The organism is Pseudonocardia sp. ICBG1293, assembly GCF_020131355.1.
Classification (GTDB): Bacteria; Actinomycetota; Actinomycetes; order Mycobacteriales; family Pseudonocardiaceae; genus Pseudonocardia.
In genome coordinates, this window is the sequence record NZ_JAHLEL010000054.1 from 1 (window position 1) to 226860 (window position 226860).

The window sequence follows — 226860 nt, forward strand, 5'->3', positions numbered from 1 at the left end:
TCCCCGCGCCGCGGCCCGCCGCACCGGGATCGTCGGGCGCACCCTCCGGTCCCGGCACCCCGACACCCCGCCGCCCCGCGGTCCGGCTCCGCCGCGGGCCCGCCCGCCGTCCCGGCTCCGCGGCCCACCGACTCCCCGGTCCGGCCGGGCGGCACCACCCGGGCGCAGGCGCACGGCGCCGTCGCGCGCGGCGGCACGGCGCACGGGGCCACCGGCAGGCCGTCGGCCGCCGGCCGGACCCTCGACCTGCTCGGCCGCGTCGGCAGCATCACCACGATCGCGGCCATGCTGGTCCTGTCCGCGGCGCTGGCCGGGCTCGCCGACGGGACCCCGCCGACCGGTGCGGCCGCCGAGGTCGCCGTGACGACCCTGCGCTGAGCCGGTCAGGCCGCGTCGGAACGCGCCGCCCGGTCCGGCGGCACCGCCTTCATGACGTGGTCGACGAGGTCGAGGACCATGCGGTTGCCGCCCAGGCGGTACCCGAAGTCCTCCCAGCCGAGCAGCTCGCGCGAGATCAGCTCGCCGACCGGCCCGGGGTAGATCCGGGTCGCGCGGAACGCGGCCGCCCGGATGCGCATCTTCTCGTGGTGATCCATGGGTTGCGGGTCGGTCATACCCTCACCTCCACGTCAGAGGACTGGACGTGGCGCGTCCTCCACGCTGAGTGGCTCGCCTGCGTTCCATGGTGACACCCCCACGCGGGAGCACCAGGTGACGTGCGCAGGATCTCAGGCGGCGCGTCACCGAGGTGTTCCTCCCCGGTCACGCCGACGTTGCCCGCTCGATCACCCGGCCGGTCGCCCCCGGTGGATACCGTGACCGCATGGCCGACCGCACCCGCGACCTGCTCTGGTCCGACGTCGACACCCTGTACGGGGCGATCCTCGCCCACCCCTTCGTCACCGGGCTGACCGACGGCTCGCTGCCGCACGAGACGTTCCGGCACTACATCGTCCAGGACGCGCACTACCTGCGCGGCTACGCCACGGCACTCAGCGTGTGCGCGGCGAAGGCCCCGACCGACGACGACACCCTGATGTTCGCCGAGCACACCGCCGGCGCGATCGCCGCCGAGCGCGAGCTGCACACCGACCTGCTCGGCGCACTCGGCCTCACCTCGGAGCAGGCCCGCGAGCTGCCCGTCGCCCCGGCCACCCGCGCCTACGTGAGCTACCTGCTCGCGGCGGCCTACGGCGGGTCCTACGCCGAGGGCGTCGCCGCGGTGCTGCCCTGCTACTGGATCTACGGCCGGGTCGGCGAGCACCTGGTCGGCACCGGCTCCCCCGACCCGCTCTACCAGCGTTGGATCGACATGTACGCCGGCGAGGAGTACCACGCCGTCGTCGAGGCGGTGCTGGAGGCGACCGACCGGGTCGGCGCCGCCGCATCGCCGACCGAGCTGGCCCGCATGCGCGAGCACTTCACGACGACCTCGCGCTACGAGTGGATGTTCTGGGACGGGGCGTACCGCCGCGAGACCTGGCCGGTCTGACCGGTCACCGGTTGTCGATGCGGTCCGGGATCACCAGGTGCAGGAAGAACGACACGATCCCGACGACGATCGCGCCCCAGAACGCCGCCCAGAAGCCGTCGACGGCGAACGGCAGGTTCAGCACCGACGACAGCCAGCCCGTCAGCAGGAACATGAGCGCGTTCACCACGAGCGCGAACAGGCCCAGCGTGAGGATGTAGAGCGGGCAGCCCAGAGTCGCCACGATCGGTTTCACCACGGCGTTGACCAGCCCGAACACCAGCGCGACGGCGATCAGGGTGAGGATCGAGGTGGAGGTGCCGGCACTCTCCAGCCGGATGCCACCGACCAGCACGGTCGCCACCCACAGCGAGGCGGCGACGACCAGCGTGCGGATCGTGAAGGTGAGCACGGGGCTCGGTGGGGTCATCGGTCGGTCACCGCCTGCTGGACCAGCGTCTGGAGCTGGGATCGGATCGGGTAGGTGCTGGAGGGCACGAGCTGGGTCATGAACAGGACCACCAGGTCGTCGGCGGGGTCCACCCAGAACGCGGTGGATGCCAGGCCGCCCCAGGCGAAGGTGCCCTCGTTGGCGAAGCCCTTCGTCGCGGCCCCGTCGACGACGACGGAGAACCCGAGCCCGAACCCGACGCCGCTGAACGCGGACTCGGAGAAGATGGGCCGCCCGACGGTGTCCAGGTCCGCCCCGCCGGGCAGGTGGTTGCGGGTGGCGCGGGACAGGGTCCGCGGACCGAGGATGCGGACGCCGTCGAGCTCGCCGCCGCGGGCGAGCATCCGGGCGAACCGCAGGTAGTCACCGGTCGTGGACAGCAGCCCGCCGCCGCCGGAGAGGAACGTGGGTTCGCGGGTCGCGGCCCGGGCGAGCACCTTGTTCTCGACCAGGCCACCACCGGGCCGGGCGTTGTAGAGCGTGGCGAGCCGGTCGGCCCCCGCCGAGCCCTCCGGCACCCAGAACGCGGTGTCGGTCATCCCGAGCGGGCCGGTGATCTCCTCGCGGAGGAACTCGTCGAGCCTCCGTCCGGACGCGACCTCGACGACCCTGCCCAGCACGTCGGTGGCCACCGAGTAGTTCCACTCCGTGCCCGGCTGGAACAGCAGCGGGAACGACGCGAACTGCTCACAGGCGGTGGCCAGGTCCATGCCGGCCGGCGCCCCGAACTCGAAGCCCTTGGAGCGGTACATCTCGTCGACGGGGTGGGCGTGGTGGAAGCCGTAGGTCAGGCCGGCGGTGTGGGTCAGCAGGTGGTGCACCCGGACGGGCTCGACGGCCGCGTCGGTCCCCGGGTTGAGCGCCGACCCGCCGCGGTAGACGCGCTGCTCGGCGAACGCCGGGATGTAGCGCGACACCGGGTCGGTGAGTTCCAGCGCGCCCCGCTCGGCCAGCATCAGGACCGCGACCGAGGTGATCGGCTTGGTCATCGAGTAGATGCGCCAGAGGGTGTCGTCGGTCACCGGGGCGCCGGAGTCGACGTCGCGCACACCCAGGTGGGTCAGGTGCGCGAGCCGGTCGTGGCGGGCGACGGCGACCGTCGCGCCGGCGAGGCGTCCGTCGTCGACGTAGCGGCGGAAGTGGCTGTCGATCCGGGCCAGCCGGGCGGGGTCGAGGCCGACCTCCGCGGGGTCCGCCTCGAGCGTGCCGAAGGTCGGGGAGGTCACGGGCGCGACCCTACCCGCGGGCCGGGGCCGCGGGTCCGGCGATCCGGCGCGTCACCCCCTCCTCCCCCGGCGCCGGCCCTGCGCGGCGCGGGGAACCGGCGGGGGTCGCGTGCCGGTCCGCACGTGCGGCCGCCTCCGACGGCGGGCCGGGCCGGACCGCCTCAGACCGGGACGATCTCGTAGCGGGCCAGCCGCTCCCCGCGCAGCGAGGTCGCGCGCAACGCCGCGGCCAGGGCGCGGAACGCCCGCGGGAGCCGGACCGCGACCTCCGACGGCGGGGCGGCCGCGTCGCAGGACGCCGCCAGGCGCAGCCCCCACGGCTCCAGCTCGCGCGGGTCCTCGCAGGTCCAGTCGACCTCCAGCGCGCGCAGCGGGCCCGCGGCGAGCCGCCCCGCCGCGCCGCGCGACAGCAGGTCGGTGACGAGCTCGGCCCCGGGCAGCATCCGTGCCGCGGTGAACACGATCCGCTGCACCCCCTGCTCCGGCAGCAGCGTCAGCACCCGGTCGGAGACGACCAGGTGCGGGCCGGGCAGGTCGCGGGCCAGCTCCAGCCAGTCCTCGTCGAGCGCGGATCCGGCCACCAGGTGCGCCGGCCCGGCCAGCAGCTCACGGCGCAGCTCCGCCACCCCGGGCAGCTCGACGTCGACCCAGTGCGCCGGGCCGTCGTGCCCGAGCCGCGCCGCGCGGTCGCCCAGACCCGGCCCCAGCTCGACGACGGTCCCGCCCGGGTGCCGGCGTGCGAACCCACGGACCCACTCGTCGAGCACGGCGACCCGCAGGAGCGTCGCCAGCTCGTCGGCCCGCCCCGGCGCCGATCCCAGGTCGTACTCGTCCGCGACGACGGCGGCGGCACGGTCCCCGACCAGCGGACGGCGGCGACGGGCGTCGCGGGCCCTGGCGTGTGCCGCGGGCAGTGACGTCGCCTCGAGCGCCTCCAACCGCGGACGGCGTCGTTGCGTCACGGTGTCCTTCCCCCCTCCAGCGGGCCTCCGCGAGGGCGTCGGCGCTGGTCGCGCGAACCTACTAGTTGGGCGGGGAGGTACCCGAGCCGGGAGGCGCCGGGCGGTGGACCACCCGCGGTCGGTGGCCTGTGAGCGGTCCCCCACACCGGATCGCCGCGGCGGTGCGGGCGCGGGCCCATGATGGGGGCGTGCCCCCCGCCCTCCTCACCTCCGCCGTGCACGGCGACGCCGAGGTGCTGCGCCTGCTCGAGCGCCGACGTGACGCCGGGCGTCGCCCCGGCCGGCACGCCGACGGGGCGCGGGTCGCACTGGTCGTCGGCGGCGGCGGGATGCGCGGCTCCTACGCCGCCGGGATGGTGCACGCGCTGTCGGACCTCGGCCTCGCCGCGGGCGTCGACGAGGTGTGGGGGAGCTCGGCGGGGGCGTTCGTCGGGACGGCGCTGGTCATGGGGCACGGCACCGAGGTGTCACGGGTGTTCGCCCGGGACATGGCCCGTCGCGAGTTCATCGACCCGCGCCGCTTCGGCACCCGCCGCCCGATGGTGTCGCTGGACCACCTGTTCGACCGGATCCTCGTCGACTCCCTGCCCACGGACTGGTCGCGGCTGCCCGATGCGCCGGTCCCGCTGAACGTGGTGGTCACCGGGGCCACCGACCTGCGCCCGCGGGTGCTGACCGCGCTGCCCGACGGCGCCACGTGGAAGGCCGCGATGCGCGCGACCGCGGCGATCCCGCTGCTGGCGGGCCCGCCGGTGCGGGTCGGCACCGGCGGTGCGGCCGAGGACTTCATCGACGGGTCGGTCGGCGACCCGCTCCCGGTGGCCCGGGCCCTGCGCGACGGCGCCACGCACGTCCTGGCCCTGCTGACCCGCACCGCCGAGGACCTCGTCGGGACCCCGCCGGACGCCCGCACCCCGCTGTGGGCCCGCTCGCTGGACCGGCTCGCGCCGGGCCTGGGCCGGATGGCCCAGGACGCCGCCCGGCACGGCGAGTGCCTGCCGCTGCTGGCGGACGCCGCACACCCGGACCGGGCCGGCGTGCACCTGCTGACGCTGACACCGCACTCCTCCGCCGGCATCCACGGCCTGTCCACCGACTCCGGGCGGGTCGCCGCCGCGGCCCGGATCGGGTACGAGACGGTGCTGTCCGCGTCGACCCCGGCCGCGGCCGCCTGACACCCTCTCGCCAGGACGCCGATGACTTCGGCGCGGCCCCGCGGTCGGAGCTGGTGCGGGCACCGTGTCCGCACCGGCCCGGCAGGAGGTGACCGATGCGCGACGACCCGCCGCCGCGCGCGTGGACCCGCACCGTCGTGCTCGCACCCGGTGAGTCCCGCCCGCACGTCGAGGACGACTGGCGGGGCGCCCTCGTCGTGGTCGACGCCGGGCAGATCGAGCTGTGCTGCGCCGCCGGCGGGAGCCGGACCTTCGGTACCGGCTCGGTGCTGTGGTTCACCGGGCTGAACCTGGTCCGGATCCGCAACCCGGGCGGGGACGACGCGGTGTTCCGCGGCATCACCCGCGGGCCACCGTGACCCGGTGCCCGCCTCAGCCTGCCGCGTCGAGGGCCCGCTGCCAGATCCCGTTGCGGGTGGCCACCAGGCCGAGCGCACGCGGGTCGGTCACGCACACCCCGCGGGGGCGGTGGGCGTCCCACAGCGCCGCGTCGTCGAAGACGGCTCCGCAGCCGCCGAACCGGCGGCAGCAGTGCGCCCGGTCCGGCCCCACCCACTCGGTACCGCAACAGGACATCCGCATGATCCGCACGGCGGGCAGGCTACGGGGCACCCCCGACAGTTCCGGCGGGCGGCGGGAGCGGGTCGGTGGCCAGCAGGTCGTACCAGACCCCGTCGTCGACGATCTCGTTCTCCGTGCCGTGGCACCCCGTCGGCCCGCGGGCGGCCCCACAGCCGGAACCCGGCGCGCTCGGCGACGCGGCGGCTGGCGGTGTTGTCCGCCGCCGCACCGAGCTGCAGCCGGTGCCGGCCCATCCCCCCGTCGGCGACCGGGGTGAAGGCGTGCCGCACGACCCGGCGGAGGGCCGCGGACACCGCCCCGCGGCCCCGGGCGTCGGGGTGCGCGCGGTATCCGACCTCACCCCCGGTCGGGGTGTAGGGCCGGTCGGTGCCGAACACCGAGAGGGTGCCGAGGTAACGGTCGTCGTCCGGGTCGGCGATCACCCAGCCGACGCCGGACCCCAGGGAACGCTCCAGCGTGTGGTCACGGAGCCAGCGGCGGGCGTCGTCGTCGGTGTAGGGCACCGGCAGGGTGGCGCTCCACCAGCGGGCGACCGGGTCGTTGCACGCCTCGGTGTGCCGGTCGAGGTCGGCCTCGGTGGGCGGGCGGAGCCGGACGCCGTCGCCGTCGAGCACCGGGTGCGGCCACCACGTCGTCGCCGGGGGACGGTCGGCGACGGGAGTGCCGGGCAGCAGGACCGCGGTCCAGGCGTCGACGAGGTCGTCGCCGGCGGGCAGCGCGCGGGTGCGGACGCCCTCGAAGCGGAACCCGCAGGCGTGCGCCACCCGCCAGGACGCGACGTGCCCGGCCCGGCAGGTCCAGTGCAGCGCGGCGAACCCGGCCACGTCGAAGCCCCAGTCGGCGGCCAGCCGCAGCGCACGGCTCGCGAGCCCGCGACCGCGCGCCCACGGCGCGAGCAGGTAGCCGACCGACGGCACCGGGTCGCGACGCAGGTCGATCGACCCCGCGTAGCGCGGGTGATCGCCGCACGCGGCCTCCACCGCCCAGACGTGCGGCCGCCCGACGGCCCACCGGCGGCGGGCGAGACCGACCCACTCCCGGGCCTCGCTCTCGCCGGAGTCCGGTCCGAGCGAGGTCCAGCGCTGTGTCCCGGGATCGCGGTACACCTCCAGCAGCCCGGGGACGTCGGCGTCGGTGTGCGCGCGCAGCGTCACGACGCCGTCGGTCAGCACGGGAGGCGAGGTCGGGAGGGTCACCGCGCCACCGTCACCGGCCACGCCCGTTCGGGGCAACCGGGTTCTCCTACGATCGGCGGTGTCCGCAGGGGGCGGACGAGGGGGAGGTGCCATGGCCGCGCTCACGGAGCGCCTGGTCGACCGTCGGCTGGGCTTCGGCGCCGGCGACCCGTACGTGCGCGAGCGTGACCTGCGGGTCCCGCTCTCCGACGGCGTCGTCCTGCTCGCCGACCTCTACCGGGCCCCCGGTCCGCTCCGGCCACGTCCGACGGTGCTCATGCGCACCCCGTACGGCCGCGACGGCCTCGGTTCGATCATCGGATCGTTGCTGGCCCGTCGCGGTTTCCAGGTGCTGGTGCAGTCCACCAGGGGCACCTTCGGCTCGGGCGGGCAGTTCCGCCCGCTCCTGCACGAGAGCTCCGACGGTCTCGACACACTCGCCTGGGTGCGCGGTCAGGCCTGGTGCGACGGCCGCGTCTCGATGGTGGGCCCCAGCTACGTCGGGCACACCCAGTGGGCGGTCGCCCCCTACGCCGACCCGGGGCTGTGCTCGATGAACGCCGACATCACCGCGTCGGAGTTCACCAGCACCTTCTACCCGGGCGGCGCGCCCGGCCTGCTCAACCTCGCGACCTGGGTGAACCAGATCGGCCGCCAGGAACGCACCGGCGCGGTCACCGGCTTCCTCGCGACACCGGTGTTCAGCCGCCGCAAGCGGCGTGCGGTGACGTCCCAGCCCCTGCAGGCCGCGGACGTCGCACTGACCGGGGCGCCGGTGGTGTTCTGGCGGGACTTCGTCGAGCACGCCGAGCAGCCACGGGAGTTCTGGGCGCCCGCCGAGCACGACGGTTTCGACGCCGCCGCGATGCCGCCGGTCTGCATGGTGACCGGCTGGTGGGACCTGTTCCTGGACCGCCAGCTGGTGGACTTCACCGCGCTGCAGCGCGGCGGCGCGACCGCGCGGATCACGATCGGCCCGTGGACCCACGGCGACCGCGGGTCGCTGTCGACCATCGCCCACGAGATGGTCCACTGGCTGGGCGTGCACCTGCACGACGGCGGGCACGACGGCCGCGCCCCGGTCCGGGTGTACGTCCAGCACGCCGACCGCTGGACCGACCTGCCCTGCTGGCCCCCGCCGGACGCACGGCCCACCGAGTGGTACCTCGACCCCGCGGGCGGTCTGGGGCCGGACCGGCCCGCCGGGGCGGCGCGGGCGTCGCGGTTCGTCTACGACCCGGCCGACCCGACACCGACCGTCGGCGGCCCGATGCTCCAGCCGCCGTCCAAGCAGCTGGACAACCGCGCGGTCGAGGCCCGCGACGACGTGCGGGTCTGGACCGGTCCGCCGCTGGAGTCCGACCTGGACCTGCTGGGGCCGGTGTCGGCCGTGGTGTACGTGCGGACCGGGGTGGGCCGGGGCGACGTGTTCGTACGGCTGTGCGACGTCGGCCCGGACGGGGCATCGATGAACATCACCGACGCCATGCACCGGCTGGTGCCCGACCGCGAGGCCACCGCACCGGACGGCACGACCGTGGTCCGGATGACGCTGAGCCCGACCGGGTACCGGGTACGCGCCGGACACCGGCTGCGCGTGCAGGTCGCCGGCGCGGCGTTCCCGCGTTTCGCCCGCAATCCGGGAACCGGTGAACGGACGGCGACCGCGGTCGACGGGGAACCGATCTCCTACGAGATCCTGCACGACTCCGAGCACCCGTCACACGTGGTGCTGCCACACCACCCCTGAATCCGGACATCGTCCGATCGCATTTCCGGCACCGGCGGAAATACGGATGTCCCCCGCTCCGGTCGGAAGAGCGGGGGACATCCGGAAGTGCTCGGTCACCGATGCCGGGAAGACGGTCCCGTCACGGTGCCCGGTGGTGCAGGCGCACTCAGTCCTGGACGTTGGTCTGCGCGTCGCCCTGCGAGCAGTCGCTGAAGCCCGGGGCGTCCTCACCGTTGGTGGCCTGGCCACCCAGGATGCCGAGGACGCTGGCGGCGACGTCGGCGCTGTTCAGCGTGCAGGAGAGCACGTTGGCGTTGTTGAGGGCGTTGACGTCGCCGACGTTGATCAGACCGGACTGGACGCTGTTGCGGTCCTTCTCCAGGTTGTTGATCTGGTCGGCGTTGATGCGGTCGCCGCCGTGCCCGTGGCCCTTGTCCCAGCCACCGTCACCCGCGAAGGCGAGCGGGGAGACGGCGAGCAGACCAGCGGTGACGCCGGCGGTCAGGATTCCAGCCTTCTTCAGCACAGTTATTTCTCCGTTGTGTACGGGGTCCGAGTCGGACCGGCGTGTTCGGCGTGGGTTCGGGAGCCCCGCCGATGCACAGAACGTTATCCGGTCCATCCCCGATCCAACGAACTTTCTACCACTATCGGACGAGGGGCATTACTGAACGCGAGGTTATTGCTCTCTTCCGGCAGCCGGGAATCCGCGTGGATGTCGCTTCCGGACGCAGTCCGCGACGGATCGTCACCACAGTGGACCCGATCGGACGCGTACCTTTCCGCCGGAACACGCTCGGTGATGAACCCCCGCACGGCCGTGTCACGCCGTCACCCTGTCGTAGCGCTTCCGACGGTCGCGTGAGACCGGATCGCAGCCCTCGACGGGGGGTGTGCCCCGGACGAGTGCGGCGGCACCGGGACGGGCAGCGGCGTGCCGGCGTCCGGCTCCGACGCCGACGACACGCACCGCCCGGATCGCCACACCCTCCGACCTCCCGGCCGCCGTGGAGTCGTTCACCGCGTTCCTCGGCCACCCGTTCACCCGTCACACGATCGATGCCGACGGCCACCGGCGACGACCGGCCGCGAGCCGGTCCCTGCCGCTGCGCGAGCGCCACGTCCCGCACGGCGGGCCGCACCTGGTCGATGCTGCGGCCCGCGCCGACGAGTGGCCCCTGACGACGACTCCGGAATGGACGTCCAGGGATGCCACGGCGCCGGGCACCCTGGTGTGGACCGCCCGCACCCCCGGAGAGGACCACCGTGTACGTCCCCGCGCACTTCGCCCCGACCGACGAGGACGTCCGGCAGCTGCTCGACCGCCCCGGGGCCGCGGACCTGGTCACGGCGGGCCCCGAGGGCCTCGACGCCACACTGCTGCCGTTCGTCCACGACCGCGGGCGTGGCTCGCTGCTCGGGCACCTCGCCCGCAACAACGACCACTGGACCCGCGCCGACGGCAGGCAGGGCCTGGTCATCGTCCGCGGGCCGGACTCCTACGTCAGCCCGTCCTGGTACGCGTCGACGGCCGAGCACGGCCGGGTCGTCCCCACCTGGAACTACGTGACCGCCCACGTCCGCGGCACCGTGGTCGTCCACGACGACATCGCCTGGCTGGAGGACGTCGTCCGCCGCCTGACCGACCTGCACGAGGCGGGCCGGGCCGCGCCCTGGAGCGTCGACGACGCCCCGGAGGCGTTCGTGCGCGGGCAGCTCCGCGCGATCGTCGGGGTCGAGCTCCGCATCGAGAGCGTCGAGGCGAAGGTGAAGCTGAGCCAGAACCGCCCGGCCGCGGACGTCGACGGCGTGGTGCGCGGGCTGGAGGCGGCCGGGGACCCGGACACGGCCCGGGCCGTCGCGGCGCGGCGGCGCTGACGGCCGGAGCCGGGCCGGCCGGGTGCCGCGGCCGCGCAGCGGGGTGCGACCGGCCCGGACGTCGGGGCGGGCCCACGGACGCCTGCGAGGGGGCGCCGTCGCGGAGGCGGAGCGGTGACCGCCGTCGGTGGCGGCGGTGCCGGCCGCGTCAGCGTGCTCCGCGGAAGGACCGGCGCAGCTCGTCGACGACCAGAGCCGGCACCTCCAGTGCCGGCAGGTGCCCACCCACGGCCGGGCGATGGAACCGGACGATGTCGCGGTACCGCGCCTCGATCCGACGTCGCCGGCGCGGCGCCCACCGGCGCCATCGTGCCGACCTCGACGCCCTGTTCTCCGGCCGGCTGAGCTAAGAGGTCGCGCGGATTGGTCACAGCTTGGCCGCGGTCGAGTGTCTGGGGGCGAGGGCGGGTACGGGCCTGCCGATCATGAAGTTATCTACGCTTCGTGATCGTCTGGAGGCCGCGTGCCCACCCTGCCATCATGGCTGACCGAGCCGTTGTGGGACCAGTTCACCGCGCTGCTGCCTCATCGAGACGAGTTCGATCCCACCCATCCGCTGGGCTGCCATCGCCGCCGGATCGCGGATCGGATCGTGTTCGACAAGCTCCTGCAGGTACTGCGGTTCGGCTGCTCGTATGAGGGCATCGCTGACAGCACCTGCTCGGCGACCACCATCCGCGATCGTCGTGACGAGTGGATCAGGCTCGGGGTCTTCGCCCAGCTGCGTCGGATCGTCCTGGACGCCTACGACCGCATCGTCGGTCTGCTGCTGCACGACATCGCCGTCGATGGCGCCATCACCAAGGCCCCCGGCGGCGGCGAGGTCGCCGGTCCGTCGCCGGTGGACCGGCGCAAACAGGGTATGAAACGTTCGGTGCTCGTCGAGGGATACGGCATCCCGCTGGGCCGAGTCCTGGCCGGAGCCAACCGGCACGACTCCCCGCTACTGGGCCCCACCCTCGACCGCCTCGATGCTCTCGGCCCGCTGCCCGACGACATCACCGTGCACCTCGACGCCGGCTATGACTCCGGCAAGACCCGCGACACGCTGGCCGAACGAGGCCTGCACGGCGAGATCGCGCACAAGGGTGAGAAAGCGCCGATCCAGGCCACCCGCCGCTGGCACGTCGAGCGGACCAACGCTTGGCACAACAGCTTCAACCGGCTGCAGCGCTGCTACGAACGACGAGAAATCGTCGTCGACGCGTTCTTCGACCTCGCCGACACGATCGTCACACTCCGTAGCTTGATTCGGCAGGCCTGGACCACACACCGCTGGAACGCCCGACCTGCACGACGTCCATGATCACCAACCAATCCGCGCGACCTCTAAGAGGTCATTTCAGAACGAGGTCGACGTGTCTGTTGTAGACGACAAGCGGCTATCTGACCTGCCGTTTGATCTGTCGTCGAGGGGTCAATGGAAACTCGACAAGTCGTTCTGAAACGACCTCTAAGCGGGCGCCCCCGTCCGGAGTGCACCACCGCGACGGGCTCACCCTCCGCACAGGCACTCGCTCTCCTGCGGCAGACGGTGCAGTGGCACGGCGACACCGATGACCGGACGTCCGTGGCCGGTCGAGGCGCCGTCGACGTCGGTGGTCGGTGAAGCCGTCACCGCACCGCACTCCGCCGGTCTCCGGGCGGCGTCGGGTCCACGGAGCCCGCCGGGTTCACCTGACCAGCATGCCTGCGTCGACCGGTAGCGCGACGCCGGTGACGTAGCGGGCCTCGCCGGAGGCCAGGAACGTGACCGCCGCGGTAACGTCCTCGGGTTGCACGAGGCCGACGTCGAGGAGGTTGGCGACGTCGTCGGCCGGCTTGGGCTGATCGGGCGGGGTGTCGCCGCCGCCGAAGAGCGCCTCGACCGCGGGGTTGAGGACCATGCGGGTCGCGACACCGGAGGGGTTGACACAGTTGACGCGGATCCCGTGCGGTGCGAGCCAGGTCGCGAACGTGCGCATGAGCCCGACGACGCCGTGCTTGCTCGCCACGTAGCCGTCGCTGCCGCCCTGGCCGTCCCCGCCACGCCCGGTCAGTCCGAAGGCGGAGCTGGTGAGCACGATCGCCCCACCCCGCCGCTGCTCGATCATGCGCGGTGCGGTCGCCTGGACGGTGTTCCAGACCCCGGTGAGGTTGACGTCGAGCTGGTCGCGGAACGCCGCCCGGCCGTCGGCGCCCTCCATGAGCCCGATGCCGGCGTTGGCGAGCACGACATCGGGAACCGCGTGCAGGTCGGCACACGCACGGTCGATCGCCGCCGACAGGGCTTCCGCGTCCCTCACGTCCACCGGGATCCCGACCGCCCGTCGTCCGAGGTCGCGGACCCGGTCCGTGGTCTCGGTCAGGTCGGCGTGGGTGGCGAGGTCGTAGGCGACCGTGGCGATGTCCTGGCAGATGTCCAGCGCGATGACGTCGGCGCCCTCGGCGGCGAGGGCCAGTGCGTGGCTCCGCCCCTGGCCGCGGGCCGCTCCGGTGATCAGTGCGGTCCGGCCGTGGAAGCGTCCGGTGGTCCTCGGCTGGGGAATGCTCATGCGAAGGTCGACCGTCCCGGTGCCGCGGATTCATCGGGCTGCGCGATCGGGGGGGGGCGCCCGGCGGGTCACTGCCCGGCCGGTTGCGCTCCCGCCGGAGGGGACCACCCGCGCCGCGCGCTCTCCACGACGGCCGTTCACGACCGCGTCCGGGATGGGTCCGTGGACACCGGTGGAATCCCGGTCACAGCCGGGACACCCGGACAACGAAAAAGACCCCCGGTTCCAGCGTTTCCGCTGGTCGGGGGTCTCTTTCACCTGCTGTGACTGGTCCAGGATTCGAACCTGGGAAGGCTACGCCGACGGATTTACAGAGAGCTGCCATACCGGCCTTGGCCTGCGGCGCAAGCGCGGACTACCCGTCTGCGTCCGCGTATCGTCCGTGAGCCGAACCGCGGGGGTTGTGCCCGCTCCTCCCCCAGCCCCTCGTACAGGCCGATCTGCTCGTCGTGGGGTCGGGGGCAAGGGTGGCGCAGCCATCGCGGAGCGACGCCGTAGGCGCCCTTGCGGCCGGCCCCGCGGCGTGGACGATGAAGGCCGAGGGGCAGCAACATGAGCTTGGTCTGGTGGGGCCTCCTGCTCATGTCAAGGCGCATCCGCTCTATCGTGTGACGGTGTTCGACGATGAGCTTGGGTCCGTGCTGCACGTGGCGGTACGGACGACAGGCGTTGAGTTGCTGGTGTCGGTCACCGGTGAGCTGGATGGTTCGACCGAGTATCAGCTGCGATCAGTGCTCGACGAAGCGTGGAGCGGTCCTTCTCGGAGGCCTGTGATCGTCGACTTGACCGGGCTGTCGTTCTTCGGTTCCGGCGGGATCTCGGACATGCTGGTGGCGACGGAGCGAGCGGCGCGCGAGACCCGGTTTCTCGGTTATGTAGTGGGCAACAACCGGTCGGTTGTCCGGCCGCTGAGCGTGATCGGGCTCCTGGATCGCCTACCGATTTATGCGACCGTCCAGCAGGCGAAAGCGGCCGCGACCCCTGACGACCTCTCAGGCGTGGGAGTCTCGTCCCTGTGATGCAGGCGTCCATTGGGCGTGGCCGAGGTCGTTGACGGTCCGGCATCGGCCGCATCGCAGAAGCACGTCACGATGCTCCTCGCCGGGGCTGAAGCCGTCTACGAGGACGAACCCGCAACGCCCGCAGACGAACGCCTGGCTGCTCCGCCCGCGCGGCAAAGATGACCTCAGTACGCGGTCCGCATCTTCGTCTACGACTGTGCCGACGTAGTAGCCCCCGGCATGGCGGTGGTTGCGCACAAGCAAGTAGAGCACCGGCCCGGAGCCAGCGCGCGTCGTAGATCTGGGTTCGCCTGGTCATCACGTAGGCATCGGAGAGCGCCTGTGCTGGCTCCGGGTCTGGGCCAGGCGCTACCCCCGGGAGGCAGGGCCGGGTAGACGGTCCACGGCGCCGCGAACGGGCCGGAGGTGTAGTGAGCGAGCGACGGGGGCCGGCGTGGCCGGCCCCGCGCCGCCGGAGGCGGCGCCTTGATCCCAAAGAGCCGGATTCGGCAGTACCGGCGACCGTGACCGTGTCCCGACTGCTCGCGGACTACCCTGGCTGCATGGCCAAACAGCGCGATGGACGCACGTACGCCGACGCGTCGATCCTCGAACTGGCGATGGCGGAGCTGATCGAGAACGCACGGCGCGGCGAGGTCGTGTGGCTGACCAAGGACGGCGAGCGGGTCGGTGCTGTGGCTCCGCTGGACGTGGTGGAGGCCGGGTTGCGGGCGCTGGGACGCCCCGAGCGCTGACAGCCGCTACGCGGTGGGGGTCTCGTCGAGTACCCGCCGGGTGTATCCGGCGGCGACGAGTCGGTCGTAGGCGTCCTTGACGGGCGTCGGGACGTCCTGGTGGATGGCCCAGCCCTTGTCGGCGTAGACCCAGATCCGTTGGGTGTCGCCGACCAGCATGTTGATGACCCGGTCCGGGTCGCCGATCCCCGCGGCGTAGTCGTCAAGTGGGTGTTCCTGGGACGCGCAGATGACGTCCACCTCGGGCCAGCGCAGGCGACTCATGGCGTAGCCGCGTCGCTGCTGGTAGGGCCGCGACACAATGACGATGGACGTGACGTCGATGCCGTGTTCGCGGACGAGGTCGCGGGTGAAATCGATGTTGTCGCCGGTGTTCGTCGCTCGGGGCTCGACGAGGATGGCATCGTCGGGAACGCCGAGGCTCAGGGCGTGCTCGCGGTAGTGCACCGCTTCGCCGCGCGGGAAGCGCTCCACGGTGGTGGGTGCGTTGGCGCCGGTGAACACGATCTTCGGGAACAGGCCGCGGTGGTAGAGCTCGGCAGTGTGGGTGGCGACACCGAGATCGTGGCTTCCGAGGCCGACGGCCAGGTCGACCGGCCGGAGTTCGTGGTGCATCTGGTTGAAGTCCCACAGCACGTCGATGTCGGCGCGGTACTTGGGGGGCAGGGTCGCGGTCGGCATGGCGTGTCCTCTCAGTCGGGGATGGCGAAGGTGTAGGTCCAGGCGAACCGAGACGCCGAGTGGACACCGCGGGCGACCTCGACCAGCGTGCCGTCGGCGGTGTAGGTCCGACGGTCCAGGATCATGACCGGTTCCCCGGCCGGGAGGTCGAGCCGGTCGATCTCCTCGGGCGTCGGCATCCGGGCATGGAACGACTCGGTGATCTCGTCGGGTTCGAGCCCCTGCATCGTCAGCACGGCGAATCCTCCGCCGCGCCCAGCCGGGCCCGGGGTCGGGTCGACGAGCGGGGTGCCCTCGACGTGCTCGGGCAGGTAGTAGCTGGCGAGGGTGTGCGTCGGCTGGTCGCCGTCCTTGACCAGTCGGGCCCGCTCATACACCGGGGCGCCGGGTTCGATGCCGTAGGCGTCGGCAATCTCCTGGTCGGCAGGGACCTGCCGCACGGTCTGGGTCTGATCGGTCGGCTGCCACGCCCTGCCCGACGCCTCGCGGTCGGCGGCGAACGCTACGACGTCGCCGAACTTCCACTTCTGCTTGCTATACCGGTCGATGCCGAGTCGGCGCATGGGCGGCCGGCGCCGTACGACGGTCCCTCGACGACGAATCGGGGTCACGAGCCCTTCGGCTTCGAGCAGGGCGACCGCGTTGCGCACGGTCTTGACGTTGACGCCGTACTGCCCGGCCAGCTCGTCCTGCTTGGGCAGGGTCTCGCCCGGCGCGTACCGCTCGGCCTGGATCGCGTCCCGCAGGATCGCGGCCAGCTCGCGGTAACCCGTGGTGCCCATGTGAATAACGGTAGCTGTAGCTGCCCAGAGATCACCGCAGAGGCACTTAGAACCACCTCTATTGACGAACAGCGGTCCAGCGTGCACTAATAAAGGTAGTTCTAATGATGCCGCGCTGAGCGGCCCGCTCTCTGGAGGCCAGTCATGGCAATCACCAACAAGTTCCCCGTCGCGATGGGCGACGTGTTCCCGCACGGCGCGTTCGTCGTCTCGGAGGTCGAGCCGGTACGCGACTTCGACAAGTCCACACCTGGGCGCCCGGTGCAGCAGCTCGACAAGGAGTCCGGCCTCCCGGTCTGGTCGGTGTCGGTCCTCGACGCCGACCCCGCCGCCCGCCGGACCGATAAGAGGTCGCGCGGATTGGTTGGTGATCATGGACGTCGTGCAGGTCGGGCGTTCCAGCGGTGTGTGGTCCAGGCCTGCCGAATCAAGCTACGGAGTGTGACGATCGTGTCGGCGAGGTCGAAGAACGCGTCGACGACGATTTCTCGTCGTTCGTAGCAGCGCTGCAGCCGGTTGAAGCTGTTGTGCCAAGCGTTGGTCCGCTCGACGTGCCAGCGGCGGGTGGCCTGGATCGGCGCTTTCTCACCCTTGTGCGCGATCTCGCCGTGCAGGCCTCGTTCGGCCAGCGTGTCGCGGGTCTTGCCGGAGTCATAGCCGGCGTCGAGGTGCACGGTGATGTCGTCGGGCAGCGGGCCGAGAGCATCGAGGCGGTCGAGGGTGGGGCCCAGTAGCGGGGAGTCGTGCCGGTTGGCTCCGGCCAGGACTCGGCCCAGCGGGATGCCGTATCCCTCGACGAGCACCGAACGTTTCATACCCTGTTTGCGCCGGTCCACCGGCGACGGACCGGCGACCTCGCCGCCGCCGGGGGCCTTGGTGATGGCGCCATCGACGGCGATGTCGTGCAGCAGCAGACCGACGATGCGGTCGTAGGCGTCCAGGACGATCCGACGCAGCTGGGCGAAGACCCCGAGCCTGATCCACTCGTCACGACGATCGCGGATGGTGGTCGCCGAGCAGGTGCTGTCAGCGATGCCCTCATACGAGCAGCCGAACCGCAGTACCTGCAGGAGCTTGTCGAACACGATCCGATCCGCGATCCGGCGGCGATGGCAGCCCAGCGGATGGGTGGGATCGAACTCGTCTCGATGAGGCAGCAGCGCGGTGAACTGGTCCCACAACGGCTCGGTCAGCCATGATGGCAGGGTGGGCACGCGGCCTCCAGACGATCACGAAGCGTAGATAACTTCATGATCGGCAGGCCCGTACCCGCCCTCGCCCCCAGACACTCGACCGCGGCCAAGCTGTGACCAATCCGCGCGACCTCTAAGAGGTCGTTTCAGAACGACTTGTCGAGTTTCCATTGACCCCTCGACGACAGATCAAACGGCAGGTCAGATAGCCGCTTGTCGTCTACAACAGACACGTCGACCTCGTTCTGAAATGACCTCTAAGACGGTGACGGTGAAGATCGCCGCGCCGCACCAGCCGGTCCCGCCCGAGGCCGCCGCGGGGCTGCCGTTCCGCCCGGTCGAGTTCGACGGCCTGACCGTCACCCCGTACGTGCAGGAGTCCGGCGGTCGGCCGCGGGTGGCCTACAGCTTCCGGGCCGCCGGGATGCGCGCCCCCGGCGGTCACCAGCGCCCGGGACCTGGCAAGAACCAGGACGCCGCCTGACCTGCGCTCTTGTAGGTGGAGGGGGCCCGCTGCAACGGGCTCCCCCTCCGGATCTCCCTCACCCCACGCCCTAGCCAGGCATCTGAGTTCGGAAGGACACCGACCCTAGGGCGTGTCTCCTAAAGTGCGCAACCAGGTGACGATGGCCTTCAGTGCAACTCCGCCGCGGTAGGTCAGGGCGAGTTTGTCGTAGCGGGTCGCGAGGCCGCGCCACTGCTTGACCTCGCAGAACCCGCGTTCGACGACGTTGCGGCCGCGGTAGTCGACCCGGTCGAACGCCGGTGGTCGACCGCCGCGTGTGCCGCGTCGTTTCCGGTGTCCCTGCTGGTCAGCCGGCTCCGGGATGACCGCGACGATCCGTCGTCCGCGCAGGTGGGCGCGGATGGCGCGTGAGGAGTAGGCCTTATCTGCGCGGACCCGCTCGGGCCGGGTCCGCGGTCGGCCCGGACCGACCCGTCCGACGCTCAGATGTGACATCAGGTGCGCGAACATCGGGGCGTCACCGGCCTGGCCAGGGCCGACCAGTACGACCAGCGGGCGGCCGTGTCCGTCAACGAGCTGGTGGATCTTCGTGCCGAGCCCTCCGCGGGAGCGGCCCAAGGCGTGATCGGGCGGCTCGATCAGCAGATTCTTGTAGTTCGATCCGGCCCCCTGTGTCCCGCTTCAGGGTCGCGGCGTGTTGGTGAGCGCGGATGATCGTCGAGTCGACCGACACGGCCCAGTCCACGAGACCGGCGGAGTCGGCATCGGCGAGCAGAGCTGCGAGAACCTGGTCCCAGGTGCCGTCACCGCAGTAGCGGCGGTGGCGTTTCCATAGGGTCTGCCACGGCCCGAACTCGACCGGGACATCACGCCAGGCCAGCCCGCAGCGGAACCGGTAGATGATCCCCTCGATCACTCTGCGGTGATCGGCGAACGGGCGCCCTGGCATCCCGTCCGACGAGGGCAGTAACGGCTCGAGTCGGTCCCACTGGGCATCGGTCAGGACGGCACGGCGCGACACCTACTGATCATCGCGCAGGCCCGACCAGCCGGGTTAGGAGACGCGCCCTAGATGAACACCCATTCCGCACCCGCCCCCACCGCCACCGAGACCGGTTCGACGGTGGTTCCGGTGGCCCGGCTCGTGGAGGCCGGCCTCCGCCGGGTCGCCGTCGCCATCGCGGCCACACTCGACCCGGTTCCGTCGCTGGACCCGGTCGCGCACGCGGCCCGCGCCCGGCGCCTGGCCGAGCTGCACTCGCGCCGGGCCCGCTGGTGGGCGGTGTTGGAGCGCAGCATCGTCGCCGACCACGCCATGCCGATGATCCACGCCCAGGCCGCCTACGCCGCGGTCTCGGTCGCCGAGCGCGAGGCTCGGTTCTGGTCCGACACCGCCGACGACTGGCAGGCCCGCGCCGACCGGCGTCCGACCTCCGAGGTCGCGGGGGCCATGTCGAACTGGCACGACCTCGGCCTGACCGAGCCCACCGCCCCCGGCCTCCCCGACACCTCGACGGCGGTGGCCCGATGAGCCCCGTGTCGTCCGGCCGGCCGGTGCTGCGGCTGGTCCCCATCACCGACCCCACCGTCGCCGTCACCGGACCAGGCTGGCGCCAAGACGCCGCCTGCCGCGGGTTGGACACCGAGCTGTTCTTCCCCGTCGACGACCGCGCCGCCTCGGTAGAGCCGCCGCGTCGGGTGTGCCGGGGCTGCCCCGTGCGCGCCGCCTGCCTGGCCGACGTCCTCGCCACGGAGGACCCGGCGCGGCGGTTCGGGATCACCGGCGGCACCACCCCCGCGGAGCGCCGGACCCTGCACCGCGCCGGACTCACCATCACCACCGCCCCCGCCACCACGGTCCCGACGGCCGGGGGTGACGTCGCATGAGCGCCGCGAAGCCGCCGCGCCCGCCGCGGTGCGAGGTCTGCCGGACCCCGCTGCACGAGCGCCCCGACCCGCGGCGCCGTCGGTGCGCCGATCACCTCGACCAGCTCGTGCTCGTTCCGCTCACCACCGTCCGTCGGAAGGGAGACCGTCGATGATCACCACCACCCTCGCCGCCGTCGTCACCCCGGCTGCGGACGTGCCGCTGTCCTGGGAGCAGATCAGCATGGTCGGCGGCGCCGCCCTGGCAGCCGTGCTCTACGTCCTGTACCGGGTCGGGCACTACCTCGCGCGGGTCCTGGAAGCCCTCGCCACCGCCGCCGTGGTGTTCGTCGCCCTCTACCTCGCCGCCAAGGGCATCGTCCTCGCGCTGGTGTGGGCGGCCCGGCACTGGCGCACCACCTCCACCATCACGGTGGTGTCGGCGTGGTGCTGGTGGTGGGGCTGGCCGTCGCTGCTGCTCGTCGCGCTCACCGTCGCGGCCGCGCTAGGGCTGTGGCGGGTCGCGGCGCCGCTGCCGTTCGACCACTGGGCCGGGCGGCGGATCCGGTCGTGGTGGCAGCGCTGGGCCGTCTACGCCCCGCGGATGCCGCGCTGGCTGCGCTCCTGCAACCTGACCGTCCCCGACCGGGCCGGGGCCACGGTCATCCAGGTCAACCCGCTCCGACGGACCGCGACCGCGCCCCGGTCCCGGCCGCGCCGCGACCAGCTCCCGCGCATCCTGTCGGTGCGTTCCGGCCCGTCCTGGGACGAAGTGACGGTGCGTCTGGTGCCCGGGCAGACCCCGGAGGACTTCGACACCGCCGCCCGGGCGCTGGCCGTCGCTCGCGGGGTGAACCGCTGCCAGGTCCGCGAGCTGGGCCCGAACGTGGTGTCGATCGACTACCAGCGCCGCAACCTGCTCGACCGCGTCATCGACGCCCCCGTCCTCGACGCGATGGCCGGCCTCACCGGCGACGCGATCGACCTGGACCGAGTCGTGTCCGGGGCGACGGAGTACGGGACCGAGTGGCGGCAGTCGATCCGCGGCAGCCACACCCTGGTCGGCGGCGCCACCGGCGCGGGCAAGGGCTCCCTGATGTGGGCGCCCCTGCTCTCGATCGCACCCGCGATCCGGGACGGCCTGGTGCGGGTCAACGGGATCGACCCCAAGGGCATGGAACTTGCCTACGGCCGCGACGTCTTCCACCGCTACGCCGTCACCTCCCGCGACGCGTTGGCGCTGCTCGACGACCTGGTCGAGCAGATGGAGACCCGCAAACGCGCCCACGCCGGAACCACCCGCCTCGTGCCGATCACCCGCGACACCCCGTTGGAGATCGTCGAGTTCGACGAGATCGGCGCCCTGCTCCGCTACGTCGGCGACCGCAAAACCCGCGAAGCGATCACCGAGCGCATCGCGCTGCTGACCACCCAGGGCCGCGCCCTCGGATACACCGTCCGCGGCTACGTGCAGGAGCCGACCAAGGACACCGTCCCGGTCCGGGAGCTGTTCCCGCGCCGCATCTGCCTGCGCGTGGCCTCCAAGAGCCACGTCGGGATGGTCCTCGGGGACCAGGTCTATGACCGGGGCGCGTGGGCGAACCGCATCGGCGAGTCCGAACCCGGCGTCGGCTACCTGTTCGGCGAGGGCGTCCGCGAACCCCTGCGGGTCCGGGCGTCCTGGGTGCCGGACGAGGCGATCAAGGCTCTCGAACGGTTCGTGACCGCACCCTCCCCGGACCCGGCCCGACGGCCGGCGCCGGTGCTGCCGTTCCGGCCTGGTACGCCCGCTCTGCCCACCGGAGGTGCCGCATGACCGCCGAGCAGACCGCCCCGGCGGCTGTGGACCAGGAGTCGATGACCCGCGCCCAGAAGGCGATGCTCGCCCTCTCGGCCGAGGTCGCGAACCAGCTCGCCGAGGACCACGGAGTGTGCGTCCGACCGCTCGCGATGCGCCGGATCGACCAGAGCACGGGTCGGGTCGACGTCGTTCCCGTGCCGTGCGGGTCGACGCGGGAGGACCAGTGCCGCCCGTGCGCGGAGAAGGCCCGACGCCTGCGGATGGTCCAGTGCCGCGAGGGCTGGCACCTCGAGAACGAACCCATCGCCAAGCCCGCCGACCCCACCACAGCGCAGAAGGAGCTGATGACGGTCCGCGCCGACCTGCACGCCGCCTACACCGACGCCCGCGCCAAGGGCGACGACGCCGAGTGCGAGGAGATCCGCGAGACCGTCGCCGAGCTCGACCAGGAACTACGCGCCCTCGGCGTCCGAGGACGGCTCGCCCCGCTCGACCCCGGCCCGCAGACCGTGCGTCGCTCGACCCGGCGTCGGCAGGACGCGCCGAACCTTCCGCGGCGTCCGGTGGAGGACCGCACCGTGGGCCGGGTGTTCGGCGGGAAGTACCGGCCCTCGACCTTCCTCACGCTCACGCTGGATACCTATGGGCGGGTGGACAAGCACGGCGCCGCCCTCGACCCCGACTCCTACGACTACCGCCGCGCCGCGCGGGACGCGATCCACTTCCCGAAGCTGCTCGACCGGTTCTGGCAGAACACCCGCCGGTGCGTGGGCTGGGACGTGCAGTACTTCGGCACCGTCGAGCCCCAGAAACGCGGAGCACCGCACTTCCACGCCGCCATCCGCGGCACCATCCCCCGCTCGGAACTGCGCGCGATCACAGCTGCGACGTATCACCAGGTGTGGTGGCCCGCCCACGACGAACTCGTCTACAGCGGGGACCGGCTCCCGCGCTGGGACAACCACCACCGCGCGTTCGTCGACCCGCAGACCCGCGAACCGCTACCGACCTGGGACGAGGCCACCGACCCCGACGCGCTCACAGCTCCGGCGCACACAGTCGTGTTCGGGCCGCAGGTCCACGTCAAGGGCATCCTCGGCGGCACCGAAGAAGCCGGACGGCACATCGGCTACCTGACCAAGTACCTCACCAAGAGCATCGGGCAGGCCGCCGGCCTCGACGACACCGCCACCGCCCGGCAGCGCGAGCACGCACGCCGCCTGGCCGCCGAGCTGGCGATCACCCCGTGCTCGCCGCGCTGCCCGATCTGGCTGCTCTACGGGATCGAGCCCAAGGGCGCCCGACCCGGAACAACGCCAGGGCATTGCAAGGGCAAAGCGCACAAGCCCGAACACCTCGGCATCGCCGGACGCCGGGTGCTCGTCTCCCGCAAGTGGTCCAACAAGAGCCTGAGCGACCACCGCGCGGAGCGGACCGCATTCGTTCGGCAACTCCTCGACCGCGCCGGGGTCCAGCCCGCCTACGCCGTCGACGACGGCCCGTTCGAGTGGGAGACCACGAAACCTGGGGACACCGACGTGCCACCCCGCACTGTGCTGCTGCTCCACGCGATCAACCAACGGAGTCGATGGCGCGCCGACTACGACGCCGCCGTTCTCGCCACCACCGACGCGGCACCCGATGACCGTTCGGCAACCGAGGGAGCAGCGGCATGACGAAGGCGACGGAGCGGCTGACGGTCATGCAGGTGTGCGCGGAGCTGGGGATCTCGCGGTCGACGTTCTACGAGTGGCGGGCGAAGAACCGGGCGCCGCGGTGCATCAAGCTCCCCAACGGTGACCTGCGGGTCCGTCGTGCGGAGTTGGAGCGCTGGCTCGACGCGCACGAGGAGGCGGCCTGATGGAGACCTCCTATGACGTGCGGATCTGGAAGGTCGAGGTGTACTCGGGCGCTCGCACGACGACGCACACCGTGAAGTGGTCGGTCGCCGGCCGACGCTGGCGGGTCCCGTACAAGACCGCCGCTCTGGCGGACGCCGTCCGTTCCGAGCTGCTGGTCGCCGCCCGGCGTGGCGAGGCATTCTCGCTGGACACCGGCCGTCCGATGTCGATGGATCGGTCCGAGCGTCGTGTGGGGTGGCTGCCGTTCGCCCGCGAGTACGTGGCGATGAAGTGGCCGCACCTGGCCCCGAACTCACGACGCAACACGGCGCGGGCACTCACCAACGCCACCCTCGCGCTGCTCACCGGCGAGCGAGGCCGGCCGGATGACGCGACACTGCGCAAGGCGCTCACCGCCTGGGCGTTCAACGTCCGGGCCAGCTCGAACGGCACACCACCGGAACAGATCACACGGGCGCTGTCCTGGCTCGAACGGAACACCCGCGAGGTCGGTGAGCTGGCCGAGCCCGTCGTCGTCCGCGCCGTCCTGGACGCCCTCGCGGTTCGTGGAGACGGCGGCCGCGCAGCCCCTGCCTCGATCGCTCGGCAACGCGGCGTCGTGGTCAACCTCGGCGAGTACGCGGTGGAGCGCCGTCTCCTGACCCGCAACCCGGTCACCGCGATCGCGTGGAAGATCCCGCGCACGGTGAAGACGGTGGACAAGCGAGCCGTCGTCAACACCGCCCAAGCCCGCGCCCTGCTGTCCGCCGTCGGCAGCCAGAAGCCGAGCGGCCCGGGCCTGGTCGCCTTCTTCGGCCTGCTCTACTACGCCGCCCTCCGGCCGGGCGAGGCCGTGACGCTGCGCGCAGCTGACCTCCGGCTGCCCGACGAGGGCTGGGGCGAGCTGCTGCTGACCGGCTCCACCCCCGAGGCCGGCGCTTCCTGGACCGACAACGGCCGACGTCGCGAGGAGCGGGAGTTGAAGCACCGGGCCCGCGGTGAGACCCGCTCGGTCCCGTCTCCCCCTCCGCTCACCGTCCTGCTGCGGGCGCACCTCGCCGAGCACGGCACGACACCGGATGGCCGGCTGTTCCGCGGTGTCCGCGGCGGCGATCTCCCGGAAGGCACCTACTGCCGCGTCTGGCGGAAGGCCCGGATGGTCGCTCTCACCGAGTCGGAAGCCGCCTCACCGCTCGCACGTCGTCCTTACGACCTGCGCCATGCCGCCGTGTCGACGTGGCTCAACGCCGGTGTCCCGTCGACCCAGGTCGCTGAGTGGGCCGGGCACAGCGTCGCCGTCCTGCACCAGATCTACGCCAAGACCATCGTCGGCCAGGAGGACGCCGCACGGCAGCGGATCGCCGACGCCCTCGGGGATGCCTCGTGAGCGACGAAACTTCGGTACGTATTCGGTACAGCCACCCGCCGAACCCCGGTCAGGGCCGGATACGACCGGACAACATCATCTTCGCGCGGACGGGCGTAGCCGCTGGTCAGGGGCGTAGTGTCGGGGTGGTTGCGGGGTGCCCCCGGTCGGACTCGAACCGACACTGGGACCCTTTTAAGGGGCCTGCCTCTGCCGTTGGGCTACGGGGGCGCCGCGACAGCGTAGCCAGGCGGGGAGGACTCATGCCGAGCACCGAGAAGGTCGACCTCCGGGGCGCCGCGGCGACCCTGCTGATGACCCTCTACATGCGACGCCTGGACGCACGGTCCCGTCGTCCGATCCTGGGCGACCCGTGGGCGGAGCCCGTCTGGGACCGCATCGAGCACGACGTCCACGGCCTCTGGCAGTTCACCGGTGACGTCTCGACCATCGCGTGTCGCGCCGCGATCCTCGACGACTGGACGCGGGAGTTCCTCGCCATCGAGCCCGCGGGGCAGGTCCTGCACCTGGGCTGCGGACTGGACAGCAGGCCGTTGCGGGTCGGAGTGCCGTCGACGTGCCGCTGGGTCGACGTCGACCAGCCCGAGGTGATCGACGTCCGCCGCCGGCTCTACGAGATGCCCGACGGTATCGAGCAGGTCCCCGGCTCCGTCACCGACGACGGCTGGTGGTCCGCGGTGGACCCGGCACGGCCGACGCTGGTCGTCGCCGAGGGCCTGTTCATGTACGTCCCGTCCGAGGCCGTCCACGCCACCGTCGGTCGGGTCGTCGCCGGTACCCCCTCCGCGACGCTGGCGTTCGACGCCGTCGCCCCGTGGACTCTGCGGGCCTCGCGCTGGACGCCGACCTTCCGTGCCGTCGGCACCGAGTTCCGCTGGGCGTGGGATCCCGCCGAGTTCGCGCACCGGCACCCGTCGCTGACCGAGCGCGACGACGTCTCGGTCTACGACGAGGTGTCGCTGCGCGAGCCACGGGTGTGGCTGCGGCCGCTGCTGTCGGCGGCCGGGCACGTCCCCGCCGTGCAGGACTCGATGCGCCTGCACCGGTTCACCACCGGCTGACTGGGACAACGCACCGACCAGCGGCGATCCAACTTATCGTCGAGTAGGCGACAATCCGGCGGCCGCCGCCGTGTCGGCCAGGACCTGCTCGACCATGGCCGGGGTCAGGCGTCCGGTGAAGGTGTTCTGCTGACTCACGTGGTAGCAGCCGAACAGCTCCAGCGGCTCCCGGTCGGGGCGCGCGGGCGCCAGCGTCACCGACGCCCCGTGCCCGAACCTCGGAGCCGGCCGCGGGACCGCCCACCCCGCCCCGGCGAGCACCGGCAGGAGCGCCTGCCACCCGAAGCCGCCGAGCACCATCACCGCACGGACCGTCGGGGCCAGCAGGTCGAGCTCCTGCTCCAGCCAGCCGCGGCAGGTGTCGCGTTCGGCGGGCGTCGGCTTGTTCGCCGGCGGCGCGCAGTGCACGGGCGCGGTGATCCGGACCCCGTACAGCTCCAGACCGTCACCGATGTGCGATGCGGGCGGCTGCGACGCCAGCCCGACGGCGTGCAGCGCCGCGTAGAGCACGTCACCGCTGCGGTCGCCGGTGAACATGCGTCCGGTCCGGTTCGCCCCGTGTGCGGCGGGCGCCAGACCGACGATCAGCATCCGGGCGTCGGGCGGGCCGAAGCCGGGCACCGGGCGACCCCAGTAGGTCTCGTCGCGGAACGCGGCCCGCTTCTCCCGGGCCACCTGCTCGCGCCACTCGACCAGCCGCGGGCAGGACCGGCACTCGGAGATCCGCTGGTCGAGAACCGTCAGGTTCATGCGATCGATCGCGCGATCCCGTCGAGGATGTCGTGCTCGGAGACGACCACGCGGTCGATACCGGCACGGGCGTGCAGCTCGTCGGCCAGTGCCTGCACGACCAGCGCACCGGCACCGATGACGTCGACGCGGCCCGGGTGCAGCGAGCCGTGCCTCTCCCGCTCCGACCGCGACGAGCCGATCAGCAGGTCCGCGACCCGGTGCAGCTCGTCGCGGGTCAGCGTCGAGCCGTGCACCTGCTCGCGGTCGTAGGCGGGCAGCTCCTGGGAGATCCCGGACAGCGACGTGATCGTTCCGGCCACCCCGACCCAGGTCCTCGCGGTCCCGACCGGGACCGACGCGAACGCCTCGGCCAGCACCTCGGCGGCGACGGCCCGCGCGGACCCGATCTCGGACTCCGACGGCGGGTCCGAGGGCAGGCAGCGCTCGGTCAGCCGCACCGACCCCATGTCGACCGACTTCGCCGCCGTCACCTGCGCGACGCCGTCGCGCAGCTCCCCCACGACGACCTCGGTGGACCCGCCGCCGACGTCGGTCACCACGAACGGGCCGTCGTCGGGGTCGAGGTCGCCGACCGCGCCGACGAACGACAGCCGCGCCTCCTCGTCCCCGGAGATGATCTCCGCCTCGACACCGAGGGTGTCGCGGACCATCGCGAAGAAGTCCTCGCGGTTCGACGCGTCCCGGGGCGCCGACGTGGCGACCATCCGGATCCGCTCGGCGCCCTTGCGGCGGGCGGCGACGGCGTAGTCGACCAGCGCCACCCGGGTCCGCTCCAGGGCCTCCGGGTCGAGCCGGCCGGTGGCGTCGACGCCCTTGCCGAGCCGCACGATCCGCATCTCGCGGTGCAGGTCGCGCAGTTCCTTCTGGCCGTCGAAGGCCTCGGTGACATCGGCGACGAGCAGCCGGATCGAGTTCGTTCCGCAGTCGATGGCGGCAACCCGCGACATCGGCACTCCTTCGGGTACGACGACGGTCGGTCCGAACCGTAGCCGGAAGGCGCGGGCGGACCCGCGGGCCGGGGTTACCCTCCGGTAATGGCGACGACGCGCATCCCCGCCCCGGTGTCCGACCTCGGCACGCACGAGGTCCTGAACCAGGTCCCGGACCGGGCCGACGGCGACCTGCTCTCCGCGGACCCCGCCGTCGTCGAGGCGGTCGGGCGCGAGGGGGGCGACCCGGCGGCGCTCCGGCAGCTGGCCGCGACGATCGGGACCGCCGAGCACCGCGAGCACGCCCGCGCCGCCAACACCCACGAGCCCGAACTGCGCACCCACGACCGCACCGGCCATCGTGTCGACGAGGTCGCCTTCCACCCGTCGTGGCACGCGCTGATGCGCACCAGCGTCGAGCACGGCCTCGCCGCCGCACCGTGGGCCGCCGCGCCCGGCACCGGCGCGCACGTCACCCGCGCCGCGGGCTTCTACCTGACCTCGCAGGTGGAGCAGGGCCACCTGTGCCCGATCTCGATGACCTACGCGGCGGTGCCGGCGCTGCGCCACGCCCCGGAGCTCGCCGCCGCCCACGAGCCCGGCCTGACCGCGCGGACCTACGCACCCGGGCTCGCCGTCCCCGCGGACAAGGCCGGGCTGCTCGCAGGCATGTCCATGACCGAGAAGCAGGGCGGTTCCGACGTCCGCGCCGGCACCACCGTCGCCACCCCGCAGCCCGACGGCAGCTACCGGCTCACCGGCCACAAGTGGTTCACCAGCGCGCCCATGAACGACCTGTTCCTCACCCTCGCCCAGGCCCCCGGCGGGCTGACCTGCCTGGTCCTGCCCCGGGTGCTGCCCGACGGCACGCGCAACGCGATCCGGCTGCAGCGGCTCAAGGACAAGCTCGGCAACCGGTCCAACGCCTCGTCCGAGATCGAGTACGCCGGCGCCGTCGGCCGGCGCGTCGGCGACGAGGGCCGCGGCGTCCGCACGATCATCGAGATGGTCTCGATGACCCGGCTGGACTGTGTGCTCGGCTCCGCGGCGACCGCGCGGGCCGCGGTCATCGAGGCCGCGCACCACGTCGCGCACCGGTCGGCCTTCGGCGCCCGGCTGGCCGACCAGCCGCTGATACGCGAGGTCCTCGCCGAGCTGGCCGCGGAGACCGAGGCGGCGACCGTCCTCGCCCTGCGCCTGGCCGGGGCGGTCGACCGGGGCGAGACGGCGCTGCTGCGCCTGGCCCTCCCGGTGTCGAAGTACCTGGTCTGCAAGCGGACCTCCACCGTCGTCGCCGAGGCGCTCGAGTGCCTCGGCGGCAACGGCTACGTCGAGGAGTCCGACCTGCCCCGGCTCTACCGGGAGGCGCCGCTGAACTCGATCTGGGAGGGCTCGGGCAACGTCACCGCGCTCGACGCGCTGCGTGCCATCGCGCGCGAGCCGCACGCCGTCGAGGCGCTGCTCGCCGAGATCGACCTCGCCGCGGGCGCCGACCCACGCCTCGACGCGACCGTGACCGCGCTGCGCGCGGAGCTGGCCGCACCGGAGGAGCGCCGGGCCCGCCGCCTCGCGGAGCTGGCCGCGCTGGCCCTGCAGGGATCGCTGCTGGTCCGGCACGCGCCGACGGCCGTCGCGGACGTCTTCCTCGCGACCCGGCTCGACACCGACGGGCCACTGCGCACGGCCGGGACCCGGCCCGGCAAGGACACCGTCGGGGTGCTGCTGGAGCGGGCGACGCCCTGATCGACCGGGCGGTCAGGCCGTCGCGGGGCCGTCGCCGGGCACGAGCACGAGCCGCCCGAAGACGGTCCCCGCGTCCATCCGGCGGTGCGCCTCCACCGCGGCCCGCAGCGGCAGTACGTCGTCGACGACGGTGCTGAGCCCGCCCCGGACGGCCGCGTCGAACTGGTCGGCGCGGACCGCGTCCCGTCGCGGGTGGGGGACGGTGTCCAGGCTGAAGGTGGCGAACGAGCGCGACTGCCGGAACTCCCGGATCAACGCCGACCCCACGTCGGCGGGCGGGAACCCGGCGACCGCACCGACGAGGACGAGCCGCCCGTTCGGGGCCAGCCGGTCCAGGAACGCCGGGACGTCCGGTCCCCCGACCACGTCGATGATCACGTCGTAGCGGTCCGTCCCGCCCGCGCCGGACCGGTCGAGGACCCGGGTCGCCCCGAGCTCGCGCAGTCGACGCCCCCGTTCCGCGGACGAGGTCGTGACCGCCACCTCACCCGCACCGCCCTGCACGGCGAGCTCCACCGTCGCGATGCCGATGCTCCCCGCCGCACCGCGGACCAGGACGCTCTCACCGGACGTGTGGTGGGCGTGGGCCAGGGCGAAGTGCGCCACGGGACCCGCGCTCCCCAGGGTCACCGCGCGGACCGCCGTCAGGCCGTCCGGCAGGGCGACCACGTCGTCGACCGCCGCGAGGACCTGCTCGGCGTAGGCACCGCCGGTACCGGTGAAGGCCCAGACCCGCCGGCCCGTCCACGCCGGGTCGACCCCCTCTCCCGTCGCGGTCACCACACCCGCCGCCTCGCTGCCCGGCACCATCCCCACCGGGAACCCGCTACCGAGCAGACCTCGACGGATCACCGTGTCCACACCTCCGACACCGATCGCCTCGGCCCGGACGAGGACCTGACCCGCGCCGGGTCGCGGCACCGGGACCTCGACCACCTCCAGCCCGTCCGGGGCACCGAACTCGCCGATCCTGACCGCCTGCGTCTCCGTGTCCTCCCTGGTCGCGTACCCTTCCGACGGTAGTGGACGCACCCGTCCACTTCGGCGGAAGTGAGACGGATGGACCGGGAGCTGCCTCGCCTACGGGCCGATGCGCAGGACAACCGCGACCGGATCCTCGTCGCCGCCCGCGCCCTGTTCGCCGAGGGCGGGCTGGACGTCGGGATGCGCACGATCGCCCGGCGGGCCGGGGTCGGACCCGCCACCCTGTACCGCCGTTTCCCGACCCGCGACGACCTGGTCCGCGAGGCGTTCGCCGAGGAGATGCGCCGGTGCCGGCAGATCGTCGTCGACGGAGCCGCCGACGACGACCCGTGGCGCGGCTTCCGGACGGTCGTGCACCGGCTCCTCGCGCTGAACGTGCGGAACCGGGGCTTCGTCGACGCGTTGACCGCCGCGGAGCCCGCCCGGGACCTGCTCGCCGGCCACCGGCAGGAGCTGCTCGGCATGCTCGACGGTCTCGCGTCACGAGCGCGGGCGGCCGGTGCACTGCGGGCCGACTTCGGCCTCGACGACCTGGTCCTGGTCCTCCGGGCCGGGCGGGGTCTGGCCGCCGCGCCGGAACCGACCCGGGCACGCGACGCGGCCCGCTTCGCGCGGCTCGCGGTCGACGCCTTCCGCGCCACCGACCGGGCCGTCGAGCAGCCGACCGGGGGTGCGGCGGGTCCGATCACCACCCCCCGGCCCCGGTAGAGGCGTCGGGGGGCGCCGGGGCCGGCCCCGGCGAGGGCGACGCCGGCATCCCGGCGGAGCCGGCCGTGCCCACGGCGTGACCGCCGGGGCGAGCGGCGGCGGGCCCGTTCCGGTTGCCCTGCTGCACCGCCGCGGTGAGCCGGGCCAGCAGGTCCAGTGCGGACTCCCGCTGCGGGCCGGACAGGACCCGGCAGACGTCGTCGATCTCGGTGATCGCAGGCAGCCAGGCGGCGCCGGCAGCACCCCGGGCCGCGGCCGTCGCCGCGAGGGTGACCCGCCGCCGGTCCTCGGCGTCCCGCCCCCGTGCGACGTAGCCGGCCCGCTCCAGGCGGTCCGCCAGGACCGTGGTCGAGGCCAGGGTGATCCCCAACCGGCCGGCGAGCCCGGTCGCGCCCATGGGTCCGTGCTCGGTCAGCACCATGATCGCGGTCATGTCGGTCACGCCGATGCCCATCGTCCTGGCCGTCCGCACCACCAGGTCCTGCGACGCGGAGATCAACCCACTGACCGCGAGCGACACGTCGTCCAGGTCCGCCAGCCCCGGCAGTGCACGGATCGTCTCGTCGCGTGTCGGCTCGTCCCGCATCACACCGCATCCCACCACAGACGATTACTTAGACAAACTAAGCTTAGACAGTCTAAGCATTGGGTCGATCTCCGGTACCGGACCACCGTCGAGAGGCACCCTCATGAGCAACCCCACCGTCCTGATCTCGGGCGCGAGCATCGCCGGACCCGCCGCGGCCTCGTGGCTCGCCGCCAACGGCTGGGACGTGACCGTGGTGGAACGGTCCTCCCGGCTCCGGGAGGACGGCCAGAACGTCGACGTCCGCGGCTCCGGACGCGAGGTCGTCCGTCGGATGGGCCTGGAGGAGGCCGTCCGGGCCGAGCACACCACCGAGACCGGCATGGCCTTCGTCGACTCCCGTGGCGCCACGATCGCCGAGTTCCCGGCCGACCGCACGGACGACCTGTCACCGACCGCCGACCTGGAGATCCTGCGGGGCAGGCTCGCGCGCCTGCTCCACGACCACTCCGCCGCGTCGGCCGAGTACGTGTTCGGCGACCGGATCACCGGGCTCGACGACGACGGGCACGGCGTCGACGTCCGCTTCGCCCGGGGACCGGCCCGGCGGTTCGACGCCGTCGTGGTCGCCGAGGGCGCCCGCTCCCGCACCCGCCGACTGGTGCTGCCGGAGGCGACCCTGCACGAGCTGCGGCTGGTGTGGGCCTACTTCACGATCCCCCGTACCGCCGACGACGACCGACGCTGGCGGATGCACCTCGGCGGGCGGGGCCGGGTGGTCCACCTGCGCCCGGACGCCGTCGGTACGACCCGCGCGATGCTCAGCATGTCCACCGACACCCTCGGCTTCGACCGGCTCGACCGCGCCGGGGCGACGGCGCTGCTCCGCGCGACGTTCGACGACCTGGGCTGGGAGACCCCTCGGATCCTCGGCGCCCTGGACGACACGACCCCCTACATCGACCAGGTCGCACAGGTTCGGACGCCGTCGTTCCACCGCGGCCGGGTGGCGCTGCTCGGCGACGCCGCGTGGTGCGCCGGACCGTTCGGGACGGGAACCACGAGCGCTCTGACCGGTGCCTACGTACTGGCCGGTGAGCTGGGCAGGACCCCCGACGACGTCCGCGGCGCCTTCGGTCGTTACGAGCGCCTGCTGCGCCCGATGACCGACCGGGCGCAGCAGTTCGTCATGTTCCACCCGCGGACGGACCGACAGCGCCGCCTGCTGCAGCTCGGGATGCAGGTGCTGGCCGGGCCGCTCGGCGGGACGCTGCGCCGAGCGGGGCTCGTCGACGACACACTGCCCGTCCAGCACCTCGCACTGCCCGACTACCCGGTGCGGACGCTCGCGCCCGCCACCGGCTGAGCACGCACAGGACCGGGCCTACAGGCAGGGCGGTCCGGACCGCCACCACTCGCCGATCTCCTCGAGGGCCTCGTCGCCGAACGGGTTCACCCCGGACCCGGCCGCCAGTGCGTGCGCCACGTGCACGTGCAGACACTTGACCCGGTCCGGCATCCCCCCGGCCGTGACGTCCGGGTGCGTGGCCAGCGGCTCGATGGCGTCACGCTCGGCGAGGTAGGTCTCGTGGGCTCGGCGGTAGGCCGCGGCCAGCTCCTCGTCGGCGGCGAGCCGCTCCTCCATCTCGCGCATCCGGCCCTCCGCCTCGAGGGTCCCGATCCGGGACGCGAGCCGCGCGCACGTCAGGTAGTACAGCGTCGGGAACGGGGTGCCGTCGGGCAGCCGCGGCGCCGTCTGCACGACCGCCGGGTGCCCGGACGGGCAGCGGTAGGCGACCGCGAGGACCCCCCGTGCGGCGCGGCCGAGCTGGTCGGCGACGGCGTCGAGGTCGGCCCGGCCGACCGGGCCCGGCTCCAGACCGGGCGGACGGGAACGAGTGCTGCTCACGCCCTCATCGTCGCGGGTCGCCCGTGACGTCGTTCCACAGGGTGTGGAACCAGGGCACGCCGGGCTCGGCCTGACCGTCCTCGACGACCGGCGCCGGCGGGGCCGGGAACTGCACGACGTAGGGGGTCTCTCCCGGCTGGACCATCCCGAGCCGGGACCGGGCCTGCGCCTCGACCTCGGCCGGGTCCGAGAGCCGGGCGCGGTCGGAGGACAGCCGCGCGACGTCGGCCTCGAGCGCCTGCTGCCGGTCGGAGACGTCGGCCAGCTCCTGGCGCTGGGCGACGAAGTTGTGCAGCGGCACGGCGACGGTCAGGGCGAGTGCGCACACGACGATCGCGAGGATGGCGGCCCGCTTCGTGGAGGACAGGCCCAGCAGACCGGTCGTGCGCGCGACGACCTCGCCGGCACGGGACCGGGCACGCGTGAGCCGGGGGCGGGCACCCTGCGGTGCGGCCGGACGCGACCGCGCAGCCGACCCGCCCGTCGACGCGGGCGCCCGCGCCGAGCGCGCGGTCGTGGCCCGCGGCTTGGCCGCGGCCCGGCCGCGCCCCGCAGCGGACGTGCGCGCACGGCCGTCCCGTCCACGTCCCCGACGATCCGCCATGCGCCCTCCCGTCCGTCCCGGGTTCCCTCACCCGCCAGTGCCGCTCCGCGTCGCCCGGTGCCGCTCGGTGCCGCTCCGTGGCGGCCCGCCCAGCATGCCGCCCGATCGGGCGCCGGTGGGGGCGCCGCGCCGAACCGTCCGCAGACGATCCGGGCGGCACCGGTGCCACCAACGGGGGAACGACCGGAGCGTCAGCTCTGGCCGGGCACCTGGTAGCGCGGGAACGCCAGCTCGCCGTTGTAGCGGGCGGCGTCACCGAGCAGCTCCTCGATGCGCAGCAGCTGGTTGTACTTGGCCACCCGCTCGGACCGCGCCGGGGCGCCGGTCTTGATCTGGCCGCAGCCGGTCGCGACGGCGAGGTCCGCGATGGTGACGTCCTCGGTCTCCCCGGAACGGTGGCTCATCATGCAGCGGTAGCCCGCGTTGTGCGCCATGGTCACCGCATCGAGGGTCTCGGACAGGGTGCCGATCTGGTTGACCTTCACCAGCAGCGCGTTCGCGGCGCCGCGGGCGATGCCGTCCTCGAGGCGCTCGGGGTTGGTGACGAACAGGTCGTCGCCGACCAGCTGCACCTTGTCGCCGATGGACTCGGTGAGCGCGACCCAGCCGTCCCAGTCGTTCTCGTCCAGCGGGTCCTCGATGGACACCAGCGGGTAGGTCGAGACCAGCTCGACCCACACCTCGGAGAGCTTGTCCGCGGTGATCTTCTTGCCCTCGAAGGAGTACTTGCCGCCCTCGTGGAACTCGGTCGCGGCGACGTCGAGCGCCAGCACGACGTCGGTACCCAGGGTGTAGCCGGCGCGCTGCACGGCCGCGGCGATCAGGTCCAGCGCCCCGCGGGTGCCGCCCTTCACGTCGGGGGCGAAGCCCCCCTCGTCGCCGAGACCGGTCGACAGACCCTTGTCCTTCAGCTCCGACTTGAGCGCGTGGTAGACCTCCGCGCCCCAGCGCAGGGCCTCGCGGAAGGTCTCCGCACCGATCGGCGCGACCATGAACTCCTGCACGTCGACGGAAGTGTCGGCGTGCGCACCTCCGTTGAGGATGTTCATCATCGGCACCGGGAGGACGTGCGCGTTGGAGCCGCCGACGTAGCGGAACAGCTCCAGGCCCGAGGACTCCGCCCCGGCCTTCGCGACGGCCAGCGACACGCCCAGCAGGGCGTTCGCGCCGAACTTCGACTTGTCCGGGGTCCCGTCGAGGTCGACCAGGCGCTGGTCGACCAGGCGCTGGTCGACCGCCTCGACGCCGACGAGCTCCGGCCCGATCTCGTCGAGCACAGCCGCGACGGCCTTCTCGACGCCCTTGCCGCCGTAGCGGTTCCTGTCGCCGTCCCGCAGCTCGACGGCCTCGTGCTCGCCGGTCGAGGCGCCCGACGGGACCGCGGCACGCGCCAGCGTGCCGTCGTCCAGCGCGACCTCGACCTCCACCGTGGGGTTGCCCCGGGAATCGAGGATCTCGCGTGCCCCGACCTGCTCGATGACCGCCACCGTGACTCCTGTTCTGATCGCGGGTGTCGTCCGGAGCGTCAGCGTAGTCACCGGTGGGCCCCCGGCGGGGGACGCCTGCGTCACCCCACGGGCCACCGGCGCCCTGTCAAGACCTCGCATCCCGCCCGGATCGCACCTAACGTAAGGGTGACCATGAGCAGTCCCCGTGCGAACCCTCAGGACCCGGTCGCGGCGTTCCGCCGTGCCGACCGGCTGCTCTCCCGGCACCGCCCGCTCGAGGCGCTCGACGCGCTGCGTCCCGTCCTCGAAGCGCACGGTCCGGACGAGCCCGGCGACGCCTCGGTGCACCTGCTCGCGGGCCGCGCCTACCTGGACTCGGCACAGCTGCGCAAGGCCGAGGCAGCCTTCACCAGGGTGGTCGAGACCGACCCGGCCGACCACTACGCGCGTTTCGCCCTCGGCAAGACGCTGCAGCGCCAGGGCAGGCTGGGTGAGGCCGAGACCCAGCTGAAGATCGCCTCGGCGATGGATCCCCGCCCGGAGTACCAGGAGGCCCTGGGCGAGGTGCGGGCCCGCATCGCACTCGCGCCCGACCGGCCCTGAGCTGCGAAAACGGATCTTCCGGGGCGAATGCCCCGCGACACTTCCCCGCCCGATCGGGTGAGGTTAGCCTTCCCGCCCGGCAGCGCACCCTCACCTGGTGCTGCCGTCGGTGTCGGCGCCGTGGGAGGACGCATGCTGGGAAACGCGCTCATCGGGCTGCGCGAAGGGCTCGAGGCCGCGCTGGTCGTGGCGATCCTCGTGGCCTTCCTGGTCCGCACCGGGCGTCGCTCCGAGCTGCCCCGGGTGTGGGCGGGCGTCGCGCTCGCCGTCGCCGTCAGCGTCGGCGTCACGCTCGGGCTCACCCTGACCCAGCAGGCCCTGACGTTCGAGGCCCAGGAGGCGCTCGGCGGCTCGCTCTCGATCGTCGCGGTCGGCTTCGTCACCTGGATGATCTTCTGGATGCGCTCGCACGGGCGGACGCTGTCGCGCGAGCTGGAGGGCGCCCTGGACCGCGCCGTGTCCATGGGGCCGTGGGCCGTCGTCGTGATGGCGGCGCTCGCCGTCGGCCGTGAGGGGCTGGAGACCGCGGTCTTCTTCTTCGCCGCCGCGCAGGCCGCGGGCGAGACCGCCGGACCGCTGGTCGGCTTCCTGATCGGCATCGCGATCGCCGTCGCCCTGGCGTACGCGATCTACCGCGGCGCGCTGCGGATCGACCTCGGGCGGTTCTTCACCGTCACCGGCTTCCTGCTGGTCTTCGTCGCCGCGGGGATCCTCGCCTACGGCGTGCACGACCTGCAGGAGGCCGGGATCCTGCCCGGCCTGACCACCCTGGCCTTCGACGTGAGCGACGCGGTCCCGGCCGACTCCTGGTACGGCACCCTCCTCAAGGGCGTCTTCAACTTCTCGCCGCAGACCACCGTGCTCGAGGCCGTCGTCTGATCGGTCTACGTCGTGGTGGTCCTGGCGCTGTTCCTGCGCCCCGCCCGCCGTCGCGCCCCGGCCACCGCCGACGCCTGACCGGCCCGCACACCACCCCGTCCCGCCGCGCCGTCGCACACGCGCCCGGTGTCCACCCCCGAGGAGAACTCCACGATGTCCCCAGTCATGCGCACGGCCGCAGGCCTGGCCTCGATCACCGTGGCCGCCGCCCTGCTGGCCGGCTGCACCTCGACCGCTCCCTCGGCACAGGGCCCCGGCGACGGCGGTCCGATCACGGTGAACGCCACCGACACCGCCTGCGAGGTCTCGGCCACCGAGGCCGTCGCCGGGAACCTGACGTTCCGGATCACCAACGCCGGGAGCAAGGTCACCGAGTTCTACCTCTACGCCACCGGCGACCGGATCATGGGCGAGGTCGAGAACATCGGGCCCGGCCTGTCCCGCGACCTGATCGTCGAGGTCCCCGACGGGGGCACCTACACCACCGCCTGCAAGCCGGGCATGTCCGGCGACGGCATCCGTGCCCCGTTCACCGTGACCGGCTCCGCGCAGCGCGCCACCGACACGAACGACGAGCTCGCCGCCGCGACCGCCGGCTACCTGCGCTACGTGTCCTCCCAGTCCGACGCCCTGGTCGCCAGGACCTCGGAGTTCGCGGCCGCGGTGAGTGCCCGCGACACCGCGAGGGCCAAGGCGCTGTTCCCGGTCGCGCGCACCTACTACGAACGCATCGAGCCGATCGCCGAGTCCTTCGGCGACCTCGACCCGAAGCTCGACGGCCGCGAGGACGACGAGCGCGACCCCGGCGTCGCGTGGACCGGCTTCCACCGGCTGGAGAAGGACCTCTGGGTCGACGGTCTGCAGGCCGACTCGCCGCAGGTCGCCGCCGCCCTGGTCACCGACGTCAAGGACCTGCAGGGCCGCATCCCCGCGCTGCAGCTCACCCCGGCCGAGCTCGCCAACGGCGCGAAGAGCCTGCTCGACGAGGTCGCCACCGGCAAGATCACCGGAGAGGAGGACCGGTACTCCCACACCGACCTGTGGGACTTCCAGGCCAACGTGGAGGGCTCGCAGGCCGCCGTCGCCGCGCTGCGCCCGGTGATCGACCAGAAGGACCCGGCCCTGGGCCCGCTGCTCGACCAGCGCTTCGCGGCCGTCGACACGCTCCTGCAGGGCTACCGGGACGGCGACGGCTACCGGCTCTACACCCAGCTCACGCCGGAGGACACGAAGAAGATGGCCGCTGCCGTCGACGCGCTGGCCGAGCCGGTCAGCACGGTCGCGGGCACCGTCACCGCATGAGCCCGCTGCACGTCTCCCGGCGCGGACTGTTCGGCCTGACCGGCGCCGGCGTGGCACTGGCCGGGGCGGGTGCCGCCGCCGGATACGGCCTGTCCGGCGACGCGTCCGCGGCCGGTGACGGCACCGTCGCCTTCCGCGGGGCCCACCAGGCCGGGATCGTCACCCCCGCGCAGGACCGGCTGCACTTCGTCGCCCTGGACCTCACCACCACCGACCGGGCCGCCGTGCTCGACCTGCTGGCCCGGTGGACGGCGGCGGCCGAGCGGATGACGGCCGGGCAGGAGACCGCCGAGGGCGGTGCGCTGCCGGGCAACCGCTACACCGCCCCGGCCGACACCGGCGAGGCGCTGGGGCTGGCGCCGTCGTCGCTGACGTTGACCTTCGGCGTCGGACCGGGGTTCTTCGACAGGCTCGGCATCGCCGACCGGCGCCCGGCCGGGCTCGCCCCGCTGCCGCGGTTCCAGGGCGACCGGCTCGACCCGGCCCGCTCCGGCGGGGACCTGTGCATCCAGGCCTGCGCCGACGACCCCCAGGTCGCCGTGCACGCGGTGCGCAACCTGGTCCGGGAGGGCTTCGGTGTGACCGAGGTGCGCTGGTCCCAGCTGGGGTTCGGACGGACGTCGTCGACCTCGACCGGGCAGGCGACCCCGCGCAACCTGTTCGGCTTCAAGGACGGCACCAACAACCTCAAGGCCGAGGAACCGGACCTGCTGGACCGCCACGTGTGGGTCGGCGACGAGGGCCCGGAGTGGCTGCGCGGCGGCTCCTACCTGGTGGCGCGCCGGATCCGGATGCACATCGAGGTGTGGGACCGGTCCAACCTCGACGACCAGCAGCGCACCATCGGCCGGGACAAGGGCGAGGGTGCGCCGCTGACCGGCACCGCGGAGTTCGACACCGCCGACCTGGCCGCGACCGACGCGTCCGGCCCGGTGATCGGCGACGACGCGCACATCCGGCTCGCCTCCGAGCAGGAGAACGGCGGGGCGCGGATCCTGCGGCGCAGCTACAACTTCGTCGACGGCTCCGACGGCCACGGCCACCTCGACGCCGGGTTGTTCTTCATCGCGTTCGTGCGCGACCCGCAGCGCCAGTACGTGCCGATGCAGCGCAGGCTGGCCCGTTCCGACGCGCTCAGCGAGTACCTGGAGCACAACGGCTCCGCGCTGTTCGCCGTCCCGCCCGGTCTCGCCGAGGGCGACGACCACTGGGGCCGGGCGCTCCTGGCCTGACCGCGCGTCCCGCGCCGTGAGGCGATCACCGCCGGAACCGGTGCCGGCCTCCACCACGGGCCGGCCGGTCGGCCCGACCGACCGGCCGCCGCCCGCCCGCTGCGGGCCGGTGCCGCCGGGTCGGGCCCGCCGGATCGGGCCCGCCGGATCGGGCCCGCCGGATCAGGGCCGCCGGATCGAGGCCGCCGGATCGAGGCCAGCCGGATCGAGGCCAGCCGGATCGGGGCCGCCGGGTCAGGGCGCGGGCGGCACCGGGGCGGTGGTGCGCTGCGCGTAGTCGGCCGCCGCGGCCCACACGTCGCGGGCGTAGTCGCCGGAGGCGTTGTAGGCGAGCACCCCGCGCCACCAGTCCCCGGCGTCGGCGACGTCGCGACCGTCCGCACACAGGTAGCCGGCCGCGGCGAGGGCGGCGTCGTCCACCTGCTGGGGATCGGCGACGCCGTCGCCGTTGCCGTCGGCGCCGTAGCGCGCCCAGGTCTCGGGGAGGAACTGCATCGGCCCGACCGCGCGGTCCAGCACCGGGTCGCCGTCGAGGCGGCCGCCGTCGGTGTCGGCCACCCGGCGGGTGCCGCCGGTGCCGTCGAGCGGGATACCGATGATGGGCGGGTCGACCCGGCCGTCCGGCCCCGGCTCGCCGCCGCGGAAGGTCGCGTGCCGGGACTCGATCCGGCCGACCCCGGCCAGGGTCGCCCAGCTCAGCCGGCAGTCCGGGGTGCGCTCGCGCTGGCGCAGCTCGGCGTTGGCGTAGGCGCGCAGGGTCCGCTCGGGGATGTCCGCCTCGGTCGCGGTCGTCCGCGCCCACGCGACCACGTCGGTGCCCGCGGGCAGCGGCGCGGACGCGGGCGGGGCCGACTGCCGGTCGACCGGGGTGCGGGGCAGCGACGGCCCGAAGCCCGGACCGGTCGCCAGTGAGACGACCAGGATCAGGGCCACGATGCCGCCGATGGCCGCGAGCAGCGACGGGGTGCGCACGCTCACACGCTACCGACGGGTATCACCCGATCGGGGCGGGGGTCAGGGAGAGTCCCAGTAGCGACGCCAGTCCTCGGCGGTCAGCGCGTGCGGGTCGCGGCCGTCCGCGGCGGCGGCCTTCTCCGCCGACCGCACCCGCGCCTCGAACTCGCGGGCGGTCGTGCGCAGCGCCGCCTCGGGGTCGCCGCCGCCGAGCTGCGCGGCCGCGGCCAGCCGGAACAGCGCCGCACCCGCACCGTCGTCGGCGGGCAGCAGGTCCGCGGGCAGGCCGGCCTTGGCGGTCCGTGAGGTCAGCTTCGCGGCGAGCGCGACGGCGGGCTGGACCGTCGCGATGCCGTCGACACTGGACTCGCGCTGCTTCTCGGCGCGCTTGAGCTCGTCCCAGCGGCGGTCCTGGTCGGCGGCCGTGGCGACCTGCTCCCCCGCGGCGAACACGTGCGGGTGGCGGCCGACGAGCTTGTCGACGAGTCCGGTCGCGACCTCGTCGATCCCGAACGGGGCGCCCGGGTGCTCGGCGGCGACGCGGGCGTGGAACAGCACCTGCAGCAGGACGTCGCCGAGCTCCTCGCGCAGCTCGGTGCGGTCGCCGTCCTCGATGGACTGGTAGAGCTCGTAGCACTCCTCGACGAGGTAGCGCAGCAGCGAGGTGTGGGTCTGTTCGGCGTCCCACGGGCAGCCGCCGGGCGAGCGCAACCGGTCCATCACCGCGACGGCGTCGAGCACCGCGTGCCCGGTGGGCGGCGGCACCGCACCGGGGTGCGCGGCGGCGGGGTGGTCGGCCGGGACGAGCAGCACCGTGCCGTCGGCCAGGTCGGCCGGGTCGGTTCCCGTCCAGTCGGTGGCTCCGGCGGTGGCACCCGCGTCGAGGCCGGGCACGGCGAGCACGTCGGTCGCCGAGCGGAGCGCCGGCAGCGCCGCCGCCGGGATCGCGGCCCCGCGGCGGGGACAGACGACGACCGTCGCGGCCATCAGGGGGCGGGCGGGGTCGGGTTGCCCGCGGCGACCGGGAGCACCACGGAGGCGTCCTCGGCGGTCGGCACGGCGAGCATCTGGATCGGGTCCCACTCGCCGTAGCGGGGGTTGAGCTGCACCCCGGTGCGCAGCGCGGTGGGGGTGAGCATGCGGATCCCGGCCTCGGACAGCGAGCGCTGGTCCAGCTGGCCGACCGCGTCCCCGCCGGCGGGGGCGCCGAGGTCGCGCTCCGTCACCCGGACCACGACCCAGCCCTGGCCGCTGCCCAGCGGGAAGGCCGCGACCCAGCCGGCCGGGATGCCGATCAGCGGGGTGAGCGCGGCCTGCGGTGTCTCGGCCGGGCGGATCGCGAGCCCGCGCTGGGTGGTGCCGGCCCCGGCCAGCGCCGCCTCGGCGCGCTGCCCGCCCGCGGCGACCTCGCGGGCCAGGGTGGTGGCCTGCGCCCGGTCCTGGGCGACGGCGACGTCCGCGGTCACCGACAGCCGCGGCAGCTCGCGGCGGGCGAGCTCGGACAGGGTCAGCTCGTCGCGGGTGGCGGCCTGCGCACCGCCGACGGCCAGCGACGACTCCTGCACCGCCTGCTCGCCGCCCTGCTGGGCGACCGCCGCGGCGACCTGCTGGTCGGACACGCTCACGCCCTGCTCCGGCGCGGTCAGGGCGAGCAGGTCGCGGATCACCAGCTGGGACACCACGGCCCGCCCGATGTCGGCCTCGGAGCCACCCTGGGCCTTGAGACCGTCGACCAGCCCGGGCCGGGTGAGCACCGAGGTGATCGCCGGTTGCACGGTGGCGAGCGGGATCGAGCTCTCCCCGACGATCGCGGCGGAGTCGACCCGGCTCGGTCCGGTGCCACAGCCGGCTCCGGTGACAGCGACGGCCCCGACGATCAGCAGGGCAGCGGTGATCCTGCGAGTGCGCACGGCGGTCAGCCTCTCACGCGATGTGGTGCCGATCTCCTCCGCCCGGCCGCGGGGGGAGCACGGGCCGGGCCGCCGACGGCCTCCCGGCGAGATCCGGGGGCCGCGCGGGCGGGTGCTCGTCGAGCCGGGCCAGGGCGATCGCCACGGCCCGGTCCAGCTGCGGGTCCCGTCCGGCCGCGCGGTCCTGCGGGGTCACGACGACCTCCACGTCCGGGTCGACGCCGTGGTTCTCCATGCTCCAGCCGACGTCGTCGAACCAGGTGGCGTAGCGGGGCTGGGTGACCAGGGTGCCGTCGACGAGCCGGTAGCGGCTGTCGATGCCGATCACCCCACCCCAGGTGCGGGTCCCGACGACCGGCCCGACGCCGAGCCGCTTGATCGCGGCGGTGACGATGTCGCCGTCGGACCCGGAGCGCTCGTCGGCCAGGGCCACCACCGGTCCGCGCGGTGCCTGCTCGGGATAGGTGGCGGGTGCGCCGTGGCGGGGCAGGTCCCACCCGATGACGCGGCGGGCGAGCTTCTCCACCACCAGCTGCGAGGTGTGGCCGCCGCGGTTGCCGCGCACGTCGAGCAGCAGCCCGTCCTTCGCGGTCTCGCGGGCGAGGTCGCGGTGCAGCTGGGCCCAGCCGTAGCCCATCATGTCCGGCACGTGCAGGTAGCCCAGCCGTCCGCCGGACCGCTCCGCGACCTCGGCCCGCAGCCGGGCCACCCGGTCCTGGTAGCGCAGCTCGTCCTCGGAGTGCAGCGGCCGGACCGCGACCCGGCGGACGGTGCCCGCGTCGACCCGGTCGGGACCGGAGCGGACGGTGAGCTCCACGATGCTCCCGGCCGTCCCGACGAGCAGCGGGGCGGGGCCCCAGTGCGGGTCGAGCGGGCGCCCGTTGACCTCCAGCAGCACGTCCCCGGGCCGGACGTCGACGCCCGGCCCGGACAGCGGGCTGCGGGCGGCGGGGGCGGAGGTCTCCGGCGGCAGGACGCGCAGGACCTGCCGTCCCGGGCCGCCGTCGGGGTCGGGCCCGAGGTCGGCGCCGAGCAGCCCGGGCCGCCCGGTCGGGTCGCCGCCGGGACGACCGCCGATCACGTAGGCGTGCGAGGTACCGAGCTCGCCGTGCAGCTCCCACAGCACGTCGAGCAGGTCGTCGTGGGTCCCGACCCGGTCGACCAGCGGCCGGTACCGCGCGGTCTCGGCGGCCCAGTCGACGCCGGCCATGTCCTCGACCCAGAAGTGGTCGCGCATGAGGCGGGCGGTCTCGTCGAACATCTGACGCCACTCCGCGGCCGGGTCGACGGTGACCACGAGCCGCCGGGTGTCGATCGTGAACTCGTCGCCCCCGGCGTCGTCCTCCGGTGCCGCGGAGCCGCCACGGTCGGAACGCAGCAGCCGCACGGTGCCCCGGTCGCGGACGACGAGCCGGGTCCCGTCGCCGCTCACCGCGAACGACGACGCCGGGTCGGCGACGACGGTGACCGTGCGCCGGGCCAGGTCGAACCGCTCCAGCACGGCACGGTCGGGCTCGGCGTCGTCGTCGGGGAGGCTGTCGCCGAGCACGCCGGTGCCGCCGGGCAGGCGCAGCCAGACCAGGCCACCCCGGACCGCGGCGAGCCGGGTGTAGCGGGCGGCCTCGACCGGCACACCGACGACCCGGTCCGCCAGCCCCTCGACGTCCACGACGACCTCCGGCGGCGCCTCGTCGGCGTCCGGTCCGGACCGGCCCCGGCCGCCCCGCGCCCCCGTTACCTTCTTGATCAAGCCCGCTGAGGGCTTGCAGGCCGCCGGCCGCGGTATGACTGACTGCCCCTGTCGCCCGATGATCTGGGGGGTGTTGTCGCCGTGGCCGGAGGGCGCCAACGACCGCTGATAGAGACCTGACCCGTGTGGTCTGCTCGTAACGTGGCTGCCGGCGCGGGTGCTCGTGGTCGGCCTGCCGCGACGAGAAGGGAGCGGCGGTTGCCCGATCCTGACCAGCACCCGACCGGGTTCGCGGTGTTCTGCGGCCTGGACGTGGGCAAGTCCGAACACCACGCCTGCGCGGTCGACACCAACGGGAAGCGGGTGCACGACAAGGCCCTGCCCAACGACGAATCGGCGCTGCGCACCGTGCTGTCCGGGCTGGCCGAGCACGGCGCGGTGCTGATGGTCATCGACCAGCCCGCCTCGATCGGAGCGCTGGCCATCGCCGTCGCTCGTGATCTGGGGATCACGGTGGCCTACCTGCCCGGGCTGGCGATGCGCCGCATCGCCGACCTGCATCCCGGGCAGGCCAAGACCGACGCCCGCGACGCCCACGTGATCGCCGAGGCCGCCCGGACGATGCCGCACACCCTGCGCCGGGTCGGCACCGACGACGAGACCCTCGCCGAACTCACTGTGCTCGCCGGTTACGACGATGACCTGGCTGGGCAGAGCACCCGGCTGACGAACCGGCTGCGCGACGCCCTGCTGCATGTTCATCCCGCCCTGGAACGCCTGCTCGGGCCACGCCTGGACCGCGGTGGCGTGCTCGACCTGCTCGCGGCCGCGCCCACCCCGCAAGCCCTGCGAGAGCTCGGCGCTGACGGGATCGCCGAGACGATGCGGGCCCGGTCGCCTCGACTGGCCCGCACCCTTCCCGCCCAGATCCTGACCTCGCTCGACGCCCAGAGCCTGACCGTTCCCGGCACGGCCGCGTTCGCCCGTGTCATCACCGGCGTCGCCGGGCAGCTGCGCCAGGTCCACACCGAACGCGACCAGCTCGCCGACGAGCTCGAAGCCCGCCTGGAGGCCCACCCTCTTGGACCGGTCCTGACCTCGATGCCCGGACTCGGGGTCAGGACCGCCATCAAGATCCTCACCATCGTCGGCGACGGCTCCGGGTTCCCCACCGCCGGGCACCTCGCCGCTTACGCCGGCCTCGCCCCAGTCACCCGCCGCTCCGGCACCTCGATCAAAGGCGAAACCCGATCCCAGCGCGGCAACCACGCCCTGAAATCCGCGCTGTTCCTGTCCGCATTCGCCGCCCTGGCCGACCCCGCCAGCCGCGCCTACTACGACCGCAAACGAGCCGCCGGCAAACGACACAACGCCGCCCTGATCTGCCTCGCCCGACGCCGCACCGACGTCATCTACGCCATGCTCCGCGACCGCCGCCCCTACAACCCGCCCACGGTCAACAACCCCGATCCAGAACTCGCCGCCGCTTGACGAACCCATAGAGACACCCCCCGTCCGGTGTGTGCCCGGGCCCCGGCCGCGGTGGCGACCACCCGGCCCGCGTCGTCGCCGGCGGTGTCGCCGTCGGGTCCGGGCCCGCCGCCGGGCTCCGGCGGGGCCGGGGGCGTCGGCGGGGTGGCGGGCGGGTCGTCCGGGCCCTCGTCGGCCGGGTCCACCGGCCGGCCGTCGGGCCCCGCGCCGAACGGCGACGGCGTCCGGGCGGCCAGCGGGACCAGGAACGGCTTCCACCCGGTGCCGAAGGCCAGGTCGAAGGAGTGCTCGTCGTAGCTGGGGTCGAACACCCGCCGGGACAGGAACGCCAGGTGCCTGCCGTCGGCGGTGAAGACCGGGTCGCTGTCGTGGAAGCGGGCCGGGGTGACCTCGGCGTGCTCGCCGTCGGCGACCCGGGTGAGCACGATCCGCGACAGCCCCTCGGGGGTCGGGTCGCACCAGGCCAGCCAGGCCGAGTCCGGGGACCAGGACACGTCGGAGGGCTCGCCCGCGGTGCCGCGGTGCAGCTCGCGCAGCTCCCCCACCGCGCGGTCCGGGGCGGCGTCACCGACCACGCCGTCGGCGGGCCGGTCGTCGGGGCCGGGCACCGGCTCGGGTGCGGGGTCGGCCCCGGTGTGCAGCACCAGCAGCCTGCCGTCGTGCGTGGCGAGCGCGACGGCCGAGCCGTCCGGGGCCGGGGCCAGCTCCAGGACCCGCCCGACCGCGCCGTCGGCGTACCGCGCCCGCTCCGGGGCGGCCGGGGCGTGGGGATCGAGCGGGGCGACCACCACCGCGTCCTCACCGGTCGCGTCGTCGACCCACACCGCACGACGGGTGCCGAGCGGGTGCGCGAGCCGGGCCCGGACCCCCGGCTCGGCGAGCAGCGCGCGGGCCGGGCCGTCGCGGTGGGTGAGCCGGTGCACGGTGCCGCGCACCGCCACGATGCCGGCGCGGCCGGTGCGGTCCGGCCGGATCGGACCGAGGTCGCCCGGCAGCGAGGCGCGGAACGGCTCCCGGGCGCGCTGCGGCCCGCCGGTCCGGACGTCGATCCGGCGCGGCTGCGAGGCGGCGGACAGATCGTCGAGCAGGAAGATCTCGCCGGCCGACTCGTAGACGATCCGGCGCCCGTCGGTACTGGCGTGCCGCGCAGCGAAGCCGGTGCCGCCGACGGCGCCGTGGTCGGTGTGCCGGCGCAGGTCGGTGCCGGGGTCGGCGAGCGGGACGGAGTAGACGTTGCCCCAGCCCTCGTGGTCGGAGACGAACGCCAGGCGGGGGCCGGTGCCGTCCTCGACGATCATCGGGCACTCCAGCTGCCCCGCCAGGTCGGCCAGGATCCGGCGGAACTCCCCCGAGCCGGTGGCGTCGAGCCACAGCCGCCCGGCCCGCCCACCGCGGTAGCGCTTCCAGTGGGCGGCGTCCCGCCCGCCCTCGACCTGGGTGAGCACGGCCGGCCCGCCGGGCTGGTGGGCGAGTGCGGTGAGCGTGCCGTGCGGCAGCAGCCGGGGCGCACCGCCCGTCGCCGGGACCGCGTACGCCCACAGCCGGGACGTCGCGTCCTCGTGCGCGGAGAGCGCGACCACCTCGCCGCCGGGGGTCCAGCCCGCGGCACGGGTCGCCGCGTCGCCCCACCAGGTCAGCCGGGTGGGCGTGCCGCCGTCGGCGTCGACCCGGTACACCTCCGGGGCGCCGTCGCGCCGGGACGCGAAGGCCACGGCCCCGCCGTCGGGTGCGAGACGGGGCGCGGTGACGGGCACCGCGTCCGCGGTCAGACGATGGGCCCGCCCGCCCTCCACCGGGGCCGTCCACAGGTCGTCCTCCGCGACGAGGACGAGCGAGTCACCCGACAGGTGGGGATGGCGCAGGAAGCTCACACGGCGACGTTAGCCGCACGCACCGACATTCCGGACCCGTCCGCGGGGTCCCCGGTGCACACGCAGCGCAGCGGCGCGAAACCGTTGAAGCCGACCGAGGAGTAGCTGGCGGTGTAGGCGCCGGTGTGCAGCAGGCGCACCACGTCACCGGCGCACAGGTCGTCGGGGAGCAGGTAGGGACGCCTGCGGTACAGCACGTCGGCGCTGTCGCAGGTCGGTCCGGCCAGCACGACCGGTGAGCGGGGGCCGCCGTCGCGGGCGGTGCGGATGGGGTAGCGGACCAGCACCCCCTCGGTCTCGGCGAGCCCGCCGAAGCGGCCGACGTCGAGGTAGACCCAGCGCGGTCCGGCGGCGCCGTCCCGGTCGGACACGAGCACCACCTCGCTGTAGAGCGTCCCCGCGTCGGCGACCAGGCCCCGCCCCGGCTCGATCATCAGGTCCGGCCGGTCGTCGCCGAACTCCGCCGCGACCGCGTCCCGGATCGCGTCGCCGTAGTCCGCCAGCGGGCGGACGTGCGCGTCGTAGTGGGCGGGGAAGCCACCACCGAGGTCCAGCAGGTACGGCCGCAGCCCGCGGGCGCGGACCCGGCGGAACACCTCCGCGGCGTCGGCGATCCCGGCCCGCCACGCCCCCGGGTCGAGCTGCTGGGACCCGACGTGGAACGAGACGCCCGCCGCGCCCAGGCCGGCCGCGGCGGCGTCGACGAGCAGGGAGGCGGCCGCGGCGGGTGCGGCGGGTGCGCACCCGAACTTGCCCTCCAGCGGGAAGCAGGAGCCGGTCCCGACGCAGGAGACCCGGGCGAACACCTCCGCACCCGGCGCACAGCGGGCGATCTTGGCCAGCTCCGCGGCCGAGTCGACGGCGAACCGGCGGACGCCGCTGCGGTGGGCGAACGCGATGTCGCGTTCCTTCTTCACGGTACTGCCGTAGGAGATGTCGGCAGGCTGCGCCCCGGCCGCCAGGCACAGTTCCAGTTCCGGACGGCTGGCGACGTCGAATCGTGCGCCCAGGCCGACCAGAAATGCGACGAGCCGGGGGTCGGGATTGGCTTTGACCGCATAGAAGAGATCTGCCCCGGGAAGTGCGTGTCCGAATTCCTCGTACCGTTCCCGGATCGCATGCAGGTCCAGCACCAGGCACGGAGTGCAGAACTCAGCTGATTCGGTGGAGACGGGCCGGCGATCGGACATCGGACACACCTCTTTCCCGGAAACGGGTGTTGCACGACGGAAACGGCGCCCTTCAGCTGCCGTGGAACCGATCGTAAAACAGAGTGGATCACCCGCGCGGGTGCCGTGGATCACCGGCGGAAATCGGGATCCACGTCGCGCGATTGACTCCGACAACTCCGGCGACCGTTTCACCGGAAACCGTCCCGTTTCGTCCCGGAAACACCCCGGACGCCGACACCCGATTTTCGCCGGCACGGCACCGGGTGTTCATCACCGATCGCGTCGGGGCCGCGCCCGGATCGCGTCGGGACGCCGTCAGGAGGAGGCGGAGCTGTGCACCGGCGTGGAGCTCGGCACGATCTGCAGCAGCAGCTCCGCGCACCAGCCGAGCAGCTCCACGTCGCGCATCGGGGCGCCGCCGATCCGCCCACCGGCCACCGGCTTGGGCACCGTGACGACCTGCGCGGCCGCCTTGTACTGCGCCTTCGGGTAGAGCCGGCGCAGCCGCAGCTGGGCGGAGTCGGGCAGCTGCATCGGACCGATCCGCAGCTGGGTGCCCGCCGAGGCGACCTCGCGGACGCCGAGGCGGCGGCAGAGCTGGCGGAACCGGGCGACCTCCAACAGGTTGCGCACCGGGGTCGGGGGCTCGCCGTAGCGGTCGGTCAGCTCCTCGACGATCGCGGTGAGCGCGGCGTCGTCGGGCGCCTCGGCGATCTTGCGGTAGACCTCCAGGCGCAGCCGCTCGCCGTCGACGTAGTCGTGCGGGACGTGCGCATCGATCGGCAGGTCGACCCGGACCTCCGGCAGCTCCTCGGGCTCGGCGCCGATCTCGCCGCCCGCCTGCTTGCGGAACGCGGCGACGGCCTCCCCGACCAGGCGGATGTAGAGGTCGAAGCCGACGCCCGCGATGTGGCCGGACTGCTCGGCACCGAGGATGTTGCCCGCGCCGCGGATCTCCAGGTCCTTCATGGCGACGGCGGCCCCCGACCCCAGTTCGGAGTGCTGGGCGATCGTGGCGAGCCGGTCGTGCGCGGTCTCGGTGAGCGGGTGCTCGGGCGGGTAGAGGAAGTAGGCGTAGCCGCGCTCGCGGCCACGACCCACCCGGCCGCGCAGCTGGTGCAGCTGGGACAGGCCGAGGGTGTCCGACCGCTCGACGATCAGGGTGTTGGCGTTGGAGATGTCCAGGCCGTTCTCCACGATCGTGGTGCAGATCAGCACGTCGAACTCGCGGTGCCAGAACGCGCTGACCGTGCGCTCCAGCAGGTCCTCGTTCATCTGGCCGTGCGCGACGGCGACGCGGGCCTCGGGCACGAGGTCCTGGATGTTCTTCGCCGCCCGGTCGATCGAGCTGACCCGGTTGTGCACGTAGAACACCTGGCCGTCGCGCAGCAGCTCGCGGCGGACCGCGGCGGCGACCTGCTTGTCGCCGTAGGCGCCGACGTAGGTCAGGGTCGGGTGCCGTTCCTCGGGCGGGGTGGTGATCGCCGACATCTCGCGGATGCCGGCGAGACTCATCTCCAGGGTCCGCGGGATCGGCGTCGCGGACAGGGTGAGCACGTCGACGTGCGCCCGGAGCGCGGTGATGTGCTCCTTGTGCTCGACGCCGAAGCGCTGCTCCTCGTCGACGACGACCAGGCCGAGGTCCTTGTAGCGGATGCCGGTCTGCAGCAGGCGGTGCGTCCCGACGACGACGTCCACGGTGCCGTCGGCGAGCTTCTCGATCGTCTCGCGCGCCTCGGCCGGGTCGGTGAACCGCGACAGCCCGCGCACGGTCACCGGGAACTGGCGCATCCGTTCGGAGAACGTCGACAGGTGCTGGGTCGCGAGCAGCGTCGTCGGGACCAGGACGGCGACCTGCTTGCCGTCCTGCACCGCCTTGAACGCCGCCCGTACCGCGATCTCGGTCTTGCCGAAGCCGACGTCGCCGGAGATGACGCGGTCCATCGGGACCGGCCGCTCCATGTCCCGCTTGACCTCGTCGATCGCGGACAGCTGGTCGGGCGTCTCGGTGTAGGGGAAGGCGTCCTCCAGCTCGCGCTGCCACGGGGTGTCCGCACCGAACGCGTGCCCCGGCGACGCCTGACGCGCCGCGTAGAGCTGCACCAGGCCGGCCGCGATGTCCTTGACCGCCTTGCGGGCGCGGCTCTTGGTCTTCGCCCAGTCCCCGCCGCCGAGCTTGTTGACGGCCGGCTGCTCGCCGCCGACGTAGCGGCTGATCTCGTCCAGGGCGTCGGTCGGCACGAACAGCCGGTCGGCGGGCTGGCCGCGCTTGGAGCTGGCGTACTCCAGCACCAGGTACTCGCGGGTGGCGCCCTGGATCGTGCGCTCCTTCATCTCGACGAAGCGCCCGATGCCGTGCTGGTTGTGGACGACGTAGTCGCCCGGCTGCAGGACGGCGAGGTCGACCGCGTCGCGCCGGCGCGGGGTGGTCTTGCGCGGGGCGGTGTCCAGCCCGGCGCGGCTCCCGGTGAGGTCGGCCTCGGAGACGACGACGAGCCCGATCTCGGGGGCGGTGAACCCGTTCAGCACCCGCCCGCAGGTGACGGTGACGATCCCCTTCTCCGGGGCGTCGGCGAGCACCGGGACGGCGGAGGCGGGCACCTCGGCCTCGCGCAGCTGCTCCAGCGACCGGTCCGCCGTCCCCTGGCCGGTCAGCACGAGCACCGCGGCACCGCCGGTGGCGACGTGCGCGCGCAGGTCGGTCAGCGCGCGGTCGGTGTCGCCGCGGTAGGGCTCGATCTCGTGCACGCCCGCCACCACGACGTCGTCGGAGCCGGACGGCAGCGGCGACAGCGACACCACCGGCCTGCCGGTCGCCGTCGCGTGGTCCAGCGTGACGCGCAGGTCCCGGTAGGCCGACCCGGACACGTCGATCGGGGCCTCGCCACCGGACCCGGACGCCAGCCAGGACGCCTCCAGGAACTCCTGCCCGGTGCGCACGAGGTCCGCACACCGGGTGCGGATGCGCTCGGGGTCGGCGAGCAGCACCCGCGTCGCGTCCGGGAGCAGGTCGGTGAGGGTCTGCATCTCGCCGCCCACGAGGGCGGGGATCAGCGACTCCATCCCCTCGCCGGGGATGCCCTCGGACAGCTTCTCCAGCAGCTCGCGCAGCGGGTTGCGGTTCAGGCCCGCGGTCTCGGGCTGCTGCGCGGCCAGCTCGGCGGCCCGCTCGCGGACCGGGGTGGTGAGCAGCAGCTCGCGGCACGGGGGGACGTCGATCCGGGTGACCTCGCCGACCGAGCGCTGGTCGGCGACGGAGAACGACCGCAGCTCCGAGACCTCGTCGCCCCAGAACTCGACGCGCACCGGGTGCTCGGCGGTCGGCGGGAAGACGTCGAGGATGCCGCCGCGCACGGCGAACTCGCCGCGGGTGGTGACCATCTCGGCGCGGCTGTAGGCCAGCTCCACCAGCCGGACGAGCAGCTGCTCGAAGTCGTGCTCCTCGCCGACGGCCAGCGACACCGGGGCGAGCGTGCCCAGCCCCGGTGCGACGGGCTGGATCAGGCTGCGCGCCGCGGTGACCACCACCCGCGGGGCCGTCTGCGCCGAGGCGAGCCGGTGGAAGACGGTCAGCCGCCGGGCGACGGTGTCCGGCCGCGGCGAGAGCTTCTCGTGCGGCAGGGTCTCCCAGCTCGGCAGCACGACGACGGGCGCGCCCGCGCAGTCGTGCACGGTGTCGGCGGCCGCGTCGAGCGCCTCTCCGTGGCCGAGCAGGTCCGACACCGCGGCCGCGAGGTCCTCGGCCTCCCGGTCGGTGGCGGTCACGGCGAGCACCGTGGAGGTTCCGGCGAGCCCGGCGGTGAGCAGCGGACGCACCGCGGCGGGGCCCTCGACCTGCACGGCCGGGGTCTCACCGGTACGGGTGTCCACGGCGCGGGCGGCGTCGACGGCGGCACGGAGACCGGCGTCGGACAGGGTGGAGGTGAGCAGACCGGACAGGATGGCCACGACGGCGCTGGCTCCTCGGTGGAGATGGGCTGGCGGTGCGCGCGGCGGCGGGGGCCGGCCGCGGGCAGGACAGACCCCGACCGGGTCGCGGTAGGGCTCCCGACCCGGTCGGGGTGCCGACCCACGACCTTACGCCTGGCCCGCGCGGGCGCCGACCGCACCGCCCGTGTGCCGCGGCACGCCGGGGCGGGACGGCCTCACGGGCCACCCGCCACCGGCCCCGGGGCTCCCACCGTGCCACGGACCACCGCCGCGACGGCCGCCTCGGCACGCTCGGCGACCGTGCCGCCGCCGACCCCGGCACCGGCGAGGAAGCCGTCCGCGTCGAGGGCGCCGCAGCCAGGTCGTCGTCCGGCCGACGGCCCGGGGTGAGCCCGGCTCAGATCAGCCCGTCGCGCTCCAGGGTCGCCTCGTAGAGGTCGAGCATCCGCTCGTCGTCGCCCTGGGCGGCGGCGGCCGCATCGGCGTAGGCGCGCTCGAAGCGCTCCTGGTTGGCCTGCCACGTGCGGCGGAAGGTGTCGGCGTCGCGGCGCCAGTAGCCGAGCACGCCGTAGGCGCCGGGCGGCAGGCCGCGCTCGTGACGCAGGTGCTTGCGGGCGGCACGGGTCGCGGACGCCTCCCCGCCGACGTAGACGTAGCCCGGCCCGTCCGGCAGCACGAGCCCGGCGACGATCTCCTCCAGCCGGCTGCCGGTCTCGCTCGCCGGCTCGCGACGGACCCGGGCCCGCGCGGGGAAGTCGGCCGGGACCTCGTCGACCTCCAGGACCACCTCGGTGTCGACGCCCTCGGGGGTCTCGGTGACGATCCGGGCGAGCGCCGGGAGGGCGGCCGCGTCGCCGACGAGGATCTGCCAGCGGACCCCGGCCGGGCGCTTGAACCAGCTGTTCGAGTGCGAGACCTCGATCTCGTCACCGACGCGGGCCCGCCGGGCCCAGCCCGCACCGACCCCGCCGGGATGACAGACCAGGTCGATGGACGCCCGGGTGCGGCAGGGGCTGACCTCGCGCAGGGTGTACCAGCGTCCGTGGTCGTCCCGGCCGCCGTCGGGCAGCGGGAAGTGGAAGACGCAGGCCTCGTCGGGGACGCCCGGCAGGTCGAGGCCGGCGAGCGCCTCCCCCTCCAGCTCGGCCCGGACGAAGACGTCCGACAGCCGCCGCAGGCCCACCACACGGACCGCAGCGCGGTCCTCCGTCACGACCGACATCGCCGCCTCCTCGATAGGTGAGGCTCAGCTCACCACGGAACTGGCGAATGCATCAAACGGATCTTCCGGACATGGTGTCGCACTCCGCGCACACGGGCGCGCACCGGGGACGGTCACCCGATCGTGTGCGCTAGCGTCGGACGGGTCCGGACCCCGAGCCAGTACGGAGGAGCACGCGGTGATCACCGTCTACCTGAACCGCCGGATCGACGACGACGCGCGCCGCGAGTCCCTGTTCCGGGGCGACTTCCACCTCTACAGCGGCATCGGCGGCGCCCACGCCCTCGCCGACCATGCCAAGGACCTCATCGGCCGGGCCTTCGAGGGTCTGGACCCGGAACGGGCCCAGTACGAGATGGACGTCGACGAGTTCGTCCGCCGCGTCGAGCCGCTCAAGCGCGAGTTCACCAACGGCGACCGGACCAAGGTGCTCTGCCAGCAGTTCGCCGTCGACGTCGGCGTCGACCCCGAGCGCACCTACTTCGACATCCCCCGGCTGCGCGTGATCCCGGCCGACCAGTTCCTCACCGCCGGTGTGTCCTACAACTACAAGGCGCACCGCGACATGTGGTACGGCCACCCGCAGCAGCTCGTGAACTACTGGACCCCGGTGTTCGACGTCGTCGGCGACAACGTCATGAGCATGTACACCGACTACTTCGACCGCCCGGTGAAGAACGGCTCCAACCAGTACGACTACGACGAGTGGGTCGCCAAGCACCGCACCGCGGCCGCCGGCGAGAAGACCACCGACACCCGGCCGCACCCGCTCCCGCTGGAGGACGTCGAGTCCCGCGGCGAGATCCGGATCGCCGGGCAGTCCGGTGACGTGTTCATGTTCTCGTCGAACCACCTGCACGCGTCGGCCCCGAACACCTCCGACGTCACCCGCTTCTCCTACGACCTGCGCACGATCAACCTCGACGACGTCCGGGCGGGCCGCGGCCCGCGCAACGTCGACTCGGGCGCGACCGGCACCACGCTGGGCGACTTCCTGCGGGTCTCCGACCTCGCCCCGCTGCGGGCCGAGGAGTTCCAGGACGCGCTGGCGAACACCTGAGTCCGACCGCCCGGCCGACGGTCGCGCTCCGCAGGGCGCGGGGCCGTCGCGCTCTCGACGCCCCGCCCCCGGCTGGCTAGCGTCGGCCCGATGAGCGGTGAGCTGCGACCGGTGGACGCCCGCGTACGGGCGCTCGAGTCGATCCTGGTCGAGAAGGGCTACGTCGACCCGGCCGCGCTCGACGAGATCATCGAGACCTACCAGCACCGGGTCGGCCCGCGCAACGGCGCCCACGTCGTCGCCCGGGCCTGGACCGACCCCGGCTACGCCGCCCGGCTCGCCGAGGACGCGACCGCGGCGGTCGCCGAGCTGGGCTACGGCGGCCGGGGCGGCGAGCATCTCGCGGCGGTGTTCAACTCGCCGGAGGAGCACCACCTCGTGGTGTGCACGCTGTGTTCCTGCTACCCGTGGCCGGTGCTGGGGCTGCCGCCGGTCTGGTACAAGTCGCCGGCCTACCGCTCGCGGGCGGTGCTGGACCCGCGCGGCGTGCTCGCCGACTTCGGGACCACCCTCGGCGACGACGTCGCGATCCGTGTCCACGACTCCACCTCCGAGCTGCGCTACCTGGTCGTCCCGCAGCGCCCTGCCGGCACCGACGGCTGGTCGACCGACGAGCTCGCCGCGATCGTGTCCCGGGACGCCATGATCGGGACCCGGCTGGTGTCGGCGTGAACGGCGCGCACGACCTCGGCGGGGCGATGGGGTTCGGTCCCGTCGAGCCCGAGCCGGAGGACGTCCGCTTCCACGCCGGCTGGGAGCCGCTGGTGCTGGCCCTGACCCTCGCCGCCGCGCGCCCGGGCGGCTGGTCGATCGACGAGTCCCGGCACGCCCGCGAGTCGCTGCCGCCGCCGGTCTACCTGTCCCTGACCTACTACGAGATCTGGCTCGCGGCGACGGAGAAGCTGCTGGTCGCCCACGGCCTGGTCGGCGCCGACGAGCTCGCCGCCGGGCGCTCGCTGCGTCCACGCGTCGAGGCCCCGGGCCCGCTGGACGCCGACGCGGCCGCCCGGGTGCTGGCCACCGGCGCCCCCACCGAGCGCGACGCCGCCGGCCCACCACGGTTCGCCCCCGGCGACCGGGTGCGGGCCCGGGTGATGCACCCGCGCGGACACACCCGGCTCCCCCGCTACACGCGTGGCCGCTGCGGGACCGTCGAGGCGCTCCGCGGGACGCACGTGCTGCCCGACGCCCGCGCGCACGGCCGCGGCGAGTGCCCGGAGCCGCTCTACACCGTGGTGTTCACCGGTACCGAGCTGTGGGGCCCGGACGCCGACCCGACCACGACCGTCTCCGTCGACGCCTGGGAGTCCTACCTTGAACCCGCCTGAGGGCCCCGTCTTCGACGAGCCGTGGCAGGCGGACGTGTTCGCGCTGGCCGTGGCCCTGCAGGACGCCGGGACCCTGGACCGGCAGGAGTTCGCCGAGACCCTCGGCGCCCGGCTGGAGACCGGGCTGGACTACTGGGACGCCTGGCTCGCCGCGCTGGAGCAGCTGCTCGACGGGCTCGGGGTCGCCCGCCACGACGCGGTCGAGGAGCGGACCGGCGCCTGGCTGCGTGCCGCCGCCGCGACCCCGCACGGCTCCCCGGTCACGCTCGACGCCGACCCGCTGGGCCCCTAGACGAACGCCCAGACCAGCGCGGCCGCGGCGAACCCGACGACCGACAGGATCGTCTCCAGCACCGTCCAGGTCATCAGGGTCTGCTTCACCGTCATGTTGAAGTACTTGGCGACGATCCAGAACCCGCCGTCGTTGACGTGGCTGGCGATGATCGACCCGGCCGACACGGCGACGACGATCAGCGCGAGCTGCGGCTGGGTGTAGCCGCCCGCGGCGACCGTCGGGCCGATGATGCCCGCCGTCGTCACGATGGCGACGGTCGCCGAGCCCTGCGCGATCCGCAGCGCCGCGCTGATCAGGTACGCCGAGGCGATCACCGGCAGCCCGATCGCGGTCATCGAGCCCGCCAGCGCGTCGCCGACGCCGGTGGTCTGCAGGACCTTGCCGAAGAACGCACCCGCCCCGACGACGAGCAGGATCATCCCGACCGGGCGCAGCGACTCGCCGGAGATGCGGCCGAGCTCGGCCATCGAGGTCCCGCGGCGGATGCCGAGCAGGTACAGCGCGAGCAGCACCGACAGCGTCAGCGCGATCGCCGGGGTGCCGAGCAGGACGAGCACGTCACGCAGCACGGTGCCCTCGGTCAGCGCGACCCCCGCGACGGTCGCGGCCAGGATCAGCACCAGCGGCACCGCGATGATCGAGGAGATGAGCGCGACCGACGGGGGCGCGGCCACCGCCACCGCGGTCTGCGGGCCTGCCGCCTCCGCGGTGCGGACACCGCCGGTCCCGCCGCCCGGGTCGCCGTCGCCGGCGTCGGCCTCGCCCGCGGAACCGGACGGACCGGGGACCGCCGCCGGGGCGGCCGCCCCGCCGGGCAGGTCCGCGGGCACGCCGACCTGGATCCGCTTCCCGATGAACGAGCCCCACCAGACGCCGCTGACCAGCCAGGCGGGGATGCCGCAGAGCAGGCCCATGGCGATCACCCAGCCCATGCCGACCCCGAGCAGCCCGCCCGCGGTGACCGGCCCGGGGTGCGGCGGCAGGAACGCGTGGGTCATCGACAGCCCGGCCAGCATCGGCATCGCGTAGAGCACCAGCGACCGGCCGCCGCGGCGCGCGGCCACGTAGACCAGCGGCGCGAGCACGAAGATGCCGATGTCGAAGAACACCGGGATGCCCAGCACCAGTCCGGTGACGCCCATCGCCAGCGGGGCGCCCTTCGGCCCGAACAGCTGCAGCAGCCGTCCGGTCAGCGCGTCGGCGCCGCCGGAGCGCTCCATGATCGCACCCAGCACGGTGCCGAGCCCGATGATCGGCGCGATGTGCCCGAGGATGCCGGCGAACCCGGTCTCGAACAGCGAGTCCGAGGCCTTGATCGGGGTGCCGACGAGCTCGGTGACCGACACGCCCGCGACCAGCGCCACCAGCACGCCGGTGACGATCAGCGCGATGAACGGCTCCAGGCGCAGCCGCATGATCAGCAGCAGGAGCAGCGCGACGCTGACCGCGGCCAGGGTGAGCAGGCCGGCCGTGTCGTTCTGCAGCCAGTCGAGGAAGGTCATCGTCGTCCTCCGGTGGGATGGGTGCCCGGTGCGGTGCGGCCGTCGGCCCGGCGGCGCAGCGCGCGACCGGCGAGTGCCTCGGTGCGCTCCCCGCCGTCGATCGCGAAGACCCCGTTGACCAGGACGTACGGGATGCCGGCCGCCTGCTGGGCCGGCTCGGCGAAGGTGGCGGTGTCGGCGACCGTGTCCGGGTCGAACACCACGAGGTCGGCGGCCAGGCCCGCCCGGACGCGGCCGCGGTCGGCGAGACGGAGCCGGTCCGCGGCCCGTCCGCTGAGGTGGTGGACGCACTCCTCCAGCGAGAACAGCCCCAGCTCCCGGCAGTAGTGGCCGAGGTAGCGGGGGAAGGTCCCCCAGGCCCGTGGGTGCGGCTTGGCCCCGACGAGCAGGCCGTCGCTCCCGCCGGTGTGCCGCGGGTGGCGCATGATCGCGCGGACGTTCTCCTCGTGCCCGACGTGCTGCAGGATCCCGGTGCCGAAGTCGTCGCGGAGCAGGATGTCCACGCAGGTGTCGAACGGGTCCGCCCCCGTCGCGCCCGCGATGTCGGCGACCGTGCGCCCGACCGTCCCGGCGAGCTCGGGGTTCGTGACCCCGCTGATCTCGATCGTCTCCCACTCGGCGACGACGCCGTGGCAGCCGTCGGAGCCGTGGACCTCCAGGTCCTCGCGGATCCGGGCGAGCGCGGCCGGGTCGCGCAGCCGCTCCCGGACCGCGTCGAGGCCACCGGACTGGCACCAGCTGGGCAGGATCGCCGACAGCGTCGTCGCACCCGGCAGGTACGGGTAGGTGTCGAGGGTGATGTCGACGCCGCGGGCGACGGCGGCGTCCAGCAGCGTGATCAGCTCCCCGGCCCGGCCCTTGTTGGGGCCGAAGTTGAGCGTGGCGTGGGCCAGGTGCAGCGCGCACCCGGACCGCTCGGCGACGTCGACCATCTCGGCGTAGGCCTCCAGCGCACCCGCGCCGTAGCTGCGGTGGTGCGGGGAGAAGAACCCGCCCAGCTCCCCCACCGCCGCGCACAGGGCGGCGAGCTCGGCGCCGTCGGCGTACATGCCGGGGGTGTAGGTGAGCCCGGCCGAGAGACCGACCGCGCCCTGGGCCATGCCGGTGCGGACGACGTCGGCCATCCGGGCGATCTCCGCCTGCGTGGCGGGCCGGTCGTCCCAGCCGCAGACCAGCGCGCGGACCGTGCCGTGCGGGACCAGGTAGGCCGCGTTGCCGGCGATGCCCTCGTCGAGCCGGTCCAGGTACTGCGCGACGGTGCGCCAGGTGAACAGGTCCGCGCCGGGGTCGCCGTTCCAGCCGGCGATCGCGCGGCGCAGCACCGGCAGGACGTCGTCGTCGACGGGGGCGTAGGACAGCCCGTCCTGGCCGAGTACCTCGGTCGTCACACCCTGGGAGACCTTCGCGAGGTGCGCGGGCTCGGTCAGCAGCCGCAGGTCGGAGTGGGCGTGCATGTCCACGAACCCGGGCGCGACGACCATCCCGGCCACGTCGACGACCCGCGCGGCCCGCCCGGCGGCGTCCGGGCCGACCGCGGCGATCCGGTCGCCCTCCACCAGCACGTCCGCGGTGTACCGGGGCCCGCCCGTGCCGTCGACGACGGTGCCGCCGCGCAGCAGGGTGGCCATCAGAAGAACGTCCGGACGAGCTCGACGACCTGCGGGTCGTCCTCGCCGGTCCCGGCGAGCACCGGGATCCAGCGCCACTTGTCGAACGCGGTGCACGGGTGCGAGAGACCGAGCCGGACGACCTGCCCGATCCGGACCGGCTCCTCGGTGCGCAGGAAGGCGTGCTGGTCGTTGACGGCGGTGACGGTCCCGGTCAGCGGCCGCGACGGCGACCCGAGGTCGTCGGCGATCCGCTGCGGCTCGGGCAGCCCCTCGTCGAACGGGACGTCGCGCTTGCCCGCGTCGAGCAGGGCCAGGCCGGGTTCGGGGGTGGACACCACCCGGGCCGTCACGTGCATGGCCGAGCGGAAGGGGCGCTGCTCGTCGTCGCGGGCCAGCGGGGAGATGCCGCGGTAGAAGCCGTCGTCGTGCACGAGGTAGGCACCCGAGCGCAGCACGACGCGGGTGCGCACGTCCGCGAGCCCGGCCAGTGCGGCGACGACCTGGTCGAAGTAGGCGCTGCCGCCCTCGGTGACCACGACCTCGTCGGTCCCGTAGGCGGGCAGGAGCCGACGGTGCAGCTCGGCGAGGTCGTCGAGATAGGCGCGGACGGTCGCGAGCGACTCCGCCGACGGGTCGTGCGCCAGCGCGCCCTCGTAGCCACCGACCCCGGCGAGCACCAGCGCCGGGCTCGCGACCACGGCCGCGGCGACCCGCTCGGCCGCATCGAGGGTCCGCGCCCCGGTCCGCCCGCCCGGGGCACCCAGCTCGACGGCGACGGCGAGCGGCCGCGCCGGGGACCCGGCCGCGGCGGTCATCGCGTCGACGGCGTCGACCGAGTCGACCCAGCTGAGGACCTCCAGGTCCGGGTCGGCGTCGCGGGCGGTGGCGACGGCGCGCACCCCGGCCGGGTCGACGAGCGCGTTCGCCAGCAGCACCCGCCGAACGCCGGCGTCGATCGCGATCCTCGCCTGCCACGGTGTCGCGACGGTGATCCCCCAGGCGCCGTGGCGCAGCTGCAGGTCCCACAGCGCGGGCGCCATCGTCGTCTTGCCGTGCGGGGCGAGGTCGACGCCGTGCGCGGCGCACCAGCCGGCCATCCGCTCGGCGTTCGCGTGCAGGGCCGCCCGGTCGAGGGTGAGCACGGGGGTGGCCAGGTCCGACAGCCGTGGCCCGCCGGCGAGCCACTCGTCGACGGTCCCCGGCAGCGACGGGACCGACTTGGCGTACGGGCCGGGCCGTTCGGCGCCGAGCGACGCGTACCGGAGCATGCCGTTCTCCCTCTGAGCAGCTGCGTTGCGTATTTTGCAGCGCGTGTTGCGTATTCTGGTTGCGCTGTTCTAGCATCGTCGCGACGGATCGGTCAACGACGGCGGAGGAGAACCAGCAGTGGAAACCCCGGGCACCGGCGCCGTGGTGTGCTTCGGCGAGGCCCTCGCCCTGGTCCCCGACGCGGGCGCCGTCGACGACCCGCGGTCCCCCGCCCACGCCGCGGGCGCCGAGGTGAACGTCGCGCTCGACCTCGCCGCGGCCGGTGTCGCGGTGGCGTGGGTCGGGCGGCTCGGCGACGACCGGCACGGCGCCCTCGTGCAGCACACGCTCGCCGCCGCCGGGGTCGACACCGGCGGGATCGGCGTCGACCCGGTGCTCCCCACCGGCCGTTACGCCAAGTCCCCCGGCCCGGACGGGAGCACCGTCATGACCTACCGGCGGGCCGGGTCGGCGGCCTCCGCGGCCGGGCCCGAACTGCTGGAGGTGCCCGCGGTGCGCGACCGGATCGCCGCCGCGGACTGGGTGCACGTCGGCGGCATCACCGCCGCCGTGTCGCCGTCCTGCGCCGCGACGCTGGAGGCACTGCTGGCCCGGCCCCGCAGGCACCGGGTCGTGTTCGACGTGAACTGGCGTGAGCAGATGTGGCCGGCGGGCGACCCGGGCCCGGTGGCGGCGCTGGCCGGCCGGGCCGACGTCGTGCTGGTCGGCGCGGACGAGGCCCGGCGTGTGTTCGGCACCGACGCCCCGGGCCCGCTGCGGGCGCTGCTGCCCGGTCCGGAGCTGGTCGTGGTCAAGGACGGTGCCCGGCGCGCCCTGGCCGTGCACCGCGACGGCACGGTCGTCGAACGCGCGGCGCTGGTCGTCGACGTCGTCGAGCCGGTCGGGGCGGGCGACGCGTTCGCCGCAGGGCTGCTCACCGGCCTGGTCCGCGGCGAGCGGGTGGGCCGCTGCCTGCGCCGGGGCCACCTCGGTGCCGCCGCGGTGCTCGTGGTCCCCGGCGACTCGGCCGCGCCGCTGCCCGAGCACCTGCTCGACCTCGACGACGACGCGTGGGCCGCCCTGCACGTCACCGCGGAGCGGGTGGCGTGAGCACCAGCCTGGGCAAGGCGCTGCGGATCCTGGTGGTCCTCGGGGAGGGCCCGGCGTCGCTCGACCAGCTCGCCACGGCGCTGGAGGTGCACAAGACGACCGTGCTGCGGTTGCTGCGCACCCTGGCCGACGAGCACTTCGTGCACCGGGACGACCACCACCGCTACCGGCTCGGCTCGCGACTGTTCGAGCTGTCCTCGCGCGGGCTGGAGCAGCGCGAGGTCCGGGCCGTCGCGGCGCCGCACCTGCACGCGTTCAACCGCGCGCACGGCCACACCGTGCACCTGTCCGAACGCGACGGCGACGAGATCGTCTACATCGACAAGCTGGAGTCGCACGACCACGTGCGGATGGCCTCGCGGGTCGGGTTGCGGGGCCCGGTGCACTCCACCGCCGCCGGCAAGGTCCTGCTCGCCGACCTGCCCGCCGCCGACCTCGGCCGGGTCCTCGACACCGTCGTGTTCACCCCCCGCACCCCGCACACCCTCACCGACCGCGACGCCTACCTCGCCGAGCTCGACCGGGTCCGCGACCAGGGCTGGGCGCAGGACCGCGAGGAGAACGAACCCTCGATCAACTGCATCGGGGCGCCGGTCCGCGGACCGGCCGGAACCGTGGTGGCGGCGGTGTCGGTCTCCGTGCCGTCCATCGTCGCCGGCTACCACCAGCTGATGGAGCTGGTCCCGTCACTGCTGGCCGTCACCGGGGCGATCTCCCGGGACAACGGCTGGCGACCGACCCGAGAGGAACCCCCCGTATGAGCACGACCGCCGACGGCGCCGTCTCCACCCCCGACGCGCCCGCGCCGGCGCACACCTTCAGCCAGGGCGTCCGCCGGGGCGGGCTGCTGCAGGTCTCCGGCCAGGGCCCGATGGACCCGGCCACGAAGCAGTACATCGCGCCGGGCGACGTGCACGCCCAGACCCTGCGCACCCTGGAGAACGTCCGCGCGATCCTGGAGGCCGGCGGCGCGTCGGTCGGTGACGTCCTGATGTTCCGGGTGTACCTCACCGAGCGGGAGCACTTCACCGCGATGAACGACGCCTACGGCGAGTTCGTCTCCCGGCACGTCCCCGAGGGCGCGGCGCTCCCCGCCCGCACCACGGTCTTCGTGGGCCTGCCCCACGCCGAGATGCTGGTGGAGATCGACGCCCTGGCCGCTCCCGCCGCGTAGTGCTCGTCGAGACGCACGTCCTCGCCCCCGGCAGGGCGGAGACGTGCGTCCCGGTGGGCGTCGCGCGGTGGTCCGCCGCGGGCGAGGGTGCGCCACGTGGCACGTCGCGTCGTCGGGGCGGGACAGCGGGACGCCCGCGGGCGCTCAGCGGGCGTAGCGCAGCTCCGCCCGTGCCCGGGCCTTGGCCGCCTCCACCTCGCGATCCTTCGGCGGGGCGGTGGTGGTGAGCCCGTCGAGCAGCTCCCGGGTCGCCGCGGCGACGGCGGCGACCGCCTTCTCGAACGCCTCCGCGTTGGCCTGCGACGGCTTCGCCGCCCCGGCGATCTTGCGGACGTACTGCAGGGCCGCGGCGTCCACCTCGTCGGTGGTGGCCGGCGGCTCGAAGTTGTGCAGCGTCCGGATGTTGCGGCACATGGGCACCCCCCGGATACGACGACGGCCCGCCCCGCGACGGTAGCGCGGAACGGGCCGTCGGCCGAGCGACGGCTACTTCACGACGTGCATCGACCCGTCGAGCTCCCCCGCCGCCTGACGACGGTTGAGCACCGCGAGCCGGGTGAAGGAGTTGTCGAACGCGCCCTGGGTCAGGCCGCGGGCCCGGTACTCGGTGGCGAGCTGCTCGGCGCCGGCCGGGATCGTCCAGGACGCCTCGAAGCCCAGCTCCTTGCGGGCCCGGGAGAAGTCCACCCGGTAGGACCGCGGGTCGTTCCCGGCCTCGCCGGTGATGTTCAGCGTCGAGCCGGGGACGGCGTCGATCACCGCCTGGGCGATCTCGGCGACGGTCCGGTTGTTCTTCTCGGTGCCGACGTTGTAGGCCCGGGACCGCACGACGTCGGCCGGGGCGCCCAGCGCGGCGACGACGGCACCGGCGATGTCCTCGGCGTGCGCGAGCGGGCGCCACGGGGTGCCGTCGGAGAGCACCGTGACCTCGTTCGTCAGGATCGCGCGGCCGACCAGGTTGTTCAGCACGATGTCGGCGCGCAGCCGCGGCGAGAAGCCGAACGCGGTCGCGTTGCGCATCGAGACCGGCACGAAGTCGGCGTCGGCGAGCTCGGCGAGGTCGTCCTCGACGCGGACCTTCGAGATCGCGTACGGGGTGACCGGCTTGAGCGGGGCGTCCTCGTCGACGAGGTCGTCGCCGGACTGGGCGCCGTACACCGAGCAGGTGGAGGCGTAGACGAAGCGGCCGACACCGGCGTCCTTCGACAGCCGGGCCAGCCGGGTCGACGCGTGGTGGTTGATGTCGTAGGTGATCTCCGGTGCGAGCGACCCCAGCGGGTCGTTCGACAGCGCCGCCATGTGGACGACGGCGTCGAAGCCGGAGAGCTGCTCCACGGTCACGTCACGCAGGTCGGTGCCGACGCCCTCGACGTCGGGGGTGTCCAGCGAACCCAGCACGCAGTCCGCGAACAGCCCGGAGTCCAGGCCGGTCACCTCGTGACCCGCGGCGGCCAGCAACGGCGCCATCACGGTCCCGAGGTAGCCCTGGTGCCCGGTGAGCAGTACGCGCATGAATGTCCCTTTCTCGGTGTGTGCGGGGTCAGAAGCCGCCGGGCTCGGAGCCGACCATCGGCGCCGGCGACAGTGTCATCTTCTGGACGTGGAAGGCCTCGGCGTAGCGGGCGTGGCACTGCACACCACGCACGCGGGCCAGGCCGCGGAAGGTCTCGTCGTCGAACCAGGTGCGGTCGCGCTGGCTGCCGTAGTGCTCGTTCAGCTTGGCGACCTTCTCGGTGAGCACCGGCTCGGACAGCGGCAGGAACACCGTCGGCTGTACGAGGTCACCTTCCCACTTGAGGATCTCGTAGCCGAGCGTCAGGTGGTCACGGAAGGCGGTCGGGATCATCTGCGACAACGTCCGGTGGTCCTGGTGGGCGTCGTGCGGTGACGGCCCGAACACCAGGTCCGGCTCGCCGCGGGTGCGCAGGTCCTCCAGCGCCGTCTTGGCCCGCTCCCAGTGCTGCGGGACCCGGCCGTCGGGCAGGTCCAGCACGACGACCTCGAGATGCGCACCCGGGGTGAACGCGGCCAGCGCGGCCCGCTCCTCCTCCTCGCGCAGCGAGCCGGCCCCGGTCAGGACCAGGGCGGTGACCTGCACACCCGGGTAGGCACGGCACAGCTCCAGCAGCGTCCCACCGGCCCCGATCGGGATGTCGTCGCAGTGCGCGCCGAGCAGCAGGATGCGGTCCAGCCGCTCGGGCAACAGGTTCAGCACGTCTCTCGATCCCCCGGGTGGTGCGCGGTCAGGCGCGCTGGTGGCTGCTGCGGTGCATCTCCGCGATGGCGGCCTGCAGCGGGTCGCGGTCGGTCCCGTGGGACTCCCAGAGCATCCACGGCCGCGCGCCGCTCTGGTAGGCCGCCTCCAGGGCGTTGCGTTCCTTCACGGTGTCCGCGGGCTGCCAGAAGCCGCGGTGCCGGTAGGCCGCCATGCGACCGCTGCGGGCCAGCGGGGCGGCGGCGTCGGCGATCAGGTCGCAGTCCTTCTCCAGGAAGTCGAAGATCTCCGGCCGGAACATCAGGTAGCCGCCGTTCTCCCAGATCGGCATCTCCTGCAGCGTCGTGATCGATTCCAGCCTGCCGTTCTCGTCGACGTCGACGCAGTGGAAGGCCGACTGGGGCGGCACCGCCATCAGCTGGCCGACGGCGTCGGTCCCGGTGAAGTGCTCGACCATCCTGTCCAGCGGCGCGTCGGTCAGCACGTCGGCGTAGTTCGCGTGGAACATCTCCTCGTCGGCGACCAGCGCCTTCACCCGGCGCAGGCGCTCGCCGATCGGCGAGTCCAGACCGGTGTGGACGAACGTGATGTTCCAGTCCTGGATGTCGCTGCCCATCAGCTCGATCTCGTTCTGGTGCAGCACGAAGTCGTTGGACTCGGTCTCGTCGTAGTTCAGGAAGTAGTTCTTGATGTGGTGGGCACCGTAGCCCAGGCACAGCACGAAGTCCTTGTGGCCGAAGTGGGCGTAGTAGCGCATGACGTGCCAGATCAGGGGCCGCGGCCCCACCGGGTGCATCGGCTTCGGGAGGTCGGAGGCGCCGTCGCGCATCCGCATGCCGTAACCACCGCAGAACAGGACGACCTTCACGTCAGACCACCTCGAGCGACGGGATCGGGAAGACCAGCGTGCCGCCCCACTCACGGACGTAGGACAGCTGCTCGATCAGCTCGGTGCGCAGGTTCCAGGGCAGGACCAGCACGTGGTCGGGGCGGTCCTGCGCGATCCGCTCCGGCGCGTGGATCGGGATCCGGGTGCCCGGCGTCAGCCGCCCGTGCTTGTACGGGTTGCGGTCGACGGTGTACTCGAGCAGGTCGGGCCGGATGCCGCAGTAGTTGAGCAGGGTGTTGCCCTTGCCCGGCGCGCCGTAGCCCACGACGCGCCTGCCCCGGCGGCGGGCGTCGATGAGGAAGGACACGAGGTCGTCGCGGATGGTGGAGACGGCCTCGGAGAACCCGTCGTGCCCCTCCGGGGTGTGCAGCCCCGCGGCCTCCTCGGCGGCGAGGACGTCACGGACCGCGGCGCTGGGCCCGCCGGCGATCCCGGCCGGGCGTGCCCACATGCGGATCGAGCCGCCGTGCGTGTCGAGCAGCTCGACGTCGACCAGGGCCAGACCGCCCGCGGCGAGCGCCCGCTGCCCCGTCAGCAGCGTGTAGTACTGGAAGTGCTCGTGGTAGATCGTGTCGAACTGCCTGCGCTCGACGAGCGTGAGCAGGTGCTGGACCTCGATCGAGACCCAGCCGTCGTCGGCGACCATCGCGCGCAGGCCCTGCGCGAAGCCGACGACGTCGGGGATGTGGGCGAACACGTTGTTGCCGCAGACCAGGTCGGCCGGGCCGTGCTCGGCGCGGACCCGGGCCCCGGTCTCCGGGGTGAGGAACGCGGTCAGCGTCGGTACGCCCTTGTCCCGGGCGGCCTCCCCGACGTTCACGCTCGGCTCGACGCCCAGGCAGCGGATGCCCCTCGCGACCACGTGCTGGAGCAGGTAGCCGTCGTTCGACGCGACCTCGACGACGAACGAGCCGGAGCCCAGCCCGGCGCGCTCGGCCGCCGAGTCGACGAAGCGGCGGGCGTGCTCCACCCAGGACGAGCTGAACGAGGAGAAGTAGGCGTACTCGGAGAACGTCTCCTCCGGGCTGATCTCCGGCGGCAGCTGGGCCAGCAGGCACCCGTTGCACACCCGGACGTGCAACGGGAAGGTCTGCTCGGGCAGTTGCGCCGTCTGCTCGGTCAGGAACAGCTCGCAGGGCGGTGTCGCGCCCAGGTCGCAGAAACTGCGCAGGTCGGTCGTGCCGCAGAGACGGCACGCCGACGCCGTCCCGGCCCCGATGGACGACGTCGTCCCGGAGGTGTCCGCGTTCAGCACGCACGGAAGTGTGTCAACTCGACACGGATCCGCCGCGCCCGGGGTACGCGTCACCCGTTAGTGGGTGTTTGTCCGTGTCCGCGGTCGTCGCGGGTCCCCGCGCAGGGCGGGTGCGCTGCGAGGACGGCACCGTCGACGTGTCACGATGACCGGGCCCCACGATCCGCCGTGGTGTAACGGCAGCACCTCGGATTTTGGTTCCGATGGTCCAGGTTCGAATCCTGGCGGCGGAGCGCTCCCCGGTCGCACACGCGGAGCCGGTGGCGCGGTCGCCGTCGTCGAACGTGCTCGTGCGGGCGCGCCACGTCACTAGGCTGCGGGCCGTGACCCCCACCACGGACACCGCGCCCGAGCCCCAGGACGTCACCGCGCCGCTCACCGCGGCGGCCGCCTTCCTCGTCCTGCGGGTCGCCGACGGCGCCGAGGACCGGGTCCGCGCGGTGCTCGGCGACACCGCGGGCCTGGTCAAGACGGTCCGGATCGGGGCCGACGGCGCGGCGTTCCACTGCACGGTCGGCATCGGACACCGGGTGTGGGACCGGGTGGTCGGAGGCCCCACACCGCGGGAGCTCGCGCCGTTCCGGGAGATCGCCGGAGCTGCGCACACCGCCGTCGCCACCGAGGGAGACCTGCTCTACCACCTGCGGGCCGACACGCGGGACCTGGTCGTCCGGTTCGAGATGCTGCTGCTGGAGGCGTTCGGCGACGCGGTCACCGTGGTGGACGAGACGGCGGGCTTCCGCTACCGGCACGGCCGCGACCTGCTGGACTTCGCCGACGGCACGGCCAACCCGGACGGTGCGGCCCTCCCGGCGGCGACGCTGGTCGGGGACGAGGACCCGGCGCACGCGGGCGGCAGCTACGTCGTCGTCCAGCGGTACCTGCACGACCTGGCGGCCTGGCGTGGGCAGGGCGTCGCGACGCAGGAGCAGATCGTCGGGCGCACCAAGTTCGACGGGGTCGAGCTGCCCGACGCCGAGCAGGGCCAGAAGTCGCACAAGACGCTGTGCACGATCACCGACGACGAGGGCGTCGAGCACGACATCCTGCGGGACAACATGCCGTTCGCGTCGCCGGGCAGCGGTGAGTACGGCACCTACTTCATCGGCTACTCCCGCCGGCTGTGGGTCGTGGAGACGATGCTGCGCCGGATGTTCGTCGGCGACCCTCCGCCGCTGCACGACCGCATCCTCGACTACTCGACCCCGACGACGGGCTGCACGTTCTTCGTCCCCGCCCGACCCGTCCTCGACGGCCTGGGCGACTGACCCGGACACGACGACGCCCCGCCCGGAGATCCGGGCGGGGCGTCGGGTGTCGGGGTCTCAGCTCTCCAGCGCGGCGTCCAGCGTGATCTCGACGCCGGTCAGCGCCTTCGACACGAGGCAGCCCGCCTTGGCGGCCTCGGCGGCCTTCGCGAAGCCGTCGGCGTCGAGGCCGGTGACCTCACCGCGCACCTTCAGGGTGATGCCGGTCAGATTGAAGCCGCCGTTGTCCTTGTCCGGCCCGAGCGAGACGTCGGCGGACACGTCGAGGGACTCGGGCGTCCCCCGGCCTCGGCGATGTTCGCCGAGAGCTGCATCGCGTAGCAGGCGGAGTGCGCCGCGGCGATGAGCTCCTCCGGGCTGGTGGTGCCGCCGGCGTCGTCCGCGGCACGCTTGGGGAAGCTGACCTCGTAGGTGCCGACCTTGGAGCTGGACAGCTCGACCTGGCCGGACCCCTGCTCCAGGGTGCCGTTCCATGCGGTGCGGGCGCTGCGCGTGGGCATCGTGACCTCCGTGTCGTGGGTGACCGGTTTTGCACAACCGATCATGCGGCAGTCTTCTCCGCTCCGGTCGTTCCCGCCACCCCCGGCCGGCAAACGCGGCGGGTCAGCGGGGGATGTTGGTGACCTCGACCCGGTCGCCGACCTGCAGCGAGGTGAACCAGCGCTCGGCGTCGGCGCGGGACAGCCGGACACAGCCCGCGGACTCGGTCTCGGTGTTGCCCTCGTGGAAGGCGATGCCACCGGGGGCGAAGAAGACCGCGAAGGGCATCGGCGCGTTGTTGAACTCCGCGCTGCGGTGGTCCTTGTTCTTCCACTGGACCTGGAAGACCCCGGCCGGGGTGCGCTGGCCCTTCTTCCCGAACGACGCCGGGACCGGCCCGGCCTCGATCCGTCCGTCGCGGATCAGCCAGGCCGTGCTGTTCGCGAGGTCGACGCAGGCGCGCGCGGCCGCCGTGCACGGAGTGCCCTCGGCGAGCAGCGGGCCGCCCCGCCCGGGCTCCGTCGGCGCCGCGGACGCCGTCCCGATCATCCCGGCGGTCAGACCGGCCAGCACCAGCCCCACCACCGTGACCAGGACCATCATCACCCGGGGCCGCCGACGGCGTCCCTCGACCTCGCGCGTCATCGCACTCCGCTCATCGGCATCGCGGACGGTGATCGGTCGATCACCGTCGTCTGAACGGTGGAACGAGACCGGCGCCCGACCGGTTACCACCCGAAGGGTTGATCTTGGGTTTACGGCGGCGGCACGGCCCCCGCGACGGGCCCGCCGGGTCCGCCGGGGCCGTCCCCGTACGATGCCGTACCGGCACGGCGCGTCCCGCGTCCTCCGCCCGGCACGGGCGGCGAGTCCGGCAGGAGGAACCGAACATGCCCGAACCCGACCGGGCCGGCACCGGTGACCGACCGGCACCCGGAACGGCGGCGGTCGCGGCCGGCATCGTGCTCGCGGCGGGCGCGGGCTCGCGGATGCGGTCGTCGACCCCGAAGGTGCTCCACGAGCTGGGCGGGCGCAGCATGCTCGGCCACGCCGTGCACGCACTGGCCGGCACCGACCCCGAGCACCTCGTGGTCGTCGTCGGACACCAGCGCGAGCGGGTGGAGCAGGCCGTGGACGGCATCTCCGCCGCCCTCGGACGCACCGCCACCACCGCCGTCCAGGAGCAGCGCCTGGGCACCGGGGACGCGGTCCGCAGCGGACTCGCCCCGCTCCCGGCGGACCTGGCCGGGACCGTCCTGGTGACCTACGGCGACGTCCCGCTGCTCGACACCGCGACACTGTCCGCCCTGGTCACCGAGCACACCGGGCACGGCGCCGCGGTCACCCTGCTGACCTGCGAGGTCGCCGACCCGACCGGCTACGGGCGGATCGTGCGCACCGCAGCGCGCCCCGGGGGTGCGGACGGTGCCGTGGTCGGGATCGTCGAACAGGCCGACGCGACGCCGGAGCAGCGGGCCATCGCCGAGGTCAACTCCGGGGTCTACGCCTTCGACGCCGCGTTCCTGCGCGACGGGATCACGGGCCTGGCCGCCCACAACGCCCAGCAGGAGCTCTACCTCACCGACCTGGTCGCCGCCGCCGTCACCGCGGACCGGACGGTGCACGCCGTCCGCTGCGACGACGAGTGGCGCGTGCGCGGGGTGAACGACCGCGTCCAGCTCGCCGAGCTCGGCGCGGAGCTGAACCGCCGCGTGCTGCGCGGGTGGATGCTGGCCGGCGTGACCGTGGTCGACCCCGTGACCACCCGGGTCGACGTCGACGTGCGGCTCGCCCCCGACGTGGTCCTGCACCCGGGCACCCAGCTGCTCGGTGCGTGCGAGGTCGGCGAGGGCGCCGCGATCGGCCCCGACACCACACTGACCGACACCGTCGTCGGGGCCGGCGCCGGCGTCGTGCGCACCCACGGGTCGGAGTCCCGGATCGGGCCCGGCGCCTCGGTCGGTCCGTTCGCCTACCTGCGCCCCGGCACGGTCCTCGGCGAACGCGGCAAGATCGGCACGTTCGTCGAGGTCAAGAACTCCGACATCGGCGCCGGCACCAAGGTCCCGCACCTGACCTACGTCGGCGACGCGACGATCGGCGAGATGAGCAACATCGGAGCCTCGTCGGTGTTCGTCAACTACGACGGCGTCCGCAAGCAGCGGACCGTCGTCGGATCCCATGTGCGGACGGGGTCGGACACGATGTTCATCGCCCCGGTCACGGTCGGGGACGGCGCCTACACCGGTGCCGGGACCGTGCTCCGCTCCGACGTCCCGCCGGGGGCGCTGGCGGTGTCGGGTGGACCACAGCGCACCATCGAGGGGTGGGTGCCGCGCAAGCGACCCGGCACCCCGGCCGCCGAGGCGGCACAACGGGCGGGCCACGACCCGTCCGCGAACGGCACGACCAGCACCGACGGCGCAGGACACACCACCTCCGCCGGTACGACAGACCCGGGAGACCTCAGCCGAGGAGGCACCGCACGGTGAGCGCGATCGCAGGCACTCCCAAGAAGAACATGATGCTGTTCTCGGGGAGGGCGCACCCGGAGCTCGCCGATCACGTGGCGAAGGAGCTCGACGTCACGGTCACCCCGCAGTCGGCCTACTCCTTCGCGAACGGTGAGATCTTCTGCCGCTTCGAGGAGTCGGTCCGCGGGAGCGACGCGTTCGTGATCCAGGCGCACTCCGCCCCGATCAACGACGCGATCATGGAGCAGCTGATCATGGTCGACGCGCTCAAGCGCGGCTCGGCCAAGCGGATCACCGCGGTCATGCCGTTCTGGGGCTACGCCCGGCAGGACAAGAAGCACCGTGGCCGCGAGCCCATCTCGGCCCGCCTCGTCGCCGACATGTTCAAGACCGCGGGCGCCGACCGGATCCTGACCCTGGACCTGCACACCTCGCAGATCCAGGGCTTCTTCGACGGCCCGGTGGACCACCTGTTCGCGCTGCCGGTGCTCGCCCAGCACATCAAGAGCACCCGGCCGGACGGCAACTTCGCCGTCGTCTCCCCCGACTCGGGGCGGGTCCGCCTGGCCGAGCGCTGGGCCGAGACCCTCGGCGGGACGCCGCTGGCGTTCATCCACAAGACCCGCGACCCGCTCAAGCCCAACGAGGCCGTCGCGAACCGGGTGGTCGGTGAGATCGAGGGCCGCTGTTGCGTGGTCATCGACGACATGATCGACACCGGTGGCACGGTCGCGAAGGCGGTCGAGGTCCTGCTCAAGGAAGGCGCCTCGGACGTGATCGTGGCCGCCACCCACGGCGTGCTGTCAGGCCCGGCCACCGAGCGCCTGGCCAACTGCGGCGCGTCGGAGGTCATCTTCACCGACTCGCTGCCGATCCCGACCGAGAAGCGCTTCGACAGCATGACCGTGCTGCCGATCGCCCCGCTGCTGGCCGAGGCCATCCACCAGGTGTTCGAGGACGGCTCGGTCACGAGCCTGTTCGACGGCAACGCCTGAGCAGCCGCACGTCATCCGACGGCGTCCCACCGTGAGGTGGGGCGCCGTCGGTCGTCGCGGGGTCAGTCCCCGGCGGAGGCGAGCCCGGCGGGCGCCGCGGCCCGTCCCGAGGCCTCGTGCAGCCGGTCGAGCACCTCGTCGACGACGGCGGCGTCGGCGCCCAGCAGCGCGCGGTAGCGGTCCAGCACCGGTGCGACCGCGGCGTCCCAGTCGGCCAGGGCCGCGCGGCCCCGCTCCGTGGCGACGACCAGCACCCGGCGCCGGTCGGCGGCGTCGGGCCTGCGGTGCACGAGGTTCACCGCGGTCATCCGGTCGACGAGCTTGGTCGCGCGCGGGGCGAGCAGCAGGGCGTGCTCGGCCAGCGCGCTCATCGTCGCGCCGCCCCGGGCCACGAACCCCAGGACCCGCCACTGCTCGACCTCCGAGCCGCGGGCCTGCAGCGCGTCGTCGAGCTGCTGGTCCAGCCTCCGCCCCACCGCGCACAGCAGGCGCAGGGACTCGTCCCCGGCCGGCCGCTCGTTCTCCGCGGGCACCGACATGAGCGCATCGTAACCGGACGTTTTCGCCCGAGGGGCTGGGTGGGCGACGCCGGGATGGATAGCGTCACCTGCATGACTCCGGTCCCGGACCCCGGGCGCGCGACGGCCGCGCCGGCCCGCGGGAGCGAGGTGCTCAACGTGGCGCTGGTCGTCCCGCTGCAGGGTCCGGCGGGCCTCTTCGGGCCCTCCTGCGAGACCTGCGCGACGCTGGCGGCCGAGGAGGTCAACGCCGCGGGCGGGGTGCTCGGCCGGGAGCTGAACCTGGTGCCGGTCGACGGCGGCGCGCCCCCCGCCGTCGTCGCCGCGGAGCTGGACGCGCTGGTCAGCGCCGGGGCGGTGGACGCGGTCACCGGCTGGCACATCTCGGCGGTCCGTGGGGCCGTCGCACCCCGGATCCGTGGGCGCGTGCCCTACGCCTACACCGCGCTCTACGAGGGCGGCGAGCAGCGGCCGGGGCTGTTCCTGACCGGGGAGACCCCGGACCTGCAGCTGGGCCCGTCGCTGAGCTGGTTCGCCGAGGCCGCCGGGGTGCGCCGCTGGACGATCGTCGGCGACGACTACGTGTGGCCGCGCCGCTCCGCGCAGGTCGCGGCCGAGCACCTGCGCCGGATCGGCGGCACGGTCTGCGACGAGATGTACGTCCCGCTGGGCACCGAGGACTTCTCCCGCGTGCTGCGCCGGGTCGAGGCGAGCGGCTGTGACGCCGTCCTGATGCTGCTGATCGGCAACGACGCCGTCGAGTTCAACCGGGCCTTCGGCGCCGTCGGCCTGGACCGGGAGGTCCTGCGGTTCAGCTCGCTGATCGAGGAGAACGTGCTGCTGGCCTCCGGCCCGGAGAACACCCGCGGCCTGCTGACCTCGGCCGGCTACTTCGAGGACCTCGCGACGGCGTCGGGCCTGGACTTCGCGGCCGCGCACGCCCACCGCTTCGGCCCGGACGCGCCGGTGCTCAACAGCCTCGGCGAGTCCTGCTACGAGGGTGTCCGGCTGCTGACCGAGCTGATGCGCCGGGCCGGGTCGCCCGAGGTCCCGGCGATGACCGCGGTCGCCGAGGGACTGGCCTACGAGAGCCCGCGCGGGACCGTCGAGGTGCACGGGCGGCATCTGCGCCAGCAGGTGTTCCTCGCCGTCGCGGACGGGGTGGCCTGGGACGTCGTCCAGCAGCTCTGACCGGTCCGTTGACACCTCCGCCCGACCGTCGTACTTTCCCTGGAAATTATTTCCTCGGACGCATGCCGGTTCGCCCGGCGTGCCGGGAGGCAGGACCGTGGCGCTCTACGTCTACCGGTGCGGGAACGACGGCACCGTCGAGGAACGGCACCCGATCGGCAGCGCCCCCGCCACGGCACGCTGTCCCACCTGCGGGCAGGACTCCCCGCGCGTCATCACCGCCCCGATGCTCGGTCTCGCCGACCGCGGCCGCGTCGCCCTGATCGACCGCACGACGGCGACGGCGCACGAGCCGCAGGTCGTCTCCGCCCCTCCCCCGCGTCCGCTGCGTCCGGGCGGGCCGCCGCTGCACCCCGCCACCCGCGGACTGCCCCGCCCCTGAGCCGCGTCCCCGACCCGTCCCGCCCCCGACCGCGGGGCGTCGCGTGCGGTCGCGACCCGACCCACTCCGCCTGCTCGACCGCACCGCACCGCACCGTGTCGCCGCACGACCCCTCCGCTCCGTCCGCACCGCACCGCACCGCGCCGTGTCGCCGCACGACCCCTCCGCTCCGTCCGCGTCCGCACCGACCCCGGGAGTGCCCGATGCCCAGGAACGTCTTCCCCCTCGACAGCACCAGGACCTTCACCGACCAGCAGCTGACCGGCCACAACCGGTGGCACCCCGACATCCCGGCGCAGGTGCACGTCAAGCCGGGCGACACCTTCCGCGTCGACTGCCGCGGGTGGTTCGACGGCGCCATCCACAACGACGACTCGGCCGACGACATCCTGAACGCACCGCTCGCCGGGGTGCACGTGCTGTCCGGGCCGATCGCCGTCGAGGGGGCGCAGCCGGGCGACCTGCTGATCGTCGACATCCTCGACGTCGGCCCGATCCCGCAGGAGGACTCCGGCCCGCTCGCCGGCCAGGGCTGGGGCTACACCGGGGTGTTCGCCACCCGCAACGGCGGCGGCTTCCTCACCGAACAGTTCCCGGACGCCTACAAGGTCGTCTGGGACTTCCGGGGCGGGACGGCCACGTCCCGGCACGTCCCGGGCGTGTCGTTCACCGGGATCGTCCACCCCGGACTGATGGGCACGGCGCCGTCGCCCGAGCTGCTCGGCCGCTGGAACGCCCGCGAGCAGGCCCTGATCGACACCGACCCGCAGCGGGTGCCGCCGCTCGCACTCCCGCCGAACCCGGACTCGGCGATCCTCGGCTCGCTGACCGGCGCCGACTTCGACCGGGCCGCCGCGGAGGCCGCGCGCACCGCGCCGCCGCGGGAGAACGGCGGCAACCAGGACATCAAGAACCTGACGAAGGGCAGCCGGGTCTTCTACCCGGTGTTCGTCGACGGGGCGAACCTCTCGATGGGCGACCTGCACTTCTCCCAGGGCGACGGCGAGATCACCTTCTGCGGCGCGATCGAGATGGGTGGGTTCATCGACCTGCACGTCGACGTCATCAAGGGCGGCATGGCGACCTACGGCGTCTCCGAGAACGCGATCTTCGTCCCGGGCAACACCGACCCGCAGTACAGCGAGTGGATCGCCTTCTCCGGTACGTCGGTCACCCTCGACGGCGAGCAGCGCTACCTCGACTCGCACCTGTCGTACCAGCGGGCCTGCCTGCACGCGATCGACTACCTGACGAACTTCGGGTACTCCCCGATCCAGGCCTACATGATCCTCGGGGCGGCGCCGATCGAGGGCAGGCTGTCCGGGTCGTGGACATCCCGAACTCGTGCTCGACGGTGTACCTCCCGACCGGGATCTTCGACTTCGACGTCACGCCCGGCAAGAACGGCCCGCACCGCATCGACCCGGGCCCCGGCGTGCCCCACTCGGTGGCCTGAGCAGCCGGTTCCGGGGTCGTCCCGGGGGCTGGCCCCGGGACGACCACGGGCCTGGCGTACTCTTCTCGGCATCTCCGCGGCGAGGGCGGGTGCACTCTTGACCCGCCGTGATCGACGTGGGCCGATCCCGGTCGGCTCCTCGCCGCGCGCGCCTTCCACCGCAGACAGTTCGAGGAGCAGTTCCCGTGGCCCAGACCCGCATCCCCGCCGAGACCCGGACCGAGTTCGGCAAGGGTGCCGCCCGTCGCACCCGTCGCGCCGGCAAGATCCCCGCCGTCCTCTACGGCCACGGGACCGACCCCGTCCACCTCTCGCTGCCGTCGCTGCAGTTCGCCGCGGTCGTCCGCGAGCAGGGCCGCAACGCCGTGCTCGAGCTCGACGTCGACGGCAGCAGCCCGCAGCTCGCGCTGACCAAGACCGTGGTCGTGCACCCGCTGCGCCCCTACATCGAGCACGTCGACCTGCTCGTCATCAAGCGGGGCGAGAAGGTCGAGGTCGAGCTCGACGTCGTCGTCACCGGCGAGGCCGCCCCCGGTTCGCTGGTCACCCAGGACCTCAACACCGTCCTGGTCGAGGCGGACGTGCTGAACATCCCGGAGAACATCGAGATCTCCGTGGAGGACGCCGAGATCGGCACCCAGTACTTCGCCAAGGACCTCAGGCTCCCCGGTGGCGTCGAGCTGCGCACCGACGAGGAGTACCTCGTCGTGCAGGTCGTCCCGGCCCCGACCGAGGAGGACCTCGAGGCCGAGATCGACACCGAGGGTGCCGGCGTGGTCGAGGAGCCCTCGGACGAGGAGCAGGCCGCCGACGGCGACGCCGAGGGCGAGGGCGACTCCGCCGAGGGGTCCGCGGACTCCGAGGGCGACTCCGAGTCCTCCGACAAGTGAGTCCCGTGCCGGGGCCGGCCCTCGTCGTCGGGCTCGGGAACCCGGGCCCGGAGTACGAGGGCACCCGGCACAACGTCGGCACCCGCGTCGCCGCACTGCTGGCGGCGCGGGCCGGCGCCGGTCGGTTCTCCGCGCACAAGCGGTCGAACTCCGACATCGCGCAGGGCCGGCTCGCCGGCAGGCCGGTGACCGTGGCCGTCCCCCGGACCTACATGAACCTCTCGGGCGGCCCGGTCGCCGGGCTCGCGGCGTACTTCTCGATCCCGCCGACCGAGGTGGTCGTCGTCCACGACGAGCTGGACCTCGACTTCGGCGTGGTCCGTCTCAAGCGCGGCGGCGGCGAGGGCGGGCACAACGGCCTGCGCTCGATCAGCAAGGCGCTCGGGACCAAGGACTACCTGCGCGTGCGGTTCGGCATCGGCCGTCCGCCGGGTCGCCAGGACCCCGCGGACTACGTGCTCAAGCGGTTCTCCGGCGTGGAGAACAAGGAGCTCGACCTCGGTCTGGACCTCGCGGCGGACGCCGCCGAGGCCCTGCTGTCCGACGGCCTGGAGCCGGCCCAGAACCGGTTCCACCCGCTGTCGGGCTGAGCCCGGTCCTCGCCGGGAGCCCCGGTCCCCGCCGGGACCGGGGCTCCCGCGCATCCGGGCCCTCCGACCCCGTCCCCGATCCGGTCGGGGCCGGGACCCGGCGGGCGGCAGGGTCAGCGGCGGGCGGTCAGCAGGTCCGCCGTCGCGGCGCGGCGGAGCTTCCCGGACGGGGTCTTGGGCAGGCTGCCCGGCGCGAGCACCGCGACCTCGGCGGGGCGTACCCCCACCGCCGAGACGACGCGGCGGATCACGTCGTCGCGGATCCGGCGCACGGCGTCCGGGCCGTCGGCGTCCTTCGCCTCGACGGCGACCGCGAACGACTCCCGGTGCCGCCCCTGCCCCGCGGCCATCCGGACCGCGACGACGTTGCCGGCACGCACGCCCTCGGCTCCGCCCGCGGCCCGCTCGATGTCGGTCGGGTAGATGTTGCGCCCACCCATGATGATCACGTCCTTCGTGCGGCCGCACACCACGACGGCGCCACCGGGGGTCAGGTAGCCCTCGTCGCCGGTGTCGAACCAGCCGTCGCGGTCCTGGGTGGACACCGGGCCGTCGACGGTGAGGTAGCCGGGCGTCACGGCGTCGCCGCGCAGGTGCAGCACACCGACCTCGCGCGGCCCCAGTGTCCGGCCGCCCGAGCCGACGACCTTCACCTCGATCCCGGGCAGCGGTGGCCCGAGCTCGGGGAACTCGCGCACCGGCCCGTCGCCCGCCGGCTCGGCGCGGCGGTGGGCCTCCAGCGACTCGGCGTCGACCCGGTCCACCGTCAGTCCACCGTGGACGGGAGCGAAGGACACCCCGAGCGCGGTCTCGGCCATCCCGTAGGCACACAGCACCGACTCCGGACGCAGGCCGAACCGGGCGCCCGCCTCGACGAACGCCGCGACCGCCGCCGGGTCCACCGGTTCGGCCCCGTTGAGCGCCAGCCGCAGCGACGACAGGTCGAGGGCGCCGTCGTCGACCCTGGCGAGCTGGCGGGCCAGCACGGCGTAGGCGAAGTTGGGCGCCGCGGTGACCGTCCCGCCGTAGGAGGAGATGAGCTCGGCCCACAGCCGCGGTCGGCCCAGGAAGTCCGCGGGCGTGACGGTGACCAGGTCCAGCCCGACCGTCATCGGGACGGTCAGGAACCCCACCATCCCCATGTCGTGGAACAGCGGCAGCCACGACACCATCCGGTCGGTCGCGACGTCCAGCGCGGACGCGGTCACCATCGCCCCGATGTTGGCGTGCAGGTTCGCATGGGTGATCCGTACGGCCTTCGGGGCCGCTGTGGAACCGCTCGTGAGCTGGAGCAGCGCCGTGTCACCCTCGTCGGCGACGGCCGCGTCCGCGACGAACGCCGCCGGGTCTCCGGTCAGCGTGTCGAGCATCCGGAACGGGACACCCCGCTCGGTCAGCACCGGGGCGAGGGCGTCGAACGGCGGGCCGAGCAGCACCATCGCGGCGTCGACCATCGTCAGCGTGGTGACCGTGTCGGCCGCCCACTCGGCGAGGTCGGTGCGCGGGGTCGGCTGGTGCAGCATCGTGACGCTGCCGCCGCACAGCCACACCGCCTGCGCGACCGGGGCGATCGCGGCGGGCTCCCCGGCCAGCACCCCGACGGCGCCGCCGAAGGGCAGCGCCGGCCCGCCGTCCCGGCCGGGGCGGCGCAGGGCGTCCGCGATCCCGCGCGCCGTCCCGTGCACCTCCGCCCAGGAACGCCGGACGGGATCGCGCGGCTCCCCCGTCGTCATCCCGCGGGCGGGCCCGTCGGGACCGGTAGCGGACTCCAGCAACGTCGCCAGGAATCGGGACATGCGCCCGAATGTAGCGACGAACCGCCCGTACGCGGTGGCACGGTCGACGACCGGCCGCGCACGACGCGCCGCCGCGTAGCATCCGGGCGCATGGCCGAGCCGCACACCGCCCCTGCTCCCGCCGACCTCTCCGCCGCCGTCGACGCGGTCCTCCCGGGGGCGCGCACGGACCTGGAGGCCCTGGTCCGGATCCCGAGCATCTGGGCCGACCCGGCGCACGCCGAGGACACCCGTCGCTCCGCGGACGCGGTCGCCGCGCTGGCCCGCGACGCGGGCGCCGCGTCGGTCGAGATCCTCTCCGCCGAGGGCGGGGCCCCGGCCGTCGTCGCGCACTGGCCCGCGCCCGAGGGCGCGCCGACGGTGATGCTCTACGCCCACCACGACGTCCAGCCCACCGGCGGGGACGAGGAGTGGACCAGCCCGCCGTTCACCCCGACCGAGCGCGCCGGCCGGCTCTACGGCCGCGGCGCCGCCGACGACAAGGCCGGCGTGATGACCCACCTCGCCGTGCTCCGCGCCTACGACGGGACGCCCCCGGTCGGGGTCGTGCTGTTCATCGAGGGCGAGGAGGAGTCCGGCTCCCCCACCCTGACCGCGCTGCTGGCCGAGCACCGCGACGCGCTCGCCGCCGACGTCATCGTGATCGCCGACGCGGCGAACCCGGCCGTCGACGTCCCGGCGCTGACCACGAGCCTGCGCGGGCTGGTCGACGTGGTCGTCGAGGTGTCGGTGCTGGAACGCCCGGTGCACTCCGGTGTGTACGGCGGCCCGGTCGGCGACGCGCTCACCGCGCTGTGCCGCACCCTGGCCACGCTGCACGACGACCAGGGCGAGGTCGCCGTCCCCGGCCTGGTGCGGGGCAGCTCCGACGCGCCCGACCCGGACGAGGCCACCTACCGTTCCGACGCCGGGCTGCTCGACGGCGTGGAGCTGCTCGGCACCGGCTCGATCCCGGACCGGGTCAACCACGCCCCGGCCGTCGCGGTGCTGGGGATCGACGCGCCGAAGGTCGCCGAGGCGTCGAACGTGCTGCTCCCCCGCGCCCGGGCGATGGTCAGCATGCGGCTGGCCCCCGGCCAGGACGCCCTCGAGGCCCGGCGCGCGCTCACCGAGCACCTCGAGGGCAACGTCCCGTGGGGTGCGCACGTGTCGGTGACGCCCGGCCACGGCGTCGCCGAGCCGTTCAGCCTGTCCTCGACCGGCGAGGTCTACGACCACGCCCGCGCCGCCTTCTCCGCCGCCTACGGCAACGACGCCGTCGAGACCGGCATCGGCGGGTCCATCCCGTTCATCGCCGAGTTCGCGCGGACCTTCCCCGGCGCGGCGGTGCTGGTCACCGGGGTCGGGGACCCGGCCAGCCGCTGGCACGGCATCGACGAGAGCCTGCACCTGGGCATGTTCGGACGCGGGGTGCTGGCCGAGGCGCTGCTGCTGGGGCGGCTCGGCGGGCGCGGCTGAGCGCCGCGCCCGGTCCCGTCACAGCGCGACGACCGGCGCCGCCTCCTCCAGCGCCGCCGACGCCGTCTCCGCGGTCGTCACCCGTCGTCGCGCGTCCCCGACGCCCAGAAGGCTCACCAGACCGCGCCTGCCGTGCAACGGCTGCGCGGGCCCGGTGACCCCGGCCGCGGCCAGCCTGGCCGCGGCGACACCGTCGAGCACCGCGTCGGCCTGCGCCGATGCACGCAGTACGTCGCTCGCCGAGTCCCCGGCCACACCGGTGACCTGGGTGGCGGCGAGCCCGAGGGCGTGCAACACGGTCCGGGGCGGGGCGCCCGCCGCGGCTGCGGCCGCCAGCGCCGCCGCCACCCGGACGACCGCGGCGGACGGCACCGCCAGCGTCCGTGCCAGGTCCAGGGCGACGCCGGCCGCCGCGGCGGGCGCCATCGCGTCGGTGCCGTCGCCGCAGGCCAGGGCGGCGGCCACCGCTGCGACGACCGCCGGGTCGTGCCCGTTGCCCAGCGCGCGCGTCACCAGCATGGCCCGGCGGCGCGGGTCGGGCTCATGCGGCGCGTCGTCGAGGGCGGACCGTCCCCGGCCTGCCAGGTGGCCCAGCAGCTCCGCGCCCCGCGGGCCGGGCCGGACCGCGCCGTGCGCGACGAGCTCGGCCAGCGCCGCGTCGGCCCCGGAGACGGGGACCGCGGACTCCGGCGCCCGACGCGGCAGCGCCCGGTCGGGCACGGTCGCGGCCAGCAACGCGGGCACCCAGCCGGGTCCGGTGGCCCGGCACGCCCGGCCCAGCTCGGCGGCGCGGCCCGGCAGCGTCGGCTCGACCAGCGCGCGTGCCTTCGCCGCCAGGTCGTCGTCGGTCATCGGGCGGGCCAGGCTCCCCCGGACGTGCACGACGTCGTGGTGGCGCCACTCGTCCCCGATCCGGATCCGCAGCCGGGCGGCGTCGCGGGCGCAGCCGTCCCCGGCGGAGAAGCGGACCAGGGAGCGCAGCCGGGCCGCCTCGTCGCGGTGCACCAGGTCGTCGTCGTAGGCGGGGAGGCCGACCTGTCCGAGGAGCAGACCGGCCGCGATGCCGTGCGCGGTGGAGAAGCGGGCCTGCAGCCCGTCGGCGGGGTCGGTGTTGCCGGTGAGCTCGGGCACGAGCGGGTGGCAGACGAGCTCGACCTCCTCGATCACACGGGTGTCACCGGCCGGGAGGCCAGCGTGCAGGGCCTCGGCGGCCTCGATCGCCGGGTGGGTCACGATGCCGCAGGGGTAGGGCTTGAAGGTGTTCGCGCACAGCTCCCACCGGGTGCCGAGGTCGTCGAGCAGCTCGCCGGGCCGGAACACCCCGGCGGCGAGCCGGGTCGCGAGACCCGACGGGCCGGTGAGCACGTCACCCGGCCACGGGGCGTCGTCGACGGCCGCCTGCACCGCGCGCAGGCCGACGACGGCCGCCTGCCCGGGGTGGAACGGTTTGGTCATCGACCCGAAACCCTCCCGGTTGCCGACCGGGCCGCCGGCCGCGAGCGCCGTGGCGACGGCGAGGCGGTCCACGTCGAGCCCTCGCAGCAGGCCCGCCGTCACCGCGGCGCCGACCGGGCCGCAGGTGCCGGTGATGTGCCAGCCGGCGTCGTAGTGCTCGGGCGAGATCGCGTTGCCCAGCCGCAGCTGTGCCTCGACGCCCCAGGACACGGCGGTGAGCACCTCGTCGGCGTCCCGGGTCGCCTGTCCGTCCTGCAGCGCGACCAGCGTCGCCAGTTCGACGGCGCCGGGATGGATCACGGTACGCAGGTGGGTGTCGTCGAAGTCGTCGAGGTGGGCGGCGAGCCCGGTGGCCAGGGCCGCGTCGAGGGGGTGCAGACGCTCGGGCCGGCCGGGGACGACCGCGGTGCCGCCCGGTGCCATCGCGGTGGAGGCCGCGACGACCGCGTCCACGGCCGGGGCGCCGGCCGCACCGACGGCGGTGGCGACGACGTTGGCGACGGTGCGCCGGGCCGCGGCGAGCACCTCGTCCGGCAGTGGGTCGCGCCGGTCGAGGATCCGTCGGGCGAGGGTGTGCAGGGTGTGGGACACCGGCGTTCTCTCCTGGGTCGTGGGGTGCGGGGCAGGACGGCCGGTCACAGGCCGACCAGGGGGGCCATGAGCAGGACGCCGACGACGAGCACCGTCACCCCGAGGACGTCGAAGACGACGCCGCTGCGGATCATCTTCGTGAGCGGGACGAGGCCCGATCCGTAGACGATGGCGTTCGGCGGGGTCGAGACCGGGAGCATGAAGCCGTACCCGGCCGCGGCCGTCGCGACGAGTCCGGGGATCAGCGGGTCGACGCCGATGGCCACCGCGATCGGGACCACGATCGGCACGACGATCCCGGCACTCGCGGTGTTGCTGGTGGTCTCCGACACGAGCAGGGCCATGACGGCCGCGAGCACCGTCACCGCCACCAGCGACGACACCCCGAGCCCGGAGGCGAGACCGTCGCCGAACGTCCTGGCCAGACCGGTCTCCGACGACAGCGACCCGAGCACGGTGCCGGCGCCGAAGAGCAGGATGACGCCCCAATCGATCTTGACCGCCTCGGCCCAGGTGAGCGTCGGGACCCGGCCCCCGTCATCCGCCGAGCGGGCGGGCAGCAGGAACAGCAGGGTGGCCGCGAAGACGGCCGCGACCCCTTCGGTCGCGTGCTCGGTGAGCCAGCGCACGACCGGGGAGTCCTCGCCGATCACCGCGCCGAGGACTCCCGGGGCGGTCCAGAGCACGACGGCGACGACGAACGCGACGACGGTGTTCTTCTCCCCCCGGGTCACGCCGCCGAGGGCCGCCCGCTGTTCGGCGACGAACTCGGCGGCGCCGTCGAGCCGGGTGACCTCGGGCCGGTTGAGCAGGAGCAGCAGGGCGGCCAGCACCACGAACATGACCAGCACGACGGGCAGGAACATCGTCACCCACTCGACGAAGCCGATGGTGCGACCGGTCTGCGACTCGACCAGGTCACGGCCGATCAGCTGGTGCGGCGCACCCACCGGGGTGATGAGTCCCCCGATCGACGCCCCGTAGGCGATCATGAGCATCACCGACGTCGCCCAGCGGGAACGCGACAGGTCGGGACCCCCCTCGCGGACGCTCACCGTGCTCACCGAGCGGACGATGCCGATCCCGATCGGCAGCAGCATCGCCACGGTCGCGGTGTTGGACACGAACGCCGAGATCGTGGCCGCCATCGCACCGAACGCGATCATCGTCCGCACGGGCGATCCTGCGATGCCCGACACCGACAGCGCACGGAGCGCGATCCGGCGGTCGAGCCCGTGCACACTCATCGCCCGGGCGATGACGAAGCCGCCGAGGAACACGAAGATCGTGTCGGTCCCGAAGGCCCCGAGCACGGTCTCCTCGTCGGCGACCCCGAGGAAGACGCACAACAGGACCGCGAAGACGGCCGTCACCGCCAGCGGCAGCGCCTCGGTGACCCACCAGATCATCACCAGCACGAACACCGCGGCCAGTGCTCGCTGGGGCCACACCAGACCGTCGGCCAGCAGCAGCACCGCGACGAACGCGAGCGGCCCCGCGGGCATCCCGATCCGGCTCCGCACGGTGTCGAAGCGGCCGGCTGCCGGCGCCGTGGCACCTGCCCCGTCACCGCCCGACGCGCCGGCGCGATCCCCTGACTGCACTGTCATGGTGCCCACCTTCCGAAACGACGTACCGTAATGCGGGCACCGTAGACGACCCTGCGCCGCGACGGCAACGCCCGGCCCGGCCGGGGCGCTCGCTAGGCTCCGGCCCGTGGAGGCACGACGCGACGACACCGCCGAACCGAACTCGGGCGGTGGCGTCCAGTCGATCGACCGGGCGGTCGCGATCCTGTCCGTCTTCTCCCGCGCCCGACCGGTCGCCGGGATCTCCGAGATCGCCCGGCTCACCGGGCTGACCCGGGGGACGACCCACCGCCTGGTCAGCGCGCTGGCCAGCCACGGGTTCATGGCCCAGGCGGCGGACTCGACCGCGTACTCGCTCGGTCCCCGACTGCTCGGTCTCGGCGAGGTGGCCCGGGAACAGCTGACGCTCGAGTCACAGGCCGTCCCGATCATGACTCAGCTGCGCGACCGGACCGGCGAGACCGTCGGCCTCCACGTGCTCGACGCCGAGCCCAGCCGACGGACCATCGCCCAGGTCGAGTCCCAGCAGCCGCTCCGACGCATCTACACCGATCTCGGCGTCGCCCGCCCCGCCCACGAAGGGGCGCCGGGAAAGGCACTGCTCGCCCACGCCGCGCCGGAGCGGCTCGCGCTGGTCCGCCGGCGTCTGGCCGACGCCCCGTCGGCACAGGAGCGACTCGACCGGCAGATCGAGGGGGTGCGACGCGCGGGCTTTGCGATCTCCCTGGAGGAGCGCGTCCCCGGCGTCGTGGCGGTGGCCATGCCGGTCTTCGACCACACAGGAGCCGTCGCCGCACTGTCGGTGTCGGTCCCGGCGGTCCGGGCCGGCCGCGACGAGCTCGTCGGGTTCGTGCCCGTGCTGCGGGAGGCGGTCGACGAGCTGTCGGCCCGTCTCGGCGGGACCGGGGCCCCCGTCCCGCCGGACGGCTGACAGAGCCGCCCGGCACCCGCAGCCCGCGTGCGATCGACGACGGATGGGTACACGGCATCATGAAGTTCGGCATCGCAACGTTCGTGACCGATGAGGGCATCCGTCCCGGGCCGCTGGGCCGGGCGCTGGAGGAGCGCGGATTCGACTCGGTGTTCCTCGCCGAGCACTCGCACATCCCGACCAGCCGGGAGTCGCCCTACCCCGGCGGCGGTGACCTGCCGCGGGTCTACTACCGCACGCTCGACCCGTTCGTCGCCCTCACCGCGATGGCGGGGACGACCACCGACCTGCTCCTGGGCACCGGCATCGTGCTGCTGCCCCAGCGCGACATCATCCACACCGCCAAGCAGACCGCGAGCCTGGACCTGGTGTCGGGCGGGCGGCTGCTGTTCGGTGTCGGCGCCGGGTGGAACCGCGAGGAGATGCGCAACCACGGCGTCGACCCGAGGACCCGCGGCCCGCTGATGACCGAGCAGCTGCACGCGCTGCGGGCACTGTGGACCGAGGACGAGGCCGAGTTCCACGGCGAGTACCTGCACCTCGACCGCTCGTTCTCCTGGCCCAAGCCGGACCGCACCCCGCCGATCTACCTCGGCGGGGAGAGCGAGGCCGCGCTGAACCGGCTCGCCGAGGTCGGTGACGGCTGGCTGCCGCGCGGGCACACCTCCTTCGACGAGATCCGCCGGGTCCGCGCCGACCTGGCCGAGCGCGGCAAGCCGGACGTGCCGACCACGGTGTTCGGCGGGGAGCCGGACCCGGACGTCGTCGCCGGGTACGCCGAGGCGGGTGTCGAGCGGGTCACCTTCCTCCTCCCGACGCTGCCCGAGTCCGAGACCCTCGCGAAGCTCGACGAGCTGGCGAAGGTGGTCACGGCGTCCGGCTGAGCGCCCCCAGCACCAGCGCGGTGAGCACCTCCGGGGCGTCGAGCTGGATCAGGTGCCCTGCCCCGGGCACCAGGTGCAGCTCGGCCCCCGGCACCGCTGCGGCCAACCGGTGCGCGCGGTCGACCGGTATCCAGGTGTCCTCCGTGCCCCACACCACCTGCACCGGCAGGTCCAGCTCGCCGTAGCGCGGCTCGACCTCGTCGGTGAAACGCTGGTCGGCCTGCGCGATCTGGCGGTAGAACGCGGCCGCACCCTGCTCGCCCAACCACGGCCCGACCAGCGCGTCCTCGTCGGCGGGCCGCAGCGGCCGGTGCGCGGCACCCCGCACGTAGGCCCGGACGAGTGCCTCGTGCAGCGGCCCCGGCAGCGCCGCGAACACCGCGGCGTTCTCCCGCACCAGCCGGAAGAACGGCGAACCCCACGGCGCGAGCGCGACGACGTCGACCAGCGTCAGCGACCGGTAGGCCGCGCCGTGCAGCAGGTGCGCACGCAGGGCGACGGCGCCGCCGTAGTCGTGGACGACGACATGCGGCGGCTCGGGCAGGTCCCACCGCTCGAGCAGCCCGGCCAGCACCCGGCCCTGGACGCCGAGCGAGACGTCCGCGCTGCGCCCGGACACCCCGTAGCCCGGCATGTCCCACAGCAGGACCCGGTGCGACCCGGCCACCGCCGCGGCGATCGGCGCCCACAGCCACGACGACCAGGGGGTGCCGTGGCAGAACACCACCGGCAGCCCCGAGCCCCGTGCGGTCCAGCGCACCCGGTGACCGTCCACGACGAACTCGTCATCCAGCTCCACGGTCCCACCGTGCCACGACGCCCCGACATCGTTCCGGGACACGATGACCAGGACGTCGATCCGGCTGCTCGGTCCCGCCTCCGTCACCCCCGGTGACGGGGTGAGCCGCGGGCCCGCCGGTCCACGACCGGTGCGAGGTGGTGTCGGGGCACCCGCTGCCTCACCCCGACGGCGGGTGCCCGGGGCGCACCCCGGCCGTGGCCGTGGCCGCCGCTGCGGCGGCGCTCGCGTAGGCCGCGGCGGCCGGGATCTGGTCGGCGCCGAAGACGACGTGCCCGACGGCGGCACGGTCGCCGACCGCGGCCGCGACGGCGGCGACGTCGCCGCTGCCGAAGCCTCCGCAGAGCTCCACCAGGGTGACCCGCTCGTCGCGGACCAGACCGGCGGCGACGTCGGGCGCGTCCGCGGTGGACGCGACGGCGACGACCAGCGACCGCTGCCCGCCGGACTCCAGCACGAGGCGGTCGCGTGCCGGGTCGGCGCCGGGGTGCTCGAACAGGTAGGCCCAGCGGGCCGTCTCCGTGGTCATGCAGCGATCGTCGGAGCTGAACCCGGCTTCAGGTCAAGGGCTCCGGGCGCACCGTCCGGAGCGACCTCCGCCGCACGCCCCCGGCATCGTTCCGGGGCACAATGACCATGATGTCGATCCTGCTGCTCGGCCCCGTCTCCGTCACCGACGGCAACGGGTGCGAGCTGCTGCCCGCGGGCCCGCGGGTCCGGGGGCTGCTCGCCCGCCTCGCCCTCGACGCCGGGCGCCCGGTCGGCACCGCGACCCTGGTCGACGCGCTCTGGGGTGAGCAGCCCCCGTCGACGGCGAACGCCCTGCAGTCGCTGGCCACCCGGCTGCGCCGTGCGCTCGGTACCGAGCGCATCCGCTCCACGGCGGGCGGCTACCTGCTGGCCGCCGACCCCGACGAGGTGGATGCGCTGCGGTTCGCCGCGCTGCGCCGGACGGCGGCCACCGAGCCCGACGACGCCCGTGCCCGCGCCCTGCTCGGCGAGGCCATCGGGCTGTGGCGCGGCCCGGCCCTCGACGGACTCGGTGACCTGGCGTTCGCCGGCCCGGCCGCGGCCCGGCTCGCCGACGCCCGCGCCACCGCGGCGGAGGAGCCCGCCGCACGCGGGCTGGCCTGCGGGATACCGGCGGCCGGGCTCGACACCCTGACCGAGGTCCTGGACCGGCAGCCACTGCGCGAGACCGCGGCCGTCGCGCTGGCCCGTGGGCTGCACGCCGGCGGGCGCCGGGCGGACGCCCTGGCCGTCCTCGACCGGACCCGGGCCGCGCTGGCCGACGAGCTCGGCGTCGACCCGGGGCCGGAGCTGATGCGGGTGCGCACCGCGCTGCTGCGCGACGACCCGCCGGGGCCCGTCCGGCCCGTGACCGCCGGCGCGGGGCGGGTGGCGCCCTCCGCGGCGACCCCGTCCGCGGTGGCGCCGCCGTCCCGCAACGGCCGGGCGCCCGCGCCACGGGCCCTGCCGCTGACCTCGTTCGTCGGCCGTGAGACCGACCTCGCCCGGGTCCGTGCGCTGCTGGGCACCGCGCGGCTGGTCACCGTGGTCGGGCCGGGCGGCGCGGGCAAGACCCGGCTGTCCCAGGAGGCCGTGCGCGACGCCGGCGCGGGCGTCGCCGTCGCCGAGCTGGCCGCGCTCACCGGCGGTGACCAGGTGGCGCCCGCGGTGCTGCACGCCGTCGGCGGGCCCGAGCTGGCCGTCGGCGAGCGTGGCGGACCGGACGCCAGGACCCGGCTCCGGACGGCGCTGGCCGGGCGGGAGCTGCTGCTGGTCCTCGACAACTGCGAGCACCTGGTCGGCGACGTCGCCGACCTGGTCCACGACCTGCTCGGCACCGAGCCAGGGCTGCGGGTGCTCGCGACGAGCCGGGAGCCGCTGGGGGTGCCCGGCGAGGTCCTGCACCCGCTGGGCTCGCTCGCCCCGGGCCCGGCCGCACGGCTGTTCGCCGAGCGGGCCGCCGCCGTCCGGCCCGGGTTCACCCTCGACGGGCACGAGGAGGTCGTCGCCGGGATCTGCGCCCGCCTCGACGGCCAGCCGCTGCCGATCGAGCTGGCCGCCGCCCGGGTGCGCAGCATGACGCCCGCGGAGATCGCCGACCGGCTGGCCGACCGGTTCCGGCTGCTCGTCACCGGGGCCCGTACCGCGCTGCCGCGGCACCAGACGCTGCGCGCGGTCGTGGACTGGAGCTGGGAGCTGCTCTCCCCCGCCGAGCGCCTGTTCGCGACCCGGTTCGGGGTCTTCGCCGGACCGGTCACCGCGGGCACCACCGAGGCCGTCTGTGGCAACGAGGCGTTCGAGCTGCTGCCGGCGCTGGTGGAGAAGTCGCTGGTCGTCGCCGTCCCGGACCCGGACGGCGGCGCCACCCGGTACCGGATGCTGGAGACGATCCGCGAGTACGCCGCGACGCTGCTGGACGGGTCCGGCGAGCGGGACGCGGTCGTCGCCGCGCACGCCGACCACCTGCTCGCGCTGCTGGAGCCGGGCGAGCCGCGGCTGCGCACGGGTGAGCAGCTGGACCAGCTCGCCGTCATCCGCGCGGTCGAGGGCGAGGCCGTCCGCGCGCTGGAGCGGACGGTCGCGGCCGCCGAGCCCGACCGGGCCCACCGGCTGTTCGCGGCGCTCGCCTGGAGCTGGCTCGTCCGCGGCGACCACGCGTCGCTGCAGCACTGGTCGGACCGGGTGGCGACGGTCCCGGCCGGTGATCCGTCACCCGCGCTGGCCCTCACCCGGGCGCTGCGGGCGGTGGTGCTGGCCGCGTTCGCCCCCGATCCCGACGCCGCCCGCGCGGAGGTCGCGGCCGTCGCCGCGCTGCGGGAGCAGCTGCCCGCACCCCGGCACCCGCTCGTCGAGCTGGTCGGGCCGGTGACCCGGGTCTTCGACGCCGCTGACCGCGCCCCGCTCCAGGATCTCGCCGACGGCGACGGCCCGCCCTGGCTACGGGCGATCGCCGCGCAGGTGATCGCCACGGATGCGGAGAACACGGGCGACCTCGTCGTGCAGCGCGACCGGCTGCGGACGGCACACACGCTGTTCGCCACGGTCGGGGACCGCTTCGGCCTCGGCATGACGACGTTCGCGCTGGGTGAGCTGGAGGACCTGGCCGGCGACCACGACGCCGCCCGCCGGGCGTGGACCGAGGCGGTGGAGCTGTCGTCGTCACTCGGCAACGCCGACGACGTCCCGCAGTACCGGATGCAGCTCGCCGCGCTCGCCGCCCGCCGGGGTGACGGGCCCGCCGCCTGCGAGCACCTGCGGCGCGCCGTCGAGGACGGGCCCGCCGAGCCCCAGGTCCGGGTCTGGACGACCTGGACGCGCGCCGAGGTCGAGCTGCGGCTCGGTGACCCGCAGCAGGCGCTGGACCTGCTCGCCGATGCCGACGGGCTCACCGGCCCCGGCCCGGGGCAGCTGCAGCGGCAGGCGGTGGTGCACGGCCTCGTCGCGGCCGCGCTGCTCGCGCTCGGCCGTCTCGACGAGGCCCGGGAGCACGTGGTGCTCGCCGCGCACGCCGCCGTCGCGGCCGAGGACGGCCCGGTGCTCGGCCGGACCGCGGAGGTCGCCGCCCGCTGGGCCCTGAGCTCCGGTGACGCCGAGCGGGCCGGCGAGCTGCTCGGCGTGGCCGAGGCCCGGCGCGGGACGCTGCACCTGGGCGACCCGGACGTCGTCGCCACCCGGGACGGGGTGCTCGCGCGGCTGGGCCCGGCCGCGGCCGGCGCGGCGGCCGACCGGGGCCGGGCCACCGCGCGGGACGTCCCCCCGGTGCCGTGAGCGCTCAGGCGCTGCGGCGGTAGAGCGCGACCGCGAGCGGCGCGAAGATCGCGATCAGGACGGCGGAGGCCAGCAGCGACACCGTCGCCGCCCCGCCCGCGGGTGCACCGTCGAGCAGGGCGCGCACGGCGTCCGCGGTCCGGGACACCGGGTTGACCGCGGCGAAGCCCTGCAGCCAGCCCGGCATGGTCTGCGTCGGCACGAACACCGAGCTCGCGAACGTCAGCGGCAGCATGATCAGCGCGGACAGGCCCTGCACCGAACGGGGCTGGCGCACCACCATCGCGAGCGCGGTGAACACCCAGCACAGGCCGAACGCGAACGCGACGACCAGACCGAACGCGGCGAGGATCCCGAGCGGGCCCGCCGGGGTGCGGTACCCGAGCGCGAACCCGAGCACCAGCATGATCACGCCGGAGGTCACGTAGCGGACGAGGTCCGCGCCGATCGCGCCGACCAGCGGGGCCGCCCGCGAGATCGGCAGGCTCCGGAAGCGGTCGAAGATCCCGGTCTTGAGGTCCTCGGCCAGGCCGACGCCGGTGCCCGCGGAGGCGAACACCACCGTCTGCAGCAGTACACCGGGCAGCGCGTAGTGCAGGTAGTCGGCGCTGTTGCCGGCGATCGCGCCGCCGAAGACGTAGACGAACAGAAGCAGGAAGACGACCGGCTGGAGCGTGATGTCCAGCAGGGCCTCCGGGGAGTGGACGGTCTTGACGATCCCGCGGCGGGCCAGCGCCAGCCCGTGCCGCAGGGTCGAGGGCAGCAGCGGGGCGGAGGTGGACGCCCGGCCGGACCGCGGGGTCGTGGGCGGGGTCTGGAGGGTGGTGGTCATCGGATGTCTCCGGAAGGGGTCTCGGCCGCGTGGCCGGTGAGGGACAGGAAGACGTCGTCGAGGCTGGGCAGCCGCACACCGAGCTCGGCGACGGCGACCCCCTCGGTCAGCAGGCGGTCCTCGGTGCGCCGCAGCGCCCCGTGGTCGGTGACGGCCGCGGTGACCTCACCGGACGGCTCGACCGTCGGCTCGGCGCCGGTCTCCTGCGCGACGACGGCGGCGACCAGCGGCGCCTCGCGGGCCAGCTCCGGACGCACGTGCAGGCGTCGCCCACCGGCACGGGACTTCAGCTCCGCGGCAGTGCCGGAGGCGATCACCCGGCCCCGGTCCAGCACGACGAGATCGTGCGCGAGCTGGTCGGCCTCCTCCAGGTACTGGGTCGTGAGCAGGACGGTGACCCCGTCCTCGGCGAGGCGGCGTACGGCGTCCCACACCTCGTTGCGGTGCAGCGGGTCCAGGCCGGTGGTGGGCTCGTCGAGGAACAGCACCTGCGGGCGCCCGACGAGGCTCGCGGCCAGGTCGAGCCGCCGGCGCATGCCGCCGGAGTAGGTACCGACGCGCCGACCGGCGGCGTCGGTGAGCCCGAAGCGGTCGATCAGCTCGACGGCCCTGGCCCGGGCGGCGGCGCGCGGCAGGTCGAGCAGCCTGCCGATCAGGTACAGGTTGTCGCGTCCGGTCAGGGCCTCGTCGACGGCGGTGTACTGACCGGTGAGGCCGATCAGCGGGCGGACCCCGGCGGCGTCGGCGACGACGTCGTGGCCGAGCACCGCGGCCCGGCCCCCGGACGGCGGGAGCAGGGTGGCCAGCATGCGGACGGTCGTCGTCTTGCCCGAGCCGTTGGGGCCGAGCAGCCCGAGGACCTGGCCACGCCGGGCGGAGAAGGAGATCCCGTCGACGGCGCGGACGTCCCCGAAGGTCCGGACCAGGCCGTCGACCTCGATTGCGGGAGTGTTCATGGGATCGAGCGTGCGCCCGGGCGCTGACACGGCCCTGGTGCGGCGCTGGCACCGCGGTGACAGCCGCGGGGCGGCGGGACGAACGCGACGAGCCCGGCCCCGTCGCCACCCCCCGACCGTGGCGACGGAACCGGCCCGTCTCTCCCCCCGCGCCCCGGCGATGCTCCCCAGCCCGCCGTGACGCGAGTACGACGGTATCCGTGTGCACCGGGGTCGCGGATCGGTCGAACTACCGATCTCTTACCCCGGCGGCCTCCTACCGGGGTAGGAGGCCGTGGTCATCCCTCGGCGCGCTCGGCGGCCTCGAGCCACTCCAGCTCGACGCCCTCGCGCTCGGCCACGACGGCCTTCAGCTCCCGGTCCAGCTCCATCAGCCGGTCGGGCCGGGTCGCGGCCTCGGCCAGCTCGGTGTGCAGCCCGGCCTCCCGTGCGGTGAGCTGTTCCATCCGCCGTTCCAGGCGCTGGGCGTCCTTGCGGGCGGCCCGCTGCTGGGCGGCGCCCACCTTCGGCCCGGCCGCCCGCGCCACGGGTGCACCCGCCGGCACCGGCGCGGTCGGCGCCGCCCCGGCCGGACCGTGGCCGGTGGCGGCGCGGCGGGTCAGGTACTCGCCGATCCCGCCGGGCAGGTGGGTGAGGTGCCCGTCGCCGAACAGCGCGACGACCTGGTCGCACACCCGCTCGGTGAGGTACCGGTCGTGGCTGACGACCACCAGCGTGCCCGGCCAGCCGTCGAGGAGGTCCTCCAGACCGGCGAGGGTGTCGACGTCGAGGTCGTTGGTGGGCTCGTCGAGGAGCAGTACGTTCGGCTCGTCCATCAGCAGACGGGTCAGCTGCAGCCGCCGCCGCTCACCGCCGGACAGGCGTCCGACCGGCGTCCACTGGCGGGCCGCCGGGAACCCGAGCCGCTCCAGGACCTGCGACGCGGTCATCTCCTGCTTGCCGAACCGCACGTACTTGGCGACGGCCTCGGTGGCCTCCAGCACGCGCATCTCGGCGGGCAGGTCGACCAGCTCCTGGGACAGCTGGGCCATCTTCACGGTGCTGCCCTGCACGCGCCTGCCGGAGTCGAGCGGGCGCTCGCCGGACAGGGCTCGCAGCAGCGTCGTCTTGCCGGAACCGTTGATCCCGACGATGCCGACACGGTCGCCCGGGCCGAGCCGCCAGGTGACGTGGTCGAGCAGGGTCCGTCCGGCGACGGAGACGGTCGCGTCCTCCAGCTCCAGCACGGTGCGTCCGAGCCGGTTGGTCGCGAACGCCATCAGCTCGACGGTGTCGCGCGGGGCGGGCACGTCGGCGATCAGGGCCTCGGCGGCTTCGATCCGGTACCGGGGCTTCGACGTGCGGGCGGGCGGACCGCGCCGCAGCCAGGCCAGCTCCTTGCGGGCCAGGTTGCGGCGGCGCTGCTCGGCGGCGTCGGCCTGCCTGCCACGCTCGGCACGGGCGTAGACCCAGTCGGCGTAGCCGCCGGTGTAGGACTCGACCCTCCCGTTCGCGACCTCCCAGGTGCGGGTGCAGACGGTGTCGAGGAACCAGCGGTCGTGGGTGACGACGACGAGCGCGATCCGCCGCGCCGTGAGGTGCGTCGCGAGCCAGCCGATGCCCTCGACGTCGAGGTGGTTGGTGGGCTCGTCGAGGACGACCAGGTCGAGCTCCCCGATCAGCGCCGCGGCGAGCGCGACCCGGCGCTTCTCGCCACCGGACAGGCCGTCGGTGGGCCGCTCGATGTCGGAGATCGCCAGCCCGTCCAGGACGTCGCGGACCCGGGCGTCGGCGGCCCACTCGTGGTCCGCGCCGTACTCGGCGAGGACGATGTCGCGCACCGTCGACCCGGCCGGGAAGCGGTCGTGCTGCACCAGGTGCGCCATCCGCAGGCCGCCGAGCCTGCTGACCCGGCCGCCCTCGACCGGGCGGTCACCGGTGATCACGTCGAGCAGGGTCGACTTCCCGCCGCCGTTCAGGCCGACGACGCCGATCCGGTCGCCGCGCTCGACGCCGAGCGAGACGCCGTCGAGCAGGACGCGGGAGGCGTCACCGGGCACGTGCGCGGTGACGTTCTCCAGGTTGAGCAGGTTCTCGGGCAACTACATCTCCACCATCGGGCAGGGCAGGTCTCAGGCACGGACCGGGGGCCACGAGCCGGAGCTCGAGGGACCACCGCGGTCGGGGGGGTGGTCGCCGCCGTTCTCGGAGGTGTCGACGACGCGGGCGCCGCCGGCCGGACCGTGGGCGACCCGCACCGTCCGGCACACCCCCATGCCGGCGAGCTCGGTCGCGACCTCGACGGCGGAGTCGGCGTCGGCGCACAGGAACGCGCACGTCGGCCCGGACCCGGACACCAGTCCGGCGAGCGCTCCGGAGTTGACCCCGGCGCGCAGCGTCCGGCGCAGGTCCGGGGCCATCGAGACGGCGGCGGCCTGCAGGTCGTTCCCGAGGTTCAGCGCGAGACGGCGCGGATCACCGGAGGACAACGCCTCCAGGACCGGCTCGACCGGCCGCTCGGTGACCGGACCGTCGCCGCGGAGCCGGTCCAGCTCGGAGAACACCGCCGGGGTGGAGAGCCCACCGCGGGCGAGCGCGATCACCCAGTGCAGCCGGTGCCGGGCCAGCACGGGAATGATCTTCTCGCCGCGGCCGGTGCCGAGGGCGGTGCCACCGTGCAGGCCGAAGGTCACGTCCGAGCCCAGCTCGGCGGCCAGCTCGAACAGCTCGTCGCGGCCCAGCTCCAGCCGCCACAGCGAGGACAGCGCGACGAGGGTGCCCGCCGCGTCCGCGGAGCCGCCCGCCATACCGCCCGCGACCGGGATGCCCTTGCGCAGGGTCACCCGGACGTCCGGCGCACGCCCGGCCCGCTCCGCGAGCAGCTCGACCGCCCGCCAGGCCAGGTTGGTGGCGTCCAGCGGCACCTCGGCGACGCCGTCGCCGTGCACCTCCAGCGCCGGCTCCTCCGCCCGCTCGACCGAGATCTCGTCGAACAGGCTGACGGCGTGGAAGACCGTGACGAGGTCGTGGAAGCCGTCCGGCCGCACCCCGCCGACGGCGAGGTGCAGGTTGATCTTCGCGGGAACCCGGACGGTGACCGGTCGCGGCACGGCGGACAGCACCGCTCAACCCTACGGGCAGCGCGGGACGGGCCGCCGCCGCCCGGCTCCCGGGGTGGCCGGGCTCACCGGCCGGCCGGGTTGCTCGATCCGTCCGGCCCGACCCCGTCTGCCCGACCCCGCCGATCCGACCCCGACAGACCCGCTCGACCCATCCGACCCCAGCCGATCCGGCCCCAGCGCTGCGGCGCCGGGTGCCGCGGCAGGGCGATCAGCCCCGTTCACGGGCACCCCTTCCCCGGCGAATCCGCTTACCCGGTAAGCGAATTCGGAGAATCGGTACCGGCCCGGGCCGAGCAGGGCCGGGCCGAGCAGGGCGGCACTGCCGTGGGGTGGCCACTGGTCACCTCCCGCCCCACCGGCGGTGGCCGCTGGCCACCTCCTGGCCCCACTGACCCCACTGACCCCACCGGCCCCACCGGGGGCGGAGCCCCCAGGGCCCCGCTCCGGACACCGGACACCGGCCTACCCGACACCGCCGGCCCACCGACACCGCAGGCACCGCCGGCCCACCGCCGACGCCGGCCCCCGGCACCGTGTCTCGGAATTCGCTTACCGAGTAAGAGGTCGCGCGGATTGGTTGGTGATCATGGACGTCGTGCAGGTCGGGCGTTCCAGCGGTGTGTGGTCCAGGCCTGCCGAATCAAGCTACGGAGTGTGACGATCGTGTCGGCGAGGTCGAAGAACGCGTCGACGACGATTTCTCGTCGTTCGTAGCAGCGCTGCAGCCGGTTGAAGCTGTTGTGCCAAGCGTTGGTCCGCTCGACGTGCCAGCGGCGGGTGGCCTGGATCGGCGCTTTCTCACCCTTGTGCGCGATCTCGCCGTGCAGGCCTCGTTCGGCCAGCGTGTCGCGGGTCTTGCCGGAGTCATAGCCGGCGTCGAGGTGCACGGTGATGTCGTCGGGCAGCGGGCCGAGAGCATCGAGGCGGTCGAGGGTGGGGCCCAGTAGCGGGGAGTCGTGCCGGTTGGCTCCGGCCAGGACTCGGCCCAGCGGGATGCCGTATCCCTCGACGAGCACCGAACGTTTCATACCCTGTTTGCGCCGGTCCACCGGCGACGGACCGGCGACCTCGCCGCCGCCGGGGGCCTTGGTGATGGCGCCATCGACGGCGATGTCGTGCAGCAGCAGACCGACGATGCGGTCGTAGGCGTCCAGGACGATCCGACGCAGCTGGGCGAAGACCCCGAGCCTGATCCACTCGTCACGACGATCGCGGATGGTGGTCGCCGAGCAGGTGCTGTCAGCGATGCCCTCATACGAGCAGCCGAACCGCAGTACCTGCAGGAGCTTGTCGAACACGATCCGATCCGCGATCCGGCGGCGATGGCAGCCCAGCGGATGGGTGGGATCGAACTCGTCTCGATGAGGCAGCAGCGCGGTGAACTGGTCCCACAACGGCTCGGTCAGCCATGATGGCAGGGTGGGCACGCGGCCTCCAGACGATCACGAAGCGTAGATAACTTCATGATCGGCAGGCCCGTACCCGCCCTCGCCCCCAGACACTCGACCGCGGCCAAGCTGTGACCAATCCGCGCGACCTCTAAGCGAATCAGGTTGACGGGCCCCGCGACCGCCCGGCGCGAGCCTCACGTCCGGACCACCTGACCGAACACCCGGCCCACCTCCGACGCCACTCCCGGAGGACACCCTGTTCCGGAGGAGTCGCTACCGGGTGGGTGAGTCGGCGGAGGCGGCGGGCTCCGTGTCGGCGCGGCGCTCGGCCAGGTGACGGGGCGTCGCGAAACAGGCGACCGCCACGACCCCGATCACCAGCACGGCCGCGGGCAGCAGCATGGACTGGGCCATCGCCGTCGCGAAGGGGGCGCGCAGTGCCTCGGGCAGCGGGCCGCCGGCGGCCGCGACCTCGGGGGAGCCGCCGGTCGCCGACGCGCCCGGGACGAGCGCCGCGATGCGCGACTCCATGAGCACCGCGATGCCCGCGCTGCCCAACACCGCGCCGACCTGGCGGGTCGTGTTGTAGACGCCCGATCCGGCCCCGGCCTGGTCCATCGGCAGGTTGCGGGTGGCGCTGGTGGAGATCGGCGCCCAGACGCACGAGTTGGAGATGCCGAGCAGGGTGAGCGGCAGCAGCAGCTGCCAGACCGGGGTGTCCGGGCCCATCACCCAGGCCAGCCAGGCCAGCGCGATGACGAACGTGGACATGCCGAAGCCACCGATCAGCCGCGGGTGGACGCGGTCGGTCAGCCGCCCGGTGTACGGCGCGAGTGCCCCGGAGAAGATCGCGAGCGGCGCGAGAAGGAGCGCGGCCTCGGTCGGGGTGAAGCCGCGCACGCTCTGCGCGTAGATCATCAGCGGGAAGCCCTGGGCGGTGATGGCGAAGCCGACCGTGCAGATGGCGACGTTGGCCAGCGAGAAGTTCCGGTCCCGGAACAGGCGCAGCGTGACCAGCGGCTCGCTCGTGATCACGCGCTGCCACCCGACGAACGCCACCAGCACGACGACGCCGCTGCCGATCAGCGCCCAGATGCCGGCACCCCAGCCGAACTTCTGCCCCTCCTGGATACCGAAGACCAGCAGGAACATGCCCGCGGCGGACAGCACCACGCCGACCACGTCGAAGCGGCGGCGCGACGTCTCGAGGGCAGGCACCAGCCGCCACGCGGCCACGAAGGCGACCACTCCGACCGGGACGTTCACGAAGAAGATCCACTCCCAGCCGAGGCCACCGACGAGGAGCCCACCGACGATCGGCCCGGTGAGCGTCGCGACGCCGGCCACGGCGCCCCACAGGCTCATCGCGCGCCCGCGCTGGGCCGCCGGGAAGGTCCGGGTGATGACCGCCATCGTCTGCGGCGTCATCATCGCCGCGCCGAGTCCCTGCGCGACCCGCGCGACGATCAGGGCGCCGACGGTCGTCGTGAGCCCGCACCACAGCGAGGCCAGCGTGAACACCGCGAGCCCGCACAGGTAGACGTTCTTGGGCCCGAACCGGTCCCCGAGCCGGCCGGTGACCAGCAACGGGAGCACGTAGGCGAGCAGGTAGGCGCTGGTCACCCAGACCACGGAGTTGACGTCGGCGTCCAGCGAGGTCAGGAGCGCCGGCGTCGCGACGGTGACGATCGTGGCGTCGACCAGGATCATGAAGAACCCGATCACCAGCGCCCACAGCGCGGGCCACGGGCTCGTCCCGTCCGCGCTGACCACCTGTTCCCTCGCCCGTGTCACGGCGCCATCATGCGCTGCCCCGGCCGCGGTCCACTCAGGCGGGAGGGGGCCCCGGCGGGCGGTTCCGGGCGATCCGGGCGAAGTCGGACACCGACAGGGTCTCGGCGCGGGCGGTGGGGTCGACACCGGCCGCGCGCAGGGCCTGCTCGGCCTCGGCGGCCGAGCCGGCCCAGCCGGACAGTGCGCCGCGCAGCACCTTGCGACGCTGGGCGAACGCCGCGTCGACGACCGCGAAGGTGGCGGCCCGGTCGGCGCCCGCGGGCGGCTCGTGCCGGGTGAAGGCGAGCAGCCCGGAGTCGACCCCGGGGACCGGCCAGAACACCGCACGCGGGACCGGCCCGGCACGACGGGCGGCGGCGTACCAGGCGAGCTTGGCGCTGGGGGCGCCGTACTCGCGCGAACCGGGTCCGGCGGCGAGCCGGTCGGCGACCTCGGCCTGCACCATGACCAGCCCGGTCCGCAGCGAGGGCAGCTCGGCGAGCAGGTGCAGGATCACCGGCACCGCGACGTTGTAGGGCAGGTTCGCGACGATCGCGGTGGGCGGTGCCGCGCCGGGCCCGGCGTCGGCCGCGAGCCGGTCCGCGCCGACCCGCATCGCGTCGGCACCGGTGACGGTGAGACGACCGGCCAGCTCGGGCGCCCGCTCGGCGACGGTGTCGGGCAGCAGCCCGGCCAGCACCGGATCGATCTCCACGACGTGCACCCGGGCCGCGACCGGCAGCAACGCCAGAGTGAGCGAGCCCAGACCGGGGCCGACCTCGAGGACGACGTCGTCGCCGTCGACGCCTGCGGACCGCACGATCCGGCGGACGGTGTTGGCGTCGTGGACGAAGTTCTGGCCGAGCTTCTTGGTGGGGCGCAGACCCAGCCGGTCGGCCAGCACCCGGACGTCGGCCGGGCCCAGCAGGCGGGTGGTGCCGGCGCTCGGGCTCGGTGCGCCGTCGGTCCCGTGGTCGCTCACGGGGTCATTCTCGCCGGGTGGGCCGGGCGCGCGGCGCGCGGGATCAGCTCAGGCCGAGCTTGGACGAGCAGGACGGCCAGGCGCTGTACCCGCCCCGGTCGTCCTTGACCTTCTCGGCGACCGCGATCTGCTCCTCGCGGGAGGCCTGGTCCGCGGTCGGGGCGTACTGCCCGCCGCCGTAGGCCTGCCAGGTCTGCTTGTTGAACTGCAGGCCGCCCTGGTAGCCGTTGCCGGTGTTGATGCTCCAGTCACCACCGGACTCGCACTTGGCCAGCTTGTCCCAGGTCGCCCCGCCGGAGACCGCGGGCGCCGAGGACCCCGCCTTCGCGGCGGCCTTCCCGGCGACCTCCTCGACCTTCTTCTTGGTGCCGACCTTGACCACCCGCGGCATGGCCGGGGTGTTCTGACCGGCGCCGATGCGCTCGCGGGCGACCTCGCGGCCCTGGTCGTAGGTGACCCGCCAGATGACGCTGCGTGCGCCCTCGCGGCCCGGGTCGACGACGGTGCGGGTGCCCTCGCCGAGCGAGGCGTCCTGCACCTCCCGCTCCGGCACCGGGAGCTTCTGCGACTCGACGACCTGGGCGTTCACGATGTCCGAGCCGGTGGTCGGGGCGGCGACCGGGGCGAACGACGCGGCCGAGGAGGACCGGTCGAGGTTCATCGACGCCGCGCCCAGGTCGGCGGCGTTCGCGGCGAGGCCTGCCCGGAGCTCCTGGGTGGGCTGCTCGGCCGGGGCGGTGAGCACCGCGGCGGCGAGGCCACCGGTCGGGACGGAGAACAGCGCGGCCGCGGCGGCGGTGCGGACGCCGGCCCGGGAGCGCGCCGCCGGGCGGTGCCGGCCCTCGTAGCTGACGTACCCGGCCTCGTCGCCGGCGAGGCCGGCGGGCACCACAGCGGGCAGCGGACGCGTGAGCTCGTCGTCGGAGAGCGGAGCAGCGTGACGCGCAGACATGACTTCCCGGGGGCTCGGCTGTCCGGGATGAGGCGCATGACCTGCGGGAACGACGACCGGCGCGGTGCCGGGGAGCGGAACCGTCGCGGGGAGCGGACCGGTCGTCGTCCCGCGGGTCGGGGGAGCGACCCCGTCCCGGCGGGTACGGCGAGCGACGTTAGCGGACCGTGACCCGGCGGAGGGGGTCCGACGCGCCCCTGGCGACGAGCGGGCGACGGTCGACGGTGAGTGACGACGACCCCGCCGCCCGGCACGGCGGGCGGCGTCAATCAGTTGTGCGCAGCCGGAAGATCCGTTCGGCGTTGCGGCGGGCCGTCTCGGCGACCCGGCCCTCGGTCTCCCCGCGGGTCGCGGCGATCCCGCGCACGGTCCACGGCAGGACGTAGGGCTCGTTGGCGCGGCCGCGGTGCGGGTGCGGGGTGAGGAACGGGGCGTCGGTCTCCACGAGGTACTGCTCGGCGGGCACCAGCGCGGCGGCGGCGCGCAGCTCGTCGTTGTTCTTGAAGGTGACCGGACCGGCGAAGGACAGCACGTAGCCGGCGTCGGCGCACTCCCGGGCCATCGCGGCGTCACCGGAGAAGCAGTGGAAGACCACCGTGTCCGGGGCACCCTCCTCGCGGAGGATGCGCAGGACGTCGTCGTGGGCGTCCCGGTCGTGGATCATCAACGGCTTGCCGGTGCGCTTGGCCAGTCCGATGTGCCAGCGGAACGCGTCCTGCTGGGCGGCGGGCGGGCTGTGGTCCCAGTAGTAGTCCAGGCCGGTCTCGCCGATCGACACCACCCGGTCGTCCGCGGCCAGCCGCTCGATCTCGGCGAGGTCGGCGGCGGGCACCCGGGCCGTCCGGGTGGGGTGCAGCGCGACCGCCGCCCACACCCGCTCGTCGGCGTGCGCGGCGCGGACGGCGAACCGGGCCCCGTCGAGGTCGTCGGCGATCGTGACGGCGCCGACCACACCGACCGCCGCCGCCCGGTCCATCGCGGCGACGACGTCGGCGTCGGTCTCGCAGCCGCACGCGTCGAGATGGGTGTGGCTGTCGATCGTGGGCGCGGCGAGGGGCTCGGGCGGCTCCGGCCGGGGACGCCGGCCGGCCGGGGGACGGTCGGCGGCCGAGCCGGCGGGCGCCGCGCCGTCCCCGCCCGTCGCGGAGCTCACTTCTGGACCGGGGCCCACTCCGGCCCGGTCTCCCCCAGCTCGGGCGCGAGCTTGGCGATGATCGGCGACGGCTTGGCCAGCGGACGCCCCACCTCGATCGGCGAGGAGCCCCAGTGGGCCTGCTCGGCCGCGTAGTCACCGGTGAGGACCGGGTAGGCGGGGCCGTCGCCGAGGTCGTCGACGGTCGTCTTCTCCGGCTGCGCGGCCCACACCCCGGTGCCGCCGAGCGACTCGTGCACCTTCTGCGCGGCGTGCGGCAGGAACGGGGTGAGCAGCGTGTTGGCGTCCTGCACGACCTGCAGCGCGGTGTGCAGGATCGTGTCCCGGCGCTCCGGGTCGTCCTTGCGCTTCCACGGCTCCTGGTCGGACAGGTACCGGTTCGCCGCGGTGACCACACGCATCGCCTCGCCCGCGGCCTGCTTGAACCGGTTCCGGGCGAGCAGCCCGCCGACGGTGTCGAACCCGGCCCGGGAGTACGCGAGCAACTCGGCGTCGGCCTGCCGGGGCGCCGTCGGGGTCGGGATCGCACCCACGTTCTTGTGCGCCATCGAGATGGAGCGGTTGACCAGGTTGCCCCACTCGTTGGCCAGTTCGAAGTTGACCCGGCGGACGAACTCGTCCCAGGTGAAGTCGACGTCCTGGCTCTCCGGCCCGGCGACGGCGATGTGGTAGCGCAAGGCGTCCGGACCGAACTCGCGCAGGAAGTCCCCGACGTAGATCACGGTCCCGCGGCTGGTCGAGAACTTCGACCCGCTCATCGTCAGGTACTCCGAGGACACGACCTCGCTGGGCAGGTCCAGCGTCCCGTAGGGGCCGGGCTCGCCGCCGCGGTCGCCCGCGCCGTTCTGCCCGAGCAGGATCGCCGGCCACATCACCGAGTGGAAGGTGATGTTGTCCTTGCCCATGAAGTAGAAGGCCTTGGCGGCCGGGTCGGTCCACCACTGCTTCCACGCGTCCGGGTCCGGGCCGCGGCGGGCCCACTCCACCGAGGCGGACAGGTAGCCGATGACGGCGTCGAACCAGACGTAGATCTTCTTGAGCGGGTTGTCCGACCAGACGTCGAGCGGGACGGGCACGCCCCACTCCAGATCCCGCGTGATGGCGCGCGGCTTGAGGTTCTCCACCAGGTTCGCGGAGAACCTGAGCACGTTGGGCCGCCAGTCGGTGCGGGTCGACAGCCAGCTGCCGAGCGCCTCGGAGAAGGCGGGCAGGTCGAGGAAGAAGTGCTCGGTCTCGACGAACTTCGGGGTCTCCCCGTTGATCCGCGAGCGCGGGTTCTTCAGGTCGGCCGGGTCGAGCTGGTTGCCGCAGTTGTCGCACTGGTCGCCGCGGGCGCCGTCGTAGCCGCAGATCGGGCAGGTGCCCTCGATGTAGCGGTCGGGCAGCGTGCGGCCGGTGGACGGGCTGATCGCGCCCAGCTGGGTCTTCGGGACGACGTAGCCGTTCTTGTACAGCGCGGTGAACATGTCCTGCACCACGCGGTAGTGGTTCGACGTCGTGGTGCGGGTGAACAGGTCGTAGCTCAGCCCGAGACCCTGCAGGTCGTCGGTGATCACGTCGTTGTACTTGTCGGCGAGCTGGCGCGGGGTCAGCCCCTCGGCGTCGGCCTGGACCTGGATCGGGGTGCCGTGCTCGTCGGTGCCGGACACCATCAGCACCCGGTCCCCCGCCATCCGCCGGTACCGGGCGAACACGTCGGAGGGCACACCGAAGCCGGACACGTGGCCGATGTGCCGGGGGCCGTTGGCGTAGGGCCACGCCACGGCGGTCAGCACGGCTTTGCTCATGCCCTCCAGCGTATTCATCGCCGCCAACGCCTTCTGCGGCGGCACATCACCAAAGATGGTGATAGGGCCGGGAAACCGGGGCCACCCGCCCGGCCGGTGCCATAGTGACGCCCATGGAGCGGGGTGAACGGGACCGCGAGGCCCTCCTCGACGCGGCCCTGCAGCAGTGGGTGGACGGCGGCTGGTCCGCCGTCGACCCCGGAGCCGCCGCGGAGCGGGCCGGGCTGCCCGCCTCGGCCGCGGCGGAGTTCGCCTCGGGCGTCGAGCTCGGGTGCGCGGTGTTCGACCACGTCGTCGACGAGCGCGCCGCCGCCACGATGGCCGCGGTGCAGTCGGCGGCCCCGAACCCGGCCGCCCAGATCCGGGCCGCCCTCACCGCGTGGTTCGACGACGTCGACCGCGACCCGCGACGGGTGGTCGCGCTGATCGACGCGGTCGGCTGCCCGGAGCTGGTGGCGCGCCGGCGCAGCGCCAACCGCGGCTTCGCCGAACTCATGGTCGCCGGCGCCGCCGACAGCCGGATCGAGCCCGACGACCTGCGCGTCGCCGGGCACTTCTGCCTCGGTGGGATGGGCGAGACCGTGCTCGCCTGGCTGGACCCGGAGAGCCCGGTCACCCGGGAGCAGGCCCTGGAGCACGGGGCCCGGCTCTACGAGGCGTGCCTGTTCACCCGCTGAGCCTTACCCCAGCGCCCGGTCGAGGTTGATCGCCGAGCTGATCAGCGACAGGTGCGTGAACGCCTGCGGGAAGTTGCCCAGCTGCTCCCCGGTCAGGCCGATCTCCTCGGCGTAGAGCCCCAGGTGGTTGCCGTAGGAGAACATCTTCTCCAGCGCGATCCGGGCCTGCTCCAGCCGCCCGGCCCTGGTCATCGCCTCGACGTTCCAGAACGAGCACATCGAGAACGTCCCCTCCTCGCCGTCGAGGCCGTCGGGCGAGTCCTCGACGTCGTAGCGGAACACCAGGGTGTCGACCACGAGGTCGTCGTTGATCGCGTCCAGGGTGGCGAGGAACCGCGGTTCGGTGGGTGCGCAGAACTTCACCATCGGCATGAGCAGGACCGACGCGTCCAGCGTGCGGGCGCCGTAGCGCTGCACGAACGACCCGCGCGGTCCCACGTCCGGGTCCCAGCCGCGGTCCATGATCTGGTGGTAGATCTCGTCGCGGGTGGTGGTCCAGGCCCCCACGTCGCCGGGCAGTCCCCGCCGGCGCGCCATCCGGATCATCCGCTCGACCGCGACCCAGCACATGAGCCGGGAGAACACGTGGTCCTGGCGTCCCGCCCGGGTCTCCCAGATCCCCTCGTCGGGTGAGTCCCAGTGCTCGCGCAGCCAGTCCAGGATCGTGCACAGGTGGGACCAGTCCGCGTGACCGACGCCGTCGCCGTACTTGTCGTAGAGGTAGACCGAGTCGATGATCTCGCCGTAGATGTCGAGCTGCAGCTGCGCGGACGCGCCGTTGCCTGCCAGCACCGGGCGCGAGCCGCGGTAGCCCTCGAGGTGGTCGAGCTCCACCTCGTCGGGGGTCTCGTCGCCGTCGATCGTGTACATCACGCGCAGCGGGCCCTGCTCACCGTCGCGGGTGGAGCCGAAGCGCCCCGACAGCCACCCGATGAACGCCCCGGCCTCCTCGGTGAACCCGAGCCGCAGCAGGGCGTAGAGGGTGAACGCGGCGTCGCGCATCCACACGTAGCGGTAGTCCCAGTTGCGCTCGCCGCCGAGCTGCTCGGGCAGCCCCATCGTCGGCGACGCGATCACCGCCCCGGTCGGCTCGTGGGTGAGCAGCTTCAGGGTGAGCGCCGAGCGGTGCACCCGTTCGCGCCACCGCCCCGTGTACGACGAGTGCGCCAGCCAGTCCTTCCAGAACGCGACCGTCCCGGTGAACAACTCCTCCGCGGCGTCGTCGCAGGCCGTGGGCTCGTCGGTCGCGTCGACCTCCAGCACGAACACCTCGGTGCGGCCCTCGGCGGTGCGGAACTCCGCGCCCGCCGCGTGGTCGGTGACCTCCAGCTCCACCGACGACGTCAGGTCCAGCGTCACGCCGCTGCCGGTGAACCGGATGCCCGCCCCGGCGGTCTCCACCTTCGGTGTCTCCCGGGCGTAGTCGGGCCGGGGCACGACCTCGACCGTCATCGGCACCGAGCCGCGGACGCCGGTGACCCGGCGGACCAGGCGCTGGCGGTGGTCCGGGTCGTGCGGGCCCAGCAACGACATGAAGTCCTGCACCTCGACGATGCCGTCGGAGGTGAGGAAGCGGGTGATGAGGATGTTGGAGTCGGGGTAGTAGAACTGCTGCTGGCTGGCGAGCTCGGTCCCGTCGACGCACGGCGCGAGCCGCCAGTACCCACCGCGGCCGGCGTCGAGCAGCGAGGCGAACACGCTGGGTGCGTCGAACCGGCCCGGGCAGAACCAGTCGACCGTGCCGTCGGTGCCGACCAGCGCCGCCGAACGCAGGTCCCCGACGATGCCGTGCTCGGCGATCGGCAGGTAATCGTCGGAACGGGTGGGGCTCACTCCGGCACCCGCCAGCCGCGCGGGCCGGGCAGGTCGAGCGCGTCCTGCGGGCCCCAGGACCCGTCGGAGTAGGTCTGCGTCCGCGGCGGGTCGGCGAGCACCGGGTCGCACAGCTCCCAGAGCCGCTCGACCTCCTCGGTCGAGGTGAACAGCGTGCGGTCGCCCTTCATGACGTCCAGGAGCAGCCGCTCGTAGGCCTCCAGCGCGTCGTCGGGGTCGCCGATGCCGTCGAGGTCGAGCCGCATCCGCCCACGCCCGACCTTCAGCTCCGGGCCGGGGACCTTCGCCCGCACGTCGAGCTCGGCGGTGACCTGGTCGGCCAGCTCGACGACCAGCTCGGTCGGCGCGCTGCCGGTGGCGGCGCCGGTGAACGAGCCGCCCGGGAACATCGTCAGCGCCGGCTCGTCGAAACCGATGGTGACGGTGCGCCGGGTCGCCCCCATCCGCTTCCCGGTGCGCAGGAAGAACGGGACCCCGAACCAGCGCCAGTTGTCCACGTAGGTCTCCAGCGCGACGAAGGTCTCGGCGGTCGAGTCGTCGGCGACGCCCTCCTCGTCGCGGTAGGAGGCGTACTGGCCGAACACCACCCGCGACGGGTCGAGCGGGCGGATCGAGTGGAAGACCTTCGCCTTCTCCGCGTGCAGCGCGTCCGGCGCGATCTCGTACGGCGGCTCCAGCGCCACGAAGCCCAGGATCTGGAACAGGTGGGTGGAGATCATGTCCCGGAACGTGCCGGTGGACTCCATGAACGACGCCCGGCCCTCGATCCCGATCTCCTCGGGCACGTCGATCTGCACGTAGCGGATGTTCTGCCGGTTCCACACCGGCTCGAACAGGCCGTTGGCGAAGCGCAGGGCGAGCACGTTCTGCAGCGACTCCTTGCCCAGGAAGTGGTCGATGCGGAAGATGTCCTGCTCGTCGTAGACCTCCTTGAGGCCCGCGTTGAGCTCCCGGGCCGACTCCAGGTCGGTGCCGAACGGCTTCTCCAGCACCAGCCGGGAGCGCTCGGCGATCCCGGTCTCCCCGAGCATCGCGACCATCGGGGTCATCGCGGCCGGCGGGACGGAGAGGTAGACGAGCCGGCGCACGTCGGCGTCGCCGCCGCCGAGCTCCTTCTCCGCGGCGCGCACGGCGTCGGCCAGGTCGGCACCGTCCTCGGCGTCGGAGACGACGAAGCTCAGCCGCGGGGCGAACGCGTCCCAGCCGGTGTCGTCGGGCAGGGCGTCGCGGATGCGGTCGCGGAACTCGTCGTCGGAACCGGGCGAGTGCCGCCCGGACCCGATCACCCGGAAGTCCTCGGGCAGCAGTCCCTCGTTGCGCAGGTGGAGCAGACCCGGGAAGAGCTTGCGCTTCGCCAGGTCGCCGGTGGCGCCGAACAGCACGATCACGTGCGGGGGCAGGTCCGAAGGCATGGTCTCCGGCTACCCCCGGCCGGACCCGCTCATTCGGCGGTACCGGTCACGAGCGTGTTTCCACCGGCAGGCGTGCGCGGCGTACCGTTGCGGGGGTGAACGTCGACGTGACGCCGCTGCCCGGGATCGGGGTGCGGAAGGAGATCGAGCTGCGCAGCGGCCGCCGGGTCGGGGTCATCGCGCACCGCGACGGGAAGATCGACCTGATCCTCTCCCGTGCCGACGACCCGGACGCCTGCGTCGCGGAGCTGCCGCTGACCACCGAGGAGGCGGGCGCACTGGCGAACCTGCTCGGCGCCCCGCAGCTGGTCAACCAGCTCAAGGACGAGCACGCGGACCTGCCGGGCATCACCACCCGCAAGATGCCGATCAAGCTCAACAGCCCGTTCGACGGCCGTCCGCTCGGCGACACCGCGCTGCGCACCCGCACCCAGGTCTCGGTCGTCGCGATCATGCGCGCGGGCCAGGTGATCCCGTCGCCGACGCCGGCCCACGTGCTGGCGGCCGGGGACATCGTGATCGCCGTCGGGACGGCCGAGAAGCTGGAGCAGGCCGCCGACATCCTCGCGCGCGGCTGAGGCCGCCCCGGTAGCCGTGGACCACACCGCACTCGAACTGCTCGAACTCGGCGCCGTCTTCTTCGGGCTCGGCCTGCTCGGCAGGCTCGCCCAGCGGATCGGCCTGTCCCCCATCCCGCTCTACCTGCTCGGCGGGCTCGCGTTCGGGGCGGGCGGGGTCGTCCCGCTGGGCGACATCGGCGACTTCACCTCGCTGGCAGGCGAGGTCGGCGTCGTGCTGTTGCTCCTACTGCTCGGGCTGGAGTACTCCGCGGTCGAGCTCGTCACCGGGCTGCGCCGGTCCTGGACCGCGGGGATCGTCGACATCGTGCTCAACGCGGCACCCGGCGTCGCGGTCGCGCTGGTCCTGGGGTGGGGCGCGGTCGGGGCGATGGTGCTGGGCGGGGTCACCTACATCTCCTCCTCCGGGATCGTCGCGAAGGTCCTGTCCGACCTGGGCCGGCTCGGCAACCGGGAGACGCCGGTGGTGCTGTCGGTGCTCGTGTTCGAGGACCTCGTCATGGCGCTGTACCTGCCGATCCTCACCGCGCTGCTCCTCGGCGTGACGCTGTGGGGCGGGGTCGGTGCGGTCGCGGTGTCGCTCGCGGTGATCTCGGTGGTGCTCGTCGTCGCGCTGCGCTACGGCCGCTACGTCTCGGCGGTCGTCGACTCCGACGACCGCGAGGTCTTCCTGCTCAAGGTGCTCGGTGCCGCGCTGCTCGTCGCCGGGTTCGCCCAGGCCATGCAGGTCTCCGCCGCGGTCGGGGCGTTCCTGCTGGGCATCGCGATCTCCGGGTCCACCGCGGAGAACGCCACCAAGCTGCTGGAGCCGCTGCGGGACCTGTTCGCCGCGGTGTTCTTCGTGGTGTTCGGGCTCTCGACCGACCCGCGGGCGATCCCGCCGGTGCTCGGCTGGGCGCTGGTGCTCGTCGTCTCGACCACCGCGACCAAGTACGCCACGGGCTGGTGGGCGGCGAAGCGGGCGCGGATCGGCCGGATGGGGCGGGCGCGCGCCGGGGCGGCACTGATCGCGCGCGGGGAGTTCTCCATCGTCATCGCCGGGCTCGCCGTCGGCTACGCCGCCGTGCCCGCCGAGCTGTCCGCGCTCGCCACGGCGTACGTGCTGATCATGGCGGTGCTGGGCCCGATCGCCGCGCGCTGCGTCGAGCCCGTCATGCGGGCGCTCCCGACGCGCACGCCCGCGACCGCCTGACGGCGCGCCCGTCCCGGCCCGCCGGCGCACCCCGGACGGGGGTCCTCGCACCGGCCGCGACGGGTGCGACGGCCGCCCGCGGGGTGCGGCGTCAGTCCCGTGCGGCGAGGGTGGCGTTGTAGAGGTCGCGCTTGGGCACCCCCGCGGCCTCCGCCACGGCGGCCACGGCGTCCTTGAGGCGCTCGCCGTCGTCGGTGCGCTCGCGCACGGCGTCGACCAGGGACTCCACCGGCGGGGCCTCGCGGGCCTCGGCACCGGCCAGCACCACGGTCACCTCACCGAGCACGTCCCCGGAGACCGCCCACTCGTGCAGCTCGCCCAGCGTGCCGCGGACGACCTGCTCGTGGGTCTTGGTCAGCTCCCGGCAGACCGCGGCGCGGCGGTCGGCGCCCAGCACCGCGACGGCGTCGGCGAGGGTGTCCGCGGTGCGCCGCGGCGACTCGAAGAACACCACCGCACGGCGCTCGTCGCGCAGGGTCTCCAGCCAGCGCCGGCGCTCACCGGAGCGCCGCGGGGGGAAGCCGTCGAAGCAGAACCGCTCGCACGGCAGCCCGGACAGCACCAGCGCCGTCGTCACCGCGGACGGTCCGGGCGCGCAGGTGACCGGCAGGTCCTCGGCGGCGGCCGCGGCGACCAGCCGGTATCCGGGATCGGAGACCGCGGGCATCCCGGCGTCGGAGACGACGAGCACGGTGGCGCCGTCGCGGACCGCGGACAGCAGGCCGGGCAGCCGCTCGGCCTCGACGGCGTCGTAGTGGCTCACGATCCGGCCCGTGTAGGTGACCGGCAGCGCCGCGGCGAGGTGCCGGAACCGGCGGGTGTCCTCGGCGGCGATCACGTCCGCGGTGGCGATGAGCTCCCGCAGCCGCGGCGACGCGTCCCGCGGATCGCCCAGCGGAGTCGCGGCCAGGACCAGACGACCGGTCGTCGGGGCCGTGTCGGGCGTGGAGTCGGGGGCGGGAGTCACGCGGGCCAGCCTACGATCGGACGCGATGGCCACCACGAGCGCCGATCCCGGGAGCCGGGTCGCCGGAGCGGCACCCGAGCCCGGCCTGATCCCGCGGGGCGCCCCGCCCACGCTGCGCCGCGCCGATCCCGGTCCGGCCGCGCGGCTCGGTGCGCCGCCGCCGTCGGACCGGCTGCGCGGATGGCTGGTCACCGCGGGGGTCGTGCTGGTCGCGGCGCTGCTGCGCTTCTACGACCTCGGCGAGCCCACCGACCGCGGGACACCCGTCTTCGACGAGAAGCACTACGTCCCGCAGGCGTGGGACATGGTCCGCAACGGCGGGGTGGAGAGCAACCCCGGCTACGAGAAGATCGTCCACCCACCGCTGGCGAAACAGCTGATCGCGCTGGGCCAGATGGTGTTCGGCTACGACGGCGTCGGCTGGCGGGTCTCGGCCGCGCTGGCCGGGGTGCTCACGGTCCTGCTGGTCGTCCGCGCAGGCCGTCGACTGACCCGCTCGACCGCGCTCGGTGGGCTGGCAGGGCTGCTGCTGTGCGCGGACGGGCTGTCGCACGTGCAGTCGCGGATGGGGATGCTCGACGTCTTCTCGGCGCTGTTCGTGGTGGCCGCGTTCGCCGCGCTGCTCGCCGACCGCGACGACGTCCGCTCCCGGATGGCGCGGGTCGTCGCCGAGGGGCGGGTCGCCGAGACCGTCTGGGGCCCGCGGTGGGGGGTGCGCTGGTGGCGGCTCGCCGCGGGCGTCTCGCTCGGCCTGGCGTCGGCGGTGAAGTGGAACGGCGCCTACTACGTCGCCGCGTTCGGGCTGCTCTGTGTGCTGTGGGACGTGTCGGTTCGCCGCCGTGCGGGGGTCGCCCGTCCGTGGGTGGGCACGATGGTCCGCGACGTCGCCCCTGCGCTGTGGGCGCTCGTGCTGATCCCGGTGCTGACCTACGTCGGGTCCTGGTGGGCGTGGTTCGGCAGCGAGACCGGGATCGACCGGCACCAGGTCGGCCGGGAGATCGGGACCGGCGGCGCGTTCGCCTGGGTGCCCGACGCGCTCCGCTCGCTCTGGTACTACCACGGCCAGGCCCTGGCCTTCCACGAGAACCTGACGACCCGGTCCGCGGGGGCACACCCCTGGGAGTCGAAGCCCTGGACGTGGCCGATGGGCCTGCGCCCGATGCTCTACCGCTACGCCGACGACGCCACCGGCTGCGGGGAGACCGAGTGCGTCTCGGCGGTCATGCTGATCGGCACCCCGGCGCTGTGGTGGCCGGCGATCCCGGTGCTGCTGTGGGGGCTGTGGCGGGCGGTGACCCGGGTCGACTGGCGCTGGACGGCGGTGCTCGTCGGCTACGGCGCCGGGTTCCTCCCGTGGTTCCTCAACCTCGACCGGCAGATGTACTTCTTCTACATGATGCCGGTGGTGCCGTTCCTGGTCCTGGGCGTCGTGCTGGCGATGGGGCAGATGCTGGGCCACTCCCGGATGAGCGCACGCCGGCGACGGAACGGGTTGCTCGTCGTCGCGACGTGGGTGGCGCTGATCGGGGTCAACTTCGTGTGGCTGTGGCCGATCCTGGTCGGTGACCCGATCACCGCGGAGCACTGGCAGGCCGAGCTGTGGCTCCCGTCCTGGCGCTGACGGCTGCTCCGTGCGGGTGACCTCCGGAACCAGCGCCGACCGCGCGACGACCAACCCGGCGTGAGCCCCGTACTCCGCCGCCTCGCGGTCGCCCTCCCCGCCGTGCTGCTCGTCCTCGTCGCCGGGGCCGCGCCCGCCTGGGCGCACACCGAGCTCGAGTCCAGCAACCCCGCCGCGGACGCACAGGTCGCCACCGCGCCGACGTCGGTGTCGCTCACCTTCTCCGAACAGGTCCCGGCCGCGGACGCCACGGTCACGGTGACCGGCCCGGACGGCACCGACTACGCGGCGGGCCCGGCCTCCGGCGACGACGGTACCCTCGCCGTGCCGCTACGGCCCCTCGGTGCGGCCGGCGGGTACACGGTCACCTACCGGGTGGTCTCCGACGACGGCCATCCCGTCTCGGGCACGGTGCCGTTCACCCTCACCTCCCCCGGCCCGGGCGCGGCCGCCGCGACCCCGGCACCCGCCGCCCCGGAGCCGACGGCCGCGGCGCCGCAGACCGCGCCGCCGACCACCGCCGCCGCACAGGACGACGGCGCCCCGGTCTGGCCGTGGGTGCTGCTCGCCGTCGTCGTGGTCGGGGCCGGAGCCGTGTTCGCGCTGCGCCGGTCGCGGGCCTGACCATCGACGGCTCCGCCCCCGGCGGCACCCCGACCGGCGCCGCTCCCGATCCCCCGCCCCGCGCCGCGGCCGGGTCCGCCGTCGAACCGGCCCCCGCGGTCGCCGGGTGGGCCGCGGTGCTGGTGGGGGTCGCGGTCGTCGTCGCCGGGGCCACCGGTGGTCTCGGCCCGGACGGCGTCGCGCTCGACCTGGCGCAGGCCCTCGTGCGCGCCGCGGCGGACCTGGCCGCGGTCGTCGCGGCGGGGGCGGCGCTGATCGCGCTGCTCGCCACGGACCGGGTGCCCGCGGCCGACCGGGTGCTGGCCACGGTCGCGCCGCTGTGGCTCGGCGTACTGCTGGTCGAGACCTTCGTCCGGGGCGCGGTCGTGTCCGGCCGCGGTCTCGCCGACGTACGCGGGCCGGACCTCCTGGAGTTCCTGCCCGGTCCGCGTGCCGGGACCGGGCAGCTCGTGGCGCTGGCCGCGGTGCTCGCACTGATCGGCGTCGCGGGGTCGCGGCCGGCCCGGCCGGGTGCCGGCCCGGGCCCTGCCGTACTGGCCCTGGTGGTGGTCGTCGCCGCCGCGGCGGCACCCGCGGCGACGGGGCACGCCGGCGCGTCGACGGTCGCCGCGTACGCCGTGCCCGCGGTCGTCGCGCACGTCGCGGCGGCGCTGCTGTGGGTGGGCGGGCTCGGTGCGGTGCTGGTGACCGCCCGCGACGCGGAACTGCTCGCGCTCGCGCTGCCGCGGTTCTCCCGGCTCGCGCTCGGTGCCGTCGTGGTGCTCGGCGTGTCCGGGGCACTCGCCGCGACCGCACGGCTCTCCTCCCCCACCGAGCTGGTCACGACGGGTTACGGCGCGGTGGTCGCCGCCAAGGTCGCGCTGTTCGCCGTCGCCGCGGCGCTCGGCGGGGCGACCCGGGCCCGGCTGCGGGCCGGGAGGCTCCCGGTGCTGGTGTGGGCCCCGGTGGAGGTGCTGGTGCTGGCCGCGGCCACCGGGGTGGCCGCGACGCTGACCCAGACCGCCTGAGGCTCAGCGGGCCGTCGCCGCGGCGAGCTGCGGTTCGAGCCGGTCGATGGCGTGCAGCAGCGCGTCCGGGCCGCTGTAGGACAGCGCACCGCCGAGCGGGTCGGAGAACGTGGTGTAGAGCGTGCGGCCCTCGCGGACGACGTCCAGCCGGGCGAACGACGCCGAGGCCGTCATCTGCTCCTCGGTCGCGCCGTTGACGAACAGCACGTCGCGGTCCAGCAGGTCGAGACGCTCCTCGCTGACCTCGCCCGCGCTCTCCTGGGTCGCGAACCCGAGCGCGTCGAACAGCGCGCGGCGCGGGTCGCCGGCGGGGATCAGGTAGTGGCCACCGTTCTCCGGGCCGAAGTCCTCGACGAGCACCTTCCCGGCGAACTGCGGGTGCGCAGCACGGACGGCCGCGATCCGGTCGCGGACCTGGGTCACGCGCTGCCGGGCGAGGTCCTCGCGCCCGATGGCACGCCCGGTGGTGAGCAGCTGGACGTCCCACGGGGTCTGCTCCGGCGGGTACGCCGCGGACTGCACCACGGTCGGCGCGATCGCCGACAGCTTCCGGTACATGTCCTCGTCGACGTCCTCGTAGATCGCGAGGATGACGTCGGGTCTGCTCGCCGCGACGGCCTCCAGGTCGATGCCGTCCTCACCGGACTGCGGGACCTCGGCGCCCTTCGTCACCGCCTGCACCCACGGGAAGGTCCAGTAGGCGTCGAACCAGGAGCGGGTCATGACGGGGACGACGCCAAGCCCCAGCACGAAGTCCTGGTCGTTCCAGCCGACCGTCGCGACCCGCTCGACCTGCACCGGGACCGTCGTGCTGCCGTAGCGGTGCTCGATCGTCGCCCCGGTGGGTGCCGCGGCGGGCGCGGGCGCCCCACCGCACCCCGCCAGGACGGCGACGGCCAGCGCCGTCGCGATCAGCCCGACCAGTCGTGCCCGCACCATCGTCGCCACCTCCACGGCGGCGTCCCTCGCCGGCGCGGTGGTAGACCATCAGGTGAGGTTAGGCTCATCAATAGGCCGTGAGGGTGATGCGGGTCCTGGAGGGCGACGCGTCGCACCGCTCTCGGCGATCCCGGGAGCATCGGACGGCGTGGCGGGACGGACGGTGGCCGAGGTCGGCTCACCCATGCCGCTCCGGCTCCCGGCGCGCCGTCCGGCCCCCCACCGCAGCGTCCCGACGCAGACCGTCCACGACGAGGGTGACCACTCCGTCGGCCTCGGCCCGCCACCCGGGACGCGCATGGGCGGCGCCGATGCCGTGCAGGGCCATCAGCACCGCACCGGCGTCGACGTCGTCGCGCAGGGAACCGTCCGCCACACCCGCGGCCACCAGCTCGGCCACCGCGTCCTCGAGCTCGTGCCCGCTCCCGCCGCCGGCGGACAGGAAGGTGGCCAACGTGCGGGCCAGGCCCTGGTGCGCGTCGATGTGGTCGATCATGTCCCGCAGGAAGAGCGCCAGCGCCTCGTCCGCGGACCGCGTCGCGCCGAGCCGGCGGGCACGGTCGCTCAGGATGGCGATCTCCGAGCGGTAGACCGCCTCGGCCAGCGCCTCGCGGGTGGGGAAGTTCCGGTAGAGCGTGCCGGTTCCCACGCCGGCCAGACCGGCGAGGTCGTCGTAGCGCATGTCGAAGAACCGGCCGGTGTCGAAGACCTCGCGCGCTGCGGTGACGATCGCCTCGCGGTTCCGCCGGGCGTCGGCACGCAGCGGCTTGTCGGTCGTCACGGGGCACCTCGCTCGCATCGAGGGTGGAGATCGTCCTCCCATCGTGCCCCAGCCCCAGCCCCCGGCCGCGGGACAGGACCCCCTCACCAGGTCACCGGGAGCCGGTGCAGACCGAAGATGGTCGCGTCGTCCTTGAAGGGCAGTTCGTCGACGTCGACGGCGAGCGCGAGCGTGGGGATGCGGCGGAACAGGGTGTCGAACACGATCTGCAGCTCCATCCGGGCCAGGTTCTGTCCCAGGCACTGGTGTGGCCCGAACCCGAAGGCGAGGTGGTGCCGGCCGCCGCGCTCGATGTCCAGCTCGTCGGGATCGTCGAACACCCGCGGGTCGCGGTTCGCCGCGTAGGTCAGGGCCAGCACCCCCTCACCCGCGCGGATCAGCCGGCCGCCGAGCTCGACGTCCTCGACGCACAGCCGGGCCGTCGCCGCGTCCAGGATCGTGAAGTACCGCAGCATCTCCTCGACCGCGGCGGGGGTCCTGGCGGGATCGGCCCGGATCGATGCGAGCTGCTCCGGGGCGCGCAGGAGCGCCACCGTCGCCAACGAGATCATGTTCGCCGTCGTCTCGTGTCCCGCCACGATCAGCAGGATCCCCAGGCCCGCCAGCGCCGGCCGCCGGTAGGAACCCCGCTCGCGCTGCAGGCGGATCTGGCGCCCGAGCAGGTCGTCCGGCGGGTCGGCCTCCTTCTCCGCGATCAGGTCGCTCAGGTAGCCGCTCAGTGCGGCGCCGGCGGCCGCGCGCTCCTCGGGTGGCGTCGCCCGGGCGATCAGCGCGGTCGACTTCTCCTGGAAGAACGTGTGCGCGGAGTAGGGCACACCGAGCAGCTCGCAGATCACGAGCGACGGGACCGGCAGCGACAGTTCCTCGACCAGGTCGGCGGGCCGGGGCCCGGCCAGCATCGCGTCGATCCGCTCGTCGACGATCTCCTGGACCCGTGGCCGCAGCGCCTCGGTGCGTCGCAGGGTGAACTCACCGAGTACCGCCCTGCGGGCCACCGGATGTTCCGGCGCGTCCATGCTCAGCAGCACGGGCTCTTCGTCGGGGGTCCCGGTCACGGCCGCGCCCAGCACCAGCTGCGGAAAGCTCGGATGCCCCCGGTCGGCGCTGAACCGCCGGTCGTTGAGCACGGTGCGGACGTCCTCGTGGCGGCTGACCACCCACGCCGACCGGCCGTCGGGCAGCCGGACCTGCGCGACCGGGTCCTCCTCCCGGATCCTCGCGTAGGCCGGCGGCGGGGCGAACGGGCAGGTACGGGCCTGCGGGAACTCGTCGATCGTCGTCATGTCGTCCTCCGGTGCGTGGGCAGTGGGCGCGGGCGGGTGGGCGGCGCTCAGCCGGCCCCGGCCCGGGCGAAGAGATGCTCGGCCGCGTCGAGGCGGGGGGTGGCGATGCCGAGTCGACGTGCCTCGGCGAGGGCGTCCCGGCAGACCGCACGCGGCTCCTCCGCCTCGGGATCGGCGTGCGCCGTGAAGCTGAGACGCGCGGGCGGGAGGACGAGGGTCGCCACGGCGAGGACGCCACCGACGGCCCGTGCGGGAGCACGCAACGGGAGGAGAGCGACCCGGTGCCGGCCCAGGTCGACCCCCCGTGCCTCGAGGACGGGAAGAAGCTCGCGACCGACCAGCATCGCCGCGCGCAGGTCCCCCGGCGACCCGGCGAGGTCCGCCAGCACGCCCCGCCGCAGCCCCTGCGCGTGCATCCCGACGTCCGCTGCGAAGTGGATCCACAGCCAGCCGCGGAAGTCGGGCTGCTCGCGGATCCGCAGGCCGGCGTCGCGGAAGGTCGTGCGGACGGCCGACTCACGTTCGCTCGGCGCCCCGCCGAGGGTGCCGAACAGGACCGAGGGCAGCAGCATCGCGCGCAGCACGCCGTCCGCGCCGAAGCCGCCTCCCGCCTGCGGGAACCCCCAGGCGACCCGGTCGACGGGGAGATCTCCGATCACGTCCAGCGGTTCGTCCCAGATGTTGCCGAAGACCAGCACCGTGGCCCGGCCGATCCTCGGTGTCAGGAACGCGGCGGCCTCGGCGAGGCGGTGGTGCCCCACGCTCAGCACGATCAGATCGATGTCGTGGTCGTCCTCGAGCTCCTCCCGCAGGCGCACCGGCCACCGCTCGACGACGGGGCGCCCCCACGGCCGGTGCCGCAGGTCGGCGAGCTCCATATCGACCGCGTCGCCGTACGTCGCGGCGCGCCCCGGGCGGACGAGGAACTCGACCTCGTGGCCGGCCTGCTCCAGCACCCGACCGTACACGGTTGCGATCACGCCACGGCCGATCATCAGGATCTTCACGCCGCACCCCTCGCCGTTGAATTGGAGACCATCTCCACTTGTACGATATGGAGACAGTCTCCACATGTCAACGACGGGCGGGGCCCCGAGGCGGGCGCACGGGAGTCGACCGGATGGCGGCGGGCACGCGTTCCGGACCCGGAACACGCAGAAGGGCCGCCCTCCCGTGCGGGAGGACGGCCCTGTGCGAACGGCACGCCTACGAAGAGATTCAGATGGTGGAGCTGAGGGGAATCGAACCCCTGACCTTCTCGATGCGAACGAGACGCGCTACCAACTGCGCTACAGCCCCCGGTGTCCCAGGCCCGCCCTCGCGGGCCGACCTGAAGAACACTAACAGACCCCTATTCTCCCACCGCACGCCGGTGGGGGGTGCCCGTGTCGTACTCGTCGACCTCCTCCTCGGCGTCCACGTCGACCAGTGACGTCCCGGCCGGGACGGGGGGTGGCGGCGCTGCGGCGAGCCGCGGGAGCGACGACTCGTGCTCGGTCCCGACGGGCCCCTCGACCGTGCGGCCGCGGGCCGGGAGCACGCCCAGCGGCTCGCCGGTGCCGCGGACCCGGGTGGGCTCGCCGTCGTCGGCGGTCCAGTCGTCGTCCTCGTCGACGGGACCCGCGGTGTCGGCGGTCGCGTCCGCCTCGTCGTCGGGCCGATCGGCGCCGGAGGCGTCACGGCCACGGTCGGCCCACTCGTCGAGCTCGGGATCGTCGGCGGCCGGGGACCGGCGGGTGCCGGCCAGCCGGGCGGCGCGGCGGGCCCGGATGCCCTCCTCGATGCGGACCTGGCGGCGCAGGTAGGTCAGGTAACCGACCAGGCCCGCGCCGACGGCGCCGGTGACCCACCAGAACACCGTCGAGACCAGCAGCGCGGCCGCACCGGCGGCGATCAGGAGCACCAGGAGCCCGAGGACGACGCGCTGACGGAACGCGTACTTGGCGTGTGCGGCCGCGGCGGCGGCCTCGGGGTCGAACCCCCCGCGGCCGGGGCGGTAGCGGGCCGGCGGGCGGGACCAGCCGTCCTCGTCCTCCTGGTCCTCGTCGAACCCGTCCGCCACCGCATCGTCGGCGTCGGCGTAGTGGCCGTCGGAGTCGTAGCGGCCGTCGGAATCGGCGCCGCGGTCGTCGAGGCCGTCGTCGTCCTCGGCGCCGTCCTCGGTGTCGTAGCGGTCGTCGGACCGGGGGTCGCGCTCCCGCTCCGGCCACGGCCCCTCATCGGTCCCGGCCCGGTCGCGGGGGCCGGGACCGTCGTCGCGCGCCCCGGGGTCGTCGCGGCCGAATGCCGCCTCCCCGGGGCCGCGAACCCGTCCCTCGTCGTCGATCTCGGTGTCCTCGACGTCGTCGTGGGCGTGGTGGTCGGTCGCGTCGACGCGCTCGCGCGGGGTGGGGACGTCGTCCCGCGCCTCCGCCAGCTCGCCGACCGTGGTCGGACCGGATCGCTGTGTCACAAGAACCTCCGGGTGTCGATGCCGCGCGGGACGTTCCAGCACCCGCCCGGAGAGCAGCGCCGGGCTGAGCCGGGCCACCTCCTGCTGACGCCGGGCGACGGTCGGGACGAGGATCAGCAGCCAGAGCACGACCAGACCCACGAAGATCAGAGAGCTGGGCACGGGCTGCCTCCTCCCCGACCGGCGCAGTCCACCCGGTGGAACGGCCCCGATCCGCGCCACCGCCGATCACCGTAATCGGGCGGGCGCCCGCACCCGGGTCGCGACGCGCCGTGGTCCCTCGGACGGACGGTGCGAAACCAGGGACGCACGGTGCACGTGTGACTCCGGTGAGTGATCACCGGTGCTGCGCAGCGTCAGGGCCGGGCGGCGCGTCCGTCGCGCACCAGCCGGGCGGCGAAACCACCCGGCGGGCTCTCCTCGGCGGTCACCGCGTAGGCGTAGTGGTCGCGCCAGGCACCGTCGACGTCGAGGTAGCGCTCCAGCAGCCCCTCACGACGCAGCCCGAGCCGGGCGAGCACGGCGATGCTGGCCGCGTTCTCCGGGCGGACCGTGGCCTCGACCCGGTGCAGCCGGACGGGCCCGAAGCAGTGGTCCAGGACGAGTGCGACGGCGGCGGTGGTGATCCCGCGCCCGACCAGTGTCGAGTCCAGCCAGTAGCCGACGTACCCCGACAGCAGCGGCTCGCGGACGACGTTGCCGACCATCACGTGGCCGGCCATCGCCCCGTCGACGGTGATCGCGAACGGCAGCGACAGCCCGCGCCGGGCCGCCCCGCGCAGCAGCCACCAGCGACCGGGCCACTCCACCCCGGAGTTGCGGCGTGCCCAGCCGCCGTGGGTCGTCGGCTCCCAGGGGCGGAGGACGTGCTCGTCGCGCACCCGGATCCGGGCCCAGTCACCGCCGTCGCGCAGCCGCACCGGGCGCAGCCCCACCTCGTGCCCCCGCACCCGCAGCGGCCCGAGCACCACCGGCCAGCCGGGGTGACCGCCGGGCGGTTCGGGGACGGCGGACGGTGGCACGCGGGTCAGTTCCGCCCGCGGGGAACGAGCTCGACGTGCTCGCCGACGGTCATCTCGGTCACGTCGGACTCGATGACCGCGAGCGCGTTGACCTCGGACAGCACGGCCAGCAGGTGGGTGCCCGACGCCCCGAGCGGCTGGGCGAGCAGCTCGCCGTCGTCGTCGGACCGCAGCAGGCGCGCCGGGACGTAGGAGCGCCTGCCGGCCGGGGAGACGATCGGCGAGGTCAGCCGCGCGGTCCAGGTGCGGCGTACCGGCTCCTGGCCCAGCGCCAGCCGGACCAGCGGCCGGACGAACACCTCGAACAGCACCAGCGCGGTGGCCGGGTGCGACGGGAACAGGAACACCGGCACGGCGTCCGGGCCCAGGCGTCCGTAGCCCTGCGCGGAGCCCGGGTGCATCGCGACGCGTGTGTCGTCGATGCCACCGAGGTCGGCCAGCCCGCTCTTGGCCTCGGCCGCGGTCGTCCCCCCGCCCGCACCGCAGACCACGACGATCTCCGACGCCGGCAGCAGGTCCTCGACGGCGCCGCGGATCTCCGCGGCGCTGCCGCCGACGGTCCGGGGCCGGTTGGTCTCCGCGCCCGCCTCGCGGGCGGCGGCGACGACGGCGTGCGAGCAGACGTCGGCGACCTGCCCGGACGCGGCCGACCGGCTCACCTCCACCAGCTCGTCGCCGACCGAGACGACCGAGACCCGCGGGCGCGGGTGCACGAGCAGCTTGTCGCGGCCGGCGGCGGCGAGCATCGCGACCTGGGCCGAGCCGACGACCTCGCCCTCGCGGACGGCGACGTCACCGGACTGGACGTCCTCCCCCACCCGGCGCACGAAGCCCGCCGAGGGCACGCCGCGGCGGATCGTGAGGCGCGCGGTGCCCCCGTCGGTCCACCCCAGCGGGGCGACGGCGTCGGCGAGGGTCGGCAGCGGCGCCCCCGCCGCGACCCGGACGGCCTGGCCGGGCTGCAGACGCAGCGGCTGGCGCGACCCCGCGGCGATCTCCCCCACCACCGGGACGGTGACCGGGGACGCGTCGGTGGCCCCGGCGACGTCGACGCTGCGCACCGCGTAGCCGTCGATCGCGGCCTGGTCGAAGACCGGCAGCGGACGGGCCGCGACGACCTCCTCGGCGCTGCGCAGACCCTGCGCGTCGGTGATCGCGACGCGCACCGGTGCCGGGCGCACCGCCACGTCCAGGATGCGGGACAGGTGATCGGTGACCGTGCGCACTCTCAGTCCTTCAGTCGCTCGTTCAGCCAGTTCCGCAGGTCCTCGCCGTACTCCGCGTGCTCCAGCATGAAGTCGACGGAGGCCCGTGCGTACCCGGCCGGGTTGCCCAGGTCGTGCCGGCCGCCGCGGTGCACGACGACGTGCACCGGGTGCCCCTCGGCGATCAGCAGCGCGACCGCGTCGGTCAGCTGCAGCTCACCGCCTGCGCCGGGGGTGATCCGGTCCAGCGCGTCGAAGATCGCCCGGTCGAGCAGGTAGCGACCGGCCGCGGCGAACGTCGAGGGGGCCTCGTCCGGGGACGGCTTCTCGACCATCCCGTGGACCTGCTTGACGTCGTCGTCGTCGTCGGTGTCGGAGACCTCGAAGACCCCGTACGCCGCGATCTGCTCGCGCGGGACGTCGAACGCACACAGCACGCTGCCGCCGTGCCGCTCGCGGACCTCGGCCATGCGGGCGAGCACGCCCGTCGGGAGGACCAGGTCGTCGGGCAGCAGGACGGCGACGGCCTGCTCGTCCTGCGCCAGCGCCGGGCCGGCCTGGGCCACCGCGTGACCCAGGCCCTTGGGCTCGTACTGGTACACCGACTCGACCTCGAGCAGGCCGGGCGCGCGGCGGACCTTCTCCGCCAGCTCGTCCTTGCCGCGGCCCTCCAGGGTCTTCACCAGCTCGTCGTCGGTGCGGAAGTAGGCCGCCACCGAGTCCTTGCCCGGGGAGGTCACGACCAGCAGCCGCTGCGCCCCGGCCTCCGCGGCCTCCGCGGCGACCAGCTCGATCCCAGGCGTGTCGACGACGGGGAGCAGCTCCTTCGGCACGGCCTTGGTCGTCGGCAGGAACCGGGTGCCCAGACCCGCCGCCGGGACGACGGCGGTGCGGAAGGCCCCGGTGCCGCTGGACGTCTGCACGCTCATGGTCGGCGAGCCTAGCCACAGCTCTAGCCTGGGGCGGTGACGGCTCGCGCGGAGGACGGTGGCGGATCGTCGCCTGATCAGGGTGCACCGGCCGGTGGGACGAAGCGGGCACTGCGCCGCGCCCTGCTCGCCCGGCGCCGGGAACGCCCCGCGCCCGACCGGGCGGCCGCGACCGCGGCGCTGGCCGTGCACCTGTGCGCGCTCGCGGCCGTGCGCCCCGGCCCGGTGGCCTGCTACCTGCCGATCGGCACCGAACCCGGCGGGGCGGGCCCGGGCGTGCCGTCACTGCCCGACACGCTGCTCGCCGCCGGGCACGAGGTCCTCGCGCCCGTGGTCCCGGAGCTGCCGGGGCCGCTGGACTGGACCGTCCACCACGGCCCCGAGGACCTGGCCCCCGGACCGCTCGGCGTCGTCGAGCCGACCGGGCCCCGGCTCGGGCCCGCCGCGCTGGCGTCGGCGGGCCTGGTCGTGGTGCCCGCACTGGCCGTCGACCGGCGGGGGCGACGCCTGGGCCGCGGCGGGGGCTTCTACGACCGGACGCTCCCGCTCGCCGCGCCCGGCGCCCTGCTGGTCGTCCCGCTGTACGACGGCGAGCTGCGCGACGAGGTCCCGGCCGAGGAGCACGACGTCGCGGTCGGGTCCGTCGTGCTGCCCCGCGACGGGGTGGTGCATCTCTCGCCCTGACCGTGTGGACGGGTCGGACCGGCCGTCGCCCCGGAGTATGCTGGCACTCGCTCTCGTCGAGTGCCAGCCCGCGGGCGGGCACCGCCCCGTTTCGTCCGGAGGATGTTGTGCCGACCTACCAGTACGCATGCACCGCGTGTGACCACCGCTTCGAGGCGGTGCAGTCGTTCTCCGACGATGCCCTCGACACCTGCCCGAACTGCGGCGGGAAGCTGCGCAAGGTCTTCTCCTCGGTGGGCATCGTGTTCAAGGGCAGCGGCTTCTACCGCACCGACTCCCGCTCGGGCTCGGTGAGCGGTGGGTCCTCGTCCGACTCGGCGAAGTCCGAGAGCTCCTCGTCGAGCTCGTCCTCGGACTCGGGCGGCTCCTCGTCGTCGACGTCGTCCACGACCTCGTCCTCGTCCTCGAAGGCCGCCGCCGCCTGATCCGTCCACAACCGGCCGGGTTGTCCACAGGCCGGACGCACGGCCGGCCCGCGCCCACCCCCCGTCCTAGCGTCGTCACGACGACGACGGAGGGTGGCCATGACGGAGCGGACAGAGCGGGCGGAGCGCCCGTGGGACCGGCTGCTGCGGCGGCCCTCCTGGTCACGGGCGCTGCTGGCGCGCCGCCTGCTGGCCGCCGTGCTGGCGGTCGCCGCCGTGGTGGTGGCGTTGCTCCCCGCCCCCGGCGCCGAACGGGTCCCGGTACTGGTCGCGGCTCGTGACCTCGGCCCCGGCACGGCGCTGGGCCCGGCGGACGTCCTGGTGGCCGCCTGGCCGCCCGCCCTGGCCCCGGCCGGCGCCCTGACCACGTCCGCGGCCGTGACCGGGCGGCTGCTCGCCGGGCCGGTCACCGCGGGGGAACCGATCGGCGAGCTGCGACTGGTCGGCCCCGCGCTCGCGGTCGCCGCCGGCGGGCCGGACGCCTCGGCGGTGCCGCTGCGCCCGGCCGACCCGGCGGTGGCCGCACTGCTCTCGCCCGGATCCCGGGTGGATGTCGTGGCGGCCGGTCCGGACGGCGCGCGGGTGCTGGCCGCCCGGGCGGGGGTGGTGGCCGTGCTGCCGCCCGCCCCCGGGGCCGCCGGGGCGCGCGCGGACCCGGGGCCGCTGGTGCTGGTCGCGCTGCCCGAGGCCGAGGCGACCGCGGTGGCGGCGGCGACGCTGGCCGGCGAGGTGACGGTGACCCTGCGGTGAACGCGGCGGCCCTTCTCGTCGGGTGCGGCTCAGCCCCCGTGGTGCGGCGGGCGGTTCTCGGTGAACCAACGGTCGGGGTCCGCGGCCTCCCGCTCGTCGGCGGCGCCGTGGTCGGCCCGCTCGTCGGCCGAGGTCGAGGGGTCGTCGCCGAAGATCTCCTCGATCCGTCGACGCATCCGGTCCGCGGGCTCGCTCATGACCCCATGGTGCCGCGCCGGGGCGGAGCGGGTGCATACCGATCACGCGTCACCTTCCCGTGCCGGGTTCGCGGCGCCCCACGGCGACGGGCCCGGGTGACACCATGGGGTCAGCCGTACGCATCCGCCCGGGTACCGGGCGACGACAGGAGAGGTGGACCGCTCATGGGGTTCCTGGACAAGGCACGCGAGGCGGCCGAGAACGCGATCGAGAAGGCGAAGCCGCACCTGGACAAGGCGATCGAGCACGCCGGCCCGCACCTGGAGAAGGCGAAGGAGAAGGCGGGCCCGCTCGTCGGCAAGGCCGCGGAGAAGGTCGACCAGGCGACCGGCGGCAAGTACTCCGAGCAGATCGACGGGGTCAAGGGCAAGGTCGAGGGCGCCCTCGGGCACAACGACCCGGCCGCGCCCGGCGCCGGCACGCACGGCGGCGCCGTCCCGCCGGTGCCCCCCGCCCCGCCCGGTGGCGACGCGTTGAAGCCGCAGGGCAACCCGGCAGCGTCGCAGCAGCCGCCCGCCGTCCCGCCGGTGCCCCCCGCCCCGCCCGGTGGCGACGCGTTGAAGCCGCAGGGCAACCCGGCAGCGTCGCAGCAGCCGCCCGCCGTTCCTCCGGTCCCGCCGGAGCGCAAGGACGGCGGCGGCGTCCCGCCGGTGCCCCCGGCGAACTGAGCACCGCAGACCGACGGGCCCCGGCGCGCGCCGGGGCCCGTCGGCCGTCGTGGGACCGGTCGTGGACCGGTCAGTCGTCGAGGCCGGACAGCTCCGAGATGACGTGCGGGACGAGCGGGGTCAGCGTGGCCATCCCGTCCCGGACGGCCGCACGCGAGGCAGCCAGGTTGACCACGAGCGTGCTGCCCGAGACGCCGACGAGGCCCCGGGACACCCCGGCGTCGACCGCACCGGCGGCGAGGCCGGAGGCGCGGATGGCCTCGGCGATACCCGGCACCGGCCGGTCGAGGACGCCGGTGGTCGCGTCCGGGGTGACGTCGCGCGGCGAGACGCCCGTGCCCCCGACAGTCACCACCAGGTCGACGCCGCCGATGACGGCGGTGTTCAGCGCACTGCGGATGGCCACGACGTCACCGGGGGCCGAGACCACGCCGTCGACGAGGAAGTGGGCCTCCTCCAGTAGTTCGGTGACCAGCGGCCCGGTGCCGTCGGACCGCTCGCCCGCACTCACCCGGTCGTCGACGATCACCACGAGGGCACGGCCGATCTGCGGACCCGACATCTCCATGACGGCCAGCCTAGCGTCGGCCGGGGTACGCCCGGGGGAGGCCGTGCCGGTGCGGGGAGGGGGTCCGGCACCGACACGACGCTCCGGGCATATTCGGTGGGGCACCACCGAATACGGGACCACCCCATCACGGCTGTAGTTCACACGTCAACGATGTGCGGCGCGTGCCACCCACCCGGCCCCGTCCGGTCGGGCGGCGTCCACCCGCCCGGGTCGTCGCTGTTCGCCCAGCGTCACCTCGACGGCCCGGGTCGCCCCGCCGGCGTCGACGACCTCCAGCTGGACGACGCTGCCCGGCGGCTGCGACCGGACCGCGGCCTGCAGGTCGGTGCCGGTGGTGATCCGCTGGTCGCCGAGCCGCGCGACGATCTCCTGGAGCCGCAGACCGGCCCGGGCGGCCGCGCCGTCCGGGGTGATCTCCTGGATCACCGCGCCGCGCAGCTGCGGGTCGCTGCCGACGGTCACGCCGAGCACGGCGTGCGTGGCCGTGCCGCCGTCACGCAGCTGGTCGGCGATGCGGCGGGCCTGGTTGATCGGGATCGAGAAGCCGACCCCGATCGAGCCGCCGCCCGGCCCGGCCGTCGCGATGGCCGAGTTGATGCCGACGACCCGGCCCTCGGCGTCCACCAGCGGCCCCCCGGAGTTGCCCGGGTTGATCGCGGCGTCGGTCTGGATGGCGTTCAGCACGGTGTCGGCCGCCCCCGGCGCGCCCGACTCGGCCGGGATGCCGACGGCCCGGTCGACGGCCGAGACGATGCCGGTGGTGACCGATCCGCCGAGCCCGAGCGGCGACCCGAACGCGGTGACCTGCTGCCCCACCCGGACCCGGTCGGAGTCGCCTAGGGCGTGTCTCCTAAAGTGCGCAACCAGGTGACGATGGCCTTCAGTGCAACTCCGCCGCGGTAGGTCAGGGCGAGTTTGTCGTAGCGGGTCGCGAGGCCGCGCCACTGCTTGACCTCGCAGAACCCGCGTTCGACGACGTTGCGGCCGCGGTAGTCGACCCGGTCGAACGCCGGTGGTCGACCGCCGCGTGTGCCGCGTCGTTTCCGGTGTCCCTGCTGGTCAGCCGGCTCCGGGATGACCGCGACGATCCGTCGTCCGCGCAGGTGGGCGCGGATGGCGCGTGAGGAGTAGGCCTTAGAGGTCGTTTCAGAACGACTTGTCGAGTTTCCATTGACCCCTCGACGACAGATCAAACGGCAGGTCAGATAGCCGCTTGTCGTCTACAACAGACACGTCGACCTCGTTCTGAAATGACCTCTTAGAGGTCGTTTCAGAAGTCGGCGTGTCGGTCCTGTGTGGATCGGCGCTGGTAGCTGATCATGTCCGGTCGTGGCGCGGCGATCTTGTGTCGAGCGATTGGTGAGCGACGAGCTGTGGGCGCTGGTGGAGCCGCTGCTGCCCAAGCCGCGCAAGCACAAGCGGGGACGGACAGGCCGTCCGCGGGTGCCGGATCGGGCCGCTCTGGCCGGGATCGTGTTCGTGCTCAAGACCGGGATCAGCTGGAACGCGCTGCCCGCCGAGCTCGACTGTGGGTCCGGAGTGACCTGCTGGCGGCGGCTACGGCAGTGGCAGCAGGCCGGGGTCTGGGCCCAGCTGCACCGGGTGATGCTCGACCGCCTCGCCCAGCAGGGCCTGCTGGACTGGTCGCGGGCGGCGGTGGACAGCGTGAGCGTGCGGGCCAAGCGCCGCGGCGAGGCCACCGGGCCCTCGCCGACCGATCGCGGGAAGGCGGGCAGCAAGTACCACGTGCTCTGCGACCGAGGCGGGCTCCCGCTGCATGCGCTGGTCACCGGGGCGAACACCCACGACAGTCGGATGCTCGCCCCGCTGCTGGACACCAACCCCGGCGTCCGCGAACGGGCGGGACAGCCGGGGCGTCCGCGACGTCGGCCGGACAAGGTGCACGCCGACAAGGGCTACGACTATCCCCGCTGCCGCCGCTACCTGAGTGGGCGTGGGATCGGGGTGCGGATCGCCCGGCGCGGGATCGAGGACTCCACCCGGCTCGGGCGGGTCCGCTGGGTCGTCGAGTGCACCATGTCCTGGCTGCTGGACTTCCGCCGCCTCGCGCTGCGCTACGACCGCGCCGAATCCACGATCACCGCGCTGTTATCGCTGGCCTGCGCCCTGATCTGCCACCGCCGCCTCACCAAGCCGAAGCCGAAGCCGAAGTGATGGTCGACCCAGCCCTCGCTGAGGCACTCGCCTACGAGGTCGGGGCCAGCGGCCGCCAGGCCAGCCACTCCAAGGCCCGGTCGGCCTCGTCAGGGTCGAAGCGGTGCGGGTCGAACGGCCCGCCCGCCCACTCCAGGCGCTCGGCGCGGTCGGGATGGTCAGGGTCGGCGAGCACGGCCTGGAAGTCCTCATACCCCCCGATCCCGCCGACGTCCTCGGGCGGGCACGCCCCCTGCCCGGCGACGCATCGCGGATAGCACACTCCCGGCTCGACGGCCGCGACCGCCTCGACGGTGATCTCGTGGGCCCAGTTGTCACCGAAGTCGTAGACGTAACCGAACCGGTCACCAGCCTTGACCAGCCGAAACAGCTTCTCTTTCGTCTCGTCGGCGACATCCTGTCCGGGCCAGTCCGGGTCTGGGATCCCGTAGCGGCGCCCGACGATCTCGAACTCGTGCAGATGAGAGTTCGTCCAGCCCATCACTGACTGCACCACCTCGTGCAACACCGCCAAGTCGACCTCGCCCGGCACCTGCACCCGACGCCGGACCGCCGGCACCACCTCGGTCAGGACGATCTCCAACTCGAAAATCTTCGTCTTCTCAGACACACGAGGCGCGACCATCAGCCGATGCTGCCAGCCCCGCCGTCACCGGCAGAACCGGGCCCACCACTTCTGAAACGACGTCTTAGAGGTCGTTTCAGAACGACTTGTCGAGTTTCCATTGACCCCTCGACGACAGATCAAACGGCAGGTCAGATAGCCGCTTGTCGTCTACAACAGACACGTCGACCTCGTTCTGAAATGACCTCTTAGAGCGTCCGGCAATTGATCGTTACCGCAGCCGGCGGGTGGTGGGCCTATCCGGCCAGCGGTAGCGGTTGCGGGCCGCGTTGATCAGTCTGCGGATCACGGTGAGTGCGGCGGCGAGGTTGAGGTAGAACGCGGCGATGACGGTGCGCCGGTCGGTGAAGCGGCGGAGCTTGCCGTAGCCGTTCATCCAGGAATGGGTGCGCTCGACCGGCCACCGCTTACCGACCTGGATCGGGGCGGGCCGGCCCTTGGTGGCGATCTGTGCGTCGAACCCGAGTCGTTCGAGCAGATCGCGGGTCTTGCCTGAGTCATAGCCCCGGTCCAGGTGCAGGCACGGTCGCTCGGGCAGCGGCCCGATCATGTCGTAGATCCCGATCAGGGTCGGTTTCAGCAACGGCGAGTCGTGGTCATTGGCGCGGGCGCTGATCAGGTGCAGCGGGATCCCCGCACCGTCGCAGACCACGGAGCGTTTGGTGCCCTGTTTGCCCCGGTCGACCGGGTTACAGCCGGCGACCTCGCCACCGCAGGGAGCCTTGGTGATCGCTCCGTCGGCAGACAGATCGTCGAGGTCGAGACCGATCATCTAGTCATAGCCGGCCAGCGCGGCCCGAAGGACCTGCTCCCCGACGCCAGCGGCGGCCCACTGGGCGAGACGGCGGCGGATCGTGCGGTCCGAGCAGCCGGGGGTGGCAATGCGTTCGTAGCCGCTGCCGTGCACCAACGCCGCGAGCACGTGCTCGAACACCAGGCGGTCGGGGATACGGCGGCGGTGACATCCCCACGGATGGGCCGGGTCGAACTCCGGGCGCCGCTCTGCCTCGATCAGGGCAGCGAACTCGACCCAGAGGGGGTCGATCAGCGATTCTGGCAATAGAGGCACGGACCCTCCAGGCGACCATCAGGACATCAGCAATCCGATGATCACCCGAGGTCCGTGCCTCTACCTGCAACGACACCCCCACGACCTCATTTGCCGGGCGCTCTTATCTGCGCGGACCCGCTCGGGCCGGGTCCGCGGTCGGCCCGGACCGACCCGTCCGACGCGCAGATGTGACATCAGGTGCGCGAACATCGGGGCGTCACCGGCCTGGCCAGGGCCGACCAGTACGACCAGCGGGCGGCCGTGTCCGTCAACGAGCTGGTGGATCTTCGTGCCGAGCCCTCCGCGGGAGCGGCCCAAGGCGTGATCGGGCGGCTCGATCAGCAGATTCTTGTAGTTCGATCCGGCCCCCTGTGTCCCGCTGCAGGGTCGCGGCGTGTTGGTGAGCGCGGATGATCGTCGAGTCGACCGACACGGCCCAGTCCACGAGACCGGCGGAGTCGGCATCGGCGAGCAGAGCTGCGAGAACCTGGTCCCAGGTGCCGTCACCGCAGTAGCGGCGGTGGCGTTTCCATAGGGTCTGCCACAGCCCGAACTCGACCGGGACATCACGCCAGGCCAGCCCGCAGCGGAACCGGTAGATGATCCCCTCGATCACTCTGCGGTGATCGGCGAACGGGCGCCCTGGCATCCCGTCCGACGAGGGCAGTAACGGCTCGAGTCGGTCCCACTGGGCATCGGTCAGGACGGCACGGCGCGACACCTACTGATCATCGCGCAGGCCCGACCAGCCGGGTTAGGAGACGCGCCCTAGTGTCGCGTAAACGATGTTCTTTGACCGGGTCGGCAGTGGTTGAGTAGGTCGTCTGCGGGTTTGGTCCAGATGAACGGGTGGCAGCGTTCGTTCCAGCCGTCGATGAACCGGCCGATCGCGCCGATCAGTTCTCTGACGCTGCCGAAGCTGCCACGGCGAATGGCCTGGCGGGTGATGACCCCGAAAAAGACCTCGACCATGTTCAGCCACGATCCCGAGGTCGGGGTGAAGTGCAGGGTGATCCGCGGGTTGCGGGCCAGCCAGGCCTTCACTGCGGGGTGCTTGTGGGTCGCGTAGTTGTCCACCACCAGGTGCAGCTTGCGCCGCGGGTAGGCCTTCGCGACCTGCTTGAGGAACCGCAGGAACTCCTGATGGCGATGCCGCGGCAGGCACGCCTGCTCGACCCGCCCGGTCGCGACCTCTAACGCCGCGAACAGCGTGGTGGTGCCGTGACGGACGTAGTCATGCGTCCGTTTCTCCGGGATACCGGGCATGATCGGCAGGATCGGCGCTGTCCGGTCCAGGGCCTGGACCTGGGATTTCTCGTCGACGCAGAGCACGACGGCCTTGTCCGGCGGGTTCAGATACAACCCGACGATGTCGCGGACCTTGGCTTCGAGCTCGGGATCGGTGGAGAACTTGAACGTCTCGGACTTCCACGGCTGCAGCCCCCACCGCCGCCAAATCTTGCCGATCCACACGTGGGAGATCCCGAGCTCGGCACCGAGCAGCCGTGACGACCAGTGCGTGACTCCGAGCCGCTCAGGCGGCGGTTCCAGCGTGGCGAGCACGACCGCGACCTCGTCGATCACCGGCGGCCGGCCCGCCTTGGGCCGGTCGGCCAGCCCGGCGATCCCCTCAGCGGCGTAACGCTTCTTCCACCCGATCACCGTCGCCTTCGACGCCCCGACCAGTGTGACGATGTCCTTGACCGCCACCCCGTCCGCGGCCAGCAACACGATCCTGCCCCGTCGGGCCAGTCCCGCCGAAACCGACGAGGAACGCAGCCAGGACTCCAACACCTCGCGGTCGGCGGCCGGAACGTCCACGGTCACAGTCAACGGCACAGCTCATGATCCCGTAAACCAGCCCGTGAGTAAAGTAACCTAGTTACCGCAACACTAGCTCCACGGCGCGCAGCCCCGGCAGGTCGGTGCGCACGAGCGCGATGTCGGACTGCGGGTCCTGCCCGACGATCGTGCCGACGGCGGTGCGGCCGTCCTCCAGGACGACCCGCAGCGTGCCCCCCTGGGCCGCCGGTGCGACGACGTGGTTGTTGGTGAGGATCAGGCCGTCGTTGCCGACGATCATTCCGGACCCCTCGCCGCGGTCGCCGACGTTGCCCGCGCCGCCGTCGACCCGGATCTGGACGACGGCGGGCAGCACCTTCTCGGCGACGGCCTCGACCGTGCCGGGGGCGGCGGAGCCCCCGGCCCCGCCCGCCAGACGCGCCCCGATCAGGCCCCCCAGGGCCCCCGCGACCAGGGCGATGAGCAGCCCCGCGGCGACCAGGACGACACTCCGGCGGCCGCGGCCCGGCGGACGGCGCGGCGCGGGCGGGGCGCCGAGGGCCCACGGGGGCGGGACGGGCCCGCCGGAGGCGGCCCCGCCTGCCGTGTCCGGATCGGCCGGGAGCTCCCGGGTGCCGTCCGCGGGGGCCGCGGTGGTGCCCGGGGACGTCGCGTCCGGCGCGGTGGTGGTGCCGTCGGCGACGGCCGGTCCGGCGGCGAGCGCCTCGGCGGAGTCGGAGCCGGGGCGGGCCCACGGGTTGGCGGGCACGGCCCAGCGGTCGGTGGGCGGGTCCTGGGTGGAGACGGCCTCGGTGTCGGGACCGAGGTCCTGGTGCGGGGCGGCACCGTCGTCCGCCGGGGCACCGGTCGGGGCGGGGGACGCGCCGGCGGCCGCGGACGTGCCGGCGGCCACCGCGGTGCCGTCCGGGGTGCCGTCCGGGGTGGGCGTGCCGCCCTCGGAGGTCGTGGACGAGGCGCCGGGACCGGCGGCACCGGTGTCCCGGTCCGGGGCCGCGCCACCGGCCCCACCGCCGTCGGGGTCCGCGGCGCCGGATCCCGCCGTCCCCGGGGAGGCCCCGCCCGACCGGGCCGTCCCGTCCTGCCGCCGACCGGAGGGTCCCGCGTCCGCACCACCCGCGGGGCCCGGTGCCCCGTCGGGACCGGCGGTGGCCCCACCGGACGTCGCGTCGGCGGGACGCGCGTCGGCCGCGGCCCCCCGCTCCCCGCCGTCGTCGGGGGACCCCGCCGCCGCGGCGTCGGGGGTCGTGGCGTCGGGGGTCGCGGCGTCGGGGGTGCTGCGGTCGCGGGTGGTCCCGTCCCCGGAGGCCCCGCCGGACGGGCCCGCTCCGGCGCGGGTCGGCTCGTCGGGCGGGTTGTCCTGGGTCATGCGTCCACCGTCCGTCGATTCGCAGATGCCGCACCCCGTCCCCGGGGTGTCGCACCAGGCTATGGGCTGTCCGGGTCCGCCACATACCGGCCCGGCAGGGCCATGGAGAGCAGCGCACCGCCCTCCGGCGCGCGCCCGGCGCGTACCTCTCCCCCGTGCCGCGCCGCTGCCTGGGCGACGATCGAGAGCCCCAGCCCGGAACCGGGCATGGTGCGCGAGGTGTCGGCCCGGTAGAAGCGGTCGAACACGTGCGGCAGGTCCTCCGCGGCGATCCCGTCCCCCGCGTCGGCGACCTCGAGGACCAGCCACTCCGGGGAGATCGGCACCATCGACAGCCGCACCGTGCCGCCCGGAGGGCTCCACTTCACGGCGTTGTCGAGCAGGTTGAGCACCGCCCGCTCCAGGGCGCTGGCGTCGCCGTCGAGGACCCACGGGGTGCGGTGGACCTCGAACGCGACCTCGCCCGCACGCCGCTTGACCCGGTCCAGGGCACGGTCGACGATCTCGGTGAGCTCCAGCGCCTCGCTGGTCATCGTCGGGGCGTCGTCGCGGGCGAGCTCGACGAGGTCCCCTACCAGGTGCGACAGCTCCTCGACCTGGGCACGCACGTCGTCGAGCAGCTCGGTGCGGTCCTGGGCGGGCAGGTCGGGGGTGTCCGGCCGGTCGGCCGAGGCCAACAGCTCCAGGTTGGTGCGCAACGAGGTCAGCGGGGTGCGCAGCTCGTGCCCGGCGTCGGCGACGAGGCGGCGCTGCTGCTCGCGCGACGCCGCCAGCGCCCCGAGCATCGTGTTGAACGACTGGGTGAGCCGGGCGAGCTCGTCGGACCCGGAGATGGGGATCGGCCGCAGGTCACCGGTCTTCGCGACGCGTTCGGTCGCGGCGGTCAGCCGCAGCACCGGCCGCAGCCCGGTGCGCGCGACCGCGACCCCGGCGAGCGCGGCCAGCACGACCCCGCCGAGCCCGACGATCGGCAGTGCGGTGCCCATCCGGGTCACCACCCGCGTCATCGTGTCCAGCCGCTGCGCCAGCACCAGCGCGCGCCCGTCACCGGCCCGGACGGCGACGATCCGGTACGGCACCCCGTCGAGCTCGGCCGTGCGTCCCGGCTGGGTCGGCCCGCCCTGGGCGACCTCGATCTCGGGCTCCCCCAGCGGCGGCCGCGACGACTCGTCGGCCGAGGTCGCGATGCCCGAGGAGTAGACGAGCGCGATGTGCAGGTCGGCGGCGCCGAGCACGTCCGGCGGGAGCGCGGCGAGCAGCCGCGGGTCGATCAGGTCGCTCTGCGCGGCGGCGTAGGCGCGCTGGCGCAGCGTCTCGTCCAGGGAGCTGGTGAGGTTCTGGCGGACCACGAGGAACGCGGCGGCGGACACGAGCAGCACCATCGCGGCGGCGACGAGTGCGGCGAGCACCCCGATCCGCGCGCGCAGCGTGAACCGCTCACGGTCCGGCTCGGCCACCGGCCCGCGACGCCACCAGCGCTCGGCCCGCTCCTCGTCGGGCGGGAGCGTCTGGGTCACGGCGGGGTGTCCCGCAGGACGTAGCCGACGCCGCGCACGGTGTGGATGAGCCGCGGCTCGCCCTCGGCCTCGGTCTTGCGGCGCAGGTAGCCGACGTAGACCTCGAGGGCGTTGCCGCTGGTCGGGAAGTCGTAGCCCCACACCTGCTCGAGGATCTGGGCACGGGTCAGCACCCGGCGCGGGTGCGCGAGCAGCAGCTCCAGCAGCGAGAACTCGGTGCGGGTGAGGCTGATCGGCCGCCCGCCGCGGGACACCTCGCGGGTGTCGGGGTCCAGCGACAGGTCGCCGAAGGTGAGCGCCGGGCTGGTGCCCGCGTCGTCGTCGGCCTCGGGGGTGCGGCGGCGCAGCAGCGCACGCAGCCGGGCCAGCAGCTCCTCCAGCGCGAAAGGTTTGGGCAGGTAGTCGTCGGCGCCGGCGTCGAGTCCGGCGACCCGGTCGGACACCGCGTCGCGGGCGGTGAGCACGAGGATCGGGAGCGCGTCACCGGCGCTGCGCAGCCGCCGGCACACTTCCAGCCCGTCGACGCGCGGCATCATCACGTCCAGGACGAGCGCGTCCGGCCGGTCGGTGAGCATCTTGTCCAGCGCGACCTGGCCGTCCTCGGCGAGATCGACCTGGTAGCCGTTGAAGGCCAGCGAACGACGCAGCGAGTCCCGGACCGCCTTGTCGTCGTCGACCACCAGAATGCGCATGGCGGCCAGTCTCGCCGACGGCTCTGAGAGGAACCTGAGCAGGCCCTGATCAGCGGATGCCGATCAGGACCCGGCGGCCCGTCAGGACGCCTTGTACGCGGCGGCCATGTCCTCGTCCCCGTGCCCCCGCTCCGAGGCCCGCAGCAACCGGTCCCGCACCGCGGCCGCGACGTCGAGCCGGGTGCCCGAGCCCTGGGCCGCGGCGACGATCAGGCCCGCGTCCTTGGCCGCGTTGTCCACGGTGAAGCTGGGTGTGAAGTCGTCGTCGAGGATCGCCCGCGCCTTGTTCTACAGGTAGGGCAGGTCCAGCGGGCCACCGGCGACGGCGTCGAGGAACGCCTGCGGGTCCACCCCGAGACCCTGGGCGAGCGCGACGGACTCCCCGGTCGCGGCGGTGACCGCCAGCACCCAGCTGTTGGCGACGAGCTTGAGCCGGCTCGCCTGTGCCCTCGTGCAGTCCTCGGCGCCCCAGACGGTCGCGCGGCCGACGGCGTCCAGCACCGGCTCGACCCTCGCCCGCGCCGCGGGGTCGCCGGCGACGAACACGGTCAGCTGCCCGGCCTCGGCCGGGGCCCGGGTGCCGAGCACCGGGGCGTCGAGCAGGACGAGACCGTGCCGGTCGGCGACCGCGCGGAGCTGCTCGAACGGCTCGACCCCGACGGTGGTGGTCTGCAGCCACACCTGGCCCGCGGCGAGACCGTCGGCGGCCCGCTCCAGGACGGCGGCGACGTCCCCGGCGTCGCCCAGCATGGTCACGACCACGTCGGCGTCCCGGACGGCGTCGGCGGGGTCGGTGCACAGGGTGGCCCCGGCGTCGGCCAGCGGCCGGGCCTTGGCCGCCGTCCGGTTCCAGACCCGCAGGTCCAGCCCGGCGGCGAGGATGTTGTGCCCCATCCCGGCGCCCATGATCCCGGTTCCCAGCAGCGCGACGGTCGTCATGGCGTCCACGGTAGATCCGCTCCGGTGGCCCCGCCGGGTATCGGGTACCCGGCCCCGATGAGCGACGACGTCGAGTTCTTCTTCGATCCGATCTGCCCGTTCGCGTGGGTCACCTCCCGCTGGGTGGTGGAGGTCGCCCGCCGGCGCGAGCTCGCGGTGCACTGGCGGCCGCTGCCGCTGGCGATCCTCAACGAGGGGATCTCCTACGACGAGCGCAGGACGGTGTCGGAGTCCTACCCGGACTCCCACCGGCGCGGCCTGGAGATGCTCCGGGTGGTCGTGGCCGCCGCCGAGGCGCACGGCCCGCACGTCGTCGGCGAGCTCTACACCGGTTTCGGCGAGCTGGTGTGGGACTCCCCCGCCCCGGACGGTGAGGGGTTCGACCCCGTCATGCGGGTCATGGCGCAGCGGCGCGACCTGCGCCCGGTGCTGGAGCGCCGCGGGCTCGACCCGGGGCTGGCCGCCGCCGCGACCGACGACTCCCACGACCGGGGCCTGCGGGCGAACGTCGAGGAGGTCCGCCGCCGCTGCGGCGACGACGTCGGCACCCCGGTCCTGGGATTCTCCCCGCCGGACGGCCCCGCCCTGTTCGGCCCGGTGATCGACACGGTGCCGTCCGGCGAGGACGCGCTGCGGCTGTGGGACGCGACGTGCACCCTCGCCACCTGGCCCGGGTTCGCCGAGCTCAAGCGCAGCCTGCGCTCGTTCCCCGACACCCCGTTGACGGCCCGCCTCGCCGGCGGCCGGACGACGGTGCGCTAGGAATCCTGCTTCACTGGCGTCCGTGACCGACACGGGTGAGCCCGTCTTCTCCAACCGGACCGGACGCCCGCCGGGCCGGATCATCACCGCGGTGTCCCGGTTCGTGCCCGGGATCCGACGCGTGCAGCAGCAGATCGAGCCGTACGCGGAGCACTGGGAGGAGCGCAACCGCGCCGAGCTGGCGCGGACCGGGCCGCTGTGCGTCGTCCTCGGCGACTCGATGGCCCAGGGCGTCGGCGCGTCGCACCCCGAGTGCGGCTGGGCCGGTCAGCTCATCGGCAGGCTGCCCGGGTGGCGGCTGGTGAACCTGTCCCAGTACGGCGCCCGGGTCGAGGACGTCCTCGACGCCCAGCTCCCCGTCGCCGAGGGGCTGCGTCCCGACCTCCTGCTGTGCCTGATCGGCTCCAACGACCTCATGCAGCCCCGCCACCAGGACGGCGTCGGGAACCGCTACGCGGCCCTGCTCGACCGGCTGCCCCGGGGCACCGTGATCGGGAACCAGCCGGGCACCTTCGCCGCGGCGCTGCAGGTCAACGGCCTGATCGACGACGCCGGGCGGCACCGCGGGCTGGTACTGGCCGAGCTGCGCGACCCGCGGACCCGGCACTGGCGCGGCAAGCTCGCCTCGGACCGGTTCCACCCCAACGACCGCGGCTACGCCGCCATCGCCGAGGTGTTCTCCGAGGCGCTGCGCCGGGCGGGTCGCTAGGGGCGGGCACCCCGATCTGGTTGGGTGGCCCGATGGTGACCGCCAAGCTGCCGCGCAAGGTCTACGACGCCGAGCTGCTGCGCCTGCAGGGTGAGCTGCTGCAGATGCAGGAGTGGGTCCGGGCGACCGGGCAGCGGGTCGTCGTGGTCTTCGAGGGCCGTGACGCCGCGGGCAAGGGCGGCGCGATCCAGCGCGTCACCCAGTACCTCAACCCGCGCTTCGCCCGGATCGTCGCACTCCCCGCGCCGACCGAGCGGCAGAAGGGCCAGTGGTACTTCCAGCGCTACGTCGAACACCTGCCCGCGGCCGGGGAGATCGTGCTGCTGGACCGCTCCTGGTACAACCGCGCCGGCGTCGAGCGGGTGATGGGGTTCTGCACCGAGGCCGAGTACCGCCGCTTCCTGCGCCAGGCCCCGGTGTTCGAGCAGCTGCTCGTCGAGGACGGTGTCCACCTGCGCAAGTACTGGTTCTCGGTCAGCGCCGACGAGCAGGCCCGGCGTTTCGCCGAGCGGCTGGAGAACCCGCTCAAGCAGTGGAAGCTCTCGCCGATGGACCTGGAGTCGATGTCGCGCTGGGACGACTACTCCAAGGCCCGCGACGACATGCTCACCCACACCGACACCGAGATCGCGCCGTGGTGGATCGTGGAGGCCGAGCAGAAGCGCAACGCGCGCATCAACATGATCCACCATCTGCTCTCCACGATCCCGTGGGAGCCGGTGGAGCGCCGCGTGCTGACCCTGCCCGAGCGCGCGCCGTCGGGCGGTTACGAGCGGCCGCCGCGCGAGGTGCAGCGCGACGTGCCCGACCACGCGGCCACGCTGATCTAGGTCACACCCACCCTTCCGATACCTCTGGTACCGGATACCGTCGCGCGGAGCGACGGCGCGGCACCGAGGCCGCGCGGAGAGGCGGTGACCCTGTGGGTTCCGTGCTGTTCACCGGCTTCCCGGGCTTCCTGGGCTCGGCCCTGCTGCCGCGCACCCTGCGCCGCGCCCCGGAGGCGCGGGCCGTCGCCGTCGTGCAGGACAAGTTCCTCGACCAGGCGCGCTCGACCCTGGCCCGGCTCGAGCGGGAGTCCCCCGGGATCGCCGGGCGGACCGACCTGGTCTCCGGCGACATCACCGTCGACGGGCTGGGGCTCGACCCCGCGGTCCGGGAGCGCCTGTTCGCCGGACCGCTGGAGATCTTCCACCTGGCCGCGGTCTACGACCTGTCGGTGCCGGCCGACGTCGCGTGGCGGGTCAACGTCGACGGCACCCGCCACGTCGTGCGGCTCGCCGAGGCCGCGCCGGAGCTGGTGCGGCTGCAGTACGTGTCGACCTGCTACGTCTCCGGGCGCTACGACGGCATCTTCTCCGAGACCGACCTGGAGCTCGGCCAGCCGTTCGCCAACCACTACGACCACACCAAGCACGAGGCCGAGCGGGTGGTCGCAAAGGCCCGTGACGCCGGGCTGCCGGTGTCGGTCTACCGGCCGTCGGTGGTCGTCGGGGACTCGGTGACCGGCGCGACCCAGAAGTACGACGGCCCCTACTACGTGCTCCAGCTGCTGGCGCGGCAGGGCCGCAGGGCGGTCATGCCGCTGCCGGGCGCGGCGGGACGGACGCGCTTCAACCTGGTGCCCTCGGACTACGTCGTCGACGGCATCGACGCACTCGCCGGCCACCCGCCCGCGGTGAACCGCACCTTCGCCCTCGCCCAGCCCGCGCCCCCGACCGTGCCCGAGATGTGCGAGGTGTTCGCCGACCGGCTCGGCACGCGGCTGCGCACGGTGCCGATGCCGGTCGGGCTCGCGGCGTTCTCCATCGACCACGTCCCGGGCGTCGGACGCCTGTTCCGGACGCCGTCGAGCACGCTGGAGTACCTCACCCACCCCACGCACTACGACACGGCCGCGACGACGGCGACACTCGCCGAGCTCGGGGTGAGCTGCCCGCCCTTCGACGAGCACGTGGACGCGATGGTCCGCTTCTTCCGGGAGAACCCGCAGGTCGGCACGGCCGCGATGGTCTGAGGCGGGCGAGGGCTACCGTCGGGGGGTGGCCATCGAGCGGAACGACGTGCTCCTCGCGGCCGCGACCGTGCTCGTGCAGAACCCGGCCGCGTCGATGACGGAGATCGCGAACGGCGCCGGGATCAGCCGGGCGACCCTGCACCGGCTCGTCGACGGGCGCGAGGCCCTGCTCGACGAGCTCGCCGAGATGGGCGTCGAGCGCGGGATCGCCGCGATCCACGGCGCCCGCACCGGTGAGGGCGACCCGATCGAGGCGGTGCGACGGGTGATCGTCGGCCTGGAACCGTCGGTGGACCTGTGGGTGCTGGCCGAGCGGATCCAGTCCAGCGACGAGGTCCTGGCCCGCTACGCCGAGATGGACACGCTGCTGGTCGAGCTGTTCCGGCGCGGGCAGCGCGCGGGGGCCTTCTGCATCACCCAGTCCGCGACCTGGATGACCGAGGCGCTCTACGCCCTGCTGACCCGGGCGGTGCTCGCCGCGCACGACGGGAGACTGGCCCGCCACGACGTGATCGGCGTGACCGAACGGACGCTGCTGGCGGGGGTCGTCGAGACCCGGCAGTCCGCGGTGTCCTGACCGGGTTGCCCCGTCCCGGTGAGGCATGGAGCACACTTGTCGCCATTGAGACTTCAGTGTCTCAGGAGCTACCGTCGTGGCGCGACCGGGACAATCGGGTCGCGTTCGACTCTCCACCGGGAGGTGGCCGATGACCTCGACCGAGCTGCAGACCCCGTCCTGGCCCGACACGCTGCGGGCCGCCGCACAGCGCACCGGATCCGTCCTGCGCGAGATCTGGGTCGGCATCGACACGTGGAGCGCCGTCACCCACGGCGGCGCCCCGATGCGGTCCCGGCCGCGGACCGGCGAGCTCACCGGCACCCGGAGCTGAGCCCCGCCCACCCGCACCCGCCCCGGCCCGACACCGTCGGGCCGGGGCGTCGCGCGTCGCGGGCCCGCAGACCACCCCGGCTCACGCACCGGCACCGGACGGCGGGGCGAGCCGCGGCACGAGCTGCGTCCAGGCCAGGAGACCGAGCGCACCGGCCACCGCGAGCGTGACGGCGGGTCCGGCACCGGCCGCGAGTGCCCCCGCCGGCGGCGCGGCCACCGTCTGCCCCACCCCGAGCGCGAGGAACGCCCGGGTGACCCCCCGCGAGGGCGCCGCCGGGAACAGCCGGGCGGCCCACAGGATGCACAGCCCGGTCAGGGCCATGTAGCCCGCGCCGAACACCCCGGCCGAGACCAGCGCGACCGCCACCCCCGCGCCGGGCAGGGCGAGCAGCGCGATCCCGGCCGACCACGCCGTCCACACCGCCAGGCCGACCGGGCGCAGCCCGAAACGCTCCGCGGCCCGGCCGACGGTGCCGCCGAGCAGTCCGACCAGGCCGATCGCGCACCAGGCGGCGGTCGCGACGACGGGGCCCGTGCCGAGCTCGGCGATCCGGGTGGTGGCGAAGGTCCAGTACGGCGCGCTCACCGCCCCCAGCAGTCCGGCACCGAGCAGCAGCCCCGACGCGGACGCCCGGGGTGCATCCGGGTGCGGCCCGGGAGCGGGCCGCGCCGGGGTGCGGCGCAGCAGGAACGCCGCGACCGCCGTCGTCGCCGCGGCGAGCAGGGCGAACGCGACCCAGACCGGGCGCCAGTCCCCGGGCAGCAGCGGGGTGAACGCGGTCAGCGCCAGTCCGGCGCCGGTACCGGTGTTCGCCCAGGTCTGGGCCCGGCCGCGGTCGGCCCGGCCGACCGTCTCGACCACGAGCTGGGCCACCCCGGGTGAGGCGAGCCCGACCCCCGACCCGGCCACGACGATGCCGGCGGCGAACACCGCCACCCCGGGTGCGGTCGCCATGGCGGCGAGCCCGGCCGTCGCCGCGACCCCCGCGGCGAGCGTGGTGCCGCGGGCCGAGCGGGCCGACAGCACCGGCGCCACCAGCAGTCCGAGCACGTAACCGCTGGTGGACAGCGCGCCGAGCACGCCGACGGCGAGGGGGCCCAGGTCGAAGGTCTCGGTGAAGCGGGGCACGAAGAGCCCGTAGGCGTAGCGCGCGAACCCGTAGCAGAGCGCGATCACCCCCGCCCCGACCAGCGCGGTCGACCACCACGGCCGGGTGGTCGCGGGAGCCGTGACGGGTCGGATGCCGGTTTCGGTCATACCGATAGTGAACAGACCTGTCTGTTTTCTTGCAAGTCGGCCACCTGCATCCGGCACATCGTTGCTGCTAGATTGGTTAACGGAAGACGTACCGGAAAGTTCATCAGGGAGCGCAGCATGGCACGGACCCGACGGGGCGACGCGGGACCGAAGGTGCTCGACGCGGCCGCCCGGCTCTTCTTCCGCGAGGGCATCCACGCCGTCGGCGTCGACACGGTGGCGGCCCGGGCCGGGGTCACCAAGACCGCGCTGTACTCCAACTTCGGCTCCAAGGACGGGCTGGTCGTGGCCTACCTGCGCGACCGCGACCGGCGATGGACCGCCGAGATCGACCGCATCACCGCCGGGTACGCCGCGCCGCGGGACCGGATCCTCGCGGTGTTCGACGCCTACGAGGCATGGCAGGAGCGCGACGGCTTCCGTGGCTGCGCCTTCCTCAACGCCACCTGCGAGCTGCCCGATCCCGACCACCCCGCACGCGAGGTCGTCCGTCACCACAAGGCCGCCCTGCGCGAGTACCTGCAGACCCAGGCCGACCGGCTCACCGGCGGCACCGGCGGCACGCTGGGGACGACCCTGCTGCTGCTGCTCGACGGCGCGGTCACCGCCGCCGCCCGCGAGGGTGGCCCCGGCCCGATCCGGCACGCCCGCGCGGTCGCCGACTCACTGCTGCCGGTGCCGTCCGGTTCGTCCTGATCCTCCCCGTCCGGGCTAGTCTCGGCGACGTGCTCACCCGCGCCTTCGGCATCGCCCGCTCCCTCGCGACCTACCACGGGATCCCGGGCAGGCAACGCCGGATGCGTCGCTTCTACGGGCAGTTCCTGCAGCCCGGGGACCTGGCGTTCGACGTCGGCGCGCACGCCGGGAACCGGGTGCGGGCGTGGCGCGGTCTCGGGGCACGGGTCGTCGCCGTCGAGCCGCAGCCGGACTTCACCCGGCTGCTGCGGCTGTTCTTCGGGCGCGACACGGACGTGACCGTGCTGCCGGTCGCGCTCGGCGCCGACGCGGGCACCGCCCGGCTCGGCATCTCCAGCGCCACCCCGACGGTGTCGTCGATGTCGCGGCAGTGGCGCGACACCGTCTCCGGCGACGCCGGGTTCGCCGCGGTCCGCTGGGACACGACGGTCGACGTCGAGGTCACCACGCTCGACGAGCTGATCGCGGCGCACGGCGTGCCCGCGTTCTGCAAGATCGACGTCGAGGGGTTCGAGGCCGACGTGCTCGCGGGGCTGTCCCGGCCGCTGCCGGCGCTGTCGTTCGAGTACCTGCCCGCCGCGCTGGACCGGGTCGAGTCGCTCGGTCCGCACGTCTACCGCTACTCCCCCGTCGAGACCATGACCTGGGACGACTCGGCGGGCGACCGGTGGGTCGGCGCCGCGGAACTGCGCGCGGTCCTGGAACGGCGCCGGCCGCTGGGACGCTCCGGCGACGTCTACGCCCGGCACGTCCCCGCCTGAGGGCACCCCGGTCCGGGGTGGTCGCCGCACCGGGTTCCGGACGTTTCGGGCATCCTGGACCTCTGATGCTCCGTCGATCCCGCGGCACCGCCGCCACCGCCCCCGTCCCCGCGCAGGTCGCGGCAGGCGCCGTCCTGCTGGCGGGCGTGCTCGCCCTGCTCACCGCCACCGCCGGTGCGGGGGCGCTGCGACTGACCGGTGCGGCCGTCGTCGGGACGGTCACCGCCGCTCTGCTGGTACGCGCGGCCCGCCGCGCCGGGGAGCCGACGCTCGGCCCCGCCGGGGTGGTGACGCTCGCCCGCGGCACGATGGCCGTCGCCGCCGTCGCCCTGGTCGGGCTGCCCGCTGCCGGGACCGTCGCGCTGGTCGCGCCCGCCGCCGTCGCACTGGCCCTGGACGGGGTGGACGGTCCGGTCGCCCGGCGCACCGGCACCGTGACCGCGCTGGGTGCCCGGTTCGACATGGAGACCGACGCGTTCCTGCTGATGGTGCTGTCCGCGCACGTCGCCGCGACGACCGGGCAGTGGTGGGTCACCGCGCTGGGTCTGCTGCGCTACGCCTTCGTCGCCGCGGGCCGGGTCGCCCCGTGGCTGCGCGGTGAGCTGCCGCCCCGGTACTCGGCCAAGGTCGTCGCCGCGCTGCAGGGGGTGGTGCTGGTGGTGACCGCCGCCGGGGTGCTGCCGACCGCCGACGCCCTGGCCGCGGTCGCCGTCGCGCTGGCCGCCCTGGTGTGGTCGTTCGGGGTGTCGGTGGTGCAGCTGTGGCGGGCGGCGGAGCGGCACCCGTTCGACCGGCGGCGGGCGGCGGGCGCGCTGCTCACCACGGCCTGTCTCGCCCTGGTCGGCACGGTGCTCGTGCTGCCCGCGGACCCGGGCGCGCCGGCCCCGGCGGCGTGGCTGCGGCTGCCGATCGAGGCCGTCCTCGGGGCGGCGCTGCTCGCCGTGCTGCCCGGGCGGGCGCGCACGGTCGTCGCCGCCGGGCTCGGCGCGCTGCTCGCGGCGCTGGGCCTGCTGAAGCTGGCCGACCTGGGGTTCCGCACCTTCCAGGGCCGCCGCTTCGACGCGGTGACCGACTGGTCGCTGCTGGGCAACGGCCTGGAGTTCCTGCGCGGCACCGCCGGCGCCGCCGGGACGGTGGTCGCGGTGCTCGCCGTCGTCGTCGCGGCGGTACTGGTCGTCGCGACCGCGGTGGCGGTCGTGCGGCTGGGCCGGATCGCCGCGCGGCACCGGCCTGCCGCGGTGGGCGGCGCGGTGCTGCTGGGGGCGGCCTGGCTGGTCGTCGGGCCGGTGGCCGGGGCGTCGCTCGTGCCGGGGGTGCCGGTCGCCGCGGCCGACGGCGTCGCCGAGGTCGCGCACCGCACGCAGCAGGTGCCCGAGACCCTGCGCGAGCGTCGTGAGCTCGCCGCGCAGCTCGCCCGCGACGACGTGCCCGTCCCCCGCGACGTGCTCGGCGCACTGCGCGGCAAGGACGTCGTGATCGCCTTCGTGGAGAGCTACGGCCGCACCGCCCAGCTGACCCCGGAGGCGGCGCCGCGGATCCGTCCCGTGCTCGCCGACGCCGACGCCCGTCTGACCGCCGCCGGGTTCGGGATGCGCAGCGGTGTGCTCACCGCCCCGATCAGCGGTGGTGGGAGCTGGCTGGCACACGCCACGCTGTTCTCCGGTCTCCCGATCGCCGACCAGGGCGCGCACGACCGGCTCACCGCCTCCGACCGGCCCACCCTGCCGCGGATCCTGCGCGACGCCGGGTGGGAGACCGCCGTCGTCACCCCGGCCACCACCCGGGAGTGGCCGGAGGCGGCGTTCTTCGGCCACCAGCGCGTGTACGCCGGCGACGACCTCGGCTACGCGGGCCCCCCGTTCAGCTGGTCGCCGATGCCCGACCAGTACACCCTCGAGGCGTTCTCCCGCCTCGAGCTCGACCGCACCGACCGCGGGCCGCTGCTGGGTACCGTGGTGCTGACCTCCAGCCACGCGCCGTGGTCGCCGCTGCTGGACCCGGCCGGGATCGGTGACGGCGCCGTCTACGGCCCCTACGCCGGCGGCCAGCAGGCCTACGACACGATCTTCTCCCTGGACCGGGAGACCCTGCGCGAGGACTACCTGACCTCGCTGGAGTACTCGCTGCGCAGCACCACCGGCTGGCTCGCCGGACGCCAGGACACCGGACGGGACCTGGTCGTGCTGCTGCTCGGCGACCACGAGCCCGGCGCGACCGTGTCCGGGCCCGGCGCGGGAGCCGACGTCCCGATCTCGGTGATCAGCCGCGACCCGGCCGTGCTGGCCGCGATCGACGGCTGGGGGTGGTCCCCGGGACTGCTGCCACCGCCGGACGCGGCGCCGTGGCGGATGGACGAGTTCCGCGACCGCTTCCTCGCCACCTACTCCTGACCGGGGCCGCCCCGGGCCCGGTAGCGCAGCAGCACCAGGTCCCCCATCGGACGGGCCTCGACCAGCGACATCGAGTGCTGCGGGCACTGCGGGAAACACCCCGTCCCCCACGAAGCGGGGGGCGCGGGCGTCGCCGACGAAGAACGGCGCGACGACCACCTGCAGCTCGTCGACCAGCCCGGCGGTGAGGAAGGCCGTGTGCACCACCCCGCCGCCCTCCACGAGCAGGCTCGCCACACCCCGCTCGGCCAGGGCGTCGAGCACCTCCACCGGGTCCGGGGGGTCGCCGGCGGCGACGACCTCGGCCGCCTCGCCCAGCCGGGCACGCAGCGCGGGCGCGGCCGGCGCGGCGGTGAACACCAGCGGGGCGTCCCCGCCGGCGAACACCCGTGCCGCCGGGTCGAGCGCCGCACCGGTGGTGAGCACCACCCGGCGCGGTGAGGACGGTCGCCCGTGGGCCTCCCGCTCCGCCCGCCGCCGGGCGCACCGCACGAGCAGCCGGGGGTCGTCGGCGCGCACGGTGCCCGCACCGACCAGGATCGCGTCCACCTCGGCCCGCACGGCGTCGACCCGGTCGAGGTCGTCGGTGTCGGACAGGACGAGGGTGTCCGGCCCGGCGTCGTCGATGTAGCCGTCCAGCGACATCGCCACCGAGGCGACCACCCGCGGGCGGGTCACCGGGCGCTCCCGGCGGGTGTCCGGTTCGCCCGGTTAGGGTCGGGGCCGGCAGTGAGGGGGTAGGGATGCGGGCACGGGCGTTCTGGGTGACCGGACCGGGGCACGGTGAGATCCGGGAGGTCGAGGTCGGCGGGCCGGGACCGGACGAGGTGCTGGTCCGCACGCGGTACACCGCGGTCAGCCGGGGCACCGAGACACTCGTGTTCCGCGGGGAGGTCCCGGCCTCCGAGCACGAACGGATGCGCGCGCCGTTCCAGGAGGGCGGCTTCCCGGGCCCGGTGAAGTACGGCTACCTGGCCGTCGGCGAGGTGGAGCAGGGCCCCGCGGACCTGACCGGGCGCACCGTGTTCTGCCTGTACCCGCACCAGAGCGCGTTCGTGGTGCCCGCGGCCGCGGTGACGGTCGTCCCCGACGACGTCCCGGCGGCCCGCGCGGTGCTCGCGGGCACCGTGGAGACCGCCGTCAACGCGGTCTGGGACGCCGCGCCGCTGGTCGGCGACCGGATCGCGGTCGTCGGCGCGGGGATGGTGGGCGCCTCCGTGGCCGCGGTGCTCGCCGGGGTCCCCGGCGCCCGGGTGCAGCTCGTCGACCCCGACCCGGCGCGGTCCACGCTGGCCGACGCGCTCGGCGTCGGGTTCGCCGCACCCGACGACGCCACCGGCGACTGCGACGTCGTCGTGCACGCCAGTGCCACCTCCGCCGGGCTCGCCCGGTCGCTGGAGCTGCTCGCCCCGGAGGGCGAGGTCACCGAGCTGAGCTGGTACGGGAGCCGTCCGGTGACGCTGCCGCTGGGCGGGCCGTTCCACAGCAGGCGCCTGGCGGTGCGCGCCAGCCAGGTGGGCACGGTGTCGCCGCGGCGCGCGCACCGCGGCTACGGCGAGCGGATGGCCCGCGCCCTGCGGCTGCTCGCCGATCCCCGCTTCGACGCCCTGGTCGAGCAGGAGGTGGCCCTCGACGCGCTGCCGGGCGCTCTGGCCGCGATGGCAGGCGGCGGGGGGCCGTCGCTGTGTCTGCGGGTGTCGCACGCCTGACCCCGCCCGCTCAGTTGCCGGTCGCGTCGAGCTGGGGCAGCACGTGGCCCAGCCGGTCGCGCTTGGCGGTCAGGTAGCGGACGTTGTGCTCGTCGACCGGCTCCAGCACGGGCACGAGCTCGGCGACGTCGATGCCGTAGGAGGTCAGGGCCTCGACCTTGGCCGGGCTGTTGGACAGCAGCCGCACCCGCCCGATCCCCAGGTGCGCCAGCACGAGGGCGGCGGCGCCGAAGTCGCGGGTGTCGACGGGCAGGCCGAGCGCGACGGCGGAGTCGATCGTGTCCAGGCCGTCCTCGTCCTGCAGCACGTGGGTGCGGATCTTGGCCAGCAGCCCGATGCCGCGGCCCTCGTGCCCGCGCAGGTAGACGATCACCCCGCGCCCCGCGTGCACGACCGCCTGGAGCGCGAGCGACAGCTGGGCGCCGCACTCGCAGCGACGGGCGCCGAACACGTCGCCGGTCAGGCACTCGGAGTGCATCCGCACCAGCGGGGCGTCGACGTCGGTCGGGTCGCCGTACACCAGCGCGAGGTGCTCGGCCCCGCCCTCGTACTCGCGGAAGGCGATCGCCCGGAACCGGCCGTGGCCGGTGGTCAGCTCGGACTCGGCGAACTCCGCCGTGGGGTCGTACTGCGCGTCCTGCACCCTTGCTCCTCCATGATCGGGTGGGCTCGTGGGAGCCTCACCTGCGTGAATCCCCTCCCCGTCGACACCACCGAGGACGTGGCCGGGCAGGCCGCCGCGGTGGCCCTGCTCCCCGTCGGCAGCCTCGAGCAGCACGGACCGCACCTGCCCCTGACCACCGACACCCTCGTGGCGTGCGCCGTCGCCGACCGGGTCGCGCAGGCCCACCCCGTGCGCCTCCTGCCGCCCCTGACCGTGTCCTGCTCGCACGAGCACGCGGCCTGGGCGGGCACCGTCAGCATCTCCGCGACGACCCTGGCCGCCGTCGTCGGCGACATCGCCGCCTCGCTGCGGGCGGCGGGGACCCTCGCGCTGGTGCTGGTCAACGCACACGGCGGCAACTACGTCCTGCGCAACGTCGTCCAGGAGGCCTCGGCGGGTTCCCCGCCGACGACCCTGCCGATGGCCCTGTTCCCGGGCTCGGAGGACTGGGCCGCCGCCCGCGGCGCCGCCGGGCTGGCCACCTCGAACGCCGCCGACATGCACGCCGGGGAGTTGGAGACCTCGATCCTGCTGCACACCCACCCGGAGGTGGTCCGGCCGTCGTACACCGGCGCCGACCACGACGCCGACGACCGGCCGTACCTGCTCACCACCGGGCTGGGCGCCTACTCCCCACCGGCGTCGTCGGGCGACCCTCGCTCGCGACCGCCGGGAAGGGCCGGGGTGTGCTCGACGCCCTCGCCGGGGCCTTCGACGGGCACCTGCGGGCGCTCGCGACCCGCACCGGCTGAGCTGCGGCGACGGAGCACCACCAGCGCGCCGGGGGCGACGCCGACCAGCGCCAGCACCCCGTAGGCGACGGCGGTGGCCAGGCCCTCCGCCGCGGGCAGCCCGACCGCGGCGAACGAGGCCGCGGCCGTCGCCTCGCGCGGTCCCCAGCCGCCGACGGTCAACGGCACCGTCATCGCCAGCAGCGCCACCAGCAGCAACGGCACGAGGACGGCGGTCGGTGCGGTCGCCCCGGCCGCCCGGGCGGCGACGACGAACAGCGTCAGGTGACAGGCCAGCGCGGCGACCGAGGTGAGGAGTACTCCCGTGGCGGTGCGGGGCCGCAGCACGACCGCGGCGTCGGACCACAGCCGGCGCAGCCGGGGCCGGAGCAGCCACAGCGCGACCGCGAGCACCACCGCGCCGGCCAGCACGACGGGCATCGTCCCGCCGGGCAGCGGGCCGGTCACCGCCCGCAGCAGGTCCGGCTGCAGACCAAGCACGACGACGGCCGCCCCGACCGCGACCAGCGTCCCCGCGGCGCGTTCGATGACCACGGCGCGCACCCCGGCGCCGAGGTCGCCCTGGCTGCGGCCGTGGCTGACCGCGCGGTGCACGTCGCCGAGCACGCCGGCGGGCAGCAGCGAGTTGAGGAAGGTGGCGCCGTAGCAGTCGGCGACCGCCCGCGAGGGCGCCAGGGCGAGCCCGATGCCGCGGGCCACCATCCGCCACCGCCAGGCGGACAGGACGGTCGCGAGCGCGCCGAGCACGAGCGCGGCGGCGACGGCACCGGGTCCGATGCCGCGCAGCCGCTCCACGACCGGGCCCACCCCGACCTGCACGAACAGGATCGCGAGCAGCCCGAGCCCGCCGAGCAGCCGCAGCAGCGCGCCGGCACTCATGCGGGGGCCGCCAGCACGTCGACGTGGCCGACCTCCACCCGCAGCTCCCCGGCGGCGAGCGCGGCCTCGCGCCGCCCCCGGTAGCCGGGGGCGTGCGCGGCCAGCGCGGGCTCCGCGGTGCAGGCGGCGTCGAGCCAGCCGGCGAGCCACTCCCGGACCAGCGCGGGCCGGTCCGGGCCGAGCCGCCACGGGGAGTCGGCGGTACGGACCTGCGCACCGTGCCGGGCGAACGCGGCCGCGGCGACGGCGGGCGCGTCCGGGCCGAGCATCCGGCGCCCGCCCTCGTCGCGGCGCTGGTGGGCGTCGAAGGCCGCGGCGAGCTCGGCGTCCAGCGGCTCGGCGGGGTGCAGACGGACCCGGCCGGACACCGACAGGGTGAACAGCGCGGGGGCGCCCGCGGCGACACAGGTCGCGGCGAGGGCGTCCATCTCCCCGGCGGTGAGCAGGTCCAGCAGGGCCGAGGGGGTGACCAGCGACGTCCCGGCCAGGGCGTCCGGTCCGAGCCCGGTGAGGTCCCCGGGCCCGGCCTCGCCGGTGACCCCGGGCGGGAGCGACGCGAGCGCGTGCTCCAGCACGAGCGGGTCGCGGTCGTGCAGCACCCAGTGCTGGTCCCGGCGGGGGCCGCCGTCGGTGCCGGGGAGCAGCGGGGCGAGCCAGCGGCCCATCGACCCGGTGCCGCAGCCGAGGTCGCGCACCCGCAGCGGGCCGGGCGGCAGCATCGCCGCGACGGCGGCGGCGAGATCGGCCGAGCGGGCCTCCGCGTCGGCGGGCTCACGCAGGGCCAGCCACTCGGGTGGGCACAGCGGGTTGCCGGCCGCCCCCTGGATCGGCGCGGCGGTCACCGGAGCACCCCGTCGATCGTGCGGGCGGTGACGGTCCAGCCGTCGAGCCGGGCACGGGCGGCGGCCCGCACGGTGGTGCGCAGGCCCGGGTCGGTGAGCCAGTCCCGCAGCGCGGTCGCGAGCGCGTTCGGCGGGACGAGGATCCCGCCGCCGCCGACCGCCTCGGCGACCCCGCCGACGTCGCAGGCCAGGACCGGGACCGCCCGGGCGAGCGCCTCGGTGACGACCATGCCGTAGGTCTCGGCGCGCGAGGGCAGCACGAGCAGGTCGGCGCGGGCGTAGGCGTCGTCGAGGTCGGGGCCGGCCAGCGGGCCGGCGAGGGTGACGCGGTCGCCGAGCCCGAACCGGTCGATCCGCTCGCGCACCAGCGCGGTCTGCCCGGGGTCGCGGTCGAGCGGCCCCGCCAGGCACAGCGACCAGCGCAGGTCGGCGACGTCGGCGAGCGCCTCGACGAGCAGGTCGTGGCCCTTGGTCGGGGTGAGCGCCCCCACGGCGAGCAGGCGCGTCCCGGCCGGACCGTCGGCCGTCGCCGGGGCGGGGCAGGCGCCCGGCCGCGCGACGTGCACCCGGTCCGTGTCCAGCCCGTGCACCGCGACGACCCGGCGCGCGGTCCACCCGCTGGTGGTGACGACCGCGGCGACCCGGTGCCGGGTGGCCCGCTCCCGCGCGGTCCGCCCGGCGGCGACGGCCGGGGCGAGGCCGAGCTCGCCGCCCAGCGGGAGGTGTACGAGGACGACCAGGTGCAGCCGGTCAGCGTGCCGGTCGAGGACCATCGGGGCGGCACAGGCGACCAGCCCGTCCAGCAGCACCGGCGCCCCGTCGGGGACGCCGGCCAGTGCGGTGTCGAGCCGGTCGAGGTCGGCCTCGCCCGGCTCGGGCCAGCCACCCGCGACCGGCAGCTCGGTGACGTCGCGGCCGAGCGCTGCGCAGACCCGGCGGTCGTAGTGGTTGCCGCCGCTCGGGGAGCGGGGGTCGTCGATCCCGGCGGGGACGACGACGTGCACCGTCCGGCCCCTCGCGCGGGCCGGGGCCGTCGGGGCGGCTGCCGTCACAGGTCCCGCTCGTAGCTCGCCCACGCGACGTGCGACTCGTGCAGGGTCACCACCAGACCGGACAGGCCGTCGGCGTTGCCGCCGAGCGCGCCCGCGCCGATGCGGTCGGCGAGCCGGTCGGCGATGGTGCGGGCGAGGAACTCGGTCGTCGTGTTGACCCCGGCGAACTCGGGGTGGTCGTCGAGGTCGCGGTGGTTGAGGTCGGCCAGCACCTCCGACAGCTGGGCCGTGGCCAGCCCGATGTCCACGACGATGCCGTCCGGGTCGAGGTCGCGACGGCGGAAGGTGGCGTCGACGAGGAAGGTCGCCCCGTGCCGCTGCTGGGCCGGTCCGAAGACCTCGCCGCGCAGGCTGTGCGCGATCATGACGTGGTCACGGACGGTGATGCTGAACAACGGAACTCCTCCTGCCGGGGCGGTACCCGTTCCGTACCTACGGATGACAAACGGGCAAAGTTCATGAAACCACCACAGGACGGGCCCAGCGCGGTGACCGGGTGACGATGCAGGCGGGCGGGCCGGTCCGTACGGGCACCGGTAGTCTTCGCCCGCTACGCCCTCGTAGCTCAGGGGATAGAGCACCGCTCTCCTAAAGCGGGTGCCGCAGGTTCGAATCCTGCCGGGGGCACTACACCGTGACCAGCGGAAACGCTGTTCACGATCGCGAACGACTTCCCGCCGTGGAACGATTCGTGGAACGAAACCCGCCTACGCTGCGTCCATGGCGGCGGGGAAGCGCAGGTCACGAGGTCACATCGAGGAGCTGCCGAGCGGCTCGTTCCGGGCGATCGTCTTCGCGGGCGTCGATCCGCTGACGGGGCGGAGCCGGCAGCTCAAGGAGACGGCGCGGACCCGCAAGGAGGCCGAGAAGGCGCTGACCAAGCTCCAGCGCCAGGTCGACGAGAATAAGAGGTCGCGCGGATTGGTCACAGCTTGGCCGCGGTCGAGTGTCTGGGGGCGAGGGCGGGTACGGGCCTGCCGATCATGAAGTTATCTACGCTTCGTGATCGTCTGGAGGCCGCGTGCCCACCCTGCCATCATGGCTGACCGAGCCGTTGTGGGACCAGTTCACCGCGCTGCTGCCTCATCGAGACGAGTTCGATCCCACCCATCCGCTGGGCTGCCATCGCCGCCGGATCGCGGATCGGATCGTGTTCGACAAGCTCCTGCAGGTACTGCGGTTCGGCTGCTCGTATGAGGGCATCGCTGACAGCACCTGCTCGGCGACCACCATCCGCGATCGTCGTGACGAGTGGATCAGGCTCGGGGTCTTCGCCCAGCTGCGTCGGATCGTCCTGGACGCCTACGACCGCATCGTCGGTCTGCTGCTGCACGACATCGCCGTCGATGGCGCCATCACCAAGGCCCCCGGCGGCGGCGAGGTCGCCGGTCCGTCGCCGGTGGACCGGCGCAAACAGGGTATGAAACGTTCGGTGCTCGTCGAGGGATACGGCATCCCGCTGGGCCGAGTCCTGGCCGGAGCCAACCGGCACGACTCCCCGCTACTGGGCCCCACCCTCGACCGCCTCGATGCTCTCGGCCCGCTGCCCGACGACATCACCGTGCACCTCGACGCCGGCTATGACTCCGGCAAGACCCGCGACACGCTGGCCGAACGAGGCCTGCACGGCGAGATCGCGCACAAGGGTGAGAAAGCGCCGATCCAGGCCACCCGCCGCTGGCACGTCGAGCGGACCAACGCTTGGCACAACAGCTTCAACCGGCTGCAGCGCTGCTACGAACGACGAGAAATCGTCGTCGACGCGTTCTTCGACCTCGCCGACACGATCGTCACACTCCGTAGCTTGATTCGGCAGGCCTGGACCACACACCGCTGGAACGCCCGACCTGCACGACGTCCATGATCACCAACCAATCCGCGCGACCTCTAAGAGGTCGCGCGGATTGGTCACAGCTTGGCCGCGGTCGAGTGTCTGGGGGCGAGGGCGGGTACGGGCCTGCCGATCATGAAGTTATCTACGCTTCGTGATCGTCTGGAGGCCGCGTGCCCACCCTGCCATCATGGCTGACCGAGCCGTTGTGGGACCAGTTCACCGCGCTGCTGCCTCATCGAGACGAGTTCGATCCCACCCATCCGCTGGGCTGCCATCGCCGCCGGATCGCGGATCGGATCGTGTTCGACAAGCTCCTGCAGGTACTGCGGTTCGGCTGCTCGTATGAGGGCATCGCTGACAGCACCTGCTCGGCGACCACCATCCGCGATCGTCGTGACGAGTGGATCAGGCTCGGGGTCTTCGCCCAGCTGCGTCGGATCGTCCTGGACGCCTACGACCGCATCGTCGGTCTGCTGCTGCACGACATCGCCGTCGATGGCGCCATCACCAAGGCCCCCGGCGGCGGCGAGGTCGCCGGTCCGTCGCCGGTGGACCGGCGCAAACAGGGTATGAAACGTTCGGTGCTCGTCGAGGGATACGGCATCCCGCTGGGCCGAGTCCTGGCCGGAGCCAACCGGCACGACTCCCCGCTACTGGGCCCCACCCTCGACCGCCTCGATGCTCTCGGCCCGCTGCCCGACGACATCACCGTGCACCTCGACGCCGGCTATGACTCCGGCAAGACCCGCGACACGCTGGCCGAACGAGGCCTGCACGGCGAGATCGCGCACAAGGGTGAGAAAGCGCCGATCCAGGCCACCCGCCGCTGGCACGTCGAGCGGACCAACGCTTGGCACAACAGCTTCAACCGGCTGCAGCGCTGCTACGAACGACGAGAAATCGTCGTCGACGCGTTCTTCGACCTCGCCGACACGATCGTCACACTCCGTAGCTTGATTCGGCAGGCCTGGACCACACACCGCTGGAACGCCCGACCTGCACGACGTCCATGATCACCAACCAATCCGCGCGACCTCTAAGAGCGTCCGGCAGTAGAGGTGGCCGTGTGTCGGTGTTGGTAGAGACACGGACCTGCAAGTGATCATGGGATTGCTGATGTCCTGATGGTCGCCTGGAGAGTCCGTGCCTCTACCTGCAACGACACCCCCACGACCTCATTTGCCGGGCGCTCTAAGAGGTCGTTTCAGAACGACTTGTCGAGTTTCCATTGACCCCTCGACGACAGATCAAACGGCAGGTCAGATAGCCGCTTGTCGTCTACAACAGACACGTCGACCTCGTTCTGAAATGACCTCTAAGAGGTCGCGCGGATTGGTTGGTGATCATGGACGTCGTGCAGGTCGGGCGTTCCAGCGGTGTGTGGTCCAGGCCTGCCGAATCAAGCTACGGAGTGTGACGATCGTGTCGGCGAGGTCGAAGAACGCGTCGACGACGATTTCTCGTCGTTCGTAGCAGCGCTGCAGCCGGTTGAAGCTGTTGTGCCAAGCGTTGGTCCGCTCGACGTGCCAGCGGCGGGTGGCCTGGATCGGCGCTTTCTCACCCTTGTGCGCGATCTCGCCGTGCAGGCCTCGTTCGGCCAGCGTGTCGCGGGTCTTGCCGGAGTCATAGCCGGCGTCGAGGTGCACGGTGATGTCGTCGGGCAGCGGGCCGAGAGCATCGAGGCGGTCGAGGGTGGGGCCCAGTAGCGGGGAGTCGTGCCGGTTGGCTCCGGCCAGGACTCGGCCCAGCGGGATGCCGTATCCCTCGACGAGCACCGAACGTTTCATACCCTGTTTGCGCCGGTCCACCGGCGACGGACCGGCGACCTCGCCGCCGCCGGGGGCCTTGGTGATGGCGCCATCGACGGCGATGTCGTGCAGCAGCAGACCGACGATGCGGTCGTAGGCGTCCAGGACGATCCGACGCAGCTGGGCGAAGACCCCGAGCCTGATCCACTCGTCACGACGATCGCGGATGGTGGTCGCCGAGCAGGTGCTGTCAGCGATGCCCTCATACGAGCAGCCGAACCGCAGTACCTGCAGGAGCTTGTCGAACACGATCCGATCCGCGATCCGGCGGCGATGGCAGCCCAGCGGATGGGTGGGATCGAACTCGTCTCGATGAGGCAGCAGCGCGGTGAACTGGTCCCACAACGGCTCGGTCAGCCATGATGGCAGGGTGGGCACGCGGCCTCCAGACGATCACGAAGCGTAGATAACTTCATGATCGGCAGGCCCGTACCCGCCCTCGCCCCCAGACACTCGACCGCGGCCAAGCTGTGACCAATCCGCGCGACCTCTTATCCGGCACCGTTGTACCGAAGCTCGCACCGGACGGCCCCTGAAGGGGTGTGGAGATGTGCGGCGGGCCGGACCTATTTCACTCGGCCCGCCGCTCGGCAGCAGGGTCAGGCCTGCTGCGCAGCCTTCTCCGCCTCGTGCCGTGCGGTGGCCTCTTCGAGCGCGACCCCCTGTCGGGCGTAGAGACCACCGCGCAGCGCGCGCCTGCGCTTCCGACCTGGCGAGCCGGTCAAGCCGTCCCTGGAAGTGCGGGGCAACGGCCTCCGCGAACAGCTCGTAGTGGCGAGCCGTGGCGGCCGGATTGGCCCACTCGTGGCCCATCATCAGGTAGGCGCCGAAGCCACCGTTGGACTGCTCGTCGAGTACGTTGATCTGGCGGATGGCGTCCTCCGGGGTACCGATGACACCGATGCCGCTGTTGTTGATCCAGTCGACGCGCTCGGTGAAGGTGTCGCCTCCTGGTTCGAAGTGCGGTACTGCGGCGATGTGCTGCAGATAGTTGCACCAGTCGTCGAGACCATGCTCGACCTCGGCGTACGCCTGCTCCCTGGTCTCGGCCAGGTGCATGGGACCGACGAGACGCCAGCCGTCGCGGTTCATCGACGTTCCGAACTGCGCGGCCCGTTCTTCGGCCACGTTCCAGTGGTGTCCGAGCAGATCGAGGTCACCGGTCAGAGTCGCTCCGATCGACAACAAGCTGAGCCCGTGCTTGCCCGCGATCCGCGGCCCCGACGGCGACGCGATCGCCGCCACACCGACTTCTAGGGCGTGTCTCCTAAAGTGCGCAACCAGGTGACGATGGCCTTCAGTGCAACTCCGCCGCGGAAGGTCAGGGCGAGTTTGTCGTAGCGGGTCGCGAGGCCGCGCCACTGCTTGACCTCGCAGAACCCGCGTTCGACGACGTTGCGGCCGCGGTAGTCGACCCGGTCGAACGCCGGTGGTCGACCGCCGCGTGTGCCGCGTCGTTTCCGGTGTCCCTGCTGGTCAGCCGGCTCCGGGATGACCGCGACGATCCGTCGTCTGCGCAGGTGGGCGCGGATGGCGCGTGAGGAGTAGGCCTTAGCGCGGACCCGCTCGGGTCGGGTCCGCGGTCGGCCCGGACCGACCCGTCCGACGCTCAGATGTGACATCAGGTGCGCGAACATCGGGGCGTCACCGGCCTGGCCAGGGCCGACCAGTACGACCAGCGGGCGGCCGTGTCCGTCAACGAGCTGGTGGATCTTCGTGCCGAGCCCTCCGCGGGAGCGGCCCAAGGCGTGATCGGGCGGCTCGATCAGCAGATTCTTGTAGTTCGATCCGGCCCCCTGTGTCCCGCTTCAGGGTCGCGGCGTGTTGGTGAGCGCGGATGATCGTCGAGTCGACCGACACGGCCCAGTCCACGAGACCGGCGGAGTCGGCATCGGCGAGCAGAGCTGCGAGAACCTGGTCCCAGGTGCCGTCACCGCAGTAGCGGCGGTGGCGTTTCCATAGGGTCTGCCACAGCCCGAACTCGACCGGGACATCACGCCAGGCCAGCCCGCAGCGGAACCGGTAGATGATCCCCTCGATCACTCTGCGGTGATCGGCGAACGGGCGCCCTGGCATCCCGTCCGACGAGGGCAGTAACGGCTCGAGTCGGTCCCACTGGGCATCGGTCAGGACGGCACGGCGCGACACCTACTGATCATCGCGCAGGCCCGACCAGCCGGGTTAGGAGACGCGCCCTAGTTCGGCGTCGGCGATTCCGCCAGGACGAACATGTGCCGGGTCGTAGCCGAGTTCATCGCTCCGCGGCCGTCGACCGCACTTCGCGCCGCGTACCTCGCCATCGAGCGGGAGACCCAGCGCCGGGTGACGCACTGGCTCAAGGTCCTGGTCGACGAAGGAGCGCTCGCCCCGGGGGACAACGCCGCACGGACCCGGTTCCTGCTCACCGTCCTCAACGGCCTGACGCTGGAGCGGGCCATCCCCCGGGAGGGCTCCACCGTGCAGGCGGAGGACGACACCCTACGGGCGGCCGTCGGCTCCCTCTTCGGCTTGGAATGAGGACGGATGCAGAGAGGTCCGGAGGTCGCGGCGAACTCGCAGGCGAACGCATGCACGACCACCTGCTCGACGTTCGCGCCGACCTGCTCGGGCAGCACTGACGATCACCAGCGCACCCGCCGTCGCCCGGTCGCGCCGGCCCGGTTGCCGTCCGATGCTCGCGGCGGCGTCGCGGTTCGGCGGGGGCTGGGCCGGCCTCGCGGGACCGCAGCCCGGGAACGCAGGGACAGGTTCTTCCGACCACGCTGCCGCGGCACACCGGCACCGTTCGTGGTGGCCGGTGTCGCCACGGCCTGCTCACTCCGCGCCGAGGAAGGGCTGCAGGAGGATGTCCGCGACCTCGGCGGCGATCGCCTCCAGGCTCAACGGACCGTCGGCGCGGTACCAGGAGTGCAGGTTGCCCAGCGCGCCCAACGCGAGCAGCACGGCGATGCCCGCCCGGCGGGCCGGGACCCCGTGCTGCTCGGCGACCTCCCCGGCGAGGGCGCGGAAGACCTGACCGTGCTCACGGCGCAGCTCGGCGAGCCGGGCCGCGATCGCCGGGACGGGCACCGACATGAGGAACAGCGAGGCGAACGCACGGAAGTCCCGGAACTCGATGATCGCCTGCTCCACGAACAGCAGCCGCAGCCGCTCCTCGGCCGGCAGGTCGCGCGCCACGATGACCCGGAGCCGGTCGAGCACCTCGGCGTGCCCGTTCTCGACGGTGCGGAGGAACAGCTCCTCCTTGGACGAGTAGTAGTGGTAGAGGCTGGGACCGCGCAGGTCCAGCCGGGCACCGATCTCGTCGAATCCCGCGCCGTCGTAGCGGCGCTCCGCGAACAGGTCGGCCGCGGTGTGCTCGACGAGTCGGCGACGAGCGGCCCGCTTGCGGGCGACGCGGTTCTCCCCGGCCTCGTGACGGCTTGGTCGCACCCGGCAAGTGTCGCAACCGACGGCCGTCCCCCCGGCCCGGGGTTCGCCCCTCGGAACCGGGCCGACCCCACGGGTCCGTTCCCCGCTGGGCGGCCGGGACGACGGGGGAACTCCTCCCGTACGGGAGGCGGGTCGTCCTAGGACGTGGCCGGGCCGGGCCGCCCGGCGCGGGCGAGGACCTGCCGGGCCATCGCGATGTGGACCGCGTCCACCATGCGGCCGTCGACCACCGCCACACCCGCCGCCGCCGCGGCGAGCACCTCCTCGGCGGCCGCGACCTCCTCGGCGGTGGGGGTGAACAGCTCGGCGGCGATCTCGGCCTGGCGCGGGTGGACGCAGATCTTGCCCTGGTAGCCCAGGTCGCGGCCGAGCGCGGCGCTGCGGCGGAAGGCCTGCTCGTCGCGCACCTCGACCACCGCCTCGTCGATCGAGGCGACACCCGCGAGACGGGCCGCCAGGGCCACGGCGCTGCGCGCGTAGAGCACCTCCGTGCCCGCGGCCGTGCGCCTGCCGCCGAGGTCGGCGACGTAGTCCTCGGCACCGAAGTAGGCGGCGTCCGGGCCCGCCGCCAGTAGCGGGCGGGCGTCGGCGACACCCAGCCCGCTCTCGATCCCGACCACGACCCGGGCCCCCGGTGGCAGGGCGGCCCGCACGTGGACGAGGTCCTCCACCCGCTCGTACTTGGGCAGCACGATCCCGTCCGCCGCGGCGGCGGCGCACGCCGCGAGGTCGGCCGCGAACCACTGCGTCCCCGGCGGGTTGACCCGCACGAGTACGAGGTCGGCCCCCGGCCGCTCGTCGGCGAGCACCGCGACCAGCGTGTCCCGTGCCCGGTCCTTCGCGGTGGGGGCGACGGCGTCCTCGAGGTCCGCGACGACGGCGTCGGGATGCACCCGCCCGACCTTCGCGAGCATGTCCGGCCGGTCCGCCGGGACGAAGAGCAGGCTGCGGATCCTCATGCCGGGACCGCCTCGTCGATCCGGCACACCGGCGCGTCCTGTGCGACGGAGTCCCCCACCGTCACCGCGAGGTCGGCGACGACGCCCGCGACACCCGCCCGCACCGGGTTCTCCATCTTCATCGCCTCGACGACGGCCACGACGGCCCCCGCCGTCACCTCGTCGCCCTCGTCGACCAGCACCCGGACCACCGTGCCCTGCATCGGGCTGACCAGGACGTTCCCGGCCACTCCATCCGGGCCGAGGTCACCGGAGCGGGCGAGCGCCCGGCGTGAGGCGTCGGCCGCGGGCCCGGAGGCCCGTGGCAGCCCCGGCACCGCGACGGGCAGCGTCCTGCGTCCGATCCGGACCCGGCCGGCGACCGCACCCGGGTCGGCGGGCGTGGCCGGCGGCGTGTACTCCTCCTCCAGCCACCGGGTGTGCACGGTGAGGGCGTCGCCGGCGAACTCGGGCCGGTCGAGCAGGTCCCGGTGCAGCGCCAGCACGGTGTGCACGCCCTCGACCTCGGTCTCGGCGAGCGCGCGCCGGGCCCTGGCCAGCGCCTGCGCCCGGTCTCGCCCGCGCACGACGATCTTGGCGATCATCGAGTCGAAACCGGCGCCGATCACCGAGCCCTCGTCGACACCGCACTCCACGCGCACACCCGGTCCACCAGGGAGCCGCAGACGGGTGATGGTGCCGGGCGAGGGGACGTAGCCGCGGCTCGGGTCCTCGGCGTTGACCCGGAACTCGAGGGCGTGGTCGCGCACCGCCAGCACGCCCGACTCGTCGAGCTTCTCCCCCGCGGCGATCCGCAGCTGTTCGACGACGACGTCCACCCCGGTGACCTCCTCGGACACCGGGTGCTCGACCTGGACGCGGGTGTTCACCTCCAGGAAGGACACGGTGCCGTCCGCGCCGACCAGGAACTCGACGGTCCCCGCTCCGGTGTAGTCCGCGGCCCGGCAGATCGCGGCGGCCGACTCGTGCAGGGACGCCCGCACCTCGTCGTCGAGGAAGGGTGCGGGGGCCTCCTCGACCAGCTTCTGGTGACGGCGCTGCAGGGAGCAGTCCCGGGTGCCGAGCACGGCGACGGCGCCGTGGGTGTCCGCCAGGACCTGCACCTCGACGTGGCGCGCCCGGGGCAGGAAGCGCTCGACGAAGCAGTCGCCCTCCCCGAACGCCTGACGTGCCTCGCGGACGGCGGACTCGTAGAGGTCCGGGATCTCCTCGCGGGTCCAGGCGACCTTGAGGCCGCGGCCGCCGCCGCCGTGCGCGGCCTTCACCGCGACGGGCAGCCCGTGCTCGTCGGCGAAGTCCGCCACGTCCGCGGGCCCGGTGACCGGGCGCTCGCTGCCCGCGGCCATCGGTGCCCCCACCGCACGGGCGACGGCGCGGGCGGACACCTTGTCGCCCAGCGCCCGCATCGCCTCGGGGGTCGGCCCGACCCAGGTCAGCCCGGCGGCCAGCACCTGCTCGGCGAAGTCGGCGTTCTCGGACAGGAAGCCGTAGCCGGGGTGCACCGCGTCGGCACCCGCGGCCCGCGCGGCGGCGACCACCGCGGCGGCGTCCAGGTAGGTCTCGGCGGCGCCGGAGCCGGGGAGCCGGACCGCCGCGTCGGCGATCCGGGTGTGCGGCGCGCCGTCGTCGGGGTCGGCGTAGCAGGCCACCGCCCGCAGGCCCAGGTCGCGGCAGGCCCGGATCACCCGGACCGCGATCTCCCCGCGGTTGGCCACGAACACCGTGCGCATGCCGTTCACACCGGGCTCACGTTGTGGTGGCGACGACCGGGGGTGCGTTCCCAGCCCTCGGCGTCGGCGAACCTGCGCACGAGCTCCGCACGCAGGTCCTCCGGCTCGACGACGGCGTCGACGACGAGGTCGCTGCCCATCCGCAGCAGGTTCATCTCGGCCTCCTGCTCGGCGACCCGCCGGGCGAGGAACTCCGCGCGCTCGGCGGGGTCCTCGATGCCGGCGATCCGGTTGGCGTACATCGCGTTCACCGAGGCCTCGGGCGACATCGTGCCGATCGTGGCGGTCGGCAGGGCGATGGTGGCCCGCGGCTCGAACCCGGGGGCGCACATGGCGTAGTAGCCGGCGGCGTAGGCCTTGCGCAGCACCACGGTGATGCGCGGCACCTCGGCGGACGCCATCGCCGTGACCATCTTCGCGCCGTGCCGGATGATGCCCTGGCGCTCGACGGCCACACCGACCATGAAGCCGGGCACGTCCTGCAGGAACACGATCGGGATGTTGAAGGCGTCGCAGAGGGTGATGAAGCGGGCGGCCTTGTCCGCGGAGTCGACGAAGATCGCCCCGCTGCGCACCGACGGCTGGTTCGCGACGATCCCCACGACCTCGCCGTCGACCCGCCCGAGGCCGGTGACCATCTCCGTGGCCCACCGTGGCTTGACCTCGAAGAACGAGTCCGCGTCGACGATCCGGTCGATGACGTCGAGCACGTCGTAGGCGGTGTTGGGGTCGGTGGGCACGAGGCCGGCGGGCCAGTCCCGCGGTCCGGGCGGGCACGCCTCGGTCCGGGCCGGCTTCTCCCGGAACGAGGTCGGCAGGTAGCTCACCAGCAGCCGTGCGGCCGCGATCGCCTCCCCGTCGGTCTCGAACACCTCGTCGCCACAGCCGGAGACGGTGGCGTGCATCTCCGCGCCACCCATCTCCTCCAGCGTGGTGACCTCGCCGGTGACCTTCTCCGCGATCCGCGGCGAGGCCAGGTACATCGAGGCGTTGCCGCGCACCATGCCGACCCAGTCGGTGAAGGCGGGCATGTACGCCCCGCCCGCCGCCGACGGCCCGAGCAGGCAGCAGATCTGCGGCACCCGCCCGGACAGCCGGACCTGCAGGTGGAAGATCCGGGACGCACCGCGACGGCCCGGGAAGAAGCCCATCTGGTCGTTGAGCCGCCCACCCGCGGAGTCCACCAGGTAGATCACCGGGAGCAGGTCGCGGTCGGCGCGCTCGAGGATGCGGACCTGCTTCTCGCAGCCCAGCTCACCCCAGCTGCCGGCCTTGACGGTGTAGTCGTGGGCGATCACGGCGACCTTCCGGCCGTCGATGCGGCCGACGCCGGTGAGCACACCGTCCGCGGGGAGGCCGTCGCGACCGGCGTTGGCGAGCAGCCCGTCCTCGACCCAGCTGCCGGGGTCGAGCAGCACGCTGAGCCGGTCCCGGACGGGGAGCTTGTCGGGCCATCGCGCCGGGTCCAGGCCCGTGCGGGCGGCGGACTGCGCCGCGCGGACCTCGGCCGTGCCGCCGGGGGCTCCGACGAGTTCGGCGGTCATGCCGCCGCCTCCGGGTCGCGGTGCATCAGGCCGGTGCGTCGCATCCGGCACACGAGCGCGTCGCGCTGGTTGTGGGCCCGGTGCTCCAGGACGACGATCCCGGCGTCCGGGCGGGACCGGGACGCGCGGGCCTCGACCACCTCGGACTCGACACGGATCGTGTCCCCGACGAACACCGGCGCCGGGAAGGTCACGTCGTCGAGCCCGAGCTGCGCCACGATGGTGCCGAGGGTCAGCTCGGGCACCGAGATCCCGACGACAAGCGCGGCCGTGAACATGCTGTTCACCAGCGGCCTGCCGAACTCGGACCCGGCGGCGTACTCCGCGTCGAGGTGGGGGGCGGCGGGGTTCATCGACATCGTCGTGAACAGGAGGTTGTCGGTCTCCGTCACGGTCCGCCGGATCGCGTGGTCCACCACCAGACCCGCGGTCAGCTCCTCGAACCAGAGCCCGGTCACGACCCGGCCCGTCCTGTCCCGACGCTGCGTCAGACGCGTCATGATTCGTCCTTCCTGCTCGTGCCGAAGCGCGGCTCGCGCTTCTCCCGGAAGGCCGCCAGGCCCTCCCGGACGTCCGTGTGGTGCGCGAAGTACCCGACGGCCACGTCGAGCTCGTGGTCGAGTGCCGCGCGGTGCGGGCGCTCCCGGCCGGCCGTCTCGAGCTCCTTCATCGTCCGCAGCGCGGTGGGGCTGTGGCGCACCATCCGCGCGACGATCGCCGCCACCGTCGCGTCGAGCTCCGCGGGCGGGACGCTCCAGCCGACCAGTCCCCAGGCCGCCGCGGTGTCGCCGTCGATGATCTCGCCGGTGTAGAGCAGCCTGCGGGCGAGCGCGGCGGGCAGGGCCCGCGGGAGCCGGACCGACCCTCCGGCGCCCGGCAGGAGGCCGTACTCCATGTGCCGGTCCCCCAGGCGTGCCTCGCTGCTGGCGACCGCGAGGTCGCAGGCGAGCATGAGCTCGCACCCGCCGGCGAGGCCGTAGCCGTCGACCACGCAGAGCGAGACGAACGGGGCCGACTCCAGCGCGTCGAGTGCCGCGCCGATCGTGGCGATGTAGTCCCGCACGGCCACCGGGTCCTCGAGCAGGCCGAGCAGGTGCGGCAGGTCCGCCCCCGCGGACAGCGCCGGCCCGCGTCCGCGGACGACCGCGACCGGGGACCCGGCGGCGGTGACCTCGTCGACCGCCGCCCGCAGTCCGTCCAGGAGCTCGGGGCTCAACGCGTTGAGCGCCCGCTCGCGGGTCAGGGTGATCTCGGCGGCGCCGTCCGGGCGCACCACCACCTGCACCGGTCTCACCGGTCCCTCCGGACCGTGATCCCGGCCTTCTCGCGATCCCACAGCTGTTCCCTCCGCTCGACGGCGGCCGTCCTGAGCTTGAACTTCTCGACCTTGAGACTCGGGGTCCTGGGCAGCTCGTCCACGAACTCCCAGTAGCGGGGCACCATGTAGTAGGCTATCCGGTCGATCGCGAACTCGACGAGTTCCGCGTAGTCGGGGTCGGTGCCGTCGGCGCGCACGACGTAGACCATGACGTCGTCCTCGGACAGCTCCGAGGGCACCGGGACGGCGGCGGCCTCGTGCACCGCGGGGTGCCGGCAGAGGATGGTCTCCAGCTCGTAGGCCGAGATGTTCTCGCCGCGCCTGCGGATGGCCTCCTTCTTGCGGTCGGCGAAGAACAGGTAGCCGTCCTCGTCGAGGTGGCCGCGGTCGCCGGTGAGGAACCACAGGTCCCGGACCGACGCCAGCGTCGCCTCGGGCATGTCGTGGTAGCCGAGCATCATCATCCCGCGCCCGTGCGGCCGGATGCAGATCTCGCCGACCTCGCCGGGGCCCAGCGGCAGACCGTCGTCATCGGTGATCCGGACGTCGACGTCCGGGCGGACCCGGCCCGCCGATGCCGCCTTGGCCCGGTCGTCGTGCGGGCCCAGCACCGTCACCGCGCAGTTCTCCGTCATGGCGAACACCGAGGTCACGGTGATCCCGAACCGCTCCCGGAACCCCTCGACGAGCTGGGGGCTCGTCGGCACGATCATCGCGGTGCGCACCGGGTGCGCCCGGTCCTCCTCCGACGGCGGCAGCTGCCAGATGATGTTGGCCATCGCCCCGAGCGCGTTGAACGCGGTGGCGCCGCACTCCCGGACCTGCGCCCAGAACGACCGGGCCGAGAACCGCTCGTGGAGCGCCACCGAGGCGTCCGCCCACAGCGCGGCGTGCACCGTGTACCAGATCGCGTTGCCGTGGAAGAGCGGCAGACAGGTGTACAGGACGTCGTCGGGGCGGTACTCGCAGTGCCGCGCCATCTGCTCGCCGACCGCGTGGCCCTGCGAGTGCGGGCAGACCACGCCCTTCGACGGCCCGGTCGTCCCGGACGTGTACATGATGAGCGCGGGGTCCGCGGGACCGACCTCGTAGGGCAGGTCGAGCGGGGCGTCCGACGCGGCGGCCACGTCGTCCAGGGAGTGCCGCGGCACGGGCGGCTCCCCGCCCTCGCCGCGCACGACGACCCCACGCACGTCCAGCCCGGCCATGGCCGGGCCGAGGGTGTCGAGGTACTCCGCGTCCGCGCACGCCCACTCGGCCCCGGACTGGCGCAGGTAGTAGGCGAGCTGCTCGCCCTTGGCCGCGGTGTTCAGCGGCACGGCGACCGCGCCGATCCGGCCGAGCCCCCAGCAGACCCACAGGAACTCCGGGCAGTTCGGCAGCATCACCGCGACCGTGCTGCCCTTGGTGATCCCGAGCTCGGCGAACCCGCGCGCGTGGGCGGTGGTCAGCCGGTCGACCTCGGCGTAGGTGGTGGTCCGGCCCTCCCAGTGCAGGAAGGGCCGGTCCCCGACCCGGCGGGCCTTCTCCGCGAGCACCCGGCCGATCGTGCGCTCCGCGTACGGATGGACGTGGATCATGTGGTCAGCCCTCCGTTGACCGAGACGACCTGACCGGTGGTGGCGGTGGAGTCCGGGCCCAGCAGGTGCGTGACCGTCGCGGCGACGTCGGCGGCCCGGACCGGCCCGAAGGGCATCCGCGCCGCGGCCTTCTCGAACAGCCTGCGGCTGAAGTCGCCCGCGCCCATCACGCGGTCGTAGCTCTCGGTGTCCTCGGTGAGACTCACGCCGACGGCGTGCACCCGGACCCGTTGCCGGGCGACCTCGCGGGCCAGCGTGCGAACGAACATGAGGTTCGCCGCCGCGAGCGCCCCGATCATGGCCTCGCCGACGGTGGGCGCCCGGCCCGCGTCGGAGGTCACGAGCACGATCCGCCCGCCCTCGGCACGTCCCGGACCGGCCGCCAGCGACGGCAGGAGACGGTGACACAACCGGGCGTTGGTCAGGAACATCGCCTCGGCCAGATACGGGAAGCGGTCCGGGTCGGAGTCGGCGAAGATGCCGGGCACCTGGTCGCCGCCGTGGCTGAGGACCAGCCCGTCGAGCGGGCGGTCCGCGAGCGCATCGGCCAGCGCGGTGATCCCGTCGGGCCGCAGGAGGTCGGCGGCCACGCCGGACGCGGCGGGCCCCAGCTCGGCGACGGCCGTGTCGACCCGCTCCCGGGTCCGCCCGACGACCACCACCTCGGCACCGTCCGCGGCCAGCCGCCGGGCCGTCGCCAGCCCGATGCCCGACGTCGACCCGGTCACGACGTGGGTCGGCCGGTCAGCCACCGTCCGCCTCCCCGGGACGGTCGGCCACCAGCGCGAGCAGCTCGGCCACGCACAGTTCGTGGCCCTGCTCGTCGACCACCGCGAACCGGTAGGTCACGACACCGTGGCCGTCCGGACGGGGTCGCACCCCGAGCACCTCGGTCTCGACGTGCACGGTGTCGCCGATGCGGGTCGGGCGGAGGAAGCGCAGCCGGTCCACGCCGTAGAACGCGCGCATGGCGGGCGGCCAGAACTCCACCAGCCCGAGCGCCACCGACAGGACCAGCGCCCCGTGGGCGATCCGCCCGCCGAAGCGGGGGTCGGCCTCGGCGTAGGGCACCACCGTGTGCATCGGGTGCCAGTCCCCGCTGAACATCGAGAACTGCACCAGGTCGGTCTCGGTGATGGTGCGCCGCCGCGACGTCGACGTGTCGCCGACCGCGATCTCGTCGAGGTAGGTCGTGATCACGCCCCGGACACCTCCTCCGGATCCGTCCCGCCGTCGAGGTCCGCGCTGCCACGGGCCAGCGTCGCCCGGCTCACGCCGAGGACGCAGAAGAACGAGACGAGCGAGACCAGGCAGACGTAGACGGCCACCGACAGCACCGTTCCGGTGCTCCGGACCAGGGCGGCCGCGATGATCGGCGCACAGGCGCCTCCGAGCAGGACGCCGATCTGGAAGCTGGTCGACGCCGCGCTGAAGCGCACCCGCGCGTCGAACATCTCCACGATGAACGTGGCCTGCGGGCCGTAGCTCACGCTGAAGAACACCGCGCCGACCACGTAGGCGCCGATCACCCACCCGAGGTGCCCGCTGTCGACGGCGAGGATCGTCGGGTAGATCCACAGCGCCATCGCGCCCAGGCCGACGAGGATCATGCGGCGCCTGCCGAAGCGCTCGCTCATCGCGCCGAAGTACGGCAGTGCGAGCGCCGCGACCACCCCCGACAACATGATCGCGGCGAGCAGCTCGCCGCGGCCCATCGTCTCCGCCGTGCTCACGTAGCTCAGCGAGTAGGTGTTCACGATGTAGAAGTAGGCGCCCGTGCTGATCATCGAGCCGATGGCGAGCAGCATCTGGACGGGGTAGGTGCGCACGGCGGTCGCCAGCGGCACCCGGGCGCGCTCCTTGCGCACCTGCACCTTCGCGAAGACCGGCGTCTCGTCGAGCTGGATCCGGATCACCAGGCCGATCGCCACCAGCACGATGCTGATGAGGAACGGGATCCGCCATCCCCAGCTGAGGAACTGCTCCTCCGGGAGCATCCCCACCAGCAGGAACGCGCCGGTCGAGAGCACGAGTCCGGCGGGTACGCCGACCTGCGGCAGGCTGCCGTAGAAGCCGCGCGTGCGGGGGGAGGAGTACTCGACGGCGGTGAGCACCGCGCCGCCCCACTCGCCGCCGACACCCAGCCCCTGCACCACGCGCAGCAGCACCAGCAGGATCGGTGCCCACACCCCGATCTGGGCGTAGGTGGGCAGCAGTCCCATCAGGAACGTCGCGACACCCATCATGGTGAGCGACAGGACCAGCACCTTCTTGCGGCCGATCCGGTCACCGAAGTGCCCGAAGACGATGCCGCCGATGGGCCGCGCCCCGAACCCGATCGCGAACGTCGAGAACGCCAGCAGCGTGCCCGCCAGCGGGTCGGCCGAGGGGAAGTACAGGGGCGCGAGGACCAGGGCGGCCGCCGCGCCGTAGAGCTGGAAGTCGTACCACTCGATGGTCGTGCCGATCAGGACCGAGAACGCCACCCGCCGCATCGGCGGCCGGGGCGCCCCGTCCGTTCCCGGTGCCGGCCCGGCACCGTCCACCCCCGGCACGGTGCCGGGCCTCGTCTCACTCGCCATGTCTGCGTGCTCCTCGTCCCACCCCGTGGGTGACGGGTGTCGCGCCCGTCCTGACCCGATGACGTCGTTGTCGTCCAGGCCCGAGGGCGGACGCGTGGCAGGGGCGACCGCTCGCGGGTGCCGGGCGGCGGCGCGCCGACCGGCGTATTAATTAACGTTCATTCAGCGACACTGGGGAAGCTAGTATGAGCACGTGGTGAAGTCAACGGCGGTCTCCCCGCAAGCCGTCCAGGACGCGGCCCGCGACCTGTTCGCGAGCCAGGGCTACCGCGGCACGTCGATGAAGGACATCGCCCAGGTCCTGGCCGTGTCCGCGCCGAGCCTGTACAACCACGTCCCGTCCAAGCAGGACCTGCTCCACACGATCATGGACGTGGCGATGGACCGCGCCCTGGCGGCGCTGGCCGTGGCCCTGGAGGGCGTCGCGGACGTGGCGGACCAGCTCCGCCGGGCCACCGAGGTCACGGTGCTGGACTTCCTCGAGAACCCGGCCGAGGTCACGGTGTGCAACACGGAGATCCGCAGCCTGGACGAGCCCTACCGACAGGCGATCATCGACAAGCGCGACGCCTACGCCCGCCGGCTGCTGTCCATCGTCGAGCAGGGGTGCGACGCCGGCCTGTTCGACGTGCAGGAGCCGCGGGTGGCGTCGTTCGCCATCCTGGAGATGGGCAACAACGCCAAGGCCTGGTTCGACCCGGGCGGCGCGTACAGCGCGGGCGAGGTCGCCGCGCTGTACGGCGCCTTCGCGCTCCGGATCGTCGGGCACCGGGACCCCGGGACGGGGGCGGCTCCGGCGTAGCTGCCGGGCCGGCCCGACCGTCGGCACCGGCCCCCCTGTCGGCGGAGATCAGGACCGGGCGTAGCGGCGCACGCCGTCGGTCGGGTCGGAGCGGAGCAGCGACCGGGCGACCAGGAGGTCGAGGTGCGCCGCGGTCTCGAGCACCGCCAGCATCCGGTTCACCGGGGACAACCGGCCCAGCGGACGGGCCCGGCGCGTCCACAGCAGCCTGCCCGCCACCTCGTGGGCCGAGGCGGGCTCGCCGGGGAGCACCGCGACGAGGGTGGACTCCAGCCGGTCGTCGTGGTGGGCGAGCAGCTCGTCCACCCGGTCGTGCACGCTCCGGGTCACGTGCCCGTGGGCGGGCAGCAGCCGGGTGTCCGGGAGCCGCCGCACGAGCTCCAGCGACCGGATGTACTCCCCCAGCGGCAGGACCGGCGGCGCCGGCTCGAAACCGATCGACGGGGTGATGTGCGGCAGGACGTGGTCCCCCGCGAACAGCATCGAGGCGGCGGCGTCACGGAACACCAGGTGCCCGACGGTGTGCCCGGGGGTCGGGAGCGCGTCGAGGGCCCGGTCCCCGGCCCGGACCGGGCCCTCGTCCACCCAGTGGTCCGGCTCCTCCTAGATGGACGCCGGCAACGGGTCGTCCGCCGGGGCGAGGTCGGCCGCGAGCGCAGCCGCCCCGCATGCGACGAGCATGTCGAGCTGGGTCCGGAGCATCCCCCGCGCGGGGTCGGCGACCAGCCTCAGCGAGGCCTGCTCACCGCGGCCGAGGTGGAGCTCGACCCCGGTCTCCCGGCGCAGCGCGACCGCCAGCGTGTAGTGGTCGCGGTGCACGTGGGTGACGAGGATCCGCCGGACGTCCTGCACCCCGTGCCCGAGGGCGGCGAGCGCCCGGACCAGGTCCGTCCGGCTCGCCGCGCTCGCCTCCCCCGAGTCCACCAGCGTCAGACCGTCCGGCCCCTCCAGCGCGTAGACGTTGACCGAGTGCAGGCCCTCGTCCGGGAGCGGCAGGGGAATCCGGAACACCCCCTCGGCCACGGCGTAGACCCCCGGCGCGTGCCAGGGCAGCGCCGGGTCCGCCTCCGCGGGTGAGGCGAGCAGCTGGTCGTCGACGACGTCGGTCACGGGTGCACCTCCGGGTCGGGCATCGGATCAGACGGACAGGCCCAGCGAGCGCGCGATCAGCATCCGCTGCACCTCCGAGGTCCCCTCGCCCACGGTGAGGATGCGGGCGTCCTGGTAGTGACGGGTGGTCGCGGTCTCCTCGACGAAGCCGTAGCCGCCCTGCAGCTGGGTGGCGATGTAGGCCGCCTTGTTCGCGGCCTCGGACGCCACCAGCTTCGCGGTGGCGGCCGCCTCCTTGATCGGCATGCCGTGGTCGTACTTCCACGCGCCGTCGTAGGTGAGGGTGCGTGCGGTGGCCGCGAGTGCCGCGACGTCGGCGACCTGGAACGCCACGCCCTGGTGCGCGCCCAGCGGCCTGCCGAACGAGGCGCGCTCCTCGACGAACCGCATCGTGTCCGACAGGCAGCCCGACGCCAGGCCCGCGCTCATCGCCGCGATGGGCAGCCGGGCCCAGGTGAGGAACTCCAGGACGTCGCGGTAGCCCCGGCCGGGCTCGGAGAGCAGCGCGTCGGCCGGTACCCGCACGTCGTCGAAGAACAGCGGGTGGGTGTCCGACGAGCGCCAGCCGAGCTTCGGGTAGCCGCCGCCGACGGTGACGCCGGGGGCGTCGAGCGGGACCAGGAACGCCGACACCGGCGGTCGGCCGTTCCGGTTGTCCCCCACCGCGCACATCAGGATCACGTACTTCGAGAACGGGGTCCCCGAGTTCGTGATGAACTGCTTGGCGCCGTTGACGACCCAGTCGTCACCGTCCCGGCGGGCGGTCGTGGCGATGTTCCCGGCGTCCGACCCACCGGACGGTTCGGTGAGACCGATCGAGATGAAGGTCTCGCCGGTGGCGGCGCCGGGCAGGATCTCGCGCAGCAGCTCGGGGCGGCCCTTCGCCAGGTGCTGGAGCAGCGACGCGCAGATCGACTGGACGTGCACGGTGACCGCGAGCGAGGAGTCGACCGTCGCCAGCTCCTCGACGGCCAGGCACAACGTGCGCAGATCCGCACCCGCCCCGCCGTACTCCGGGTCGACGAGCAGTCCGAACATCCCCAGCTCACCGGCCTGGCGCACCAGCTCGGGATCGAACCGGGAGTCGATGCTGCGCCGGGCGGCACCGGGCTCGACGCGGTCCGCCACGAAGCGGCGCACCGTGTCCCGCCACTGGAGGTGTTCGGGGTCGAAGGCCCAGGGCAGGTCGTAGCCGCCCGTCAGTGTCCCGGCCGTGGTGGGGTTGGCGGTGGTGGTCATCATTGCCTTCCGTTCTGGAGTGGTCGCCGGTCCGCAGGGGATCTCTCAGGCCCCGCTGACCCGTTGGCCGTCGGCCCAGTACGCGTCGCGCAACGACTTGCGCAGCAGCTTGCCGACCACGTTCTTCGGCAGCGGTTCGGTGGTGAACGCGACCCGCCCCGGCTTCTTGTACGACCCCGCCCGGTCCCGGACCAGGTCGACGATCTCCTGCTCGGTGACCGTGGCCCCCTCGGCCACCGAGCACATCGCCATGGGCGTCTCGCCCCACTTCTCGTGGGGCACCGCGAACACCGCCACCTCGATCACCTGCGGGTGGTCGTTGATGACCGTCTCGAGCTCGGCGGGCCAGATGTTGAACCCGCCGGACACGATCATGTCGTCGGCCCGGTCCAGGATGTAGACGAAGCCGTTCTCGTCGATCCGGCCGATGTCCCGGGTACGGACCCAGCCGTCGACCAGCCGTGTGCTCGTCAGCTCCGGGTCCCCCCAGAACCCGCGCATCTGCCCCTCCACCTGCGCCCACAGCTCGCCCTCGGCCCCGAGCGGGAGGACGACGCCCTCCTCGTCGCGCACCTGCACGCGGGCGAACGGGAGTACCCGCCCGGCCGACCGCAGGGGGGCGGAGCCCGCGTGCTCGCCGAACCACTCGGACGGGGTCATGACGGTCAGCGGCACGGCCTCGGTCTGGCCGAACACCTGGTGGAGGACGTCGCCGAACACCGCGCGGCCGGCCTGCGCCGTCGCGTCGGTGATCGGTGCGCCGCCGACCAGGATGCATTCCAGGGCGGGCAGGTCCCGTTCCTTCGCGGTCGGCTCGGCCGCCAGCATCTGCACCATCGACGGGGGCGCGAACATGTGCGTCACGGCGTGGTCCTCCATCAGGTCGAGGACCTTGCCGGGCTCGAACGCCCCGAACAGCAGGTTCGTGCTGCCGTGCAGCCAGGCGGGCAGGAACAGGTAGCCCGACGCGTGGGAGATCGGCCCCGCGTGGCCGACCACGCTGCCCCAGCGCAGGTTGGGGAGCCGGTAGAACCAGTTGCGGCAGTTCACCAGCCAGTCGTGCTGGGTGTACCCGATCCCCTTCGGCCTGCCGGTCGTCCCCGCGGAGTGCCGGATGATGTACCAGGCGTCGGAGTCGACCTCGAGCTCCGGGTCGACGTCGGACCGGCCCCCGAGCCACGACTCGTAGCCGTCGTCCCGCACGACCACGTGCTCCACGCAGCCCACCAGGTCCGGCAGGTCGACCACCGTGTCGGCGTAGGCGTGATCGGTCAGGACGACCTTCGTGCCGGTCTGCCCGACCATGTGGGCGTGCGACTCCGCGGAGTTGCGGGCGTAGAGCGGCACCCGAACCGCACCCGCGATCGCGGCGCCCAGGAACAGGTCCGCTGCGGCCAGCGTGTTGTCCTCCAGGCCGGCGACCCGGTCCCCCGGTCCGACACCGAGCTCGCCCAGTGCGTTCGCCAGCCGCACCCCGCGGGTCCACATTTCCCCGAAGGTGAGCGTGGTGTGTTCGGTGACCACCGCGACCCGGTCCCGGTGCAACGCCGTCGACTGGCGCATCATGCTCGGAACATCCATCGCCGCCTCCTCGCCTCCGCCACCCCCGGCGGCTCTGCCGGAGGTGACGGCGAGGTTAGGAACGCGGGCCCGGCCTCGACACCCTCGATCGCGGGTGCCGGGACGGTCGAGCAGGTCAGGGCAGCAGCCCCTCGCCCCGGGCCCGGAACACCGCCTCGCCCCGGGTGCTGCTGTCGAGCTTGTACATCGCGCTCTTGAGGTAGGACTTCACGGTGTGCTCGGTGAGTCCGAGTCGCTCGCCGATCCTGCGGTTGCCGAGTCCCCGGGCGACCTCGGTGAGCACGTCGAGCTCCCGGCGGGACAGCCGGACCGGCGGCACGGGTGCCTCCTCGGGCGGGGACAGGGTCCGCGCCACGACGTCCTGCAGGCGCCTGCGCAGGCCCGGGTCCGCGATCTCCCGGGCGATCGAGGACAGCGCGGTCACCAGCTCGTGCAGGTCACCGGGGTCGAGGGACGCGCGCCCCGGGTCGACGTCACGACCGCTGCGCGACCGCCCGACCAGGTCCACCGCGCGGTCGATGAGTCGCTGTCCGAAGGCGCTCGACCGCCGGGCCGCGCTGTACACGACCTGTTCCACCCGTCCCGCACCGTCGACGACCGGAACGGCGAGGATCGCGCGCAGACCCTCCGCCGCGACCTGGCGATCGAACTGGTGGGTGATGCCGCGCGCCTCGACGTAGTCCCGCACGAAGACGGGACGGCGCAGGGCGATGCACCGGCCTCCCAGACCGTGACCGTGCAGGCTGCGGACGTCGCGCAGGTGGTCGGTGCGCGCGCCCTCGAACCGGTCGAGGACGAACATCCCCGTCCCCGGGTCCACCGCCGCGGCGAACGCGACGTCCACGGCGTCGAGTGCCACGAGGGTCCGCAGCAGACCCGGCCGGCTTCCCGACTCCGATGCCACCGGCGCCTCCTTGCGCAGGCCGGACAGGGAAACTGACCCTAGCAGAGAAATTCTTCCGGTCCCTAGTGTCGCGTAAACGATGTTCTTTGACCGGGTCGGCAGTGGTTGAGTAGGTCGTCTGCGGGTTTGGTCCAGATGAACGGGTGGCAGCGTTCGTTCCAGCCGTCGATGAACTGGCCGATCGCGCCGATCAGTTCTCTGACGCTGCCGAAGCTGCCACGGCGAATGGCCTGGCGGGTGATGACCCCGAAGAAGACCTCGACCATGTTCAGCCACGATCCCGAGGTCGGGGTGAAGTGCAGGGTGATCCGCGGGTTGCGGGCCAGCCAGGCCTTCACTGCGGGGTGCTTGTGGGTCGCGTAGTTGTCCACCACCAGGTGCAGCTTGCGCCGCGGGTAGGCCTTCGCGACCTGCTTGAGGAACCGCAGGAACTCCTGATGGCGATGCCGCGGCAGGCCCGCCTGCTCGACCCGCCCGGTCGCGACCTCTAACGCCGCGAACAGCGTGGTGGTGCCGTGACGGACGTAGTCATGCGTCCGTTTCTCCGGGATACCGGGCATGATCGGCAGGATCGGCGCTGTCCGGTCCAGGGCCTGGACCTGGGATTTCTCGTCGACGCAGAGCACGACGGCCTTGTCCGGCGGGTTCAGATACAACCCGACGATGTCGCGGACCTTGGCTTCGAGCTCGGGATCGGTGGAGAACTTGAACGTCTCGGACTTCCACGGCTGCAGCCCCCACCGCCGCCAAATCTTGCCGATCCACACGTGGGAGATCCCGAGCTCGGCACCGAGCAGCCGTGACGACCAGTGCGTGACTCCGAGCCGCTCAGGCGGCGGTTCCAGCGTGGCGAGCACGACCGCGACCTCGTCGATCACCGGCGGCCGGCCCGCCTTGGGCCGGTCGGCCAGCCCGGCGATCCCCTCAGCGGCGTAACGCTTCTTCCACCCGATCACCGTCGCCTTCGACGCCCCGACCAGTGTGACGATGTCCTTGACCGCCACCCCGTCCGCGGCCAGCAACACGATCCTGCCCCGTCGGGCCAGTCCCGCCGAAACCGACGAGGAACGCAGCCAGGACTCCAACACCTCGCGGTCGGCGGCCGGAACGTCCACGGTCACAGTCAACGGCACAGCTCATGATCCCGTAAACCAGCCCGTGAGTAAAGTAACCTAGTTACCGCAACACTAGAACTATCAGCGCCTCGGACGCATCCCGTCCGGGACGGAGCGCCCCGGGCTCAGCCCCGGTCGGCGGGCGGACGGCCCCCCAGCTCGTGGGTCGCGTCGCGGGCGGCGGTGACGACCGGGCCGACGAGCCGTTCGACGTCGGCCGGGCCGATACGGGAGGTCGGGAACCCCACGCCGAGGACCACGGCGAGGTCCCCGGTGTGGTCGCGGACCGGGGCGGCGACCGAGCCGACGTCGGGATGCCGTTCCCCGAACGCCACCGCGACACCGGCGTCGCGCACCTCGTCGAGCTGCCGGTCCAGCTCCACGGTCGAGGCCGGGGTGCGGTCGGTGAACCGCTCGAGCGTGGCCTCCCCCAGCTCGCTCCGGGCGCCCGGATCGAAGGCGAGGAACACCTTGCCGGGCGCGCCGGCGTGGATCGGCATGACCATGCCGACCCGGAACGGCCGCATCACGACGTGCCGGGTCTCGGCGACGGCGACGATCGTCCGGAAGGTGCCGTCACGGACGTAGAGGCAGGCGCTCTCGCCGGTCTGGTCGCGCAGGTCCGCCAGGAGCGGCCGGAGCAGCCGGACCGCGTCGAGCCCGAGTGCCCCCGGCGCGGCCCAGCGCACCAGCGCGATCCCGATCCGGTAGCGGTCGCCGTCGCGGTCGAGATAGCCCTCGGCCACCAGGTCCTGCACGAGGCGCTGACACGTGCTCGACGGCAGCCCGGTCGCCTTCGCCAGGTCCCGCAGCGTGGGCTCGGGGGACTCCAGGGTGAAGCTGTCGAGGATCGAGCTGATCTTGCGCAACACCAGCGTGCCACCGCGCCCGTCCCCCTTGCTCCCCGTCACGAGATCACCCTCCGGCCGTCGGTCGCCTGTTGACATCGCAGCCTATAGCCCGGATTCTGGGATGGCCACCCACTATGCGGGTTCAGATCACGGCACAACGGAGTGAGGTCCCCGCACATGACCGGTTTCGCGCAGCCCGGAGCCCCCGGAGCGTCGCCCCCTCGGCCGACCCGCGTCGGCCTGATCGTCCCGAGCTCGAACACGACGATGGAGACCGAGCTCCCCGAGCTGTTCGCCCGTCAGACCGCGGCCACCGGGCACCGGTACACGTTCCACTCCGCACGCGCGGCACTGAAGAACGTGACCCGCGAGGAGCTGCTCGCGATGGTCGGGAAGGCCGCCGAGTGCGCGGTGGCCGTGTCCGACGCCGACGTCGACGTCGACGTCATCGCCTACGCCTGCCTCGTGGCCGTCATGGCCCAGGGCCCGGGCGCGCACGCGGAGTCCGAGCGGCTGATCGCCGAGGCGGCCGCCGGCAACGGCCACCCCGCCGAGGTCGTCAGCAGCGCCGGGGCCCTGGTCCGCACGCTGACCGGGATGGGCGTCGGCCGCGTCGCGATGATCACGCCCTACATGCGGCCGCTCACCCGGATGGTCGCCGACTACGTCGAGGGCTCGGGCATCGAGGTGCTGGACGCGACGAGCCTGGAGGTCGACGACAACCTCGCCGTCGGCTGCCTCGACCCCGGTGCGCTACCCGGGATCGCCCGCAGGCTCCGGCTCGAGGGGGCGGAGGCCGTCGTCCTGTCCGCGTGCGTGCAGATGCCGTCGCTGCCCGCCGTCCAGGCAGTGGAGGACGAGCTCGGGCTGCCGGTGGTGACCGCGGCCACCGCGACCACCCACGAGGTGCTCCGGGCGCTCGGACACACCCCCGCGATCAGCGGCGCCGGCCGCCTGCTGGCGGGATGAGGGCGTCATGACACTCTCCGTGCTCGCCTTCCTCGTGCTCGTCGCCGCGTTCGCCATCGGTTCGCTGACCAGCATCAGCGCGGGCCTGCTCGCGCTCGTCGCGGCGTTCGGGGTCGGTTCCCTGGCCGCCGGCCTGCCGCTCTCCGACGTCATCGGCGAGTTCCCCGCCGGGCTGTTCCTCATCCTGGTCGGGGCGACGCTGCTGTTCGGCATCGTCCGGGAGACCGGGACCATCGACCTGATGGCCTACTGGGCCGAGCGGCTCGCGGGCGGCCGCCGGCTGCTGGTCCCCGTCCTCATGTTCGCCCTGGCCGCGCTGCTGGCCGCCGCCGGCGCGTTCACCCCGGCGGCGATCGCCATCGTCGCGCCCGTCGCCCTGGCCCTGGGCTCCCGGTTCGGGATCAGCTCGCTCGCGATGGGGCTGGTCGTCATCCAGGGCGCGAACGCGGGCGCGTTCTCCCCGGTCAACCCGTTCGGCGTCATCGCCAACGACATGCTCGACCAGGCCGGTGGCGACGCGACCCTGCGGCTGTTCCTGTCGGTGTTCGCGTTCAACGCGGTGCTGGCCGTCGTCGCCTACGCGGTCGTGCAGTCCGCCGTCGGGTGGCTCGACCGGCGGTCGTCCGCCGCGACCCCGGCGGGCGACACCGACGGCCCGACGGCCGGGCGGGAGCCCGGTCCGGGCGGCGGCGCGGCCACCGCGGTGGCCGAACGCACGGCCGTCTCCGGGATCACCCGGGTCCGGGCCACCCCGATGCGGATCCTGACCCTCGTCGGGATGGGCTCGCTGCTCGTCCTCACCACCGTGCTCGGGATCGACGTCGGGGTGGCGACGCTGGTCATCGCCCTGGTCCTCATCATCGTGCGCCCCTCGGTGCAGAAGCCCGTCATCGACGCCATGCCCTGGTCGGCCATCCTGCTGGTGACCGGCATCGTCACCTACGTCGGCATGCTGGAGACCATCGGCGCCCTCGACGACCTCCAGGAGGGCATCGCCGGTCTCGGCAACGCGTCGCTCGCCGCGCTGGCGGTCAGCTACGTCGTGGGGCTGGCCTCGGCGTTCGCCTCGACGACCGGCACCCTGACGGTGATCGGCCCCGTCGTCGCCCCGATCGCGGCGGACCCGACCCTGTCGGTGGTCGGCGTCGTCACGGCGGTCGGCATCAGCTCGTCGGTGGTGGACACCAGTCCCATGTCGACCAGCGGCGCGCTGCTGATGGCGAGCGCGCCGCCCCGGCTGGAGCGGATGTTCTTCCGCGCCCTGCTGCTCTGGGCGATCGCCATGATCGCGATCGTGCCGGTGGTCGCCTGGCTGCTGTTCGTGCAGCTCGGCAGCGGCTGAGGTCGCCGACGCCGACCGGGCGCCCAGGGCCCGGGCCGGGCCGTGGCGCCCGGTGGGGCCGCGGCATCCCCGGGGCCCCTCGGGATCAGGCCGCTCCGGCGCGGATCGCGGACCGGCGCCGCTCCTCGTCGGCGGTCACCTCCTGGGCGCGGACCGCGGTCGCGGCGGCGTGGGCCGCGGGGACGACGATGACGCCGTCGTCGTCGGCGGCGACGACGTCACCGGGCTGCACCACGACCCCACCGACCGCGACCGGCTCGTCGATCCGGCCGGGACCGTGCTTGAACGGCCCGGCCGGTGTGGTCGCCCGCGCCCACACCGGGAAGCCGATCTTCTCCAGCTCGACGACGTCGCGAGCCGCCCCGTCGATCACCATGCCGGTCACGCCGCGGGCCAGTGCCCGCTCCGCGATGAGCTCCCCGATCAGGGCCCGCGTGGTGTCGCCGTGCCCGTTGACCACGATCAGCTCACCGCGCCGGACGTTCTGCAGCGCCCGGTGGATCGCCGCGTTGTCCCCGCTGCGGACCCACACGGTGCGGGCCCGGCCGACCGCGCGGGCGCCCTTGTAGAGGGCGTGGATGCCGCCGTCCATCATGCCCATGCGGTCCTGGGCGTCGCCGATCGTCGCCACCGCGAGCCCGCGGTAGGTGTCCAGGAGCGCGGCCTGGTCGACGAGCTGCTCGTCGGCGAGGGCGTGGTGCAGCTGCGCCGTCGCGCGGGTCATGCCCGGCGCCACGCCCAGCCGGTCGAGCAGGCGGGCGGCCGCGTCGGACTCGCCGGCGCGGCGCCCGGCGTGCTTGGCCGTACCGGTGTGCAGGCGCTCCCGGGTGGCCGTGCCGTCGGCCAGCTCCCCGTCGATCTGGCGGGCGACCCACTCCTCGGCACCGGCCGCCCGTCCGGCCCGCAGCGCCTCGGTGATGAGCGCTCCGAGACCCTTCATCCACGTCGTGCGCAGCAGCTTGCGCGCCGACGCCTCACCGGGCGCGCCCCCGATGTCGTCGACCTCGGCGCCGAAGGAACGGAACCGCTCCGCCGCGGACGCGGACCCGCTCCCGCTGATCACCACGCTCGTCGCGATGCCGTGGCGCGGCACCGGTCCGATCACCGAGACGTCGGCGAACCGGTCCACCCCGACGGCGTCGGCGATCACCAGCTTGCCCGACGGCTCCCCGGCGTTCATGTCGGCGTAGACGGCCGCCCCGGCGAGGTGCGGGGCGACGGCCTCGGCCGCCACCTGCGCGTGCCGGCCACCGACGAGGCTGAGCACCAGCTCGGCGCCGCGCACGGCGTCGGCGGGATCGGACTCCCGCCGCACCCCCACCGGGGTGGGGACCGACGCGGGGTCGTAGCCGGTCACTGTCCATCCGTGTGCCGCGAGGCCGGAGGCGTAGACGGCGCCGGCCTCGCCGAGTCCCAGAACGGTGGCGTGCATGAGAGAGCCTTTCTCGAGATGGAGCGGGCGGACGGGCGACGGGATCGCCCGGTGTCAGTCCCCGGTCGACGCGTCGCCGGAGGACGGGCGGTCCTCCAGATAGCCACCACCGAAGGCGATGAGCCCGAAGACGATCGCGGCGCCGATGGCCGGGACGAGCAGCGCGTCCGAGGCCCCCGAGACGAGCGCGGGCTGCACCAGGACGACGCCGACCGCCTGGACGGCGACGAGCGTGGCGCCGATGAGGACGAACACCGCCATCGCCGCGACGAACAGGATCCTGACGACGGACCGCGCGCGGTCGCGTGCGCCGACCGGGCTGGTGTGGGTGGTGGCCGACATCGGCTCGTCTCCTCGGGACTCGGCGGGGTGCGGGCGGTGTGGCTCGCCGTTCACAGCGGCACCGGCAGGACGCCCCACGCGATCAGGCATCCGATCAGCAGGACGGGGAGCATGTAGTAGACGATCAGCGGGACGAAGGTCTTCTCCGGCTTCGCACCGGTGAGCCCGGCCGCGACGAAGATCGACCCGGAGGCCGGCGGGGACGCGCCCTCGGTCGAGGCGAACACGAGGATCGCCGTCACGGCGAGGACGGGGTCCACGCCGACCGCGACCAGCGCGAGCAGGGACACCTGGCCGACCGCCGTCAGCGTCGCGGTCGAGGACAGCGGCCCGGCCACCACCGCCACCAGCACCGCGACGATCAGGACCATCACGTACTGGTTGATGGCGAGACCGCCCAGGATGCGGTCGACGTCGTCGGAGAGTCCGAGCCCGTTGAGCACCTCGCTGGCCGCGACGGCGAAGAACAGCAGTGAGCCGATGACCGCGAGGCGGGGCATGGCGCCGGTGGTGAACTCGAACCAGCCCGCACGGGTGCGCGGCAGCTGCTTGCGACCGACGACCAGCGCGATCCCCGTGATCAGCATCGGGATCCAGATCAGGATGGAGATGTCGCCGAGCGAGTCGCCGAGACGGGTGTCCGCCCCGAGGACCTCAGCCAGCGGCCCGACGGTGAGGAAGATCGGTACGAACGCACCGATCATGATCAGCGGAGCGGTACCCGCCGTGCGGAGGCTGGTGCGCAGCGGGGTGATCGCCTCGTCGTCGACCCGGGTGATGCCGTCGCGGTGGACGAACCAGTAGATCAGCAGGAAGCGCCACACGATCTGGTAGACCCCGGCCATGAGCAGGGCGAGGTAGATCTGGCCGGTGGTCACCATGGAGCCGGCGAAGCCGATCATGATGACCATCGAGGCGCTCGGCGGGAGCGCCGCACCCATGCCGCCGTTCCCGGCGAGCACCGTGGCACTGCGCGCCGGGTCCCAGCCGCTGCGCACCATCCACGGCCCCGTGAAGGAGCCGGTCGCGGCGGTGTTGCCGGAGTTGGACCCCGACAACGCCCCCATGACGGCCGACCCCGCGGTGTCCACCAGGGCGGGGCCGCCCCGCAGGCGCCCGAACACCGAGTTGAGGACCGCCAGCAGCCGCTGGATGAGCCCGAGGCGGTCGATCACGTACGCCATCAGAACGAACGCCATCGCGGCGAAGAGCACCTCGTGCTCCAGGGCGCCGACCATGCCGTCCAGCAGGGCCCGGGGTGCCCCGGTTCCGGCGAACAACGCCGTGACCACCAGACCGAGGAGCATGGCCTCGCCCATGTTCCGGCGCAGCACCACGTTCCAGATCACGATGACGGCGATGAACGCACAGAGCGCTAGGAGCGCGATCGGCATGTGAACCAGTCCCGACGTCGATGTTGGACTCTGATGAGAAAGTCTCACAGAATGGAAGGCTTGCTCGCGGAATGAGTTTGGGCGGTCTGCCTGACCCTGTCAAGAGGCCGTGTCGTCGTATCGACGAAGCGACCTACCACTGTGTGAGAAGGTGGCCCCGCGTAGTCGGCGACGAAGGTGGGACGGCGTGGAGAAGAGCTCGACGATGCGGTCCCTGGAACGGGCCATCGACGTACTGGAGGTGCTCGACGGGGCGCGCCAACCGCTGCGGCTCACCGAGATCGCGCGGCGCGCGGGGCTGCCGGTACCCACCGCGCAGCGGATCCTGTCGGTCCTCGAGTCGCGGGACCGGGTCGAGCGCGACGGTGCCGGCTACCGTCCCGGCGTCGCCCTCACCTTCGGTGCGCACGCCTACCTCACGACCAACCCGCTGCTGTTCGCCGCGAGCCCGGTCCTCATCGACCTGGCGGTCGAGACGGGGCTGACCGCGTCGCTGTTCCGGGAGTACGACGACACCCGGGTCGTCCTGACCCGGGCGCACGCGCAGCGCAGGCTCCGGTACGAGCTGCCGGTCGGGGCCCGGCTGCCGTTGCACCTCGGCGCCGGCAAGGCGCTGCTGGCCCAGCGCACCGCGGAGGACGCCCGCGCGCTGCTGGAGAGCCTCGAGGAGACCGCGGAGTACCCGGCCCCCGACGTCGAGGCGGTACTGGCCGACCTCGCACGCACCCGGGAACTCGGCTACTCGGTGGCCTACAACGAGCGGGCCCCCGGGGTCGCCAGCGTCGCCGCGGCGATCCCGCTGCACGGCGACGTCCGGGCCGCCGTGCAGGTGGCGGGCTACGCCGAGGACGTCCCCGAGAGCCGCACGGCTGCGCTCGGCCTCGAGGTGCAGCGGGCCGCGCTGGCCATCAGCCGTACGGTCCCCGCCGGCTGAGGCCCGGCCCGGGAAGACGGTGCCGACGGACCGGCTCGACGATCCCGCCGCCGGTCACGAGGTGGCCGACCGCCGGTTCTGCGCGTGGGCGGCGTCGAGGAGGAAGGGGACCCGGGCCCGCCCACAGACGGCCTCGAGCTTGCGGAGCAGGCTGTCGGGCAGGGGGACGCCGTGTTCGGTCCGGTCCTCGCGGTGCCGGCGTTCGGGGTCGCCCGCGACCACGACGGGCACCTCGGCGTCCACGGGTGGCGTCGCCCGGAGTGTGTCGAGCAGCTCGTCGACGTCGTCGAGGTATCCGCCGTCGGGGCGCAGGACGGACGGGTCGAGCGCGAGGAAGAAATGTCCGATGTCCTCCGGGGCGCCGCGGGGACGACGGGCGGCGAAGTCGGCACCCGACAGTGCGGCGCTCAGGATCTGGACCATGACGGCCAGGCCGTAACCCTTGTGGCCACCGGTGACACCGTCACCTCCCAGCGGGGTGAGCCCCCCGTGGAGGTGCTCGTGGATGTAGGCCATCGCGGTACCGGGATCGGTGACCGGGTCGCCCGCCTCGTCGGTCACCCAGCCCTGCGGCACCGGCCGGCCGAGCAGGTCGTAGACCTTGATCTTGTTCGAGGCGACCGTGCTGGTCGACATGTCCAGCACGAACGGCGGGTTGTGCCGCGCGGGCGCGGCGAACGCGATCGGGTTGGTGGTCAGGCGCGGGAGCGCACCACCGGTCGGTACGACGTTCACGATCTTCGCCGACGTCGTCACCAGGCCGATCATCCCGGCCTCGGCCGCCATCGCGGCGTAGTGGCCGGCCGCGCCGAAGTGGTGGGAGTTGCGCACCGACACCACGCCGACGCCGGCGGCGCGGGCCATCTCGACCGCCAGGTCCGTCGCGACGACCGCAGCCGGATGACCGAGCCCTCCCTGCGCGTCGATCAACGCCATCGCGGCGGTCCGGCGGACGACCTCCGGCCGGGCGTCGAGCCGGAGCCGTTCCGAGCGCCGCAGCGTCTCGTAGGACATCAGCATCGATATCCCGTGCGAGTCGATCCCCGAGAGGTCGGTGTGCGTCATCACCGCGGCCGTGGTCGCGACCTGTTCCGGAGCCATCCCCCACGCCGTCAGGACGCCGGAGATCTGGGCACTGATGGTGTCCGCACGGAACCGGAGCCTGTCCACGGGGGTCCTCACCTCGCTCGGCCGCACCGGTCGTCGCGCGAGCGACGGCGGGGGACCGCACCGTGGGACGACCCGGCTGTCTACCGCTGAACGGTAGCAGTTTCCAGCTGATGAGAGATCCGGTCACGGACGGCCCGTCGCCGGGACGGGTCACCCGTCCGGTCCGGGGCGGCTCGGCGGGTCCGCCCCGGACCGCTCCCCGGAGCGGGCGGTCAGCCCTTCAGCTCCGGGAAGTCCTCGTAGCGCCACTCCCCCGCCGGCAGCCGCCGCGGCCTCGTCGCGCTCCCGGGCCCGCAGCTCGACCCGACGGATCTTCCCGGAGATCGTCTTCGGCAGCTCGAAGAACTCGATGCGCCGGACCCGCAGGTAGGGCGCCAGGTGGTCGCGGGCGTGGGCGAGGATCGCGGCCGCGGTCTCGCGGGTCGGCTCGTGGCCGGGGGCGAGCGCGACGTAGGCCTTCGGCACGGCGAGCCGGACCGGGTCGGGCTGCGGCACCACGGCCGCCTCCAGCACCGCCGGATGCTCGACGAGCACGCTCTCCAGCTCGAACGGCGAGATCTTGTAGTCGCTGGCCTTGAACACGTCGTCGGTGCGACCGACGTAGAACAGGTAGCCGTCCGCGTCACGGGTCGCGGTGTCGCCGGTGTGGTAGTAGCCGCCGGCCATCGCCTCCGCGGTCCGTTCCGGCATGTCCAGGTACCCGGTCATGAGGCTGGTGGGGCGCCGGGACAGGTCGATGCAGATCTCCCCCTCGGTGTCGGACACCCCGCCGGTGAGCTCGTCGACCAGTACCACCGGGACGCCGGGCAGCGGGCGTCCCATCGACCCGGGCTTGACCACGGAGCCGGGTGTGTTGCCCACCGACGCCGTCGTCTCGGTCTGGCCGAAGCCGTCGCGCAGGGTCAGGCCCCACTGCGCCCGCACCTGCTCGATGATCTCCGGGTTCAGCGGCTCGCCCGCCGCGATGACCTCGCGCAGCGAGCCGGGCCCGCCGGACAGGTCGGCCTTGATCAGCATCCGCCAGACCGTCGGCGGGGCGCAGAACGTGGTGACGCCCTCCTCCCGGATCCGGCCGAGCAGCGACGCCGCGTCGAAGCGGGTGTAGTTGTAGAGGAAGATCGTCGCCCCGGCGATCCACGGTGCGAAGAAGCAGCTCCAGGCGTGCTTGGCCCAGCCCGGCGAGCTGATGTTCAGGTGCACGTCGCCCGGGGCGAGGCCGAGCCAGTACATGGTGGACAGGTGCCCGACCGGGTACGACGACTGGGTGTGCTCGACCAGCTTCGGCCGGCTGGTGGTGCCGGAGGTGAAGTACAGCAGCAGCCGGTCCTCGGCGGTGGTGCCCGGGTGCTCGACGGGCGCGTCGTCGATGCCGTGGGCGTCGGTGTAGTCCAGCCAGCCCTCGGCGGACCCGCCGACCGCGACCGCGGTGAGCCCGTCGAGCAGGCCGGCGAACCTGCCCGTGCAGGACGCGTCCGCGATCACGAACCGTGCACGGCCGCGCTCCAGGCGGCCCGGCAGGTCGACGGCGCCGAGCGCGGTGGTCGTCGGCATGATCACCGCACCGAGCTTCATGATCGCGAGCATCGACTCCCACAGCTCGACACGGTTGCCCAGCATGACCATCACGCTGTCCCCGCGCCCGACGCCTTGCGAGGCGAGCCAGCGCGCCAGCCGGTTGGAGCGGCGGCGCAGCTCGTCGAAGGTCCAGGCGCCCTCGGCGCCGTCCTCCTCGACGATGCGCAGCGCCGTGCGGGTCTCGCCGTCGGCGATCACGTCGAACCAGTCGTGCGCCCACTGGAACGGCCCGTCGAACCGCGGCCAGTCGAAGTCGGCGACGGCCTTCTCGTGCTCGCCGTACAGTGCGACGAGCCGGTCACGGGCGTCGCGGTAGATCTCGTGGTTGCCCATGGGTGCGGACGTCCTCCTGGTCGGTGGGATGGGTCGGGCCGCGGGTGTCGCGGTCGCCGGCATCGCGTCGGTCAGAGGGGCACCGGGGCGGTGGTGGTGTGCATGCGTGCTCCTCGTCGAGCGCGGCCGGATCTGTCGGGGAGGAGACTGGCCGCAGTCCGCGGAGCGCCGCTACCAACCGAAGTCGGTAGTCGCGGGACCCCGGCCCCCACCCGGTGGGGAGCGGTGACCTGGCCCGACGCCCGCGCCGGTGCCACGCTGACACTGCGCGGGCCGAGAGCCGCCCGCGCGGACGGGAGGAGGACCCGTGTGGGACGACGACGCCGTCGCCAGGGCCCTGGACAGGGTGATGTCCCGGCGGCTCCACGAGCTCAGCTCGACGACCGGCCTTCCGGTCGTCTTCGGGGGGACGACCCGGACGGTGGGCGACGGGCAGCAGCTGACGATCAACCAGCTGATCGGCACCGCCGGTGACTCGCCGCGGCTGCTGAACGTCCTGACCGGGCGTGGCCTCGGTGGCGCCGCGATGGCCCGCCGGATCCCGTGCCGGGTGAGCGACTACGCCTCGACCGCGGGCATCACCCACGACTACGACCACGTCGTCGTCGAGCACGAGCGGCTCGCGTCGATCCTGGCCTACCCGGTCGTCGTGCACGGCTCGGTACGCGGGGTGGTGTACGGGGCGATGCGCGAGCACCGGCCGATCGGCGACGCCGCCGTCCGCAACGCCGGCGTCGTCGTCGCCGCCATCGCCCGGGACGCCACGGCGCTGCTCGACCGGCACGATCCGCCGGTCGTCACGCCCCCGGTCGTCGCCGACGCCGAGGGCCGGGCCGGCGCGCTGCGGGAGCTCGCCGCGCTCATCGCGACCACCGACGACCTGCAGCTGCGCGACCGGTTGAGCCGGATCCACGACGGCCTGGCGGGGTCCCGGGCGGCGGGCCGGCCCGGCGGTGGGACGCCGGTCCTGGCACCACGGGAGATCGAGGCATTGCAGCACGTCGCGGTGGGCGCGACGAACGCCGAGATCGCCGCGCAGCTCGGGATCACCGTGGGGACGGTCAAGGCGTACCTGCACAGCGCGATGCACAAGCTGGACACCCGCAACCGGGCCCGGGCGGTCATCGCGGCCCGTGCGGCCGGGCTGATCTGACCGTTCGGCGAATGCGGTGAACCGTTCCCGGCCCGGGTGCGAACCCACGGGCGGGGGTGAGGCCGATGTACCTGTCCACCGAGCAGGCCCGTGCTCTGGAGTTGCTCGACTCCCGGGACACCGCCGTCGACCAGCTGCGGGCGCCGGTGGCCCGGCTGCTGCGCGACCGCGGACTGATCGAGGCCGACGGTGCCGTCACCGCCGCCGGTGCCGCCGTCGTGGAGGAGATCTACGCCGAGCGGTTCGCCGAGGGCGTCGCCGAGATGGAGGCGCGCATCCGGCACCGCGAGGCGGGTCGTCCCGACGGCTGAGCGCCGGCCGCGCACGCTCCGCCGTCAAAATACCCGGAATACGTCACCCGCGGTGATTGTCCGGGGCCCGGCACCCCGTGTTGCGAATTCTTCCGAACCTTTCGTCCCCGGTCGTCGAACAACGGGGCAGAGGTCGCCGGGAATCGCCCGTCGGTCGGCGCGAACCGAGGAGAACCGCAATGCCGAATTCCCTACGACGTGTACTCGGCCTGGCCACGATCGGTCTCGTCGTCGCCGCGACGAGCGCGCTGGGCGCCGGTGTCGCCTCCGCCCAGGAGAACCCCCCGCCGGTCGCGATGATCTCCAACCTGACCGGCAAGAGCACCTCGGTGGCGCTGGACAAGGGCTTCACCGATGCGCTGACCTCCCTCGACGTCACCCCCGGACCGTTCGGGTCGGCCTCGATCGCCGACGGCACCGCCTCGTTCCCGATCACCGGCGGCAACGTGACCGTCTACAAGCCGGACGAGGTCCTGCCCTACGTGCAGGGCCGGATCGAGCACCAGGGCAGCGGGCTGACCCTGACCAAGGGGGACACCGAGGTCACGCTGGACAACTTCGTGATCGACCCGGGTGACCCCGCGGTGCTGACCGGCCGGGTCCGCGCCGGCGGCCAGACCGTCGCCGAGTCGACCACCCTGTTCGACCTGAACGGCTCGACGCTGAAGCCGATCACGATCGACCAGTCGGCCGGGACCGCGACGCTGACCGGCACCACCGTCACCCTGAACGCCGGGGCCGCGGAGGCCCTGAACGGCGCCTTCCAGACCGACGCGCTCAAGGGCGGCACCACCATCGGCATCGCGACGATCGTCGTGAACACGACGAGCGGGACCATGCCGATGCCGCAGGGCGGTGTCGAGACCGGCGGTGGCAGCACCTCCGGCACCGACGGCGCGCTGGTCGCGACCGGTGTGGCGCTGCTGGCCGGTTCCGCGCTGGTGCTGGTCGTCCGCCGCCGCGGCGTCCGCGGGCACTGAGCCCCACCGGGGGTGCCGCCCGTCCGCCCGGACGGGCGGCACCCCCGGCTCCGGTCGCGGTGACCCCGCCGACCGGTTCCCCTGATCGGCCTCACGACCGGAGCCCGCGATGACCCCACCACCTCCGTCCGGCGCTCGACGGCTGCTCGTCCCGCTGGGCGCACTGCTGTCGGCCGTCGCGGGAGTGGTCGTGCTCGTGTCGGCCCTGACCGCCGGTGGTCCCCCGGAGCCGGTGGCCGCGGCCGCCGGACCGGCGGGGGCCGCCGTGGTCGGCACCGCACCCGCGGGGGCCCGTCCGGTCGGCGAGGTGCTCCCGCCCTCACCGCCCCGGTCGATCTCGATCCCGTCCATCGGGGTCGAGTCGGTCGTCGACCAGTCCGGCCTCGCACCGGACGGCACGCTGGAGGTGCCGGCCCCGGGGCCCGGCTACGACCGGGCGTCCTGGTACCGCGGTTCCTCGGCACCGGGCTTCCGCGGTCCGTCGGTCATCCTGGGGCACGTCGACTCCGCCGCCGACGGCCCGTCGGTGTTCTACGACCTCGGCCGGATGCGCCCGGGCGAGGAGATCACCGTGACGCGGGCCGACGGGATCTCCGCGACGTTCCGCGTCGACGCCGTCCGCTCCTTTCCCAAGAATGCGTTTCCGACCGAATCCGTGTACGGCGACGTCGACCGGGCAGAACTGCGGCTGATCACCTGCGGTGGTGCATTCGACTCGAGCGTGCGCAGTTACCGGGACAACACCGTGGTGTTCGCCCATCTCGTCGGCAGCAGCCGCGGCTGATCACGCCGGTCGTTCCCCGGCCGGCCCGCCGCCACCGGCCGCAGCCGGGGCCCCGGTAGCGGACCACCGGCGTCTTGACGCCCCCGTTACCTTCTTGATCAAGCCCGCTGAGGGCTTGCAGGCCGCCGGCCGCGGTATGACTGACTGCCCCTGTCGCCCGATGATCTGGGGGGTGTTGTCGCCGTGGCCGGAGGGCGCCAACGACCGCTGATAGAGACCTGACCCGTGTGGTCTGCTCGTAACGTGGCTGCCGGCGCGGGTGCTCGTGGTCGGCCTGCCGCGACGAGAAGGGAGCGGCGGTTGCCCGATCCTGACCAGCACCCGACCGGGTTCGCGGTGTTCTGCGGCCTGGACGTGGGCAAGTCCGAACACCACGCCTGCGCGGTCGACACCAACGGGAAGCGGGTGCACGACAAGGCCCTGCCCAACGACGAATCGGCGCTGCGCACCGTGCTGTCCGGGCTGGCCGAGCACGGCGCGGTGCTGATGGTCATCGACCAGCCCGCCTCGATCGGAGCGCTGGCCATCGCCGTCGCTCGTGATCTGGGGATCACGGTGGCCTACCTGCCCGGGCTGGCGATGCGCCGCATCGCCGACCTGCATCCCGGGCAGGCCAAGACCGACGCCCGCGACGCCCACGTGATCGCCGAGGCCGCCCGGACGATGCCGCACACCCTGCGCCGGGTCGGCACCGACGACGAGACCCTCGCCGAACTCACTGTGCTCGCCGGTTACGACGATGACCTGGCTGGGCAGAGCACCCGGCTGACGAACCGGCTGCGCGACGCCCTGCTGCATGTTCATCCCGCCCTGGAACGCCTGCTCGGGCCACGCCTGGACCGCGGTGGCGTGCTCGACCTGCTCGCGGCCGCGCCCACCCCGCAAGCCCTGCGAGAGCTCGGCGCTGACGGGATCGCCGAGACGATGCGGGCCCGGTCGCCTCGACTGGCCCGCACCCTTCCCGCCCAGATCCTGACCTCGCTCGACGCCCAGAGCCTGACCGTTCCCGGCACGGCCGCGTTCGCCCGTGTCATCACCGGCGTCGCCGGGCAGCTGCGCCAGGTCCACACCGAACGCGACCAGCTCGCCGACGAGCTCGAAGCCCGCCTGGAGGCCCACCCTCTTGGACCGGTCCTGACCTCGATGCCCGGACTCGGGGTCAGGACCGCCATCAAGATCCTCACCATCGTCGGCGACGGCTCCGGGTTCCCCACCGCCGGGCACCTCGCCGCTTACGCCGGCCTCGCCCCAGTCACCCGCCGCTCCGGCACCTCGATCAAAGGCGAAACCCGATCCCAGCGCGGCAACCACGCCCTGAAATCCGCGCTGTTCCTGTCCGCATTCGCCGCCCTGGCCGACCCCGCCAGCCGCGCCTACTACGACCGCAAACGAGCCGCCGGCAAACGACACAACGCCGCCCTGATCTGCCTCGCCCGACGCCGCACCGACGTCATCTACGCCATGCTCCGCGACCGCCGCCCCTACAACCCGCCCACGGTCAACAACCCCGATCCAGAACTCGCCGCCGCTTGACGAACCCATAGAGACACCCCCCCCGCGCCGTCCGGGTTGGCTGGGATGCGCCCGGCGCACCACGTCCGAGGTGCCCGCCACCCCGTCGGAGGCCCCATGCCGCCCCTGACCACCGACCGGCTCCCGGTCGTCGACCTGTCCCGCTTCCGCGCGGGTGCGGACGAGCGGGCCGCGTTCCTGGCGGAGCTGCGCCGCGCCGCCCGCGAGGTCGGGTTCTTCTCCGTCACCGGGCACGGCGTCGCCGACGACGTGCTCGCCGACATGGACGCGCTCGCCCGCCGCTTCTTCGCGCTGCCGATCGAGGACCGCCTCGCGATCGAGAACGTGCACTCGCCCCAGTTCCGCGGCTACACCCGTACCGGGACCGAGCGCACCGGCGGCACCGCCGACTGGCGCGAGCAGATCGACATCGGACCGGAGCGCGACGCGGTCGAACCCGGCCCCGGGGATCCGGACTGGCTGCGGCTGGTCGGACCCAACCAGTGGCCGCCGGCCCTGCCCGAGCTGCGCGGGGTCGTGTTGCGCTGGCAGGCCGAGGCGCTGCGGGTCTCCCGTGAGGTGCTGCGCGCACTGGCCGCCGCACTGGGTCAGGAGGAGACCTACTTCGACGGCTGGTTCGACGAGGAGTCCTCGCTGCACCTGAAGATCGTGCGCTACCCGGGCCGCCCCGCCCCGGACTCCGACCAGGGCGTCGGCACCCACAAGGACTACGGCTACCTCGCGCTGCTGCAGCAGGACGGTGTCGGCGGCCTCCAGGTCGAGGGGCCGGACGGCGGCTGGATCGACGCGGTCCCGGTGCCGGGTGCCTTCGTGGTGAACATCGGCGAGATGCTGGAGATCGCCACCCGCGGCTACCTCACCGCGACCCGGCACCGGGTGGTCTCCCCGCCGCCCGGGGTGGACCGGGTGTCGGTGCCGTTCTTCCTCGCACCGCGCCTGGACGCGGTCGTCGCGCCGCTCGACCTGCCGGCCGAGCTGGCGGCGGAGGCCCGCGGGGTCACCGAGGACGCCGACAACCCGCTCGACGCCCGCTACGGGGAGAACGCGCTGACCGGCTGGCTGCGCTCCCACCCCCGGGTCGCCCAGCGGCACTGGTCCGACGTGCTGGCGCGACGGGGCTGACCCGCGGTCGTCGTGCGGTGTCCGGTCACCCGGGGTCCTCGTCGACCGCGCGCCGCAGACCGTCCCCGATCCGATCCATCGTGGCGCCGTAGGCCTCCGGGAGGTCGACGTCGAGCCGATCGGCGAGCACGAACAGCCACCACAGGCACTCGGCGAGCTTGTGCCGCAGCTCGGCGTCGGTGTCACCGTCGATGTCCCAGGTGCGCTCGGCCGCGAGCACCAGCCGCCCGACGGTCGCGGCGTCGTGGGTGAACCCGAGCGCCAGCTCCGGGAGGGTCCAGGTCCGCCCCAGCAGCCGGCCCTCGAGCTGCTCGTAGAGCGACCGCACCTCCCGGGCACGGCTGCGGGCCGCGGTCAGTCCACTGTCGTCGGTCATGGTCACGCCCTTCGTCCGGTGTGACGCCGACGCTAGGCCCGGTCCCGGACCGTTCCCGTCCGGAACCCGGGCCGCGGTCGTGCCCCGCGTCACGGTGTCCGCTGCAGCGCCAACAGTTCCTCCAGCCGGGACACGACGTGCTCGCGGACCTCGTCCGGCCCGAGCACCCGGAACGGGACCCCCAGCCCGAGCAGGAACTCCGCGAGCCACCGCGCGTCGAGGCCGCCGACCGTGCTCCGGGTCCGGTCCGGGCCGTCGGCGCGGTGCCGGGCGACGGTGGCCGGGAGCAGGGAGCGGACCTCCTCCAGGCAGCGGTGGATCTCGACCTCGGCGTGGACCGCGTAGGGCGTGGTGGTGATGGCCTTGTCGACCAGCGCCGACGCGTCGACCTCCCGGCGGCGCGGGTCCGCCGGGCCGGTGACGGAGACACCGGCGACGCGGTCGACCCGGAAGACCCGCCAGTCCCGGCGGTCGAGGTCCCAGGCGACGAGGTACCAGCGGTGCGCGGTGCGGACGACCTGCTCCGGCTCCGCAGCGCGGGTGCTCTCCGCGCCGCGGCGGTCGCGGTAGCGGAACCGGACGCGGTCGCGGGTCCGGGAGGCGCCGGCGAGCGCGGTCAGGGTGTCCGGGTCCACCTCTCCGTGGGCGTCCGGCCGCTCCCCCGCCTCGGCGATCGCCAGGTCGAACCGGCCCAGCGCGTCGGCCGCCCGGCGTGGCAGCGACCGCCGCAGCTTCAGCAGGGCGGCGGGCGCCGCGCGTCCCTCCCCGTCGGGGTGGCTCCAGGCGAGCCGGCGCAACGCGATCGCGGTGGCCAGTGCCTCGTCGTCGTCCAGGCTCAGCGGGGGCATCCGGGCCCCGGCGCCGAGCCGGTAGCCACCGGACGGGCCGGTCGCCGCCTCGACCCCGTAGCCGAGCTCACGCAGCTTCACGACGTCGCGGCGGACGGTCCGCTCGTGGACACCGAGCCGGTCGGCGAGCTCGGCACCCGACCATTCCGGGCGGGTCGACAGGACCGTGAGGAGCTGGAGGAGCCGGTGCGAGGCGCTGAGCACCGCCGCAGGATAGGCCGGGGTTCCGGACGAGAACGGTCCGCAACCGGCCCTACCGTCGGCGCGACCGCGACCCCCGGGAGGAATCCGATGACCACCGACGCCGTACCCACCACCCCGCACCTGGCGGCCACCGACGCGCCGGAGCTGGCCGTGGCCCCCCATACGACCTTCGTCTCGCTGCGCGGCGGCGGACGCCCCGGGACCGAGGCGTTCCACCGCGCGAAGCAGACCGTGCGTGCGGTCGCCCGTGCGCTGCCGGCCGAGCGGCGGGTGCCCGGCGCCGAGGACGTCGTGGAGATCCTCTACCGGTACCCGGAGGGCTCGGCGCCGGTCGGGATCGCGGACTTCTACTGGGTCAACCCGCTCGAGGACCTGCGGTACCGGGTGCTCGCGCAGGTCGCCCCGGCGACGACCGACGGGGAGCTCGCCGCCGCGGCGGACGGGGCGGACGTCGAGCTGTACACGCTGCCCGCACGCCTCGTCGTGCAGGTCCTGCACCACGGCCCGTTCGCCGACGAGCGGCGGACCCTCGCCGACCTGGGCTCGTTCGCCGCGGACCACGGCCTGCGCCGGGTCGGCGACCACCACGAGATCCACCTCGACCCGTTCACCGCGAGCACGCCGCAGGACCACCTGCGGACGATCCTGCGCGACCCCGTGGGCCGGTGAGGGCCCGTCGTCCCGCCCGTGGCGGTCGACGATCCGGTGACGGCGGCGGGCGATGCAGCGGGGCGGCCCGCCGGACGGCGACGATCGCCGTCACGACGACCGCGTTCCCGGTCCGCTCACACCGAGGGTGCGGTGGTACCGAAGATCGGCCAGCAGATCTCCGTCGCGGTGAACCGGGCCGGATCCGTGGCCGTACCGCCGAGATAGCGTTCGCGGATCGGCCCCTGGCTGCTGATCAGATGCTCGTTGACGTAGATCCCCAGGGCTGCGTAGCTGCGGTCGATGCCGTCGTGGCCGCCGGGATGGGTGAGCACCGCGAACTCGGTCCGGGGGAGCACCTCGGCCCGGACACCCTCCGGCGGCTCGACGGAGGGTGGTGCGGGGACGAACAGGGTGGCGCGGCCCTGCTGTTCGAGGAACAGCGCTCTCTCGTAGAGGCCGCCCGGCACCACCGCGCCGGGCGCGCCCGTGGCCGCGGCGACGGCCCGGTGCAGCGTCCGTAGGGCCGCTGCGAACCAGTCGTCGATCCCGGAGACGTCGACGACGGCGCTGACGGACCACACGGCGAGCGCGGGTTCGTGGCGCAACACGACGTCGGCGGGAGGGCTCGCCGGGGCCAGCAGCTCACGCAACGCCCCCACGGTGTCACGGGTCTGCGCGAGCGCATCCTCCATCCGTGCGAGGTGGGTGGTGATGATCTCGGTGCGGGCCCCCGTGTCGTCGGTGCTCAGGAGGGCCTTGACGTCGGGGACGGACATGCCCAGGGAGCGGAACCGGCGGATGATGTGGGCATGGTCGACCTGGCCGGTGTCGTAGAAGCGGTAGCCGGTGCCGGGGTCGATGCGGGCCGGCTCGAGAACGCCGATGTCGTGGTAGTGCCGTAGTGCCTTCCGGCTCAGACCGGTCATCAACGCGAAGTCACCGATCGAGACCTGGGCTCCCATGGCGTCCTCCTCTGCGCGGCGTCATCTGCGTCGAGCGGGGCAACCCTGGACCCTCCCCCTGGGGCAAGGTCAACGTCGCGGCATTCCCGCGATCACGGGTTGACCTTCCCCTCACGGGAAGCTCCATCGTGGCGCCATGTCCACAGCAGAATGGGAAGCACTCCCGGAGACCGTGAAGACGTTCATGACCGCACTCGACTCCCGGGAGCCCGATCGGGCGCTCGCCACCTTCACCTCCGATGCCGTGGTGACCGACGACGGGCGCGACCACGCGGGCACCGACGAGATCGGGGCCTGGTTGGCGTCCGCGGTCACCGAGTACACCTACACGGCCGAGTTCACCGGTGCGTCCGCGACCGAGGCGGGCGTCGACGTCGGGCAGCATCTGGAGGGCGACTTCCCGGGCGGGGTCGTCGACCTGAACTACCGCTTCACCCTCGATGGTGCGGCGATCGGTCGGCTGGTGATCGAGCCGTGACGCGGCGGTGGTTCATCACCGGTGGCTCGCCCGGCAACTTCGGGATGGCCTTCGCCGAGGCGGCGCTCGACACCGGTGACCGCGTGGTGGTGACCTCCCGGCGCCCCCGGGAGCTGGCGCCGTGGGCGGAGCGGTACGGCGACCGCGTTCTCGTCGTGCCGCTGGAACTCACCGACCCCACGCAGGTGGCGCGCGCCGTACGAGCGGCCGAGGAGCACTTCGGCGGTATCGACGTGCTGGTCAACAACGCCGGCCGCGGCTGGTACGGATCCGTCGAGGCGATGGACGAGTCCGCGATGCGGGCGATGTTCGAGCTGAACTTCTTCGCCGTGCTGTCGGTGACGCGTGCGGTGCTGCCGGGGATGCGCGCCCGCGGCGACGGGTGGATCGTCAACGTGTCCTCGGTGGCAGGGCTCGTCCCGGCGCCCGGGTTCGGCTACTACAGCGCGACGAAGTCCGCCGTCGAAGCCGTCACCGATGCGCTGCACGACGAGGTCGCCGCCCAGGGCGTCTCCGTGCTGACCGTCGAACCGGGAGCGTTCCGCACCAACGCCTACGCCGGGTTCGCCCACGAGACCGTCGAGGAGGCGATCCCGGTCTACCACGAGATGCTGGAGCAGGTCCGGGCCGTCTTCGTCGGGATGGACGGCGTGCAGCCCGGCGACCCGCACCGCGGTGCGCGTGCGGTGATCACGGCGATGTCCCAGGATCCGCCGCCCCGCCGGCTGGTCCTGGGCAACAGCGGATACGACGCCGTGGTCGATGCGCTGGAGAAGAACCTGGCCGGCATCCGGGCGAACGAGGACCTCGCGCGCAGCGCGGACTTCCCTGCCTGACCGCACTGCCCGGGAGGTCGTCCGGCCCGGGATCGGTGAGGGTGGGCGGCGGACGCCGGCTGCCGGCGATCCTCGCGGAGCGTGGCGCCCGCTGGCTACGCTCGGCCCGTGGATACCGGCGCCGGGGTCGAGGCCGCCGCCCGGCGGGTGCGGCACACCCGGCACGTCGGTGCCGCGGGCGCCCAGGTCCGTCCGGTCGTCGCGGAGTCCTGGCAGCGGGCGCTCGACCTGGGCGTCGACCTGGCCCGCTCCGCGACCTACGTCGGGCACGAACCGGGCCCCGCCGCCGGCGCCGAGGCCGACGAGGTCTTCGACCGCTTCCTCGCCGGCGCCGAGGACCTGGGCTGCTCGGTGCTGCTCGTCGACGGCGACGGGGTGGTCCGCGTCCGCCGCGACGCCTGCCCGGACCTCGCCACGCTGCTCGACGCGGTCCTGGTCGCCCCGGGCTTCCGGATCGCCGAGCAGGACGTGGCGACGACGGCGTCCGCGCTGGTGCGGGCCACCGGTCGCGCCGCCCGGGTGGACGGCCCCGAGCACCTGCACCCCGACCTCGCCTGCCTGGCCGAGGCCGCCGCGCCGGTGCCGTCGGACAGCGACGCGGCCCCGCAGACGGTGGTGGTCGTGGCGCACCTGTCGGCGCCGGGCGGCGGCTCGGCACTGCGCGCGGCCGTCGCCGCGGAGCTGGCCCGCCAGATCGGCGAGCACGTCCGGGACCGCGGGCACCGGGCCGGGCGGCTGCTGCACGCCCGCTTCGACGACGTCTGCGCACGGTCCGGGGCGGAGTGGGTCGTCGCGACCGACGGCCGGGCGACCCTGTGCAGTCCCGGGTTCCGGGCCCTGCCCCGCGAGGACCGGGACCACCTCCTCGACCGGGCGCTCGCCGACGCCGCCCTCGCCGAACCGCCGCCCGCCGGGTCCACCGCCGACCTGCCGTCGGGCCGCCGCGACGACGTCGCCACCTCCGTCGTCCGGGACGGCGGCGCCGTCGTGGGCCACGTCAGCGCCGGGCGGCGCAGCGTGGGAGTACCGGCCGGGTCCCGGACGACGGACGCGATGCGTCGCCAGGGCTCGCACGTCGCGCCGACCGCACGCCGGGACTTCGCGGCCGACTTCCGGGACGCACACGCGGACGGCGCCGCCGCCGAGGTGCGGCGACGCGCGAACCGGGAGCTCCTCAGCCCCTACCTGCGTGCCCGCCGCGACGTCGCGACCGCCGTCGCCGCCCGGACCAGGCACCTGCTCCTCGTCGGCGAGCCGGGGGTCGGGAAGCAGACCCTGGCGGTCGAGCAGTTCCGCCGCAGCCACCCGGCCGGGACGGTGCAGGTGCTCGACTGCGCGCGGATCGCGGAGTCCGGTGGCCCCCTCCTGCCGACGGTCCGCGGCACCGACGGGGACCGGCCCCGGCTGCTCGTCCTGCGCCGGCTCACGCTGCTCGGGTCGGTCGCCGCGCGGCGCCTCGACGAGTCGCTGCGGCTCCTGGTGTCCGCGCCGGCGGCACCGACCGTCGTCGGCTGCATCGACACCCCCTCGGTCGACGCCACCCGGCCGTACGGGCTGCTGCTGCGGCACTTCCACGACACGGTCCGGGTGCCCGCACTGCGGTACCGGGCCGACGAGCTCGGGGAGCTCGCGCGGTCGGTGCTGCTGTCGCTGTCCGGCGGCCGGTCGCTGAGCCTGAGCATGCAGGTGGTGCGGGTCCTGGAGGGCTACGCCTGGCCGGGGAACCTGCGCGAGCTGGAGGACGTCCTGCGCTACGTCATCGCCCGCAAGCCGGTCGGCGTCGTGCAGGCGCCGGACCTGCCGTCGTCGTGCTTCACCGGTGGCGCGCCGCGGATGTCGATGCTGGAGGCGGCGCAGTGCGACGTGATCATCCAGGCCCTCTACGAGGCGCACGGCAACCGCTACCAGGCCGCCGAGCTGCTGGGGATCGCCCGGTCCTCGCTCTACCGCAAGATCGACGCGTTCGGGATCAGCTACATCGGCTGAGGTGTCCCGGGGCCGGGACACACGGCCGTCGCCGGGGGTCGTGCCGCCCGCGGAGTCGTCCCAGAACGGGACAGTCACATGCGCACTCCCGCATTAGCGTCGGGCCCGCCGACGCCCTCGGCACCCCTGCGACCAACGGAGTGAGCAGATGAAGGCACTCGTCTACCACGGACCGGACGCCAAGGCCTGGGAGGAGGTCCCGGACCCGACGATCCAGGACCCCACCGACGTGATCGTCAAGGTCGACACCACCACGATCTGCGGCACCGACCTGCACATCCTGCAGGGCGACGTCCCGGCCGTCACCGACGGCCGCATCCTCGGCCACGAGGCCGTCGGCACGATCACCGCCGTCGGTGACGCCGTGTCCGGCTTCGCCGTCGGCGACCGTGTCCTCGTCCCGGCGATCACCAAGTGCGGCCGCTGCGACTACTGCCAGCGCGGCATGCCGTCGCACTGCCAGACCGTCGGCGGGATCGGCTGGATCTTCGGCCACCTCATCGACGGCACCCAGGCCGAGTACGTCCGGGTCCCCTACGCCGACACCTCGCTCTACGCGGTGCCGGAGTCGGTCACCGACGAGCAGGCGATCTTCCTCGCCGACTCGCTGCCGACCGGCTACGAGGTCGGTGTGCTCGCCGGGAACGTGCGGCCGGGCGACACCGTCGCCGTCGTCGGCGCAGGTGCGGTCGGGCTCTCGGCGATCCTCACGACCGGTCTGTGGGGCGCGTCGAAGGTCATCGCGATCGACTCCAACAAGTTCCGGCTGGAGAAGGCCATCGAGTTCGGCGCCACCGACAGCGTCGAGGTGGGGCCGGGCACCGTCGCCGACGTGACCGCGCTGACCGACGGGCTCGGCGTGGACGTCGCGATCGAGGCCGTCGGCTACCCGGAGACGCTGCTGACGGCGGCGTCGCTGGTGCGCCCGGGCGGCACGATCGCCAACGTGGGTGTCCACGGCACCCCGGTGGAGCTGCCGATGCAGGACATGTGGATCTCCAACGTCACGCTGACGATGGGGCTGGTCGACACCGTGTCCATCCCGACGCTGCTCAAGATGGTCGCGGGCGGGCGGATCCCGGCGGAGAAGATGGGCACCCACTCGTTCACCTTCGACCGGATGGACGAGGCCTACGACGTGTTCAAGAACGCCGCGGCGAACCAGGCGCTCAAGGTCGTCATCACGCCGGGCTGACGTCGCTCCACCGGGGCCCCGCCCGCGCCGGAGCCCCGCGCGGTGGTCGTCGTCGCCACCCCTTGCGTCCACGGAGCGACGGACTTGACCCTGACACCGTGACAGGCACTGGGGTGGTGGTCATGACACCACCGGAGATCACCGCGTCCCTGTCCGCCGCCGACCCCTCGGTCCGGCTGCGGGCCGCGCTCGCCGCCGGGTCGGCCCCCGACCCGGCCCTGCTCGACGCCCTGGTGCGCCGCTGCGGGGAGGAGCCGGACTTCTTCGTCCGCGACATGCTGTCCTGGGCCCTGACCCGGCTCCCCGCCGCGGACGTGCTGCCCCGGCTCGACGCCGAGCTCGGCTCGTCGTCACCGCGGGCCAGGGCCCAGGCGCTGCACACCCTGTCCAAGATCGCCGACCCGGCGACCGCGGACCGGGTCACGCCCGCCCTGCTGCGCGACCCCGACGACGAGGTCGCCCGCACCGCGTGGCGCACCGCCGTCGTGCTCGTTCCCGAGGCCGGGCGCACCCGGCTCGCCGAGGAGCTCGGCCGGCAGCTGGGGCGCGGCGACCGGGCGGTACGGCTGAGCCTGTCCCGGGCGCTGGCCGACCTCGGCGCGGCGGCCGACACCGTCCTCGACCGGGCCGCAGCGGGACCCGACCCGGACGTCGCCACACACGCCAGGGCGACCGTGCTGCTGCGCGAGGACCCGGCCACCGGGTTCGACGACGCCGTGGCACAGGCGCGCCGGGTGGTCGCGCTCGGCCCGGGGCACGAGGCGGCCGCGTGCTGATCGGTGAGGTCGCGCGCCGCAGCGGGGTCAGCGTGCGGATGCTGCGCCACTACGACGCCGTCGGTCTGCTCCGGCCGACCGGGCGGACCGTCGGCGGCTACCGCGAGTACTCCCCCGACGACGTCCGCAGGCTCCTCCACGTGGAGGGACTGCGGACACTCGGGCTGTCCCTGGCCCAGGTCGGCGAGGCCCTGCGCGACCCGGGGTTCGACCCGTCCGGGCTGGTCGCGGACCTGGTCCGGGCCACCGAGCAGCGCCTGGAGCGGGAACGGGAGCTGCTGGCGCGGCTGCACACCGTCGACGCCACCGGTGCGGGCACCTGGACCGAGGTCGTGGACGTCGTCGGGCTGCTGCGGGCACTCGGGTCGCCGGCCGCGGGGCGCCGACAGCAGGCCGCGCTGGCTGCGGCCGACGGCCCGGCGCTGCCCGCGGAGCTGCTGGCCCGATCGGTCCTCGCCGAGTCCGACCCGCACGTCGCGGGGGCGCTGCGGTGGGCGCTGCGCTCGGCGCTGGAGCGGGCGGGCGACCCGGACGCCGCGGCCGCGGCCGCGCTCGCGGCCGGCCTGGGCTCGGACGACCCGGCCGTCCGGCGACGCGCGGTCGACGCGCTCGCCGACGCCGCGCCGGTCCCCTCGGCGACCGCGGCACTGCTCGACGCCCTGGCCGACCCGGAGCCCCGGGTGCGCCGCCGTGCCGCGACGGCCGCCGGACGGGCCGGGGCGGGCGACGCCGTCCCGGAGCTGGTCGCGATGGTGCGCGCGGGGGACGACGACGTCGAGGCCGCCGAGATCCTGGCCGCGCTCTCGCGCGCGGACCCCTCGGTCGCCGGACGGGTCCTCGACGCGCTCACCGGCGGGCTGGACCGGACCGACCCCGCGACCCGCATCCGGGTCGCACAGGCCCTGGTCGAGCTGCCCGGACCCGGGCCGCAGGAGGTGCTGCGCCGGCTCGCCGAGGATGCCGACCGCACCGTCGCACTCGTCGCGGGGACCTTCGTCGGGCGCCGGGCCTGAGGGCCGCACCCGCGCGTGCGTACGCGTCACCCGGTCCCCGGGGGCCGGCGACCGACCGCCGGGCAGCGGCCGGGCACGACCGCTCGGACGGGCCGGCGGGCACGACCCGTCCGTACACTCCGTCGGTGGCCAGGAGCCTTCGCGACACCCTGAGCGCTCCGGCGCGTCCCGTCCTGCGGTACTGGAACGAGCTCCCCCTGCGCGTGCAGGGCCGCATCACCGTCGGCCTGCCCCTGCTCGCGGTGCTGCTCTCCGCCGGGCTGGCGCTCTCGGGCAACCTGGCGCGGGTCGACATCGAGACCGACATCCAGCGCAAGTTCGAGATGACCGGGACGCTGGGCGACCTGACCACGCTCATGGTCGACGCCGAGACCGGTGTCCGTGGCTACCAGCTGACCGGGCAGGGACAGTTCCTCGATCCGTTCACCGAGGCGTCGGCGGAGCTGCCCTCCGTGCTGGCCCGGCTGCGCGGGCTGGCCGAGGCCGAGCCCGGGGAGAAGCCCCGCCGGGACAAGCTCGCCCGCATCTCCGAGCTCGAGGACCTCACCGGCAGGCAGCTGGCCGACCTCGCCCGCCAGCGCGACGTCGTCGCGGCGGGTGGGGACACCGGAGGCGAGATCCGCGGCGACCTCGCCTACGGCAAGAACCTGATGGACGGCATCCGCAGCCGGGTCGAGCAGATGCGGACCGGTGAACGGGAGCTGCTCGACGACCGGATCTCGGAGATCAACCGGATCCGCATCCGGGACTACCTGTCGGTCGGCATCGCGCTCGCGGTCGCGGTGGCGACCCGCTTCCTCGCCTGGTACCTGCACCGCAACGGCATTCTGCGCCGGGTGGACCGGCTCGCCGACACCGCGCGGGTCATCCGCGAGGGCGGCCCGGTGCCCGAGCCGCCGCCGGCGAAGCGGGACCGGATGGGCGACCTCGAGCGCGAGGTCCACCTGCTGGAGCCGGCGGCCCCGGCACGGCGCGACGACGCCGTTGACGGACGGGTGTGACCCGGGACACGATCAGGTGACACCCGCTGCCCGAGGAGCCCGCATGAGCACCGACGCCCCCGCACCCCTCCGCGCGCCCGGCCGGCTCGGGGCCCCGTCGACGACGATCGGCGACGACCCGCGTGCCGACCCGCGGATGGTCGCGGTGCTGGAGGCCTTCGGCCTGACCGGGCACGCCGACGACGCCCCGATGGACCGCGCCGCGGGCCGCCCGGCCCTGCTCGGGTTCGTCGACGCCGTCGAGGAGGGCTTCGAGGGGTTCTTCGCCGCGCTGGCCGCGGGCTGGGCCCCGATGTCGGGGATCGACCGCACGACCCGGACCGTGCCCGGTGCCGACGGTCACGAGATCACCCTGCACGTCCACCGCCCGACCGGCGTGCCGGGACCGCTCCCGGTGGTCTACCAGGTGCACGGCGGCGGGATGGTCATGCTGGCCACCGAGGGTCCGCTCTACGTCCGCTGGCGCGACGAGCTCGCCGCGGAGGGCGCCGTCGTCGTGGGGGTGGAGTACCGCAACGGCGGCGGGCGGCTCGGGCCGCACCCGTTCCCGGCGGGTCTGGACGACTGCGTCACCGGCCTGCACTGGGTCCACGAGCACCTCGCGGAGCTGGGCGGGACGCACGTCGTGGTCACCGGGGACTCCGGCGGGGCGAACCTCGCGCTCGGCCTGGCGATCCGGGCCCGTCGCGACGGCTGGTCCGGGCGGATCGCCGGGGTGTACGCCCAGTGCCCGTACGTGCTGGGGTCCTGGGACCGGGCGCCCGCGGACCTGGCGTCGCTGTGGGAGAACGACCGCTACTGGCTCAACCGGGAGCTGTTCCCGCTGCTCGCCGAGGTCTACGACCCCGGCTCCGCGCACGCCGGGGACCCGACCTGCTGGGCCGCGGCCGCCCGCCCCGAGGACCTGCACGGTCTCCCGCCGCACGTGATCGCCTGCGCGGAGCTGGACCCGCTGCGCGACGAGGGCCTCGCCCACCACCGGCGACTGCTCGCCGCCGGGGTCCCCTCGGTCGGTCTGGTCTACCCCGGGCTCTGCCACGTCGGCATGATCCTGTTCCGGGACGCGATGCCCGACGTCTACGCCCACGCCGTGCGCGACGTCGTCGGGTTCGCCCGGTCGGTGCACGGCTGAGCCGACCGGTCAGGGCACGGGCGACGCCGCGTCGCCCCCCGTGCCCGGACGCACCCGGCGACGGCACCCGAGCACGACCAGGTGCGCGTCGAGCACCCGGGCCAGCAGGACGCGGTCGGCCGGGGCGCCGGCGACCGGGTCGCTCAGCATCACGGCGACGTCGTGCTCGGTACCGGTCCCGCCGAGACCCGCGTAGCGGACCCAGACCTCGTAGGCGGACAGCCCGGACAGCGCCGCCCCCACCGGGAGCGACACCGTCAGGGGTTCCTCGGGCACGACCACCGGCTGCACGTACCCGGTCCCCGGCGCTTCAGGCCTGCGAGCACGCGGTTGTTCTGTTTGTCCGTCTTGTCGGACTATTCTGGGATCCGTGCGCATCCTGGTGGTCGAGGACGACGACCGCGTGGCCCGCGGCCTCGTACGTGCCCTGCTCCGCGAGGGCCACCGGGTGGTGCGCGCCGCCGACGTCGCCGAGGCCCACGAGGCCATCGCCGAACAGGTACCGGACCTGGCCCTGGTGGACATGGGCCTGCCCGACGGGCACGGGTCCGCCGTCGTGCGGCGACTGCGCGACCATCCCGCGACCGGGGTCCTCGTGGTGACCGCGCAGGACGGCGAGACCGACCGGGTGGTCGGGCTGCGCGCCGGGGCGGACGACTACGTCGTGAAGCCGTTCAGCCTCGCCGAGCTGCTCGCCCGGATCGAGGCGGTCGACCGGCGGACCCGCGCCCTGCGCGAGGTCCCCGCCCCGGTCGTGCACCGGCGTGGGTCGCTCCGGCTCGACACGACCGCCCGGACGCTGTCCGACGTCGACGACGGCTGGTCGGTCGCCCTCACCGCGACCGAGTCCGCCGTGTTGGCGCTGCTGCTCACCCACGACGGCCCGGTGGAGCGCGGCGTCATCCTCGACCGCGTGTGGTCGGCGCCGTCCGAGGCCCGCTCACGCACCCTGGACACCCACATGGCGACGCTGCGCGGGAAGGTCCGGGACAGGGTGCGGATCCGCACCCTGCGCGGGGTCGGCTACCAGGCCGGGTCGTGAGGCGGCGGCTCGTCGTCGCGGTCACCCCGCTGCTGGTCCTGCTGCTGCTCGGGGTACTGGTGCCGACCGCGGCGACGATCGCCGAGCGGCACACCGCGACGCTGGTCTCGGACCGGCTCGCCGACGCCTCGCGCTTCTCGGTGCTGGCGCTGACCGCGCTGACCGGGGGCACCGCGCTGGAGGCCGACCTGGCCCGGCTGCGCGCCGAGCTGGACGAGTACGCCGCCCTCTACGACACCGGCGTCTGGTTCCTCGACCGCGAGCAGCACGTCCTGCACGCGACCGGTCCCGGACACCCGGGCAGCCCGCCGGAGGCGGCGCTGCCCCGGCTCACCGGGGCCATGGCGGGGCGGCTGCCGCCGCTGGAGCGCACCGTCCTGCCGTGGGACACCGCCGAGGAGATCGTCGTGACACCGGTCGGGCGGGACTCCCAGGTCGTGGCGGCGCTCGTGTTCGCGGTCCCGACCGACACCGTCCGCGCCCGGATCCTGCGCGACTGGGCCCTGCTCGGCGGGCTGTTCGCCCTGGTCGCCGCCCTGGTGATCGGGGCCGTCGGCCCGATGACGCGGTGGATCCTGCGGCCGGTCACCGACCTGGAGCGCAGCGCCGCCGCGGTCCGCTCCGGCGACCTCGGCGCCCGGGCCGCCCCGGCGGGCGGCCCACCGGAGCTGCGCCACCTCGCCGCCGGGTTCAACGACATGGTCGAGGCCGTGCACCGCACGATCGATCGCCAGCAGCGCTTCGTCGCCGACGCCGCGCACCAGCTGCGCAACCCGATCGCCTCGGCCCGGCTCTCGGTGGAGAACCTCGCCCCGCACCTGTCCGAGCGCGACCCGGACGCCCGCGCGACCTACGACGACGCCGTCGACGACCTGGACCGGATGAGCTCGGTCGTGGACGGGATGCTGGCCGCGACCGCGCTGCGCGACCGACCGGCGGCCGTCGCGACCGTCGACGGTGCGCTCGGGCGACGTGCCGCCGCCTGGTCCGCCGCCGCACGGGGCGCCGGGATGACCTTCACCGCCGACCTCGCCGACACCGCCACCGTGGTGTGCGAGCCCACCGGCGGACTCGCCGCGGTCGTCGACGAGCTGGTCGCGAACGCCTGCCGGCTCTCGGACGGTCGGACCCTCACCGTGCACGGGGCCCGCCGCCCCGAGGGGGGCTACCGCCTCGTCGTCGCCGACGACGGCCGCGGGCTCGACCCCGCCGAGCGGCGCCGGGCGACCGAGCGCTTCTGGCGGTCACCGCGGGACCAGAACGTGCCGGGGACCGGGCTGGGGCTCGCGATCGTCGCCCAGGTGCTCGACGACTCCGGCGGCACGCTGGACCTCGTCCCCACCCCGGGCGGCGGACTCACCGCGGTCGTCGCGGTGCCACCGGCTGCGAGCTCGCCGCCGGGAGGCGTCCGGTGATCCGGGTCCGCCGGCCGCGCCGGTGTGCGACGGGACCGTCCGCGGGCCGCCGCCGAGCCCGGCGTGCGGGCGTCGCGGCACCGTGTCCTGCCGTGGCGCGGATCGCCCCGGCCGGGGTGATGCGCCGCCGGAGCGCCGGGTGCGCCGACACCGCCGGCGGCGGTGGCCGTCTCAGCGGACCAGGCGGAAGAAGCCGCGCACCTGCTCGACGAACGACGCCGGCTGCTCCAGCGCCGCGAAGTGACCACCGTGCGGGAGCTCGGCGAACCAGCGCAGATCGGTGAACCGCCGTGCGGCCTCGCGGCGCGACGGCCGGGCGAGGTCGTGCGGGTAGACCGACAGCCCGGACGGGGCGTTCACCGGCTCACGGAAGCGGGCGAAGCTCTCCCAGTACAGACGCGCCGACGAGGCGGCCGAGGCGGTGAACCAGTAGACCGAGATCTCGTCGAGGAGCTCCCGGAGCGACACCGGACTCGACCCGTCGGTCCAGGCCAGGTACTTCTCGGCGATCCAGGCGGCCTGCCCGGCGGGCGAGTCGGTCAGGGCGTAGCCGAGGGTCTGCGGGCGGGTCGACTGCAGGGCCGAGTAGCCCCGACCGGTGCGGGCGAACTCCCGCTCGGCCGCGAGGGCGGCACGCTCCGCCGGTGTCGGGTCGTCGAACCCGCCCAGCGCGACCGACCCCAGGTTGACGTGCACGCCGGCGACCCGGTCGGGCGCCACCTCGCCCAGCGCGCCGGACACCGACGACCCCCAGTCGCCGCCCTGAGCGCCGTAGCGCCGGTAGCCCAGCGACACCATCACCGTGTCCCAGGCCCGTGCCGTGCGCTCGACACCCCACCCGGTCACCGAGGGCTTGTCGCTCCAGCCGTACCCGGGCAGTGACGGTGCGACCACGTGGAACGCGTCGGCCGGGTCCCCGCCGTGCGCGCGGGGGTCGGTCAGGGGACCGAGTACCCCGAGGAACTCGAGGACCGACCCCGGCCACCCGTGGGTGAGCACCAGCGGGAACGCGTCCGGCTCGGGGGAACGCACGTGGAGGAAGTGGATGCCGAGCCCGTCGATCGTCGAGCGGAACTGCGGGAAGGCGTTCACCCGCTCGGCGAACCCGAAGTCGTAGTCGTCGGCCCAGGCGCGACACAGCTCCTGCGCCTGGGCGAGCGGCAGCCCCTGCGACCGGTCCGCCACGGGTTCGGGCTCGGGCCAGCGGGTCCGCCGCAGCCGGTCGCGCAGCTCGGCGATCTCGGCATCGGTGACGGTGACCTCGAACGGTTCGGCGGTCACGGCGGTGTTCCTTCCACACGAGGACGGGTGGTGCACGGCGGACCGTGCGGCCGGCGCCGGTACGCCCGGGCGAGCCCCCGGGCTTCCCGCCGGTGCTCGCCTACGGCGTTCCCACCTGCACCGTGACACGCTGGACCCGCGAGAGGTGTCACGATAGGAAGCCGACAGGAGACACGTCAAATGCTGGATGCGTGTTACGCCTCGACCCGGATCGCCACGGCCGTCGACCTGGCCAACAGCCTGCGCCCGGTCCGCGGCGAGGACGACCTGGAGACCCTGCCGCAGCTGCGGGCCTTCCTCGCCGACCATCCGACCGCCGGCGGGCCCGATGTGCCCCACCCGCTCACCGACGCCGACCTGACAGAGGTCCGGGCGGTACGGGAGACGGTGCGCACCGTACTGGAGACGGCCGCCCGCGACGCCCACGCCGCCGCGGAGGTCGTCAACGACGGCTTGCGGCGCCACCGGGTCACCCCGGTGGTCCGCCACGACGGGGGCCGATGGCGGGCCGACCTCACCGCGGACAGCGACCGCCCCGCGTCGCACCTCGCCGCCCTGACCCTCGGGGCGCTCGCGGCCGTGCTCACCACGCTCGGTCCGGGTCGCCTGGGCGTCTGCGCCGGGCCGGCGTGTCGGGCCACGTTCGCGGACCTCTCGCGCAACGGCTCGAAGCAGTACTGCACGCGGACCTGCGCCCACCGCGCGAGCGTCGCCGCGTACCGCAGGCGCCGGCGCCCGGACCGGTGAGCGCCGGGTCCGGAACCCGTGTCCGGTGTCGCCCGCCTAGGGCGTGTCTCCTAAAGTGCGCAACCAGGTGACGATGGCCTTCAGTGCAACTCCGCCGCGGTAGGTCAGGGCGAGTTTGTCGTAGCGGGTCGCGAGGCCGCGCCACTGCTTGACCTCGCAGAACCCGCGTTCGACGACGTTGCGGCCGCGGTAGTCGACCCGGTCGAACGCCGGTGGTCGACCGCCGCGTGTGCCGCGTCGTTTCCGGTGTCCCTGCTGGTCAGCCGGCTCCGGGATGACCGCGACGATCCGTCGTCCGCGCAGGTGGGCGCGGATGGCGCGTGAGGAGTAGGCCTTATCTGCGCGGACCCGCTCGGGCCGGGTCCGCGGTCGGCCCGGACCGACCCGTCCGACGCTCAGATGTGACATCAGGTGCGCGAACATCGGGGCGTCACCGGCCTGGCCAGGGCCGACCAGTACGACCAGCGGGCGGCCGTGTCCGTCAACGAGCTGGTGGATCTTCGTGCCGAGCCCTCCGCGGGAGCGGCCCAAGGCGTGATCGGGCGGCTCGATCAGCAGATTCTTGTAGTTCGATCCGGCCCCCTGTGTCCCGCTGCAGGGTCGCGGCGTGTTGGTGAGCGCGGATGATCGTCGAGTCGACCGACACGGCCCAGTCCACGAGACCGGCGGAGTCGGCATCGGCGAGCAGAGCTGCGAGAACCTGGTCCCAGGTGCCGTCACCGCAGTAGCGGCGGTGGCGTTTCCATAGGGTCTGCCACAGCCCGAACTCGACCGGGACATCACGCCAGGCCAGCCCGCAGCGGAACCGGTAGATGATCCCCTCGATCACTCTGCGGTGATCGGCGAACGGGCGCCCTGGCATCCCGTCCGACGAGGGCAGTAACGGCTCGAGTCGGTCCCACTGGGCATCGGTCAGGACGGCACGGCGCGACACCTACTGATCATCGCGCAGGCCCGACCAGCCGGGTTAGGAGACGCGCCCTAGGGCTTCCGGTCGCGGAACCAGCGGCGCGCGGCCGGGTGCAGCGCGACCGGGGTCGTCGCGGCCCCGGTGCGCGGGTTGATCTGACCGGCCTCCAGCCGGACCCGGGACAGCTCGTCGGCGTGGGTGAACAGCTGGTCGGTGAGCCAGTACGCCAGCGCGTCGTCCATCGACGGCGACGCCGCGAGCAGGGTGGGGACGGCCGGAGCGGGCGCGGCCTCCAGCGGCGGGTACATCGTCGCGGGCACCACGACGGGTACGTACTCCAGCGGGTGCCGCGCGATCAGCGTCTCCACCTGTGACGTCAGGTCCAGCAGCCGGACCCCGCCGGTCGCGGCGAGCTCGTGACCGCGGGCGTCGGCATACCCGTGAGGCTCAGGACGCCGTCGACCTCCCCGGCCCGGAAGGCCCGCACGGAGTCGGCCTGGGTGTGGCTGCGCAGCGTCGCACGGACCCCGGCCACCTCCAGCAGGCGCTCGGTGACGAACCGGGTGCCCGAGAGCGGCGCCCCGCAGGCGAGGGTGAGACCGTCGAGGTCACGCACGTCGCGGGCCGGGCTCGCGGCGGGCACGAGCGCGTGCAGCACCGAGTCGAACACCCGGGCCAGCGCGACGACCGGCTCCGGGTGGGCGAGCGCGACGTCGACGTTGACGAACCCCAGCTCGGCCCGCCCCGAGGTCAGCAGGGCCACGTTCTCGGGGGCGGAGTCGGTGTGCACGACCTCGACGACCTCGCGGCCCCACTCGCGGTCCAGCAGCCCGGCCAGTGCCGAGCCGATCTCCCGGTAGACCGCGCCCTCCGGACCCGTCGCGAGCCGGAACGGCTCCGGCGGCCGGGGCGGCGGTGCGCAGCCGGTGAGCGCGCCACCGGCCAGCAGGGCCCCGGCGAGCGCGCCGCCGCCGAGCAGCACGTCGCGGCGTGACCATCCGGACATGTCCGCATCCTAGGCATTCGTCCGTAATGTCGGGCACATCCCAAGACGAGCCCAAGATTCCGGTGCCGCGGCCCCGGACGGCGGCCCGGGCCACCACCCTCCGTCCAGCATCGTCACGCGAGGGAGCGAGCATGAGCAGTCCAACGGCGGACGCCGTCCCGGCCGCACCGCGGTCCCGGACGAGGACCCCGATTATTTCTGGGTACTCGTCGGCATCGCCGCCGGGATCCTCGTCGGCCTGCTGCTGCCCGAGGTGGGCGCGCAGATGCAGTGGCTCGCCACGCTGTTCATCAGCCTGGTGAAGGTGGTGATCGCACCGGTCATCTTCGCGACCGTGGTGGTGGGGATCGCCGGTCTCGGCAACCTCGCCAAGGTCGGCGGGCTCGCCGGGCGCACGGTGGTCTACTTCAACATCACCACACTGATCGCGCTGGCCCTGGGCCTGCTGACGATCAACGTGATCGCCCCTGGGATGGGGCTCGGCTACGACCGGGAGAGCTTCGACGGGTCGGCCGCGGACTCCACCATCGAGTCGGCCGGGGCCGCCGCGGGCGGGGGCATCACCGACTTCCTGCTGGCCCTGGTGCCCGACTCGTTCGCCTCGGCGTTCACCGACGGCCAGCTGCTGCAGGTGCTGCTGCTGGCGATCCTGGTCGGCGTCGCGATCACCATGCTCGGCGAGCGAGGAAAGGGCATCACCCGGGCGCTGGACTCGTTCGCCCAGGTCATGTTCGGCGTGATCAAGCTGGTCATGTGGGTCGCCCCGCTCGGCGCGTTCGGCGGGATCGCGTTCACCATCGGCCAGCACGGCAGCTCGATCCTGGGCAGCCTGGCCGGGTTCATGGTCACCTTCTGGGCGACCTGCCTGATCTTCATCTTCGTGGTGCTCGGCCCGATCTGCCGGCTCGCCGGGTTCTCCCTGCTGAAGTACCTGCGCTACATCAAGGACGAGCTGCTGATCGTGCTCGGCACGTCGTCGTCGGAGACGGTGCTGCCGCGGATGATGCGCAAGCTCGAGGCGGCCGGGACGCCGAAGCACGTCGTCGGGCTGACCATCCCGACCGGGTACTCGTTCAACCTCGACGGCACCGCGATCTACATGACGATGGGCGCGATGTTCATCGCCCAGGCCTTCGGCGTGGACGTCCCGCTGTCCACCCAGATCGCGATCCTGCTGTTCATGCTCATCTCGTCGAACGGCGCGGCCGGGGTCTCCGGGGCCGGACTGGTCACGCTCGCCGCGTCGCTGGCGGCGTTCGACCACATCATCCCGCTGGTCGGGCTGGCCCTGATCGTGGGCATCGACCGGTTCATGTCCGAAGGGCGTGCGCTGACCAACCTCACCGGCAACGGCATCGGCACCCTGGTCATCGCCCGCTGGACAGGGGAGCTGGACCGGGAACGTCTGCGGGCCGTGCTCGACGACCCGCGCCAGGTCGACGTCGACCAGCTGATGCGGGCCGAGAACGACACCGCGACCGGAGGGGAGCCCGGGGACGGCACCGCGGCCGGCCGGGACGACGAGCCCGCCCACGCCGTCGACCGCGCGTCGGCGGTGGCGACGGTGGGCACCGGTGCCGGTGAGGTCGCTGCCGGCACGGAGCTGCGGGAACGGACCGACCCGGGGCGCTGACCCGTCCCGACGACCCGGGCAGGCCCCGCCCCGTGGGGTCAGCTCGGGTCGATCCGCAGGATCCGGTCGTCGTCACCGTTGGACGTGGTGACCAGCAGGGTCCCGTCCGGGGCGGTGTACACCCCGCGCAGCCGGCCGAACTCCCCGTCGAGCGCCGCCGGGATCTCGACGTCGGAGACCGCGCCGTCGGTGTCCTCCGGGCCCACGCGCATCAGCAGCAGCTTCTGGCCGCGCAGTGCGGCCACGGCGAGCATCCCGTTCCGCTGGCCCCACGCGTCGCCCTGGAGGAACGCGGCGCCGGCCGGCGCCTCGGGCGGGCTGCCCGAGGCCCAGACGGCGGGGACGGCGTCGGGGAAGCGGTCCCGGTCGGTCATCGGGACCGACTCGTCGTAGCTGTCGACCGTGCCGCCCTGGGACGGGTCCCAGCCGTAGTTGCCGCCCGGGCGCAGCAGGTTGACCTCGTCGTCGCGGGTGGGTCCGTGCTCGGCGGTGAAGATCCGCCCGGTGCCGGGCTCGACCGCGACGCCCTGCACGTTGCGGTGTCCGTAGCTGTACACGAGCCGCTGGGCCGGGTCGGCGGCGTCGGCGAAGGGGTTGCCCGCGGCGGGTCCACCGGTCGCCGGGTCCACCCGCAGCGTCTTGCCGCCGAGCGAGGTCAGGTCCTGCGGGGTGGCGGGCATCGCCGCGTCGCCGGTCCCGACGACCAGCGCCCCGCCGTCGTCGACGGCGACCCGGCAGCCCGAGTGCCGTCCGCCGGACGCGATCGGCAGGCCGCCGACCAGCGGGTCCGCCACCCGGGTCGCGGTGGCGCCGTCCGCGGACAGCGTCCAGGTGACCAGCCGGACGTCGACCGGGCTGCCGCCCTCGGCGTGGGTCTGGCAGGTGGTGAACCGGTTCGACGTCGCGAAGTCGGCGTGCACGGCCAGCCCCATCAGCCCGCCCTCACCCCGGGCGAACACGTCGTCGAGATCGGCCTGCACCGGGGTCCGGGCGGTGCCCGGGTCGAGCGAGACGAGCAGGGACAGCCGCCCGTCCCGCTCGGTGACCAGCGCACGCCCGTCGGGCAGCACGCCGACGCTCCAGACGTGGGAGAGCCCGGCCGCGACGACGACCGGGGCGAGTTCCCCCGGTGCGGCCGGGGCCGGAGCGGCGGTCGGTGCCGGCTCGGCGGGGGCGGGTGCGGGCGAGGCGGCGCCGCAGCCGGCCGCGACGAGCAGCCCGACGGCGGCGACCGCCGTCGCGGTGCGGTGGGGGCGGCGGGAGCGCAGGGCACGGGTCACACCGGTCATCCTGGCCGGAACCGGGCACGGCGGCAGCGCGGGTGTGCTCGCGCAACACCGTCGGTCAGTGCGCGTCCACCCGCACCTCGAACGACACGAGCCGCTCGAACCCCAGCTCCGACGGTCCGTCGGCGGGCTCGGCGAGCCGCAGCGCGGGGAACCGCTCGACCAACGCGTGCAGGGCCACCTCGATCTCCTGGCGCGCCAGCGCGGCCCCCAGGCAGTAGTGGACCCCCTGGCCGAACCCGAGATGCCCCTCGCCGCGGCCCGGCTCCCGGGTCACGTCGAGCTCGTCGGGGCGGTCGTGGTGGCGCGGGTCGAAGTTCGCGGTGACCAGACCGGCCGTCACGGCCTCCCCCGCCGCAATCGGCGTGCCGCCGACGACGACGTCGGTGCTCGCGTGGCGGGGCGTGCTGACCGGGACCGCACCGCAGGTCCGCACGATCTCGTGCACCGCGGTGGGCCACCGCCACGGCTCGGCGCGCAGGATCGCGAGCTGGTCCGGGCGGGTCAGCAGGGCCAGTGTCGCCCGGGACAGCACGTGCGCGGTCGTCTCGAACCCGGCGACGACCATGTCGAACAGCAGCACGTCCAGCTCGTCGGTGGTGAGCCGGTCGCCGTCGTCGTGCACCGCGACCAGTGCGTCGACCAGGTCGTCGCGCGGGTCGGCCCGGCGGGCCGCGACGAGCTCGTGCACCTGCGCCACGACCGCGTGCGCCACCGCGGGCATCCGCGCCGGGTCGGGCGCGGCGAGCAGCCCGGCCAGCTCCCGCCACAGCCCGCGCTGCTCCACCGGGACGCCCACCAGCTCGCAGATCACCGCGATCGGCAGCTCGTGGAACACCGCGGCCACCAGGTCGACCGGGCTGCCGTCGGCGCCGGCGGCCGCGACGTCGTCGAGCAGGTCGGCGGTGAGCTCCTCCACGCGCGGACGCAGCCCGGCGACCCGGCGCACGGTGAACGCGCGGGAGACCAGGCGGCGCAGCCGGGCGTGGTCGGCCCCGTCGCGGACGAGCAGGCCCCGGCCGAGGTGGGCGAGCTCCGGCGGCAGCCCGAGCGTGGTCATGACCGAGCCCACGACGTCCCCGGCGCCGGGCACCGTGGCCGGGTCGTTGCGGAACCGCGGATCGAGGAGCAGCGCGTGGACGTCGTCGTGCCGCGTGACGAGCGACGTCGCGCCCATCGCCGTGCCCGGCATCGCGACGACCGGGCCCTGTTCGCGCAGACGACCGAAGGCGGTCACCGGGCAGGTGCGGGGCGGGGCTGGGTCGGTGGTGCGGTCCACGGGAGGCTCCCTCGGCGACGACAACGGGGACGACCCCATCGGACACCGTGCCGCCGCGGCACGGTCAAGCTCGCGGCGCGACGGGCCCGCTGTGGCGCCGCGGACTTGACGATGGCGCCATCGTGCGCCATTCTTGCGCCATGGAGTTGGACGGATATGTCGAACGCCTGCGCACCGAGTTCGCCGCGCTGGGCGATGCCGCGGGCGAGGACACGCGGGCAGCCGCCGAACGGCTGCTCACCGCGCTGAGCTCGTCGACGCGCCTGGTCCTGCTCGAGGCGCTGGCCGCGGCGGCCGACGAGATCACCCTGGAGCTGGCCCCGGGGTCGGTGCACGTGCGCCTGCGCGGCTCGGACCCGGAGTTCGTCGTCACCGCAGGGCCCGGCACGTCCTCGGGACCGCCGGAACCGACTGCGGCGCCACCAGTGGCGCCATCGGCGGGGACCGAGATCGAGACCGGGCCGGTCGCCCGGATCAACTTCCGGCCCCCGGAGACGCTCAAGACCCGGATCGAGGAGGCCGCCGCGCGCGACGGCCTGAGTGTGAACACCTGGCTGACCCGCGTGGCCGCGGCCGCGCTGGACCGGCCCGCCGCGGCACCCGACCGTCCCGACGCCGCCCGCCGCGGCCGCGTCGGCTGGTTCGGCTGAGCCGTACCCGACCACCCCTGTCCCTGTCCCGACCCACGGCGTCACCGCGACGCCGAGGAGGCGATGCCCCGTGCCCACCTACCAGACCCCCGAGCCCGTCACCGCGGTCGTCGACCTCACCATCGGCGAGCTGCGGGTGACCGCATCGGACCGGACCGACACCGTGGTCGAGGTCCGCAGCTCCGAGGCCGACCGTGCCCACGCCGACCGGGTCCGGGTCGAGCTGACCGGGCGGGAGCTGCACGTCACCGGCCCGCCGCTCGGGCTGCTGCAGAAGCTGACCCCGCGCACCCCCGGCCGGTCGATCGAGGTCGGGATCGCCCTGCCCGCCGGCTCGGCGCTGACGGCGACCACCGCCTACGGCGGGATCGTCGTCGAGGGCCCGCTCGGGGCCTGCGAGGCCCGGACCCGCTACGGCGACGTCCGTGTGGACGACGCCGGCTCCGCCGACCTCACCGCCGACCACGGCCACGTCCGGATCGGCGGCACCGTCACCGGGGACGCCACGGTCCGGTCCGACCACGGCGGGATGCGGGTCCACCGGATCGACGGGACCGCGACGCTGACCAGCAAGCACGGCGACATCCGGGCCGAGGAGCTGGCCGGCGAGGCCGTGCTGACCGGCACCCACGGCACCGTCGACGTCGACGAGCTCGGCGCGGGCGCCCGCGTGCGCACCGCCTACGGCGCCGTCCGGCTGGGCCGCGTCCACCGCGGCGAGGTGTCGCTGACCAGTACGCACGGGCGGCTGGAGATCGGCATCGCCGCGGGCAGCGCCGCCTGGCTCGACCTCGACACCACCGGCCGGGTCGGCAACGACCTGGACCCCCGCGACGCCCCGGACGGCGACGGCGTCGACACCGTCACCGTGCACGCCCGGTCCCGCGAGGGCGACATCGTCGTCCGCCGCGCCTGACCCCCGCCCTCCACCACCGCCGTCCCACGCCACCGTCCACGAGAGGAACCACCGTGCCCACTCCCCCGCCCGCGATCGCCGTCGCCGCCCTCCACAAGTCCTACGGCGACCACGCCGTGCTCCGCGGCATCGACCTCGACGTCCCCGCCGGGACCGTCCTCGCGCTGCTCGGCCCGAACGGCGCCGGCAAGACGACCCTGGTCCGGATCCTGTCCACGCTGCTGCCACCGGACTCCGGACGCATCCGCATCGCCGGGCGCGACCCGGCGACCGACCCCGACGGCGTCCGCGCCGCGATCGGGGTGACCGGCCAGTTCTCCGCCGTCGACGGCCTGCTCACCGGCGCGGAGAACCTGCGACTGATGGCCGACCTGCACCACCTGCCCCGCGACACGGGTCGCGCCCGGACCCGGGAGCTGCTCGACCGCTTCGACCTCGGTGACGCCGCGGACCGGCGGGCGGGCACCTACTCCGGCGGCATGCGCCGCCGCCTCGACCTGGCCATGACCCTCGTCGCCGACCCGGCCGTGCTGTTCCTCGACGAGCCGACCACCGGGTTGGACCCGCGCAGCCGCCGCGACCTGTGGGCCGCCGTGCGCGATCTCGTCGGCCGGGGCGTCACCGTCCTGCTGACCACGCAGTACCTGGAGGAGGCCGACCAGCTCGCGGACTCCGTCGCCGTCCTCGACGGTGGACGGCTCGTCGCCCGCGGCACCCCGGCACAGCTGAAGTCCAGGGTCCCCGGTGGGCACGTGCGCCTGCGGTTCGCCGACGACGACGCCCTCGCCGCCGCCCGCACCGTGCTGCCCGCCGCCGTCGCCGACCCGGCCGCGGTGACCCTGCAGCTGCCCGCCGCCGGGGCCCGCGACCTGCGGGACGTGCTGGACCGGCTCGCCGGGACCGGTGTCGAGCCCGAGGAGCTGACCACCCACACCCCCGACCTCGACGACGTCTTCCTGGCCCTCACCGGCCACCCGAGCACCCCGGAGGTGGCGGCGTCATGAAGGCCCACGTCACGGACACCGCGACCCTCGACCGTCCGCGCCTGCTCACCGACTCGGTGACGATGCTGCGCCGCCGGATCCGGCACCTGCGCCGCTACCCGTCGCTGACGATCATGCTCATCGCACAGCCGCTGGTGTTCCTGCTGCTGTTCGTGGGCGTCCTCGGCGGCACGATGGGGGCGGGGTTGGGCGGCGACCGCGCCGACTACCTGGCCTTCGTCACCCCCGCAGTGCTGCTGCTGACCGTCGCGAGCGTCGCGATGGGCACCGCCATCGGGGTCGCCACCGACATGACCGAGGGCGTCGTCGCACGCTTCCGGACGATGGCGATCGCCCGCTCCAGCGTGCTCACCGGGCACGTCGCCGGTGCGTTCGTGCAGACCGCGGTGGCGCTGGTCGTCGTGCTCGGGGTGGCGCTGGCGCTCGGGTTCCGCAGTGGCGCCGGGCCGCTCGCCTGGCTGGGCGTCGTCGGGATGCTGGCGCTGCTGACGGTCGCCCTGACGTGGCTGACCGTCGCCCTCGGGCTCGCCGCCGCCAGTGTGGAGACGGCGAGCAACACCCCGATGTTCCTGATGCTGCTGCCGTTCCTGGGCAGCGGGTTCGTGCCGGTGGACTCGATGCCGGCCGCGCTGCGCTGGTTCGCCGCGTACCAGCCGTTCACGCCGGTCATCGACACCCTGCGCGGGCTGCTCGGGCACGGCAGCGGGGCCGGGCTCGGCCCCGACGCCGCGCTCGCCACCGGGTGGTGCGTGGTGATCACGGTGGCGAGCGTGCTGTGGGCGCGCCGGCTCTACGAGACCCGCGCGGCGCGCTGAGCCTCAGCCCGCCGGCGGACGGTCGACGTGGACGGTCAGGGCGGGCAGCCGCTCGAACCCCAGCCGCGACGGACCGTCCGCCGGCTCGGCGAGCCGCAGGTCCGGGAAGCGGGTGACCAGCGCGGAGAGCACGACCTCGACCTCCTGGCGGGCCAGCGCCGCCCCGAGGCCAGTAGTGCGCCCCGTGCCCGAATCCGAGGTGCCCCTCGCCACGGCCGGGGTCGCGGCGCACGTCCAGCTCCTCGGGCCGGTCGACCACCCGGGGGTCGAAGTTCGCCGGCAGCACACCGGGGAGCACGGCGGTCCCGGCGGGGACCGGGGTCCCGGCGATCTCGAGGTCCTCCGCGGCGTAGCGGGGGGCACCGGCCGGGATCGGCCCGCAGCGCACCGAGCTCGTCGGGCCGGCTCAGCAGGGCGAGGGCTCCCTTGGCCAGCACGTGCGCGGTGGTCTCGAACCCGGCGACGGTCAGGTTCACCGTCATGTCGACGAGTTCCTGCTCCGAGAGCCGGTCACCGTCCTCGTCGTGCGCCGCGACCAGCCCGGACAGCAGGTCGTCCGCGGGGGCACGGCGACGGGCCTCGATCAGCTCGCGGACGTGGGCGACCATCCCGCGGGCGACGTCGGGCATCCGTACGGGGTCGGGCTGGATCAGCAGCCGGGCGAACTCCCGCCAGCGGCCCCGGTCGCCCTCGGGGACACCGACCAGCTCGCAGATGACCGCGATCGGCACCGGGTAGGCCAGCATCTCCACCAGGTCGACCGGGGTGCCGTCGGCACCGGCCGCGGCGACCTCGTCGAGCAGGCCGGTCACGATCGCCTCGACGCGGGGGCGCAGCCCGTTCACCCGGCGCACCGTGAACGCCCGCGACACCAGCCGGCGCAGCCGCGCGTGGTCCTCGCCGTCGCGGCCCAGCATCGGACGGCGGAGCAGCTCGAGGTCCTCGGGCAGACCGATCAGCCCGGTCTGGGCGTTGCGCAGGAAGTTCTCCGCCTCCGGTACCGCGGCGGCGTCGTGCCGGAAACGGTCGTCGGTGAGCATCGCGCGGACCTCGGCGTGCCGGGTCACCATCAGGCCCTGCTGGGTGGGCCGCCCGGGGACCTCCAGCGGGATCTCCAGGACCGCCGCCGCCTCGCGCATCGCGGAGAAGGCGGCGACCGGGTCCGACGGGTCCACGGTGTCCGGCCCGGCGGTCGCCGCGGCCGGGCCGGCGGTGCTCGTGTCCTCTGCCATGCGGCCAGTCGACACCGTGCCGTCGCGGCATGGTCAAGCCCCGCGATCGGGCGGGTTCGGTCCCGTTCGTCCCGCCCGCGCCGTAGGCTCCGCGCGTGCGCACGGATTCGGCCATGCAACGGACGGTGACCCGGTGAGCGGACTGTTCGCCCTGCTCGACGACGTCGCGGCGCTGGTGCGCCTGACGACGGCCTCCCTCGACGACATCGCCGGTGCCGCCGGGCGCGCGGGGGCCAAGGCCGCCGGGGTGGTCGTCGACGACGCCGCCGTCACCCCCCGCTACGTCCAGGGCCTCAAGCCCGAGCGCGAGCTGTCGATCATCTGGCGGATCGCCAGGGGCTCGCTGATCAACAAGATCGTGTTCATCCTGCCGGTCGCGCTGATCCTGTCCCAGTTCGCGCCGTGGCTGCTGACCCCGATCCTGATGGTCGGTGGCTGCTATCTGGCCTACGAGGGCGCGGAGAAGCTCTGGGAGTACTTCTCCGGGCACTCCGAGCACCCCGAGGAGCGCGACGAGAAGGTCGCCGCGGACCCGGCGGAGAACGAACGCCGGGTCGTCTCCGGCGCCGTGCGCACCGACTTCATCCTCTCGGCCGAGATCATGGTCATCGCGCTGAACGAGGTGGCGTCCGAGGGCATCGTGGCCCGGGCGGTCATCCTGGCCGTCGTCGCCGTCGCCATCACCGCGCTCGTCTACGGCGCGGTCGCGCTCATCGTGAAGATGGACGACGCCGGCCTCGCGCTGGCGAAGCGTGGCTCCGGCCCCGTCGCGTCGTTCGGGCGCGGCCTGGTGCGGGCCATGCCGATCGTGCTGACGACGCTGTCGGTCGTCGGCGTCGCGGCGATGCTGTGGGTCGGCGGGCACATCCTGCTCGTCGGGATGGACGAGCTGGGCTTCTCCCCGATCTACGACCTGGTGCACCACCTGGAGGTGGCCGTGGCCGACGCGACCGGCGCGCTGGGCGGGTTCCTCGGCTGGCTCACCAACACCGTCGGCTCGGCGATCCTCGGCGTCGTGGTCGGGGCGGTGATCGTCGTCGTGGCGCACCTGGTCCCGCGGCGGAAGAAGAAGGCCGACACCGCCGACGCCTGATCCGGGGACCGGTGGGGCCGGTGCAGCCCGCCCGGTCGCCGGACCCCGCTCCGCCACGGCGGTGCCGCCCACCACCACGGGCGACCGGGGTTCCCCGGCCGCCGGACCGGTGCAGCATCCCGGCTGTCACCGGCGCGACCGTCGCGCGGGGGGAAGGCGCCGTGAGCCGTATCGAGATGCCGTCCGGCGAGACGATCGACGTGCTGCACAGCGGCGCCCCGGCCTTCGAGTTCGAGGCCGTCGTGCCGCCCGGGGTGGCCGGTCCGCCGCCGCACCGGCACCGGGGCGTCACCGAGTCGTTCACCGTGGTCGAGGGCGTCCTGCGGGTGCGGGTCGGGGGCTGGACCAGCGTGCTGCGCGCCGGGGAGGGGATCGTGGTGCCGCCCGGGGTGACGCACTCGTTCACGAACGGGAGCGACGACCCGGTCCGGGTCCGCACCGTCGAGTCGCCTGCCGGGTCCCTCGAGGACCAGTTCCGGATCCTCGCGACGGCCGGGCGGCTGCCGCCGCTGCGCCGGCTCGCGCGGCTCAACGTCGCCCACGACCTGGACTTCTCCCTCGCCGGGGTCCCGGACGCGGTGCAGCGCCCGCTGTGGCGGTTGCTCGCCGCGCTGCCGGGTCGGTCATGATCGGACGATGGCGGACACCGGCGTCTTCGTGCCCTACGGCACGACCCACTGGGCCGCGCTGACCGTCGGGGTCCTCGGCGCCGTCGCGCTGGTGGCCCTCGGACGGCGGCTGCGCGGCACCCCCGCCGAACGGCGCGTCTCCCGGGCGTTCGCCGTGGTGGTGGTCGTGGCGCTGGTCCCGCTGCAGCTGCGGCTGCTGACCCCGCAGACCTTCGACGTGCACATCTCGCTGCCGCTGCAGCTGTCGGACCTGTCCTGGGTGACCGCTGCCGTCGCCCTGTGGACACGGCGCTGGTGGGCCTGCGCGCCGCTGTACTACTGGGGCCTCACGCTGACCCCCCAGGCACTGCTCACCCCGGCCACCGACTCGCCCGACTTCCCGCACGTCGCGTTCCTGCACTTCTGGGCGCTGCACCTGCTGGTGACCTGGGCCGCGGTGTACCTGACCTGGGGCGCGGGGGTGCGCCCGAGCTGGCGCGGGATGGGCGTGACGCTCGCGGCGACCCTCGCGTGGGCGGCGGTGGTGCTGCCGTTCAACCTGGCCGCGGGCACGAACTACGGCTTCCTCGCCCACAAGCCGACCAACGCCTCGGCACTGGACCTGCTCGGGCCGTGGCCGGTCTACCTGCTGGTCGAGCTCGTGCTGGTCGCGGTGGGGTGGGCCGCGATCACCTGGCCGTGGACGCGGCGACGGGAGCGGGCACCGGCGTGACCGGAAGCCGCTGCGCGATCCCCGCGACGAGGTGGTCGAGCACCGCCCGCACCCGGCGAGGCGGCGACGCGGCGTGCACCGCGACCAGGTCCGCCGACGGCGTCGGGACGTCCGCGAGCACCTGCACCAGCTCCCCCGTCGCGAGCAGCGGCGCGACCTGCCACAGCGAGCGCATCACCAGGCCACGGCCCGCGAGGCACCACGCCGTCGCGACCTCGCCGTCGTTGCAGGTCATCGCGCCGGTGACGCGGACGCCGGCGGGGTCGGTGTCGGTGCCGAAGCGCCAGTGCGCGAAGGCGGTGTCGTTCTCCCGGATCACGATGCAGTCGTGCCCGGCCAGCTCGGCCGGGGTCCGCGGGGCGGGCCGGCGCGCCAGGTACGACGGCGCCGCGCACACGACGCGCCGGTTGCGGTGCAGCACCCGGGCGTGCAGCCGCGAGTCCGGCAGCGGCCCGACGCGCACGGCGAAGTCGTAGTCCGATCCACCGACCCCGACCGGCAGGTGGGACAGCTCCAGGTCGATGCGCAGGTCCGGGTTGGCCGCCTCGAAGCCGCCGAGCAGCGGCGCCACGTGCGCCCGCCCGAAACCCATCGACGCGTGCACCGCGATCCGTCCGTGCAGCCCGGAACGGCGGCGGCCGATCTCGTCCTCCAGGTCGTCGACGCGGCCGAGGACCTCGCGGGCGCCCTCGGCGTAGCGGCGGCCCTCGTCGGTGAGCGTGAGGCGCCGGGTGGAGCGGTTGACCAGGCGCACGCCCAGGCGTCGTTCCAGGCGGGCGAGCCGTTTGCTGACCGCGGACACCGACACGCCCCACCGGCGTGCGACCTCGGTGAGCGTCCCGGCCGCGGCGACGCCGGCGAAGAAACGCAGGTCGTCGAACTCGGGCAGCTCCACACCCGTTCCTTTCGCCTGGGGAAAGACAGAACGGCTCGGACGACGGTTCACCCCAGCCGGATCGCGCTCCAGGATAGAAGCAACCGAGTCGAGGAGGACACGACATGACCGCGCACCGCATCGCCGTCATCCCCGGGGACGGGATCGGCAAGGAGGTCGTCCCGGAGGGCGTCCGCGTCCTGACCGCGGCCGCGGAGCGGTTCGGGATCGGGCTGGAGCTCACCGAGTTCGGCTTCGCGAGCGCCGACCACTGGCTCGAGCACGGCACGATGCTGCCCGAGGACTGGTTCGAGCAGCTGCGCGGTTTCGACGCGTTGTTCTTCGGCGCCGTCGGGTGGCCCGAGGTGCTGCCCGACCACGTGTCGCTGTGGGGCAGCCTGCTGCAGTTCCGCCGCCGCTTCGACCAGTACGTCAACCTGCGCCCGGCCCGGCTGCTGCCGGGTGTCGCCGCCCCGCTGGCCGGCCGCTCCCCCGGCGACATCGACATGCTGATCGTCCGGGAGAACACCGAGGGCGAGTACTCCTCGGTGGGCGGGCGGATGTTCGAAGGCACCGACCGCGAGGTCGTGATCCAGGAGACCGTGATGACGCGCACCGGCGTCGACCGGATCCTGCGCTACGCCTTCGAGCTCGCGCGGCGGCACCCGAACCGGCACCTGACCTCGGCGACCAAGTCCAACGGCATCGCGATCACCATGCCGTACTGGGACGAGCGGGTAGCAGCGATGGCGGCGCAGTACCCCGACGTCGACGTCGACTCCGCCCACATCGACATCCTCGCCGCGCGGTTCGTGATGAGCCCGGAGCGCTTCGACGTCGTCGTCGCCAGCAATTTGTTCGGCGACATCCTGTCCGACCTGGGCCCGGCCTGCACCGGCACGATCGGGATCGCGCCGAGCGCGAACATCAATCCCGAGCGGGAGTTCCCGAGCCTGTTCGAGCCCGTGCACGGCTCGGCGCCGGACATCGCCGGGAAGGGCGTCGCGAACCCGGTCGGCCAGATCTGGTGCGGCTCGATGATGCTGGAGCACCTCGGCGAGCACGAGGCCGCCGCCGCGGTGCTGGCCGCGGTCGAGGAGGTGGTCGGCCGGGGCGGCGCGGGTGTCACCCCGGACCTGGGCGGGACCGCGACGACCGCCGAGCTGGGCGCGGCGATCGCCGAGGTCGTGCGGGGATGAGCCCGTCCGGCCCCGGCCGGCGCGCCCCGGCGGCCGGGCGTCGCGGCTCAGCCCGCGAGGAGCGCGACCAGGCGACGGGCCGCGTCGGGCGGCAGCCTGCGACGGCCGCGCAGGTGCCGGAACACCGGCGCGAGCACCGGGTCGGCCAGCAGCTCGGCCCGCGGCACCGGCCGTCCGACCGGCACGACGACGCCCGCCGCGTGCCGTCCGCCGGGGTGCGGCTCGGCGGGACCGGTGAACGCGAACAGCGCCATCACGCCGCCGCCCGGACCGGTGCGGTAGACCACGGCCCGGTCGCCCGGCGCGGTACCGGCCAGGCAGCAGGGCTCCGGGGGCGGGTCGGCGACCTCGTCGGCGTCCCAGAGCAGGACGGTGTCCGGCAGGGCGGCGCCGGGTCGCACGGGGTCGGTCGGCTCGGGGTCGGTCGGCACGGGGTCGGTCGGCACGGGGTCGGTCGGCACGGGGCCGGTCGGCACGGGGCCGGTCGGCACGGGGTCGGTCGGCACGGGGTCGGTCGGCACGGGGCCCGGCAGCGGCATGCCGCCCGTCCTACCCCAGCCCACGGGGGTCCGGCACGATGAACCCGCGGACCCTGCTGCCCGCCCCCTTCACCGCCCGCACGATCGACGCGGCGGGGACGGCGGTGCACACCGTGACCGGCGGATCCGGGCCGCCGCTGCTGCTCCTGCACGGCTACCCGCAGACCCATGTGATCTGGCACCGGGTCGCGCCGTTGCTCGCCGACCGGTTCACCGTCGTCGCGACCGACCTGCGCGGTTACGGCGACAGCGCCAAGCCGCCCCCGGGCCCGGACGACGCCGCCTATGCCAAGCGCGCCATGGCCGCCGACCAGCTCGCCGTCATGCGGGAGCTGGGGTTCGACCAGTTCGCCGTCGCCGGACACGACCGCGGCGGACGGGTCGCGCACCGGCTGGCCCTGGACGCGCCGGACGCGGTGTCGGCGCTGGCGGTGCTCGACATCGTCCCGACCCGGCATGCCTACGACACCGCCGATGCCGGCTTCGGGATGGGCTACTGGCACTGGTTCTTCCTCACCGCCCCGGCCGGGATCCCGGAGCGTCTCATCGGGAGCGACCCGGAGTTCTGGATCACCGCCCGGATGCGGTCGCGCCACCACGGCGGCACCCCGTTCGACGACCGCGCCGTCGCCGAGTACGTCCGCTGCTTCGCCGACCCGGCCGCGATCGCCGCGTCGTGCGCCGACTACCGCGCCGCGGCCGGGATCGACCGCGTCCACGACGGCGCGGACAGCGGCCGACGGGTGACCGCGCCGCTGTTGGCCCTGTGGGGCGCGCACTCCTTCGTCGGGCGGTCCTACGACGTCCCCGCGGTCTGGGCCGGCTACGCCACGGACGTGCACGGGACGGCCCTGGACGCCGACCACTACCTGCCCGAGGAGCGCCCCGAGGAGGTGGCGCGGGAGCTGACCGCCTTCCTGACGAGGTGACGCGGCCCGCTCAGTCCGTGATCCGGTACTGCGCGATCTTCCGGTAGAGCGTCGACCGGGCCACTCCCAGCGCCGCGGCCGCGGCGGCCCGGTTCCCGTCGGTGTCGCGCAGCGCGGCGACGATCGCGTCCCGCTCGGCCCGGTCCACCGCGCGCAGCGTCCCCGACGGCGCGCTCTGACAGGACTCGGGCAGGTCGGTCGCCTCGACCACACCCACCGGCCGCCGGCCGAGGGCGACGGTCAGCGCGTCCCGCAGCTCGGCCACGTTCCCCGGCCACGGGTGCCTGCCCACCGTGCGCAGCGCATCGGCGGACAGCCGCACGTCGCGGCCGGGGGCGAGCTCGGCGAGCAGGGCGGCGACCAGGCCGGGGAGGTCCCCGGGTCGGGAGCGCAGCGGCGGGACCGGCACCGACGCCCGGAACCGGGCCAGGACCCGGTCGCGGGCCGGGTCGGGCTCGGCGGTGTCCGCGCGGGTCCCCGCCGTCGGCAGGTCGCCGCGGGCCAGTGCGGGGGGCGGCGCCGCGTCGCGCCTGTCGAGGTCGCGCAGCAGCACCAGCGCCGGCGCACCGGCCCGCCGGACGCGGTCGTCGAGGTCGGCGCCGTCGTCGTCCGGGGCGACCTCGACGACCGGGCCGGGCCATGAGTCGGCGACCAGCCGCGCCCGCCCGGAGCCGGGCTCCCCGGTGAGCAGCACCGGCGTCCGGGCCCCCAGTGCCGCGGCGACCGCGGTCCGCGCCGCCCGCCAGGCCGCGCTCTCCCCGGCGGCGTCGGACCGGGCGGCCGCGGTGACCGGCACGGCCCGGCGACCGTCGTCGGGCTCGCGCAGCAGCGTCACCACCGCCACCAGACCGGCGACCGACCCGCCCGCGGGGACGACCGCACCGCGCAGCCGCGCCCGCGTCCCCGACGGCAGGTCCACCCGGTCGTCGACGCCGGGACCGCGCAGCAGCAGGAACCGGGCGTGGTCGGTGAGCGCGGCGTGGTCGCCGGCGTCGAGCAGGGTCTGCATGGCGGTGTTGGCCAGCACCGTGCGCCGCCCGACGGCGAGCACCGCCCGACGGGTCCGGGACTCGGTGCGGGCGTAGGCGTCGAACAGGGCCTGCTGGGCGGGGTCGCGGTCGTGCAGCAGGGCGTCGGAGATGCGTGCGGCCGCGGAGCGCACCAGCGACAACAGCAGCGGCGAGGAGTGCTCGGCGCGGCAGGACAGGTCGAGCACCGCCTCGGCCCGCCCGGTCGCCGGGTCCCGCACCGGGGCGCCGGCGCAGGCGTAGTCGTGCAGCTGCTCGACGAAGTGCTCGGCGCCGACGATGTGCACCGGCCGGCCGGACTCCAGCACGGTCCCGACCCCGTTGGTGCCGACGGCGCCCTCGGCGTACCCGAACCCCGCGGCGAACGCGTTGACGTCCGCGGACCGGGCGATCACCGCGTCGGTGTCGAGGCGCACCAGCAGCCGGGCACGGTGGTCGGTGAGCGCGACGCAGACCCCGATCCCGTCGACCTGCTCGGCCAGCTGCTCCATCACCGGGCGCGCGCAGCGGACCAGCCGCGAGCCGGTGTCGAGGTCGGGGTGGAAGCGGTTCACGATCATCGCCGGGTCCACCCCGCCCGCGATGCTGCGCCGCCAGGACGCGACGACGTGACCGGGCACGCCGGGCGGCGCGACGTCCGGCCGGTCGAGCAGCTCGGCCCGTGCGGACACGAGCGCGCGGCGGCGTGCGAACAGATCCCCCATCGACGCACCTCTCTGTGCTCGTCCTCACATGATGCGTCACCGGTCAACACCCGCCGGTGTCCCAAGTTCGGACACCCGGGGAACGGACCGATCGCCCTAGCGTCGGGAGACCGTCGTCACACCTGCACCCGGAGGACTCATGGCCGCCACGACCACCGAGCACGTCGACGTCCTGATCGTCGGGGCCGGGGTGTCCGGCATCGGCGCCGCGCACCGGCTGCGCGAGGAGTTCCCCGAGCGCAGCTTCGTGCTGCTGGAGGCCCAGGACGCCCCCGGTGGGACCTGGTGGACCCACCGCTTCCCGGGTGCCCGCTCGGACAGCGACCTGTTCACCTACGGCTACCGGCACAAGCCCTGGACCGGCCCGTCGATCGCCGCGGGCGGGGAGATCCTGTCCTACCTGCACGAGGTGATCGACGAGGACGACCTCGCCGGGCACATCCGCTACCACCACCGCGTCACCGCGCTGAGCTGGTCCTCGGAGGAGAACCGGTGGACCGCGGAGGTGACGCGCACCGACACCGGCGAGACCCTGCCGATGACCGCCTCGTTCCTGTGGATGTGCCAGGGCTACTACAACCACGACGAGCCCTACACCCCGCAGTGGCCGGGCACCGAGCGCTTCGCCGGCACTGTCGTGCACCCGCAGTCCTGGCCGTCGGACCTCGACGTCTCCGGGAAGAAGGTGCTGGTCATCGGGTCCGGGGCGACCGCGGCGACGGTCGTCCCGGCGACGGCCGCGACCGCGGAGCACGTGACGATGCTGCAGCGCTCACCGTCGTACTGGTTCCCCGCGCCGACCGTGCACGAGCTCGCGGCGATGCTGGAGCCGCTCGACCTGCCCGCGGAGTGGACGCACGAGATCCTGCGCCGCACCTACGTCCAGCAGCTCGACTGGCTGGCCACCACCGGCCGCGACGACCCGGACGCGCTGCACGAGTTCCTGATCGAGTCCATCCGGCCGTTGCTGCCCGAGGGCACCGACGTCGAGAAGCACTTCGTCCCCCGCTACCGGCCGTGGCAGCAGCGCATCGCGTTCGTGCCCGACGGCGACTTCTTCGCCGCGATGCGGGAGGGGAAGGCCTCGGTCGTCACCGACACGATCACCGAGTTCACCGAGAAGGGCGTGCAGGTCTCCTCCGGCGAGGTGATCGAGGCCGACGTCGTCGTCACCGCGACCGGGTTCGACCTGGCGGTGTTCGGCGACATCCCGTTCACCGTCGACGGCGAGCCGGTCGACTTCACGCGGCACGTCACCTGGCGCGGCCTGATGATCAGCGACGTCCCGAACATGGCCTACGCCTTCGGCTACTTCCGGCACAGCTGGACG

Annotated in this window: 212 protein-coding genes, 4 tRNA genes and 12 pseudogenes (1 of these 228 only partly in view); 104 read left to right on the forward strand and 124 right to left on the reverse strand. The window is 74.0% G+C overall.

Annotation, left to right across the window (positions count from 1 at the left end; genetic code table 11):
* Positions 1-378: pseudogene (locus KPF47_RS30680) on the forward strand (hypothetical protein); the annotation flags it as partial.
* 5 nt (positions 379-383) lie between these two features.
* Here the strand turns inward: KPF47_RS30680 and KPF47_RS30685 are convergent.
* Positions 384-614, reverse strand: coding sequence for a hypothetical protein (locus KPF47_RS30685; protein WP_224392286.1), 231 nt, complete (start codon positions 612-614; stop codon positions 384-386).
* Positions 615-823: 209 nt separating this feature from the next.
* Between KPF47_RS30685 and tenA the strand changes: the two genes are divergently transcribed.
* On the forward strand, positions 824-1492 hold the full coding sequence (tenA, locus tag KPF47_RS30690; RefSeq protein ID WP_224392287.1) for a thiaminase II: 669 nt from the start codon (positions 824-826) through the stop codon (positions 1490-1492).
* A gap of 4 nt (positions 1493-1496) precedes the next feature.
* Here the strand turns inward: tenA and KPF47_RS30695 are convergent, their stop codons facing one another.
* From KPF47_RS30695 to KPF47_RS30705, 3 genes are all read right to left on the reverse strand, one after another.
* Positions 1497-1901, reverse strand: coding sequence for a phage holin family protein (locus tag KPF47_RS30695; protein ID WP_224392288.1), 405 nt, complete (start codon positions 1899-1901; stop codon positions 1497-1499).
* Positions 1898-3148 (reverse strand): serine hydrolase, encoded by a 1251-nt coding sequence (locus tag KPF47_RS30700; RefSeq protein WP_224392289.1) that lies wholly within the window; start codon positions 3146-3148, stop codon positions 1898-1900. The genes KPF47_RS30695 and KPF47_RS30700 overlap by 4 nt, the downstream gene beginning before the upstream one ends.
* Before the next feature lie 161 nt (positions 3149-3309).
* Entirely contained in the window at positions 3310-4110 is an 801-nt protein-coding gene (locus KPF47_RS30705; protein WP_224392290.1) for a hypothetical protein, read from the reverse strand.
* 188 nt (positions 4111-4298) lie between these two features.
* On the opposite strand from KPF47_RS30705, the gene KPF47_RS30710 reads away from it, so the two are divergent.
* Positions 4299-5285 carry a patatin-like phospholipase family protein gene (locus tag KPF47_RS30710; protein ID WP_224392291.1) on the forward strand — a complete coding sequence of 329 codons (987 nt, stop codon included), beginning with the start codon at positions 4299-4301 and terminating at the stop codon, positions 5283-5285.
* 95 nt (positions 5286-5380) lie between these two features.
* On the forward strand, positions 5381-5644 hold the full coding sequence (locus tag KPF47_RS30715) for a hypothetical protein (RefSeq protein ID WP_224392292.1): 264 nt from the start codon (positions 5381-5383) through the stop codon (positions 5642-5644).
* A gap of 87 nt (positions 5645-5731) precedes the next feature.
* Here the strand turns inward: KPF47_RS30715 and KPF47_RS30720 are convergent, their stop codons facing one another.
* Positions 5732-7099: a GNAT family N-acetyltransferase gene (locus tag KPF47_RS30720; protein ID WP_224392293.1), complete on the reverse strand. Its 1368-nt coding sequence runs from the start codon at positions 7097-7099 to the stop codon at positions 5732-5734.
* A gap of 55 nt (positions 7100-7154) precedes the next feature.
* Here KPF47_RS30720 and KPF47_RS30725 point away from each other — a divergent pair, with 55 nt between their 5' ends.
* Positions 7155-8792 carry a CocE/NonD family hydrolase gene (locus tag KPF47_RS30725; RefSeq protein ID WP_224392294.1) on the forward strand — a complete coding sequence of 546 codons (1638 nt, stop codon included), beginning with the start codon at positions 7155-7157 and terminating at the stop codon, positions 8790-8792.
* Positions 8793-8940: 148 nt separating this feature from the next.
* Here KPF47_RS30725 and KPF47_RS30730 read toward each other — a convergent pair whose 3' ends face one another.
* Positions 8941-9300 (reverse strand): hypothetical protein, encoded by a 360-nt coding sequence (locus KPF47_RS30730; protein WP_224392295.1) that lies wholly within the window; start codon positions 9298-9300, stop codon positions 8941-8943.
* A 740-nt stretch (positions 9301-10040) separates the two neighbouring features.
* Here KPF47_RS30730 and KPF47_RS30735 point away from each other — a divergent pair.
* On the forward strand, positions 10041-10652 hold the full coding sequence (locus tag KPF47_RS30735) for an FMN-binding negative transcriptional regulator (protein ID WP_224392296.1): 612 nt from the start codon (positions 10041-10043) through the stop codon (positions 10650-10652).
* A gap of 463 nt (positions 10653-11115) precedes the next feature.
* Positions 11116-11958 (forward strand): IS5 family transposase, encoded by an 843-nt coding sequence (locus KPF47_RS30740; protein ID WP_224386276.1) that lies wholly within the window; start codon positions 11116-11118, stop codon positions 11956-11958.
* 367 nt (positions 11959-12325) lie between these two features.
* Here KPF47_RS30740 and KPF47_RS30745 read toward each other — a convergent pair whose 3' ends face one another.
* Positions 12326-13186, reverse strand: coding sequence for a mycofactocin-coupled SDR family oxidoreductase (locus KPF47_RS30745; protein ID WP_224392297.1), 861 nt, complete (start codon positions 13184-13186; stop codon positions 12326-12328).
* 530 nt (positions 13187-13716) lie between these two features.
* Here KPF47_RS30745 and KPF47_RS30750 point away from each other — a divergent pair.
* Together KPF47_RS30750 and KPF47_RS30755 are read left to right on the forward strand one after the other, a co-directional pair.
* A complete protein-coding gene (locus KPF47_RS30750) occupies positions 13717-14205 on the forward strand; it encodes an anti-sigma factor antagonist (RefSeq protein ID WP_224392298.1) in 489 nt (162 codons plus the stop codon).
* 545 nt (positions 14206-14750) lie between these two features.
* Entirely contained in the window at positions 14751-14942 is a 192-nt protein-coding gene (locus KPF47_RS30755) for a hypothetical protein (protein ID WP_224392299.1), read from the forward strand.
* A gap of 6 nt (positions 14943-14948) precedes the next feature.
* Here KPF47_RS30755 and KPF47_RS30760 read toward each other — a convergent pair whose 3' ends face one another.
* The 3 genes from KPF47_RS30760 to KPF47_RS30770 form a co-directional block, all read right to left on the reverse strand.
* Positions 14949-15623, reverse strand: coding sequence for a YdcF family protein (locus KPF47_RS30760; RefSeq protein ID WP_224392300.1), 675 nt, complete (start codon positions 15621-15623; stop codon positions 14949-14951).
* 11 nt (positions 15624-15634) lie between these two features.
* Complete coding sequence (locus KPF47_RS30765) at positions 15635-16405, reverse strand: GntR family transcriptional regulator (protein ID WP_224392301.1); 771 nt, start codon at positions 16403-16405, stop codon at positions 15635-15637.
* A 371-nt stretch (positions 16406-16776) separates the two neighbouring features.
* Positions 16777-17619: an IS5 family transposase gene (locus KPF47_RS30770; protein WP_224386276.1), complete on the reverse strand. Its 843-nt coding sequence runs from the start codon at positions 17617-17619 to the stop codon at positions 16777-16779.
* A gap of 229 nt (positions 17620-17848) precedes the next feature.
* Here KPF47_RS30770 and KPF47_RS30775 point away from each other — a divergent pair, with 229 nt between their 5' ends.
* Positions 17849-18082 (forward strand): hypothetical protein, encoded by a 234-nt coding sequence (locus KPF47_RS30775; RefSeq protein WP_224392302.1) that lies wholly within the window; start codon positions 17849-17851, stop codon positions 18080-18082.
* A 105-nt stretch (positions 18083-18187) separates the two neighbouring features.
* Here the strand turns inward: KPF47_RS30775 and KPF47_RS30780 are convergent.
* Positions 18188-19085: pseudogene (locus KPF47_RS30780) on the reverse strand (IS5 family transposase).
* A gap of 51 nt (positions 19086-19136) precedes the next feature.
* Between KPF47_RS30780 and KPF47_RS30785 the strand changes: the two are divergent.
* The 6 genes from KPF47_RS30785 (at position 19137) to KPF47_RS30810 (ending at position 24959) form a co-directional block, all read left to right on the forward strand.
* Positions 19137-19595, forward strand: a complete 459-nt coding sequence (locus tag KPF47_RS30785) for a hypothetical protein (protein ID WP_224392303.1) — start codon at positions 19137-19139, stop codon at positions 19593-19595.
* Entirely contained in the window at positions 19592-19951 is a 360-nt protein-coding gene (locus KPF47_RS30790; protein ID WP_224389270.1) for a WhiB family transcriptional regulator, read from the forward strand. The genes KPF47_RS30785 and KPF47_RS30790 overlap by 4 nt, the downstream gene beginning before the upstream one ends.
* A gap of 223 nt (positions 19952-20174) precedes the next feature.
* On the forward strand, positions 20175-21746 hold the full coding sequence (locus KPF47_RS30795; protein WP_224389916.1) for an FtsK/SpoIIIE domain-containing protein: 1572 nt from the start codon (positions 20175-20177) through the stop codon (positions 21744-21746).
* Positions 21743-23407 (forward strand): helitron helicase-like domain-containing protein, encoded by a 1665-nt coding sequence (locus tag KPF47_RS30800; protein ID WP_224392304.1) that lies wholly within the window; start codon positions 21743-21745, stop codon positions 23405-23407. The genes KPF47_RS30795 and KPF47_RS30800 overlap by 4 nt, the downstream gene beginning before the upstream one ends.
* Entirely contained in the window at positions 23404-23592 is a 189-nt protein-coding gene (locus KPF47_RS30805) for an AlpA family transcriptional regulator (RefSeq protein ID WP_224387932.1), read from the forward strand. Before KPF47_RS30800 ends, KPF47_RS30805 begins: the two co-directional genes overlap by 4 nt.
* The gene (locus KPF47_RS30810; protein WP_224387931.1) at positions 23592-24959 is read left to right on the forward strand and encodes a tyrosine-type recombinase/integrase; all 1368 of its coding nucleotides are present in this window, start codon (positions 23592-23594) and stop codon (positions 24957-24959) included. The genes KPF47_RS30805 and KPF47_RS30810 overlap by 1 nt, the downstream gene beginning before the upstream one ends.
* Positions 24960-25096: 137 nt before the next feature.
* On the opposite strand, the gene KPF47_RS30815 is transcribed toward KPF47_RS30810, so the two are convergent.
* A tRNA-Leu gene (locus tag KPF47_RS30815) sits at positions 25097-25169 on the reverse strand.
* A gap of 32 nt (positions 25170-25201) precedes the next feature.
* On the opposite strand from KPF47_RS30815, the gene KPF47_RS30820 reads away from it, so the two are divergent.
* A complete protein-coding gene (locus KPF47_RS30820) occupies positions 25202-26020 on the forward strand; it encodes a class I SAM-dependent methyltransferase (protein WP_224387930.1) in 819 nt (272 codons plus the stop codon).
* A gap of 33 nt (positions 26021-26053) precedes the next feature.
* Here the strand turns inward: KPF47_RS30820 and KPF47_RS30825 are convergent, their stop codons facing one another.
* Both KPF47_RS30825 and KPF47_RS30830 read right to left on the reverse strand, forming a co-directional pair.
* Positions 26054-26770 (reverse strand): uracil-DNA glycosylase, encoded by a 717-nt coding sequence (locus KPF47_RS30825; protein ID WP_224387929.1) that lies wholly within the window; start codon positions 26768-26770, stop codon positions 26054-26056.
* Positions 26767-27720, reverse strand: a complete 954-nt coding sequence (locus tag KPF47_RS30830) for a Ppx/GppA phosphatase family protein (RefSeq protein WP_224387928.1) — start codon at positions 27718-27720, stop codon at positions 26767-26769. The genes KPF47_RS30825 and KPF47_RS30830 overlap by 4 nt, the downstream gene beginning before the upstream one ends.
* 87 nt (positions 27721-27807) lie before the next feature.
* On the opposite strand from KPF47_RS30830, the gene KPF47_RS30835 reads away from it, so the two are divergent.
* The gene (locus KPF47_RS30835; protein WP_224387927.1) at positions 27808-29445 is read left to right on the forward strand and encodes an acyl-CoA dehydrogenase family protein; all 1638 of its coding nucleotides are present in this window, start codon (positions 27808-27810) and stop codon (positions 29443-29445) included.
* Between the two features lie 12 nt (positions 29446-29457).
* On the opposite strand, the gene KPF47_RS30840 is transcribed toward KPF47_RS30835, so the two are convergent.
* The gene (locus tag KPF47_RS30840) at positions 29458-30414 is read right to left on the reverse strand and encodes a zinc-binding dehydrogenase (RefSeq protein ID WP_374108814.1); all 957 of its coding nucleotides are present in this window, start codon (positions 30412-30414) and stop codon (positions 29458-29460) included.
* A gap of 90 nt (positions 30415-30504) precedes the next feature.
* On the opposite strand from KPF47_RS30840, the gene KPF47_RS30845 reads away from it, so the two are divergent.
* Positions 30505-31137, forward strand: a complete 633-nt coding sequence (locus tag KPF47_RS30845) for a TetR/AcrR family transcriptional regulator (protein ID WP_224387925.1) — start codon at positions 30505-30507, stop codon at positions 31135-31137.
* Here the strand turns inward: KPF47_RS30845 and KPF47_RS30850 are convergent.
* Positions 31115-31723 (reverse strand): MarR family winged helix-turn-helix transcriptional regulator, encoded by a 609-nt coding sequence (locus KPF47_RS30850; protein ID WP_224387924.1) that lies wholly within the window; start codon positions 31721-31723, stop codon positions 31115-31117. The genes KPF47_RS30845 and KPF47_RS30850 overlap by 23 nt on opposite strands.
* A gap of 103 nt (positions 31724-31826) precedes the next feature.
* Here KPF47_RS30850 and KPF47_RS30855 point away from each other — a divergent pair, with 103 nt between their 5' ends.
* The gene (locus KPF47_RS30855) at positions 31827-33029 is read left to right on the forward strand and encodes an FAD-dependent monooxygenase (RefSeq protein WP_224387923.1); all 1203 of its coding nucleotides are present in this window, start codon (positions 31827-31829) and stop codon (positions 33027-33029) included.
* An 18-nt stretch (positions 33030-33047) separates the two neighbouring features.
* On the opposite strand, the gene KPF47_RS30860 is transcribed toward KPF47_RS30855, so the two are convergent.
* The 3 genes from KPF47_RS30860 to eno form a co-directional block, all read right to left on the reverse strand.
* Positions 33048-33572, reverse strand: coding sequence for a DUF501 domain-containing protein (locus KPF47_RS30860; RefSeq protein ID WP_224387922.1), 525 nt, complete (start codon positions 33570-33572; stop codon positions 33048-33050).
* A gap of 4 nt (positions 33573-33576) precedes the next feature.
* On the reverse strand, positions 33577-34176 hold the full coding sequence (locus KPF47_RS30865; protein ID WP_224387921.1) for a septum formation initiator family protein: 600 nt from the start codon (positions 34174-34176) through the stop codon (positions 33577-33579).
* Positions 34177-34367: 191 nt separating this feature from the next.
* A complete protein-coding gene (gene eno, locus KPF47_RS30870) occupies positions 34368-35663 on the reverse strand; it encodes a phosphopyruvate hydratase (protein WP_224392305.1) in 1296 nt (431 codons plus the stop codon).
* A gap of 153 nt (positions 35664-35816) precedes the next feature.
* Here eno and KPF47_RS30875 point away from each other — a divergent pair, with 153 nt between their 5' ends.
* The 4 genes and pseudogenes from KPF47_RS30875 (at position 35817) to efeB (ending at position 39640) form a co-directional block, all read left to right on the forward strand.
* A complete protein-coding gene (locus KPF47_RS30875) occupies positions 35817-36227 on the forward strand; it encodes a tetratricopeptide repeat protein (protein WP_224387920.1) in 411 nt (136 codons plus the stop codon).
* A 132-nt stretch (positions 36228-36359) separates the two neighbouring features.
* A pseudogene (gene efeU / locus KPF47_RS30880) lies at positions 36360-37184 on the forward strand (iron uptake transporter permease EfeU).
* A gap of 75 nt (positions 37185-37259) precedes the next feature.
* Positions 37260-38408: an iron uptake system protein EfeO gene (efeO, locus tag KPF47_RS30885; protein ID WP_224387933.1), complete on the forward strand. Its 1149-nt coding sequence runs from the start codon at positions 37260-37262 to the stop codon at positions 38406-38408.
* Positions 38405-39640, forward strand: coding sequence for an iron uptake transporter deferrochelatase/peroxidase subunit (gene efeB / locus KPF47_RS30890; RefSeq protein WP_224392306.1), 1236 nt, complete (start codon positions 38405-38407; stop codon positions 39638-39640). Before efeO ends, efeB begins: the two co-directional genes overlap by 4 nt.
* Before the next feature lie 234 nt (positions 39641-39874).
* On the opposite strand, the gene KPF47_RS30895 is transcribed toward efeB, so the two are convergent.
* From KPF47_RS30895 to KPF47_RS30910, 4 genes are read right to left on the reverse strand one after another with little or no spacing between them, the layout of a single operon-like run.
* Positions 39875-40612, reverse strand: coding sequence for a lytic transglycosylase domain-containing protein (locus tag KPF47_RS30895; protein ID WP_224392307.1), 738 nt, complete (start codon positions 40610-40612; stop codon positions 39875-39877).
* A gap of 42 nt (positions 40613-40654) precedes the next feature.
* On the reverse strand, positions 40655-41581 hold the full coding sequence (locus tag KPF47_RS30900) for a MazG family protein (RefSeq protein WP_224392308.1): 927 nt from the start codon (positions 41579-41581) through the stop codon (positions 40655-40657).
* Positions 41581-42504, reverse strand: a complete 924-nt coding sequence (locus tag KPF47_RS30905) for a SurA N-terminal domain-containing protein (protein ID WP_224392309.1) — start codon at positions 42502-42504, stop codon at positions 41581-41583. The genes KPF47_RS30900 and KPF47_RS30905 overlap by 1 nt, the downstream gene beginning before the upstream one ends.
* 13 nt (positions 42505-42517) lie before the next feature.
* Complete coding sequence (locus tag KPF47_RS30910) at positions 42518-44254, reverse strand: S41 family peptidase (protein ID WP_224392310.1); 1737 nt, start codon at positions 44252-44254, stop codon at positions 42518-42520.
* A gap of 198 nt (positions 44255-44452) precedes the next feature.
* Between KPF47_RS30910 and KPF47_RS30915 the strand changes: the two genes are divergently transcribed.
* Complete coding sequence (locus tag KPF47_RS30915) at positions 44453-45685, forward strand: IS110 family transposase (RefSeq protein ID WP_224386690.1); 1233 nt, start codon at positions 44453-44455, stop codon at positions 45683-45685.
* Here KPF47_RS30915 and KPF47_RS30920 read toward each other — a convergent pair.
* The 4 genes from KPF47_RS30920 to KPF47_RS30935 all read right to left on the reverse strand — a co-directional run bounded on the left by KPF47_RS30920 (position 45634) and on the right by KPF47_RS30935 (position 53880).
* Complete coding sequence (locus tag KPF47_RS30920; protein WP_224392311.1) at positions 45634-47556, reverse strand: hypothetical protein; 1923 nt, start codon at positions 47554-47556, stop codon at positions 45634-45636. The two genes, KPF47_RS30915 and KPF47_RS30920, sit on opposite strands and share 52 nt — an antisense overlap.
* Positions 47553-48746, reverse strand: coding sequence for a type III PLP-dependent enzyme (locus KPF47_RS30925; RefSeq protein ID WP_224392312.1), 1194 nt, complete (start codon positions 48744-48746; stop codon positions 47553-47555). The genes KPF47_RS30920 and KPF47_RS30925 overlap by 4 nt, the downstream gene beginning before the upstream one ends.
* 297 nt (positions 48747-49043) lie before the next feature.
* On the reverse strand, positions 49044-52667 hold the full coding sequence (gene mfd, locus KPF47_RS30930) for a transcription-repair coupling factor (RefSeq protein WP_224392610.1): 3624 nt from the start codon (positions 52665-52667) through the stop codon (positions 49044-49046).
* Between the two features lie 388 nt (positions 52668-53055).
* A complete protein-coding gene (locus KPF47_RS30935) occupies positions 53056-53880 on the reverse strand; it encodes a siderophore-interacting protein (RefSeq protein ID WP_224392313.1) in 825 nt (274 codons plus the stop codon).
* 178 nt (positions 53881-54058) lie between these two features.
* On the opposite strand from KPF47_RS30935, the gene KPF47_RS30940 reads away from it, so the two are divergent.
* The 4 genes from KPF47_RS30940 (at position 54059) to KPF47_RS30955 (ending at position 56560) form a co-directional block, all read left to right on the forward strand.
* Positions 54059-54940, forward strand: coding sequence for a hypothetical protein (locus KPF47_RS30940; protein WP_224392314.1), 882 nt, complete (start codon positions 54059-54061; stop codon positions 54938-54940).
* A gap of 90 nt (positions 54941-55030) precedes the next feature.
* The gene (nthA, locus tag KPF47_RS30945) at positions 55031-55612 is read left to right on the forward strand and encodes a nitrile hydratase subunit alpha (protein WP_224392315.1); all 582 of its coding nucleotides are present in this window, start codon (positions 55031-55033) and stop codon (positions 55610-55612) included.
* The gene (nthB, locus tag KPF47_RS30950) at positions 55609-56268 is read left to right on the forward strand and encodes a nitrile hydratase subunit beta (RefSeq protein WP_224392316.1); all 660 of its coding nucleotides are present in this window, start codon (positions 55609-55611) and stop codon (positions 56266-56268) included. The genes nthA and nthB overlap by 4 nt, the downstream gene beginning before the upstream one ends.
* A complete protein-coding gene (locus KPF47_RS30955; RefSeq protein WP_224392317.1) occupies positions 56255-56560 on the forward strand; it encodes a nitrile hydratase accessory protein in 306 nt (101 codons plus the stop codon). Before nthB ends, KPF47_RS30955 begins: the two co-directional genes overlap by 14 nt.
* On the opposite strand, the gene KPF47_RS30960 is transcribed toward KPF47_RS30955, so the two are convergent.
* From KPF47_RS30960 to KPF47_RS30970, 3 genes are read right to left on the reverse strand one after another with little or no spacing between them, the layout of a single operon-like run.
* A complete protein-coding gene (locus KPF47_RS30960) occupies positions 56557-58065 on the reverse strand; it encodes a GntP family permease (RefSeq protein WP_224392318.1) in 1509 nt (502 codons plus the stop codon). The genes KPF47_RS30955 and KPF47_RS30960 overlap by 4 nt on opposite strands.
* A complete protein-coding gene (locus tag KPF47_RS30965) occupies positions 58062-59693 on the reverse strand; it encodes an amidohydrolase family protein (RefSeq protein ID WP_224392319.1) in 1632 nt (543 codons plus the stop codon). The genes KPF47_RS30960 and KPF47_RS30965 overlap by 4 nt, the downstream gene beginning before the upstream one ends.
* A complete protein-coding gene (locus KPF47_RS30970) occupies positions 59693-60943 on the reverse strand; it encodes an alanine racemase (RefSeq protein ID WP_224392320.1) in 1251 nt (416 codons plus the stop codon). Before KPF47_RS30970 ends, KPF47_RS30965 begins: the two co-directional genes overlap by 1 nt.
* A 118-nt stretch (positions 60944-61061) precedes the next feature.
* On the opposite strand from KPF47_RS30970, the gene KPF47_RS30975 reads away from it, so the two are divergent.
* The 3 genes from KPF47_RS30975 to KPF47_RS30985 are packed head-to-tail and all read left to right on the forward strand — an operon-like array spanning position 61062 to position 63207.
* The gene (locus KPF47_RS30975; RefSeq protein WP_224392321.1) at positions 61062-62033 is read left to right on the forward strand and encodes a sugar kinase; all 972 of its coding nucleotides are present in this window, start codon (positions 61062-61064) and stop codon (positions 62031-62033) included.
* Complete coding sequence (locus tag KPF47_RS30980) at positions 62030-62794, forward strand: IclR family transcriptional regulator (RefSeq protein WP_224392322.1); 765 nt, start codon at positions 62030-62032, stop codon at positions 62792-62794. The genes KPF47_RS30975 and KPF47_RS30980 overlap by 4 nt, the downstream gene beginning before the upstream one ends.
* Positions 62791-63207, forward strand: coding sequence for a RidA family protein (locus tag KPF47_RS30985; protein ID WP_224392323.1), 417 nt, complete (start codon positions 62791-62793; stop codon positions 63205-63207). Before KPF47_RS30980 ends, KPF47_RS30985 begins: the two co-directional genes overlap by 4 nt.
* A gap of 144 nt (positions 63208-63351) precedes the next feature.
* On the opposite strand, the gene KPF47_RS30990 is transcribed toward KPF47_RS30985, so the two are convergent.
* From KPF47_RS30990 to KPF47_RS31010, 5 genes are all read right to left on the reverse strand, one after another.
* Positions 63352-63621, reverse strand: coding sequence for a DUF2277 domain-containing protein (locus KPF47_RS30990; RefSeq protein ID WP_224392324.1), 270 nt, complete (start codon positions 63619-63621; stop codon positions 63352-63354).
* 72 nt (positions 63622-63693) lie between these two features.
* Positions 63694-64719, reverse strand: a complete 1026-nt coding sequence (locus KPF47_RS30995; protein ID WP_224392325.1) for an NAD(P)-dependent oxidoreductase — start codon at positions 64717-64719, stop codon at positions 63694-63696.
* Between the two features lie 28 nt (positions 64720-64747).
* Positions 64748-65422: a PIG-L deacetylase family protein gene (locus KPF47_RS31000; RefSeq protein ID WP_224392326.1), complete on the reverse strand. Its 675-nt coding sequence runs from the start codon at positions 65420-65422 to the stop codon at positions 64748-64750.
* A 28-nt stretch (positions 65423-65450) separates the two neighbouring features.
* Positions 65451-66290: a sugar phosphate nucleotidyltransferase gene (locus KPF47_RS31005; protein ID WP_224392327.1), complete on the reverse strand. Its 840-nt coding sequence runs from the start codon at positions 66288-66290 to the stop codon at positions 65451-65453.
* A 1-nt stretch (position 66291) separates the two neighbouring features.
* Entirely contained in the window at positions 66292-67530 is a 1239-nt protein-coding gene (locus tag KPF47_RS31010) for a class I SAM-dependent methyltransferase (RefSeq protein ID WP_224392611.1), read from the reverse strand.
* Positions 67531-67728: 198 nt separating this feature from the next.
* Here KPF47_RS31010 and KPF47_RS31015 point away from each other — a divergent pair.
* Together KPF47_RS31015 and KPF47_RS31020 are read left to right on the forward strand one after the other, a co-directional pair.
* Positions 67729-67799 (forward strand) — tRNA-Gln (locus tag KPF47_RS31015).
* 90 nt (positions 67800-67889) lie between these two features.
* A complete protein-coding gene (locus KPF47_RS31020) occupies positions 67890-68834 on the forward strand; it encodes a Dyp-type peroxidase (protein ID WP_224392328.1) in 945 nt (314 codons plus the stop codon).
* A gap of 57 nt (positions 68835-68891) precedes the next feature.
* Here the strand turns inward: KPF47_RS31020 and KPF47_RS31025 are convergent.
* Together KPF47_RS31025 and KPF47_RS31030 are read right to left on the reverse strand one after the other, a co-directional pair.
* Positions 68892-69334 (reverse strand): annotated as a pseudogene (locus KPF47_RS31025) (OsmC family peroxiredoxin).
* Between the two features lie 103 nt (positions 69335-69437).
* Positions 69438-69959: a L,D-transpeptidase gene (locus KPF47_RS31030; protein ID WP_224392329.1), complete on the reverse strand. Its 522-nt coding sequence runs from the start codon at positions 69957-69959 to the stop codon at positions 69438-69440.
* 344 nt (positions 69960-70303) lie between these two features.
* Between KPF47_RS31030 and glmU the strand changes: the two genes are divergently transcribed.
* The gene (gene glmU / locus KPF47_RS31035; RefSeq protein WP_374108931.1) at positions 70304-71806 is read left to right on the forward strand and encodes a bifunctional UDP-N-acetylglucosamine diphosphorylase/glucosamine-1-phosphate N-acetyltransferase GlmU; all 1503 of its coding nucleotides are present in this window, start codon (positions 70304-70306) and stop codon (positions 71804-71806) included.
* Positions 71803-72783 (forward strand): ribose-phosphate diphosphokinase, encoded by a 981-nt coding sequence (locus tag KPF47_RS31040; protein ID WP_224392331.1) that lies wholly within the window; start codon positions 71803-71805, stop codon positions 72781-72783. Before glmU ends, KPF47_RS31040 begins: the two co-directional genes overlap by 4 nt.
* 62 nt (positions 72784-72845) lie before the next feature.
* Here the strand turns inward: KPF47_RS31040 and KPF47_RS31045 are convergent, their stop codons facing one another.
* Complete coding sequence (locus KPF47_RS31045) at positions 72846-73322, reverse strand: MarR family transcriptional regulator (RefSeq protein ID WP_224392332.1); 477 nt, start codon at positions 73320-73322, stop codon at positions 72846-72848.
* 72 nt (positions 73323-73394) lie between these two features.
* Here KPF47_RS31045 and KPF47_RS31050 point away from each other — a divergent pair, with 72 nt between their 5' ends.
* From KPF47_RS31050 to pth, 5 genes and pseudogenes are all read left to right on the forward strand, one after another.
* Entirely contained in the window at positions 73395-74492 is a 1098-nt protein-coding gene (locus tag KPF47_RS31050) for a substrate-binding domain-containing protein (protein WP_224392333.1), read from the forward strand.
* Between the two features lie 79 nt (positions 74493-74571).
* On the forward strand, positions 74572-74874 hold the full coding sequence (locus KPF47_RS31055) for a zinc ribbon domain-containing protein (RefSeq protein WP_224392334.1): 303 nt from the start codon (positions 74572-74574) through the stop codon (positions 74872-74874).
* Between the two features lie 203 nt (positions 74875-75077).
* A pseudogene (gene fmdA / locus KPF47_RS31060) lies at positions 75078-76330 on the forward strand (formamidase).
* Between the two features lie 185 nt (positions 76331-76515).
* Complete coding sequence (locus KPF47_RS31065) at positions 76516-77220, forward strand: 50S ribosomal protein L25/general stress protein Ctc (RefSeq protein ID WP_224392335.1); 705 nt, start codon at positions 76516-76518, stop codon at positions 77218-77220.
* The gene (gene pth, locus KPF47_RS31070; protein ID WP_224392336.1) at positions 77217-77810 is read left to right on the forward strand and encodes an aminoacyl-tRNA hydrolase; all 594 of its coding nucleotides are present in this window, start codon (positions 77217-77219) and stop codon (positions 77808-77810) included. Before KPF47_RS31065 ends, pth begins: the two co-directional genes overlap by 4 nt.
* 113 nt (positions 77811-77923) lie before the next feature.
* On the opposite strand, the gene KPF47_RS31075 is transcribed toward pth, so the two are convergent.
* On the reverse strand, positions 77924-79606 hold the full coding sequence (locus tag KPF47_RS31075; RefSeq protein WP_224392337.1) for a fatty acyl-AMP ligase: 1683 nt from the start codon (positions 79604-79606) through the stop codon (positions 77924-77926).
* Between the two features lie 90 nt (positions 79607-79696).
* Here KPF47_RS31075 and KPF47_RS31080 point away from each other — a divergent pair, with 90 nt between their 5' ends.
* Positions 79697-81064: a dipeptidase gene (locus KPF47_RS31080; protein ID WP_224392338.1), complete on the forward strand. Its 1368-nt coding sequence runs from the start codon at positions 79697-79699 to the stop codon at positions 81062-81064.
* An 18-nt stretch (positions 81065-81082) separates the two neighbouring features.
* Here KPF47_RS31080 and KPF47_RS31085 read toward each other — a convergent pair whose 3' ends face one another.
* Together KPF47_RS31085 and KPF47_RS31090 are read right to left on the reverse strand one after the other, a co-directional pair.
* Positions 81083-83110 carry an MmgE/PrpD family protein gene (locus tag KPF47_RS31085; protein WP_224392339.1) on the reverse strand — a complete coding sequence of 676 codons (2028 nt, stop codon included), beginning with the start codon at positions 83108-83110 and terminating at the stop codon, positions 81083-81085.
* Between the two features lie 44 nt (positions 83111-83154).
* A complete protein-coding gene (locus KPF47_RS31090) occupies positions 83155-84633 on the reverse strand; it encodes a DASS family sodium-coupled anion symporter (protein WP_224392340.1) in 1479 nt (492 codons plus the stop codon).
* 193 nt (positions 84634-84826) lie between these two features.
* On the opposite strand from KPF47_RS31090, the gene KPF47_RS40515 reads away from it, so the two are divergent.
* Together KPF47_RS40515 and KPF47_RS31100 are read left to right on the forward strand one after the other, a co-directional pair.
* The gene (locus KPF47_RS40515) at positions 84827-85630 is read left to right on the forward strand and encodes an IclR family transcriptional regulator (protein WP_224392341.1); all 804 of its coding nucleotides are present in this window, start codon (positions 84827-84829) and stop codon (positions 85628-85630) included.
* Positions 85631-85689: 59 nt separating this feature from the next.
* Positions 85690-86514: an LLM class F420-dependent oxidoreductase gene (locus KPF47_RS31100; protein ID WP_224392342.1), complete on the forward strand. Its 825-nt coding sequence runs from the start codon at positions 85690-85692 to the stop codon at positions 86512-86514.
* On the opposite strand, the gene KPF47_RS31105 is transcribed toward KPF47_RS31100, so the two are convergent.
* Both KPF47_RS31105 and KPF47_RS31110 read right to left on the reverse strand, forming a co-directional pair.
* The gene (locus KPF47_RS31105) at positions 86498-87313 is read right to left on the reverse strand and encodes an alpha/beta fold hydrolase (protein ID WP_224392343.1); all 816 of its coding nucleotides are present in this window, start codon (positions 87311-87313) and stop codon (positions 86498-86500) included. The genes KPF47_RS31100 and KPF47_RS31105 overlap by 17 nt on opposite strands.
* 160 nt (positions 87314-87473) lie before the next feature.
* Positions 87474-87842, reverse strand: a complete 369-nt coding sequence (locus KPF47_RS31110; protein ID WP_224392344.1) for a DUF6506 family protein — start codon at positions 87840-87842, stop codon at positions 87474-87476.
* Between the two features lie 110 nt (positions 87843-87952).
* Between KPF47_RS31110 and KPF47_RS31115 the strand changes: the two genes are divergently transcribed.
* The gene (locus KPF47_RS31115; protein ID WP_224392345.1) at positions 87953-91090 is read left to right on the forward strand and encodes a BTAD domain-containing putative transcriptional regulator; all 3138 of its coding nucleotides are present in this window, start codon (positions 87953-87955) and stop codon (positions 91088-91090) included.
* A 4-nt stretch (positions 91091-91094) separates the two neighbouring features.
* On the opposite strand, the gene KPF47_RS31120 is transcribed toward KPF47_RS31115, so the two are convergent.
* The 10 genes from KPF47_RS31120 to metG all read right to left on the reverse strand — a co-directional run bounded on the left by KPF47_RS31120 (position 91095) and on the right by metG (position 104017).
* Entirely contained in the window at positions 91095-91922 is an 828-nt protein-coding gene (locus KPF47_RS31120) for an ABC transporter permease (RefSeq protein WP_224392346.1), read from the reverse strand.
* Positions 91919-92878 (reverse strand): ATP-binding cassette domain-containing protein, encoded by a 960-nt coding sequence (locus tag KPF47_RS31125; protein ID WP_224392347.1) that lies wholly within the window; start codon positions 92876-92878, stop codon positions 91919-91921. Before KPF47_RS31125 ends, KPF47_RS31120 begins: the two co-directional genes overlap by 4 nt.
* Before the next feature lie 278 nt (positions 92879-93156).
* Positions 93157-94959 (reverse strand): ABC-F family ATP-binding cassette domain-containing protein, encoded by a 1803-nt coding sequence (locus tag KPF47_RS31130; RefSeq protein ID WP_224392348.1) that lies wholly within the window; start codon positions 94957-94959, stop codon positions 93157-93159.
* A gap of 30 nt (positions 94960-94989) precedes the next feature.
* On the reverse strand, positions 94990-95979 hold the full coding sequence (locus tag KPF47_RS31135) for a 4-(cytidine 5'-diphospho)-2-C-methyl-D-erythritol kinase (protein ID WP_224392349.1): 990 nt from the start codon (positions 95977-95979) through the stop codon (positions 94990-94992).
* A 584-nt stretch (positions 95980-96563) separates the two neighbouring features.
* Complete coding sequence (locus KPF47_RS31140) at positions 96564-97406, reverse strand: IS5 family transposase (RefSeq protein ID WP_224386276.1); 843 nt, start codon at positions 97404-97406, stop codon at positions 96564-96566.
* A 237-nt stretch (positions 97407-97643) separates the two neighbouring features.
* On the reverse strand, positions 97644-99164 hold the full coding sequence (locus KPF47_RS31145; protein ID WP_224392350.1) for a DHA2 family efflux MFS transporter permease subunit: 1521 nt from the start codon (positions 99162-99164) through the stop codon (positions 97644-97646).
* 34 nt (positions 99165-99198) lie between these two features.
* Entirely contained in the window at positions 99199-100125 is a 927-nt protein-coding gene (rsmA, locus tag KPF47_RS31150; protein WP_224392351.1) for a 16S rRNA (adenine(1518)-N(6)/adenine(1519)-N(6))-dimethyltransferase RsmA, read from the reverse strand.
* A 43-nt stretch (positions 100126-100168) separates the two neighbouring features.
* On the reverse strand, positions 100169-101077 hold the full coding sequence (locus KPF47_RS39780) for a resuscitation-promoting factor (protein WP_305080487.1): 909 nt from the start codon (positions 101075-101077) through the stop codon (positions 100169-100171).
* A gap of 265 nt (positions 101078-101342) precedes the next feature.
* Positions 101343-102116, reverse strand: coding sequence for a TatD family hydrolase (locus KPF47_RS31165; protein ID WP_224392612.1), 774 nt, complete (start codon positions 102114-102116; stop codon positions 101343-101345).
* A 110-nt stretch (positions 102117-102226) separates the two neighbouring features.
* Positions 102227-104017 (reverse strand): methionine--tRNA ligase, encoded by a 1791-nt coding sequence (gene metG / locus KPF47_RS31170; protein WP_224392352.1) that lies wholly within the window; start codon positions 104015-104017, stop codon positions 102227-102229.
* Between the two features lie 113 nt (positions 104018-104130).
* On the opposite strand from metG, the gene KPF47_RS31175 reads away from it, so the two are divergent.
* The gene (locus tag KPF47_RS31175) at positions 104131-104694 is read left to right on the forward strand and encodes a TetR/AcrR family transcriptional regulator (protein ID WP_075332965.1); all 564 of its coding nucleotides are present in this window, start codon (positions 104131-104133) and stop codon (positions 104692-104694) included.
* Between the two features lie 3 nt (positions 104695-104697).
* Here the strand turns inward: KPF47_RS31175 and KPF47_RS31180 are convergent, their stop codons facing one another.
* Both KPF47_RS31180 and zwf read right to left on the reverse strand, forming a co-directional pair.
* Positions 104698-106527: a glycoside hydrolase family 15 protein gene (locus tag KPF47_RS31180; RefSeq protein WP_224392353.1), complete on the reverse strand. Its 1830-nt coding sequence runs from the start codon at positions 106525-106527 to the stop codon at positions 104698-104700.
* Positions 106524-107939, reverse strand: a complete 1416-nt coding sequence (gene zwf / locus KPF47_RS31185) for a glucose-6-phosphate dehydrogenase (RefSeq protein ID WP_224392354.1) — start codon at positions 107937-107939, stop codon at positions 106524-106526. The genes KPF47_RS31180 and zwf overlap by 4 nt, the downstream gene beginning before the upstream one ends.
* A gap of 95 nt (positions 107940-108034) precedes the next feature.
* On the opposite strand from zwf, the gene KPF47_RS31190 reads away from it, so the two are divergent.
* Together KPF47_RS31190 and KPF47_RS31195 are read left to right on the forward strand one after the other, a co-directional pair.
* Complete coding sequence (locus tag KPF47_RS31190; RefSeq protein ID WP_075308392.1) at positions 108035-108517, forward strand: cation:proton antiporter regulatory subunit; 483 nt, start codon at positions 108035-108037, stop codon at positions 108515-108517.
* Positions 108518-108533: 16 nt separating this feature from the next.
* Positions 108534-109709: a cation:proton antiporter gene (locus KPF47_RS31195; protein WP_075308394.1), complete on the forward strand. Its 1176-nt coding sequence runs from the start codon at positions 108534-108536 to the stop codon at positions 109707-109709.
* Between the two features lie 91 nt (positions 109710-109800).
* Here the strand turns inward: KPF47_RS31195 and rsmI are convergent, their stop codons facing one another.
* Positions 109801-110676: a 16S rRNA (cytidine(1402)-2'-O)-methyltransferase gene (rsmI, locus tag KPF47_RS31200; RefSeq protein WP_075308396.1), complete on the reverse strand. Its 876-nt coding sequence runs from the start codon at positions 110674-110676 to the stop codon at positions 109801-109803.
* 25 nt (positions 110677-110701) lie between these two features.
* Here rsmI and KPF47_RS31205 point away from each other — a divergent pair, with 25 nt between their 5' ends.
* From KPF47_RS31205 to KPF47_RS40520, 3 genes are read left to right on the forward strand one after another with little or no spacing between them, the layout of a single operon-like run.
* Complete coding sequence (locus KPF47_RS31205; protein ID WP_224392355.1) at positions 110702-112297, forward strand: dolichyl-phosphate-mannose--protein mannosyltransferase; 1596 nt, start codon at positions 110702-110704, stop codon at positions 112295-112297.
* 60 nt (positions 112298-112357) lie between these two features.
* The gene (locus KPF47_RS31210) at positions 112358-112921 is read left to right on the forward strand and encodes a copper resistance CopC family protein (RefSeq protein ID WP_224392356.1); all 564 of its coding nucleotides are present in this window, start codon (positions 112358-112360) and stop codon (positions 112919-112921) included.
* Positions 112852-113928, forward strand: a complete 1077-nt coding sequence (locus KPF47_RS40520; protein ID WP_224392357.1) for a CopD family protein — start codon at positions 112852-112854, stop codon at positions 113926-113928. The genes KPF47_RS31210 and KPF47_RS40520 overlap by 70 nt, the downstream gene beginning before the upstream one ends.
* 3 nt (positions 113929-113931) lie before the next feature.
* On the opposite strand, the gene KPF47_RS31220 is transcribed toward KPF47_RS40520, so the two are convergent.
* From KPF47_RS31220 to KPF47_RS31260, 9 genes are all read right to left on the reverse strand, one after another.
* Entirely contained in the window at positions 113932-114882 is a 951-nt protein-coding gene (locus tag KPF47_RS31220) for an ABC transporter substrate-binding protein (protein ID WP_224392358.1), read from the reverse strand.
* A gap of 163 nt (positions 114883-115045) precedes the next feature.
* Positions 115046-115648: a TetR/AcrR family transcriptional regulator gene (locus tag KPF47_RS31225; protein ID WP_224392359.1), complete on the reverse strand. Its 603-nt coding sequence runs from the start codon at positions 115646-115648 to the stop codon at positions 115046-115048.
* A gap of 83 nt (positions 115649-115731) precedes the next feature.
* Positions 115732-116931, reverse strand: coding sequence for a cytochrome P450 (locus KPF47_RS31230; protein WP_224392360.1), 1200 nt, complete (start codon positions 116929-116931; stop codon positions 115732-115734).
* A 47-nt stretch (positions 116932-116978) separates the two neighbouring features.
* Positions 116979-117938 carry a ketopantoate reductase family protein gene (locus tag KPF47_RS31235; protein ID WP_224392361.1) on the reverse strand — a complete coding sequence of 320 codons (960 nt, stop codon included), beginning with the start codon at positions 117936-117938 and terminating at the stop codon, positions 116979-116981.
* A 216-nt stretch (positions 117939-118154) separates the two neighbouring features.
* A tRNA-Ala gene (locus KPF47_RS31240) sits at positions 118155-118230 on the reverse strand.
* Positions 118231-118282: 52 nt separating this feature from the next.
* Positions 118283-119545, reverse strand: coding sequence for a gephyrin-like molybdotransferase receptor GlpR (glpR, locus tag KPF47_RS40525; RefSeq protein ID WP_308015540.1), 1263 nt, complete (start codon positions 119543-119545; stop codon positions 118283-118285).
* Between the two features lie 194 nt (positions 119546-119739).
* Positions 119740-120405 (reverse strand): GNAT family N-acetyltransferase, encoded by a 666-nt coding sequence (locus tag KPF47_RS31250; protein WP_224392362.1) that lies wholly within the window; start codon positions 120403-120405, stop codon positions 119740-119742.
* A 5-nt stretch (positions 120406-120410) separates the two neighbouring features.
* Positions 120411-121631 carry a gephyrin-like molybdotransferase Glp gene (gene glp, locus KPF47_RS31255; RefSeq protein WP_224392363.1) on the reverse strand — a complete coding sequence of 407 codons (1221 nt, stop codon included), beginning with the start codon at positions 121629-121631 and terminating at the stop codon, positions 120411-120413.
* Positions 121632-121633: 2 nt separating this feature from the next.
* The gene (locus KPF47_RS31260) at positions 121634-122539 is read right to left on the reverse strand and encodes a UTP--glucose-1-phosphate uridylyltransferase (protein ID WP_224392364.1); all 906 of its coding nucleotides are present in this window, start codon (positions 122537-122539) and stop codon (positions 121634-121636) included.
* A gap of 36 nt (positions 122540-122575) precedes the next feature.
* Between KPF47_RS31260 and KPF47_RS31265 the strand changes: the two genes are divergently transcribed.
* The 3 genes from KPF47_RS31265 to KPF47_RS31275 all read left to right on the forward strand — a co-directional run bounded on the left by KPF47_RS31265 (position 122576) and on the right by KPF47_RS31275 (position 124398).
* Entirely contained in the window at positions 122576-123223 is a 648-nt protein-coding gene (locus KPF47_RS31265; protein WP_224392365.1) for a 5-formyltetrahydrofolate cyclo-ligase, read from the forward strand.
* A gap of 107 nt (positions 123224-123330) precedes the next feature.
* Positions 123331-123648 (forward strand): FmdB family zinc ribbon protein, encoded by a 318-nt coding sequence (locus KPF47_RS31270; RefSeq protein ID WP_224392366.1) that lies wholly within the window; start codon positions 123331-123333, stop codon positions 123646-123648.
* 99 nt (positions 123649-123747) lie between these two features.
* Positions 123748-124398: an SAF domain-containing protein gene (locus KPF47_RS31275; RefSeq protein WP_224392367.1), complete on the forward strand. Its 651-nt coding sequence runs from the start codon at positions 123748-123750 to the stop codon at positions 124396-124398.
* A gap of 29 nt (positions 124399-124427) precedes the next feature.
* Here KPF47_RS31275 and KPF47_RS31280 read toward each other — a convergent pair whose 3' ends face one another.
* Complete coding sequence (locus tag KPF47_RS31280) at positions 124428-124595, reverse strand: hypothetical protein (protein WP_224392368.1); 168 nt, start codon at positions 124593-124595, stop codon at positions 124428-124430.
* Between the two features lie 165 nt (positions 124596-124760).
* On the opposite strand from KPF47_RS31280, the gene KPF47_RS39785 reads away from it, so the two are divergent.
* Positions 124761-125264 carry an antitoxin gene (locus KPF47_RS39785; RefSeq protein ID WP_305080488.1) on the forward strand — a complete coding sequence of 168 codons (504 nt, stop codon included), beginning with the start codon at positions 124761-124763 and terminating at the stop codon, positions 125262-125264.
* A 70-nt stretch (positions 125265-125334) separates the two neighbouring features.
* Here KPF47_RS39785 and KPF47_RS31290 read toward each other — a convergent pair whose 3' ends face one another.
* The 3 genes from KPF47_RS31290 to KPF47_RS31300 form a co-directional block, all read right to left on the reverse strand.
* Entirely contained in the window at positions 125335-125826 is a 492-nt protein-coding gene (locus KPF47_RS31290; RefSeq protein WP_374108932.1) for a molybdenum cofactor biosynthesis protein B, read from the reverse strand.
* A gap of 153 nt (positions 125827-125979) precedes the next feature.
* Positions 125980-126651 carry a S1C family serine protease gene (locus KPF47_RS31295; protein WP_374108922.1) on the reverse strand — a complete coding sequence of 224 codons (672 nt, stop codon included), beginning with the start codon at positions 126649-126651 and terminating at the stop codon, positions 125980-125982.
* A gap of 20 nt (positions 126652-126671) precedes the next feature.
* Positions 126672-127028 (reverse strand): transposase, encoded by a 357-nt coding sequence (locus KPF47_RS31300; RefSeq protein WP_374108923.1) that lies wholly within the window; start codon positions 127026-127028, stop codon positions 126672-126674.
* A gap of 136 nt (positions 127029-127164) precedes the next feature.
* Here KPF47_RS31300 and KPF47_RS31305 point away from each other — a divergent pair, with 136 nt between their 5' ends.
* Complete coding sequence (locus KPF47_RS31305) at positions 127165-128010, forward strand: IS5 family transposase (protein WP_224392371.1); 846 nt, start codon at positions 127165-127167, stop codon at positions 128008-128010.
* Between the two features lie 31 nt (positions 128011-128041).
* Here KPF47_RS31305 and KPF47_RS31310 read toward each other — a convergent pair whose 3' ends face one another.
* From KPF47_RS31310 to KPF47_RS31350, 10 genes and pseudogenes are all read right to left on the reverse strand, one after another.
* Positions 128042-128635, reverse strand: coding sequence for a plasmid pRiA4b ORF-3 family protein (locus KPF47_RS31310; RefSeq protein ID WP_224386178.1), 594 nt, complete (start codon positions 128633-128635; stop codon positions 128042-128044).
* A 211-nt stretch (positions 128636-128846) separates the two neighbouring features.
* Positions 128847-129704, reverse strand: a pseudogene (locus KPF47_RS31315) (IS5 family transposase).
* Between the two features lie 60 nt (positions 129705-129764).
* A complete protein-coding gene (locus KPF47_RS31320) occupies positions 129765-130004 on the reverse strand; it encodes a hypothetical protein (protein ID WP_224392624.1) in 240 nt (79 codons plus the stop codon).
* Complete coding sequence (locus KPF47_RS31325; protein ID WP_224391430.1) at positions 129955-130407, reverse strand: IS5 family transposase; 453 nt, start codon at positions 130405-130407, stop codon at positions 129955-129957. The genes KPF47_RS31320 and KPF47_RS31325 overlap by 50 nt, the downstream gene beginning before the upstream one ends.
* Positions 130408-130454: 47 nt before the next feature.
* Complete coding sequence (locus KPF47_RS31330) at positions 130455-131519, reverse strand: IS630 family transposase (protein WP_255659546.1); 1065 nt, start codon at positions 131517-131519, stop codon at positions 130455-130457.
* A 49-nt stretch (positions 131520-131568) separates the two neighbouring features.
* Positions 131569-132855 (reverse strand): S1C family serine protease, encoded by a 1287-nt coding sequence (locus KPF47_RS31335; RefSeq protein ID WP_224392372.1) that lies wholly within the window; start codon positions 132853-132855, stop codon positions 131569-131571.
* Positions 132856-132914: 59 nt separating this feature from the next.
* On the reverse strand, positions 132915-134372 hold the full coding sequence (locus tag KPF47_RS31340) for a HAMP domain-containing sensor histidine kinase (protein WP_224392373.1): 1458 nt from the start codon (positions 134370-134372) through the stop codon (positions 132915-132917).
* The gene (locus KPF47_RS31345) at positions 134369-135064 is read right to left on the reverse strand and encodes a response regulator transcription factor (RefSeq protein ID WP_224392374.1); all 696 of its coding nucleotides are present in this window, start codon (positions 135062-135064) and stop codon (positions 134369-134371) included. Before KPF47_RS31345 ends, KPF47_RS31340 begins: the two co-directional genes overlap by 4 nt.
* A gap of 81 nt (positions 135065-135145) precedes the next feature.
* Positions 135146-135304 (reverse strand): hypothetical protein, encoded by a 159-nt coding sequence (locus tag KPF47_RS40530; protein ID WP_374108924.1) that lies wholly within the window; start codon positions 135302-135304, stop codon positions 135146-135148.
* A gap of 48 nt (positions 135305-135352) precedes the next feature.
* Positions 135353-136003 carry an NAD(P)-dependent oxidoreductase gene (locus KPF47_RS31350; protein WP_308015541.1) on the reverse strand — a complete coding sequence of 217 codons (651 nt, stop codon included), beginning with the start codon at positions 136001-136003 and terminating at the stop codon, positions 135353-135355.
* 57 nt (positions 136004-136060) lie between these two features.
* Here KPF47_RS31350 and KPF47_RS31355 point away from each other — a divergent pair, with 57 nt between their 5' ends.
* The 6 genes from KPF47_RS31355 (at position 136061) to KPF47_RS31380 (ending at position 140381) form a co-directional block, all read left to right on the forward strand.
* Positions 136061-136765, forward strand: a complete 705-nt coding sequence (locus KPF47_RS31355; RefSeq protein ID WP_224392375.1) for a hypothetical protein — start codon at positions 136061-136063, stop codon at positions 136763-136765.
* Positions 136766-136787: 22 nt separating this feature from the next.
* Positions 136788-137474 carry an SGNH/GDSL hydrolase family protein gene (locus KPF47_RS31360; protein ID WP_224392376.1) on the forward strand — a complete coding sequence of 229 codons (687 nt, stop codon included), beginning with the start codon at positions 136788-136790 and terminating at the stop codon, positions 137472-137474.
* Between the two features lie 32 nt (positions 137475-137506).
* Positions 137507-138304 (forward strand): polyphosphate kinase 2, encoded by a 798-nt coding sequence (gene ppk2 / locus KPF47_RS31365; protein WP_224392377.1) that lies wholly within the window; start codon positions 137507-137509, stop codon positions 138302-138304.
* Between the two features lie 92 nt (positions 138305-138396).
* Positions 138397-139491 carry an SDR family oxidoreductase gene (locus tag KPF47_RS31370; RefSeq protein ID WP_224392378.1) on the forward strand — a complete coding sequence of 365 codons (1095 nt, stop codon included), beginning with the start codon at positions 138397-138399 and terminating at the stop codon, positions 139489-139491.
* A 25-nt stretch (positions 139492-139516) separates the two neighbouring features.
* Positions 139517-140068, forward strand: a complete 552-nt coding sequence (locus KPF47_RS31375; RefSeq protein ID WP_224392379.1) for a TetR/AcrR family transcriptional regulator — start codon at positions 139517-139519, stop codon at positions 140066-140068.
* Positions 140069-140198: 130 nt separating this feature from the next.
* The gene (locus tag KPF47_RS31380) at positions 140199-140381 is read left to right on the forward strand and encodes a hypothetical protein (RefSeq protein WP_224392380.1); all 183 of its coding nucleotides are present in this window, start codon (positions 140199-140201) and stop codon (positions 140379-140381) included.
* An 81-nt stretch (positions 140382-140462) separates the two neighbouring features.
* Here KPF47_RS31380 and KPF47_RS31385 read toward each other — a convergent pair whose 3' ends face one another.
* Positions 140463-141641: a YbfB/YjiJ family MFS transporter gene (locus KPF47_RS31385; RefSeq protein WP_224392381.1), complete on the reverse strand. Its 1179-nt coding sequence runs from the start codon at positions 141639-141641 to the stop codon at positions 140463-140465.
* A gap of 117 nt (positions 141642-141758) precedes the next feature.
* Between KPF47_RS31385 and KPF47_RS31390 the strand changes: the two genes are divergently transcribed.
* The 3 genes from KPF47_RS31390 to KPF47_RS31400 all read left to right on the forward strand — a co-directional run bounded on the left by KPF47_RS31390 (position 141759) and on the right by KPF47_RS31400 (position 145488).
* On the forward strand, positions 141759-142337 hold the full coding sequence (locus KPF47_RS31390; protein ID WP_224392382.1) for a TetR/AcrR family transcriptional regulator: 579 nt from the start codon (positions 141759-141761) through the stop codon (positions 142335-142337).
* Positions 142338-142366: 29 nt separating this feature from the next.
* Complete coding sequence (locus KPF47_RS31395) at positions 142367-143098, forward strand: FkbM family methyltransferase (RefSeq protein WP_224392383.1); 732 nt, start codon at positions 142367-142369, stop codon at positions 143096-143098.
* A gap of 65 nt (positions 143099-143163) precedes the next feature.
* Entirely contained in the window at positions 143164-145488 is a 2325-nt protein-coding gene (locus KPF47_RS31400) for a CDP-alcohol phosphatidyltransferase family protein (RefSeq protein ID WP_224392384.1), read from the forward strand.
* A gap of 147 nt (positions 145489-145635) precedes the next feature.
* Here KPF47_RS31400 and KPF47_RS31405 read toward each other — a convergent pair.
* A pseudogene (locus KPF47_RS31405) lies at positions 145636-146133 on the reverse strand (RibD family protein); the annotation flags it as partial.
* Between the two features lie 98 nt (positions 146134-146231).
* On the opposite strand from KPF47_RS31405, the gene KPF47_RS31410 reads away from it, so the two are divergent.
* On the forward strand, positions 146232-147197 hold the full coding sequence (locus KPF47_RS31410) for a zinc-binding alcohol dehydrogenase (RefSeq protein WP_224392385.1): 966 nt from the start codon (positions 146232-146234) through the stop codon (positions 147195-147197).
* Positions 147198-147207: 10 nt separating this feature from the next.
* Here the strand turns inward: KPF47_RS31410 and KPF47_RS31415 are convergent, their stop codons facing one another.
* Positions 147208-147840, reverse strand: coding sequence for a GTP cyclohydrolase II (locus KPF47_RS31415; protein ID WP_224392613.1), 633 nt, complete (start codon positions 147838-147840; stop codon positions 147208-147210).
* Positions 147841-147852: 12 nt separating this feature from the next.
* On the opposite strand from KPF47_RS31415, the pseudogene KPF47_RS31420 reads away from it, so the two are divergent.
* Positions 147853-148613, forward strand: a pseudogene (locus KPF47_RS31420) (creatininase family protein).
* Between the two features lie 87 nt (positions 148614-148700).
* Here KPF47_RS31420 and KPF47_RS31425 read toward each other — a convergent pair.
* The 4 genes and pseudogenes from KPF47_RS31425 to KPF47_RS31440 all read right to left on the reverse strand — a co-directional run.
* A pseudogene (locus KPF47_RS31425) lies at positions 148701-149492 on the reverse strand (lysylphosphatidylglycerol synthase domain-containing protein); the annotation flags it as partial.
* Positions 149489-150334 carry an SAM-dependent methyltransferase gene (locus tag KPF47_RS31430; RefSeq protein WP_224392386.1) on the reverse strand — a complete coding sequence of 282 codons (846 nt, stop codon included), beginning with the start codon at positions 150332-150334 and terminating at the stop codon, positions 149489-149491. The gene KPF47_RS31430 and the pseudogene KPF47_RS31425, both read right to left, overlap by 4 nt.
* On the reverse strand, positions 150331-151386 hold the full coding sequence (locus tag KPF47_RS31435; protein WP_224392387.1) for a glycosyltransferase family 4 protein: 1056 nt from the start codon (positions 151384-151386) through the stop codon (positions 150331-150333). Before KPF47_RS31435 ends, KPF47_RS31430 begins: the two co-directional genes overlap by 4 nt.
* Positions 151383-151781, reverse strand: coding sequence for a 6-carboxytetrahydropterin synthase (locus KPF47_RS31440; protein ID WP_224392388.1), 399 nt, complete (start codon positions 151779-151781; stop codon positions 151383-151385). The genes KPF47_RS31435 and KPF47_RS31440 overlap by 4 nt, the downstream gene beginning before the upstream one ends.
* A gap of 159 nt (positions 151782-151940) precedes the next feature.
* On the opposite strand from KPF47_RS31440, the gene KPF47_RS31445 reads away from it, so the two are divergent.
* The 3 genes from KPF47_RS31445 to KPF47_RS31455 all read left to right on the forward strand — a co-directional run bounded on the left by KPF47_RS31445 (position 151941) and on the right by KPF47_RS31455 (position 154233).
* A tRNA-Arg gene (locus KPF47_RS31445) sits at positions 151941-152013 on the forward strand.
* Positions 152014-152407: 394 nt separating this feature from the next.
* A complete protein-coding gene (locus KPF47_RS31450; RefSeq protein WP_224386276.1) occupies positions 152408-153250 on the forward strand; it encodes an IS5 family transposase in 843 nt (280 codons plus the stop codon).
* A gap of 140 nt (positions 153251-153390) precedes the next feature.
* Positions 153391-154233, forward strand: coding sequence for an IS5 family transposase (locus KPF47_RS31455; protein WP_224386276.1), 843 nt, complete (start codon positions 153391-153393; stop codon positions 154231-154233).
* Between the two features lie 330 nt (positions 154234-154563).
* Here the strand turns inward: KPF47_RS31455 and KPF47_RS31460 are convergent, their stop codons facing one another.
* The 3 genes and pseudogenes from KPF47_RS31460 to KPF47_RS31470 form a co-directional block, all read right to left on the reverse strand.
* Positions 154564-155406 carry an IS5 family transposase gene (locus KPF47_RS31460; RefSeq protein ID WP_224386276.1) on the reverse strand — a complete coding sequence of 281 codons (843 nt, stop codon included), beginning with the start codon at positions 155404-155406 and terminating at the stop codon, positions 154564-154566.
* Between the two features lie 15 nt (positions 155407-155421).
* Entirely contained in the window at positions 155422-156273 is an 852-nt protein-coding gene (locus KPF47_RS31465) for a hypothetical protein (protein WP_224392389.1), read from the reverse strand.
* An 8-nt stretch (positions 156274-156281) separates the two neighbouring features.
* Positions 156282-157176: pseudogene (locus KPF47_RS31470) on the reverse strand (IS5 family transposase).
* Positions 157177-157257: 81 nt separating this feature from the next.
* Here KPF47_RS31470 and KPF47_RS31475 point away from each other — a divergent pair.
* Entirely contained in the window at positions 157258-157545 is a 288-nt protein-coding gene (locus tag KPF47_RS31475; RefSeq protein WP_224392390.1) for a hypothetical protein, read from the forward strand.
* Positions 157546-157842: 297 nt separating this feature from the next.
* On the opposite strand, the gene KPF47_RS31480 is transcribed toward KPF47_RS31475, so the two are convergent.
* The 10 genes from KPF47_RS31480 to KPF47_RS31525 all read right to left on the reverse strand — a co-directional run bounded on the left by KPF47_RS31480 (position 157843) and on the right by KPF47_RS31525 (position 168173).
* Positions 157843-158460, reverse strand: coding sequence for a TetR/AcrR family transcriptional regulator (locus tag KPF47_RS31480; RefSeq protein ID WP_224392391.1), 618 nt, complete (start codon positions 158458-158460; stop codon positions 157843-157845).
* A gap of 137 nt (positions 158461-158597) precedes the next feature.
* A complete protein-coding gene (locus KPF47_RS31485) occupies positions 158598-159419 on the reverse strand; it encodes a CoA ester lyase (RefSeq protein WP_224392392.1) in 822 nt (273 codons plus the stop codon).
* Positions 159416-161149 carry a biotin carboxylase N-terminal domain-containing protein gene (locus KPF47_RS31490; RefSeq protein ID WP_224392614.1) on the reverse strand — a complete coding sequence of 578 codons (1734 nt, stop codon included), beginning with the start codon at positions 161147-161149 and terminating at the stop codon, positions 159416-159418. The genes KPF47_RS31485 and KPF47_RS31490 overlap by 4 nt, the downstream gene beginning before the upstream one ends.
* Positions 161150-161154: 5 nt before the next feature.
* Positions 161155-162693: an acyl-CoA carboxylase subunit beta gene (locus tag KPF47_RS31495; protein ID WP_224392393.1), complete on the reverse strand. Its 1539-nt coding sequence runs from the start codon at positions 162691-162693 to the stop codon at positions 161155-161157.
* Complete coding sequence (locus KPF47_RS31500; RefSeq protein ID WP_224392394.1) at positions 162690-163193, reverse strand: MaoC family dehydratase; 504 nt, start codon at positions 163191-163193, stop codon at positions 162690-162692. Before KPF47_RS31500 ends, KPF47_RS31495 begins: the two co-directional genes overlap by 4 nt.
* A complete protein-coding gene (locus KPF47_RS31505) occupies positions 163190-163978 on the reverse strand; it encodes an enoyl-CoA hydratase/isomerase family protein (RefSeq protein ID WP_224392395.1) in 789 nt (262 codons plus the stop codon). Before KPF47_RS31505 ends, KPF47_RS31500 begins: the two co-directional genes overlap by 4 nt.
* 5 nt (positions 163979-163983) lie before the next feature.
* Positions 163984-165591 (reverse strand): AMP-binding protein, encoded by a 1608-nt coding sequence (locus KPF47_RS31510; protein ID WP_224392396.1) that lies wholly within the window; start codon positions 165589-165591, stop codon positions 163984-163986.
* A complete protein-coding gene (locus tag KPF47_RS31515; protein WP_224392397.1) occupies positions 165588-166343 on the reverse strand; it encodes an SDR family NAD(P)-dependent oxidoreductase in 756 nt (251 codons plus the stop codon). Before KPF47_RS31515 ends, KPF47_RS31510 begins: the two co-directional genes overlap by 4 nt.
* The gene (locus tag KPF47_RS31520; RefSeq protein ID WP_224392398.1) at positions 166336-166791 is read right to left on the reverse strand and encodes a MaoC/PaaZ C-terminal domain-containing protein; all 456 of its coding nucleotides are present in this window, start codon (positions 166789-166791) and stop codon (positions 166336-166338) included. Before KPF47_RS31520 ends, KPF47_RS31515 begins: the two co-directional genes overlap by 8 nt.
* Positions 166788-168173, reverse strand: coding sequence for an MFS transporter (locus KPF47_RS31525; RefSeq protein ID WP_224392399.1), 1386 nt, complete (start codon positions 168171-168173; stop codon positions 166788-166790). The genes KPF47_RS31520 and KPF47_RS31525 overlap by 4 nt, the downstream gene beginning before the upstream one ends.
* A 193-nt stretch (positions 168174-168366) precedes the next feature.
* On the opposite strand from KPF47_RS31525, the gene KPF47_RS31530 reads away from it, so the two are divergent.
* Positions 168367-168975 (forward strand): TetR/AcrR family transcriptional regulator, encoded by a 609-nt coding sequence (locus KPF47_RS31530; protein WP_224392400.1) that lies wholly within the window; start codon positions 168367-168369, stop codon positions 168973-168975.
* A 48-nt stretch (positions 168976-169023) separates the two neighbouring features.
* Here the strand turns inward: KPF47_RS31530 and KPF47_RS40535 are convergent, their stop codons facing one another.
* The 7 genes from KPF47_RS40535 to KPF47_RS31560 form a co-directional block, all read right to left on the reverse strand.
* Positions 169024-169560: an MBL fold metallo-hydrolase gene (locus tag KPF47_RS40535; RefSeq protein ID WP_308015543.1), complete on the reverse strand. Its 537-nt coding sequence runs from the start codon at positions 169558-169560 to the stop codon at positions 169024-169026.
* 18 nt (positions 169561-169578) lie between these two features.
* Positions 169579-170085 (reverse strand): MBL fold metallo-hydrolase, encoded by a 507-nt coding sequence (locus KPF47_RS40540; RefSeq protein ID WP_308015544.1) that lies wholly within the window; start codon positions 170083-170085, stop codon positions 169579-169581.
* Between the two features lie 27 nt (positions 170086-170112).
* Positions 170113-171324 carry an acyl-CoA dehydrogenase family protein gene (locus KPF47_RS31540; RefSeq protein ID WP_224392401.1) on the reverse strand — a complete coding sequence of 404 codons (1212 nt, stop codon included), beginning with the start codon at positions 171322-171324 and terminating at the stop codon, positions 170113-170115.
* Between the two features lie 45 nt (positions 171325-171369).
* On the reverse strand, positions 171370-172905 hold the full coding sequence (locus KPF47_RS31545) for a class I adenylate-forming enzyme family protein (RefSeq protein ID WP_224392402.1): 1536 nt from the start codon (positions 172903-172905) through the stop codon (positions 171370-171372).
* Positions 172906-173020: 115 nt separating this feature from the next.
* On the reverse strand, positions 173021-173809 hold the full coding sequence (locus tag KPF47_RS31550; protein WP_224392403.1) for a LuxR C-terminal-related transcriptional regulator: 789 nt from the start codon (positions 173807-173809) through the stop codon (positions 173021-173023).
* 62 nt (positions 173810-173871) lie between these two features.
* A complete protein-coding gene (locus tag KPF47_RS31555) occupies positions 173872-174936 on the reverse strand; it encodes an IS630 family transposase (protein ID WP_255661090.1) in 1065 nt (354 codons plus the stop codon).
* A 113-nt stretch (positions 174937-175049) separates the two neighbouring features.
* Positions 175050-175835 (reverse strand): IclR family transcriptional regulator, encoded by a 786-nt coding sequence (locus KPF47_RS31560; RefSeq protein ID WP_224392405.1) that lies wholly within the window; start codon positions 175833-175835, stop codon positions 175050-175052.
* A gap of 117 nt (positions 175836-175952) precedes the next feature.
* On the opposite strand from KPF47_RS31560, the gene KPF47_RS31565 reads away from it, so the two are divergent.
* Both KPF47_RS31565 and KPF47_RS31570 read left to right on the forward strand, forming a co-directional pair.
* Positions 175953-176744, forward strand: coding sequence for an Asp/Glu racemase (locus KPF47_RS31565; RefSeq protein ID WP_305080489.1), 792 nt, complete (start codon positions 175953-175955; stop codon positions 176742-176744).
* Between the two features lie 7 nt (positions 176745-176751).
* The gene (locus tag KPF47_RS31570; protein WP_224392406.1) at positions 176752-178086 is read left to right on the forward strand and encodes an SLC13 family permease; all 1335 of its coding nucleotides are present in this window, start codon (positions 176752-176754) and stop codon (positions 178084-178086) included.
* Positions 178087-178171: 85 nt separating this feature from the next.
* Here KPF47_RS31570 and KPF47_RS31575 read toward each other — a convergent pair whose 3' ends face one another.
* Genes KPF47_RS31575 through KPF47_RS31585 form a run of 3 tightly spaced genes read right to left on the reverse strand, consistent with a single transcriptional unit; the run spans position 178172 to position 181254 of the window.
* Entirely contained in the window at positions 178172-179518 is a 1347-nt protein-coding gene (locus tag KPF47_RS31575; RefSeq protein ID WP_224392407.1) for a DUF1932 domain-containing protein, read from the reverse strand.
* A gap of 54 nt (positions 179519-179572) precedes the next feature.
* A complete protein-coding gene (locus KPF47_RS31580) occupies positions 179573-179860 on the reverse strand; it encodes a hypothetical protein (RefSeq protein WP_224392408.1) in 288 nt (95 codons plus the stop codon).
* A 50-nt stretch (positions 179861-179910) separates the two neighbouring features.
* Positions 179911-181254 carry a TRAP transporter large permease subunit gene (locus tag KPF47_RS31585; protein WP_224392409.1) on the reverse strand — a complete coding sequence of 448 codons (1344 nt, stop codon included), beginning with the start codon at positions 181252-181254 and terminating at the stop codon, positions 179911-179913.
* A gap of 187 nt (positions 181255-181441) precedes the next feature.
* On the opposite strand from KPF47_RS31585, the gene KPF47_RS31590 reads away from it, so the two are divergent.
* Positions 181442-182188 carry an IclR family transcriptional regulator gene (locus tag KPF47_RS31590; protein ID WP_224392410.1) on the forward strand — a complete coding sequence of 249 codons (747 nt, stop codon included), beginning with the start codon at positions 181442-181444 and terminating at the stop codon, positions 182186-182188.
* A gap of 54 nt (positions 182189-182242) precedes the next feature.
* Here the strand turns inward: KPF47_RS31590 and KPF47_RS31595 are convergent, their stop codons facing one another.
* Both KPF47_RS31595 and KPF47_RS31600 read right to left on the reverse strand, forming a co-directional pair.
* Complete coding sequence (locus KPF47_RS31595; RefSeq protein WP_224392411.1) at positions 182243-183358, reverse strand: Ldh family oxidoreductase; 1116 nt, start codon at positions 183356-183358, stop codon at positions 182243-182245.
* Positions 183359-183508: 150 nt separating this feature from the next.
* Positions 183509-185266: an AMP-binding protein gene (locus KPF47_RS31600; protein WP_374108925.1), complete on the reverse strand. Its 1758-nt coding sequence runs from the start codon at positions 185264-185266 to the stop codon at positions 183509-183511.
* Positions 185267-185573: 307 nt separating this feature from the next.
* Here KPF47_RS31600 and KPF47_RS40545 point away from each other — a divergent pair, with 307 nt between their 5' ends.
* The 6 genes from KPF47_RS40545 to KPF47_RS31630 all read left to right on the forward strand — a co-directional run bounded on the left by KPF47_RS40545 (position 185574) and on the right by KPF47_RS31630 (position 191149).
* Entirely contained in the window at positions 185574-186419 is an 846-nt protein-coding gene (locus KPF47_RS40545) for a helix-turn-helix transcriptional regulator (RefSeq protein ID WP_224392412.1), read from the forward strand.
* 65 nt (positions 186420-186484) lie between these two features.
* On the forward strand, positions 186485-186730 hold the full coding sequence (locus KPF47_RS31610) for a hypothetical protein (RefSeq protein WP_224392413.1): 246 nt from the start codon (positions 186485-186487) through the stop codon (positions 186728-186730).
* Between the two features lie 179 nt (positions 186731-186909).
* Positions 186910-187710 (forward strand): hypothetical protein, encoded by an 801-nt coding sequence (locus KPF47_RS31615; protein WP_224392414.1) that lies wholly within the window; start codon positions 186910-186912, stop codon positions 187708-187710.
* Positions 187711-187819: 109 nt separating this feature from the next.
* The gene (locus KPF47_RS31620) at positions 187820-188494 is read left to right on the forward strand and encodes a class F sortase (protein ID WP_224392415.1); all 675 of its coding nucleotides are present in this window, start codon (positions 187820-187822) and stop codon (positions 188492-188494) included.
* 300 nt (positions 188495-188794) lie between these two features.
* Complete coding sequence (locus KPF47_RS31625; protein ID WP_224386690.1) at positions 188795-190027, forward strand: IS110 family transposase; 1233 nt, start codon at positions 188795-188797, stop codon at positions 190025-190027.
* Positions 190028-190123: 96 nt separating this feature from the next.
* Entirely contained in the window at positions 190124-191149 is a 1026-nt protein-coding gene (locus tag KPF47_RS31630; protein ID WP_224392416.1) for an isopenicillin N synthase family oxygenase, read from the forward strand.
* Positions 191150-191174: 25 nt separating this feature from the next.
* On the opposite strand, the gene KPF47_RS31635 is transcribed toward KPF47_RS31630, so the two are convergent.
* Together KPF47_RS31635 and KPF47_RS31640 are read right to left on the reverse strand one after the other, a co-directional pair.
* Positions 191175-191525 (reverse strand): hypothetical protein, encoded by a 351-nt coding sequence (locus KPF47_RS31635; protein ID WP_224392417.1) that lies wholly within the window; start codon positions 191523-191525, stop codon positions 191175-191177.
* A gap of 89 nt (positions 191526-191614) precedes the next feature.
* The gene (locus KPF47_RS31640; protein WP_224392418.1) at positions 191615-192577 is read right to left on the reverse strand and encodes a YafY family protein; all 963 of its coding nucleotides are present in this window, start codon (positions 192575-192577) and stop codon (positions 191615-191617) included.
* Between the two features lie 87 nt (positions 192578-192664).
* Between KPF47_RS31640 and KPF47_RS31645 the strand changes: the two genes are divergently transcribed.
* A complete protein-coding gene (locus KPF47_RS31645) occupies positions 192665-193246 on the forward strand; it encodes a GyrI-like domain-containing protein (protein ID WP_224392419.1) in 582 nt (193 codons plus the stop codon).
* Between the two features lie 116 nt (positions 193247-193362).
* On the opposite strand, the gene KPF47_RS31650 is transcribed toward KPF47_RS31645, so the two are convergent.
* On the reverse strand, positions 193363-194190 hold the full coding sequence (locus tag KPF47_RS31650; RefSeq protein ID WP_224392420.1) for a MerR family transcriptional regulator: 828 nt from the start codon (positions 194188-194190) through the stop codon (positions 193363-193365).
* 136 nt (positions 194191-194326) lie between these two features.
* Here KPF47_RS31650 and KPF47_RS31655 point away from each other — a divergent pair, with 136 nt between their 5' ends.
* From KPF47_RS31655 to KPF47_RS31690, 8 genes are all read left to right on the forward strand, one after another.
* Positions 194327-194668 carry a nuclear transport factor 2 family protein gene (locus tag KPF47_RS31655; RefSeq protein ID WP_224392421.1) on the forward strand — a complete coding sequence of 114 codons (342 nt, stop codon included), beginning with the start codon at positions 194327-194329 and terminating at the stop codon, positions 194666-194668.
* Positions 194665-195504 carry an SDR family NAD(P)-dependent oxidoreductase gene (locus KPF47_RS31660; RefSeq protein WP_224392422.1) on the forward strand — a complete coding sequence of 280 codons (840 nt, stop codon included), beginning with the start codon at positions 194665-194667 and terminating at the stop codon, positions 195502-195504. Before KPF47_RS31655 ends, KPF47_RS31660 begins: the two co-directional genes overlap by 4 nt.
* Positions 195505-195612: 108 nt before the next feature.
* A complete protein-coding gene (locus KPF47_RS40550) occupies positions 195613-197490 on the forward strand; it encodes a helix-turn-helix domain-containing protein (protein WP_224392423.1) in 1878 nt (625 codons plus the stop codon).
* Between the two features lie 148 nt (positions 197491-197638).
* Positions 197639-198685 carry an alcohol dehydrogenase catalytic domain-containing protein gene (locus tag KPF47_RS31670; protein WP_224392424.1) on the forward strand — a complete coding sequence of 349 codons (1047 nt, stop codon included), beginning with the start codon at positions 197639-197641 and terminating at the stop codon, positions 198683-198685.
* Positions 198686-198807: 122 nt separating this feature from the next.
* Positions 198808-199461 (forward strand): HEAT repeat domain-containing protein, encoded by a 654-nt coding sequence (locus tag KPF47_RS31675; protein ID WP_224392425.1) that lies wholly within the window; start codon positions 198808-198810, stop codon positions 199459-199461.
* A complete protein-coding gene (locus KPF47_RS31680; RefSeq protein WP_224392426.1) occupies positions 199455-200474 on the forward strand; it encodes a MerR family transcriptional regulator in 1020 nt (339 codons plus the stop codon). Before KPF47_RS31675 ends, KPF47_RS31680 begins: the two co-directional genes overlap by 7 nt.
* Positions 200475-200599: 125 nt before the next feature.
* Entirely contained in the window at positions 200600-201475 is an 876-nt protein-coding gene (locus KPF47_RS31685) for a CHASE3 domain-containing protein (protein ID WP_224392427.1), read from the forward strand.
* 43 nt (positions 201476-201518) lie between these two features.
* The gene (locus KPF47_RS31690; protein WP_224392428.1) at positions 201519-202607 is read left to right on the forward strand and encodes an alpha/beta hydrolase fold domain-containing protein; all 1089 of its coding nucleotides are present in this window, start codon (positions 201519-201521) and stop codon (positions 202605-202607) included.
* Positions 202608-202616: 9 nt separating this feature from the next.
* Here KPF47_RS31690 and KPF47_RS31695 read toward each other — a convergent pair whose 3' ends face one another.
* Positions 202617-202862: a hypothetical protein gene (locus tag KPF47_RS31695; protein WP_224392429.1), complete on the reverse strand. Its 246-nt coding sequence runs from the start codon at positions 202860-202862 to the stop codon at positions 202617-202619.
* A gap of 115 nt (positions 202863-202977) precedes the next feature.
* On the opposite strand from KPF47_RS31695, the gene KPF47_RS31700 reads away from it, so the two are divergent.
* Together KPF47_RS31700 and KPF47_RS40555 are read left to right on the forward strand one after the other, a co-directional pair.
* On the forward strand, positions 202978-203649 hold the full coding sequence (locus KPF47_RS31700) for a response regulator transcription factor (RefSeq protein ID WP_224392430.1): 672 nt from the start codon (positions 202978-202980) through the stop codon (positions 203647-203649).
* Entirely contained in the window at positions 203646-205064 is a 1419-nt protein-coding gene (locus KPF47_RS40555; protein WP_224392431.1) for a HAMP domain-containing sensor histidine kinase, read from the forward strand. Before KPF47_RS31700 ends, KPF47_RS40555 begins: the two co-directional genes overlap by 4 nt.
* A gap of 171 nt (positions 205065-205235) precedes the next feature.
* Here the strand turns inward: KPF47_RS40555 and KPF47_RS31710 are convergent, their stop codons facing one another.
* Positions 205236-206345 carry an epoxide hydrolase family protein gene (locus KPF47_RS31710; RefSeq protein ID WP_224392432.1) on the reverse strand — a complete coding sequence of 370 codons (1110 nt, stop codon included), beginning with the start codon at positions 206343-206345 and terminating at the stop codon, positions 205236-205238.
* Positions 206346-206525: 180 nt separating this feature from the next.
* Between KPF47_RS31710 and KPF47_RS31715 the strand changes: the two genes are divergently transcribed.
* On the forward strand, positions 206526-207092 hold the full coding sequence (locus KPF47_RS31715) for a CGNR zinc finger domain-containing protein (RefSeq protein ID WP_224392433.1): 567 nt from the start codon (positions 206526-206528) through the stop codon (positions 207090-207092).
* A 36-nt stretch (positions 207093-207128) separates the two neighbouring features.
* Here KPF47_RS31715 and KPF47_RS31720 read toward each other — a convergent pair.
* Both KPF47_RS31720 and KPF47_RS31725 read right to left on the reverse strand, forming a co-directional pair.
* Positions 207129-208026: pseudogene (locus tag KPF47_RS31720) on the reverse strand (IS5 family transposase).
* Positions 208027-208073: 47 nt separating this feature from the next.
* Positions 208074-209008: pseudogene (locus KPF47_RS31725) on the reverse strand (TAXI family TRAP transporter solute-binding subunit).
* Positions 209009-209117: 109 nt separating this feature from the next.
* Between KPF47_RS31725 and dctA the strand changes: the two are divergent.
* On the forward strand, positions 209118-210641 hold the full coding sequence (gene dctA / locus KPF47_RS31730; RefSeq protein ID WP_308015555.1) for a C4-dicarboxylate transporter DctA: 1524 nt from the start codon (positions 209118-209120) through the stop codon (positions 210639-210641).
* Positions 210642-210679: 38 nt separating this feature from the next.
* On the opposite strand, the gene KPF47_RS31735 is transcribed toward dctA, so the two are convergent.
* Together KPF47_RS31735 and KPF47_RS40560 are read right to left on the reverse strand one after the other, a co-directional pair.
* Entirely contained in the window at positions 210680-211930 is a 1251-nt protein-coding gene (locus KPF47_RS31735; RefSeq protein ID WP_374108926.1) for a sorbosone dehydrogenase family protein, read from the reverse strand.
* A 55-nt stretch (positions 211931-211985) separates the two neighbouring features.
* Positions 211986-213206 carry a cytochrome P450 gene (locus tag KPF47_RS40560; RefSeq protein ID WP_224392435.1) on the reverse strand — a complete coding sequence of 407 codons (1221 nt, stop codon included), beginning with the start codon at positions 213204-213206 and terminating at the stop codon, positions 211986-211988.
* Positions 213207-213346: 140 nt separating this feature from the next.
* On the opposite strand from KPF47_RS40560, the gene KPF47_RS31745 reads away from it, so the two are divergent.
* The 4 genes from KPF47_RS31745 to KPF47_RS31760 all read left to right on the forward strand — a co-directional run bounded on the left by KPF47_RS31745 (position 213347) and on the right by KPF47_RS31760 (position 216591).
* Positions 213347-213856 (forward strand): hypothetical protein, encoded by a 510-nt coding sequence (locus KPF47_RS31745; protein ID WP_224392436.1) that lies wholly within the window; start codon positions 213347-213349, stop codon positions 213854-213856.
* 70 nt (positions 213857-213926) lie between these two features.
* Positions 213927-214772 carry a DUF4097 family beta strand repeat-containing protein gene (locus KPF47_RS31750; protein WP_224392437.1) on the forward strand — a complete coding sequence of 282 codons (846 nt, stop codon included), beginning with the start codon at positions 213927-213929 and terminating at the stop codon, positions 214770-214772.
* A gap of 53 nt (positions 214773-214825) precedes the next feature.
* Positions 214826-215776 carry an ATP-binding cassette domain-containing protein gene (locus KPF47_RS31755; protein ID WP_224392438.1) on the forward strand — a complete coding sequence of 317 codons (951 nt, stop codon included), beginning with the start codon at positions 214826-214828 and terminating at the stop codon, positions 215774-215776.
* Entirely contained in the window at positions 215773-216591 is an 819-nt protein-coding gene (locus KPF47_RS31760) for an ABC transporter permease (protein ID WP_224392439.1), read from the forward strand. Before KPF47_RS31755 ends, KPF47_RS31760 begins: the two co-directional genes overlap by 4 nt.
* 35 nt (positions 216592-216626) lie before the next feature.
* On the opposite strand, the gene KPF47_RS31765 is transcribed toward KPF47_RS31760, so the two are convergent.
* Entirely contained in the window at positions 216627-217823 is a 1197-nt protein-coding gene (locus KPF47_RS31765; RefSeq protein WP_224392440.1) for a cytochrome P450, read from the reverse strand.
* Positions 217824-217956: 133 nt separating this feature from the next.
* Here KPF47_RS31765 and KPF47_RS31770 point away from each other — a divergent pair, with 133 nt between their 5' ends.
* The 3 genes from KPF47_RS31770 to KPF47_RS31780 all read left to right on the forward strand — a co-directional run bounded on the left by KPF47_RS31770 (position 217957) and on the right by KPF47_RS31780 (position 220257).
* A complete protein-coding gene (locus tag KPF47_RS31770; RefSeq protein ID WP_224392441.1) occupies positions 217957-218916 on the forward strand; it encodes a DUF808 domain-containing protein in 960 nt (319 codons plus the stop codon).
* 161 nt (positions 218917-219077) lie between these two features.
* Positions 219078-219545 carry a cupin domain-containing protein gene (locus KPF47_RS31775; protein ID WP_224392442.1) on the forward strand — a complete coding sequence of 156 codons (468 nt, stop codon included), beginning with the start codon at positions 219078-219080 and terminating at the stop codon, positions 219543-219545.
* A 7-nt stretch (positions 219546-219552) separates the two neighbouring features.
* Positions 219553-220257, forward strand: a complete 705-nt coding sequence (locus tag KPF47_RS31780; protein WP_224392443.1) for a TIGR02206 family membrane protein — start codon at positions 219553-219555, stop codon at positions 220255-220257.
* On the opposite strand, the gene KPF47_RS31785 is transcribed toward KPF47_RS31780, so the two are convergent.
* Positions 220214-221152 (reverse strand): LysR family transcriptional regulator, encoded by a 939-nt coding sequence (locus KPF47_RS31785; RefSeq protein ID WP_224392444.1) that lies wholly within the window; start codon positions 221150-221152, stop codon positions 220214-220216. The genes KPF47_RS31780 and KPF47_RS31785 overlap by 44 nt on opposite strands.
* A gap of 104 nt (positions 221153-221256) precedes the next feature.
* On the opposite strand from KPF47_RS31785, the gene KPF47_RS31790 reads away from it, so the two are divergent.
* A complete protein-coding gene (locus KPF47_RS31790; RefSeq protein WP_224392445.1) occupies positions 221257-222330 on the forward strand; it encodes a tartrate dehydrogenase in 1074 nt (357 codons plus the stop codon).
* Between the two features lie 47 nt (positions 222331-222377).
* On the opposite strand, the gene KPF47_RS31795 is transcribed toward KPF47_RS31790, so the two are convergent.
* Positions 222378-222791 carry a hypothetical protein gene (locus KPF47_RS31795; RefSeq protein ID WP_224392446.1) on the reverse strand — a complete coding sequence of 138 codons (414 nt, stop codon included), beginning with the start codon at positions 222789-222791 and terminating at the stop codon, positions 222378-222380.
* 116 nt (positions 222792-222907) lie between these two features.
* Here KPF47_RS31795 and KPF47_RS31800 point away from each other — a divergent pair, with 116 nt between their 5' ends.
* A complete protein-coding gene (locus KPF47_RS31800; RefSeq protein ID WP_224392447.1) occupies positions 222908-223798 on the forward strand; it encodes an alpha/beta fold hydrolase in 891 nt (296 codons plus the stop codon).
* A 10-nt stretch (positions 223799-223808) separates the two neighbouring features.
* On the opposite strand, the gene KPF47_RS31805 is transcribed toward KPF47_RS31800, so the two are convergent.
* Positions 223809-225530, reverse strand: coding sequence for a sigma-54-dependent Fis family transcriptional regulator (locus tag KPF47_RS31805; RefSeq protein WP_224392448.1), 1722 nt, complete (start codon positions 225528-225530; stop codon positions 223809-223811).
* Between the two features lie 139 nt (positions 225531-225669).
* On the opposite strand from KPF47_RS31805, the gene KPF47_RS31810 reads away from it, so the two are divergent.
* On the forward strand, positions 225670-226860 hold the 5' portion of the coding sequence (locus tag KPF47_RS31810; protein ID WP_224392449.1) for an NAD(P)/FAD-dependent oxidoreductase. Its footprint extends 282 nt past the window's final position; only the first 1191 of its 1473 coding nucleotides appear in the window; the start codon lies at positions 225670-225672; its stop codon lies off the right edge, out of view.

Bases quoted from the DNA above. Each gene is read 5' to 3' on its own strand.
- KPF47_RS31765 (WP_224392440.1), bottom strand. From the start codon at position 217,823: ATGGCAGAGGACACGAGCACCGCCGGCCCGGCCGCGGCGACCGCCGGG.
- KPF47_RS31630 (WP_224392416.1), top strand. From the start codon at position 190,124: ATGCCGCCCCTGACCACCGACCGGCTCCCGGTCGTCGACCTGTCCCGC.
- KPF47_RS30990 (WP_224392324.1), bottom strand. From the start codon at position 63,621: ATGTGCCGCAACATCCGGACGCTGCACAACTTCGAGCCGCCGGCCACC.
- KPF47_RS31475 (WP_224392390.1), top strand. From the start codon at position 157,258: ATGTGCCGGGTCGTAGCCGAGTTCATCGCTCCGCGGCCGTCGACCGCA.
- KPF47_RS31230 (WP_224392360.1), bottom strand. From the start codon at position 116,931: ATGACGACGATCGACGAGTTCCCGCAGGCCCGTACCTGCCCGTTCGCC.
- KPF47_RS30785 (WP_224392303.1), top strand. From the start codon at position 19,137: ATGAACACCCATTCCGCACCCGCCCCCACCGCCACCGAGACCGGTTCG.
- KPF47_RS30765 (WP_224392301.1), bottom strand. From the start codon at position 16,405: ATGGGCACCACGGGTTACCGCGAGCTGGCCGCGATCCTGCGGGACGCG.
- KPF47_RS30835 (WP_224387927.1), top strand. From the start codon at position 27,808: ATGGCGACGACGCGCATCCCCGCCCCGGTGTCCGACCTCGGCACGCAC.
- KPF47_RS31510 (WP_224392396.1), bottom strand. From the start codon at position 165,591: ATGATCCACGTCCATCCGTACGCGGAGCGCACGATCGGCCGGGTGCTC.
- KPF47_RS31125 (WP_224392347.1), bottom strand. From the start codon at position 92,878: ATGAACACTCCCGCAATCGAGGTCGACGGCCTGGTCCGGACCTTCGGG.
- KPF47_RS31080 (WP_224392338.1), top strand. From the start codon at position 79,697: ATGGCCGAGCCGCACACCGCCCCTGCTCCCGCCGACCTCTCCGCCGCC.
- KPF47_RS31110 (WP_224392344.1), bottom strand. From the start codon at position 87,842: ATGACCACGGAGACGGCCCGCTGGGCCTACCTGTTCGAGCACCCCGGC.
- nthA (WP_224392315.1), top strand. From the start codon at position 55,031: ATGAGCGGTGAGCTGCGACCGGTGGACGCCCGCGTACGGGCGCTCGAG.
- KPF47_RS30790 (WP_224389270.1), top strand. From the start codon at position 19,592: ATGAGCCCCGTGTCGTCCGGCCGGCCGGTGCTGCGGCTGGTCCCCATC.
- KPF47_RS30755 (WP_224392299.1), top strand. From the start codon at position 14,751: ATGGCCAAACAGCGCGATGGACGCACGTACGCCGACGCGTCGATCCTC.
- KPF47_RS30865 (WP_224387921.1), bottom strand. From the start codon at position 34,176: ATGGCGGATCGTCGGGGACGTGGACGGGACGGCCGTGCGCGCACGTCC.
- KPF47_RS30875 (WP_224387920.1), top strand. From the start codon at position 35,817: ATGAGCAGTCCCCGTGCGAACCCTCAGGACCCGGTCGCGGCGTTCCGC.
- KPF47_RS31390 (WP_224392382.1), top strand. From the start codon at position 141,759: ATGGCACGGACCCGACGGGGCGACGCGGGACCGAAGGTGCTCGACGCG.
- metG (WP_224392352.1), bottom strand. From the start codon at position 104,017: ATGAGCAAAGCCGTGCTGACCGCCGTGGCGTGGCCCTACGCCAACGGC.
- KPF47_RS31650 (WP_224392420.1), bottom strand. From the start codon at position 194,190: ATGGGAGCCCAGGTCTCGATCGGTGACTTCGCGTTGATGACCGGTCTG.
- KPF47_RS30775 (WP_224392302.1), top strand. From the start codon at position 17,849: ATGACCTCTAAGACGGTGACGGTGAAGATCGCCGCGCCGCACCAGCCG.
- KPF47_RS31610 (WP_224392413.1), top strand. From the start codon at position 186,485: ATGTACCTGTCCACCGAGCAGGCCCGTGCTCTGGAGTTGCTCGACTCC.
- KPF47_RS31495 (WP_224392393.1), bottom strand. From the start codon at position 162,693: ATGACCGCCGAACTCGTCGGAGCCCCCGGCGGCACGGCCGAGGTCCGC.
- KPF47_RS39780 (WP_305080487.1), bottom strand. From the start codon at position 101,077: ATGTCTGCGCGTCACGCTGCTCCGCTCTCCGACGACGAGCTCACGCGT.
- KPF47_RS31805 (WP_224392448.1), bottom strand. From the start codon at position 225,530: ATGGGGGATCTGTTCGCACGCCGCCGCGCGCTCGTGTCCGCACGGGCC.
- KPF47_RS31350 (WP_308015541.1), bottom strand. From the start codon at position 136,003: ATGACGACCGTCGCGCTGCTGGGAACCGGGATCATGGGCGCCGGGATG.
- KPF47_RS30715 (WP_224392292.1), top strand. From the start codon at position 5,381: ATGCGCGACGACCCGCCGCCGCGCGCGTGGACCCGCACCGTCGTGCTC.
- KPF47_RS30995 (WP_224392325.1), bottom strand. From the start codon at position 64,719: ATGCGCGTACTGCTCACCGGGCACCAGGGCTACCTCGGGACCGTGATG.
- KPF47_RS31045 (WP_224392332.1), bottom strand. From the start codon at position 73,322: ATGTCGGTGCCCGCGGAGAACGAGCGGCCGGCCGGGGACGAGTCCCTG.
- KPF47_RS31100 (WP_224392342.1), top strand. From the start codon at position 85,690: ATGAAGTTCGGCATCGCAACGTTCGTGACCGATGAGGGCATCCGTCCC.
- KPF47_RS31115 (WP_224392345.1), top strand. From the start codon at position 87,953: ATGTCGATCCTGCTGCTCGGCCCCGTCTCCGTCACCGACGGCAACGGG.
- KPF47_RS31310 (WP_224386178.1), bottom strand. From the start codon at position 128,635: ATGGTCGCGCCTCGTGTGTCTGAGAAGACGAAGATTTTCGAGTTGGAG.
- KPF47_RS31490 (WP_224392614.1), bottom strand. From the start codon at position 161,149: ATGCGCACGGTGTTCGTGGCCAACCGCGGGGAGATCGCGGTCCGGGTG.
- efeO (WP_224387933.1), top strand. From the start codon at position 37,260: ATGTCCCCAGTCATGCGCACGGCCGCAGGCCTGGCCTCGATCACCGTG.
- KPF47_RS31635 (WP_224392417.1), bottom strand. From the start codon at position 191,525: ATGACCGACGACAGTGGACTGACCGCGGCCCGCAGCCGTGCCCGGGAG.
- KPF47_RS31075 (WP_224392337.1), bottom strand. From the start codon at position 79,606: ATGTCCCGATTCCTGGCGACGTTGCTGGAGTCCGCTACCGGTCCCGAC.
- KPF47_RS39785 (WP_305080488.1), top strand. From the start codon at position 124,761: ATGGGGTTCCTGGACAAGGCACGCGAGGCGGCCGAGAACGCGATCGAG.
- KPF47_RS30685 (WP_224392286.1), bottom strand. From the start codon at position 614: ATGACCGACCCGCAACCCATGGATCACCACGAGAAGATGCGCATCCGG.
- KPF47_RS30960 (WP_224392318.1), bottom strand. From the start codon at position 58,065: ATGACCTTCCTCGACTGGCTGCAGAACGACACGGCCGGCCTGCTCACC.
- KPF47_RS31290 (WP_374108932.1), bottom strand. From the start codon at position 125,826: ATGTCGGGTCCGCAGATCGGCCGTGCCCTCGTGGTGATCGTCGACGAC.
- KPF47_RS30970 (WP_224392320.1), bottom strand. From the start codon at position 60,943: ATGCTCCGGTACGCGTCGCTCGGCGCCGAACGGCCCGGCCCGTACGCC.
- zwf (WP_224392354.1), bottom strand. From the start codon at position 107,939: ATGCCTTCGGACCTGCCCCCGCACGTGATCGTGCTGTTCGGCGCCACC.
- KPF47_RS31735 (WP_374108926.1), bottom strand. From the start codon at position 211,930: ATGACCGGTGTGACCCGTGCCCTGCGCTCCCGCCGCCCCCACCGCACC.
- KPF47_RS31400 (WP_224392384.1), top strand. From the start codon at position 143,164: ATGCTCCGTCGATCCCGCGGCACCGCCGCCACCGCCCCCGTCCCCGCG.
- KPF47_RS30845 (WP_224387925.1), top strand. From the start codon at position 30,505: ATGGACCGGGAGCTGCCTCGCCTACGGGCCGATGCGCAGGACAACCGC.
- KPF47_RS31260 (WP_224392364.1), bottom strand. From the start codon at position 122,539: ATGAGCGTGCAGACGTCCAGCGGCACCGGGGCCTTCCGCACCGCCGTC.
- KPF47_RS31485 (WP_224392392.1), bottom strand. From the start codon at position 159,419: ATGAGGATCCGCAGCCTGCTCTTCGTCCCGGCGGACCGGCCGGACATG.
- KPF47_RS30935 (WP_224392313.1), bottom strand. From the start codon at position 53,880: ATGTCGGTCGTGACGGAGGACCGCGCTGCGGTCCGTGTGGTGGGCCTG.
- KPF47_RS30965 (WP_224392319.1), bottom strand. From the start codon at position 59,693: ATGGCCACCCTGCTGCGCGGCGGCACCGTCGTCGACGGCACGGGCGGG.
- KPF47_RS31675 (WP_224392425.1), top strand. From the start codon at position 198,808: ATGACACCACCGGAGATCACCGCGTCCCTGTCCGCCGCCGACCCCTCG.
- KPF47_RS30830 (WP_224387928.1), bottom strand. From the start codon at position 27,720: ATGTCGCGGGTTGCCGCCATCGACTGCGGAACGAACTCGATCCGGCTG.
- KPF47_RS30850 (WP_224387924.1), bottom strand. From the start codon at position 31,723: ATGCGGGACGAGCCGACACGCGACGAGACGATCCGTGCACTGCCGGGG.
- KPF47_RS30985 (WP_224392323.1), top strand. From the start codon at position 62,791: ATGAGCACGACCGCCGACGGCGCCGTCTCCACCCCCGACGCGCCCGCG.
- KPF47_RS30810 (WP_224387931.1), top strand. From the start codon at position 23,592: ATGGAGACCTCCTATGACGTGCGGATCTGGAAGGTCGAGGTGTACTCG.
- KPF47_RS31570 (WP_224392406.1), top strand. From the start codon at position 176,752: ATGACACTCTCCGTGCTCGCCTTCCTCGTGCTCGTCGCCGCGTTCGCC.
- KPF47_RS30855 (WP_224387923.1), top strand. From the start codon at position 31,827: ATGAGCAACCCCACCGTCCTGATCTCGGGCGCGAGCATCGCCGGACCC.
- KPF47_RS31580 (WP_224392408.1), bottom strand. From the start codon at position 179,860: ATGTCGGCCACCACCCACACCAGCCCGGTCGGCGCACGCGACCGCGCG.
- tenA (WP_224392287.1), top strand. From the start codon at position 824: ATGGCCGACCGCACCCGCGACCTGCTCTGGTCCGACGTCGACACCCTG.
- KPF47_RS30825 (WP_224387929.1), bottom strand. From the start codon at position 26,770: ATGAACCTGACGGTTCTCGACCAGCGGATCTCCGAGTGCCGGTCCTGC.
- KPF47_RS31540 (WP_224392401.1), bottom strand. From the start codon at position 171,324: ATGACCACCACCGCCAACCCCACCACGGCCGGGACACTGACGGGCGGC.
- KPF47_RS31050 (WP_224392333.1), top strand. From the start codon at position 73,395: ATGACTCCGGTCCCGGACCCCGGGCGCGCGACGGCCGCGCCGGCCCGC.
- KPF47_RS30760 (WP_224392300.1), bottom strand. From the start codon at position 15,623: ATGCCGACCGCGACCCTGCCCCCCAAGTACCGCGCCGACATCGACGTG.
- KPF47_RS31030 (WP_224392329.1), bottom strand. From the start codon at position 69,959: ATGACGCGCGAGGTCGAGGGACGCCGTCGGCGGCCCCGGGTGATGATG.
- KPF47_RS31615 (WP_224392414.1), top strand. From the start codon at position 186,910: ATGCCGAATTCCCTACGACGTGTACTCGGCCTGGCCACGATCGGTCTC.
- KPF47_RS30820 (WP_224387930.1), top strand. From the start codon at position 25,202: ATGCCGAGCACCGAGAAGGTCGACCTCCGGGGCGCCGCGGCGACCCTG.
- KPF47_RS31780 (WP_224392443.1), top strand. From the start codon at position 219,553: ATGGCGGACACCGGCGTCTTCGTGCCCTACGGCACGACCCACTGGGCC.
- KPF47_RS30695 (WP_224392288.1), bottom strand. From the start codon at position 1,901: ATGACCCCACCGAGCCCCGTGCTCACCTTCACGATCCGCACGCTGGTC.
- KPF47_RS31545 (WP_224392402.1), bottom strand. From the start codon at position 172,905: ATGGATGTTCCGAGCATGATGCGCCAGTCGACGGCGTTGCACCGGGAC.
- KPF47_RS31335 (WP_224392372.1), bottom strand. From the start codon at position 132,855: ATGACCCAGGACAACCCGCCCGACGAGCCGACCCGCGCCGGAGCGGGC.
- KPF47_RS30925 (WP_224392312.1), bottom strand. From the start codon at position 48,746: ATGTCCGATCGCCGGCCCGTCTCCACCGAATCAGCTGAGTTCTGCACT.
- KPF47_RS30805 (WP_224387932.1), top strand. From the start codon at position 23,404: ATGACGAAGGCGACGGAGCGGCTGACGGTCATGCAGGTGTGCGCGGAG.
- efeB (WP_224392306.1), top strand. From the start codon at position 38,405: ATGAGCCCGCTGCACGTCTCCCGGCGCGGACTGTTCGGCCTGACCGGC.
- KPF47_RS31655 (WP_224392421.1), top strand. From the start codon at position 194,327: ATGTCCACAGCAGAATGGGAAGCACTCCCGGAGACCGTGAAGACGTTC.
- KPF47_RS31620 (WP_224392415.1), top strand. From the start codon at position 187,820: ATGACCCCACCACCTCCGTCCGGCGCTCGACGGCTGCTCGTCCCGCTG.
- KPF47_RS30725 (WP_224392294.1), top strand. From the start codon at position 7,155: ATGGCCGCGCTCACGGAGCGCCTGGTCGACCGTCGGCTGGGCTTCGGC.
- KPF47_RS31645 (WP_224392419.1), top strand. From the start codon at position 192,665: ATGACCACCGACGCCGTACCCACCACCCCGCACCTGGCGGCCACCGAC.
- KPF47_RS30750 (WP_224392298.1), top strand. From the start codon at position 13,717: ATGAAGGCCGAGGGGCAGCAACATGAGCTTGGTCTGGTGGGGCCTCCT.
- KPF47_RS31385 (WP_224392381.1), bottom strand. From the start codon at position 141,641: ATGACCGAAACCGGCATCCGACCCGTCACGGCTCCCGCGACCACCCGG.
- KPF47_RS31715 (WP_224392433.1), top strand. From the start codon at position 206,526: ATGCTGGATGCGTGTTACGCCTCGACCCGGATCGCCACGGCCGTCGAC.
- KPF47_RS31600 (WP_374108925.1), bottom strand. From the start codon at position 185,266: ATGGGCAACCACGAGATCTACCGCGACGCCCGTGACCGGCTCGTCGCA.
- KPF47_RS31670 (WP_224392424.1), top strand. From the start codon at position 197,639: ATGAAGGCACTCGTCTACCACGGACCGGACGCCAAGGCCTGGGAGGAG.
- KPF47_RS31500 (WP_224392394.1), bottom strand. From the start codon at position 163,193: ATGACGCGTCTGACGCAGCGTCGGGACAGGACGGGCCGGGTCGTGACC.
- KPF47_RS31690 (WP_224392428.1), top strand. From the start codon at position 201,519: ATGAGCACCGACGCCCCCGCACCCCTCCGCGCGCCCGGCCGGCTCGGG.
- KPF47_RS31790 (WP_224392445.1), top strand. From the start codon at position 221,257: ATGACCGCGCACCGCATCGCCGTCATCCCCGGGGACGGGATCGGCAAG.
- KPF47_RS30800 (WP_224392304.1), top strand. From the start codon at position 21,743: ATGACCGCCGAGCAGACCGCCCCGGCGGCTGTGGACCAGGAGTCGATG.
- KPF47_RS31575 (WP_224392407.1), bottom strand. From the start codon at position 179,518: ATGCACGCCACCGTTCTGGGACTCGGCGAGGCCGGCGCCGTCTACGCC.
- KPF47_RS31380 (WP_224392380.1), top strand. From the start codon at position 140,199: ATGACCTCGACCGAGCTGCAGACCCCGTCCTGGCCCGACACGCTGCGG.
- KPF47_RS30900 (WP_224392308.1), bottom strand. From the start codon at position 41,581: ATGGCCGCGACGGTCGTCGTCTGTCCCCGCCGCGGGGCCGCGATCCCG.
- KPF47_RS31565 (WP_305080489.1), top strand. From the start codon at position 175,953: ATGACCGGTTTCGCGCAGCCCGGAGCCCCCGGAGCGTCGCCCCCTCGG.
- KPF47_RS31275 (WP_224392367.1), top strand. From the start codon at position 123,748: ATGACGGAGCGGACAGAGCGGGCGGAGCGCCCGTGGGACCGGCTGCTG.
- ppk2 (WP_224392377.1), top strand. From the start codon at position 137,507: ATGGTGACCGCCAAGCTGCCGCGCAAGGTCTACGACGCCGAGCTGCTG.
- KPF47_RS31800 (WP_224392447.1), top strand. From the start codon at position 222,908: ATGAACCCGCGGACCCTGCTGCCCGCCCCCTTCACCGCCCGCACGATC.
- KPF47_RS31120 (WP_224392346.1), bottom strand. From the start codon at position 91,922: ATGACCACCACCCTCCAGACCCCGCCCACGACCCCGCGGTCCGGCCGG.
- KPF47_RS31760 (WP_224392439.1), top strand. From the start codon at position 215,773: ATGAAGGCCCACGTCACGGACACCGCGACCCTCGACCGTCCGCGCCTG.
- KPF47_RS31585 (WP_224392409.1), bottom strand. From the start codon at position 181,254: ATGCCGATCGCGCTCCTAGCGCTCTGTGCGTTCATCGCCGTCATCGTG.
- KPF47_RS31410 (WP_224392385.1), top strand. From the start codon at position 146,232: ATGCGGGCACGGGCGTTCTGGGTGACCGGACCGGGGCACGGTGAGATC.
- KPF47_RS31745 (WP_224392436.1), top strand. From the start codon at position 213,347: ATGGAGTTGGACGGATATGTCGAACGCCTGCGCACCGAGTTCGCCGCG.
- KPF47_RS31525 (WP_224392399.1), bottom strand. From the start codon at position 168,173: ATGGCGAGTGAGACGAGGCCCGGCACCGTGCCGGGGGTGGACGGTGCC.
- glmU (WP_374108931.1), top strand. From the start codon at position 70,304: ATGCGGTCGTCGACCCCGAAGGTGCTCCACGAGCTGGGCGGGCGCAGC.
- KPF47_RS31280 (WP_224392368.1), bottom strand. From the start codon at position 124,595: ATGAGCGAGCCCGCGGACCGGATGCGTCGACGGATCGAGGAGATCTTC.
- KPF47_RS31175 (WP_075332965.1), top strand. From the start codon at position 104,131: ATGGAGCGGGGTGAACGGGACCGCGAGGCCCTCCTCGACGCGGCCCTG.
- KPF47_RS31345 (WP_224392374.1), bottom strand. From the start codon at position 135,064: ATGCGCATTCTGGTGGTCGACGACGACAAGGCGGTCCGGGACTCGCTG.
- KPF47_RS31355 (WP_224392375.1), top strand. From the start codon at position 136,061: ATGAGCGACGACGTCGAGTTCTTCTTCGATCCGATCTGCCCGTTCGCG.
- KPF47_RS30795 (WP_224389916.1), top strand. From the start codon at position 20,175: ATGGTCGGCGGCGCCGCCCTGGCAGCCGTGCTCTACGTCCTGTACCGG.
- KPF47_RS31205 (WP_224392355.1), top strand. From the start codon at position 110,702: ATGGCCACCACGAGCGCCGATCCCGGGAGCCGGGTCGCCGGAGCGGCA.
- KPF47_RS30745 (WP_224392297.1), bottom strand. From the start codon at position 13,186: ATGAGCATTCCCCAGCCGAGGACCACCGGACGCTTCCACGGCCGGACC.